Origin of the sequence: Pseudoalteromonas sp. JC3 (assembly GCF_030291895.1) — a bacterium.
In the GTDB taxonomy this organism is placed as follows: Bacteria; Pseudomonadota; Gammaproteobacteria; order Enterobacterales; family Alteromonadaceae; genus Pseudoalteromonas.
The window spans coordinates 1,609,460-1,840,145 of sequence record NZ_CP127855.1; the positions used below are offsets into that span (position 1 = coordinate 1,609,460).

Consider the following 230,686-nt stretch of genomic DNA (forward strand, 5'->3'; position numbering starts at 1 on the left):
TGAATTACAGAGCTTAGCTGATTTTTGGGGTATTATCACAGGTGGTGGGGGACATGTAGGGCAAGCCGCGGCGGCGGCATTAATGGAGCTTGGTGCAAATGTTGTGCTTTGGGATAGAAGCAAAGCCGCTCTAGATATAGCCTCTGCCAATTTAGCTGAATACAAGAACCAATTATATACAATCTGCTGTGACTTGGCTATAGAAGAAGATATTGTAAAGGGAGTTGAACAGTATCGGGAAATATCATCGGGTAGATTAAACTTTTTGATTAATAATGCGGCTTTTGTTGGCACCGATAATTTAACTGGGTGGGCGGTACCTTTTGAACAGCAAAGTTATGATACTTTTTCAAAATGCATTGACGTGAATTTAGCAGCACCGTTTTTATTGACAAAGTTGTGTATGCCCCTGTTTGAGATAACTTCAACAGGTTGTCGAAGTGTTGTAAATATTTCTTCTATCTATGGAGTGGTTGGACCGCAAATGGCTATGTATGAGGGAACAAATTTAGGTAACCCCGCAGCCTATGCGACTAGTAAAGCTGGATTAATGCAGTTCACAACTTGGCTAAGCAGTGTTGGTGCACCAAATATAAGAGCTAATAATATCGTTTTAGGTGGTATTTATCGTAATCAAGATGAAGCATTTGTAGAGAAGTATATCCAACGAGTTCCATTGAGGAGAATGGCAACAGAAGAAGATATAAAAGGCGCAGTTATCTTTCTGTGTAGTGAGTTATCGAATTATATGACGGGGCAGTCAATAGTTTTAGATGGTGGTTGGACAGCAATCTGACGTATAAACTTTGAGAAGGTGCTACACTTATTGACTAGGATATTTATTGGTGCATCATTATGAAAATCGAAACTCCAAATTTGTCTTTATTTAATCAGATATCAGAAAAGAACAAAACATTGTCCGAGCAACTATCAACTGGCAAGAAAGTTAATTCTGCTGCAGACGATGCTGCGGCTCTGCAGATCATCAATCGTTTGACGTCTCAACAGGATGGCTACAGTCAATCCATTCGTAACGCATATGATGGTATCTCGTATTCGCAAACCGCTGATTCGGCATTATCTGGTGTGAATGATGCGGTTTCCCGGATTAGAGAATTATCGATTCAAGCCGGTAATGGGGCGTTGACAGATAGTGACCGTCAAGCATTGCAAGAGGAAGTATCGCAGTTGCAAACGCAAATCAGCGAAACGTTTGAAAATACTACATTTGGCGGCGCACAAATTTTTGACGGTGAGTCGCGTAGTTTTCAGGTAGGTCCCGACGCTAATACGACGCAGTCGCTACAGCAGACTGATGGTGGCTTTGCTAGCGCAATCTTGAGCGTGGATATCTCGACGCAGGCGGGCGCACAAACTGCCATCGATGCCGCAGATACAGTCTCTGAGGATTTAAATAGCCAACGTGCCAAGCTCGGTGCATTTGAAAAAGCGGTTTCTAGCACTATTCGCTCTGCGAGTAACCAGCATGAGAACATTGCGGCGAGTCAAAGTCGAATTCAAGACACCAATTACGCTCAAGCTATGTCACAGAAAACTTCAAACTCTATCTTGGCTAATACAGCTCAGGCTATTCTAAGTCAAGCTAATCAAAACGCCTCGCAATTGTTGAGTCTTCTCTAAAAGTTATGCATGTTGGTTTTATATTTGCGAATACTTCATTATTATATAGTACATAAAAACCTCTGAACTATTAGCATTTTTGGTTCCGAGGTTATTTTGACTGGAGTCTAAATAAATAGCATGCGTCTAATATGCCGAATTGAAGTAAAAAATGATTGGGTTGTTAAAGGTTTCCAATATGAGGGAGTTCGAAAAATAAAGCAACTAGAGGAAAGTTTCTCGATACCTCGATTTAACGGTATCGAAGAGATATTTTTAGTCGATCTTACTCGTTCTATTTTTGGCTTGCCACCAAACTTTTTAGCACTTGAGAGAATTGCTCACAATTGCTTATTACCTATCACTTTTGGAGGTGGAATTAATACACTTGAAGATGCTCTCAGGGCAATTGAGCTTGGTGCTTCAAAAGTATACATAAATACAGCAGCAACTGGCGGGAGTTCGCTGATTTCTAAGATATCCTCCGTAATGGGACAACAAGCTATTGTTGCTGGGTGTGAGTATAGAACAGTGAATAATAGGCGTGTGTGTTATTCTGAATCTGGGAGAGAACCTCTAGGGGAAACGCTTTCTGAGCGTATTAAGGAAGTGATTAACTTAGGAGCTGGAGAGGTGCTCGTATCGAGTATTGATTTAGATGGTACGAAAAAAGGATTGGATCTAGGTGTATTAGATGATTTGGTGCAGATAGAAAAACCGGTTATTCTATCTAGTGGTGGTACCTCGGAAGATTTGAAGAATAGAGATAACTTTACTGGTTGTGAAGGAGTATGTTTTTCTAGCGTTTTTATTGAGTATTATGATTAGTATAATTAACGTTACTGGTTCAAATAGCCGTAACTTGTATAACTGTTTGAAATATGATCGCGATATTGAGTTTGTTAGCTCGGCTTTTAGTCTAAATTATAAAACTAAGGTGCTGTTTCTACCTGGTGTTAGCCATTTCAATAACTATATTGACTTTTTAAATAAAAACAAGTGGATTGATTTTATAAAAGAAACAGATTTATTAGTAATCGGTATTTGTGCGGGCTATCATGCATTGTGCGAAACAAGCGATGAAGCCCCAGGTGTTAGGGGGGTTGGGGTATTTAAAAGTCATGTATCAAAAATTAATCCAGACTTGAGTCTCAATTATGGAAAGGTTCCACATACAGGTATGAGGAATATTACTGATTTACAATCCAATGCTTTCCCCAAAAAAGCATTTTTTGTTCATTCATATGGTGTATTAGAACACAACTCCGAAAGTGTTATGCAGGCACTAAACATTGCTGGGAAGCAATATATAGTCTCTCAGAGAAAAAATAATATAATTGGCCTACAATATCACCCTGAACTCTCAGGAGAATATGGTAGGGAAATGTTAAATAATATAATAAGTGAAGGATATTGTAATGGCTAGATATGGTCTTCCAGATCAGGTTGAGTTTTGTAGTCGATGTGTAATGTCTAATCAAAAAGTAACCCCTTCAGTTGTACAAAATGACTCTAGAGACGGGGAAAAACATACTCTAATTTTTAATGATGGAGTTTGCTCAGCTTGTAGAGTACATGATTTAAAAGAAAGTCAGATTGATTGGGGTCAGAGAGAACTGGAATTGGTCAAGCTACTTGATAAATATCGTTCAAAGAATGGCTCTTATGATTGCATTGTTCCAGGTAGTGGTGGAAAAGATTCAATTTTTCAATCACATATTTTAAAAACAAAATATGGGATGAATCCGTTAACAGTTACATGGTCACCTCACTTATATACAGATATTGGGCGCCAGAACTTTGATAACTGGATTCATAAGGGCGGGTTTGATAATTTCTTATTCACCCCTGATGGTGAAAAGCATGCACTCTTGACGCGACTAGCTTATGAAAACTTGTTACACCCTTTTCAGCCATTTATTTTTGGCCAGCGGAATTTTGTCATGCATATGGCCCAAAAGTTCAATATTAAACTAATATTCTTTGGAGAAAACCCAGCTGAATATGGTGGCTTTGAAAATGAAGAGAATAGCTCACGGATGGCTCCTTCTTATTTTGTTGATGATAATAGAGAGGCTATGAGGGTTTCGGGTTTGTCATTGGAGCAACTGTATACTCAGTATAATATAAGTGCTCAAGATTTGAGCTTATATTTACCTCTTACAACTGAGCAGCATAATTCATCTAATCTAGATCCGCGTTGGCTAGGCTATTATTTGCCTTTCCATCCCCAAGCCAATTATTATTATGCAAAAGAGCACTGTGACTTTCAACCTAATGACCAAAGGACAGAAGGTACTTACTCTAGATATAATTCAATAGATGATAGGGTAGACGGTTTTCACTATTGGTGCGGACATGTGAAATTTGGTATTGGTCGTACAACTCATGAGGCATCGCAGGAAATCAGAAATGGAGATCTAACACGTGAGGAAGGAGTTGCGTTGGTTCATAAATATGATGGTGAGTTACCAAAGCGATACTTCAAAGACTTTCTTGAATACACTCAATTATCGGAAGAGAAATTTTTCGCAATTGCAGATTCATTTAGACCCGAACATTTATGGTGTAAAATAAATGGTGAGTGGGAATTAAAACATAAGGTTAAATAATATGTTTTTTACACAAGAGAAAATTCTTAGTGCAGCCAAAGAGCGTGAAGTAATTTTCTGGGGATGTTCGGAAGATTGGGTCCCTAAAAGTAAAAAGTTACTTGGAAGCGTGACCCGTATCGTTGATATTCATCACCAAACTATCAAATCTCCTTGGATGGGGTTGGAGGTATTCAGTACAGAGATATTAGATCGAATGAGCTCAAAATACTTTGTTGTTATTACTACAGGATCTGTTGATAGCGTTACAGAGATGTTGAATAATTATGGATTTACGCCTGAAAAAGATTTTTGTTATTCCCCTGTTTTTGAAGATTTCTCTGCTGCAACTCGACTAACAAAATATAGCTCAAAGCTCATTTTTACATCCAGCGACTATGGAGCTAAAGACGGTAACAGAGGAAGTTTGTTAGGCGGGGGGATTTACCAGTTAGTGTTTTCAGAAAATGAATGCACGGTAGATAAATTGGTATCTGGGTCGTATAGACAAGCTCAGTTTGATGGTAACAAATTATACTCTGTTGATTATGTAAAGAATGAGCTTCATGTCTTTGGCGAAGACTTTAAACTTCAGAAAGCTTTGAAATTGAACTTAAGGCATTATACCGGTCTGTCAGTAAGTGAAAATCGAATTTTTTTAATCAGCTCCGCCGAAGATGTCATTCAAATTTATTGTAAAAAGGGCTTTACGCTTCTGGATGTAATACCATTTTCTGATAAAAGCTATTCTGGAGAAGGTTTACATCATCTTAATGATTGCTTTTACTCAGACGGCTATCTATATTTTACTTACTTTTCAAAGTCGGGTATTTGGCGCAAAGAGATTTTTGACGGCGGTCTTTCTTACTTGGATGTTGAAAATAAAAATATATATGACGTCAAGTCGGATCTGTTCCAACCGCACTCTCCAAAAATTATTAACAATCAGTTACACTTTTGTGAGAGTACAAAAGGGTATGTATTTTCGTCATCTTGGAACAGAATTGCTAAGGTTCCGGGTTTTGTAAGAGGAATTTGTTATGACAATGGATATTATGCTTTTGGTATGAGTGAGACTTTGTATATGAAGCGAGCTAAAAATATTCCAAACGTTATGATGAATACCGGAATATTTGTGATGGACGAAATCTCTGGAGCTATGCGCTTTTGTCCGACGCCAGGTATCAAAAATATCCATTCGGTGTTAAGTTTGACGAGCTCAGGAGGAAGCTAGCCTAGCTCGGTTTATATCGCTTTAGTAGTTTAAATTAATACCAAAGTATTGATATAGAACAGCTCTAGTGGCGATTTTTTGGCGTTAATGTCAAAAAGTTGCCACTTAGGTATTGCATCCCCCTTAATCTCTCTTACAATCTAACTATTGAAAAAATTTTAAGTAGATTGGTTCTCAAGCAATGGTCTTGATCTTAGATAACAACAACAAAAGAGCGATCGGATTAGGTGCGGCACTTAGTTTTGTCGGTCAAGCAAATGAAGTGCTGGCCGAAGAGCGTTATGAGCCCAAGATCCTTGATAACAATCAAGAACCAATTTTTGTGTTAGGCGCTTTGCAAAGCTTAACACACGAAGCGTTGATAAAATCTCATCCCGCCGTCCCGTTTTTATTAATAGGTGAAACGCTCAGGCCGCTACTTGCGTTACCGAATGTAATAGGGCTCATCACCGAACCCTTTGGGCAAGAAGTCACGATGCAATTGCTACATGACTGCCAGCAATACTTACGTATGCTTCCAAACAAAGAGAACAAGCTACAAAATAAGAGCTTTGATGGTTTAGTTGGGGAAACCGAAGCGGTTAAAAACGTTCGTTTCTTGATTTCTCAAGTGGCTAAAACCGACGCCAATGTCCTTATTTTGGGGGAATCGGGAACCGGTAAGGAAGTGGTTGCACGTAACGTACACTTATTGTCTAAACGTGCGCAGGGACCATTTGTGCCAGTTAACTGTGGTGCTATCCCTGGGGAGTTGTTAGAAAGCGAGCTTTTTGGTCATGAAAAAGGCGCGTTTACTGGCGCGATTTCAGCCAGGAAAGGGCGTTTTGAACTGGCGCAAGGAGGTACGCTTTTTCTCGATGAAATCGGTGATATGCCACTGCAAATGCAGGTGAAATTGTTACGAGTTTTGCAAGAGCGCACCTATGAACGAGTAGGGGGCACAAAGCCGATTCAGGCGGATGTTCGTGTGATTGCCGCGACGCACCGGAATCTTGAAACCATGATTGAAGACGGCAAGTTTCGCGAAGACTTATTTTATAGACTCAATGTATTCCCCATTGAAAACCCCTCTTTAAATGAGCGTGCGGAAGATATTGCGCTACTGCTAAAGGAACTAACACGTAGAGTAAATGAACAAACGGGCAATTCGGTTAAGTTTACCGATAGAGCCGTAGACAGCTTAAAGTCGCACGCTTGGCCTGGGAATATTCGAGAGCTTGCAAACCTTGTGGAACGAATGGTGATTATGTTCCCAGACAAGGTTGTCGATGTGACTGATTTACCACAAAAGTACCGCTATATAGAAGTCGAAGCGTTTGAGCCTGAATATCCAGAAGAACTATTAGAAAAAGATGCGTTCAATGAGCTATTTAGCGATGGTTTTAGTGACGACGAAGAGGACATGGTCGCGGAAGATTTTGCGCCGCAAGCACCGAATGTTGGCTTACTGCCGGACGAGGGGATAGAGTTAAAAGAATATTTAGCAGAGCTTGAAATTGATTTGATCACTCAAGCTTTAGAGCGCTACGATTATGTGGTTGCTCGAGCGGCTGAAATCTTGGGCGTTCGCCGTACAACATTAGTTGAGAAGATGAAAAAGTATAATCTCAATCGTGACTGATAGTTTATCAATTACTACCTAACCTGAACTCGGGATAAGAAGTAAGTTAATCCACTAAAATCACTAAATTCAAAAGCGTAGTATCACTCTAGCCAGAAGTTATTTCTTAATACAAGGCAAATTTGTGCGTCAATAGCTGGCCTATTGCAAGCAAATTTAACGCAGTAGTAAGGGATAACAGCTGCTAGAGAACAAGTTGTTATTCCAAGTTCAGGTTACCGGCTCAACTCAGCAAGGCCGCTTAATACGCGGCCTTGTACTTTATTGTTTAAAGTTGAGTAAAATCCAAGTCTTGATAACCGGCAATAATGGTTTGTTTGCAAAAACAGTTATCGGCATGGTCGTTAACCATGCCGCAAGCTTGCATATGCGCATACACGGTCGTTGAGCCTAAAAACTTAAACCCACGTTTTTTTAAGTCCTTGGCAAATTTGTCGCTGAGTTCAGTGGTGGCAACGGCATCGTGTTTGTCACGCATGGGGTTGATAACAGGCTTGTAATTAACAAATTGCCACTGGTATTTTGCAAAGCTGCCAAACTCTTGCTGAATTTCAATAAATCGCTTAGCGTTGTTTATCGTTGCTGCGATTTTTGCGCGGTTTCTAATAATTCCGTCAAATGCTAATAGCCGCTCGATATCTTGCTCTGTCATCTGGCTCACTTTGTGTACATCAAAATCGTGGAATGCTTTTCTATAGCCTTCACGTTTTTTTAAAATGGTATACCAGCTTAAGCCAGCTTGTGCAGATTCCAATGTGATAAACTCAAACAAGCTCTGGTCATCCAGTACAGGTCTTCCCCATTCCTTATCATGGTACTCAACATAATCGGGTTTGCTCTCGTCCACCCAGCCGCATCGTATTGTCATTGTTGGCTCTCTTCTATCAAATTGTGAATATGAATAAGCTAAATGATTTATTACGCCAACTACTCATTGCGGCATCACATTTGGCTTTCAAAAACTCTAGCACAATGCTGTATATAAAAACAGTGTCAATAAATTGATATTGTTAAGTGTTCTGTAACTCTATGTTTTATATCAAATATAAAGTTGGATCGTTTTTTGCTTTTATCCATTGAGTTTATTTTTAAGAGAGCGGAAAAATGGCATTAGCACATGTTATTAATCCACAATTTGTACCAACGACGAATCGCTACAATCCTTGTTTGCTGCAAGAAGCCTACGTCGGTGAGCTAAGCGACCTTAGGCAGCAGGCGAGTTGGTTAAGCCATCTTGTTGATACTATGCCAGCAGGTGTCGTGGTACTTGATGGTCAAGGTATGATTGCCAAGGCGAATCAAATTGCGATGGATATGTTGGGTGAACCACTCGAAGGTGAAAAGTGGTTTAGCGTTATTCAGCGTTCATTTCGACCACAGCAGGACGATGGTCATGAAGTCTCTCTTAAAGATGGCAGAAGAATTAAGTTAGATATTACCGCGCTAACACCAGAACCTGGGCAACTCATTTTGATGACAGATCTCACCGAGACGCGCCGGCTTCAAAGCCGTGTTGCGCATATGCAAAGGTTAAGTGCGTTAGGAAAAATGGTTGCTTCATTGGCGCATCAAGTGCGTACGCCGTTATCGGCTGCGATGTTATATGGTGCAAATCTTGGTGCAGCTAATCTTCCTTCGGCTTCTCGAGAAAAGTTTCACGATAAGTTGATGTCTCGGTTAAAAGACTTAGAAAGCCAAGTTAATGACATGCTGTTGTTCGCTAAAAGCGGTGAACAACAAGTGGTTGAGCGAGTGTCAATGCAACAGTTATTGAGTGAAGTCAAAGCGGGTGCTGACGCTATGGTTGAGCTTAACCAAGCAAAGTTGGAGGCATTTTTACCCGAGCCAGATATCGAAATATTAGGTAATCGTACGGCGCTTGCAAGTGCGATCCAAAACCTGATCCACAACAGTATTCAAATAATCGGCAGTGCGGCACACATTGAACTTAATGCAGAGCGCGAGCCGTGTGGCGAGTATGTACGTATCTCAGTTGTTGATAATGGACCTGGCATCGATGAAACCTTAGTAGACAAGTTGTTTGAACCATTTTTTACAACTAAGTCGCAGGGGACTGGGCTAGGACTTGCGGTGGTTAATTCGGTCGCTAACGCGCACAAAGGGTTTGCGCAGGCAGACAATGTTGAAGGCAAGGGTGCGCGTTTTAGCTTGGTACTACCACTAATTGAGGCGGAGGAACTATGAGTAACAGAGTTTTAGTTGTTGAAGATGATGCTGGTTTAAGAGAAGCACTCATTGATACATTGCAGCTTTCAAATATCGAGTGCGTAGAAGCAAGTTGTGCGGAACAAGCCGTTTTATTGCTAAAGCAAGAAACCTTTTCTTTGGTGGTGAGTGACGTGCAAATGGGTGCCATGAGTGGGCTTGACTTGTTAAAGACCATTAAACTCAACTATCCCGAATTACCGGTATTGATGATGACAGCATACGCGACCATTGATGATGCGGTTGAAGCGATGAGATTGGGTGCCATCGACTATATGGCCAAGCCATTTGCGCCTGAAGTATTGCTTAATATGGTTGGACGTTATCTACCTGAGAAGGAAAAAGAGACAGACGGCCCCATTGTTGCCGATCCCAAGAGTATTAAACTACTTGAACTGGCTGCAAAAGTAGCGAAGTCGGATGCCAGCGTGATGGTACTTGGACCGAGCGGTTCAGGTAAAGAAGTGTTGGCTCGCTATATTCACGATAAATCCGACAGAGCAGATGAGCCCTTTATCGCAATTAACTGCGCTGCAATCCCAGAAAATATGCTCGAAGCGACCCTATTTGGTTACGAAAAGGGGGCATTTACAGGTGCCATTCAGGCGTGTCCTGGAAAATTTGAGCAAGCACAAAAGGGAACGATTTTGCTTGATGAGATCACAGAGATGGATTTGGGATTACAAGCAAAATTACTTCGCGTGTTACAAGAGCGCGAGGTAGAGCGTTTAGGTAGCAGAAAAACCATTTCACTGGACGTCAGAGTACTAGCAACCAGTAACCGCGATTTAAAAGAAGCGGTGGAGGATGGGGTATTTAGAGAAGATTTATATTATCGCCTCAATGTTTTCCCGCTAGAGTGGTTGCCACTGAAGGACAGAGCGGGTGATATCGCTGTGTTAGCTGAGCATTTGTTGGTAAGACATACGCAAAAAGCAGGCAAGCCAACACCTATATTAAGCAGCGGTGCAAAGCGCAAGCTCAGTTCACACAGTTGGCCTGGAAACGTAAGAGAGCTGGATAACGTTATTCAACGTGCCCTGATTTTGTTCCAAGGTAATGAAATTCAAGAAGATGATATTTTTATCGAAAATTTCTCACCGATGGCTTTGATAGAGTCTGCACCACTTGTAAATCATGAAGCATCAGCTCTAATGGAGCGCTCTCAAGGTGAGGATGAGATCATTAGCTATAAGGATGAGTTACAGGATAAAGAACACCAAATTATTTTAGATACACTGGCAAAGTTTAATGGCAAACGTAAAGAGGTGGCGGAGGTATTGGGTATGAGTCCTCGCACACTTCGCTATAAGCTGGCAAAAATGCGAGATTTAGGGATTGCACTACCCGCTTAACCTAAGTTACCTGAGTTTATAAACAATGAGTTAGCTCATTGCTTTTCCAAACCTCAGGTTAAGCTTTATCTGCTAATTCAAATTTACTCAGGCGCCTATAAAGATCAGCAGATCTTAGGCGCCTAGTTTTCACTTCTATGCACTGCCAATTTTTCGACATAATTAAAATGTTGCAAGGTACTGAATATTAACGATTTTAAGTTGGCACGTTTTCTGCTTTATTACAGGTAACTAAGAGTTATTTTGAGTAAAGCATCATGAAAGTACAATCATCAGCGCTATTTCAAGAAATGCAGGCAATGGCTGCAGAAGCGACGAGAAACACACAGCCATCAGTGCAGCCGGTTAAGACGGCGGCATCTTCGTCGGCTCAGTTTGGCGATTTACTCTCAGACGCACTTAATACGGTTCATGGCTTACAACAAGAAGCGAAACAAAAAGTCACCGCTGTTGAAATGGGTGACAGAAGCGTTTCTCTTGCAGAAGCCATGATAGCGAAACAAAAATCGTCGGTCGCTTTTGAGGCAACAGTGCAAGTTCGTAATAAACTTGTTGAGGCCTATAAAGAAATCATGAGCATGCCAGTTTAATTGAGTGACTGTGGAGAGTAATCGTGGCTACTAATCAATCAACAGATCTTACGCTTTCCGATGCAGCGCTGAATAATGACAGCGGATCGGATGAGCAACAAGAGCAAAAATCAGGCTACTTCAGTGCGCTAAGCGGTGTTGATATGTTGCGCCAGGTTACTCTGGTTATTGCCCTTGCTATTTGTTTAGCAATCGCAATCTTTATTATCATTTGGGCGCGCCAACCAGATATGCGCCCACTTGGTAAGTACCCAACAGAAGAACTCGTCGAAACGTTAGACTTTTTAGACCAACAGAAAATTGAATACCAATTAGATGGTAATACCATTTTAGTCGCTGAGTCGGACTATCAAGACATAAAACTACGCATGGCGCGTGACGGTTTTACCCAGTCTCCGAGTTCTGGCACTGATATTCTGATGCAAGATATGGGTTTTGGTGTTAGCCAACGTCTTGAAAGAGAGCGCTTAAAACATAGCCGTGAGCAACAACTTGCGAGAACAATTGAAGAGTTACAAGACGTAAATCGTGCAAAAGTGTTACTTGCAATTCCAAAAGAAAACGTCTTTGCACGTCGCGAGAAAAAGCCCTCTGCAACCGTAGTTATTACCCTTAAACGTGGCAAAACGCTTGGCGGCGAAGAAGTTGATTCAATCGTAGACATTGTGGCATCAGCGGTACAAGGCCTAGAGCCTTCACGCGTGACTGTCACCGATCAAAACGGTCGTCTACTCAACTCTGGTTCTCAAGACTCTTTAGCTGCGCGCTCGAGAAAAGAGTATGAAATCGAACGTAAGCGTGAACAAGAATATCTAGAAAAAATTGATAGCATCCTGATCCCAACTGTAGGTCTTGGTAACTTTACCGCGCAGGTTGACTTAACGATGGACTTCAGCGCAGTTGAAGAAACGCAAAAACGTTATAACCCAGATTTACCTGCGGTTCGTAGCGAAACGACGTATGAAGAAAATAATATTGGTGGCTTAGCTGTCGGTATTCCGGGGGCGCTGACTAATCAACCTCCTATAAACTCAAATATCCCAGAGATTGCGGGTCAAGGCGGCAATGGTCAAAGTGCAACACCAAGCAGTAATCAAAAAGAAGCAACCCGTAACTATGAGTTAGATACCACTATTAGCCATAAACGTCAGCAAACTGGGGTTATTCGCCGGATCAGTGTGAGTGTGGCCGTTGACTACCTCGCAAAACCTGATGCTGAAGGTAACATGGCAATGGCGCCGCGTACGCAAGAAGAGTTAAATAACATCCGTCGTTTGCTACAAGGTGGTGTGGGCTTTGATATGCAGCGAGGTGATGCACTAGAGGTAGTGACTGTGCCATTCGTGCGTGAAGACCTCACTGAAATGCAAGAGATACCACTTTGGGAGCAAGATTGGTTCCAAAAGACAATCCGTCTTGCAGCAGGTACCTTAGTGATCATTGTGCTAATCTTAGCGGTAGTAAGACCTATGCTTAAGCGTCTAATTTACCCAGATGATACGCTTGAAGATTTTGATGAAGATGCGTTGACCAGTGGTGTAGATTTAGGTGACAGTACACTCGATATGCTAAATAACGAATTCGATGAGTCTGCGGTTGGCTTCTCTTCTGACGGTAGATTACAATTGCCAGACTTACATGGCGACGAGGACTTACTCAAAGCAGTACGTGCCTTAGTTGCTAACGAACCAGAACTCTCATCACAAGTTGTGAAAGCGTGGTTGACAGAAGATGACTGATCAAGAACAAAAACAATTGCCCGCAGCCTTTGACGTTGACAAGCTAGATGGCGTCGACAAGGCTGCCATCTTACTGCTTAGTTTGACTGAAGAAGATGCGGCTCAGATTTTGAAACACTTAGAGCCGAAGCAAGTGCAAAAGGTCGGTATGGCGATGGCCTCCATGGATGACCTATCTCAGGCTAAAATTGCAGCTGTGCACAATTTGTTTATCGAACAAATTCAAAGTTTTAGTACAATTGGTTTCCAATCGGAAGATTTTATTAAGAAGGCGCTAACCGCAGCACTTGGTGAAGACAAAGCGGCAAGCCTTATTGACCAAATCGTTATGGGCTCTGGTGCAAAAGGGTTGGATTCGTTGAAGTGGATGGACTCGAAGCAAGTTGCCAATATTATCCGCAACGAGCACCCGCAGATCCAAACGATTGTATTGTCTTATCTCGAGCCTGAGCAATCCGCCGAAATCTTGTCTCAGTTTCCTGAGAAAGTACGCTTAGATTTAACAATGCGTATTGCAAACTTAGAAGAAGTACAACCTGCGGCACTGCAAGAACTCAACGAGATCATGGAGAAACAGTTCGCAGGTCAAGCTGGTGCACAAGCAGCGAAAATGGGTGGCTTAAAAGCCGCTGCAGATATCATGAACTACTTGGATACCAATATTGAAGGCCAGTTGATGGATTCAATCCGAGAACATGACGAAGAAATGTCGCAACAAATTCAAGACCTCATGTTCGTGTTTGAAAACTTGATGGATGTCGAAGACAGAGGGATCCAAGCCATACTGCGTGAAGTGCAGCAAGACGTACTGATGAAAGCAATTAAAGGCGCGGACGAATCTTTAAAAGAAAAGATTATGAAGAATATGTCCAAACGTGCTGCTGAGATGATGCAAGATGACCTTGAGGCTATGCCTCCAGTGCGGATCAGTGAAGTCGAAGCTGCACAAAAAGAGATTCTGGCAACGGCTAGACGTTTGGCTGACTCAGGTGAAATTATGCTTGGTGGCGGCGGTGGTGAGGAGTTCCTATAAACCATGGTCGATAAAAAGTTGTATAAAGGCCGCCCTGTCAGCACCGAAGCACTGGATGAGTTATTAGAAAACTGGCCCATTCCAGATGTTACGGATAAGCCCGAAAAATACCGAGGTCGTTCTACGGCCTTCGGTACGCCGTTGGAAGAGTTGTATACTAAGAGAGAGGTGAGCGCAGAACCTGAGCCGCAAGAGCCTGAATTCCCTACTTTGACCATTGAAGAATTAGAGCAGATCCGTCAGGATGCCTACGACGAAGGAATAAAGCAAGGCCACGAACAAGGCTATATTGAAGGCTTTGACAAAGGAGTTTCTGAAGGTAAAGAAGCCGGTTATAAAGAAGGCGTAGAAATAGGTAAAGAAAAGGGACTTGAGGAAGCACAACCTCTCATTGAAGAAAGGATGAAAGCGCTATCCACTATTTTAGATGGCATGCAAACGCCACTGAAAAAGGTTGATGATGAGTGTGAAAAGCAGCTGGTTGTACTCGTCAATTTATTGGCAGAGCAGGTTATTTTTAAAGAGCTCAAGACCACGCCTGAGCTCATTTTAAACGCGTTGAAAAAAGCAATGGACGCGCTGCCTGTCAAAGATCAAACAGTACGCATCCATCTGCATCCAGAAGATTTAGCCTTAGTACAGGCCATGTACGGCGAAGAACATATACAATCACAGCATTGGCAGTTACTTCCAGAGCCGACGTTGGACAGAGGTGGCTGCGAGGTGAAAACGCCACAGTCATCCATTGATATGACGCTTAAGAACCGTATTAGCGAAGTGTTGGAATCATTTTTGCAAGATAGCGGTATAAACCAATAATACTGCACTGTTATCTAGATAAGCCAAGCAATCAAATCAGGATAACGATGCCTTCCTAAGGTAATTGCGAACATGTCGACATCTGCTGCTATGAGCGAGCGCATCAGTAAGTATCAGAAATTTGTCAAACCATACGGGGTTGCGGTTGCAGGCAGCCTCACCCGCGTGGTTGGCCTCACCCTTGAAGCTAGGGGGCTAAGTGCTCCCGTCGGCAGTCAATGTAAAATCGAGACGCTGGGCGGTTTTATTGATGCAGAAGTCATCGGTTTCAATCAAGAAACGCTTTACCTTATGCCAAACGACCATATTACAGGCGTCCTTCCTGGAGCGCGAGTGATCCCAAAAGTTAAGGATGCTGGATTACCTGTCGGAATGGGTCTACTTGGCCGCGTGGTTGACGGACTTGGTAGGCCACTAGATGGCCTTGGTGCCATTGACGCTGAGAAGCATCTAAAATTTGCCGCAGCGCCCATTAACCCACTTGCAAGGCGTCCAATCGACTCACCAATGGATGTAGGTGTGCGCGCGATAAATTCGATCGTGACAGTGGGTCAAGGCCAACGTATGGGGCTGTTTGCAGGGAGTGGTGTGGGTAAATCGGTATTGCTTGGCATGATGACGCGAGGCAGTGAGGCGGATGTTATCGTCGTTGGCTTGGTCGGTGAACGTGGTCGTGAGGTGAAAGAATTTATCGATGAGATTTTGGGCGTCGAGGGTAGACGCCGCTCCGTTGTGGTTGCCGCTCCCGCCGATGCCTCACCGCTGATGCGCTTAAAAGGTTGCGAAAGTGCTGTGACTATTGCGGAGTATTTTCGCGACCAAGGATTAAACGTACTCTTGTTACTGGATTCGGTGACGCGCTATGCCATGGCACAACGTGAGATAGCGCTTGCTGTAGGCGAGCCGCCAGCCACAAAAGGGTATCCGCCTTCCGTATTTGCAAAGCTCCCAGCGTTGGTTGAGCGCGCAGGTAATGGTGGTGAGGGACAAGGCTCAATTACCGCATTCTTTACGGTATTGAGTGAAGGTGATGATATGCAAGACCCTATTGCCGATGCCGCGCGAGCTATTTTGGATGGTCATATTGTGTTATCACGAGAGCTTGCCGATAGTGGTCATTATCCAGCGATAGATATTGAAAAGTCCATTAGTCGAGTCATGCCGCAAGTGGTGTCAGAGGCACACATGCAGCAAGCCAGAGTGCTCAAGCAAGTCTATTCAATGTACCAGCAAAATAAAGACATGATCACCTTAGGTGCTTATCAACGCGGAAGTGACCAGATGCTAGATCAGGCGATAAACATGATGCCTGCTGTGAATAACTTCCTTCAGCAAGGCATGAAAGACGTGATCAATTATGACGAGTGTTTACAAGGCCTCGCTAAGCTACTAGGACAAGCATAATGGCAAATAACAAACTGACTTTATTGCTTAAGCTAGAAAAAGACAAAGAAGATAACCTTCGAGCGAATTTTGTTCAAGCGCAGCAGCACTTAGCAACAAACCAACAACGGTTATCGGGACTAAACGATTTCCGTCTGGAATACAGCATGCAGCTTCATAGTAAAGCACAAGTTGGTCTGTCTAGTGGCGGTTTCAATCAATACCATAACTTTATTAATAAGATTGAGCAGGCTATTGATCAGCAAGCAAAAACGGTCAACACAGCCAAGCAGGTGGTTGAACAACGCCGCAAGCTATGGCTAGCACAGCAGGCTAAAACGAAGGCAATTGAAAAGCTTATCGAGAAGCAAGCCCTCGCGAAGCAAACTCGTCTTGCCAAAGCAGAGCAAAAGATGCTTGATGAGTTTGCAACGAATCAGTTTGTACGAAGAGAGCGTGCTTGGTAAGTTGGCTCGAAATATGCTTTGTAATAATTAGCGTTTTATTATTTAGGTAGTTCACTCGTAAAAGTCACTAATATTCATAGTGTTGGTTTTTAACGGTGTATTACAACGGCAGGACATTGCCACTTTATGAGGTAGCTTTAAGATGAATCTAATGCTTGCATCCATGCTGCAACGAGGCAGTAACGAGGTTGATATTAAAGAAAAATCCCAAGAGACAGATGCTGAGGGTTCTGAAGACAGCTCTGGGTTTAGTGCTTTAATGGCTGAGTTAGCCGAGCAAGAGAGTGCAAACAAGCAGGTAAAAGAGTCTGCAGATCCTGTAACCTCAGAGCTGGATGCGCCAATAGATAGCGAAGTCGCATCAGATGATGCTCCGCAGTCAGATAGTAAAGCACAAGCCTCTTCCTCTAAGCTGCAAGGGGAAGTACCAACTTCTACTGTTAGCTACACTGACAAAGGCCTGGTAGTTGCGGACAAACCGCTTCCTGATCCCCCGGATAATGACTTATATGCTCAGATCAACGCTGCAAAACAGCAGAGCACTTCATTGAGCCAAACCCCAACAGCAATTGCGCAATCAGTCAAAGAAGCGTTGGGCAATGCTTCTGCGGCTGATGAAGAGGTTGTAGCTAGCGATAGTGCACTATCTCAGGAGCAGCTACAAGACGAAGCCAGTCCACTCATTCGAGGGGGGAAAGGCCAAACTGAAAACGCCGGCACTAAGCCAACCTCGTTATTACAGCAGGCAACTTCTATGGACAGCCAAGACTCAGAAGGTGAGGTTGCTAAACCTTCGTTATTGAATGACAGTTCAGAAGCTAAAGAACAAACATTACAGCCTAAGTTGCAAAAGGATACTAGCACTCAAGCCTTGGTTACCAATACAAACATAGAAAAACGGGATCCAAGCGCTAATAAGCCAGTCGAGTCTCAAGTTGAAAGTGAGTCTGAAACCGCGCAACAGAAAGAACTCTTAGCCGCTAAGAAATCAGAGCTTGCTCAATCTGTTTCCTCATCTGAAGCTAAGCAATCAGAAACAAAGCAAATCATTTCTGAGGCGAGTACACAAACCGCGAAAGACAAAAACGCAGTAAGTACAAAAAGCACTACAGATGTGCAAACCATGGTAGAAAAGTTGACCGTACAGCAACAACAAGAATTAAAAGCCGTGATGGCTGGTAAGCTGGATATTTATGATGCGTCACCAAGTGTACAAAAAGCCGTAGCTCAATTAATTGGTAAAGATGTTGATATCGAAAATGTACGGCAATTTAAAGCATTTGTGCCATCCTCTGTCGTAACACAAACTTCAACAAACACCCCGCAAGAAGCTGCTACGGATGTTAAAGATACTACCCAAGCGTCTTTTAATGTAAATAGCGCGCAAGAAAAGTCTAACAATAGTGATCAGCAGGCCGTGGTAGTTAAAGAGGGTGAACGTGCTGAAAAAAATATAGCTGTGAATAAATTGACTAGCGATGAAAAGTTAGCAGTAGAGAAGCAAAGTTCAGAAAAACAGAACTTAGAAAAGCAAATAAGTGAAAAGGTAGTTGATAAAGAAAATAGTAAGCTGATGCAAGCGGAAGCAAGCATCGCGAAAGAGGCGGTTAAAAATGAGCGTCAATCGGCTAATACTGCAGCAGCGATACCAAATCAAGTTAAGCCTGAAGCAAGTCCTGTAAGTGTATCGCAAGACACTAGCTCACTAAACCAAACACTGAAAGAAGTTCAGCAAATTCAACAGTCTCAGCCAACAAACCAAAGCACAACACAGACAAAGCAAGCGACAGATGCTAATCTTCAACAGGCGATTAACATAGCACGTCAAGATGCCGCTAAAGAGCTGCATCAACGGGTAGGGTTGATGCTTAACCTTAACAATAAGGAAGCTGAGATTCGCTTAGACCCGCCAGAGCTTGGGGCGATGCAAATTCGAATAAAAAGCGATGCAGAGCAGGCTCAAGTGAATATTGTGGTGCAAAATCAGCAAGCTAAAGAATTGCTAGAGCAATCACTGCCAAGACTAAGAGAAATGTTAGCTGAGCAGGGTATTGAACTGGGTGACAGCCAAATATCACATCAGCAAGGTGGAAATACTGAATCAGAGTCGCAAACTGCTGGTGGCAATACGAGTGGACAGCAAACTCTAGGTGATGAATCGGGGGTTTCTGACAATCCACAACCATCACAAAAGAGAAATACTGATTCTGCAATAGATTACTATGCCTAACACCTGCTATTATTGTAATTAATAAAGATCATAAGGGCTTGCTATGGCTGAAGAAACCGACTTAGAAATAGAAGAAACGGGTGGTTCCAAGAAAAAGCTGATTATCATTATTGTCGCTGCGGTATTGGTGCTCGGCGGTGTCGCAGGGTTTTTCTTATTTTCAGGCTCAGATGCGCCAGAAGAATCCTTAGCAGAAGAAACGACAGCAAGCGAAGTTAAAGCGGAGCAAGGTAGCGCTGCGCAAATGGGGAGTGCACTGTACGTTGCCATGCCCCGTCCCTTTGTTTTCAATGTACCTGGTGCAAGTCGCGATAGAATTGTGCAAATTAAAGTTCAGCTGCTGGTTCGCGGTGATGTTAATGAAGAAGTAGCAAAGAAGCATATTCCCTTGATTGAAGGTACTTTACTTAGCGTGTTTTCAACGACTACCGCTGATGAGTTAAGCACAAGTGCAGGTAAAGAAACTTTGCGCTTAACGGCGCTAGATAAAGTCCAAGCTGCGATGGAAGGGGTTGAAGGTAGCAAAGTAATCGAGCGTGTGTTGTTTACTGGCTTTGTAATGCAATAAGGTAGTATTTGTGAGCGATTTATTATCCCAAGACGAAATTGATGCGCTACTCCATGGTGTAGATGAAGTCGAAGAAGACGAAATCGGTGATAGTGGTGACGGCGAAGGCGCTGGTGCCTTACAGTATGACTTTTCGTCTCAAGATAGGATTGTGCGTGGGCGGATGCCGACGCTTGAAATCGTTAATGAACGATTTGCCCGCCATATGCGGATAAGCCTTTTCAACATGATGCGCCGCACCGCTGAAGTGTCTATCAATGGTGTGCAAATGCTTAAGTTTGGCGAGTATATTCATACTCTGTTCGTTCCTACCAGCTTGAATATGGTGCGCTTTAGGCCACTAAAAGGTACTGGCCTGATAACCATGGAAGCCCGGTTGGTTTTTATCCTTGTAGACAACTTTTTTGGTGGAGATGGTCGTTATCATGCCAAGATCGAGGGGCGTGAGTTTACACCTACAGAACGTCGTATCGTTCAGATGCTACTTAAGATCATCTTTGAAGATTACAAAGAAGCCTGGGCACCGGTTATGGATGTGTCGTTTGAATATCTTGACTCCGAGGTTAACCCCGCGATGGCGAATATTGTATCGCCAACTGAAGTGGTGGTGATTAGCTCTTTTCATATTGAATTAGATGGTGGAGGGGGCGATTTCCATATTTCATTGCCTTACTCTATGTTGGAACCTATTCGAGAGTTACTCGATGCCGGTGTTCAATCAGATACTGAAGATACCGATCTGCGTTGGAGTAAAGCGCTTCGTGATGAGATTATGGATGTTGAAGTTGAGATTTCCTCCCAGTTGCTGGAAGTGGACTTATCACTTGAGCAAATAATGAAACTTCAAGCTGGTGATGTTATTCCTGTGGAAATGCCAGAGCATGTCACCGTATTTGTAGAAGAGCTGCCAACCTTCAGAGCTAAAATGGGTCGTTCTCGTGACAATGTTGCTTTACAGATCAGTGAAAAAATTAAACGGCCAGAATCAGTGAAGTCTGAGCTTCATGTGTTTACCAAAGGTGGTAAAAAACTCGATTCAGATGCTGAGCTGGCAGAATTAGAAGAAGATCTGCATCTTTCCGAAGGTGTGGATTTAGATTGGTAGTCGTGAGGTTGTACAAGCAACGTCATGAGACTAATTATGGACAACAAATTAACTTAATCAGGTAGTAATCCAATGAGCGATGATCAAGATACTATGGACGAATGGGCGGCAGCACTAGCTGAAGCCGAAGGTGCCGAAGGTGGCAGTGAGCCAGAAGTTGCAGAGTTAGATGAACTCAAAGATTCAGCGCCTGCATTATCGTCAGATGAAAAACGTAAACTCGATACCATTTTAGACATTCCAGTTACCATTTCGATGGAAGTTGGCCGCTCTAAAATTAATATTCGTAACTTATTACAGCTAAATCAGGGCTCTGTTGTTGAGTTGGATCGAGTAGCTGGTGAACCGCTAGATGTACTTGTTAACGGTACGTTGATTGCACACGGTGAAGTAGTTGTAGTAAACGACAAGTTTGGTATTCGCTTAACGGACGTTATTAGTCAGGTTGAGCGTATTAAAAAGCTACGTTAATGCGCTGGGGTTGGTGTGTAGCTTTGTTTAGTACTGCTTGTTACGCGAGTGCTGCCGTTGCAACGACGTCAGGAGTAGTACCTAAGTCTTCTGTAGGGGCAGGTACTGCGGGGTTAAGCTCGGAACTACTCTCCATGGGATTGTCCTTGGTGTTGGTGATCTTACTTATTTTGGGGTTAGCATTTGTGCTGAAGCGTTTAAATCCCAACATTGTAAACCAAAAGGACTTTAAGGTGATCCGCAGTATATCGCTCGGTACGAAAGAGCGTTTGCTGGTTGTAGAGTTGGATGATAAACAGCACTTGCTCGGGGTAACACCAAATAATATCAATTATTTATATCAGCTAGAAACACCACTGGATGATGTTAGCCGAACGCCATTTGCAAACGAGCTACAAAAGTTTTTAACGGGAAAAGGGCAAGTAGCCAATAACCAAAATAAGAAAAGCCATGACTAGATTGCTGATACTCTGTTTATTACTGTTTTCTGGGGTAGCTTCTGCAGAAGGGATAGAAGCAATAAACGTTACAACAAACCCTGATGGCTCTCAAGAGTACTCAGTGACACTTCAAGTGCTCGCCATTATGACGGCGCTGAGTTTTATTCCAGCCGCTGTTATCATGATGACTTCGTTTACTCGAATAATTGTTGTACTTGCGATTTTGAGACAAGCGATTGGTCTACAGCAATCGCCATCGAATCAAATTTTACTCGGTTTATCGTTGTTTTTGACGCTATTTATAATGGCACCTATATTTTCGCAGATAAATGATGAAGCGGTGCAGCCATATATAAAAGAAGAAATCACATCAATCCAAGCACTTGAACGTGCCAAAGAACCCATGAAAGCTTTCATGTTGTCACAAACCCGAATTAAAGACCTGGAAACCTTTGCTAAAATAGCGGGCTATGACAAGCTTGATAGCCCTGAGGATACGCCGTTTATCGTTATTATTCCGGCCTTCGTTACATCTGAGCTGCAAACGGCTTTTATTATCGGCTTTATGTTCTTTATTCCATTTTTGATAGTCGACTTAGTTGTAGCCAGTGTCTTGATGGCCATGGGTATGATGATGTTATCGCCAATGATAGTTTCCTTGCCGTTTAAGATTATGCTTTTTGTGCTCGTCGACGGTTGGAGTTTGGTCATGGGGACACTGGCCAGAAGCTTCGGATTGGGGGTGTAATGTGGAACCAGAAGTCTTTGTCGATATCTTAAGTGATGCATTGTTTTTAGTCATCAAGCTGGTGGCGGCGATTGTAGTACCTGGGCTTCTAGTTGGTTTAGTTGTTGCTGTGTTTCAAGCTGCAACATCAATTAACGAGCAAACATTAAGCTTTTTACCGCGTTTAATTATCACGATTCTGGCCCTTATTTTTGGTGGCCATTGGTTAACTCAAGAACTGATGGACTATTTTAACCTCGTGGTTATGCGAATTCCTGAAATCGCAGGTTAGCCATGGAGTTCACCTTTGCGGTAATCATGCAGTGGCTAAGTGATTTTTTACTTCCACTGGTGCGGATAAGCTCAATGATAATGGTAATGGCGGGGCTTGGGGCACAAAGTGTGCCGGCTCGAATTAAGTTTGCGCTCGCTGTGGTTGTTACTTTTGCCGTGGTGCCCGTTTTGCCCAAATCAGAATTTACCGATTTGTTCTCCTTTTCGATGATTTTGGTTGTTATTCAAGAAATGATGACCGGAGTCGCAATTGGTTTTGGCTCTCTGTTGCTTTTAAATACTTTTATCATTGCGGGTCAAATCCTTGCTATGCAAACAGGTCTTGGTTTCGCATCTGTTGTAGATCCGGCCAATGGATTAAGTGTCCCAGCAGTTGGTCAGTTCTATTTAATATTAGCGACATTACTGTTTTTTGTTTATAACGGCCATCTGATGATGATCCAAATGGTAGTGTATAGCTTCGAAAGCTTTCCCATTGCAGGTAATTGGTGGGTGGTAGATAATTTTTGGAGAATCGTTAATTGGGGGGGCTGGATGTTTTCTACGGCACTGGCTCTTGCATTAGCTCCATTAACGGCAATGTTGGTTATCAATATCTCGTTTGGGATCATGACCAGAGCTGCACCTCAGATGAATATTTTCTCTGTAGGGTTTGCTTTTACGCTGGTTGCAGGTCTTACCATTATTTGGGCGACACTGGGTAACTTCTTAGCACAATTTGAGTTTCAATGGCTCAAAATGACGGAGCTGATGTGCGATCTAATTGGTTGTACGGTTTAGGAGTTTGAAATGGCAGAAGATTCAGGTCAAGAACGCACCGAAGAACCCACCTCCAAGAAGATAAGTGATGCGAGGAGTAAAGGCCAGGTAGCCCGTTCAAAGGAGTTGGGGACTACGTTTGTCTTGTTGTTTTCTGCTATCGCTTTACTGATGTATGGTCCTGGTATAGGGAAGGCGCTTTACAACGTGATGGGGCGAATGTTGTCGCTTAATCGCAATGAAACCTACGATACAACCAAAATGTTTGCTGTGTGGGGGGATATTGGCGCTGAGCTGTTATTCCCAATGGCTATGTTCGTTTTTATTATCGCAATTGCTGGAATAGTGGGGAATACGTTACTCGGTGGCTTTAACTTTTCTTGGCAAGCGGCCGCACCTAAAGCAAGTAAAATGTCACCTATGAAGGGACTGAAGCGAATGTTGGGCCCACAAGCGGCCATTGAGTTATTGAAGTCAGTTCTTAAGTTTGTATTGGTAGCAGGTTTTGCAATCTTGCTTATCAATATGTATTTTAATGAAATATTGCACTTGAGTATTGAACAAATCCCATCGAGTATAGAGCATGCGTTAGAAATCATTGCGTGGATGTTCTTAGCACTTAGTTGCACTATGATCATTATTTCAGCGATTGATGCCCCTTATCAAAGCTACAATCACCATAAACAGCTTAAAATGACGCTACAAGAAGTCAAGGATGAATATAAAAACTCAGAAGGTGATCCGCAAATAAAAGCGCGGATCCGCCGCACGCAAAGAGAAATGTCGCAACGACGTATGATGCAAGATGTACCAGATGCAGATGTTGTTGTGACCAACCCCACTCACTATTCGGTTGCGCTTAAATACGATACTGAACGAGCGGGGGCGCCTATTGTTATTGCAAAAGGGGTTGATGAGCTTGCGATGCAAATTAGAAAAATAGCTAAAGGAAATGAAGTACCGATTGTGGAGTCACCTGTATTGACTCGTTCACTTTATCATACAACCGAAGTAGGTGATCAAATCCCTGAACAATTGTTTACCGCGGTTGCACAGGTACTTGCTTATGTATTTCAGCTGAATCGTTTCCAAAAGGGTAAAGGGAAAAGACCTGTTGCACTTACTCGAGATTTACCAATCCCAGACGATTTAAAGCACTAAAATTGCTCTTATAAAAATAAGCTATTAATTGGAACGCATATTGCATTTGTTGCTATGTGTCAATTTTTTGCTTGTGTTAAGTTATGGAATTTAAAGCGGTTTTACAACAACTCAATCGAGATAAAAAAGAATATGCTAAAGGTGTGGGTACTCCATTGTTGGTGCTTGCAGCACTTGGCATGGTTATTCTGCCGCTACCTCCTTTTTTGCTTGATATTCTATTTTCCTTCAACATTGCATTGGCACTTGTGGTGCTATTGGTGACTGTTTATACCTTGAAGCCACTCGAATTTGGTATGTTTCCGGCGGTACTACTGATCGCGACTATCATGCGATTGGCATTAAACGTAGCGAGTACTCGAGTCGTATTACTTGAAGGTCATAATGGTGGTGATGCGGCAGGTAAGGTGATCGAAGCCTTTGGTAGCGTTGTTATTGGTGGTAACTACGCCGTCGGTTTAGTTGTATTCCTTATCCTTATTATTATTAACTTTGTTGTAATTACCAAAGGTGCAGGTCGTATTTCTGAGGTGTCTGCGCGTTTCACCCTCGATGCTATGCCGGGTAAGCAAATGGCCATTGATGCGGATTTAAATGCCGGTTTTATCTCTGCAGATGACGCCCGGGCTCGCCGTGAAGAAGTGACTCGAGAAGCCGATTTTTACGGTTCAATGGACGGTGCAAGTAAATTCGTTAAAGGTGATGCTATCGCAGGTATTGTGATCCTTGCTATTAATATAATAGGTGGCCTTTTCGTTGGGATGATCCAGCATGATTTAAGCTTTGGTCACGCGATGGAAGTTTATACCATGCTGACGATTGGTGACGGTCTGGTCGCGCAAATTCCTTCTCTTTTACTCTCAATTGGTACTGCAATTGTCGTAACGCGTCAAAATGAATCGCACAACATGGGCGATCAGTTTAAAAACCAACTGGGTAATGAAAAATCGCTGGCTATTGCTTCAGGTATTTTGATCACCATGGGACTCGTTCCTGGCATGCCACATGTTGCCTTCTTAGGGTTAGGTGTATTACTTGGCTATATAGCCTATTACACAAGTCAGCAAAAGAAAAAGGCGGAAATCGAAAAGGCGGAACAAGCTGCCAAAGGACCTGCTGCGAAAGGAGGCCATCAACAAGATCAAAAAGAGCTTGGTTGGGATGATGTACAACCTGTTGATGTGATTGGTTTAGAGGTAGGTTATCGCCTAATCCCTCTAGTTGACCAAGCCCAAGGCGGGGAGCTTCTCAGTCGTATTAAAGGGGTGCGTAAAAAGCTATCTCAGGAACTGGGCTTTTTAGTACCGCCGGTACATATTCGCGATAACCTAGAATTAGATCCAAATGCATACAATATTACTTTAATGGGAGTTGGCTCAGGAACCGGTGAGTTGAAGCATGGCGATGAGCTCGCAATTAACCCAGGGCAGGTGTTTGGGCCGATTAAAGGCATAGAGACTAAAGATCCTGCATTTGGCTTAGATGCAGTATGGATTAAACCAGATCAAAAAGATGAAGCGCATTCACTTGGCTATACAGTAGTAGATGCTGCAACTGTGGTGGCAACACACATTAGTCAATTATTGACGAATAATGCGTCACTATTGCTTGGTCATGAAGAAGTTCAAAATCTATTAGACATGCTTGCGAAAAGTCACCCTAGATTAGTTGAAGGCTTAGTGCCTGATATTTTACCACTCACTACCGTAGTAAAAGTACTACAAAATCTGCTTAATGAAGGCGTTGCAATTCGAGATATGCGCTCGATTGTACAAACCTTAGTTGAGTACGGACCACGTAGCCAAGACCCTGATGTATTAACGGCTGCGGTAAGAATTTCATTACGCAGATTGATTGTTCAAGATGCCGTTGGAAGCGAAGAAGAGATTCCTGTCATAACATTGGCGCCTGAGTTGGAACAGATGTTGCATCAGTCACTTCAGAACGCAGGTGATGAGGGGGCAGGTATTGAACCTGGCTTGGCTGAGAGGCTTCAAGAATCATTAAGAGAAGCACATCACAACCAAGAAATGCTAGGGGAGCCGTCCATCTTATTAACCTCAGGTATGTTAAGAAGTGTACTGTCTCGATTTGTTAAACATACAATTCCAGGTCTTCGAGTGATGTCATATCAAGAAGTGCCGGAAGAAAGACAAATTAAGATAGTGAGCTCGGTTGGACAATAGAGGATAAAGGGGCTGTAACATGAAAATTAAACGTTTCTTCGCAAAAGATATGCGTACGGCTTTGAATGAAGTAAAAGAAGAGCTTGGTGCTGATGCTGTCATCATGTCTAACAAAAAGTTAGCAGATGGTGTTGAAATCGTCGCAGCAGTTGATAATGACCGTGCTGCTGCACCTGTTAAGCAAGCTCCAGCTGCCCGTGCGACTGCCTCAAACGAGGCTCCGACCCGCTTTGTCCGTCCAGAGTCTCGCCAAGCACAGCCAGCAAAACAAGCGCAAGTTGCCGATAGCTTAGCGGCATTGCTAGAGCGTCAAGCGCCGCGTCCTCGCTCACCAGAACTTGCTTCTATGTTCTCCCAGTCGGGGATTGATACAGAGCAAATGTTAAGCAGCCAACGTAAAACACAAACTGCTGCGCCGGCGCACCAAGCGAAGCCACAGCAAGCTCGTCGCCAATCTTTTGACTTTGATGATGATGGATTTGAGCAACCACAGCAGTGGATCGAGTCTGATGAATTAGACAACGGTTTTGGTGATGATTTACCTGAGTTAAATGCCAAGCCTGACGAAATGAGTGCGATGCGTGAAGAGATGAACGCTATTCGTCAATTACTTGAACATCAAGTATCTGGTCTAATGAAACAAGAAATGGCTCGTCGCGATCCAACCCGTGCGTGCCTTGTAGATCGTCTGGAAGGAATGGGCATAGACAAAGATGTCGCTGAGCAAATGGCATGTTTTATCCCTGATGATGTGTCTCGTAAAGAAGCTTGGGACGCGCTGTTGAATATGGTAATTAACCAAATGCACACCACCAACAATGATATTCTTCGTCAAGGTGGCGTATTTGCAATGGTTGGTCCAACTGGTGTTGGCAAAACCACAACGGTTGCAAAATTAGCGGCATTAGGCGCACAAAAATACGGTGCAGATAAAGTGGCGCTAATAACCACCGATACCTATAGAATCGGCGCTTACGAGCAACTAGCTACCTATGGTAGAATCATCGGTTGTCCGGTTAAACAAGTTAAAGATGCAAATGAACTTGCAGAAGTGCTTTATCATTTACGCAATAAGCGTCTAGTATTAATAGATACGGCGGGAATGAGTCAAAGAGATTTGCGCTTAACTGAACAGTTAAATACACTTATGCGTAGCGCGAGAGTAGATATTCGTAGCTATTTAGTGTTGAGTGCGACAGCACAGATGAATGTGTTACAAGAAACAGTAAGACACTTCAAAAAAGTAAATTTAAGTGGCTGTATTTTCACAAAACTTGATGAAAGTCTAAGTTTGGGTGAGATAATTAGCATAGCGATTCAAAATCGCTTGCCAATAGGGTATCTTACCAACGGTCAGCGAGTGCCAGAAGACATTCGCGTAGCAAATGCTCAAAAGCTAGTAAAAAAGGCTGAGCAATTGTATTTAAAAAGAATAAAAGCACAGCACTCTCGACGTGTACCTGTAGCGTCAGAGTCAGTAGGAATGTATGATTAACACAGTTTTAGATCAAGCAAGTGGCCTGCGTAGAATGAGTCAAAATAGCAACCAGGGTGTAAAAGTAATAGCCGTGACCGGTGGTAAAGGTGGGGTGGGTAAAACCAATGTCTCGCTCAATACTGCCATCGCTATGGGCCAACAAGGACAGCGAGTTCTCGTTTTAGATGCGGACTTGGGCTTGGCAAACTGTGATGTGATGTTAGGGCTCCGAGTAGAAAAGAACCTTTCACATGTGTTGTCGGGTGAATGTGAACTAGATGAGATTCTCGTAGAAGGTCCCGCTGGTATCAAAATTGTGCCAGCTACTTCGGGTTCTCAAAGCATGGTGGAGTTGACTCCCGCAGAGCATGCTGGACTTATTCGCGCATTTAGCGAGCTTAACACTCAATTTGATGTTTTAATTGTTGATACCGCAGCTGGTATCTCAGATATGGTTCTGAGCTTCTCTCGAGCTGCACAAGATGTGATGGTTGTTGTGTGTGATGAACCGACTTCTATTACGGATGCTTATGCGTTGATCAAAGTTTTAAGCAGAGAGCATGGCGTTTATCGTTTTAAAATAGTTGCCAATATGGTCCGCAGTATGCGTGAAGGGCAAGAATTATTTGCTAAACTTTCAAAAGTTACAGACCGTTTTCTTGATGTAGCATTGGAATTAGTGGCCACAGTACCATTTGACGAAAACATGCGTAAGTCCTCTCGTAGACAAAGAGCAATCGTGGATTTATTTCCGAGCTCTCCAGCAGCAGTTGCAATTAAAGGACTTGCTGCCAAGGCAGTTAAATGGCCAATTCCTCATCAACCTTCCGGTCATCTAGAATTTTTCATTGAACAACTTGTAAACGGGTGATTATGGCTTCTCCGGTCAACAGAGCTGCGGGATATCAAACTTCTGACCATATCCATAAAGTGGTCGAGAGACATGCTCCACTTGTCAAAAAAGTGGCATGTCACCTGATCGCTCGGCTTCCGGCAAGTGTGCAGCTCGACGATCTAATTCAATCAGGTATGATTGGATTGATTGAAGCATCTAAAAATTTCGATGCTACTAAAGGCGCTAGTTTCGAGACCTTTGCGGGGATACGCATCCGAGGTGCAATGCTAGATGAAATCCGTCGCGGAGATTGGGCCCCTCGGTCCGTACATAAAAACAGCAGAATGGTAGCCGAAGCGATATCTGAGCTCGAATCTCTCCTTGGCCGCGAACCAAAAGACACTGAAATCGCTGAAAAACTTGATATATCTTTAGATGAGTACCATCATATTTTACATGATGTAAATGCAAGTAAAGTCATCGGCATTGAGGATCTAGGGGTTGATGAAGATGTGATAACCCCAGCAAACAGCGATTTTGCGCTAGACAAACCGTTTAATAACGTTAAAAATGAACGTTTTAACGAGTCTTTAGTAAATGCTATCAAAGCACTACCCGAAAGGGATGCTCTGGTGTTGTCACTTTACTATAACGACGAAATGAATTTGAAAGAGATTGGTGCCATCCTTGATGTCAGTGAATCTCGAGTAAGCCAAATTCACGGTCAGGCAATGATAAAGCTCAAAGCTAAAATCAATGACTGGATAAATTAGAGTACATAAAATAGTTGGGTTCGAACCTCACTGGAGGAAGTTTTGGATAAGAACATGAAGATTCTCGTGGTTGATGATTTCTCTACTATGAGAAGAATAATCAAAAACCTATTAAGAGATTTAGGCTTTACCAATGTTCAAGAAGCTGATGATGGTAGTACAGCACTTCCGATGCTACAAAATCAGGAGTTTGACTTTGTAGTAACTGATTGGAACATGCCGGGCATGCAAGGTATTGATCTGCTTCGTGCAATACGCGCAGATGAAAAGCTTAAGCACATTCCAGTGTTGATGGTTACCGCAGAAGCGAAAAAAGAACAAATTGTTGCAGCAGCGCAAGCTGGGGTGAACGGATATATTGTTAAACCGTTTACTGCAGGTACGCTCAAGACTAAGCTTGAAAAAGTATTTGAGCGACTAGGCTAAACAGCAAGGGGATATGGCCTATGTCTGTAAATGCTGCGCCGCAAATTACACTTGAACAAGCCAAGCAACTTGTTGAGCTACTAGAGCAAGGTGAACAAGAAAAAGCTGACCAGCTGATTTTAGAAGCTGCTAACAAAGAGCAATCGGAGTTATTTGCAGAAGTTGGAAAGCTAACTCGCCAATTACACGAGTCCTTGAAGAACTTTGAGCTGGATACTCGACTCTCAGATCTCACGACAGAGGCTATACCTGACGCCAAGCAGCGTCTTAATTATGTTATGGAAATGACAGAAAGCGCTGCTAATAAAACGATGGACGCGGTCGAAGAAAGCTTACCTCTTGCGCAGAATCTTGCGGATGAGTTAGCACAAATAAAGCCTACTTGGGATCGGTTGATGAGCAGAGATATTCAACTCGGTGAGTTTAAATCTCTGTGTCATGATCTCGACAGCTTTATGCAGACTTCAAAGACACGTACAGACGAATTACAAGGCTTAATGACTAATGTGCTGATGGCGCAAGACTATCAGGATTTGACTGGGCAGGTCATCCGTCGAGTCATTGAGCTTGTGAGAGAAGTAGAAGATAGTCTCATTCACCTTCTAACTGTGTTTGGTACTTCGGATGAAGCGCCTGCAGTTGCAGAAAATGCGAATGAAAACGAAATAAAAACAACTGAGACTATCAGTGATGAATTGTCTGGACCTGAAGGTCCAATTATTGACGCTGAATCGCGAGATGACGTGGTTTCTGGTCAAGACGAAGTCGATGACTTGCTATCTAGTTTAGGCTTCTAGTTGGAGAGTGTGTATGAGCTTTGAAGTCGATGAAGATATCTTGCAGGACTTTCTTGTTGAAGCAGGCGAAATATTAGAACTGTTATCTGAACAGCTTGTTGAACTAGAAAATAATCCCGAAGATAAAGAACTTCTCAATGCGATTTTCCGTGGCTTCCATACTGTTAAAGGTGGAGCAGGCTTCCTCGGTATGACCGAACTGGTTGATGCCTGTCACGGTGCAGAGAACGTGTTTGATGTACTAAGACAAGGGCAGCGAAAAGTAACGTCAGAATTAATGGATGTTATTTTGCAATCTTTGGATACGATCAACGAAATGTTCGCTTGTATTCAAAACCGAGAGGAACCCGAAGCTGCCGATCCTGTGTTGCTTGAAACCCTCCATAAACTCAGCCAACCTGCATCTGAAGACGAAGTCAGTGAAGTGATTGAGGAACCTGTTTCAGAGCCAGAATCTGTTGTACCAGATTTAAGTGCGGATGATATTCTATTCGATGCGGACGCAGATTCAGGCGATGATAGCGGCTCTAGCATTGATGAGATAACAGAAGAAGAATTTGAAAATCTATTAGATGAGTTACACGGCTCTGGTAATGCGCCTGCTGTCGCACCGGCGGCTAAACCTGAAACGGTGTCAACTGCAGATGACGGCGATATCACCGATGACGAGTTCGATAATCTCTTAGATGAACTCCATGGGGTTGGGAAATTTGGTGGAGCACCAAATGCAGAAGATGCGGCTACTTCTCAAGCCAGTGAGCCTGCGGCTAAAGCAACGTCATCAGGCGCTGCGAGTGTGCCCTCTGGAGATGAAGAAATTACCGATGATGAGTTTGAGGCTTTGCTTGACGAACTTCATGGTAAAGGCAGTGCTCCTAAAGCGGTAGATGAATCGCCGACAGATATCTCAGAAGCTGAGCCAGCTCAACCTGAGCCTGCTAAAGCTGCGCCACCTCCGAAACCTGCTCCAAAGCCTGCGCCTAAAGTTGAAGCTAAACCTGCGACTCCAGCCCCGCAAAAAGAGCCAGAGCCTGCAAAAGCTTCTGCGCCAGCAGCTGCAAAGAAACCTGCTGCGCAAGCTGAGACTACAGTGCGAGTTGATACCAAACGTCTTGATGAAATCATGAATATGGTTGGCGAATTAGTATTGGTGCGTAACCGCTTGGTTAGTTTAGCGAATAACACCAACAGCGAAAGCATGGGTAAAGCTATTTCGAACCTTGATGTAGTGACCGCAGACTTGCAGGGCGCTGTGATGAAAACGCGGATGCAGCCGATCAAAAAGGTATTTGGTCGTTTCCCTCGAGTGGTGAGGGACCTTGCGCGTAGCTTGAAAAAAGAAATCAACCTGGTTTTACAAGGTGAAGAGACAGATTTAGATAAAAACCTTGTTGAGGCGCTCGCAGATCCATTGGTTCACTTAGTGAGAAACTCAGTGGATCACGGTATTGAAATGCCTGATGTGCGCGAAGCATCGGGTAAGCCAAGAATGGGGACTGTCACGTTGTCAGCATCTCAAGAGGGGGATCATATTCTTCTCACCATCCGAGATGATGGCGCCGGTATGGATCCTGAAAAACTCAAGAAAATTGCTATAAATAAAGGCGTTATTGACTCCGATCAAGCAAGCCGATTGTCTGATACTGAAGCCTATAACTTGATCTTTGCACCTGGATTTTCAACAAAAGAACAAATTTCAGATATTTCTGGTCGCGGTGTAGGGATGGACGTTGTTAAAACGAAAATCACTCAATTGAATGGCTCGGTAAACATCCAATCAGAATTGGGTGTTGGTACCGTATTAGAGATAAAAGTGCCGCTTACACTGGCTATTTTGCCTACCTTGATGGTGGTAGTCGGAGAACAAACGTTTGCGTTACCACTTGCCGGTGTGAACGAGATCTTCCATTTAGATTTGACTAAAACGAATGTAGTTGATGGTCAATTGACTATTATAGTGAGAGAAAAGGCGATCCCGTTATTTTATCTTGAGCATTGGTTGGTAAAAGGTGCTAATAGGGGCATGAGAAAGGCTGAAGGCCATGTTGTTATTGCTCAAATCGGTACCAAGCAAGTCGGTTTTGTGGTTGATTCTCTGATAGGCCAAGAGGAAGTCGTAATCAAACCATTAGATGCTTTGTTACAAGGTACACCAGGTATGGCCGGTGCGACCATCACATCTGATGGTGGTATTGCGCTAATCCTTGATGTCCCCAACTTATTAAAACACTACGCCTAATTTTATTAGGCGTAGTTCGAATTCTAGAGCAGCATGTGCTGCTCTGCTGTAGAGCAAATTAAAGAGCGTTGCCAATGGCAGTTAAAGTGTTAGTCGTAGACGACTCCAGTTTTTTTCGTCGTCGAGTCAGTGAAATTTTAGAAAAAGACAGTGAAATCAAAGTTATAGATTTTGCAGTTAATGGAAAGGAGGCGGTTGAAAAGGCCGCTTCATTGCGTCCAGATGTCATTACTATGGACGTAGAGATGCCTGTGCTTGATGGGATCAGTGCGGTGAAGCAGATCATGCAGGCTACTCCGACCCCAATCTTAATGTTTTCTTCGTTAACTCGTGAAGGCGCTAGTGCTACGTTAGATGCACTGGATGCGGGCGCTGTAGATTTTTTACCGAAAAAGTTTGAAGACATTGCCCGCAATAGCGAAGACGCAATTAAATCGTTACAAAACAAGGTAAAGGAAATTGGCCGCCGCCGAGTTAGCCGCTTTACGCGCCCTAGTATCGCGACTCCGCCAAAGCGCGTCGAGTCTAGAGCAACTCGCGCTGACACTGGAAGAGCAACGATCCCTCAACCGGATAGAAGTTTTCAGAGACCGGTATCTGGTGGCACATCCAGTGCTGCGGGTGCTAGAGCATCAGGTAAGAAATATGGACTGGTTGCAATTGGTACATCAACAGGTGGACCCGTTGCACTGCAGACAATATTGACGCAGTTGCCAGCAAACTTTCCTCATCCAATTTTACTTATCCAGCATATGCCTGCGGCATTTACACCTGCGTTTGCAGCAAGATTAAATAGTTTATGCCAGATTAAGGTTAAAGAAGCAGAACAAGGTGATAGATTAATGCCAGGCATGGCCTATCTAGCGCCTGGCGGCAAGCAAATGCTGGTTGAAAATCGCGGTGGTAGTAAGACACTAAAAGTGTTTGAAGATGATAGTCCAAGGATCACCTATAAACCCAGCGTTGATGTGACATTTGCAAGTGTTGCAAAAGCCTATGGTGGCGACACGTTAGCGATTGTATTAACGGGGATGGGCGCTGATGGTCGAGATGGCGCTCGTATGCTAAAACAGGTTGGTGCCACCATTTGGGCGCAAGATGAAGCGACTTGTGTCGTTTATGGGATGCCTCAAGCAGTCGCTGGCGCTGGACTTTCGTCTGATAGTATCGCGCTACAAGACTTTGCTGCAAGAATTAATAAAGAAGCTGGTAACTAATAGGCTAAGCCACGATTTGGTTATTTTGCTTGAAGCTTGTAAATATCAAACGTCTAAAAAGAATGAATAACATTGAGTTGGTATAGTATCTATTGAACGCAATCAATAGTGATAAGCAAAGGAATATAGAGTGAAAATTTGGACAGTAGCAAATCAAAAAGGTGGCGTGGGTAAAACCACGACAACGGTGAGCTTAGGAGGCATTCTTGCTGAACAAGGTCATCGGGTTTTGCTTATTGATACCGATCCACATGCTTCACTTACATATTACTTTGGTATTGATTCTGAAGAGTTGGAAGTCAGTGTGTATGATATTTTTGCACGCGGCAGCAGCATGACGAGTGAAGAAATTTTACAGTCTCTTTGCCCTTCGACTATTGAAAATTTGGATATTCTGCCTGCTACTATGGCCATTGCTACGCTTGATCGTAGCATGGGTAATAAAACGGGCATGGGACTTATCTTAAAGAAATCGCTCGAAAAGATAGCGGATCAATATGACTATGCTATTTTAGACTGTCCACCAGTGCTCGGGGTATTGATGGTAAATGCATTAGCAGCGAGTGAGCGAATTTTGGTACCGGTTCAAACTGAATTTTTGGCGTTGAAGGGACTAGATAGAATGATGCGCACGATGGAGCTAATGCAGTCTTCACAGCAGAAACAGTACCAATATACTATTATTCCAACTATGTATGATAAACGGACTAAAGCGTCGTTGGAGGCGTATAAAACGTTGCTGGAAACATACAAAGATGCCGTTTGGCCAGGTGTGGTTCCCGTAGATACCAAGTTTAGGGATGCAAGCCTTGCACAACAAGTCCCTGTACAATTTTGTCCTAAATCACGAGGCGTGTTCGCTTATCGTGCACTATTGGACTATTTGAAGCAGTTAAGCTAGAGAGCATAATGAGTAAGCATTTATTTGCAAATGAGAAGGTGATGAAGCAGTATCTTGGTGCCCTGTTGCAAGAGGAGCCAGAGATTGAACAATGCGAATTATCACCAGTTGCAAAGCTACTTGAACAAGTAAAAGAACCTAAATCAGAACTTGAGGAAATAGAATCCTCAGTCGTAGTTGCAACAGAACCTCTGGAGTCAGTGAGTGAAGTTATTCAAGAACAGCCGAGTAAATTGGCTCATGATCTTGAAGTCACTGAAAATACATCTATTATCAAAGAACAGGCAACGATAGAGTCTGTTTCTGCAAGGGAAGCCTATCAAGAAGGTGAATTTCAGGCATTGTTTTTTGAAGTGGCAGGCTTAACACTGGCGGTTCCGCTGAAATCACTTGGGGGAATACACCAACTGGGCGAAGTCAATCAACTCTTTGGTAAACCTAAATGGTTTAAGGGTGTGATGCTAAATCGTGAAGAAAAACTCAATGTTGTTGATACTGCACGATGGGTGATGCCTGAAAAGTTAACGCCAGAATTAGAAGATACGCTGGATTACCAGTATTTGATTACACTTGGGGATAGTAACTGGGGACTGTTAGCAGAAAAACTAGTCAACAACTTAACCCTCAAGCCTGAAGACATAAAGTGGCGCACAGCAGATGGTAAACGGCCTTGGTTGGCTGGAGTGATTAAAGAGAAAATGTGCGCGCTGATTGATGTAGAGAATTTAAACCGTTTGCTAGAACAAGGCCTCGATAGTCGAGAGCAGTAACTAGTATATTGATGGAGTGAAACCATGAGCCAAGATAGACTACTTTCTGCAGACAAAAATGCTGATAGTAATGATGAAGTATTGCAATGGGTTACTTACAAGCTTGAAGAGGAAACTTACGGTATCAATGTAATGCAAGTACAAGAAGTGCTGCGTTACACCGAAATTGCACCAGTCCCAGGTGCACCAAGCTACGTACTCGGGATCATTAATCTGCGTGGTAACGTTGTAACGGTTATAGACACGCGAGCTAGGTTTGGTCTACAAAGTGCTGAAGTAACGGATAATTCAAGAATTGTGATTATCGAAGCCGAAAAGCAAGTTATTGGTATCTTAGTAGATAGCGTTGCTGAGGTGGTTTACTTACGTAGCTCGGAAATCGACAGCGCGCCAAACATAGGTACCGAAGAGAGCGCTAAGTTTATCCAAGGCGTATCAAATCGAGAAGGCGAGCTGTTGATCTTAGTCGATCTTAATAAGCTATTAAACGATGATGAATGGGATGAGCTGAGTCATATCTAGATGTCTGAAGTAGTAAACGCACAAACCGTTTTACTCGTTATATCAATAACCTCAAGCATACTTGCGTTAGTATGCTTGAGGTTTGTTTTTGTGCTGAGTAAAAAACTACAGAATGCGCAGGGGCAAACAGCGCAACTTTCGAGCTCACTGCAGGGGTCTGAGCAACAAATAGCAATATTACGCAGCGAAGTTGCGGAGTTACGTGCCAGTATCATGAGTATTGGTAAGCGGGTGGTCGCAACCGAGCAAGAGTTAAATGACGTTGCGAATCAGCAAGCAGCACAGAAATATGATGACCCTGACGCTAAAATGTATTCTCGCGCCGTGAAAATGGTGGAGCTTGGTGCTGATATTGAAGAGGTGATGCACGAGTGTGAGTTGCCAAGAGCTGAGGCAGAGCTGCTCATGTCTTTACATAACAAATCAAAATGATTGTCTAGGGCCTGTTGACCTTTCAAGTTTGTTTTTGCAGCAGTTTGATTGGTATTTATACAAGGCAGAGCCTGCGTAGCATAGTTATTCTATGTAAGTTAGGCGATAACACAGAAGAAATTCCAATCAAGCGCTGCCCTTTGGGTTCCCCTGAGTGCGCTTTGTTCTTTGTTGCTCAACTTTTGCCTAGATTACTAGGCGGCAAGTCGAGCGTCGCGATCAAAACACACTCAGGAGAACAAAAATCAAACAGCAAAGGTCAACAGGCCCTAGAAAGTAGGAAATTTTGGCTATGCCTTAATATCTAACTTGCCACGAAAACCTTCCCAACCAGGTGGAAACTTACCACGCATAATGTAAGAAAAAGCGATGAGTTCAGCAATCACATAGTAGAGTTCCTTTGGGATCTCTTGGTGTAACTCAAGTGCACTGAGTGTTTGTGCTAATGATTCATCCTCATGGATCATGATGTTTTTCTCTTTTGCCAGCGCAATAATTTCCTCTGCTAGTTCGCCATATCCTTTAAAGGTGACCTGAGGTGCGCTACCAGCTTCATATAACAGCCCGATTGCAGATTTTTGTGTCATTTCTTTACACCTTAATGTTGATAATTGCGTGTTCATTAAAGAACTTATCTTGAAAGCTGGCTTCTTCCCTAAGGCCTATCTCTGCGACTTGTAGCCCATGAGATGCTAACTTATGTCTGAGCGTTGCCAAATGTGGCTCTGCGAGCTGCTTGACCTGATTGGAGGTGGCTACTAATGCACATTCCAGGGCTTTATCCATCAGCTCGGCTTGGGCATGGATCTGACCTTTTTCTGCAAAATCAAAACAAAGACGAATAAACCACACAGACTTCTCCGGCATACCAGGTTTCGGCGACTTTTTATATTCACCTATTTGTAATTGTGTTTGCTGTTGCTCTTGTCCTACTTTGGTGGGAAAGAGTAGGTTAATAATTAACTGTGCTTCGCTGTCTTGTTTCGCAGAGTTGGTGGTTGTAGTTTGTGATTGTTGCGGTTGTAGTTGGTTATGCAATTGTCCTAATTCGTTTAACAGCTCTTTTGCTTGTGGTTGTTGTAGCGCTTCAGTTGTTTGCTTGGGTGAGGTCAACTTCAGTTGTGGTAGCAGCGCATCCAGTAAAGCTTGTATTTTTTGCGTTGCTTGCTCATTGCTCTGAGTTTGGTTTGCCACCTGACTACCTAATAGCGACACAATTAAACGGTCCAACATTTGTGTAAAGCTCGATTGAGCTAAACTTGTTGGCGTGTTAGCAAAGGTTGCCATGCCCAGTTGGCTTTCTAACTGGTTTTTAACGGTGAGCGCGTTGACTGAACGGTCATCAAGCAAGCGCGAAAATGCTTGATTGACTAATTTCTGCAATTCAGGCGTTTGTTTGAATGTATCTGCTTTGACGAGCTTTTCGATGGTTGCAGAAGCTTGGCGTAACATGTTTGGTGTGTTTTCTTTTTGTTCGGCCTTAGTCATGGGCAGAGTAAGCAGAGCTTCAATTACCCCTTTAGTTTGATTGCTGGTAGGCTGCGGTACTTGAGAAGGCGTAGCGGTTACTTTTGTGCCTTGTGAATGTGTTGTAGATTGCAACTGGAACGTTTTAGCCGAATCTACAGGCGCAGAACTCGCTTTACGATAAAGCGGCCGCGCTAAGACTTGTGTCAGCTGTTCAACTTGCTTATTGCTAAGCGACAGTTTACCCGTGAGAGTGTCCAATAATAAGGACAGGGCTTTTTGTTTCACCTCAAAATCAACCGGTGGCGCTTGATATTTTGGTGTTTCTGCGAGCTGGTGTTGTAAGTAACGAGCAATGGAGCTGGCTAACTTTTCGCTTTGCAAGGGGAAGTGACTTTTTTGCAACGGTAATGGTTGCTTTGCCATCAGCTCTGTAAGATTCAGTTTTATTTGGTTTGTGAGCTGTTGTAGTGGTGTGCTTGGTTTATTCTCATTGTGAGCACTTACTTTCTCACTTTGCATATACAGCACTGAGGTCGAACGACTCAAAACATGACTTTGGCCGTTCTTGACTGGGGAGTTCGCGGGCTGATCAACCTGATTTGTGAGTGGCTTCCCAAAAGGTCTTCCGATCAGTACTTGCAACGCTTTTACTACTGTTGACTTAATTTGTTGCAGATTGACTTCAAGTAACGGTTTGTCATACGCCAGCGTATGTACTGATGCTAAGCGTGACTCAAGCGGTAAGGGGGTTTCCTTATTCACTGCAGTGACTTGTTGCAGCAAAGCGCTAAGCGGCTTTATGGTCTCTACTTTTACTTGTTGTGTCGATTTTGTGATATCAATTCCATTGAAAGCCGTTTTTACTTCGCCTTTTTGCCATGTGGTTGCTGCAGGCCAGTTACTGCTTATTGGCGATAAGGTTATTGAACGGTCATGAATGTTAAGTGTTACTCCACTTGGCTGAGGCTTCACCTCAACACTGCTAAGTTGACTAGAGATAAGTTTTGCAATCATTGACTTAGGTAAAGCCGTACTAAACAGCAAGTCTTTAAATTGATTGACGACCTGCAAGGAAACATTACTTTGTTGGGCACTAAGATGCGCAATGAGTTTGTTTTCACTTGCGAGCAATTGTGCCACGGCTTGCGGAAGCGGTATTTTTAAATCAAGTGCCTTGATGTGTAATGTGGCGTCTGGCAACGTAGTTGCTGAAGACTGTACTACTGGGCTTGGCGTGTGCGTCTTTAGCGTCGTTAAAATATCAAAAAGCTGTTTTGTCAGCGTTACTTGCGCTTGTAATTTGGGCGTTTGAAAGGTGACCACCTTGCCAGTTTCATCAATACTAACCTGTGCTTCTGGAAGCTGATTGGGCTGGGTTGGAGGCTTAAGCGCTAGTTGGATAGTTTGCCAGCGGCCATCAATTGCCACATCCATTTTTAGTTTATCGTTACTAATTTGGATATTCTTCGCTGCAAACGGTTGGTTTTTGGCTAAGTCTAATCTCGATACTTCGCTATTATCTGTGCTTATCACAGATGCTGTCGTCGTATTTGTTGTAATTGGCAGCTTATTCATTATTTTAAATCAAATTTTCGCTAATCGGTCGCATCGGATTATTCGTATTACCATACCATTATGTTAGACTAACGCCCAATTTTAGGTAAAGAGAAGCCCAAGTTTGCTAGAGATAGACGCCGTCACTTGTACCAAACAAGATAGATGCTTGTTTGACTCATTAAGTTTCACTCTCCATGCGGGGCAGATCATGCAAATTGAAGGCCCAAATGGTGCCGGAAAAACCTCTTTGTTGAGGATCATTGCTGGGTTCGCCAGAGCGGATGAAGGGCAGATCCGCTACAACAGCACTGATATCCGCGATGATTATGATTCATTCGCTGCCGATTTATTATTTATTGGTCATAAGACAGGTGTCAATCAACAACTTAGTGCCTACGAAAATGTTCAACATTGGCTTATGGTTCACGGCGCTCAGGCAGATGAAGAAGAAGTCTATACACTGCTTGCTAAGCTCGGCTTAATCGGACTTGAAGATGTACCTGTGCGAACGTTATCTGCGGGTCAACAGCGCCGTGTTGCATTAGTACGTTTGTGGCTTAATCAAGCCAAGCTTTGGGTGCTAGATGAACCATTTACTGCGCTGGATAAAAAAGGGGTCGCCATGTTGCAAACCCAGTTCCAGTCTCATCTCGACAAGGGGGGCGCCATTTTATTGACGACCCACCAAGATCTCACCGCACATTTTGCACAGTTACAAACCTTGGCGTTGGAGTACCGTTTGTAATGCAGACTCAACATTCTTATTGGTTAGCTTTTAAATCGGTTTATGCCAAAGATGTGACCTTGGCCTTTAGACAACGCGCTGAGATAGTCAATCCTTTGTTGTTTTTCCTTATCGTGATCACCTTATTTCCGTTAGCAATTGGGCCTGAACCTGCGCTGCTTACCAGAATGGCACCGGGTATTATTTGGGTAGCGGCACTTTTATCGACTATGTTAGGTCTAGATAAATTATTTAGGGACGATTACAACGACGGCTCATTAGAGCAATTGATTGCTTCACCTTATCCATTATCGCTATCAGTATTAGCAAAAGTAGCAGCGCATTGGACAGTCAGTGGTTTGCCTATGGTGGTGCTTGCGCCGTTGTTTGCGCTGTTAATGAATCTCGAGTCGCAATCTCTCAATGCGACTGTATTGACCTTACTGATAGGTACACCGTTATTAAGTTTTATTGGGGCCATTGGCGCAGGACTCACCGTTGCATTGCAAAAGGGTGGCATTTTAATGAGTTTACTCGTCCTTCCGCTTTATATCCCCGTATTGATTTTTGCAACGTCCGCCATAGATACCAGTAGCATGTCTTTAGCGTATGGTGGTCAGCTTGCAATCCTTGGTGCGATGCTTGCCGTCGCAATTGTTGCCGCACCAATTGCCATATCGTCAGCTTTAAGAGTGAGTGTAAGTTAAAATGTGGAAGTGGTTACATCCTTATGCCAAAGCGGAGCGTGCTTACCAACTGTGTAACACCTTGCTTCCTTACTTTGCCGTGATTGCGGTAGTGGGCTTAATTGTTGGATGGGTTTGGGGGTTAGCCTATGCGCCAGCCGACTACCAACAAAAAGACAGCTATCGTATTATCTTTATTCATGTACCGTCGGCTATCTGGTCGATGGGCGCATACTCGTCTATGGCTATTGCGGCTATTGTTGCCTTGGTATGGCAAATTCGTAATGCTGAACTGGCGGTTATAGCCATTGCACCTATTGGTGCGGCAATGACTGCGATTGCGTTAATCACTGGTGCTGCTTGGGGTAAACCTATGTGGGGCGCTTGGTGGGTCTGGGATGCAAGATTGACTTCAGAGCTTATCCTATTGTTTTTGTACTTCGGTGTTTTGTCTCTATATCATGCCTTTGAAGATAAAAAATCAGGTGGTCGAGCTGCCTGTATTCTTGCCATTGTCGGGGTCGTTAATCTGCCTATTATTCATTTCTCGGTAGAGTGGTGGAATACGCTGCATCAGGGATCAACTATCACCAAATTTGATACTTCAGCGATTGATCCTTCCATGTTGTGGCCTTTGTTGATCAACATAGTGGCGTTTGCTGGTGTGCTTGGCGTGGTTACGCTAATTCGTTTGAAAAATGAAATTTTACGAAGCGAGCAACACCGTCCTTGGGTCCGCGAATTAGTGAATAGGGGTTAATCATGCAGTTTGAATCCTTCAGTGAATTTTTAGCCATGGGTGGCTATGGCTTTTATGTTTGGCTCTCATTCGGCTCATGTGCATTAATACTGGCTGGTATGTTAGTCGGCTCTATCTTGGATGGTAAGAAGCTAAAGCAAGCAGTTAAAGCGCAAATGGCAAGAGAAGCACGGATTAAAAAAGCAAAAAAGGAGTCGCAAGCATGAATCCTAGACGCAAAAAGAGATTATTCACCGTTGCTGCCGTAATCTTTGGTATTGGCGCAGCGGTTGGGCTTACGCTTTATGCACTACAAGAAAATATTAATTTGTTTTACACGCCGAGCGAGCTTGTTGAAGGTAAAGGTGAGTTAAAAGAAATCCCGCAAATTGGCCAGAAGCTGCGTATTGGCGGTATGGTTGTGCCAGGTTCAGTGGTGCGTGATGAAACGTCTTTAGATGTGTCATTTAAACTTATCGACACCGGCCCTATGGTTACTGTTCGTTACAAAGGCATCCTTCCAGACCTATTCCGTGAAGGCCAAGGTATTGTAGCGCAAGGGACGTTAGTTGAGTCTAATGTAGTTGAAGCGTTTGAAGTACTTGCCAAGCATGATGAAGAGTATATGCCATCAGAAGTGGCTGAAGCCGTGAAAGGCATTAAACACGAAAAGCCAAAATATAATTTAAACAGCGAGAACTAAAATGGTCCCAGAAATAGGTTACTTCGCCTTAGTTCTGGCGATGGCATTGAGCTTATTACTGTGTATTTTCCCATTGTGGGGTGCTTATACGGGTAATTTGAGGCTGATGAAAGCCGCTCCTTCACTGGCCGTTGGTCAGTGTATTCTAGTTGTTTTCTCATTTATGGTACTGATCTATATCACGTTAATGGATGACTTTACGGTTGCGTATGTGGCGCATCATTCGAGCAGTACTTTACCTTGGTATTATAAAATCACCTCAACATGGGGTGGACACGAAGGCGCAATTTTACTGTGGTTGGTAATGCAATCCATGTGGACCATGCTGGTTGCTGTGATGTCAAAGTCGCTACCGTGGGTATTGCGAGCGCGTGTGTTAGGTGTCCTTGGCTTTTTAGGGGTGGGTTTTATGCTCTATACCCTGTGGATGTCGAGCCCGTTTGAGCGTTTGCTTCCTTACTTCCCTGTCGAAGGGCGTGATTTGAATCCATTATTGCAAGACCCAGGTATGATCATTCACCCGCCGCTCCTTTATATGGGTTATGTTGGCTTATCTGTGTCTTTCTCTTTTGCAATTGCTGCGCTTTTAACCGGTAAACTTGATAATACTTGGGCTAAATGGTCTCGTCCTTGGACAATGGCCGCATGGGGCTTTCTTACTCTAGGCATTACAATTGGTAGTTGGTGGGCGTACTCAGAGCTTGGCTGGGGCGGTTGGTGGTTCTGGGATCCGGTGGAAAACGCTTCACTGATGCCTTGGCTTGTTGCAACCGCTTTATTGCATTCACTCGCAGTAACGGAAAAACGTGGTGTGTTTAAGTCTTGGACAGTACTACTTGCTATCACCGCGTTTAGTTTATGTTTACTGGGTACCTTTATCGTTCGCTCAGGCATTATCGTATCGGTGCATGCGTTTGCAACCGATCCTGACCGTGGTTTATATATCCTGTCATTCTTAGCTGTGGTTGTGGGTGGCAGCTTAGCGCTTTACGCACTGCGCGTAGCTCAAGTATATAGCGAAGGGCGTTATCAATTCATTTCGCGTGAAGTAGCGCTATGGATCAACAATATCTTCTTAGTGGTTGCGACCTTGATTGTATTATTGGGCACGCTATTGCCTATGATCCACAAAGAGTTGGGCTTAGGCTCTATTTCTATTGGCGTACCTTTCTTTAACCAAATGTTTGCGATATTAATCGTGCCGTTCGCGATTTTGCTGGGTTTAGCCCCTATGCTGCGCTGGAAACAAAATAAAATGCCGCCACTAGTGAAAAAATGGGCTGTATTGATTGCGGTGAGTTTAGTGCTCACCGCGACGTGGTTGTACTCGAGCTACGAAGTGGTGGCACCACTAACGTTTGTTGCGACAGCGCTGGCTGTGTGGATAAGTGTGGCTACTGCTGCTGACTTATTTAATAAAGTGACTGTTCACCCAAGTGTTGCGATCGGCTTTAAAAAGCTAGGATTGAGCTATTGGGCAATGGTACTTGGGCACATTGGTATTGCCTTTGTTATCGCGTCGGTGACGCTAACTTCAGCATACTCAGTTGAGCGCTCCGTGAGCATGAAACCCGGTGAAACGGCGATGCTAAACGAGTACGAATATCGCTTTGATGGCGTAAAAGAAATTCGAGGCCCGAACTACGGTGGTCATGCTGGCGTAGTGACGGTATTCAAAAATGGTAAAAAAGTAACCGAGCTGCATGCAGAAAAACGCCGTTATGATGTAGGGATGCAGTTTATGACCGAAGCCGCTATTGATGATGGTTTCTTCCGTGATTTATATTTAGCACTCGGCGAGCCGCTTTCTGCAGGCGCGTGGTCGCTTAGGATCTATCACAAACCATACGTACGCTGGATGTGGCTAGGTGGGCTACTTATCTCTTTTGCCGGCTTCATTGTGCTTGCGGATAAACGCTACCGCAACCGCGTTAAAAAATCATCCCAAGTGGAGGCTTAACATGAACCGCAAGTTATTAGGTTTAGTGCCTTTTTTGATATTTATTTTCCTTTGTGTGTTTTTGTACCAAGGACTATTTGGTAATCCAAGAGAACTTCAGACAGGCCGTTTAGGACACACTATGCCTGAGTTTTCTTTACCCGATCTAATGGATAGTGATAAAACTTGGACCGCCGACTCGCTTAAGGGTGAAGTCTACTTGATGAACGTATGGGGCACTTGGTGCCCAACGTGTATCGCTGAGCTAGGTTATTTAACTGAGCTTAGAGAGCGTGGCGTGAAAATAATAGGCCTGTATTACGAGCAGGCTTATGACCCTGATTTTGGCGACCAGTTTGATATCAATACACTAAGACAAGATGTCAATAACATGCTGAGTCGTGCTGGTAACCCATACCAATTTAACATTCTTGATTTGGAGCGTACATTAGCACTGGATCTAGGAGTTTCAGGCGCGCCAGAGACTTTTTTGGTAGATAAGCAAGGTAAGATTTTGTTGCATCATACTGGCGACATCAATGAACGCGTGTGGCGCACTAAGTTTGCGGCAATCTATCAGGAGTTAACGCAATGAAATATGTAATTGTTTTGCTTTTAATGATGATTACTGTAGCGGCGCAAGCAACGGAAGATAAGTATAACTTTGCCACGGCGGAACGTGAGCAAACTTTCCGAGAGCTGACTCATGAGCTACGTTGCCCTAAATGCCAGAACCAAAACATTGCAGATTCAGATGCCGTCGTTGCCAAAGACCTGCGTGACAAAGTCATCGCATTGGTTAATGAAGGTCAGTCTAAGCAAGAGGTCATTGATTATATGATCGACCGCTATGGCTATTTCGTTCATTATCAACCACCTGTTACGCCTGCAACAATCGTACTTTGGGTACTGCCAGTGGCAATCATTATTTTAGGTTTCGGCTTTATTATATTTCGTCAAAAACGCGCTGCGAAAAAACAAGATTGGGATGCCGCAGACGAACAAAAGCTAGCTGAGCTCATTAATCAATATCAACGTCAGGAGCGTGAGCAGTGAGCGAATTCTCGACAGATTTAACTCAAATGTGGTTTTTGTTTCTTCTGCTAGGCATATTTGCCGGTCTGTTTGTGGTTTTTCCGTTTATTAAAAAGGAAAAGCGCGTCACGGTTGATCACGATGCGAACGCCGAGCGTATCGATATTTTTCATCAGCGTTTGGAAGAGTTAAAAGAAGAGCTTGCTAATCAGCGTATCGAAAAAGACAGTTATAATGAATCTGTGGTTGAACTCAAGCGTCGCTTATTGAACGAGTTATCGCCTGAACAATCATTGACGAGTCGTGGTGACAACCGTGTATTAGCGCTGACAGGTATTGCTTTTATGGTGCTGGTGACAGGTGTCTTTTATTACTATACGGGTAGCCACAGGCAAATAGCTAGCTGGCATGAAGCCGTTGAAAAGTTACCAGAGTATGGTGAGCGTGCAGTAATGCAATCTGGAGAGCCGCTAAATGCCAACGAGCTACAAGCATTTGCGCTGGGACTAAGAACTAAACTAGCAACCGCTGGCGACGATGCAGTTGCATGGATGTTACTTGGTCGTGTTGCAATGTCACTTAGTGACTTTGAGATGGCGATGCAGGCATTTGATAAAGCACTCGTGATGCAACCTAATAACAATAATGTTTTGGTGAATTATAGCCAAGCATTATTGATAGAGGGCTCAGAGCCAAGTATGAATCGCGCGGCCAGAATGTTGTCAAAAGTGCTCAAGAATGATCCAACGAATATTGATGCGATTAGCTTGCTGGCGTTAATTGCCTATGAACGTCAAGATTGGAAAGAGTCAAAAGCCGCTTTTGAAGTCTTGTTGTCACAATTAACCAAAGATGATCCGCGTTATGAGATGATCGCAGGGCGGATTGCTGAAATCGAGCAAAAGTTGGGTCAACAAACAGATGAACCAGTAGCTGTAAAAGCTGGTATTGTCGCTACTGTAACCATTTCAGCTGAGTTACAGAACAAGATTCCAAAGGACAGCACTTTGTTCGTTTTTGCAAAAGCGGCTGAAGGCCCAGCCATGCCATTGGCGGTCGCCAAAATTACAAACTTTAACTTGCCAATGACGGTAAACCTAGATGATAGTATGGCAATGATGCCTGAATTAACCTTGTCGAAATTTTCTCAAGTTACGGTCACCGCACGTATTTCTAATGATGGTTCAGTAATGCCTTCAGATGGAGAACTAGAGGGTGCTTCAAGCGTAATTGAACTTCAACAAGGCGAAAATCAGCTCACTGTCGAGATTAGTCGTGTCTTAACAAATACAGGGAAATAAATGCTTAAAGCTGTGCTCACAGGTTTACTTGCGCTGACCGTTGTCGGTTGTGCGCAAGTACCCGAAGAGAAAAAGGATCCACGAGATCCATTTCAATCACTTAACCGTCCACTTTATGACTTCAATATGGATGTGTTGGACGCCTATATCTTACGGCCTGTTGCTAAAGGATATGTTGCGGTGACTCCCGCTCCTGTGCGCAGTAGTGTGGTTAATTTCACCACCAACATCGCCGCGCCGACCGATGCAGTAAACGCGGCATTGCAGGGCAAGCCTGATCATATGGCAATCAATGTTGCTCGCTTTTTAGTTAATTCTACGGTCGGTATTTTTGGCTTGTTTGATGTTGCGAAAACACTTGGCCTTGAGCTTAAAGACGAAGATTTTGGCCAAACCCTTGGGGTGTGGGGCGTTGGTGATGGTGCGTATATTATGATCCCAGCTATGGGACCGACGACCGCGAGAAACTTAACGGGTGATGTAGTCGATAACTTTGTCTTGCCAGAAATTGCACTCACCACGCCACAAACAGTATTAGTGTTTGCGCTGCGTGCAGTCGAGGCAAGAGCGGCTTTGATGTCACAAGAAAAGCTGCTAAATGAGTCGCTTGATCCATACACTTTCTTAAAGGATGTATACTATCAACGTCAATTGTACGAGCTATTTGATGGCAACCCGCCAATGGAAGAAGAGCCGGATGATTTTGATGAGAACTTTTTAGAGAACCTGTAAAAATAAAGGTCGGCAATCGCCGACCTTTTCGTTATTTTTGCGAAAACTTAAAAGCGCCAGTTAAGATTTGCCCAAAGCGTCCTTCCCGGCTCATTGACTCGATCAATTTGGTCAAAGCCACTTACTGCGGCGCCTGAACGACTTAAATGCTCTGCATAGGCTTTATCGAGCACATTATCTACTCCTGCACTGAGTTGTAATGCATCGCTATATTGATAATTGGTGTTGAGTGCAAGTGTACCAAATCCAGTCGTTGCAGCGATATCCTGACCTGCAATATTCCCTTGTCCAATCGCCACTCTATGCTGGTGTTGTACTAATCTTACCAATCCGCCTAGTTGCCACTTATCGCTTAATTGGTAATTGCTTGCAATACGCAGTTGCAAAGGTGGTTGCTGAGCTAATGCGAGATTGTCAGTAAGGTTATTACCCTTTACATAGTTGATACTTCCGGTGAGTTGTAGCGCTTTGCTCGCTTGCCACATTACTTCACCCTCAAAACCGAAGGTTTCCGCGTCAATATTTCTGGTCACTTTTGACGTCATATTCATCTTTTCAAACATATTGTCGACTAATAAATAGTCGTCAATTTGGTTATAGAACACCGAGAAATTGACGTTAATGGCCTTGAACTGTTTTACCAATCCAGCATCTAATTGCAAGGTCTTTTCAGTATCGACATTAAAGGCAGAAATAGACGTTTCACTTCCTCGACTACCACCGACAACTTCCCAGTAATCGGGAAAACGCTCTGTAACGCCGAAACCGACAAAATAGCTGCTGTTTTCAGACTGTGCTTGATAACGGCTAAATCCGCTGAATAACGTATCGTCTCTTGTTTGTAGGGCGGTTGGGTTTGGTTTCATTGACATCATTGCGTTTATCATGGTGCGATGATCTTCACTTTGCCAATCATCAATGCGTAATCCGCTAACCCATTGGCTGGAGCGACCCAATTGATATTCGAACTCGGCAAATACACCGAGCTGTCTAAATTCAGCATCTATTTGGCGCGGCATCGTTTCTACCGGATTGTTGAATTGATCTCGGCTGACTCGATTGCGGTGCTCATTTGCTTGATAATCGACACCGTAGACAAAAGTATGTTGGGCATTGACTTCTGAAGTCAGAGTAAGGTTTGCGCCATAAGTTTTACGGTCAGGGTTGGAAGAGGTTGGGGTTTTCATCATCATGTTAGCAACAAAAGGACGTAAGCTATGATTGTCCATGATGTGGTCGACGTAGTTATAGTATGCGTTGAATGTTAACTCTTCAATCAGAGATGAAAGGGAAGATAATTTGATATTCAGGCCGATATTTTCTCGGTCGAAGAGGCTGCCATCCATCATGCGGTCGGCATAGGCAACTTCACCATCGCTCACCCCGTAAGTGATAGAGTAAAAGGCGTCATCGCTTGGGGTATAGGCAAACTCTGTGTCTATATTCCAGCGTTCATACGCTGAGTGAACTTTGGTACCACTACCATCTTCATAATCATCTGCATCACTGTAATTTGCTGCGATCCGAGCGTATCCGCGTTCATTACCAGCCTTGATATCACTGTTAACACTGTGGCGGCCTTGGCTCGAAAGCACCGCATTGGCAAAGCCAATCACTTCAGACTTAGTAAGGCGTTCATTTTCACGCTCAAACACCACAGTGGCAGCGCTGTTGCCTGGCCCATACAACACAGTTTGTGGGCCTTTGATGACTTTTAAGGTGTCGTAGGATTGTGGCGTAATATATGCCGTTGGCGGATCCATGCGGCTACCGCAACCACCCAGCGTTTGACCATTATTGGCGATAATCGCAATTCTAGAGCCTGCCATACCGCGAAACACAGGGTCAGCGCTTGCGCCGCCTTTTTTAATTAGTGAGAACCCGGCGATTGAAGAGAGTAAATCCGCGCCATCTTGTGCTGGTAGTGGTTGGCGTACTGCTTTGGTATCCGTTGTTAGCGTAATTGGTGTTTGCATCGGTGCAATAACAACGATTTTTTCAATTTCATCGGCATGAGTTATGGGGGATAAGGAAACAATAGCAAGAGAGAGTAGGGTGCGTTTCATAAGTTCACTTTGAAGTTGTTTTGGTGAACTTATTTTATCGCTATCAGGTGCTTAGCGGGATGCGACAGATTGTCGCATCCTTTGACAGGTTACTCTATCGCTTTTATTTGAGTGTCACTCCAAACTTGCGACTTTTGATATAGCTCTGCGATATTTTGGCTGGTTACGCCAAGAGATTTTGATATGGTTTCAACACTATCCCAATCACCTTTTTCCAGAGATTCTGCAAGGTCTAGATAGATACCAAAAGCACTCGGTTTCTTCAGTAAAGTTGATTTAATTTCTTGAGATAAGGGTAACTTCGTCAATAAACTGGCCATATCGTCATCAAGAATGGCGTCCATCAGTGACATCATACCAACCAAAAATGTACTTCCAGTATCGGAGACTTTGTTGGCCTTAGTTGCTATTGCTTCCATAAAGTGTGCACGCAATAATGAGAGTGAAAGCAGTTCTTTGGGCTTTTCTGTATTAAGCTGTGAAGCAAACAATAATGAGATCAGACGCTTAAGCTCATCACTACCGAGTACAACCAAGGCTTGTTTAATCGTCGATATCTCTGCTCGGCGTTTAAATACGGCACTATTTGCATAACGAAGAAGTTTGTAGCTTAGGTTTACATCACGCTCGAAGACCTGAGTGATCCTAGCAAGGTCGGGCTCAACGCTTGAAGTCTCATAAAGCAATTCAGCCATGGCTAATTCCGAGGGGGCTAGTGCTTTGGTTTTGACCATCTCGGGTTTGGCAAAAAAGAAGCCTTGAAAATATTTGAATCCAAGCGACTTGGCGAGTTCAAACTGCTCGTAGGTTTCTACTTTTTCTGCCACTAAATCAATGTTAGGAAAATCCTGTATCGCACCTTTAATGGCATGAATTTGGTCAAGGTTAGTCGCCAAAAAGTCGACTTTTATTTGGTCGATATAAGGAAAAAAATGGCGCCACACATTTTGGTGATGGTAATCGTCAAGCGCTAGTGTATAACCTTGCTCTTTTAGCTCTTTGACACAGGCTAAGAGCCGTTTGCCCGGTTGTACTGTTTCTAATATTTCTACAACAACTTGCTCGGGGGCGAGCATTTGTACATAACCTTTAGCAAGTGTTTCTAGGGTGAAGTTAATGTAGGCTGGCTGTTGATTGGTTAAATCATCTAGGCCAAAGGTAAACTGGCTGCCCTCAACTAACCGGCTTGTCGCTTCATCGCCGTCAATTTCGGGAAATACGTTACTTAATCCATCACGAAATAAAAGTTCGTAGCCAATCAATTCCCTTTGGACATCAAAAATTGGCTGACGAGCCGCGTAAAAGTACATAGATACTACCGTCCAAACAAAATGCTATTGGCTTTAATATAAGGTAAAAGCGCAGTCAGGTCACGCTGGGAAATTGAGTTTACAGAATATGGGTAAATACAGAGCATAGGGTGAATGATAATTAACCAGTTGAATTAGGTACAAATAAAATACTATTTTGGTCAATAGTCTCAGGTGGTTGGGTGTATGGTTTGTGCGTGTTATAGTGAGGTCTTTATGTTTTTGGCTTTTATTCAAAGTGAGTTAGAAATCGAATAATTAAGTGATAGAAAAAGCTCACATTTGGAGAAGAGCCCAACTAACAATTTAGGAGGCTAATTTGGAGATTGGTACGATAATCTCTCTCGCACTGTATTTTATTGCGATGCTGGGAATTGGGTTATATGCATATAAAAAGTCGACCAGTGATGTGTCTGGCTACATGTTGGGTGGCCGTAGTCTGCCACCAAGTGTAGCAGCTCTTTCAGCTGGTGCATCCGACATGAGTGGTTGGATCTTGATGGGTCTACCTGGCGCAATGTTCCTCTATGGTTTTAGCAGTACATGGATTGCAATTGGCCTTGTGATTGGTGCTTGGCTCAACTATTTATTGGTCGCACCGCGCCTGCGTGTTTACACAGAGTATGCAAATGATGCGATCACCATTCCTGACTATTTTGCCAATCGTTTCGAAGATAAAGGAAATGCGTTAAGAATAGTCTCTGCGTTAGTGATCATTGTTTTCTTCACGCTATATACCTCTTCTGGCGTGGTTGCCGGTGGCAAGCTGTTCGAAAGTTCATTTGGCATGAGTTATGAGAGCGGCTTATATATCACAACTAGTGTTGTTGTGCTTTATACTTTATTCGGTGGCTTTTTAGCGGTAAGTCTGACTGACTTTGTCCAAGGCTGTATCATGTTTATCGCTTTGATTTTAGTGCCTTTAGTTACCTTCTCATTACTCGATAATCCACTTTCTCAAACACTGAACGAGTTAAATCCGTCGATGTTAACTTGGGTGGGATCAGCTGGCGCAATAGGCATTATTTCTGCAATGTCTTGGGGTCTTGGATATTTTGGTCAACCCCATATTATCGTGCGCTTTATGTCTGTTCGAAGTGTTAAAGATATGCCAACAGCGCGCCGTATAGGTATGAGCTGGATGATAGTCGCAGCTCTCGGTGCCGTGGGCACTGGTTTGTTTGGTGCTGCTTATGCACATGAGCATGGGATTGTTGTAGACGATGCTGAGACCATTTTCTTGATTTTATCCCAGTTATTGTTTCACCCATTGATTGCGGGATTCTTACTTGCAGCTATTCTTGCGGCAATTATGAGTACCATTTCTTCGCAGTTGTTAGTGAGTTCGAGCTCGTTAACGGAAGACTTTTATAAGATATTCTTGAACAAAAATGCTTCGGATAAAGAACTTGTGCTTGTTGGTCGTATCAGTGTACTAGTTGTAGCGCTTGCTGCCATTTATCTTGCGTACGACAGAGATAGCTCGATTCTAGATCTTGTGAGTAATGCTTGGGCAGGTTTTGGTGCGGCATTTGGCCCGCTAGTATTGATAAGCTTATTCTGGTCTCGTATGAACTTTGCTGGAGCACTCGCCGGCATGGTATCTGGTGCGGTGACTGTGTTGGTATGGATCTACGGTCCGTTTACTTATAATGGCGAGCCGCTTAGTGCGACATTATATGAAATTGTCCCAGGATTTATTGTTGCGACAGTCGCTATCTTTGCTGTTAGCCTACTGACCAAGGAACCAAGTAAAGAGATCACTACCTTATTTAATAAAGTAGAAAACGCGCTTGATTAAAGTCGGTTGAAGCGGATAAAAAAACGGAGCATTCAGCTCCGTTTTTTATTTCTCAAATATACGTATATACGGCTTAACGAGTCACTTTAAGCGTGTTCTTTCAAGTGGTTAATCACGACTTCATGGTGGTCTTTGGTTTTAAACTTATTGAACACGTGCTTGATGGTACCATCTTGACCGACTAAGAAAGATAGGCGATGAATACCGTCATACTCTTTACCCATAAATTTCTTTAAGCCCCACACACCAAACTCATCGGCTACCGCGTGATCTTCATCCGAAAGTAAGTCAAAGTTAAGCTCTTTTTTGTTTTCAAAGTTCTTTAACTTTTTCACAGCATCTGGACTAATGCCAACGGCTACGGTGTTTAATTCAGCCAGTTCAGCTTTGTGGTCACGCAGATTTTCAGCTTGAACGGTACAGCCCGGGGTCAATGCTTTAGGATAAAAATAGACTAAAACTTGATGTGACTTTAATAAAGTAGCAAGCTCAACGGTCTCGTCGTTTTGGTTTTGCAGTGAGAATAATGGTGCTTTATCACCGATTTTCAAAGTATTCATAGTAAATCCTTAGCGAATGCGTCTGAATATATAGTCTACGTTTAAGGAGTGTGAAAGATCTTCGAACTGAACTTTAAAGTTATCGATATCCACATCTACAGGAATATTAAACTCGAGCTCGCAGCGCATATGTAGCTCGTCTTCTTGCTCAAAGGTATCTGACTTCAGTGAACAAATATTCACCCCTTGCGCTGCGAAATAGCGTGTTACTTTACTTAACGTACCAGGAGTATCTAACCCTTCATATTCCAAAGTATAACCTGCACTGTATTCGCCTTGTTGATGGCTTGCGGTGCGTTTCATCATCGTTAAAAGGCCAAGCTCCATCCCTTTGGCAGGTAAAGTGTGCTCGACACGACTGATAGACGCCATGTCACCGGCAAGTAGCATGATAAAGGTAAACTCATTGCCCAATATTGCAATTCGACTGTCAATAATATTACAGTTGCAGTCACTCACAAGCTGTGTCAATTCGCCAACAATACCAGATCTGTCTTCTCCAATGGCGGTTAAGACAAGTTGATGGTTTGCATGCATGGTCATTTTGGAACCTCTGATTTCACGTAATGCGCTCAAGGTTAATAATTAACGCGAAATACTACCATATCTGAGTTTTAGCGCTAGCGCGTTGTAATAAAAAATAGAATTGTGCTTGCTGGACATGGTTGCTTGTTTTTCTAATGTATGACAAGTAACATAGGGCAAAATTTTGGCTATGAAATACGTGTTCCCAATATATTTGATGGGACATTCGATGTCATAGCACTAACAATTCAGAGATTGTCAATTTTTGGCAACTTTGTGTGAACCAATTCGGCAATCCTAAATCATAACTTTGATTCGAATAATAATAGGGTTTGCTAAGGAGTAAATGAGTGCAGTATTGGATCCCAAAATCACTGGTTCTTGGAATTGCCGTGAGTCTAAGCGGCTGTAGTATTTTCACAAATGATGCACATCATGAAAGAAATTATCGTGCAAATGCTCCGGTGAAAGCCCCTGAAGGCTTGTCTCAACCTTACCGAGATCCTGAGTTTGCCATGCCAGTTGGTCAATATGAGAACACGGCCGAGCCGGTAAGTTATCGTGCACCGCAGCAAGTATTGACGGTTGCGCAAGGTAGTTGGGTCGAGCAGGGTGAAGACGCCGCAAGGATTTATTTTGATAAAAATGATGGGATAGAGGATTTACCAGCATTTATTTGGCGCGCCGTGGACGGCGTCGTCGCAATGCATAACGCTGGGTTTGAAAGTGATAACAAGGCACAAGGGACAGTGACGACAACTTGGTATTCACTGATCCAACCAAAAGACGGCTGGTTTTGGGAAGAAAGTGTAGAGCCGTCTAAGCAAAAATTTAAATTTACCCTTGAACAGAAAGAGCACCAGCGTACCGCATCAATTCGTGCAGAGTTGATAGATTATCAAGGCGATGACGAGTTAACTGCGCTTCAAAAGAACCACTTAGAGGTACGAGCGCTTAATGAAGTTGTGACCGAATTTGACTATCAATATCGTTTACTACAAGTTGAAATGCGTAAGCGCCAAGGTGTACTGGCACTTGAACTTGGGTTTGACAAGAATGGTGATTCGGCGCTGCTGACTGAAAAAGGTCAAGAAGCGGTACTTGATCGCTTCTCTAACTTCCTAGAAAGAAGTAACTTTACGGTTGTTCGTGTCGATAGGGAAAAGCAGGAAGTTTTGGTTCGTTACGAAGCGCCTGAAAGCAGTGTTTGGGATTCTATTTGGGGTGAAGAAGCGGTTGTATTACCGATTGATAATGGTGATTACACGATAAAGATCGCTCAAGCGCAGGACACGCGTACTTCCATTACCTGGAAGGATAGCGAGGGGAAGGTACTTGATGCAAACACCATGAATAACCTGCATCAAGCCTTGATCACTTTGCTAAGGCAAAAAGGTCTAACGATTTAATAAATATAATAATTTAAAAACGAAAAGAGCTTCGGCTCTTTTCTTTGTTTTTGTGGAAGTAAAAAATGACAGAGAGCACTATGACACCACGCTCCACTTTACAAACGTGGTTTGCGTTTATCGTACCGTCATTGATTGGTATTTTTTTGTTTATGACGCCAGTAGCGGTCGGGGAGGCAATGACTATCCCGATTGCAGTGATGGCAAAATGGTTGCAAGCGCAACTAGCCCCTTTTATGAAAGACATGATCGTTGCAATAGTATGTATTACTGGGATCATGAGTCTGGTGGTTAAACTCCTAAGACCCCAAGCGCTATTAAAAATAACCATAATAAGACACCTATTCGATGTAAGCTGGATTTGGTTAATAACCCGACTAGTTGGTATGGTGTTTATTGTGCTTACCTTCAATGGTGTTGGTCCAGAAGCGATCCATTCGGAAAATACAGGGGCGTTAGTGCTCAATGATCTTTTGCCCGTGCTATTTTGTGTATTCATTTTAGCCGGACTATTGCTGCCACTCCTGCTTAACTTTGGCTTGCTTGAGATGGTTGGTACGCTTCTGACCAAAGTGATGCGCCCTTTATTCGGGGTGCCAGGACGTAGTGCAGTAAACTGTGTTGCATCTTGGCTTGGTGATGGCAGTGTCGGTATTTTGATGACCGCTCGCCAATACGAAGATAAGCATTACACACAACGAGAAGCGGCAATCATTGGTACTACATTCTCTGCGGTTTCAATCACTTTTTGCTTAGTCGTTATTGGCCAAGTCAAACTTGAACACCTGTTTGCTCCATTTTATCTTACCGTATGCGCAGCTGGCTTTGTTGCCGCGATTATTGTGCCGCGTTTACCACCGCTCAGATTTAAAAAAGATATTTATGTTGATGGTAGTGATCATAATGAAGATTCTGAAGCTGTGCCTAAAGGGAAGGGGTTGTTTAGCCACTCCCTAGATATAGCGCTTACCAAGGCTAAAACGGCTCCAGGGGTGAAAGGAACACTAGAAGAAGGCCTGCACAACGCATTAGATATGGTGTTTGCTGTGTTACCTGTAGTGATGGCTGTAGGTACTTTTGCGTTGATTATTGCTGAGCATACGCCAGTATTTCAATATTTAGGCACACCTTTCGTTCCTTACCTCGAGCTACTCAATGTGGCAGAGGCAGAAAAGGCCGCGCAGACAATCGTTGTCGGCTTTGCGGATATGTTTATTCCGTCAATTCTTGCCGCAGGTTCCATTGAAAGCGATACCACCCGATTTATCGTTGCTGCCATGAGCGTAACTCAGCTTATTTATATGTCAGAAGTTGGCGCGTTGCTGCTTGGCAGCAAAATCCCGGTGAACTTATGGGAGCTATTCCTAATCTTTATCTTGAGAACACTTGTTACTCTGCCTGTCATCGTCTTCATGGCCAAGTGGTTAGTTGGCTAAAACAGGACACTCAGTAACAGAGTATACTGATAACCCACAATATTTACCCGCCTAAATATTGTGGGTCAGTTGACTAACTTCATACAGATATTCATTATTCTATTTCTCCCCATAACCAATTGGTACTAAAAATAAGCTATTAAATTCCCTCCTCGAGCAATCATCGCTAAAGCTATAGCCTAAGGCACGGGGCCTAAATTGGTATAACTTAAGTTTCAGCCAATGCTTGTATTTTTAATAGGCAATTTTATAAAGAATAGTAAGTATACGAGTTTAGGTTAGTTATAAAATAATGGATTTCAAAATACGGAGGTCACTTTTGATCTAGCCATATCTGAGGTTTTAGGGGGAGCAGAAAATATAGTCATCAGTGTATTAGGCTTTTGAAGCGTAAAAAAGCCCCATTCTAAATGAGGCTTGAGAAAAATTAGTGTTTGACAGGAAAATTATCTAGATGTGTATAAAGTACCTAACACTTCAATTCTAGCTTCAACTACCTTTCCTGATTGCTTCAGTTCAGCAAGTTTACCTAGTAAATCTTGGTTGCTGTTTACACTAACAACAGCAATTCGGCCACCGTCATACGTATTTTCAACAGCAACGCCGTACTCACTTGCTAATTCGCGTGCAGACGCATTGTCTTTCATAAGCAGGTTGATGTTACCAGATACTGGAGCAATCTCACCATTGAATATATTTTTAACTAAAGAGCCTTTAGTAAATAACTGGCTGATAGACGTCGACTTGACTAGCGCTTTTTCACCTTTTTGGCTAATTACAGCACTAGGATCTGCAATGGCTAACGGAACTAATGCATAGTCAGACATAATCTTATAAGCACCAAAATCAGGCTTTTCAAAATTTGCCACTTTGTTTGCTTTCTCCAGTTTAGGAGTCAAGTTGTCTCGAGCCTCTGCTTGAGTTAAGAATAGTGAAGTTGTAATTAATGCCGCGATTTTTAACTTGTTCATAGTATACACTCCAATTACTCAGCAGATTGATGGCCAAAGATACGTACAGCTGCACCCATCAGTTTTGATGGCGTTGAATTGTTTACGTATCCATCGTAGACAATATCACCTGTGCTAGTCGTCGCAAACGACTTGTTTGACACGTCGAACAAGCGAATTGTCCACTCTCCTTTAGCTGACTCACCATAGAAGCTGTTTGATAAAAATACGCCATTTTTTAGGATATAGCCAACCTGGAAGCCAGCACCGCTAAAATCATATGCAGGGCGTATCAGTGCTTGTCTAGATGATAATAAAACGCTTCTCGTACCGCTCGGAGAGATAACTTCAATTGCCAAGTCAGAACCAGCAGTAGATTGTATAACAGCTTCATCATTTTGAATTCCCATACCAAACTCATCGTTAAATACATCCAGTTTGAATTGGATAGCTTCAACGTTGATGTCCTCTGAGACAGTCACTTTGTAAGTGGCACCAACTTCACTGTTATCAGGGATTGCCATCTCTAGAGAATCTTGACCCATTACGGAGCCTTGGCCAATCCAATCTGTAATAACTTCTTCACCAAGTTTAGTTGAGTAAGACTTGGCCATTTTAACTGCTGCACCGGCATCTACACGGCCAAAACCATAAAGGTTATTATGGCTATAGCCAGCTGCGTTTTCTACCCAGCCATCATGCGCGATAAATTCACCAGCGCCTACTGGCACCGTTACTGGCGCATTTTCGGCGTCATTTTTGGTGCTTGTTGACACAATGATATGACGTACATCTCTCCAAGTCAGCTCACTGTTCGCTGATAGGATCAGAGAGATCACGCCTGAAGCGTTTGGTGCTGCAGAAGAGGTTCCATTCATGGTTGAACGGTAATTACAGTTAGGGTTTTCTGGATGTCCAGGGTAATCGAATGGGTATTGGCTTGCAGCGAACTCCTCTCCATAAGCTCCTGTCCAACTGGCGATTGCGCGACCAGTATAACCAGAACTACCACTTAAACATGTCATTGGATCAGTCGTAACCATTGCAGGAGCCCAACGGCCATATTCCCCAGCAGGAGCTGCTGCTAACAGGTTTGCCCCAGCGCTTGAGTAACTAGTATGTTTACCATTTGAGTTAACGGCACCAATAGAGAAATAGTAAGGGTGCCCTTGGCTACTTTCACTGTTGCTATTGTAGCAGGTTAATCCTAAGTCATTTGCACCATTGTCATCACAAAATGAGCCTTCTAAGTCTTCACTTACAAAACTATTACCACTTGATTTTACGTTAGTAGCACCTTTGCCTGAACGAAGCTTCCTGTTTGGATAAGATTCAATTGCTTCATCAAGTTCCGAATAACTAAATTGAACAGGGTAGGTAAGGCCATAGCTGCGGTTGAATACAGAAATAGACTCACTTTCTGTTATCCCAGAGCCAGGAAAGCCATGAACTAAAAGATCTTGCTTTGGTGTCTTGTCACCGCTAGCTAGTAAATTCATTCCGATAAGACCAGTATCAGGCGAAACACCACGGCCGCCTAGGCCGTTCCAGCCTTTAGATGCAATCAGACCTGCAACACTAGTCCCGTGGTCACCATTAGTCGCTGTGCTCGTAGGGTCAGTTTTATCAAGCGCATTGTCAAGTAGGTTAAGAGAGCGATTTGGCAAAACGTTAGGAGCCAAATCTTCATGTCTAATTTCTAGGCCTGAGTCAACGACAACGGCTGTCACACCTTCGCCCGTTACACCCTGGGCAAATGCTGCTGGTACATTCATATCTTCACCAGCGACTAAGATGTTTGATTCTGCATCCGCAAATTCACTATTCCAGTACTCAATCGCTTGTTCTTCAGTCATAATGCCACGACCGACGTAAAGGTCGACCAAGCCTTTTTTCATCGCATCACTCAGTGCGTAAGCCTTTTGACCCGTATTATTTAGGTGCCATTGCTGGTAAGCAAGAGGGTCAGTTAGTGATGCTGGGATCTCAATACTACCGTTGGCTGACTTTCCTTTTGCAGTAACAGTGTACTTAATAGTTGCCGCTTCGCCAGATATTGGCAAGTAATCAAAAGCGGTTAGACTTTTTAGCGTTAAAATACCATGAGGAAAAGTGTAAACATTATCTACAGGCGAAATCTCTGTCTCACCGTCAAATATTGTAATTGATAGATTGTCACTATCTGCGTCGGAGGCTTGAATTGAGCCCGAAATGGTCTGCCAATGTTTTACATTTTCTAGCTGGGTAACACCAGCCTGAGGTGCATGATCTAGCTCTTGAGCTGAACTATTATTGTTGTTATCGCTTCCACCACAAGCTGATAGTGCTACTACTATCGCTGCGGATAAAGCGGTGTATTTGAATTTATTGTTATTCATATTATTTACCTTTGTACACTTTGCAGTAACGAATGTACTCAAGTAAATTAATGTTAGCAATTATATAATTTTAAGTTTTGTAAATAAAGTGTAATCAGAGGTGTTTTTTTATTATTTAATTCAATTGGTTATCTTCTTTGAAAACAAATGTAAACAGTAACAAGAGATGAAAAAATTAACCAGAAAGGACTCCTTTCCTTTGCCTAGTAGCGTTATTAGCCGTATTTTTTTATAAGTTATTTATATCTTTTTTAACTTGATAACCTTCATCGGTAACAATTTGCTCCAGTGTTGCCACTCTTGCTTTTAATGCAGTAATCTCTGAGTGTAGCTCATCATGCACCTTTGTTCTTTGTGCGTCTATTTTTTTAAATTCCAAGCGGCGTTTATAGATTTCGCTAATTATTCCTCCACCAACACTAATAAGTACAATCAAAAAAACCATTGTAGTGCCTGACATAGCCAATTTACTCCTTTTTGTTGATAAGTAATATCATGACGAATTCATTGTAGTGACGATAAAAAATGGCATCATGATTTACCATCATGATGCCATTAAGTCATCTGTAAAGTGAACTGACAATTGTCAACTAGCACTCAATAATGTTTACCGCCAATCCACCGCGCGCGGTTTCCTTGTATTTAGTTTTCATATCGTTACCGGTATCAAGCATCGTTTTAATCACTTTATCTAGTGATACTTTTTGATCGCCCGTTCCGCGCAAAGCAAGACGAGAAGCATTAATGGCTTTAATAGAACCCATTGCATTGCGCTCAATACACGGAACTTGCACAAGCCCACCGACAGGATCGCAGGTTAGGCCTAGATTATGCTCCATACCAATCTCAGCGGCGTTCTCAACGTGTACTACGTTACCACCCATGATTTCGGTAAGAGCGCCAGCAGCCATTGAACACGCAACACCTACTTCACCTTGGCATCCAACTTCAGCGCCAGATATAGAGGCATTCTTCTTATATAAGATCCCAATCGCCGCTGCGGTAAGTAGATAACGTGTGGCAATCTCTATATCCACTTCTTTGATAAAAGTGTGATAGTACATTAACACCGCTGGAAGAATACCGGCTGCACCATTGGTTGGTGCGGTTACTACGCGGCCGCCCGCTGCATTTTCTTCATTAACTGCAAGTGCAAACAAATCCACCCAATCCATTGCGCGCAGTGGATCTTGGTGCGTTTCTACACTGAGTTTTAAATACAGGCTAGGTGCACGACGACGAACCTTTAAACCGCCCGGTAAAATACCTTCGGTTTTCATACCACGTTCAATACAAGCTTTCATTACCTGCCAAATGTGGAATAGCGTTTCTTTGATTTCAGATTCTTTACGTAATGTTTTCTCGTTGGCCATCATTAACGAAGACACACTAAGCCCAGACTCTTTACACATTTCCAGTAGCTCGGCGGCTGAATTGAATGGGTAAGGTGCCGGGTTTTCTGTTCTGATATCTAGCGCAGCTTGCTTTTCAGCTTCAAAATTCTGATCGGTAACGATAAAGCCACCACCAATCGAATAGTAAATTTGGCTATGAGCAAGCTCTTCGCCTTTATACGCTTTGATTTCCATTGCATTGGAGTGCTTAGGCAGCGTTTTTCGACGGTGAAAAACAATCGCGCCTTGCTTAGGAAATTTTACTTTATGTTGCTTGTCGAGATAGATAACCTGTTCATTTTCTATGGTTTCTAAGATCTCTGGTACTAGATCTGCATCTATGGTCTCAGGATCGTAACCCGCAAGTCCCAAAATAACAGCTTTGCCAGAGCCGTGGCCAATACCTGTTTGGCCTAAAGAACCGAACAGTTCCACTTTCACCGAAGTGATATCATCAACGATGCCTTGTGCCTGAAGGTCTTGTACGAATAACCTAGAAGCACGCATTGGTCCCACTGTATGAGAGGAAGAAGGTCCAATACCGATACTAAACATATCGAATGCACTGATCATAAATTTTACTCACATTGCCTTTAAAACGGACGCCATCATAACGTGTCTACTTAGGGAAGTAACCCATAATCGGCAAAAGTATATGCCAGTTTTGCAGTAAGCATGATAGAAAGGTCTCTAATCTGCAAGGTGGAGGTGGATTTTAAAAAAGGTCTTACCAGTTAAGGGCTAAAATAGGGCGGTGAACTGTTTGACGATTTTTGCCGTTGCGCCCCACAGTAAGCCATGTGGTGTCATAAATCCGTCGAGTGAAACGGGTTTGCCTTTATTGGTAAAATGGAAGGTTCGCCAATTCTCGGCAGCGCTTAATTGATTTAATGGCACCGTAAAGGTGTGTTGCACTTCGTCGCTTTGATTCACCCAAGTCGCATCTTGTTGTACAGAAGCAACAACGGGGGTGATTTGGTAGCCGGTGAGCGTTTGCATAAACGGTAATATGCCCAGTACTTGAGACTCAGAGATTGTCAGACCTATCTCTTCTTCGGTCTCGCGCAGTGCTGTGTTGATGATATTACTATCTTGTTGTTCGACTTTGCCGCCAGGAAAGCAAATTTGACTCGGGTGGCTCGGTAATTCGCTGCTGCGTTTGCAAAACAACAGGTGGGCTCGAGCGTTTACATCAACAATAGGAATAAGCACCGCACTTTGCTTTAGAGTATGCAATGTGGTTGGTGTTTGCGTCATGATGGGCGCCAACATAAATTGCGATATTACCTGATCAATCTTCATTTAATACCGGGAGAATTTTATTCACTTTGTGGTAAGTCTCTTCAAACTCTAACTGTACTTGAGAGTCTTTGACTATGCCACCACCTGCCCAGCAATGTATCTTATTTTGATGACAAACTAGGGTTCTGATAGTGATAGAGGTATCCATGTTGCCACAGGCGCTGAGGTAACCAATTGAGCCGCAATAAACGCTGCGTCTGTGAGGCTCGAGCTCTTCGATGATCTCCATGGCGCGGATCTTAGGTGCACCTGTTATGGAGCCACCGGGGAAGGCGGCTTCGAGTTGATCAACAGCACATTTTCCTTCTGCCAGTTTGGACGTTACCGTACTGACTAGATGGTGAACAGCAGGGAAGCTCTCGATAGCGAAGAGTGATGGAACCGCGACAGAACCCGGCTTGGCCACTTTACCCAAGTCGTTACGTAGTAGGTCTACTATCATGACATTCTCGGCTCGGTCTTTGCTGCTGTTTCTCAGTTTTTCAGCTTGCGCTTTATCGGCGTCAGTATTTGGTAACCTTGGCAGGGTGCCTTTAATCGGTTTAGTTTCTACAATATTGTTTTTAACTTGGATGAAGCGCTCTGGTGACAAAGAAACAATAGCACTATTGCCTAAGTTAAAAAATGCTGAGAAAGGCGCTTGGTTGTGGTTTCGAAGCTTTTTATACGCGAGCCACGGAGTGCCTTCAAAGTTAGCAGTGAATCGCTGTGCTAGGTTTATTTGATAGCAGTCGCCACTTAACAAATAAGATTGAATGCGCTCAAAGTTTTGCTCGTATTGTGCTCTAGTCATGTTTGACTGCCATTGTGACGTCAGTCTAAATGGCTCGAACGCTGAGGCGTCTTTGAGCCGCTGCAAATACATTTCTAGCCTTTGTGTATCAGGTTGCGACACATAAAACCAAGTTTTGTGTACTTTGTCATAAATTAGCGCGTCTGGATACAAACCAACACAGGCGTCGGGTAGCTTAATATCATGTTCCGCACAATGTGGTATGTGTTCAACATAACGGCCGAGATCATAGCCAAAATAACCAAGCCAACCGCCGTTAAAAGGTAAATCATAAGGAGCACTGTAATTACTAAACTGGGCAAGCTTACCTTTCATCACAGTGAAAATAGAATTACTCTGCAGTTCGCCGTCTAAAAATACATTTCCGTCTTTAGCTTCAAGTAAATTAATTGGTGCAATCGCAATGATATCGTAGCGGCTATTGATGTGATCAGAATCGCTTGAATCTAACAGGATAGCCTGAGATTCGTTTGCAAAGTGTTCAAATAATTCTAGTGCATTGTGCCTAATGTCTAATTTTGTACAGTTTATTTGCTCGTTTATCATTTACTTGACCTGCAAAGCTAGCCCCAAACGGGCGGGGAGGTTATCATAGTTACCTGCTATTCCATAGTTTAAGGTATTGAAATTGACTTTCTGACGCTGAATAACAACAATTGCCAGCGAAAGTTTCAATACCAAAAAATACCGTCGAAAATTGAGGAACCGTCATGAGTACAATCCGTCAGCAAGACTTTATTGATAGCATTGAAGATGCGCTTCAATATATCTCATTTTACCACCCACTTGATTTTGTCCAAGCATTAGAAAAAGCCTACGAAAAAGAAGAAAGTAAGGCCGCGAAAGATGCAATTGCACAGATCTTAATTAACTCACGCATGTCAGCAGAAGGTAAGCGTCCGCTGTGTCAAGACACTGGGATAGTAACCTGTTTTGTTAAAGTCGGTATGGACGTTAAGTGGGATAAAACTGACTTGACGGTACAACAAATGGTAGATGAGGGAACTCGTCGTGCCTATATGAACCCAGATAATCCGCTACGTGCATCAATCGTTGCCGATCCAGCAGGTAGCCGTAAAAACACCAAAGACAATACGCCTTCGGTAGTACACATTGACTTAGTACCTGGTGCTGAAGTTGAAGTGATGATTGCAGCGAAGGGGGGCGGCTCTGAAAACAAAACTAAAATGGTGATGCTAAATCCATCAGATGATGTTGCAGAGTGGGTAGAAAAAACATTACCGACAATGGGAGCTGGTTGGTGTCCTCCGGGCATGCTAGGTATAGGTATCGGTGGTACAGCAGAGAAAGCGGCTGTACTGGCAAAAGAATCCTTAATGGATCCGGTTGATATCCATGAGCTGATGGAACGCGGTGCCGAAACTGCAGAAGAAAAACTGCGTCTAGAAATTTTTGAACGTGCAAATAAGCTAGGCATTGGCGCACAAGGCCTTGGTGGTTTAACAACCGTTGTTGACGTTAAAATCAAAACAGCACCAACACACGCAGCGTCTAAGCCAGTGGTAATGATCCCTAACTGTGCCGCTACACGCCACGTACATTTCACACTAGATGGTTCAGGTCCTGCAGATCTAAAAGCACCAAAGCTCGAAGATTGGCCAGAAGTGACTTGGGAAGTAGGTGAAGATACGCGTCGTGTCAATTTAGATACTTTGACCAAAGCAGATATTCAGGAATGGAAAATGGGTGAAACTGTCCTGCTTTCTGGCAAGATCTTAACTGGTCGAGATGCAGCGCATAAACGTCTGCAAGAAATGATGAATTCTGGTCAAGGCTTGCCAGAAGGTGTCGATTTCACTAATAAGTTCATCTATTACGTGGGTCCTGTGGATGCTGTTGGCGATGAAGTCGTGGGACCTGCAGGTCCTACCACATCTACACGTATGGATAAGTTTACTGATCTAATGTTAGAGAAAACGGGTCTTATCGGCATGATCGGTAAAGCCGAGCGCGGTCCAGCAACTGTCGAGTCAATCAAACAGAATAAAGCCGTATACCTTATGGCTGTAGGTGGCGCAGCGTACTTAGTGGCTAAGGCAATTAAGAAATCTCGTGTTGTGGCGTTTGAAGACTTAGGTATGGAAGCTATTTATGAATTTGAAGTAGAAGACATGCCGGTGACGGTTGCCGTCGATAGCAATGGTGAGAATGCGCATACCCAAGGCCCTGCAATTTGGAAAGCACGAATTGAAGAGTTAGATAGCAAACTTAGTTGATCAGTTTTGCGTTAGTGGAGAGCATATAGTTACTTTCCACTTAAATATTTGTCTTCGGTGTTAAAGTGACGATCCGAAGCATTATTGAGGAGGCTAGCAGCCTCCTTTTTTGTACTGATATGTTTACAATGCTTATTAGCCTTCCGTTTACGTAAACAGTAACTTCAGAAAAGCTCAATAAGTTAAATTAAAATTCCTTTAAGGTTTTTACTTTTGGTTTGTTTTTCCTTTGTTTTCTTTTCTTTTGAATTAAATATTTGTATTTGTTTTAAATTGGGTTTATATCATCTCAATTTGTGGAATGGTGCTAGAGTTAGTGATAGAGTCTTGCCAATTTCAGCGCTATTTGCCCTTAGTGTGGTATTGAACGCAAAGTCACACCTAAGAGCTTACCCGTATGGGATAGATAATTTTTGGAGAAGAAGAAAGTGGCTGTATTTAACCAAGTTGAATTTGATAACCATGAACAAGTCGTATTCTGTTCAGACGAAGCATCAGGCCTTAAAGCTATTATCGCGGTACATAACACTAAGCTAGGTCCAGCTGTAGGTGGCTGTCGTCTATGGAATTATGCCTCTGATGAAGACGCTGTATATGATGTACTGCGTCTGTCTAAAGGGATGACATATAAGAATGCGGTTGCACGTTTACCATTTGGTGGTGGCAAATCTGTCATTATTGGCGATGCTAAGACTATCAAGTCAGAAGCGCTATTCAGAGCATTTGGTAAACACCTAGACCGTCTAGGTGGCAGTTACTATTCAGCTGAAGATGTAAACATCACAACCGGTGATGTAATGGTAATGCATAAAGAAACTAACTACGTAATGGGCCTCGAAGGTAAAAGCGGTAACCCTTCTCCATTTACTGCGTTAGGCACATTCCTTGGAATTAAAGCAGCTTACCAACACAAGTATGGTCACCAAGACTTGGCTGGTATCAAAGTTGCCGTGCAGGGCTTGGGTGCAGTTGCTTACACTTTATGTAAGCACCTCCATGAAGCGGGTGCAGAGCTATTTGTTACTGATATCAACGAAGAGTCAGTACAAAAAGTGGTCAATGATTTCAATGCTACTGCTGTTGGTATTGATGAAATCTATGATCTAGATGTTGATGTATATGCGCCGTGTGCACTAGGTGCTACGGTAAATGACGATACTATTCCTCGTATCAAAGCCACAATTATTGCAGGATGTGCAAACAACCAGCTTGCAGAGTCTCGTCATGGTGAGATCATTCGTGAAAAAGGTGTTCTTTATGCGCCAGATTACGTGATCAACGCTGGTGGAATCATCAATGTTTACTATGAAACAAAACCTGAAGGTTATGATGAGGCTGCAGCGACTAAACACGTAGAAGGCATCTACGACACGCTAACTGAAATCTTTAAGCGTTCTGAAGATGAGAAAGTTTCAACGCATATTATTGCTGATAAATTAGCTCAAGAGATTATTGAAAACGGTCTATAATGAAAACGCCGTTTAATTACCAGAGAGGGGCATGAGCCCCTTTTTTTGTATGAAAAAGAAACTATCTCTTGATACTTGGCCTCGCCAAGAACATTTTTCCTTCTTCAATGATTTTACCCAGCCATATTTTACAGTCACCGTCAGCTTACAAATGGAAAGAGTTTATGAAATGAGTAAGCGTAATACAGTGCCGTTTTCTCTTAGCTGCCTGTATGCACTGCAGTTGGCTTTGCAAAGCTATGCGCCCATTCGTTACCGAATCGAAGCGGGGACAGTAGTCGAATATGATGTGGTAGAAATTAGCAGTGTTTTTCTGCGGGAGGATGAAACCTTCAGATTTGTAAGGCTTGCCCCTGAAACCGATTTCAAGCGCTTTATTAGTGCCAATTTGCATAGTAAAACTGAGCAATTAAATGGGCCGCTTGTCAGCGAGCAATTTTTAACGGAAAGTCAGGTGCCAAATTGCGTTCATGTATCTATACTTCCATGGCTATCTTTTTCCAGTTTTGGTCATGCAAGGCACAGTAGAGATGACTTCGGTATCCCAAAATTTGTGTTCGGAAAATACAATAAAGCAGATGGTACGATGCCATTTTGTATCGAAGTCCACCACGCCTTAATGGATGGTCTACACGTCGCTGAATTCGTTCAAATTCTACAGGAAAAAATAGATCAAGCGATTTGGGACAGATAAACAAATTTTGCGTTAGTTCGCAGAAGATGAAATAATTTGCGTTCTGTGCAATGAGTAATTTTGACTATGCTACTGTTTTTATAGATTATTCATAAGTTCTATTTGGAATATCTATTCAATTTATTGGAATAAATCCGATGTAAAATATTGTAAACAGCGTATGCAAAAGGTTGGTTTTGCGAGGGTTGTGTATATTTTGCTGTGTTTTTGATGTTAATTTTTTGTTTTGTATATAATTATTACTTATTTATAGACAAAAAATGTTTTCACAGTGAAGTTGACACATCGTGTTGCATTTAGCATTATTGGACAGTTGATATCTGTCAAATGATATCAGGGTTGCTCTTACGTTGGTGAGAGCGCGAAAATTATAAAAGTAACATTACTTAATTGGTTGGGAACTATGTCTGTTAAAATCAGAAAGAGCCTTGTAGCTACGGCGCTTTTAGGCGCGACAGCTTTTGCAAGCAGCAATGTGATTGCAGATCCTTTGAATGACATACAAAAAGTAGGTCAACAAACTCAAACGGCTGCTAAAAAGTCTCAAGAAAAGATTGATAACCTTTACGGTCAGTCTCAAGAAATGATCGCGGAATACCGTGGTCTAGTTGAAGAAGCAGAACTGCTTAAAGTGTATAACGATCACGTTGCACGTCTTGTAGCGGATCAAAATGCAAGTATTGAGTCTCTTGAGCGTCAAATTGGTACTATTGACAAGACAAAACAGGACGTTGTGCCTTTGATGTATCGCATGATCGATACGCTTGAGCAATTCATCAAAGCGGACGTTCCGTTTAATCAAGAAACACGTCTAGATCGCGTTGAGAAACTTCGCAGCATCATGACTAACTCATCTGTAACTACTTCTGAGAAGTTCCGTCAAGTGCTTGAAGCTTACACGATTGAAACTGACTACAGTGCAACAATGATTGCGAGCCAAGGTTCTCTTGAACAAAACGGCAAAAACATCAATGTTGACTTCGCACGCCTTGGCCGTATCGCATACGTAGCTCAGTCGTTCGACCAAAAACATGCTTGGGTTTGGAACAACAACACTAAGCAGTGGGATCAACTTGGCGAAGAATATCTTAAGCCAGTTAAGAGCATGATCCGTATTGCACGTAAGCAAGCGGCTCCTGAACTTGTAAACCTACCTATCTTTGGCGCGGAGTAATTAATGATGAAGAAACTATTTAAAGGTTTTGCAGTTGCTGCAGCGTTAACAGTTTCTGCTGGTGCCGCGCTAAATGCACACGCAAACACTGAAGCCTTAGACAAAATCCTAGAACAGGTTAAACAAAACCGTATCTCTGAAGGCAAAATCAACAAACAACGTGAGCAAGAGTTTTTAAACGACCGTGCTGACAAACAAGCATTGTTGAACAAAGCGAAGCGTGAATTGGCTGCTGAGAAAGCACGTGGTGAGCGTTTAAATGAACAATTCAAGCAAAATGAAATCACACTTGCTGAAAAAGAAGTTGAGCTTGAAAATGCCAAAGGTACACTCGGTGAAATGTTCGGTGTTGTACGTCGTTCAGCTGCTGATGCCATCGGTTCAATCGAAGCTTCACTTGTAAGTGCTGAAAAGCCAGGACGTGCTGAAGTTCTTCGTTCACTAGCTGAAGCGAAAGAGCTGCCAACTACTCGTGAACTTGAAGACCTTTGGATTGCTTTCCAAACTGAAATGACTGAATCAGCTAAAGTAACTAAGTTTGAAGCTGAAGTTGCTGAGCTAAACGGTGACGTAAACGTTAAAGAAGTAACACGTGTTGGTAACTTCAACCTAGTCACTAAAGACGGCTACGTTATTTACGATCCTGAGAACAAGCAAATTGTTCCTCTTGGTAAGCAGCCAAGCGGTGAACTAGGTGGTGTTGAGCGTCTAATCGGTGCATCTGCTGATAAGTTTGTTATGTTTGCAGTTGACCCAACTCGTGGTTCATTATTACGACTTAATACTCAACGTGCAACGATGGAAGAGCGCTGGCACCAAGGTGACACGGTTGGTTACATCATTACAGCACTACTTATCTTAGGTGCATTGATTGCAATCGTTCGTATGCTAGACCTATTCATTGTTAGTGGTAAAATCAAAGCGCAAATCAAAAATGCAAATAACCCTAACACTAACAACCCACTTGGTCGTATCTTGAAAGTTTATCATGACAACAAAGACCAAGACGTTGAAAACCTAGAGCTTAAGCTTGATGAAGCTATCCTACGTGAAACTCCGCGTATCGAGATGGGCGTAAACATCATCAAGATCCTAGCGGCCATCGCGCCACTACTAGGTCTATTAGGTACGGTTGTTGGTATGATCATGACATTCGAATCAATCACACTACATGGTACTGGTGATCCGAAGATCATGGCAGGTAACATCTCTCTAGCGCTAGTAACAACGGCACTAGGTCTTATTGCAGCTCTACCTCTGATTCTACTTCATGCTGTTGTACATGGTCGTAGTAAAGCGGTTCTACACATCCTAGATGAGCAAAGCGCAGGTATTGTTGCTACTCACGCGGAGAAGGAGAAAGCCTAATGTTAGTCCTGATGGAGATATGGGAATCTATCAGGGATTTTGTTGCTACAGGCGGCGATGTATTGTACGTGGTCGCAATGGCACTCTTTCTAATGTGGGTTTTAATGATTGAGCGCTATTGGTTCCTACTCGGCGAATTTCCTAAAATGCATAAGGAAATTGTCGCTAAGTGGGACGCCCGGCAAGATACTACGTCTTGGTACGCACACAGAATCCGCGATGCTTGGATTTCTGAAGTGTCTGAAAAATTAGATGAGCGCATGTTGATTATCAAAACATTGGTTGCAATGTGTCCATTAATCGGTCTTTTAGGTACAGTGACAGGTATGATCACCGTATTTGAAACAATGGCTACTCAAGGTACGGGTAACGCGCGATTAATGGCTTCAGGCATTTCAATGGCTACGGTACCAACAATGGCTGGAATGGTTGCGGCACTATCAGGTGTTTTCTTTAGCACGCGTCTAGAAGCACGTGCGAAAATGGCTAAAGAGAAGCTAGTTGATAGCTTGCCTCATCACTAGAGAGAGATTGAACTATGGCACGTAAACAACGTTTTCGTGAAGAGGAAGATGCAGCAGTAGATATGACGCCGATGCTAGACATCGTATTCATTATGCTTATCTTCTTCATCGTAACCACTTCTTTTGTTAAAGAAGCTGGTATTGAGGTTAACAAGCCAAAAGCGGCACAAGCACAAAAAACCAAAAACGCGAACATCTTTATCGCAATCCGTGAAAACGGTGAGATTTGGATGGATAAGCGCCAGGTTGATGTTGAGCGTGTAAGTGCAAACCTTGAAAGTCTAATGGCTGAACAGCCTACTGACGTGATTATTATTCAAGCCGACAAAGGTGCGAAACACGGCGTAGTTGTTAAGGTTATGGACCAAATTAAAGCGACTGGCGACAACTTGAAGATTTCAATAGCTGGAGATCAGTAATGATTCGACTTCTGTTTTCACTTCTAGCAGGTGGGGCAGTAACTCTCGGCTTGTTCTTTTTCATGTCATATCTTATCTCCGGAGGAGCAGATAGGGCAGACGTACAAAAGGAACAAATCGTAGTCGAGATTATGTCGAATCCGCCTGAATCAAAGGTGCAGCAGCGGAAGCGCGTCCCGCCTCCGCCGCCGCCACCGCCAAAGCAGCCGCCTAAACCGCAGCCGCCTCAGCCTGACACGGCTGATCCGACTGCAGGAAATATCGGCTTTAATATGCCTAGTATTGATCTAGGTGGAACCGCAGGTGGTTTATCTGGACCTGGTGAGTTTGGTCGTGACGGTGATGCAACACCAATCGTTCGAATCGAGCCAAAATATCCACCTCAAGCTGCTCGTGATGGCAAAGAAGGTTGGGTACGTTTATCATTCACAATCAATGAGCTTGGTGGAGTTGACGATATTGAAGTTATCGACGCTGAACCGAAGCGCATCTTTGACCGTGAAGCAAAACGTGCACTACGCAAGTGGAAATACCGTCCTAAGGTTGTTGACGGTAAGCCACAAAAGCAACCTGGCATCACAGTTCAGCTTGACTTTAAGTTAAACCAAGATTAAGGAGGCAGGACATGAAAAGTTTACCTAAATTTACAGCTCTTGCTCTCTTGATAGCGTTAACTGGTGGTATTTACTCAAGCTCAGTTTCTGCAGCGCCTAACTATGAAGAAATAGAGAAGCGCAAAGCGGCAAAAACTAAGATCATGGGTGAGCGTGTAGGTAAAAAAGTTGCTAAAGCGTTCGAACTCTATAATGAAGAAAAGGTCGATGAAGCAATTGCAATGCTTCGCGAACTTGATCCTTCAGATGATTTCGATAAAGCGACAGTCAACCGTTACCTCGGCCAGCTTTATGCTCAAAAGGAAAACTACGCCGAAGCGATTAAATACTCACGTCTAGCCATTGCGCCTGACGCGCTTAACTTCAAAGAGCAAGGCGATTTGATGAAGCTGTTAGGTGACCTTTTGCTTGGTACTGAAAAGTACGCAGAAGGCATTAAGGCTTATGAAGCGTGGATGGACTTTACTGGTGAAAATGACGCCAAAGTATATGGTCGTATCGCTCAAGCTTATTATGAGTTAAAGCAATATACGAATGTTATTGCTCCAGCTGATAAAGCGATTGCGGGTGTAGAAGAGCCTAATAAGCAATACTACCTGATGAAAGTTGCGGCGTACTTTGAATTAAAACAGTTCAAAAAGGCTGTAGAGGTTGGTGAAGAGTTAGTACGTGTTTTCCCTGAAGACCCGAAAGCTTGGACACAACTGGGTGGTTTTTATTTGCAAACCGAAGATTACAGCAAAGGTATGACTGTAATGAAGGTGGCGTATAAAAAAGGTTATTTTGAAAAAGAGAATGATTATAAGATTCTTGGAAGCTTATACTCTTTAACAGAAGATCCTTGGCGTGCAGCTCAAACGTTCGAAAAAGCGATCAAAGATGGCAAAATTGAACGAACAAAGCAGAACGTAACAGCGCTTGCAAGTTACTACCACCAAGCTAAACATATCAGCGATGCTGCTAAATATTACGAAGAAGCTGCGAAGTTTGACAATGACGCAGAACTTTATGGTAAAGCAGGTAGTCTTTTACTTCAGGATCAGCAGTTTAGTGCAGCTATTGTGAGACTAAACAAGGCGTTAGAGCTCGGTACTGAGAAAAAAGGCAATACCTATACAGACTTGGCTGAAGCTTATTTCTATCAGGATAAGTTTAAGCAAGCTTACTCTGCAATTTTGAAAGCGCAGGAAGATCCTCGCACTAGCAAATTTGCTAAAAGTTGGTCTGGTTTTATCAAAGATAAAGCACAGCGTAGAGGCGTAAGTCTCTAGTAAAAAAGCCCCGAAAGGGGCTTTTTTGATTCTAAATTTTAATGTGGAACTATGAAAAAGCATTTACTGATCTGTTTTACTTTGGCTACGCTTATATTCCTTTTTGGCTGTACTGAACAGAAGCAAACTGTAAGTTACCAAGAGCTCAGAACTTCACTACTTTCTCTTAATAATGGTTTAAGCAAGCCCTCCGACGATGAAATTAGTGTATTACCGTTCACAGAAGGTTACTTACAACTAAGGCATGCCTTATTATCTAGTGAGTTGAATGAACCAGATGTTATGGCTCATAAAGAGTTAGATTATTTAAGAATTCAGGAAAGATATCCTGAACGCTACTTGCCTTGGCCTGCTTACATATCAGTGCTGGAAAATGTTAAAAATAAAGTAAGTAGCAATGAACTTGGACAGTGGCTTGCGTTTGTAGAAGTAAAACTAAAAGAGGCAGACGAAAGTAACATTCGCTTGAACAGGTTAGAGCGAGATACTTTAATGCTCCAACTTGAAAGTTCGGATATTGACGCACCATCACGTTCGGCCTTGTTAGCTTATCTGAGTAATTATAAACCAAGAGCTATGCTTGGACTCCATCAACTACCCAACGGAAAAGAATGGTATCAATCAAAGCTCAATTTTTATGGGGCTATTCAAGATTCACCTACTAAAGTTTTGGCGACGTTATCAAAGTTTGATGATCAAAATAGCAAAGCGAATGTGCTCAAGGTAATGCCTGATACTCAACAACCTTATATTCTGGAATTATTGCCGGCTAACTGCCAAAGAATTGCAGGGCTCAACTGGCGAGATGGGTTTATTAATGTGCCTTCGACCGTAGCAAAATGTACAAAGGCAATAGAGCAACATAAAGCGCTAATCGTGACTTTGATGGCGGTGGATTTGGGAATTCATTATCAAGGGTGGTCACAAAAGCAAGCATTTGTTGCGCTTAACTCAAAACTAGCGCTGAATGAACAACAAGCACAACAATTGATTGCTAATCTTGTCTATTTCCCAGCGACTATTTTTGCTGCATATCCCCACTTTTTAAAGCCTTAGTCTTACAACTGCGACAGCGTTGGGTTGCTGGATCGTGTTCTAGCAACTCAAGTTCTATTGTCTGCTCGCAATCACAGCAATACCCGAACTGACCGATTTCCATTTGGCATAATGCCGCTTCGACTTTCATCAATCTATCATAGAGTGGAAATTGCTCAGGATTTATCTTCTCCATCACAATATCAAGCCACTTATTAGGTGGGTTAAGCTCTAAGGTATTGGCAAGATTATGAGTAAACTCATTGGGTGAAGCTTTTAACTCTCCCAAGAAGTCGCTTCTAAGTGTGGCAAGTTCTGCTTGTAGGCTTTGTTCGTAGTGTTGTGTGTTTTCATTCATGGGCGCTCTCCTATCCGACACCCCATTATCATTTCAGTCAAACTTCACTGTTATGATTTGAATCAATGTCTGGAGACATTGCATATTTCTGCAACACCTTCATGACGTCATCTTTGCTTTTAAGCGTTTTGATTTCATCAAAAAGAACATGTGCGCCGTCATACTGACGTTTCAGATAACTGAGCCATTGTTTTGTTCTAGCCGAAAAGTACTTTTCACTCATATTCTCATCTTGATGCATGGAAGAGTGGAGGATATGGTAGACCACGTTTTCCCATGTAAGCGGAGTATAATGAGTTCCGCTAACATGCGCTTTGATTTTTGCTGCCAAATCGGGGGTGGCTAGCGCACCGCGACCAAGCATCAAATCTTGGCATTGGCTACGTGTTTGGCAGAGTAGTGCATCTTCAACTTGCCAAATTTCACCGTTAGCAACGACAGGAATGGTTAACCTTGATAATAAAGGGGGGATCTTTTCCCAGTACGCTGGCGGTTTGTAGCCATCTCGTTTGGTACGCGCATGTATTGCCAAACTCGACGCACCACCTTGCTGGACCGCATCGACAATTTCAGTGCTATTGGCATCATCGTCAAAGCCAAGGCGTATTTTGGCGCTTACTTGATGTTCTTCTGGTACCGCATCTCTAACCGCTTTAATGATTTGATAAATTTGCTCAGGCTCTTTCAGTAAAACCGCACCACCACGGCTTTTATTCACGGTTTTTGCAGGACAACCAAAGTTCAAATCAACACCATGAGAGCCAAGCTTTACGGCCTTTCGTGCATTTTCAGCAAGCGCATGGGGAACCTGACCTAGAAGCTGTACTCTAACCGGTGTTCCGGCTCTGGTATAACCACCATTTAATAGTTCAGGACAGTATCTAGTAAATACCCTACGTGGAAAGGTGAGATCAACGACGCGAATAAATTCAGTGACACAAAGATCAAAGCCGCCGAGATCTGTGAGTAATTCGCGCATTTTAAAATCAACTACACCTTCCATCGGCGCCAGAACAAGCTTCATGTGTTAACCTTCAGATACAACAAAAATAAAATGAGTCACTGATGACTCATCGAAAAGCGCGACATTTTAGCTAATTGTTTGCTGCAAGTCATCAGCAGCCCCTAGTTATCCGCAAATAGCAAAAAGACAACAGATGGACTATAACTGGATGTAAACCAAAACTTAGCGAATTGGCATTACAGCTAAAATTTTTAAACGTTTAGCGAAATAAATATTTAGACGTTTGGGTCTACTTATTGAATCTACTATTTCTGAGAGAGCAAACATTATGAATACCGTTAAAAAGAACTCTATTGCCCTTACTTTAAGCGCTGTTGTTGCAGGTACTGCGGGGTTATCCGCGACGGACGCAAGTGCGAATCCATTTAGTTTTGAAACAATGACCGCTGGTTATCAACTAGACGCTGGTGAAGGTAAGTGCGGCGAAGGCAAATGCGGTGGCGATGCTAAAAGTAAAAAAGAAGGTAAGTGCGGCGAAGGCAAATGCGGTGGCGATGCTAAAGGCAAAAAAGAAGGTAAGTGCGGCGAAGGCAAATGTGGTGGCGATGCTAAAGGCAAAAAAGAAGGTAAGTGCGGCGAAGGCAAATGCGGTGGTGACGCCAAAGGTAAGAAAGAAGGTAAGTGCGGCGAAGGCAAATGTGGTGGCGACGCTAAAGGTAAAAAAGAAGGTAAGTGCGGCGAAGGCAAATGCGGTGGCGACGGCAAAGGCAAAAAAGAAGGTAAGTGCGGCGAAGGTAAATGTGGTGGCGACGCCAAAGGCAAAAAAGAAGGTAAGTGCGGAGAAGGTAAATGCGGTGGTAACCACTAAATAGGAATACCATTGTATTCGACCCAATAGCGCAGCTAGTTATGTTAAGGTAAGCGGCGCTATTGGGTAATTCCAAAGTGAAGCCGTGCATACAGTAAAGCCTTTGTGATGCGAGCTTCTGATTATTTCAAAATAATGTCTAAAGTGAGAGAAGTATGACAGTGCAGTTAGGCAACTTAGGACTTGGTTTACGCCGTGAAATGGTCGATGATGTGCTTAATACACCACCAAAGCAAGTAGACTTTTATGAGGTTGCACCAGAAAACTGGCTAAAATTTGGCGGTAAGCTTGCAAAGCAATTTCAAGCATTGACGCAACAACATACCTTTATCTGTCATGGTTTATCGTTATCGCTAGGTTCACCTGCACCGCTTAATCGTGAATTTTTATCACAACTAAAAACATTTTTTAAACAGCATAATATCGCTACGTACAGTGAGCATCTGAGTTATTGTTCGGGAGAGGGTCATATGTACGATCTGATGCCAATCCCTTTTACGGAAGAAGCAATCCATCATACAGCTAAGCGGATCCGAGCGGTCCAAGAACATCTAGAACGTCGAATTGCTGTAGAAAATGTGTCTTACTATGCGGCTCCTGGACAACAAATGTCGGAGTTAGAATTTACCCTTGGGGTATTGGCTGAGGCCGATTGCGATTTGCTACTCGATGTCAACAACATCTATGTCAACGCTATTAACCATGGCTACGATGCTGAACAATTCTTAGCGGCTATGCCAAGCGAGCGTATTGCATACGGCCATATCGCAGGCCATTATGTGGAAGCCGAAGATTTACTCGTTGATACACACGGCGCTGAGGTATCTTCGCCAGTATGGGACTTGTTAGATAAAGCCTATGAGCTTCATGGGGTATTCCCGACGTTACTAGAGCGAGATTTTAATATTCCTCCTATGGCAGAATTACTGGCAGAAGCGGGGCAAATTTCTGCAATACAGGCCAAATACGCCAAGCGCTTGGAGCAGGTATAGTTATGTCTTTTGTAGAAACTCAGCGGCAGTTTATGGCGCATATTAGAGATCCAGACAACCAACCTGCACCTGATGGCGTAGAAGCTCGGCGATTAAAAATCTATCAAGAGCTGTTTTTTAATAATGTTGAAGGCTTCGTGAGCAGTGCGTTTCCTGTACTTAAAAGCTTGTATACTAATGAAGATTGGTTGACGTTAATTAGGCTATTTTTTGTTAAGCACGATTGTCATTCGCCATACTTTTTAGAGATTAGCAAAGAGTTCTTGCAGTTTTTACAAACAGAATACGAGCCCTCTGAAGCTGATCCTGAGTTCTTGTTAGAGCTTGCTCACTATGAATGGCTAGAGCTAGATGTAGCAACGACCGTTGAAGCAGAGCATGAGCTTTCGATTAAGGTACAAGCGCTTACAGATGTTGAAATTAGCTTGGCAAGTACAGCCAGAGTTGCACATTATCAATATCCGGTTCATCAGATCAGTGAAACCTTTAGGCCAACTAAAACAGCAGGGCAAACGTTTAGCTTTGCATTGTATAGAGACGAAGAGGACGAAGTTCAGTTTGTCGCACTAAATCCGATGACGGCCTTAATGTTGTCGGTGATTGAAGCCAATGATGGTATGCAACTCACTGACATTGTGGATGTTATAGCGCAGCAAGTGCCTCAGTTTACCGTTGAACAGCTGCAGCAAGGGGCACGGCATACACTAGCTGAATTCGCAGATCTTGGCATTATCAAAACAAAAAACCTTTAAGCTATTGGCAACATCGACTATTATACGGCCTGTTTTTGTCGTGCTTAAACTCGGACTAGGGCGCTAGTCAATGCTTTCTGCTGCTATGCAGTTGGCGCGAGTTGTAAAATTAAAGGTAGTATCTATGTCTAAAGGTGACTTTAAAGATCCGTTCAATGCAAAGTATTTCCTTGCATTTGTTGCTGTATTCGCTGGAATTGGTTGTTTAAACGCGATTCTAGGCTGGGCAACAGCGCTTGCATAAGTCAAGCTGAACGTATTTACCTAGAGGCTGCTTTTCGCAGCCTTTTTCGATTCTATACAGATATATACCAATTAGTCTTAATACTTGCTCAATTTGAAGGAGCAAATCTGACGCTAACTGCGTTAAAAATTTCTCATTTAGAACAACTAAATCGCAAAACTTTCGCCTTGCCTATATGGATGTAGGTACCTTGGCGTGAGCAGGATGCGGAAGCGGTGTTATCGACAAGATTTTCTCGCCTCAAAATAGATCACTTAATTAAGCTAATTGGTATAAAATACTCACTAAATTGGTCGCTTTTCCCCCATCCTGACACACAAAGTCACTCAGTCGGTTTCAACCGGATAGAAAATTGTTATAATCTCACTCTTTTGTAATAAACTTAAAGCAAAGCAATTATGACGACAGAGAATATGTCATTGATCAAAAATAGTATCGCGACGGTTCCTAATTACCCAAAACCAGGGATCATGTTCCGTGACGTGACTTCACTTCTAGCAAATCCAGCTGCGTTTAAGGCAACAATTGATGCATTCGTTGCGGCTTATAAAGATGGCGGCTTCACTAAAATCATCGGTACTGAATCGCGTGGTTTTATCTTCGGTGCACCATTGGCGTATGAGTTAGGTATTCCTTTTATTCCAGTAAGAAAGCCGGGTAAATTACCGCGTGAGGTGATCAGCCAGTCTTACCAGCTTGAATATGGTGAAGATACGCTTGAATTACACTCAGATGCAATTGAAACAGGTGATAAAGTGCTACTTGTTGATGATTTACTTGCAACAGGTGGTACTATTGAAGCAACAGCAAAACTGGTTAAGCGCTTAGGCGGTGAAGCCACTGATGCTGCGTTTGTTATTTCATTGCCTGAGCTTGGTGGTGAAAAGAAAATCAACGATCTTGGGATCAAAATCCTTTCACTTGTAGAGTTCGAAGGCGAATAAGCATGAGCTATCAGGTTCTGGCGCGAAAATGGCGTCCGCAAAACTTCCATGAATTAATGGGGCAAGAGCATGTTAAACAAGCTCTGGTTAACGCACTCAATGAAAAGCGTTTACACCATGCCTATTTATTCACCGGAACACGTGGTGTGGGCAAAACAACCATTGCTAGGATCTTTGCCAAAAGCCTTAACTGCGAACAAGGCGTTACTTCAACGCCTTGTGGTCAGTGTAGTGCCTGTACTGAGATTGAAACTGGTAAGTTTATCGATTTAATCGAAATTGATGCGGCTTCTCGCACAAAAGTTGAAGACACGCGAGAAATCTTAGACAACGTACAATATGCACCAACCCGTGGTCGCTACAAGGTTTATCTCATCGATGAAGTGCATATGCTGTCGAAGCACAGTTTTAATGCGCTCCTTAAAACCTTAGAAGAGCCGCCAGAGCACGTAAAATTTTTGCTCGCCACAACCGATCCACAGAAGTTGCCTGTGACTATTCTGTCTCGCTGTTTACAGTTCAACCTGAACGCAATGACACAAGGGCAAATAGTTGAACAGCTAGAAAAAATTCTGCCGCTAGAGCAAGTTGCCTTTGATCCGGTAGCGCTACAAACGTTAGCTAAAGCCGCTGATGGCAGTATGCGTGACGCTCTAAGTTTGACCGATCAGGCTATTGCACAAACAAATGGCAATTTAACGGTGCCTGCAGTGCAATCTATGCTGGGACTGATGGATAGTGCTCATGCGGTCATTTTGCTGTCTGCAATTTTATGTCACGACGGTGATGCCTTACTCAATGCGATTGAAAAAATAGCACTACAAAACGGTAATTTTGTCAGTGTGCTGGACGATTTAATTGCGTTATTGCATGTTATTCAGCTCACTCAACTTGTGCCTAGTGCTGCGCGGTTATCAAATTTTGATAACAACGACATTAAGCTATTTGCCGAGCAATTAGCACCGCAACAGGGTCAGTTGTTGTATCAACTGCTGTTAAATGGCAAAAAAGACCTAAAGTGGGCACCCGAGCCTAAACTTGGGTTTGAGATGGTCATGCTGCGCTTAATGGCGTTCGAAAAAGAAAGTCATAGTCTAGTGCCTAGCGCTCCTGTGAGCCAAGAGACTTCTGAAAAGCAAAGCAAAGTAGGGGATTTACGAGCGCTGTTAGAAAAGCCAACGGAAGATAATGCAACGGTAGCGGCATCACCTCAGGTGCAGCCGACAGCAACACCTACATATGCACCAGAAGCAACGACACCAGCCGTGCAACAAGCAACACATTATGAGCCGGTGTCGCCAACGCCAGCTGTGCAAAGCCAAGCACCAGTCGCCTCTGTGCCATCTGAGGCGGAGATGGCCAACCAATACGACAGCATCATGTCAGAGGCGGTAGAGCAGGGGTTCCAAGAACAAGTTCCTGCACATCATCATGAAAGTGCGCCAGTCGATGATGCTGCATACGCGCAAATGGCATCGCAAAATCAAGAGGATTGGTCTCAACCTGAGGTGCAAAACCAAAGCGCTTCAGAACCTGTTGCTACGGCCAGTGTTACTGAGCAGCAAAACCAAGCCCAGTCAGCAATAGCACGAATTTTAAAAAATCGTAATATCTCTGGGGCGGGTCGATTGGTGGGAGCCAATGGTGAGGTAAAAAAGTCTGAGGCGCCTAGTGCGCCAATAGAGCAAGCGCCAGCCACGACGGTAACCACACCTGAGTATCAGCCTGAGCCGCAACGCGCACAGCCGGCAGCACCTCGCTTGGCACCAAAAAAGCAAAAGAAAGAAGCGTTTCAAGAGCGCCACAAACCTATTACGGAAAATTTAGCGCCAGAATTGCTAGAGCAGTTATCACCGGTAAAACAAGATGATAACGAGCAAAGTATTCAAGTGGAGATCCCCGCACCGGAAAACTTTGTTAGTCCAATCAGTGGCATTAAGTTTGCTCACCAGAGCGACGATTGGGCAAACATGATTGAAAAGATGCAATTAGGTGGCCGAATTCGCCAGTATGCATTACACAGTGTGATAACGCAGCAAGGCGCGCAGGTACAATTGCAAGTAGATGCGAGTCAACAGCACTTGGATTCAGCAGTGCTGAGAGAGAAACTAACTGAAAGCCTAAGCGCATTACTTGAGCAGCCAATCGCGCTTGAGATTAACTATATCGACACGGTAAATAACACGCCGTTTTTGGTACAGCAACAGTTAGATGAACATAGGCTTGTCCAAGCTAAAGCGGCGATGCGTGACGATCCTCTCGTCAGCGCGTTTGTCCAAGAATTTGACGCAATGCTTGACGAAAATAGCGTTCAGGCATTGTAATTAAGGGCGTTAGCCCTTATCTTTTATCACAGTAAACCAAATTGAAGTATAAGAGAGCAGAATATGTTTAAAGGCGGAATGGGCAACATCATGAAGCAGGCGCAGCAAATGCAAGAGCGCATGGAAAAAGCCCAAGAAGAGATCAAGAGCCTAGAAGTAACAGGTGAAGCAGGCGCAGGTTTAGTTAAAGTAACTATGCTTGGTAGCCACAACGTACGTCGCGTAGAAATCGATGAAAGCCTAATGGAAGACGACAAAGACATGATCGAAGACCTACTAGCCGCTGCGGTAAACGACGCAGTGCGACGTGTAGGTGAAGAAACGCAAAAGCGTATGTCAGAAGTCACTGGCGGCATGCAAATGCCTCCAGGCTTCAAAATGCCGTTTTAATAAGAATCCTATAAAAATAGCGCCTAAAGGCGCTATTTTTTTGTCTGAAATTTAGGGATACCTAATAGATACCACGGATTCGGTGAGGGCTGTTACTTTATCTGATCCCTTAAAATTATCATCGTAATCTACTTTTTTTGAAAAAAGAGGGTTCTAAATGGATTTAAACCGATTCTATAGCACGGGATTTAGGCATTTTTACATTGAAAATTATCTTTATATTATTGAATAATAAAGCTTTTATTTTGTGTGGAAATGTTCTAACTTAAGTGTGTCAGTATCGAACGATTCTAAATATGGAGGTGGATTTATGAAGTATCAAAATCAACTTGACCAGTTAAAAAGTGGCAGTTTAACGCGAGCTCAAATGGCTGTTTTACAAGAAAATGCGCTACGCATTTTCAACAAAGGAGATAAAGACGCAAAGTTAATACTTGATGCGATCCCATATAGTAAGCCTGCAGATACATCAATTTTATTTATGGGCTTTTGTCCCGAAGCTGATTTTTCAAATAGATTAGATATTTTTTGGAAAGAAAATGGGATTTGTCGTTTTGACTATCTAGAGAGTGAAGTTCAGATAAATCGATGGTATGAAGTGTGTGCAGGTGACCTTCTTGTCCTTAAAAAGCGTGAACAATTTGGTAAAACCATGAAGCTATACGGTTTCGGTAGAGTAACTAAGATATGCCATGATGATGAAAATGTTCGTTACTTTGAAGTTAGCTGGGCTGAGCAATCAAGAGAAATTGAAGTACCTCTGATGGGTTGTAACAGTACTGTCGATATCAAAGCTATGGAAATGGTAGAGCAAGAAATGCCCGAAGCGTTTTGGCATTGGCTTAACCTGTAAAGGACGAACAAAATGAAAAACATAATATTAGTTAGAGGCCCAGAGTACTTAGCCGAGCAGGCTTTAGTTGGTTATGGTTGGCGTGAAATTAATTTGAGTAAATTTAATTCTTTTTTTGAAATTGATGAGTTTATTAAAGAGAGGGGAATCGATGTCGGCAGACAAAGAAATCAAATCAAACGATTTTTTGAAATTTCAGCAGGCGATATCGTAGTAGTTCCGATAAATAGGGCTGTGTTAATAGGGGTTGCAGTTGGTGAAAAATCATTCGCTGAAACACCTTGGAATGGAGCTAATAGAGTCGCGGTCAATTTTTTTAAAAAGTCTAATGGTAATTTGGTTAAGATCCCAAGGTATCAATTAACCGAGGGCTTACAAAGCAGATTAAAGATAAGGATGTCGATTGCCAACCTTAATGAATTTAAAGAAGAAATTACCGGCTATATTGAAAAACTACAGCAAAACCTAGAGATAAAATTTGACTCAGAATTTCAGACTCGAGTAGAAATTGAATTAAAACATATTGAACGTAGTTTGCTAGATAGATTGATAACAGGGCAATCTAGACTAGAAAGTGGTGGGTATGGTTTAGAAAAGTTAATTGCTGAACTCTTAGAAATTGAAGGTTATCGAACGCATATTATGTCAAAAAGTCAGACAAATGATCATTCTGATATTGATATTAGGGCGGAAAAAAGTGATGACTTTTCTGGGACAAATATCGTGTATGTTCAGTGTAAGCATCATTCAGGTACAACTAGTAATTGGGGAGTTGATCAGTTAATTGAATTTGAAAAAGAAACACCGAATGTTAGTTTATGGTTGATTACCACTGGTATTGTTTCAGATGAAGTTAAAGAATATGCAAGTGAACATGGGGTAAGTGTTATGGAAGGAGAAGCATTAGCCGCCAAAATAATCTCTCAAGTTGATAAGTTGTCTGTTTCAACTAAAGAAAAACTAGGGTTATCTGTACTTCCTAAGTTACTCTAATCGACCTTAGCCAAGATGTTGTGACATGCCCTTGGCTTTAACAGGTTAATAAAATTTAGCCACCTTATCAGCGGTGTGCCATTAGAGGGGATGTGGACAATAAGATGAGTAAACGTGCACTAGTTTTTCCGCCCAATTTTAAGCTGGTTTTGTACGCGATGGTGGTGATGTGCCTCGTACAGGTGTTGGGTGGTATTTTTGGCTTACCCGCCTATCGTTTTGGGATTGTACCGCATAATGTTCATCATTTGAGTGGTGTGTTAACCGCGCCTTTTGTGCATGGTAGCTGGGGACATTTGCTGAGTAATTTGCTCGGCTTAAGTATTAGTGGCTATTTGGCAGCGAGATTACCAAGGTTTAAGCGAGCAACACTTTTTATTGTGGTTGCTACAGGGCTGTTGGTGTGGCTGTTTGCTGGGCACGCTAATCACATTGGTGCATCAGGCATTGTAATGGGTTACTTTGGCTTACTGCTGGGTGCTGCGCTATTCAATCGAGATGTGCTTGGTATTGTTAGTTTTATTGCTCTGCTGGTATTGACTTACTATGCCAACATTAGTTTTTTAGCGACGTTATTTGATTTTTCTGCACAGACGAGTAGTTCAAGTCATATTTTTGGGTTTTTAAGCGGATTAGGCGGGGCATACTTAACCAAGCAAAAGCGTATTGCTCGGCGTTAAAGCAGCATAACCTGCCAGTGACGGCAGGTTATGCTTTGGGATTCAAGTTATTACCAAATACGCACGCGCTCCTCAGGTGCTAGGTATAGTTTGTCACCCGGTTTAACGTCAAACGCTTTATACCATGCATCATGGTTGCGAGGTGCAAGCGCTCTAAATTGACCCGGTGCGTGTGTACCTGCGCGTAGTTGGTTTAGCATGCTTTGCTCAGTACGCTTTTCTTTCCATACTTGTGCCCAGGCAAGGAAGAAACGTTGGTCGCCAGTCAAGCCATCAATCACAGGTGCTTCTTTGCCGTTTAGGCTCAGTTTATAAGCATGGTAAGCCATTGCAAGGCCACCTACGTCACCGATGTTTTCGCCAAGGCTGTTACGACCGTTTACGAAGTTACCCTCAATAGGCTCATATTTGTTGTATTGTGCCGCGAGCTTGTCTGCTTTTTCTTCGAAAGCAGCGCGGTCGGCATCGGTCCACCAGTTACGCTGAATACCATTGGCATCGGATTTTGAGCCTTGGTCGTCAAAGCCGTGGCCCATTTCGTGGCCTATCACCGCGCCAATACCGCCGTAGTTTACTGCAGGATCTGCATTTGGGTCGAAGAATGGCGGTTGTAAAATTGCCGCAGGGAAAACGATTTCATTAAACGAGCTGTTGTAGTAGGCGTTTACGCGTTGCGGTGTCATACCCCAGCGGTTACGATCGGTTTTTTCAAGCTCTTTGGCGATACTGTCATTGCGGAAAAACTCACGTAGGTTTTTCACATTCGTCATTAAGTTATCGCGGGTTAAGGTTAACCCATCAAATGATTGCCATTTATCAGGGTAGCCAATCTTAGGCGTAAATGCGGCAAGTTTTGCTTGAGCATTTACTTTTGTTTCTTCCCCCATCCAGTCTAAGCTTTCAATCCTTTCACCAAGCGCGGTGCGTAGGTTTTCAACCAATTCTGACATTTGTTTTTTAGAAGACTCTGGGAAGTAACGGGCAACGTAAACTTTACCAATTGCAAATCCAAGCGACGTAGTGCCAGACATTTCGCTGATTGCACGTTTCCAACGAGCACGTGGTTCTTGTTGACCACTTAAATGTTTGCCATAAAATTCAAAGTTAGTATTGAAGATATCTTCAGACAGCAGCGACGCATTGCCGCTAATTGCGTGATAAGTTAAGTAGTCTTTCCAAACGGCCAAGTCTTCAGAGTTGATAAGCGCAATCATTGCTTTAATCGGCTCTGGCTGAGACATATTTAGCTGAGGCACTTTGTAGCCTGTTTCAGCAAAATATAAATCCCAATTAAAGCCTGGGTACTGTGTTGCTAGTTCGTCACGTTTGACTTGATTTAACGTGAGGTCGCGATTTCTGCGTTTTTCACGTGGCCAGTGTCCCTCAGCAATTTTAGTTTCAAGTGCAAGAATGGCCTCTGCGCGCTCAGTCGGCTTGTCTTTACCCGCAAATTTAAGCATATCTGCAATATGCGTAACGTATGCTTCTCGAGTTTTAACAAAACGCTCAGCCTCTTCTAAATAGTAAGAGCGATCTGGTAGTCCAAGTCCGCCAGCACCCATCGACATCTCATATTTATTTGGGTCTAGACGGTTAAACCACATACCGCCGCCGAGCGGCGCATTTACGCCAGTTAACCAAGATTGCCCGAATGCTTTGGTTAGACCGTCAGTGTTGTTAATGGCGTCAATGTCAGCAAGTAGTGGCTGAATAGGTTTAATACCAAGCTTATTTAGGGTTTCAACATCCATATAAGCATTGTAAAAATCGGCAATTAGCTGCTCTTCGGCGTTTAGGTTTTTACCGTTAGCAATCTCTTCGATAATGGTTTTTACTTGCTCTTCACTGCGTTCAGCAAGTGCAGAGAATGCACCAAAACGCGTTTTGTCTGCTGGCATTTCGTAGTTTTTGTACCAAGTGCCGCTGGCGTACATAAAGAAATCATCGCCTGGTTTTACACTTTCATCGCGTGCACTGAGGTCAACACCAAAGTTGCCAAGTTCGGCCTTACCAGTGGCTACCGCTGCGTTTTCTGTTTTTTGGGTTTCACTTGTTGTGACTTGTGGCTCAGAGCAAGCCGTCAGCATAACGGCTGCAAGTGCACTTGCTATTATCGTTTTTTTCATTATGTAGTCTCTATTTGGTTCGAGAAGTGAGCCCGACAGTCGTCCTATTGTATTTACTATCGGGAATGGAACCATTGTCGAGCGAATACCTGTTTGCTGCAAGCATTTGAGTCGAATTGTTGAAAAATTCATGGTAAATGCGTTTTTAAACTTCACAATGCGTGAAGGGAATTGAAATTGCTTCAAGCTTTAAATCAATAGAAATATCCCTTATCATTTCGGCATTGTTATCGGTGCGTTTGCACTGCATGGGCCACAAGAAACGAATTTATGCAATTATCACCAAGTTTAACGGCGCTTATTGAAGCGCTGCGTTGTTTACCTGGCATTGGGCCTAAGTCTGCGCAACGTATTGCCTTTCATTTATTAGAGCGAGACAGAGAGGGCGGCAGCCAACTGGGGCAAAGCCTTACTCATGCGATGCAAGCCATCGGTCATTGCTCAAGCTGCCGAACATTTAGTGAGGTTGAGGTGTGTGATATTTGCCAAAGTATCAAGCGCCAAGACACAGGGCTGCTTTGTGTGGTTGAATCACCAACGGACGTATTGGCGATAGAGCAAACGGGCCAATTTAATGGCTTGTATTTTGTGCTGATGGGGCATTTATCGCCTCTGGATGGAATTGGCCCTAATGAAATCGGCCTTGATGTTCTTGAGCGTAAGCTAAGTGCTGGCAATATTAACGAAGTTATTTTAGCGACAAACCCAACGGTAGAAGGCGAGGCGACTGCACACTATATTTCTGAGTTATGTCATAAATATCAAGTTGAAGCGTCGCGTATTGCTCACGGTATGCCTGTTGGCGGTGAGCTTGACCTGGTAGACGGTATGACGTTAATGCATGCGTTTAGCGGGCGTAAGAAGCTCTAATCTTAACGCTTCTTGCTAAAAGCCCTGTTTTTGGAGCAATTGAATCTAAAAAATAGGGCGATTTGTTAAAAATTTTGTTCAGTCTCTTGAAAGTTTTTTCTCCTCCCCCATATACCTAGCATATTGATAAAGAACACTGCATTAATTGCTTATATTGGAGAGAACAATGTCCGCAGCTCAAAAAGAAACATTAGGCTTTCAAACAGAAGTCAAACAATTATTAAACCTAATGATCCACTCTTTGTACTCAAACAAAGAGATCTTTTTACGCGAATTAGTATCTAACGCTTCAGACGCGGCTGACAAACTACGTTATTTAGCTTTGCAAAATGGTGACCTTTACGAAGGTGACGCGGAGCTACGTGTTCGCTTAAGCGTAAACAAAGATGCAAAAACCATTACCATTTCTGACAATGGTATTGGTATGACGCGTGACGAAGTGATCAGCTCATTAGGTACCATCGCAAAATCTGGTACAGCTGATTTCTTTAAAAACCTAACTGGCGACCAAGCAAAAGATTCACAGCTGATTGGTCAGTTCGGTGTTGGTTTCTATTCTGCATTCATTGTTGCTGATAAAGTAACGGTTCGTACGCGTAAAGCGGGTGAGTCAGAGGCGGTTGAATGGGAATCGCAAGGTGAAGGCGACTTCACGATTGCTGAAATCGAAAAAGCAGAGCGTGGTACAGAGATCACACTACATCTTCGTGAAGAAGAGAGTGAGTTCCTTGAAACTTATCGCCTTCGCGGTATTGTGACTAAATACTCAGATCACATTTCAATTCCTGTTGAACTTTATAAAGACCCAGTTCCTGAATCTGAAGGCCCAGATGGCGAGAAAATTGAAGCGCAACCTGGCGAGTGGGAAGCGATCAACAAAGCCACAGCACTTTGGACTCGTGATAAATCAGAGATCAGCGAAGAAGAATATAAAGAGTTCTACAAGCATGTTGGTCATGATTGGGAAGAGCCACTCACTTGGGCACACAATAAAGTAGAAGGTAAAACTGAATACACCAGCCTACTTTATATCCCTAAAAAGGCACCTTTCGATTTATACAATCGTGAGCGTCAAGCTGGCCTTAAGCTTTATGTACAACGCGTGTTCATCATGGATGATGCCGAGCAGTTTATGCCAAGCTACCTGCGCTTTGTTAAAGGCTTACTAGATTCTAACGATTTACCGCTTAACGTATCTCGTGAGATCCTACAAGACAACAAGATCACTCAAGCTATTCGTAAAGGCTGTACATCTCGTGTACTTAAAATGCTTGAGCGTATGGGCAAAAACAAACCAGAAGATTACCAAGCATTCTGGAATGAATTTGGTAATGTGATCAAAGAAGGTCCTGCTGAAGATTTCGCAAACAAAGATGCTATTGCAAAACTATTGCGCTTTAGCTCTACACATACTGACGAGAAAACGCAAAATGTTTCTCTTGAGCAGTACATTGAGCGTATGAAAGAAGGCCAAGATAAGATTTACTATGTTGTGGCTGATAGCTTTGAAGCAGCAAAGAGTTCACCGCATCTTGAAATCTTCCGTAAGAAAGGCATTGAAGTTTTACTGTTGTCGGATCGTGTTGACGAGTGGATGATGAGCCACCTCACTGAATTCAACGAGAAGCCACTTCAGTCAATCACGCGTGGTGATCTTGACTTAGGTGATATGGATGACGAAGAGACGAAAAAAGCACACGAAGAAAGTGAGAAAGAAGTTGAAGGCCTAGTTGAGCGCGTGAAAACAGCACTTGGCGATAAAGTGAAAGAAGTACGCTTTACGCACCGCTTAACAGATTCTCCTGCGTGTGTGGTTGCAGACGATCACGACATGAGCTCTCAGATGCAAAAGCTAATGGAGCAGGTGGGTCAAGCCGTGCCTGAGTCTAAGCCGGTATTTGAACTTAACCCTGAGCACCAATTGGTTAAGCACTTGAATAACGAACAAGACGAAGATAAGTTTGGACAATGGGCAGAAGTACTACTAGACCAAGCAATGCTTGCAGAGCGTGGTAGCCTGAAAGATCCAGCGGGCTTTGTAAGCCGTCTTAATAAGCTAATGCTAGATCTACAAAAGTAAAATTAATGAAGTAAATTGGTATAACGAATTGAAAAAGCCGGTCGTTGTTAAGTGACCGGCTTTGTTGTATTTATTGATGAGAGTATATAGTGAGGCTATAGACTCTTCAGTGCGCCAACGACTTCTTCGTAGTTTGGCTCTTTTGCTAAATTTTCTACCAGCTGCTTGTAAACAACCTTGTGTTCCTTATCTAGCACAAAAATTGCACGACTGAGCAGGCCCATATCTTTAATCAACAAGCCATAATTTTCACCAAAAGAATGCCATACGGCGTCTGATAATGTTTTAACCTTGTCGATATTTTCTGCTTTGCAAAAGCGCTTTTGCGCAAACGGCAAGTCAGCACTAATCGTCAACATGGCAACATCAGGAAATTGGCTTGCTACTTTTTCATTGAAATGTTTAGTTTGTAGGCTGCAAGTGCCAGTATCTAGGCTTGGAACAACACTAATTAAAATTGCACGACTTTCAAAGTCTTTCAGGGTAACAGGGCTGAAGTCAGCATCGGCAACCTTAAAATCCGGTGCAGCCTGACCTTGCTTTACACCATTACCAAGCAATACCACCGCTTTACCTTGCGCTTTTACCTTGCCCATATCTACCGAGTTTTCAGGTAAATCATAAGCCAATGATATCGCACTAAACAGACCACTCGCTAAAACTAACGCTTTCAGCATAAAGTATTCCTTTTGAAGTTAACTTAATTGATTTGAGTGTATTATACTGACAGTAACTAACCAAGCTTAAGTGACATTTAGATTGTCAAGATGGCGTCGTTTTATTAACATATGTCGCAATTTTAAGCTTTAATCTCATAATTATAACTAAAACTTCCCGACATCGTGCCGATACGCATGGGAAACAGAAAGAGAGCTTGTATGTCAACACTAGTCCTAATTTGTGACGATTCAAAACTTGCCCGTCGGCAGCTGGCGCGTTCATTGCCAGACGACTGGGATATTAAAGTAGAATTTGCAGAGAATGGACTCGACTGTATTAAACAAATAAAAGCACTTTCTCCAGAGATTCTATTCCTTGATCTAAATATGCCGCAGATGGATGGCTATGAAGTGCTACAGGCCATTACCGAGCAAGATTTATCTGTGCTTACTGTCGTTGTTTCCGGCGACATCCAGCCTAATGCGCACCAACGAGTGATAGAACTTGGCGCTATTGATTTTATCCGTAAGCCCTGTGATGCAGCTAAGCTTGCTGAAATTATTGAGCATCATGGAATAAAAGACAAAGCAATCAGAGAAAGCTTGGTTCATAAACTTGGTGAGCAGCTAGACCCTGAGATCCGTGATATCTATCAAGAGCTTACCAACGTTGCTATGGGGCAGGCGGGGGATTTGTTGGCGCGATTGCTAAACGTATTCGTTGAATTACCTATTCCAAACGTTAATGTACTCGAAGTCAATGAGCTGCATATGGCACTGCAAGCAATTGATGCTAGCGCAACTACGTCGGGCGTTTGCCAAGGCTTTATTGGCGGTGGTGTTTCCGGAGAAGCGCTACTACTGCTCAATGATTCTAGTTTCAAAGAGATCGCATCTTTGATGAATTATCATGGCGATCTTAATACCAAAGTTGAGCTCGAGCTTTTAATGGATATTAGCAATATCTTGATTGGCGCAATTTTAACGGGACTATCTAAGCAGCTCGATATGTCTTTCAGTCAAGGCCACCCAGTGGTGCTTGGCCAACATTGTGATGTTGCTGAGCTTGTGAAAGCCAACAAAGCGAGATGGCAAAGAACGCTCGCTATAGAGATTAGCTATGGCATCGAGCATCACAACATTAACTGTGACCTTATGCTGCTATTCACAGAAGACTCGCTTAAAACATTAAAATACAAAGTAGCCTATTTATTGGATGATTAACTATGCCTGCAGCCGATTTTGATATGAATGAAATCCATTGGTTAATGGATATGTTTAACACCGTAGATGTTGGCTTGGTGGTACTCGATCGCGACTACAAGGTATGTATATGGAATGGTTTTATGGAAAATCATTCTGGTTTGTTACCGAGTGCGGTTAAAGATAAAGACATTTTTGATTTGTTCCCAAGTATTGATGAGCAATGGTTTAGATCAAAAGCTGAGCCTGTATTCGTGCTAAAAAATCGGTCGTTTACCATTTGGGAGCAGCAGCCGTATATTTTCCGATTCAAAAATTATCGACCTATCACAGGCAAAGCGGATTATATGTATCAGAATGCAACTTTCATCCCATTGACCACAGTGACGGGGGATGTAGGGCATATTTGTGTGATCATATACGATGTAACCGACGAAGCAATCAACAAGTTAGAGCTTGAGTCGTTGAATAAACAATTAGAAAAAATTAGCCGAACAGACAGTTTAACGCAGTTGCATAATCGCGGCTTTTGGGAAGAAAGCCTAAAGCAAGAGTTTAAACGCTTGAAACGTAATCAAGGCCAAAGTGCATTGCTTATGTTTGATATTGACCACTTTAAGCGTATCAATGACGAATACGGTCACAGTGGTGGAGATGAGGCAATCCGCCATATCTCTGACTTACTACGCAAAACACTACGCGAAACGGACACTGCAGGCCGCTACGGCGGTGAAGAGTTTGCAGTGACTTTGCTCGACACAGACGTAAAGGGTGCAATCACTTTCGCCGAAAGACTGCGCTCGTTAATAGAAAACTCATCTATTTACTACGATGAACAACAAATAAAGATTACGGTTAGCCTTGGTGTTGCCGTGTACGAAGAGTCTTTTGAAAAACATGAACAATGGATTGAAGCCGCGGACAGCGCTTTGTATGTTTCTAAAGAGGGCGGAAGAAATCGGGTAACTGTATACTCTGAAGACATGGCCAGCGAGTAAATTTATCTTTATATGGTGACTTTAGCGCGATGCGGTTCTATTCATATTGCCACTTTATAATTCTTACCCCACTAACTTTTTAGTATCGGTGTGGAATGAACAGCGGTCTGTTAGACAAATCAACAGTATCGTTCGGTTATTCCGCGAATTAAAGTGATAAAAGTGGCATCTTACTCACCGCTAAATACATCACGATAACGACTGAAACCGGTATGGTTAAGAGTGCAAGTTTAGTAAAAGGGCCGTGGTAGAGCGCTAACCAACGCCGTTGCTGAGCGCTTGCAATGCCCAAGTGGACTCTTTTAGATGCCTTTGCTGCTAACCAATTTCCCAAGAAAATATCCACAATCTCTAACGGGATAATCACGAGACCGACCACAAGTAGCTTTTGCTGGAGCCATGGAGATGTAAACCATCCAGCTAAAAAAGCCATAGAAAAGCCTGTTAATAAGAGGACAATAAATGCTACATGTTCCAGTGTGACCATGAGAAAGAACACATGATCCACCTTCGCGGTCACCGGTCCTATATTTTCATTTTCTATTGCTTTTAATACAAGCCAAGCACCAAGAGCTGGGCCGAGCCAAAAAATCAAGGCACCTATGTGCACTAATTTTAAGATTGCGTATTCCATCTAGGCCTCAAAACTTGATGTGCAAAGATAATCATCCAAAGTGTACTAAGAGTCATGCTTGATGCAGTAAATATCTCAGCAGCTTTAAGTTGACCAGCAGCGATAGATACAGACAGCAATAAGCCTAAAATCCAAGCGGTGATCCCCCACACTGATACCCATGTTTTAAATATACCTTGCTTAATGGCTAGACAGGTTAACGTAAGCCCTCCTAAATTATAAAGGCCATTACCTAAGTAACCGGTTAGATGGGTTGCAATATGCTCAAACAGTAAAAATACAGATTCTCCCATGGCTAAATGAACTACTTTTGGTAAAACAAAGGCATAAATTACTTCAGCAATTAGATCTGGGGCCACACCCAAGGCGACTAATAGCAGGCCAACATGCTTTCTAAAGTCTGCTTTGAGCTCACCTGCTAAAATAACACTAAATACTAAAAGACCTAGTGCAGAGAACATCCAAGCTATCCAAGACCACTGCCACAATACTAAGTTTTCAGCAATAAACTCCATACGCATTATTACCGTGTTATCAAGAGGCAAGCCAGGACGCATCGGTCCATGCATTAATAGGCATGCCGCAGTAATTATTGCAGCAATTAGATAAACAACAACAAATTTGGTTTTGTATTGATCCATTGGTTTTATGTCTGGATTAGAGTCCTTTGGTTCATCTTAAATCTATACCCAAAATTGGTAAAGCCTTAGTCTGAGTAGACACTATTTACTTGGTGAAAATTGAATAAACCTTGTCTTTAAACTATAGCGGTTAACCAGAGTTGTTATGTCTACGCTCATGCTCTTGATATCAAAAGACTTGTAAATCATGGCTTATCTAGCTTTAATGGAGGAGTGGGGAGTTGAGTTCTCAATTAGAGGTCTTTAGCCATTTATTTTAAGATGAGGCAGGTGAATAGTAGTTCCTTAAATGATTTTAACTCATTAGGAAGAATTCCATAGACTTCAGTCAATATGAAACACTTGCTTGAAATGCGTAATCACTTACAACAATAAAAGGGAATGAAAAATGAACGATAATGATGAATACTGGGGGATGCCGCTAAATACATACTGTATGTTATTACATTTGAGCCAACTGGCGAGCTTTGTTGCTCCGGGACTAGGGCTTGTATTACCGGTGGTTATGTGGGCAACCAATAAGGATAAAAACGAAACAATCGACCAACACGGAAAAGCCACTATTAACTGGTTAATTAGCTTAATCATCTATTCCATAATTTGCGGTATTTTAGTTTTTGTCGCGGTTGGTATTTTAGGGTTCGTTGTGTTAGCTATTCTTAATATTATATTTGCCATCATTGCCGCGATGAAAGCCAATAATGGGGAAGTATGGATTTATCCACTTAGCTTCAATTTTTTTAAGTAACCGGCACTTTGAATAGCGAAGCTCTGCAGTTGGAAGTGTTTACGTGCTGTCTAGAATTTAATAACACACCTCACTGTAGAGTAGTTGAAGCTAAAGTGTCTAAGCATTAGAAAGGAGTCACGGCAAATACAACCTGTTTGCCGTCTCCTAAGTCAAACTAACAGAGTTACGATTCACTTTCCTCTTCAGGGCATTGAGCTATCTGCTCGATATTGCCATTTTCATCTACTTGCTCAAGTCTCACTTTAAATCCCCATAAGCGATAGAGGTGCTTTATCACTTCTTGTTTAGAAGCGGCAAGTGGGATCCCGCCTTGCGGGACATACCTCAGCGTAAGTGAGCGATCTCCCCGTACATCGACGTCATAAACTTGAATATTAGGCTCATGGTTACTGAGGTTGTACTGCGCTGAAAGGGCACTGCGAAGTTGTTGATAACCCATTTCGTCGTGAATAGGGCCAACTTCCAAATGCGGAGATTTTTGTTTATCGACAATCGTAAAAAGCTTAAAGTCGCGCATGAGCTTTGGAGATAAAAATTGGCTGATAAAGCTCTCGTCTTTAAAATTTTGCATCGCAAAATGCAGTGTATCCAGCCAGTTGCTCCCCGCAAATTCCGGGAACCACTGTTTGTCTTCTTCCGTTGGGTTTTCGCATATACGGCGAATATCGACCATCATATTAAAGCCGAGCGCATAGGGGTTTATCCCAGAATAAAATTTACTATTGTATGGCGGTTGATACACAACATTGGTATGGCTTTGCAAAAACTCCAACATAAAGGAATCACTTAGTTTTCCCTCGTCATATAAATGGTTCAAAATAGTGTAATGCCAAAATGTAGCCCAGCCTTCATTCATGACTTGAGTTTGTCTTTGCGGGTAGAAGTACTGTGATACTTTACGCACAATACGAATAATCTCGCGTTGCCAAGACTCCAACAATGGGGCATTTTTCTCGATGAAATACAGTATATTTTCCTGGGGTTCTGATGGGAAACGGGCACGGTTGTCTGTTTCTTCATCTTCACCTTTAGGAATGGTTCGCCATAATTCATTAACTTGGGACTGCAAATAATCTTCCCGTTCTTTTTGCCGTTTTTGCTCTTCAAACATAGAGATCCGTTGCGGCCTTTTATACCGATCAACACCGTAATTCATTAATGCATGACAAGAGTCAATCAGGTTTTCTACCTCATCAATACCGTACTTTTCTTCACACTTGGCGACATAATTTTTAGCGAATACCAAGTAATCAATGATGGATGATGCGTCCGTCCAGGTTTTAAATAGATAGTTACCCTTGAAGAAAGAATTATGACCATAGCACGCATGCGCCATCACCAGTGCCTGCATAGGCATGGTATTTTCTTCCATTAAGTACGCAATACAAGGATTAGAGTTAATCACAATCTCGTAGGCAAGACCCATTTGACCTCGTTTGTAGGTTTGCTCAGTCTGGATAAATTTTTTACCGTACGACCAATGTGCATAACCAATTGGCATGCCCACACTTGAGTAGGCATCCATCATCTGCTCAGCTGTGATCACCTCAATTTGATTTGGGTAAGTATCAAGTCTGTAATGCTCGGCTACACGAGCAATTTCCTGATGATAAGTATCAAGTAAATCAAAGGTCCAATCTGGACCATCGTCAATTGGCTGATATGTCATCGCGCAACCCTCCAAAAATTATGCCGCACTTTGCTTATTTTTGTTCTTCTTGAACAATTCTCTAAAGATAGGGTAAATATCTTCTACACCTCGAATGTGCTGCATAGCAAAGTTGTCAAATGAGTTGGCTACTCCTTGATACTCCCGCCACAGACTTTGGTGTGCACGGGTCGTTATCTCTATATACGCATAGTAGCGGACAATTTTAAGTAGTTTGTTAGAGAGTATTTGGGTGCATTGTGGAGAATCATCTGCCCAGTTATCACCGTCAGAGGCTTGTGCTGCGTAAATATTCCAATCGCCTTGGGCATAACGCTCTTGAATGATTTCATCCATTAATTTCAGTGCACTAGAGACAATTGTGCCACCTGTCTCTTGCGAGTAGAAAAACTCTTGCTCGTCTACTTCTTTTGCTTGGGTATGGTGGCGGATATAGACTACCTCAATATCTTTATAAGTGCGGGTTAAGAACTGATAGAGCAAAATATAAAAACGTTTTGCCATGTCTTTGGTGGCTTGATCCATTGAGCCAGACACATCCATCAAGCAAAACATGACCGCTTTGCTGGTGGGGTGCGGACGCCTTTCGTAATTACGAAAGCGTAGGTCGTAATTGTCGATGAAAGGCACCGCGGCTATTTGCTCTTTTAGCACTTGGATCCGCAGTTCTATATCATTGATTTTTTGTTGAGGAGGAACCGGTTCAGCAAGCATACTCGCCAGTTCTTCCTCCAACTCCCTTAACTCTCGGCGTTTACTCGAGGTCATCGCAATGCGGCGTGCCATTGAGCCTTTTAAACTACGTACAATATCTAGGTTACTAGGCATACCATCATTACAAAAGCCAGCTCGATGCGTTTTCAATTGCATTAATTTATCTAACTGGCTTTGTTGTAAGTTGGGTAACTCCAAGTCTTCAAACAATAGGTCTAAGTATTCGTCTTTTGAAATAGAAAATACAAAGTCGTCTTGTCCTTCGCCTTGGTTACTTGCCTCGCCATCACCTGACCCACCACCTTGCCCAGAAGGAGGGCGTTGGATCCGATCGCCCGTTGAAAATTGATCGTTACCTGGGTGAATGAGCTCTCTGTCACCCCCTTTTCCCTGATGGAAAGTGGGCTCGCTGATATCTCGTTGTGGGATAGAAATGCTTTCGCCACTGGAGATATCAGTCACACTACGTTTGTTGATGGCCTCTGAAACCGCTTTCTTTATCTGCTTCTTGTAGCGGCGGATAAAACGTTGGCGGTTCAGAGTGCTCTTATTTTTACCGTTAAGACGGCGGTCAATAAAATGCGCCATATAACACCCTCTTCATACTAACAAGTTACTGTGACTTTCTAACTCTTAAATACCATTCTGAAAGTAGGCGAACTTGTTTTTGGGTATAGCCTTTATCAACCATACGATTGACAAAGTCCTCGTGCTTCTTCTGATCTTCGGCAGAGGTTTTTGCATTAAACGAAATCACAGGGAGTAAGTCTTCGGTATTAGAGAACATTTTCTTCTCGATAACCGTTCTTAGTTTTTCATAGCTGGTCCATACTGGATTGTCACCATTGTGATGGGCTCTTGCTCTTAAAACAAAGTTGACTATCTCGTTACGGAAATCTTTGGGATTGGAAATACCGGCTGGCTTTTCAATCTTTTCCAGCTCGCCGTTAAGTGCGGCTCTATCAAACAGTTGGCCAGTATCTGGGTCACGATATTCTTGATCTTGGATCCAAAAATCTGCATAGGTAACATAGCGGTCAAAAATGTTTTGGCCGTACTCAGAGTACGACTCAAGGTAAGCTGTTTGTAGCTCTTTACCAATAAATTCGACATATTGCGGAATTAGATACCCTTTAAGGTGGCTTAGGTAGCGCTCTTGTACTTCTGCGTTAAATTGTTCGCGCTCAATTTGTTGCTCAAGTACATAAAATAAATGAACTGGGTTTGCTGCGACTTCACTGTGGTCAAAGTTAAACACACGAGAGAGGATCTTAAAGGCAAAGCGAGTTGAGAGGCCGCTCATGCCTTCGTCCACACCAGCGTAGTCTCTGTATTCTTGATAGGACTTAGCTTTTGGATCTGTGTCTTTTAAGCTTTCACCATCGTACACCCGCATTTTTGAATAGATACTGGAGTTCTCTGGCTCTTTAATCCGAGACAGTGCTGAAAACTTCGCTAAAGTTTCTAAAGTGCCAGGCGCACAGGGGGCTTCCCTGAGCTCACTATTTTCAATAAGCTTCTCGTAAATTTTGACCTCTTCAGACACGCGTAAACAATAAGGCACTTTAACGATGTAAACACGGTCTAAAAATGCCTCGTTGTTTTTATTGTTCTTAAAGGTTTGCCATTCAGATTCGTTAGAGTGAGCAAGTATTAGGCCGCTAAATGGTAGGGCGGAAATACCCTCCGTACCATTGTAGTTGCCTTCTTGGGTTGCAGTTAGTAGCGGGTGTAGCACCTTAATGGGTGCTTTAAACATCTCGACAAATTCCATCAAACCTTGGTTCGCAAGGCATAGCGCTCCAGAATACGCATAGGCATCGGGGTCATTTTGAGCGAAATGCTCCAGTTTACGGATATCTACTTTGCCCACCAGTGCTGAGATATCTTGGTTGTTCTCATCCCCAGGCTCTGTTTTCGCGATAGCAATTTGATCAAGAATGGAAGGGTAACGTTTTACGACCTTAAATTGGGTAATATCTCCATTGTACTCATGTAAGCGTTTGGTCGCCCATGGAGACATTATCGTTTTAATATAGCGCCCAGGAATGCCGTACTCTTTTTCAAGTAGGTCAGCATCTTCTTGTGGGCTAAACAAGCAAAGCGGGTGGTCATTAACGGGTGAGCCTTTTAAAGAATAAACCGGCACCTTTTGCATCAAATACTTGAGCTTTTCTGCGATAGACGATTTACCACCACCTACCGGGCCGAGTAAATAGAGTACTTGTTTGCACTCTTCAAGCCCCTGTGCGGCATGTTTGAGATACGATACGATTTGTTCGATGGCATCCTCCATACCGTAAAACTCATTGAAGGCAGGGTATCGAGCTATTACTCTATTCGAAAACAGCCTGCTAAGTCTGGCATCTTTCGACGTATCGATCATTTCTGGTTCGCCTATTGCCATCAGAAGTCGCTCAGGTGCGCTGGCATAGGCTGATTTGTCATTTTTACAAATTTCAAGAAATTCCGCGATGGTGTACTCTTCTTCTTGCGCGGCTTCATATCTGGCCTGATAATGTTCAAATATTGTCATAACGACCTCCAATAAGCTACTTGGTGTGGTTTGCGGATCACAGATTTGGAAAGGTTACTTAAAGCTTAGTCGCGATATGAAGAATACCCAAAAAAAACTAGATTTTTTATGTATTAATGTTGAGTTACAGACATAAAAAAGGGCGCTGTTGCGCCCCATTGTTGCATCAATACTGATAGTTGATGTTAAGCTAGGTTGCTGTTTGCGAAATCCCAGTTAACAAGTGCCCAGAAACCTTTAAGGTAATCAGGACGAACATTACGGTAATCGATGTAGTAAGCGTGTTCCCACAGGTCAACTGTGATGATAGGTGTAACACCTTCTTCAGTCAGCGGCGTTGCTGCATTTGAAGTGTTAACGATATCTAGAGAACCGTCAGCTAGTTGTACTAACCAAGTCCAGCTTGAACCAAAGTTGTTAACTGCTTTGTCGTTGAAAGCTTCTTGGAATGCTGCGAATGAGCCCCATTTTGCATTAATTAGTTCAGCAACTTTACCTGTTGGTTCGCCACCTGCATTTGGCGCAAGGCTGTGCCAGTAGAAAGTGTGGTTCCAGATTTGAGCAGCATTGTTGAAAACACCACCTTCAGAGCTACATACGATCTCTTCTAGTGATTTACCTTCAAAGTCAGTACCTTCGATAAGGCCGTTAAGCTTTACAACGTATGTGTTGTGGTGCTTACCGTGGTGGAATTCTAGCGTCTCTTGAGAAACGTGCGGCTCAAGAGCATTTAGTGCATAAGGTAGTGACGGTAGTTCAAATGCCATATTAATCTCCATTTTTTGGTTGATTTGCCAATAACGCATACGAAAGGTAGCTAACATCAGCCCACTTTTCTATACCATTGGCCTATATAGTGATACTATAATTCCTGACTATTTTACTCAAGTTTTGGCAAACAGCAATGCGTGCCAGTGACTTAATGACTTATAATACACATTCTTTGTGAACATATGCCGAATAGAAGTCAAAGCGTAGAACATCGTGACAGGCGGTTATGCTTATTTTAGCCATGGCAGCTAAGGTTCTATCGCTGCTTAAAGTTTGGCATTATGAATGCAACAGGTGTTGTTAAGGTGAGTAGCAAGCTAAAACGCCGATGCTAAACTAAATATTGATAAGCATTGGATGAAACGTCATTTTGAGGTAACTAATGGAAACTATTGACAAGATTAAACAGCAGATCGAAGAAAATCCAATTATTCTATATATGAAAGGGTCGCCAAAACTCCCTAACTGTGGTTTCTCTTCGCAGGCATCTCAGGCTTTGATGGCGTGTGGTGAGCAGTTTGCTTATGTTGACATTTTATTAAATCCAGACATTCGTGCTGAACTACCGCATTATGCGAACTGGCCAACTTTCCCTCAGCTTTGGGTAGAAGGTGAGTTAATCGGTGGTTGTGACATCATCATTGAGATGTTCCAAAAGGGTGAGCTTCAACCTCTTATTGCTGAAACAGCAGCTAAATATAAGAAAGACGAAGCAGCAGCGGAATAAGCTAACCGCTAATGGCAGAGTAGATACTCTGCCATGCTTTATTTTCTAAAAATCTTCTAATATTTTCCTACCTACTTTTCTTAGCAAGTCTTTTTGTCTGCTGTTTGGTTGAAAACCGGCAGTTCATTGAATTTAAGATATCTACACTTTCATTAACGCTATCCGCGCTTATCTAACTCAGAGCTACTCGCTTATTTTTATCAACTTAAGTTGACGTTAGCGTCAAGCTAAAAACGCGCTCTGTTTTGCATACCTATATAAACAGTGTAATCGAACGCGCTCCGATATTGAGTTTTACAAAACTGAAAAGTGAATAATTATTCATTTTTATCAAAGTTTACGTTTACGTAAACGTTTATTCCTGATTGTGTTTTGTTGCATTTTTATTGGTGTGATACCGGTGTCATTTTACAAATTTATATTCACTATTTTCAAAGTGGCAAATTTATTACGGTTTTGGCTAACTTGTCTTACCAATGAGAAATATTCAAGTTTATGAATATGTATTCATATTTGTGTTGACTCTACTTTCAATCAAGGCTAATTTTGAATATCTGCCAGCATTTCGTCGTACCGTCATGGGCTGGCCGTTGTAGCAAGGGGAGGAGTCTATGTTATACGACTCAAAATTAGAAAAAGATAACTGTGGATTTGGCTTGATTGCGCATGTAAGCGGTCAGCCGAGTCACAAACTGATCCGTACAGCAATCACAGGTTTGGACCGCATGCAGCACCGAGGTGGTATTTCTGCAGATGGCAAAACCGGCGATGGCTGCGGACTGTTATTACAAAAACCGGATAGTTTTTTTCGCGCCGTCGCAGCTGAAAATGATTGGCATGTGGGCAAAAACTATGCGGTAGGTATGCTATTTTTAAATCAGGATCATGAGCTTGCAGCTGCGGCTGAGAAAGTGATCAGTGAAGAATTAGAAAAAGAAACACTGACGCTCATAGGTTGGCGTGAAGTACCCACCGATCCATCTATGTTGGGTCCTATTGCTAAAGCACAATTACCGCAGTTTAAACAGGTTTTTGTCGGTGCGCCTGAAGGGTGGCGTCCTAAAGATTTAGAGCGTCGTCTTTATATTGCAAGACGACGCATCGAAAAGCGTTTAGAGCAAGATGAGCAGTTTTATATTTGTAGTTTGTCCGGTTTGGTGACTATCTATAAAGGCTTAATGATGCCTGCGGATCTACCGAATTTTTATACTGATCTTGCTGATATGCGGATGACCAGTGCGATTTGTGTATTCCATCAGCGCTTTTCAACCAATACACAGCCTCGATGGCCGTTGGCGCAACCGTTCCGCTATTTAGCTCACAATGGTGAAATCAATACTATTGAAGGTAACCGTCAGTGGGCGAGAGCGCGTGCTTACAAGTTCGCGTCGCCGTTATTACCAGACTTACAAAATGCGGCACCGTTTGTCAATGAAACGGGTTCTGACTCGTCTAGTTTAGATAACATGCTAGAGCTATTTTTAGCTGGTGGCATGGACTTATTCCGCGCTATGCGTATGTTAGTGCCACCTGCATGGCAGAAAAATCGTGCCATGGATGAAGACTTACGCGCATTCTATGACTTTAACTCCATGCATATGGAGCCGTGGGATGGCCCAGCTGGCATCGTGATGTCTGATGGACGCTTTGCTGCCTGTAATTTGGACCGTAACGGTCTTCGTCCTGCCCGCTATGTGATCACGCAAGACGGCTTTATTACGCTTGCCTCGGAAGTGGGCATTTGGGATTACGCGCCAGATGAAGTTATAGAAAAAGGTCGCGTGGGTCCAGGTGAATTACTGGTGGTTGATACCTTACATGGCAAGATTTGGCAGTCCGATGAAATCGATCAAGACCTGAAATCCAGACACCCGTACAAAACTTGGCTTGAGCAAAATGTTAAGCGTTTAACGCCATTTGAAGCGCTAGATGAGAAAGCAGCTGGCAAGCGCGATCTTGACGACGAAACTTTGCTGACCTATCAGAAGCAGTTTGGTTATACCAATGAAGAGCTCGACCAAGTGATCCGCGTAATGGGCGAAAACGGCCAAGAAGCAACCGGCTCAATGGGTGACGATACGCCATTTGCAGTGCTATCTGAAGGACACCGTTCGATATTTGACTACTTCCGCCAGAAGTTTGCTCAGGTCACGAACCCGCCAATCGATCCATTACGGGAAAATCATGTAATGTCACTGGCGACTTGTATTGGTCGTGAGCAAAACGTTTTCAACGAAACCACAGGTCACGCTAAACGTTTGCAATTTGCCTCGCCAGTATTGACTTATTCTGACATGCAGCAGCTATTAGCCGCCGATGATGACCATTACTGTGCGTGTAAAATTTCATTGATTTACGAGATTGAAGAGTCATTGCAAGATGCAATCAAGCGCATTTGTGATGAAGCCGTTGCAAAAGCAGGTTCTGGGTGCGTGATGTTAGTGCTCAGTGACCGAGAAATCGCTGCAGGTAAACAAGTTATCCCTGCGGCGATGGCCGTGGGGGCAGTACAAAGACGACTAGTGGATGGCAACCAGCGTTGCGACACCAATATTTTGGTTGAAACAGGTAGCGTAAGAGATCCGCACCAGTTTGCTGTTTTGTTAGGTTTTGGCGCAACAGCGATTTATCCTTATCTAGCCTACGAAACCCTTGTTGCAATGTGTGATAAGAAGATCATTAAAAAGTCTTACCGCGAGGTGACTTTGTCTTATCGCGGCGCGATTAACAAAGGTTTATACAAAATCATGTCGAAGATGGGGATCAGCACCATTGCTTCCTATCGTTGTTCGATGTTGTTTGAAGCCGTCGGTTTATCCGATGAGGTGGTTGAATTGTGCTTCAAAGGCGTTGCAAACCGTATTAAAGGTGCGTGTTTTGACGACTTTGCCTTGGAGCAACAACAACTCAATAAATTGGCATTTAGCAAGCGTAAACTACTATCACACGGTGGATTATTAAAGTATGTGCATGGTGGTGAATACCATGCGTATAACCCAGATGTCGTGCAAACTTTGCAGACCGCTGTTCGTTCGGGTAACTATCAAGACTACGTTAAATACGCGGAGCTGGTAAATAACCGCCCAATTACAAATCTGCGAGATATGCTTAAGCTTAATACGGCGCAACAAGCAATCGACATCAATGACGTTGAGCCTGCTACCGAGCTCTACAAACGTTTTGACTCAGCTGCGATGAGTATCGGTGCATTATCACCAGAGGCACACGAGGCGTTAGCAATTGCGATGAATCGCCTCGGCGGTTGCTCTAACTCTGGTGAGGGTGGTGAGGATAAGCTACGTTTTGGTACAGAAAAGAATTCGCGTATTAAGCAGGTTGCTTCTGGCCGATTCGGTGTGACACCACATTATTTGCGTTCAGCTGACGTTATTCAAATCAAAGTTGCGCAAGGGGCAAAGCCGGGCGAGGGTGGTCAGCTTCCAGGTGAAAAAGTCACCCCTTATATCGCGAAGCTACGCTATTCGGTTCCTGGTGTTACTTTGATTTCGCCGCCGCCGCATCACGATATTTATTCGATCGAAGACTTAGCTCAGCTTATTTTTGACCTCAAACAGGTCAATCCTGAAGCGATGATCTCGGTCAAGCTGGTTTCAGAGCCCGGTGTCGGCACGATTGCGACTGGTGTTGCTAAAGCGTATGCCGATCTCATTACCATTGCCGGTTATGACGGTGGTACTGGGGCGAGTCCGCTGACATCGGTAAAGTATGCTGGTAGCCCATGGGAGCTCGGCCTTGCTGAAACGCAACAGGCGTTGGTTGAAAATGGTCTACGCCACCGCATTAGGTTGCAAACAGATGGCGGCTTAAAGACCGGATTAGATATTATTAAAGCAGCAATTTTGGGTGCTGAGAGCTTTGGTTTTGGTACCGGCCCTATGGTTGCGCTTGGCTGTAAGTACCTGCGGATCTGTCACCTTAATAACTGTGCAACCGGTGTTGCTACGCAAGATGATACGTTGCGTCAAAAGCATTATCACGGATTGCCGGAAATGGCGATGAACTACTTTAAGTTTATTGCGCAAGAGGCTCGTGAACTGATGGCCGCTTTGGGAGTCACAAAACTCACCGATTTGATTGGTAGAACGGATTTACTTGAAGCCATTGAAGGTAATACTGCGAAGCAGAAAAAGCTCGACTTAAGTCCGCTTCTAGCGAAGCCGAACAATCCGTCAAATGAAGCGCTGTATTGCACCCATACTAATCCATCACATTACAGTGGTGCGTTGAACGAAAGCTTACTAGCGAAAGCGAAGACGGCAATCGATGAAATGACAGGTATCTCGTTGGTGAGTCGTATATCCAATACGGATCGCTCTATCGGTGCAATGCTGTCTGGTTATATCGCGAGCAAGCATGGTAACCAAGGTATGGCAGCAGATCCAATCGCACTTGAGTTACATGGTACAGCAGGGCAATCGTTTGGGGTGTGGAATGCGGGTGGCCTTGAAATGACATTAGTCGGTGATGCTAACGATTATGTTGGTAAAGGGATGGCTGGTGGAAAGCTAGTCGTGCGTCCTCCTGTTGGCTCAAGCTTTGCCTCTCATCAGGCGGCTATCATCGGTAACACCTGTTTATATGGCGCGACCGGCGGCAAGTTGTTTGCTGCAGGCCGAGCAGGCGAGCGCTTTGCTGTGCGTAACTCGGGTGTACAAGCGGTTGTTGAAGGGCTTGGTGATAATGGCTGCGAATACATGACGGGAGGCGTGGTGTGTGTGCTTGGTCAAGTTGGCGTTAACTTTGGCGCAGGCATGACCGGCGGTTTTGCCTATGTACTTGATGAAGAAAGTGATTTTGATAAGCGGATCAACCCTGAGTTGGTCGAGCTGGTAGACCTCAAAGCGCTGGCATCGCACCAAGAACATCTACGCGGTTTAATTGCAGAGCATTTAGATTTAACGAGCTCAACCCGAGCTGAGCAGATCTTAGCTAACTTTGAGTTGTATTTGCCAATGTTTACATTGGTAAAGCCAAAGTCGAGCGATTTAAACAGTTTACTTGGCCACCGAGCGCGTAGTAGCGCTGAGCTAAGAATTCAGGCGCAGTAGGAGAGAGCAATGAGCGAGAACGTTTACCAATTTATCGATGTACAACGTGTAGATCCGCGCAAAAAGCCTATTTCTACGCGTAAGCAATCTTTTGTTGAAATTTATGAGCCATTTTCTGAGCAGCAAGTTCATTCGCAATCCGATCGTTGTTTAGATTGTGGTAATCCGTATTGTGAATGGAAGTGTCCAGTTCACAACTATATTCCGCAATGGCTCAAACTTATTCGTACCGGCAGAATCATTGAGGCAGCGGAGCTATCTCACCGTACCAATAGTTTGCCTGAAGTGTGTGGTCGAGTATGTCCGCAAGATAGGCTTTGTGAGGGGTCGTGTACGCTGAACGAAGAGTTTGGTGCAGTGACTATAGGAAATATTGAAAAATATATTACTGATACGGCGTTTGCACAGGGCTGGAAGCCTGATCTTTCTTACGTTACTTGGACTGATAAGAAAGTCGCAATCATAGGCGCGGGTCCGGCAGGGCTTGGCTGTGCAGATATTCTAGTGCGAAACGGCGTGCGCCCTGTGGTGTATGATCGTAACCCAGAGATTGGTGGCTTGCTGACCTTTGGGATCCCGTCATTCAAATTAGAAAAATCGGTAATGGAAAACCGTCGCGAGATTTTCACCGAAATGGGCGTTGAGTTTAAACTCAATACCGAGGTTGGTCGTGATGTCTCAATGGACGAGTTATTGTCGCAATACGACGCCGTATTCTTAGGTGTGGGGACGTACCAAAGCATGAAAGGTAATCTTGCAAATGAAGATGCCGATGGTGTTTATGATGCGCTACCATTTTTGATTGGTAACACCAACCGAGTTATGGGCTATGACGAAAGTCAGCATAACTATGTGAACATGGCTGGTAAGCGCGTGGTGGTACTAGGTGGTGGGGACACAGCGATGGACTGTGTTAGAACGTCCGTCAGACAAAATGCGCAATCCGTGATCTGTGCTTATCGTCGTGATGAAGAAAACATGCCAGGCTCAGTTCGAGAAGTTAAAAATGCCAAAGAAGAAGGGGTTGAATTTAGATTCAATTTACAGCCGGTTGGTATTGAAATTGACAGCTCAGGCAAAGTGACGGGTGTTAAAATGGTGAAAACACAATTAGGTGAACCTGACAAAAATGGTCGCCGTAGTGCTGAAACCGTGGAAGGCTCTGAGCATACACTAGAAGCCGACGCGGTGATCATGGCATTTGGTTTTAAGCCTCACAACCTTGATTGGTTAGCACAATACGATGTCGCAATAAATCACTGGGGCGGTATTGTTGCTCCAGAAAAAGGCGCATTTACACATCAAACAAGTAATCCTAAGATCTTTGCCGGTGGTGACGCGGTACGAGGTTCTGATTTAGTGGTAACGGCGATTTTTGAAGGCCGCAACGCCGCTGAAGGCATTTTGGATTATTTAGAAGTTTAACGCTTTTGTCGTTCACAAACCCCAACTACATTCGTTGTAGCTGGGGTTTTTTTATTTGAATTTTGCGTAGGGACTGTTTATCTTTTAAGTTTGTTTTTGCAGCAGTTTGATTGGTGTTTATACAAGGCAGAGTCTGCGTAGCATAGTTGTTCTATGTGAGTCAGGCGATAACACAGTAGAAATGCTAATCAAGCGCTGCCCTTTGGGTTCACCTGAGTGTGCTTTGTTCATTGTTGCTCAACTTTTACCTAGATTACTAGGCGGCAAGTTGAGCGTCGCGACCAAAACGCACTCAGAAGAACAAAAATCAAACAGCAAAGGTCAACAGGCCCTTGTTAGCCACTAACTTAATTTTACTCAACATATATTTATCAATAGTATTAAGGAAAGATCATGAATGAAACAATAAACTCAGGCGCTGATGCGGTCACTGCAAAGATAGCGAGCTTAAGCGATTGGCGTGCAGTGGTATTGCAGCAGGTCAGAAGTCTGATCCTAAGTGTTGATAAAGAGGTAGAAGAAGATATCAAGTGGCGTAAGCCAAGCAACCCAACAGGAGTGCCTGTCTGGTCAAAAGCTGGCATGATCTGCACGGGCGAAGTATACAAAGATAAGGTCAAACTTACCTTTGCATACGGTGCAAAGTTTGAAGATGAGCACCAGTTATTCAATACAGGGTTTGCAGGTAACACTCGACGGGCGATTGATATAAAACAGCAGGACACCATCAATGAAGCCCATTTCTGTACATTGATCCGCGCAGCAATTCGGTATAACGCTGCGCGTTAATCAACAGGAGCAATCAGCCTGATAACGGCTAAGCACTTTGTACTTGTAGTAATTCTTTTGCACTCGCTCTTGTCGTGTCACTTATTTTATCTCCACCAATTAACCTTGCTATTTCATCAATGCGTTGGCTTTCTGCCATTGGGGTCATTTTGGTAAAGGTTTCGCCATGTTCTACCCGTTTTGCGACAAAGAACTGGTTGTGACCACTGCATGCCACTTGCGGTAAATGGGTAACACAAATAACTTGCGTGGACTGGCCAAGCTGACGTAGCAATTTACCTACGGTTGCAGCCGTTGGACCTGATATCCCTACATCAACTTCATCGAAAATCAAAGTGGGTGTCGTAACGCGTGTTGCGATAATCACTTGAATGGCTAAGCTTATCCGAGATAGTTCACCACCCGAGGCAACTTTGCCCATAGGCTGTAAAGGTTGGCCTGGGTTAGTAGAGACGTAAAATTCAATGTGGTCATACCCAAGAGGGCTCGGTTTAGCGCCAAGATTAGGCGTTAACTGGATCTCAAATTGACCATCACCCATCGCAAGCTCTTTCATACTTGCAGAAATACGTTCGTTAAGAGATGCACTGGCTTGCTGGCGGCTTTGACTTAATCCTTGTGCAGCTTGGTTATAGGCGTTGATGGCTTCAGCAATTTCCTCCTCTAATGCATCCAGTCGTGCAGAATCAGAGCTAATAGACTCAAGCTCGTGTTGTAGTGCTTGATGGTGCTGATATAGCAATTCTGGCTGAACTTGATGCTTTCTAGCTAAATCTAGAGCTTGAGAGAGTCTATCTTCTAGCTCCTGTAGTCGCATCGGATCTTGTTCGACAGAATCGGAATAACTGCGGATCTCTCTACTGGCTTCTTCCACTTGTACTGCTGCCTCTTCAAGCACTTGCGCAATATTCTCAAGGGTTTTGTCAAAACTGGTGAGTTCAGAGAACACTTGTGCACTTTGTTGTAGTTGCGATAGCACAGTCTGCTCGTCATTTTCATAAAGGCGAGAGAGCTCACGGTGGCATTGTTCTAAAATGGTTTGGCTATGGCTTAGGCGTGAATGTTCGGTCTCAATATCTTCATATTCGCCTTCTTGTAGGGCAAACTCGTCAAGCTCCGCTACTTGGTACTCAAGAAGTTGTTTTTTTGCGGCTTGTGCCTGCTGTGACTTTTGTAGTTCGGCATATTCTTTTTGCAGTTTATGGTAGTGATTATATTGCCCCTTAACTGCTTGTAACAAAGTCGTGTGGTTAGCATAGGCATCTAGCAAGTGCAGTTGATATTCTGGCTTTAGCAGTAGCTGATGGGCGTGTTGTCCATGGATTGCAATAAGATGTTGGCCTAACTCTTTTTGCTGGCCAGCAGTAACAGGGGAGCCATTGATGTAGCTTTTACTACGCCCACTTTTACTAATAACACGACGAAGAATACATTCATTCTCTTCGTTATCTAGCATATGCTCCGTTAGAAAGCGTTTGGCAGCTGGGAGATTTGAAACATCAAACTGAGCAGAGATATCCGCTTTGTCGGTACCTGGACGAATAGCAGAAGGATCAGCGCGCTCACCGAGACATAAAGAAAGCGCATCAATTGCAATGGACTTACCTGCGCCTGTTTCACCTGTAATTGCGGTCATGCCACAATGCCAGTCAGTATTTAGCGCACTAACAATAGCAAAATTTTGAATATTTAAAGCTAAAAGCATACTGTACACCCTAACAGAGAATTACTGTTAATTTATACAGTATTTTGTTGTTTAGCAACTCAAATTAAAAAATTCTGCTAAAAATAATAGCAAGATTAACCGACGGCATGCTCTTTTACTAAGGCTGCTGCTTGCTTTTGTTGGTTGGATGGCTCTGAGCTAGTTAGTTCTGGTGAGTCTAATACATCTTCATCTTGCTGTTGTGCTGGTGTTTCAGGTGTTTGAATGCGAGCAATGAGGGCCGGGAGCATCTCGCGATAGAAATCGCGATTATAGGCAATGCCTGCCGTGGGTAATTCGGCAACAAAATATTGTAATTGCTCAGCAAGCAAATCCATATTGCCATTTGAGCGACACTTGTTAAGCTCGTTTGTCACTGAATAGATAAATAACTCAGACACTTTTTCCAGTTGCGCTAAGTTTTCTTCCGAGTGGGCTTGAACGACAAAAAAGTTGCCAACAATTGCATTGATCTGCGGTGCGTATTTTGGCCTTAAAATCTTCGCTTCGACGAATTCAGCAACTTTAAGTTTAAAGTTGCTACTAATCACTTTTAAACGATCGTTAAAGGCTTTTTTTTCCGCTTCACGGGCTTTTCTTCTATTATTTTCAATCACTAAATACACTGAAAGTATAGTGATAAGCAGCGCCAATGTGAAAAATACAACGTAAGCCATTTTATTGTTATTTACCTAAATTAGAAAAATTAACCAAGGTTATTTTGCGTAACTTTGCGTGCTTAGTAAAGCCTACTGCCCCAATTTAATTTCTGTCTAAGAACATTGTAGTAGGAGTAGCATTTAGGGTGGATCAATCTTAATCTTTTCTCCGCTTTTTTGATGATAACTTCGTCGCCAGGTAGCACAGCCAGTACAACATGGCTGTCACAACTTACTTGTAAGCTATCGGTGTTTTCTAGACTTAACTTAAGTTTGACTTCTTTTTCTGCATCCACCACTAAAGGCCGGCTGGATAAGGTATGCGGAAACATAGGCACCAAAGAAATAGCGTCGAGTTCTGGGGTTAAAATAGGCCCGCCACCTGAAAGCGAGTAAGCGGTTGACCCCGTCGGTGTCGAGACAATTAAACCGTCTGAGCGCTGGGAAAATACAAAGTCGTCGTTGATAAAGGCCTCAAATTCAATCATATGAGCAACCTTATCAGCGTGTAATACGGCTTCGTTCATTGCTAAATTTGCGCTTTTAAGTTGGTGATGTCGATATACTGCCACCTCTAACAGAAATCTCGATTCTTCAATAAATTGGCCGCTTAACACCGCTTCTAGCTGCGCTTCAAAGCCTTCGGGGTTCAAATCTGTCAAAAAGCCTAAGTTACCGCGGTTAACCCCAATCACGGCGACATCAAAACGAGCCAGTACTCTTGCCGCACCAAGCATGTTACCGTCACCACCAACAACAATAGCAAGATCGCAGCGTTTACCTAGTTCAACTAACTCGACAACAGCGTCTTCGTCTAACGACTTTATTTGCTCCGCAACGCGATCTTCTACGAGTACTTCATATCCTAATGCTTGCAAAAATGTGTAGAGTCGTTGTAAGGTCGTCCCCGCGCCTTCGTGGTTGGGTTTGCCAATTAAGCCGATGGTGTTAAACGTGGTCGTCATTCAGTCATTTGTCCTTGGTATCTTTGTTGCAAGATTATATTAAAAGCGTAGTGCTTGAAACTGGCAATTGACACCCATATTAAAATAATTATGAAACTAAATCCCAGAGATGAACAAATTCTGTGTGCGGTCATGCGCCATTATTGTAATGGTGAAGGGCAGCCTGTTGCATCCAGCAAAATAGCAAAGCAGGACGGCCTTGCTATTTGTTCTGCAACCGTACGCAATGCAATGGCAAGACTTGAAAATCAAGGCTTATTGTATTCGCCGCACACGTCAGCTGGCCGCGTGCCCACCGATCAAGGTGTAAAATTCTGGCTACAGGAGTTTTTTCCTCTGGCTGATGTTGCCGTTCATTGGCAACCAGATCAATCCGCAATAGTCTCTTTTGCCCACTTATTGAGCCAAAACTTCCAGGTCTGTTGCTGCGTTGGATTACCACAAGTTAGCAGCAAACAAATGTTCCGTGTCGAAGTGCTCGATTTTGATCGTAAAAATTGGCTGGTCCTGCTGTTAGACAGAGCGGGGCAATCACACAATATTTGTATAGATAAACCCGTTGATGACTCCGACGCGTTGCGTTACCAGTTCGCGGCTTGGATGAATACTGTATTCAGTCAACAAACTTTAGTTGAAGGGTTGCACCGAATGCGCGCCATGGCACACAGCGCACCGCCGAGTTGTCATCATATTTTGGCCCAGTGGACTAAGCAGTTAAGTCAGCAATTAGGCTCAGATAATGCGATTGTTGTGGGCGAGCGCTACTTATATAACCGCCTAGAGTTGGATAGAGAGATTAATCTTGGCGTCGGATTTTTAGACCAAGTTGAAGACCGCTTGGCGTTTAAAGACGGTATATCCGTGTTACTTGGCGAAGAGCTAAGCATGCTCGGTTTACATCGCGTAGTGGTGCTTAGTGTGCCGTATTTCTCCAAAGGAGAATATCAAAGTCGCTTTTGCGTCATTTGCCCTGCGGATTCAAAGATCGAAGCTATCTTGTCGGAATTCAAAAAATTGCCGCAATAAAGGGTTGAAACTCTCATTTCAATCCCCATAATTACCGCAGTTGTAAAGAATCGGAGAATCACCACATGTCTGAGCAGACAAAAGCCCCAGAGCAAGAGCTTGAACAAGAACAAACACAAGCGGAAGCGGAAGTTGTAGAAGCACAAGCAGAACAACAAACTCAGGAAGAGCAGGCAGAAAATGCGGGTGAGTTGAGCCCAGAAGAAGAAATCGCTGGTCTGTATGCTGAGCTTGAAACCGCTAAGCAAACTATCGACTCACAAAAAGATAGCGTTGTTCGCGCCGCTGCTGAGCTTGAAAATGTTCGTCGCCGTGCAGCGCAGGATGTTGAAAAAGCGCATAAATTTGCGCTAGAAAAGTTCTCAAACGAATTACTACCTGTAATCGATAACCTAGAGCGTGCGATTGAGTTTTCTGACAAAGAAAACGAAACTTTAAAGCCAGTGCTTGAAGGTATTGATATGACTATCAAGACATTTGCTGATGCCCTTGCTAAATTTGGTGTTGAAGCGGTAAACCCGCAGGGTGAAGCATTTAACCCAGAGCTACACCAAGCAATGTCAATTCAGCCAAGCAATGATGTATCACCAAATACTGTGCTTGCTGTGATGCAAAAAGGGTATACCTTAAACGGTCGTCTATTGCGCCCTGCAATGGTGATGGTCTCTAAGGCTGCTGAATAAGCAAATTCAATTTGAAAAAGCCGCTCATTGAGCGGCTTTTTTGCGTTTAGGAACGAATGTATTTGCTTACCAGCTACACAGCTTCACTCTATCAAACCAAGGGCTTGAAAAAGACTTGGCTGTGATGGGGAGGGGAGCCGTTACTTCGACGCCTAACTCTTTTGCTAAATATCTATGTACTAGTAGCTTTACTTTATCGCTTTCTAACTGGGTATATGCCAGTTGTAACGCTTGCTTAGTGCTTTGGTTGGGCATCTCCCCCTCGAGTTGTTTATAGCGCGCCTCAAGCCATTGTAGCCAAGCTTGTTTTGATTCGTTTGGAAAGGCTGTGGTTAGGGTAGACGTGGGCCCTTGTAAACGTTCGTAGTTCACGATTTGTTTTTGAATAAGAAAGACAAACATCAAGTTAATCCCCGCTGAGATTTGACCCGAGCGTTTATCAACGGCTTGATAGCCCAACAGAGCATGGCGAAAATACTGCTCGGCTTCAAATACTCGACCTTGATCAAGTGCGAGGCTACCCAAATTGCTTTCGATCATCGCAAGTACCGGGGTTTGCTTTAACTCCTCAGCCAATTTGCGTGCTTTGGCATACAATGTTCTCGCTTTTTGGTAGTCATCTTGGTTGCGGGCAACTAGCGCCATACTGTTAGTCAGCGTAAGTCGTTGGCGGTCATTTTCTGCATATTTGTAGGCACACTTAAGACTAGTATCAGCATCATCAAGGTATTCTTGTCGGCGTAACCAAATCCCTAGCGCACTCAAAATGGTAGGGAGGTTGGCTTTAAAAAACATGTCATCTGGATACAGAAAGGTCGCGTTTATTGAGGTATAGAGCCTATCAACTTTGTTTGTTGGTACAGATGCACGAGCGCTCAGCAAATGCCACTGAATAAATAACGGTACAGGTACATCTTGCAGTTGCTCTAAACTGTCGAGAATAATCAAGGATTGTGCAGGGTTAACCGTTAAATAGTCGCTGGCCTCGTCTAGCTTACTTTCAAAATATGAGAAGTCTTTCGCCAACGCATGTTGGCAAAAATAAAATGTACAAGTTACAAAGAGTAAAAACCGAACCAAGCAAATCCCAACCACATTTTTGCGCATCTATTAACTGTAGTCGGCAGTAACAAATAGTTCCAAATCAATTACGACAAACAGCATTATACAAAGATAAGCAACAATGTAGAGGTTACCTCTTCAATTATAAATGGGGATCGGAAACGTGATGAAAAGAAAACAAATTGTTGAGTTCACTCTGGTGCAATTCAATTAGCCGATTAATATTTTCAAGGTCTACAGTGGTTAAACTGACTTTGCTAAGCATATAGCTAACCGGAGTTCTATTCGCCTCGATACCAGAATAGATAACATCGGTATACTCTTTGGCTTGAATAAAGTGCTCGCCCGCGAGCTTATCTTCAACAACATAATCAACTCGCTGTTTACCCAACATTTTAAAGCGGCGAGCGGCATTGGGCAGGTGTACCAGCTGATCGTTATAAAAGTCTTGGATCAGTTTTTCAAAGGCAATTCCATAGTAGCTGCCGGCATTCAGAGCAAATGTGTTTCCTGCAAGGATCAACGACTCGACTTCGCCGCCAATTTTTGGTTTTTCTTTATGTTGGAATAATGCCATGACTTCTTGGCGGTAAGGTGTAGTGAAGTAAGCAAACTTAGCTCTAGATGCCGTTTTGGTCGCAGCCATTAGTACATCTACCTTACCTACCTTTAACTCTGCTAGCATTCTCGCTGAAGTGGGATAAAAGACATATTCCAAGCAATAAGATGAGTCGTTAAACAAGGTGTTTAGCGCATTAATCTCTAAACCAGAGACATTACCTTCTTTACGGGAAATATAAGGAGGCCACAGTGTTTCGTTCATTCCTATGCGCAAAGTTTTGCTACATTTCGCTAAAGTTTCAAATGCCCAAAATGTGATAAGTAAACTAAGTAAAAGTGATATAGAACATTTCATGGCGTAAATCTCTGAGCGTTTTATAAAGCATGCTTATTTTATCAGCAAAGGAAGACTGGTACACGTGTTTTGTTAAACGATTAAGAATGTTTAATGTATCCGCAAAGTGTTTTTTGCTTCTTAATTTATTATTGTACATTGCGGCTCTGTGCGAGTACGGTCGCTATGGTATTGATAAGCTCAAGCTGCTCTATGGGTTTGGCAACATAACCATCAAATCCGACGCGCTCATACAAGGCTTTGTCTTCCGCAAAGGCATTTGCAGTCAATGCGATTATTGGGATATTGGGATCCTTTCTTTTGAGACGCTTGCAGGCTTCAACGCCATCCATTTCAGGCATTTGAATATCCATAAGTATTAAGTCGGGTTTGTTTAGCTCGAATTGTTCAATGGACTCTTTACCATTATTCGCAATCGTAATATCACCATTGGCTTTACTGATCATAGAGCGCACTACCAGCTGGTTTACTGGATTATCCTCAGCCAGCAATATGGACGTACCGCTCAAGTCTGCTGCTGTTAGCGGATCGCCTTTTGGTTGCTCTGATGTACACTTAGCCTTTTGCAAGGGCAACTCGATGCTAAATTGACTGCCTTCTCCGACAGTACTTTCTACTTTTATCGTGCCGCCCATCAGGTCGATTAGGGAGCGGGTGATAGAAAGGCCGAGCCCCGTACCACCAAATTTTCTGGTGGTGGACTTATCCGCCTGCTCAAATCGTGAAAAGAGTTTTTTGATTGTGGCTTCTGTCATTCCTATGCCGGTGTCGGCAACGGTGATAAGCATACCTGAATCATTTTGAAGTGGTTTTATATGGGTAATAATACTACCAGTTTCAGTAAACTTAATGGAGTTTGACAAGAGGTTAAGCAACACTTGCCTGACTCTGACTTCGTCTCCAAGCCAAAACTTATGCTCAAGTTCAACGTAGATCTTAAGTTTTAATCCCTTGTTTTTTGCCAACACTAAGAAATCTGAGCGTAGGTGTTCAACCAACACCTCAATATTAAATGGTCGTTCTTCAAGCTCAATTCTACCGGCTTCAATTTTAGAGAAATCCAAAATATCGTTGATGATAGTATTAAGTGCCTTAACCGAGTAAGTCGCCTTCTCAAGTAGGTTGGTAGCGGTGCTGTTAAGTGGTTCCGACTTTAATAGTTGTAATGTGCCGTATAAGCCATTCATGGGGGTTCGTATTTCATGACTCATATTCGCCAAAAAGACGGCTTTGGCTTTGGCTGCTTGCTCAGCTGCTTCTTTGGCGTGCGAGAGTTCTCGCTCATGTTTGAGCTGCTCAGTGAGATCTAATGCGATGCCCAAAAACCCATCAATATTGCCGTGTTCGTCGGTCAAGGTTGTTACATTTAACTTAATTTGGACGTGTTGATTTTGCTTAGTAACGTAAGTCCATCGACTAGTATCTACCACACCTTGTTTGGCTTTGGCGACAAACACTTCAAACCCAGGTTCAATGACTCTGCCAAGCTCTTCCGTTAACGCTTTTGCTCTTGCTATGACCTCTTCCTCAAGATGGAAAATGGCAGGGGATGATTTACCAATGAGTTCATCTTTTTTGTACCCTAATAAACGCTCAGCAGCAGGGTTAAACTGGGTAATGATACCGTCAGGATCGGTGGCGACAATGGCATAACCCGAACCTTCAACAATGCTGGTGTGAAGTTGGCTGTATTTTACGATTTCTTTAGTTCGTGCTTTTACTTCCTGTTCTAATGAAGAGTTCAGTTTAGCAAGGGACTGTGCTTTTTCTTCTTCGGCTGCTAGCTTTTCCTTTTCTGCTAAGCGCTGACGCGTAAAGCTTAAAAGCAGAATATAAGTGATGATTGCCAATAGCGCAGACACCAGCAGCGCAACTTGCAAAATGGTATTAGGAGAGACGAGATTGAGTGAACGGATAAATTGCGGAGTTGGCCAAATTTTTACTTCCCAAGAGCGACCAAACAAGGTGACCTGTTTAGCCACCGAGTTATCCAACTCTTTAATATCTTCTTTTAGCACCTGATAAAATGGTGTGTTTTCATCGTTATTGGTTACATCGGAAATTTGAATTGAAACATCTTGTCGAAAAGACAGCAAAGTCGACAGGATCTCATCGATAAGTAACGGGGAATAAGTCCAACCAACTAAGTTGTCTAACCGATTTTCTTCATTTGTTGCCATACCAATAGAGGTATAAATTGGCGCGAGTATCAAAAAGCCGTATTTAATTTTATTGTCGGCTTGCACTAAGGTAATTGGGGCGGTAAGCCTCGGCTCATTGGCAGTTGCAGCTTCTATTGCTGCTATTCTACGACTAGCTTCGGAACCTATATCCAAGCCGACGGCTTTATCGTTGTTTACTTCGGGTTCAATGTACTGGATAACAAATTTGCTGGTGCTATGTGGGTTTAGCGTTTTGATGGAGAATGTTCTGTCTGTACGCTCAGCTTGTGCTTGTTGCACAAAGCTGCTTACGCTATCAACGGGGACATATTTGATGATCCCCACGCCACGAGCCCCAGAATATTCTGCTTGGAAGTCAAAGGACCTGATATAACGCTGCATCGCCTGGTAGTCAAAGCTGTGTTGTTGATTCGCATAAATTGCAGTGCGAAGCCCTAAAATACCGTACCAATACAGCGTAACGCGCTCGTTTACACCCTCAGTCACATGGTCAAGCCGTGAGGCAAGTGCCGCCGCTACCTTTTCAGCATGATGCTCCTTTTCTTGCTCATATAACACCAACCCATAAAGCATACTGCCAACTAACACGAGTAGTGCAGCAACAAGTGGCAAAAATCGGCTCTGGCGAACTGTGTGAGCATTCGCTAACGACACGCTATATTCCTTACGCTTTAAATCTAATCAATATGTTAGTCCAGATAGCATAGAATTGATAGTGATTACGGTGAAGTGACAATCCCGAATTTATGCCTAAATTGGCTCAATAAAGACATATTTTGAATTGTTATTTGGATAAATTGTAGATTGAAATCGGATAAGCCATGTGACCATAAAAGCTAAAATAAATATGCGGATTTTGGGCTTTATATAAATGTGGTCACGATGTGGACATTTTTTAGGATGAAATGTGGATGTTTGCCCTGAAAACAAAAAAGCCAGTTAAAGCATATTGCTCTAACTGGCTGTTTTAAAACGCTAAAATTTGGTGGAGCTGGGGGGATTTGAACCCCCGTCCGGAAAGCGTCGACCTTCGGTCCTACATGTTTAGTATCGTCTTTTGGTTAACCTTTAAATCTCGGACGAACACGATAAGTAAAGGCGAGGCCGCTTAGTTTTAGCCCTTCAACCCCGGCCAGGGTTTCCGTAGCGATCTTGTGTAGGGTGACACTCCAGAACCAGATCCACAAGAATATCATGGAGGAGTGCTAGCGGGCTATTATGCCGCTAGAGCGTAGTTATCGTCGTTTGCGATTACTTTAAATACGGCTTTTTTACGAGGCCAGCCGCACCTCGACATGCACCTTAGGCTTCTTGAATCCCGTCGAATCCTAATCAGCCCCTGAATAAATTCAGTACTGTTAGTGTCTATACATCTAACTATGTCTCGCATTATACATAGGATTAATGTCATTACAATGGCTTATCATGCCATTTGCTGATGATTTAACGAAGCAGAGGCGTGTTTGATTAATTACTCACCGATTGTTGAACAAGACCGTAAGTGTTGAATATATGCGACTAAGCACTTGCAAAGAATCGTCCTTTGCCACCATATTGATAGTTCTCTAAAGTATTGAGCAGCTTTTCAGAAAATTGAATTTCTGTTTCTGAACGGCCACTCCGGCGGGCCTCTCTTAAGCTGGCTTTTTGTATGGCGATAACGTCGATTTTTTCATTCTCGGCTTGTGAAATGTCGGCAGGAGAGGGGAGTCCACTCCTCTGACTTAGACCTTGCTCAACAGCAAAATAATGTAAAGAAAGCGAAGCATGCTGCCCTAAATCCAATATTCCTTCGTCATACAGCGCTTTGGATGCTTGAGAAAGCTCTTTTTTGGTGATGTGGGTAAAGTCGAATTGCGCTTCTTTGGTATGGCTATCTGTTGCCTCTGACGCTGGCAAAACGCTTCCCTTCGCTTCATTTTCGATTGATTGCGCGCGTCGCACCTGAGCCTGAGCCTGATTATATAGCATTGCTTGGTGTTGAACTTTCATTTAGCAAATCCTTCTGAAATATGTATAACAACTTCAGCAAGGTTTATGCCCAAAAGTGGCTCAACAAACCTAGGATATTGGTTTGGTTTAATATTATGGGTTTAAATCTATGTACGTAGAGGGAGCAGTTGGTGATATGGGCACATAGCTCGTAGCAGCGACTTTACGTCGCGATTTATTTTATAATTTTATGCCACAATGTTGCTGATGATGCTCCTATCGCGGGATAAACCCGCTGCTACGGGGCTGGCGTAGTTATGACTTTATGTCGCGACTCTCTTAAATCGCTTGTCTCGAGATGGACGACGAAAGACCGAAACGCAGTTTCGCAGCTTGAGGTGGGGAAGGCATTGATGCCTGATAGAACCCAGCTATAGGGATGTATTACAGCTCAGGATTAACATGCTTCAAAGTCGAGGCAACTCAGACTATGGAAAATTCAAATGAAATTCAAAACCTTGGTCTTAATCCTCTTCAAAGTCGAGGCAACTCAGACTCATGGAATTACAATTAGAGCAGTTTATTCAAGGTCTTAATCCTCTTCAAAGTCGAGGCAACTCAGACAGGCATATCTATGAAATTTTCAAAACGCACAGGTCTTAATCCTCTTCAAAGTCGAGGCAACTCAGACGGAAAATCAAATGAAAAACTTAAATTCATCTTGTCTTAATCCTCTTCAAAGTCGAGGCAACTCAGACTATAGCCGATCGAGGCCGCGTCACGCAAGGGCTAAAGGGGGTAAAAATGTCGGTCTCCTTTAACCTGTTCCCAAAACCACTGACTTACTGACATTTTTAATGTCAAATTCATTCAAAATCATAATTAATTCATCACCCTGCGGTCTCAGCTGCTGACACTTTAAAATATTCAGCTTAAATTCAGTTAAAAATACGATTAAAGGTACAGATACGCAGCTTAAGATAAGTATGTGCTAAAGGGGATATGCAGGATAAATAGCATGGAGTGTCGATTTTTGCAGTTTGCTCCAAAATTACCGAGTGTTGATGTTTTACGATATAAAAATATAAAAAGGCTAGTAGATTCAAAGCTTTGTACTCTCGGCTGCTGATATTGTAGAGCATTCAGCTAATATTCCTCTAAAAAGTTTGCGAAATGTACGTAATACGCGGAGGGAATAATCCGAGACTGTCATCAGAGGCGGTAATTTAAACTATAACGTACAGTGTGTTTTGGCTATAAACATACTGGCCTAAGAGCTGGTTGAATACCCAAGCCTGTGGCATTTTATGAGGGAATCAGGCTCTACCTCATCATTCGGTTTAGCGAATTAGTATGAAAGAGGGCATAGAGCATCATGTATATTCATTGCTTTTGCGTCATCGGTACTGCGAACTCAATGATACTTGCGCCTAACCCCAAGCTTACTTTTTTACCTATATGGAGGGTTTGAGCCAGCTGCAACCACGGAATATGCTCGGGTAGTATGGAGTACTCCCAGCTACCGGTGATCCCGTTAACCAGCTCTACTTGCTCTGTACTCACACTTAACCTGCGTTGATTGTGACGCTTAACTGATTGTGCTTGAGCCGCAATGTCGTTTATTTGTTCCGGTAACCAGTGATGGATTGGTGGCGCTTGGTCGCGAGTATGCGCAAGGAGGTTTGCTAGGCGATTGGCAGTAAAAAATAAAAAGTGAGAGAGTGATGGGGCGCTATTCGGGTTGTGCCCGTCTTTTTTAATCAATAGCGGTGTCGTAGTTTTAACAAAGGCGTGTAAAGGCTGCGTTAGACGTGTTAGTGGGTGTTGCAGCAAGTCAGATAGCAAGATGGGAGAGGGCATGGCTAAATCCACAGCGCCTTGCTGAAATACAGTGATCCAGTGCTGTTCAATACGGGTTTGGATCTTATCAATGGTAAATGGTACACGTTTTTCGCCCAACCCCATTTGTTCTAATAAAAATAAAGATTGCAGTACTGGGCTGATAAACTGAGTTGCTTGGTCGAATAGGCAAATTTCAAACGTTAAGTTGTCACCACGTTGCAATGTTGTTGCTTCACTCAGTGGCGGCGTAAAGAAATAGGGGGAGTTTGGAGACTGTTGCTGGTTTTGCTTTGCATTCAATATTGCGTAAAGATCAGGGTGTAGTTGTGCTAGTGCGTGTCCCAAAGCACCTCGCCATGTCTGCCCTTTAAATGGCGCGATATGCAGCTTTTGATTGAGCTTAATAGTGACTTTTAATTGATAAAGGGTAACTTCTTCAGCTAACTGCAGCAATTCATAGGACATTTTTACCTCCATGTGTTGTGGTTTTTATTTTATGAGCAACTATACTGGCTGTAAATAGTTTCATTTTTTTACAAGTTTGTAGCATTCACAAAAAGATAAATAGCAGGTAACCTCGTTGTCTGAACACAAAAACAATAATTAAGGGAATTCAGTTGGACTTGGCGACAGTTTGCGTGGTGTGCCCACGTAACGATTTAGAAGCGCACACCATCATTGCGCTAGCAAAACAATATAATCTACATGTTATTCAAGGCCCCGCTTTTTGGGGCGCTACAATGGCAGATATTACTTTGCAAGATTTGCCTCACCATATTCAAACGTTAATCACCATTGAACTACCGATGAGCGAAGGTTGGCTTAGTTACTGTAAGCAGAGAAATATCCAGGTAATTGAGCTAGATCATCATGTATATCAGGGAGCGGACTATTCCAACCCCCAATCAAGTATTGAGCAGTTTGCTGAGCTGATTAATCACACACTCAACCGAGATGAGCACCTGATCGCTGCAAATGACAGAGGGTTTATTCCCGAGTTATTGCGTGTAGGTGCCAGTTTCGAAGAAGTGTTAAACATTAGAGAGCGAGAAGCAACGTGCCGAGGTGTAGGAACACTTCGCAATGAAGCGCAGCGGTGGTTGTCTACTTATCAAGCATCAACTATCGGTAGCTATAGCCTGTATAAGGCACCAGCTAAATATGCCCCGGTGTTATTAGAGTTAGTGCAGCTACCCACAAAGGCGCAGTACATACACTGCCAGCAACATAAGCAGGCACTGGAGTTGCCACAAGTTTGTGTAATCTACCAAGATGAAGCGTGTGCAGAGTGGCAAATTGAAGTCGCTGGCAGGGTGGCTCGTGAGCGCTTTCAACAGCTTGCAGAGCAGAATGATAATCAAGCAGTACATAGCTGGTTTGGTGGTCAAGCACCAAGCTTCTTTTTTGGCATGAAAAGCGAACAGGCAATGCACTTAGAGCCAATGTTAGCCAGCGTAAAAGCGTTACTAAGATGACAAAAATAATAGCTTCTAAAAAGGAGATTGAAAAAGATGTGGCAGTCAGCGGAGTTTTTGGATTTTGATATTTATGTAACCCGTAAAAACATTACTACCCTGCCAACAGAGGCGAATAAACAGAGTAAAAATTGTATTTGTATTTGGTTAGATACAACAACACAATACCATAATAAGGTTCAATCTTGCTCTGTATTTCTAGCATCGGAAACACTTAAGAATAGTAAATTAATTGCTGCGCTAAATGCCGTGAGAGACAATGTACGGGTTGAGTTGTCGCAGTATAATTTACCAACTCCTGCACAATCTGAGCTGATAGCTCTTTTTGAGTTGCTAACTACTCGGTCAAAAATTGTTGGCCGATACAGAACCACACTTTACTATCCTTTTGAGTTTGACGCAGGTAAGGTCAGCGCGGAGATATGTGTTACGCCAAACCAAGCACTTGCTTTTAAAGTTGACGCGATAGGTGCTACTGGCCCCGAAGTTGATAAGCTAGATAAAGAACAAATACAGCGGCAGGAGCTCTATAGCCAAAACTATCTTTATTATTCCTCGCGGGTACGGAAACGCTTTTTTTCCTTACAAAATGAGCACTGCACTGAAGTAAAGTGTTTTCATGAATTTCAGCTAGCCACCACCAATGTAGCTATGGGCTTAAAAGGTAATAAATCACGACCAACACTGAACGCAAATATTGAACGCTTATCGTTGATACAACATGGGCTTAATCAGCAAAGCTATTTGTTGTCTATTACCTTAAAACCAAAAGTAGAAGATGCCTTGAATGCATATGCAAAGCAGCGCAAATTAACCCAAGACACTTGGTTTTGGTTGTTTATTGAGGCATGTAATAACAGACATTTATTAGCATTATTACAGCAAGCACAAGTCGCGTATTGGTTGCAATTTAGTGAACAAGTTCGGATCTTATATCCAACCTTTATTGAGCAAAAAGAAGAAAACAAAATATCCGAGGTGTTATTACAACTAGGAGACACTGCTTACAAAACGCATGTGGATGGCCGCACTGTCGAAAACTCAAAGGAAACAGAGCATGAACTGCAATTGTTCCCTGAAAACATAGAACAACCTGTCTCTGAACATATTCTACGGCTCGTAAGCTTATTTTTCATTGATAAAGTAGACACCCAAGCCATTATTGCAGCTCAAACTGAGCAGAATGCAATAATTGAACAGCTTAAAGTGCAGTGTACAAGCCAGTACGATTCAAGACTATATGTTAATGCCTGTTATGTCTTATTGGGTAAATACCCGAGTACCTCATATGGCCGCGAGCAGCTAGATCAATTAACGATGTTAGCAACTCAAGTGGATAGTTTTGAAACACTAAACAGGCATCAGGATGGTGGTTATGCCTACCACCGAGAGTTTCTACAAAAGTTAGCTGATGTGCAATGGTATACACGGTGGAAAAATACTACAGCAATCAGTGGCTTTAACGAATACGCAGCAGTATCAGTCGGCTTCGGTGGGTTTTACCAAAATATTGGCTATCGACACTGGACCCACAACTATCATTATATGGTGGCTTATGCTGCCCTCACTCGAGAAGTATTACAAAGTTTGATCAGGCAAATGGAGCTGGCAACGTTACACATGACAGAAACCCATTTGGACGAGAAGCCACTGTCTCAATATCGAGGGATCCGCCGTAATTTCATAAACTTTATGAATCAGTACTGGTTTGATGCTGTGTCGCATGAACAGCAAGGGCTTGAAGTGTTTGAGCATATAAAACGTGCTTTTAGTCTTGATAATCATTTTGACAAAGTGAAAGATAAAATTGCTTGGGCTGATGATTACATGGAAAGCTGGCGTAATACCTACTTTGTAGATAAAGCCGACAAAACCAGCATGGCAGCCCTTATTTTTGCAGCCATAGCCATCATTACGGCTTTCCCCGTTTTAGGGGCATTTGACAATTATAACATTGTCGAACGGTTTGCGTTTGGCTTACTGCTCGTGGCATCACCGTTTATTCTCACAAATTATTTAGTCGTTAGAAATACCAAAGTCTTGCTAAACAAAGTTGCTGCACGCTATGCGGTTTTTAGACATAGACATTTTTCATCGTTCGCTAAACTCACCACTAGTTTTGCTGTCGTTGTGTTGGCTTTGGCATTATTACTTTAGGAGCAGAAGTACATGGAACCACACTCCCTAAATCAAGCCGCAAAGGATCTCGTTAAGGTCGAAGCGGTTAATATTTATCAAACCCTTAGTTATAGCCAAAACCTCAGTGTGTATCGTGGATTAAGTTTACGAATGCGACAAGCCATCTTCGATGTAATAGACGCGTTGGGCGACGAGCTTGGACTGCAAGTAGTTAGTAATGGCGCATCTACAGGTGTGTTTAGTTGTAAAGAGCAAGAACATGCCTGCACTAGAATTAAGGCGTATTTAGAAACCTATTATCAAGGCTTTACATTTACTGTGACTGGGATCAGCGCAGTCCATTATAGCAATTATCGAGATGCACTAGAGCGACTGATCCAACAAGGGCGCGAGGCGCAACTGGGGCAAACTGCAATTAGCGTGCTGGAAACAAGCGAGACGAGCAACATTTGCCAACTGAGTCATATTTTACCCGCAGACACTACCGTGAATGTTCAAGGCCAACAAGATGTGGCGGTAAATCCGTTTATTAAATCGGCATTTGAATTTGGAAAAGAACAAAAACAGCAGTTTTATAACAATGAGCTTAACATTATTGGTGCAACATGCCGCATCACCAAATTTGCTGAAAACTTTGAGCAAATTGCCTTAAAAACCAAATATAAAATGTTGGAAGGTAAACTTGCCTATGTGTATTTTGACGGTAATAAATTTAGCCGTATTCAAAATATCGTAGCTCAAAGTGTAGAAGCGCAAATTGAATTCGATAAATTTTTACAAACCAAACGCGCTCAACTGTTAGAAAAGATATTGGAGTGGGTGGCAAAAGATGCAGATTTTAATGAGCACAAAGCATTAGGTGGTGCACGGTTCGAAACGCTGCTGTGGGGGGGCGACGAATGTTTCTTTGTAATGCCAGCAAGTAAGGGCTTTGAGTTTATTGCAAAGGTCAATGAGTGGACACAAAATTGGAAGTTTAAAGATTATCCGCTCACACATGCTTTTGGACTGGTATTTTGCCACATGAAAAACCCAATCCAAAAAATCCGAGCACTCGCGTATGAGCTTGCCGAATCGGTTAAAGATAACCTAGTAAACAATGCTCCGATACCTACCGATGAGGGAAGCCGTAAGCATATCAAAGGGCTAGGTAATGGTTTTCAATATATGGTGCTTGAATCCATCGACACACCCGAGCAGTGCTTAGCTGAACATTACAAAATTTGTTATGGCCATTTGGCTCCAGAGCGTGCCAGGCATTTTAGCCAAAGCGTAGCTAGTGAGGAAATAAAAAAGCTTGCCAGTAATTTGGAAAAGTTAGGAAAAAGCCAAGCATATCAAACGGCTAAAGTTGCAATAAGTGCCTTACAAGACAAAGATAAGCTTAGCAAACAACTCGAACGTATGCAGCTTGTGAGTGAGTTATCCAGCGATGGCTTTACTCATATTTATGATACTGCTGGGCTACTCTTGTTAGGCGCTAAACTGAGCGACAGCGAGGATCATACCCTCAAAGGGTTACTTTGGGTATTGATCACTGAAAGTTGGGAATATTTGGTTTTATCGGACAGGGAGGTTGCATAATGGCGTTAAACAGACTGAAGCTCACCTTTACTTTACAAGGCCCCATTTTGACGCATGGCACGGGCTCTATGCGCTATGGCTTAGACAGCGCCGTACTGCGAGACCATAGAGGCCGGGTGGTACTGAGTAACTCCCTGATTAAAGGGAACTTATTACACGCGTTAAAAGAACTATACGAGATCACCCAAAGCGATAAAATAAACGCAGCATGGCGCAATAAATGGTTTGGCCAAGAAGGCGTAAACGACGAGCAAAATCAGTATAGGGGTAAACTAGTTTTTGATCCCTACTGGGTATGCAACCAGCCAGACAAGCCACATTCCACCATCAATAGAATAAAAATAAACGAGCAGGGTAGTGTTGAAGCCGGAGCACTTCAATTTATTGAAGCACCTTTTGATATTGGGGAAAAGGTAGAGTTTAGCGGTTATATTTGGGCTGATTGTAATAGGAAAGACATCGCAACGCTGTGCACATTGCTTAGGCAAGCCGCTGAATTTTGCCAAGCGCTTGGCGGCTTAAAGAGCATAGGGTTTGGTAAAGTTGTAGGGGTTGAACTGGTAGAAGATAGTCAAAAGCAATCTCAGAAAACGCATTTAGCTAACTCATCGGGCACGCGCTTTGGTTATACGCTTTCTCTAGATAGACCACTATGTATTACCGACACCGTAGGTAAAGGCAATGCTTTTACCAGCATAGATGAGATAAGCGGAGCGGTAATAAAAGGGGCTATCGCCAATCAGTTAAATCAAACCACTCACCCGAACCTCATCAAGTACCTAGATAAAATCACTTTTGGTCACTGTAAGCTCGGTATGGAGAACGACCCGAAAACGCGCTCCACTACCCCAAGTTTATCTACCGTTATACGCAGTAAACTAGCCTATGATGACCATGGTAAAGAATACATCCACGAAACACAGGCTGATGTATTTAAATCACCTTGGCAACCTGAGTTTTTGGCGGATACATTTGAACCTGATTTTAAATACACGCAACGATCGCGTGTATTTAATAAAGTGAAGCCAAACAGGACTCTGGTAGTAAGAACAGCGATTAATTCAGCAACGGATGATCTACTGTTAAAAGATACTGCCAAAGATGAGCAGTTATTTAGCCTCGACTGTATTGTTCATGAGTATCAAAAGGCCACATCGGGCGAAGATGCTGATGCTAAAAGCACATGGCACAATCACGTGTGGCATGGTGTTATTGACGTTGCTGAGTTACAACAAGGCCTAGATAAAAAAACTTTTAACAAGGTCATTAAGGAGCTAAATAGCGCGATTTCTGGCTATATTCTTGGTATTGGTAAAACCAAAGCGATAGCACGAATAGAAAACGCAAAAGTGATTAAACAGCCAGTTATTAAAGTTGCGGATGGTGATGAGTTTATTGTTACGTTACAAACACCACAAATATTACTTAATAAAACGGTGATAGGCCCAACTGAAAGTAGCGGTACGCTTTATCAAGCTGCCTTTGATGTGCTCGCAAAAAATAACGTATTCAGCCTTGAACTGCATTACTGCCAAGAGCGAATAGTGGGTGGAGAGTTTTGGCATAAAAAATACAAACGTACATCGCATTATCAAGCTCAAGTTGAGACCAAAGCAGGGAGTTCGTGGCTTTTAAAAGTGAAGCCAGAGCAGGCGGAACAAGCAGCGCAACTGCTTAACCGCTGGAGTAGGGAGGGGTTACCCAGCACGATTATATTGGACCCAAATAAGCCTGTATGGCAACAAACACAATACGATACAGCCAATGGTTTTGGCGAAGTAACTATTGAGAAAAAGGAGTGCAACTGATGAAAGAATTAATTCGTGCTCAGCTCACGGTTACTTGTGTGAACCAAACACACTTAGCAATTGGCAATGGTCAAGTTGATGACACCAAGTACAGCACCGCTGAGGAAACACAATGTGAGGTGCAAAGCTTGCTTCGAGGAGTTAATGGACAGCCCGTGTTGAGTGCCTCGTCACTCAAAGGCGCGATATCGAATAAAGTCTCAGATCAGGGGCTCAAGGCTCGTCTGTTTGGTGCAACGACCACAGTGAACAACTCGCTGGTAAAGACGCGAGGTAGCGTAAATATTTACGCAGCATTATCAGAAGATGAGATCACATCAGTAACCCAAACCCGTAATGCAATAGACCCAATCACTGGGGCTGCAAAAACCAATCACTTATTTGCACAGGAATGGCTAAAACCGCAGAGCAAGTTTACTTTGAACATAGAGGCTGCCTATATTTGCCCTAATGATTTAGATGCCTTGCTTAAACTGCTAAGTCAACCTTTGCAACTTGGTCGTGATAAGAAAAATAATTTTGGTTTGCTGTCACTGCACGTAGATGAATGCAAAGTGCTGTATAAAGAAAAGCTGCAAGATTGGATTGGAGGCAAATCTCCATTAGCCACGCTGTACCAAGATTACGCTATCCCAACCCCACAACCATCGCAGCAAGATAACCAAGTAACACTGGGCCTTGCTCTCTATTCGCCCGATCCCATATTGATTGCGTGTCCTGAGCGTCAAAAGCAAGAAAAAGACAAGTATAAAAAGGCTGTTGAAGCATATGAACTTAAAAAGTCTCGAGGTGAGCTTGTAGAGTCAGACAAGTTGCCAGCAAAACCAAAAGACTATTACTTTAAACGTAACCACGATGGTAAACCATTTTTACCAGTAACCGCTCTACGAGGAGTGCTGCAAGCACAGTCTAAACGTATTGTGCGAACGCTCTTACCTACCAACCGTGATGAACAAGCGGTAATGCAGCTCGTCAGTCCTTTATGGGGAGACGAAAAACGACAAGCTGGAGTATTCCTCACAGATGCCGAATTGGTTGAGCCTGGCGAATACCAAACGCATCAGCAAAATATGATAGCTATTAATCGCTTTACTGGTGGGGTTAAAGACGGTGCGATGATCCAAGTAGAGGCACTGGAGACCACTCAGCCATTTAATTGTACGTTGAAATATCGCCCTAACTTGCACAAAGATCTCACCGCCACAGCCATATTACTGATGACACTCAGAGACGTAATGGAGCAACATATCGCCATTGGCGCAAATAAGGCTAAAGGATATGGCAGGTTGCAAGGCGTTATTAGCTTTAACGGTAATGAATACCACAATTTTAGTGATTTTTTTAACGCCTTTACGCTTCAACATAAGTTGAACACGGCCGACCTTGAAACGGCTTTATCCGCGCTGGCCGAGAGCAAAGGAGCATAAAATGTCTGAACAACGATTTTTAAACCCATACAACTTTATTCCGTTCTCCAGTTTAAGCGGTCATAAGCAGATCACGGCAACGCGTGACGCGTTGCAAAGAGCGGGTATTGGCCATGATAGATTTGTGAATCATAGCGGTAAAATAACCTGCTGTATTGAAGTAGAGTCCCCTCTTTTTTACGGTAATTTAAGCCAAGACCATATAAAAAGAATCAATAATAAACGGATAAAATACAAGGAGTTGCTGCCTTACTTACGTAGCGGTTTACCTGCTATTCCAGCCAACAGCCTAAGAGGGCCAATCGCCCAGCATATTGAAATGCTATCAGGCTCAGGCCCTCGTGTATTAGAAAATAGCGAAATGACCTATAGAGGCGCAGCACAAGGTGGCAGCTTAGCCATGGGGGTGATCACAAAAGGGGAAGGAAAATATCTCGAAATTCAGCCCATTGGTTTGCCCCCAACAGCACTTGATAAAAGTGGATTTATTGCTAAAAAGTGGCAGCGGGTATTCGTTGATGGAACAAAAAAAGATAAACCATCACTACCGATAAGCCAAGCAATGGGCGTTCGTATTGCCCAAGATAAACATGACACCAGTGAATATATCTCTGCCAGTCAGCAGTGGAAGAATACTTGTCATCTTGTTTATGACAGAGCCTTGAGCGCCGCTGAAAATGGTGAAATATCACAGCCTTTTACCACAAGCCACCCTTGGGTTGAGAAAGTTAAGCCCTGCGATGGCGTGCCATTTTCACGGGTTTTACCTCGTGGTAAAGTAATACGGCAGGCTAGTGCTGACTCCAAACAAGCACTTATTCGTAAAGGCGCTAGCATTAATGGTAAGTACGACATGGCTTACCCAATCGAGCATATTAAAGCACCAATCATAGCGGTATCTGAGCAAGCCGTTGCTGAATTTATTTTACTTATGAATAGTTCAGAGGAATGTAGGCAGAACAAAAAGCAAAATAAAGACTTTACCTACACAACCAAAAATGTGGTTGGCACCTTGGTCTTTTTTGACTGTAATGAAGCGGGGGATAGCGTCACTATGCTGGCTAAATCTCAGCTTTGGCGAAAAAAAGTACCGTATAGCCTGTATGACTTTTTGCCCGAAGAAGCGTTACAACCCTATAGCCACAGGCGGACAAGTTTGTCGGTAGCTGAGCAAATATTGGGCGTAGTCTCTGACGAAGGAAAGCTGGAAGACAAAGAAAAAATATCAGCGTATGCCTCTAGAGTTCGTTTCTATGATGCAAAATTAATCAGTACATGGGATCCTAATTCTATTCAAAGCCGTTACCTTGTGCCAAGAAGCGATAGTCCTAAATTGCCGTGTCCGAGCATGTATTTTTATAACAAACAAAATCGCAATCTACTAATCAAAAAAAGCCAACTCGACCCTGAAAAACATGGAATAAATGGGCCGTATAAAGTTTATTTGCGCCATCCTGTTGAGCAAGTAATGGCGGAAGCCTTTATTGAGGACAATGTAACAGAAGAGTTGGATAATCGAACGATTGCGCCATTATTGCCACAAAAAGCTAAGCTTGAGTTTGAGGTACATTTTACTAATTTACGAGCGGCAGAGCTGGAGCTATTACTTACCGCATTGGAGCCTGATCATAATTATAGCCATCAACTTGGCATGGGCAAGCCTCATGGCTTTGGGCAGGTTAAAATCAGCATTGAGCAAATTGAGTTGCAAAATATGCAGGCCCGCTATACCAGTTTTAGCAATCACCCAGTCGAGCAATATAGCATTGCCGATGACCAGAGCTGGTCAACGTGGTTAACAGCAAAAACACCGCTTAAACAGGGGGATAGTTTGATCTGTGAGACAACGTTGGGCTTACTAACGCAAGTAGGAGATAGAAACAGCAACCTCTACCAACAAGGGCACACAGCCATTAGTTATCCAACGGCAACCTTAAGAGGAGAAACTGCTGTATTTAACTGGTTTACTAATAACGACCATAACAAGCAGGAAAATAAACAAACGCTCAAATGTTTAGGAGCAGATGGCGCGGGCTTATTATTGGAAAATCAAAAACCTAAACCTAAACCTAAGCCTAAGCCTAAAAATAACCGTAACGCGAGGTAGCTTTAGGTTAAGGGAAAGCACGATAATTATTTGTTATTAAGAGCCCATTAACGGCAGCGTTAGTGGGCTTTTTTATTGCCAGTGAATGACGCTTTTAACCTCGCTTTGAGCCGCATTGCTACGTTCCCAACCGGGTGTTTTTAACTGAACTTGAGCTGAATATTTTAAAGTGTCAGTAGCGTAGACCGCAGGGTGGTGAATTTATTATGATTTTGGGTTAATTTGACATCAAAAATGTCAGTAAGTCAGTGGTTTTGGGAACAGGTTAAAGGAGACCGACATTTTTACCCCCTCTAGCCCTTGCATGACGCGGCCTCGATCGGCTATAGTCTGAGTAGCCCCGACTTTGAAGGGGATTAAGACTCCTCTACAGGATACTGTGGAAAATTATATTCTGTCTGAGTAGCCCCGACTTTGAAGGGGATTAAGACTAAAACCACGCACCATTATTTTGATTAGCCATGGTCTGAGTAGCCCCGACTTTGAAGGGGATTAAGACAAAGCTACTCTGTAGTTTTGCTCTGATTTATAAGTCTGAGTAGCCCCGACTTTGAAGGGGATTAAGACCATTGCTACGCCTGAAAAAGCTTCTTCAGACGTCTGAGTAGCCCCGACTTTGAAGGGGATTAAGACAGGGTCCTTGTTGTGGTTTCGGTTAGGCGCTACTGTCTGAGTAGCCCCGACTTTGAAGGGGATTAAGACAAGTTGCCAAAGCTTGGACTTTGCTGGCCATGTCTGAGTAGCCCCGACTTTGAAGGGGATTAAGACAACTTCTTGTTCCAGAAAGTTTAAACCGCTTTCTTGTCTGAGTAGCCCCGACTTTGAAGGGGATTAAGACACTTTACTGATAGTCCAGCCACCACGCTCTAAGATGTCTGAGTTGCCTCGACTTTGAAGGGGATTAAGACCTAAAAGATATTAGATGTGCCGTTGTTATATATGTCTGAGAAGCCTCGACTTTGAAGAAGATTAAGACAGAAGATTGTCATTTACGTACTGTTGAGCTTGAGTCTGAGTTGCCTCGACTTTGAAGAGGATTAAGACGCTGAAGCTATAGGAAGGATTGCTTGGTACAAGTCTGAGTTGCCTCGACTTTGAAGGGGATTAAGACGCTATGCCATTTTCATTACATACTAATAACAGTGTCTGAGTAGCCCCGACTTTGAAGGTTGAAACCCGTCTCGAGACAAGCGAGTGCTCGCAGCTTGGCTAGGGTTGAAACTGAGGCCTTGGATGGCCGAAGCGGTTAGCGCTTCATGGACGAATCAATGTGCACGGCCTAAAACTGGAACAGTAACCCATGCCTCGACTTTGAAGTGTAATACGTCCCTGTAGCTGGGTTTCATCAGGCATCCATACCTTCATCTCCTCAAGCTGCGAAATTGAATTTCGGTTTTTGTTGTTCAGCAGTTATTAGTGCAATCTTTTTATGCAGTTCATTTTGGCGTTGTCTATACTCCTTATCTGCATAGTAAAAAGAGTCAAGGATGATGGAATACCACCAACTTTGTAACTACGAGCTACTCGAACAAGCCTTTGCCCGCGTAAAACAAAATGCCGGCGCTCCGGGGGGTGATAGTCAAACCATAGCGAATTTCGAAGAGGAATTAGCGCTTGGGCTAAATAGCATTTTGTATGATCTCAATCAACAGCATTACGCTCCACAACCACTCAAACGTAGCCAGCTACGGTTACCGAACAAAAAGCCACGTTGGTTGGCGTTTCCTACTGTGCGAGACCGTATTGTTCACACCGCTATAGCAATACTGTTGCAGCCCTACTTTGAAGAAGAATTTGAACATAATAGCTATGGATATCGCCCGGGTAGAAGCTATATGATGGCAGTAGATAAAATTATCTCGCATCGAAATCAGGGATTACAGTATGTGTTTGACGCTGACATCACTGGCTATTTTGATCATATTCCGCAACCAAAGTTGATCGAAAAGATGCAACAGACAGCCATTGATCCTACACTTATTGAGCTTATTATTAATCTGCTGTTTAGTCATCAACATACCGATGGCCAGCTAATTTTTGGTAAAGCTGCGGGGCTTGGGATCCCTCAAGGCTCTGCAATTAGTCCTTTACTCGCTAACTATTATTTGGATGAACTAGACGAGCAACTGATCAAGTTAAATTATCAAATGGTGCGTTATGCTGACGATTTTGTGGTGTGTTGTGCCACACAAAAAGCAGCACAACATGCACAGTATCATACCGAGCAAGTGCTTCATCATCTTGGATTAACTCTAAACCTGAATAAAACACAACTCACCACATTTAGCGAAGGTTTTAGATTTTTAGGTCATTATTTTATTGGCGAACAAGTGATTGATGAAAAGTCCAATTTACAGTATGGCGTGATGGAAAAGACTATGGACTTTGCAGCAAGTGCGTCGGAGCAGTTGCAAGAGCAATTGATAGCTCAGCTCGATACACCTGCCAAACCATATAATCAAACAATAGAAGAAGATGCGGATTGGTTAGATGTGCCAGAAAACTTACTTTCACAGCCTAGTTTGGTTAAACGCAAACCATTAAAAACATTATATTTAACACAAGTGGGAGCGGTAGTTGGGATCCGAGGAAATCGAGCATACTTGAGTATAGAAGGCGAAGTTGTAAAAACGTGGCCGTTGAGCGTGATCGATGCTGTGATAGTAATGGGGAGAGTGCAGCTAACTACAGACTTCTTGGGTTATTGTACAGAGCACAGCATTACCCTCATCCTAGCCTCTTCAACAGGGCGCTATAAAGGAGAGTTGAGCACCTACCCAAATTGTAACGCTGCACTTTACAGCCAGATCACGAAGCTGGGCGCTGATAGTTTTCATCGTGAACTAAGCACTGTAATACTTGATGCCAAGTTCTATCACAGTTGCAAAGTATTAGAACAACAAACTAGACGCAGCACCTTAACTCAGGCTTGTAAGATGCAACTTCATGAAATCGCAAAGTCACTGAATAAAGGTGTTAATCAGTTACGAAATGCCAAAACACGACAGCAGCAGTTTACGTTAGAAGCACAAATGGCGAAACAATACTTTCAAGGACTTGCACTTGCCTTGCCTGAAGAGTGGGGGTTTACTGGCCGAAATCGCCTACCCCCAAAAGATCCCATAAACGCACTGTTGTCGTTGGGCTATAACTTATTATTCAATAATTTACTTTGTATGGTAAGAAAGCACGGACTGCACCCTGATATAGGTATGCTGCATTGTGGTGATTATCAGCCGAGTCTAGTACTTGACTTAATGGAGCCATTTAGAGCGTTAGTGGTCGACACAACGGTAATTAAAATGATCAATAAACAGCAGTTCCAGCATGATGATTTTGAGGTGCGAGGGGAGCAATGTTTACTGACTTCCGCTGGACTTAAAAAATTCATTACCGAAATTGAAAATAAACTGACTGCAAGCTTTAGTTGTAAACGAACCAAGCAGCTTAAAGATTATAGAAAAGCCATGAACGACCAAGTGCTTAGTTTTAAAATGCACTTACAAAGTGGTACTAAATTTACTGCTTTTAAGGCTGAGTAATATGGCGCATCATTTTGTTATATGCTACGACACACCGTGTAATAAGCGCCGCTATCGCATTGATAAAATACTAGCGGGGTACGGTGAACGAATTCAACTATCGGTTTATGAATGTAGGTTGAGCGAGAGTCAGTTTAATTTGCTCAGGTTTGAGCTGCGGCAAGTGATTAGTATTGAGGATGTATTAAATTACTACCAAGTTTGTTGCCATTGCCAAAGTCGCCGACATGGCGTAGCAGCGGCAACCCTATATGACCCAACAGGGTTCGAGATACTATAATGCGAGTCTTAGTCACAGTAGATATTACTGACAATCGCGTGCGTTACCGTGTTAATAAGGTTTTGCTTGGTTTTGGCGAGCGAGTGCAATACTCCGCATTTGAAATAGATGTAACACAAATACAGCTGACTAGATTACAAAAACAACTTAAAAAATTGCTCAATCATACAGATAAAGCACATTTCTTTGTGTTTTGTGGTAAGTGTATGGGCGCAAGAAAAGCCGATGGCGCAGGGCAAGTCAGTTGGCCTAGCCGCTTTTACTATTACTGATCTTCACCAACTTAAATCGACATTCCATGCTACTTATCCAGCATATACCTCCCTAAGTGTAACCTTGGCTTTAAGTCGTGTTTTTATACCTTTAATGGTGTTTTTAGCTGAATTTAAGCTGAATACTTTAAAGTGTCAGTAGCTGAGACCGCAGGGTAATGAATTTATTATGATTTCTGATTAATTTAACATCAAAAATGTCAGTAAGTCAGTGGTTTTGGGAACAGGCTAAAGGAGACCGACATTTTTACCCCCTCTAGCCCTTGCGTGACGCGGCCTCGATCGGCTATAGTCTGAGTAGCCCCGACTTTGAAGGGGATTAAGACAAAAACTTCATGAATTAAGATGTGTCCGTTTATCGTCTGAGTAGCCCCGACTTTGAAGGGGATTAAGACGTTGTGTTGTTTTTCATTATTTTTTCCTTATTAGGGTCTGAGTAGCCCCGACTTTGAAGGGGATTAAGACTCATAGCGACCTCCTAAATAGTTTAATAGAAAAGTCTGAGTAGCCCCGACTTTGAAGGGGATTAAGACATGCTTGCGTTAGTCATGGTTATCTCCTGTAGACGTCTGAGTAGCCCCGACTTTGAAGGGGATTAAGACCAATAATAATACCCAACATAGGGCCTCCTTAATTGTCTGAGTTGCCTCGACTTTGAAGAGGATTAAGACTTTTGAAATGGCATTTGTTGAAAATTTAAAAGTGTCTGAGTTGCCTCGACTTTGAAGATTGAAACCCGTCACGAGTCAAGCGAGTTAAGAGATTCGCGACGTAAAGTCGCTGCTACGACTTGGATGGCCGAAGCGGTTAGCGCTTCATGGACGAATCAATGTGCACGGCCTAAAATTGTAGAGCGATTACCTATGCCCCGACTTTGGAGAGGATTAAGACATGAGAACGTTTCCAAAAATTTTTGTAGAAAAGGTCTGAGTAGCCTCGACTTTGAAGTATGTTAGCTCTGAGCTGTAATACGTCCTTGTAGCTTGGTTCCATCAGGCATCCATGCCTTCACCTCCTCAAGCTGCGAAACTGTGTTTCGGTCTTTCGTCGCCCCGACTTTGAAGCATGTTAATTCTGAGCTGTAATACGTCCCTGTAGCTGGGTTCCATCAGGCATCCATGCCTTCATCTCCTCAAGCTGCGAAACTGTGTTTCGGTCTTTCGTCGCCCCGACTTTGAAGCATGTTAATTCTGAGCTGTAATACGTCCCTGTAGCTGGGTTCCATCAGGCATCCATGCCTTCATCTCCTCAAGCTGCGAAACTGCGTTTCGGTCTTTCGTCGTCCATCTCGAGAAAAATGAGTTAAGAGAATCGCGACATAAAGTCGCTGCTACGAATTGGATGGCCGAAGCGGTTAGCGCTTCATGGACGGATCAATGTGCACGGCCTAAAATTTGAAAGCGGATATGTATGCCTCGATTTTGAAGGGGATTAAGACATAAACGTGCAAGTGTTTGCATGTGAAAAGCCTGTTTGACTAGCCCCGACCTTAAAGCATGTTAGTCTTGAGCTGCACTGTAGCAGGGTTCCATCAGGCATCCATGCCTTCATCTCCTCAAGCTGCGAAACTGCGTTTCGGTCTTTCGTTGCCCCGACATTGAAGGGGATTAAGACAGTTGAAGACAGCTCTATAGCGCCTGTTTTTACACTAGGGTATCCACCATCTTGTTTATATGGCTGAAATAACACGCCAAAGTAAATTAGATTGATTAAATAGGCTAATCACAAACTTGGGGTGCTGAAATAGATAAAAACCTGTGGCATAGTGGTAAAAAAGCATAGGGTTTGTCACGAAAATGAAACAAGTGTTACTCGCGGTTATTGGTCATGCCCCTCAAGTCATCACAGAGACAATTTATGCCGCTAAAGTGCAAAAAGGGGTTGAGTTTAGTCAAATAAAAGTGATTACGACTAAAAAAGGCAAAGAGCGGGCGATAAATGCACTGTTTCAGCCTCAGCGAAGTGGCAAAACAATCCTAGGTGAGCTGTATGAGGATTACAACATTACACCAGCGCAGTTTGAGGTCGACGATATCTTAGTGCCCAGTGTATTGGGAAAGCCACTTGAAGATGTACGAACAAAATCCGAAGTGTCTGCTAGTGCCAATTTTATCTTGGATGAAGTGAAGCGTCTGACCACGGGGGAGCTGCCTGTTTTTACCTTGATGGCTGGTGGGCGCAAAACCATGGCATTTCATGTGGGCTATGCGATGACATTGTATGGCCGATTGGAAGATACCTTAAACCATGTTTTTGTCTCTGAGGAGTTTGCGCGAACTAACTTTTACTACCCTACCTTAGAAAGTCAATTTGTGAGCGATGGCACTGGCGGGTTTCCCGACGCTAAAGAAGCTGAAATTACGTTGTCGAATGTGCCTTACCTACAAATGCGAGAAAGCCTACCACAACGGCTATTTGACGAATCGTTGACCTTTAATGACGCGGTTAGAATTTGTGACAGCTTCCATCACTCAGTGGAGTTAAAAATCAACCTCACTCACAATCAAATTTTTTGCTCAGGTCAGGAAGTCAAATTATCAGATAAAGCCTTCGCCTTTTACTGGATGTTTATTGAGGACTTTATCAATAATAAGCTAGGTTTTATATGCCCAGCTAAAGATGAGCATTGTAAGCAATTAGCACTTAAATATATTAATTGTCGGCTCTATGTCGCAAGGTGTAATACGCCGACCTTTGTGGATTTTGATGAAGCGATTGCATATTTAGCCGATGAGCAGCCCATAGATTCCATGAAGTCCACAGAGCTTAAATCATTGCTGCGAGGAATGAGTTCGTCATTTTTTGCTGACAGAAAGCGTGAAATAAAAGCAGCCCTAGAACGAGTGCTGCCAAAAACGGTGGCAGATCATTATGATATTGGCCAAGTAAAGGCTACCAAGCGGGCAAACGCGACAAAAAATGTGCAAATTCAAGGGATCAGTCTCGAGCAAGAACAAGTCAAGGTGATTAACCCCGTCCACATACCTGAATTACCAAATTGGCCTAAGTTTGTGAGTTAGCTAACCAAGGTTTGGCGCCTTGTTACCCGCTCCTGGCGGTGATGATTGAATGCGCCTAGTCTGTTTGTTCAAACACCACAACGGCACGTTTTAGAGCATCTTGTATTTGTGCCCAGCTTTGCTGTTGCCACGTATTTTTATCACCGGGCACGGCGATGTGAAGCACGATGCTGTGGTTGAACACGCCTTGCTGTTTTAATTCATTGTTAGTGATATGTATTTCAAATAATGCGTAGCTGCCGCTGAGTTTTTGGTCGTTATTGTAGGGGTTGGGTTTGTGGTTATTAATGATTCCTGTTTGCTCTGCCATGCTGGGCGCATTTAAGTAAGCACACACGCTTTGCGCTGTACCAAGCGGAGAGTTGGGGCAGTGCCCTTGATTGGTAAAGGTAATATGTTGCACGTTTTTAGTCGTATAAGAAAAGTCGCGGTGCTTTTCTGGTATGCCAAATTGACTAAGCAGGCCATGACGATATTGATGATAGGCAACAGGGCTTTGGAGGTCGCTCAGCTTGTAGGTTGGGCAGGTGTTGTAGTTGGCTGGGCAATCTTGCTTTTCTACTTGCTGTAAACTGCCCCAATACGTGAGTGCAGCTTGGGTAACATAATTACTAGGCTGGTGCGATTTGTTATCCACAAACCAAGATTTACGTGGAAACAGCGCACGTTTTAATGCATCCCAATGACTTAAAAAGACTTGGTGGCAAGGCGCGATTTGAGCACTGCATACTCTTGCTAAGTCAACTTGGTTTGGCCAATACGCTTTGCTTTTTTGGTATGGGTAACTGGTGCTTTCACAGCCGCTTATTAGCGCTACTAGCGCCAAGATTACATAACTTGTTTGTTTCATTATATCGCCTCCTGCTACTCAATTTGACTAAGTTAGTTAACTCCATTTTGTGCTGAAATTAGGTTTCACAAGTTTGTGAAATCCCTCTCTGCATTTTCATCTTTTATGCTGTGTGATACCAATTGGCCTTAATACTTGCTCAATTTGAAGGAGTAAATCTGACGCTAACGGCGTTAAAAATTTCTTATTTAGAGTAACTAAATAGCAAAATTTTTGCCTGGTTATCGACAAGATTTTCTCGCCTCAAAGTAGACCACTTAATTAAGCAAATTGGTATTGAGAGATTAAGGTGTCGCGTTTTACCAGTTGCGCCCATGTCGCCCAGCAAATTAATGCGGTCTTTCTCTTGGCGTTACATTTGGTATTACTTTATAGCGAATGTGACGTGATTGAAAAGTTTAAATTTATCAACAGGTGAATATAAAGGATTTAGCATGTTAAAGACTTCTTTTAGTAAATTGACTTTAGTTTTGGCTATCACTACCGCACTGAATGCATGCGGTGGCGGTTCAAGTTCTACAACACCGGTAAATAACGGTGACAGTAGCAATGGTGACAACAGCAATAACGGAGATAACACAGATACACCCACGGCACTAGACAGTCACACCGTGACAGTACCTGGTTACCAAAGTGTACGCGTATTTATGGATGTAAATGGCGACTTTGCGATGCAGGCTGATGAGCCGAGTGGTTTAACGGCAGAAAACGGTAAAGTCACGCTAGATGTTAAAGATATAGACGACGAACAAAACTATCTGCTCGTCGCTAACTTTGTACCGGGGGTCACTAAGCGGGCTGATGGTCAGCCTGCGGTTCAATCTGCTCAGCAACTTATCGCGCCGCCACTGGCCAGTGTGATTTCGCCCTTGTCTCATTATGTTGCAGATAAGCTTAAGAGCGGTGGGGAGTTGGCTGATGCCGTCGCGGCTGCGGCGAGTGATATTGGGTTGAGCCAATTAGATATCGCTAAAGATTATATCGCTCAGTCAGACGAGGCGCTAATGGCTATCTCAACGGCATTTCAAAAGGTGTATTTTAGCGACCTTGCAGCGACTGAAAAACCACTCGCCGCCAAGCAAGTGGCTGCGCTTATTAAGGCATGGAAAGACGCACAAAACCCGCTCGATTGGAATGCTCTTGAAGTGGTATATCAAAACGAACAATGGCAAATCGCACCGACCAATCCTGGCGATATTGCCGCAGATAAGCTAAGCCATTGGGGCGAGCTACCAAAACCGGTGGATGGCAATAGGCCAACATACGTATGGAAAAACGACAGCAAAGACACCTTTGTTATATTAGCCAGTGCAGCAGTCACGGAAGCGCCATTGGCCTACACTTTTGACCCAGCGCTTGGCGAAAATGCGTTGGTAAAAAGTGATGCCTTAACTGAGCATCTTAACCAGTTTAAAGAGAGTACACAGTTAGGTGAACGTTTGCGGGTACACCGAAGTGAGTCAAACCGAGCTGGTGGGATAGTGACCGTAAAAACCCATGTAAAAACCATTGAGCTTGATGGTGAGGCACCTAATTATCAACATATTGAAAAGCAATATCAGTTTGATCAAGCGCTCAATTATAAAGGGGTCGAAGGGATCATTCAGTCTATTGAGGTGATACAACCTTGGCTTGAATCACCTTGGGCGTTAGTGCATGTTGCTCACGATAGTGATGGTAATGGTATTTATATCGGTGGTTACGTACTTATGCGCATTGTTGAAGAGTCGCTTGTTGCTAACACCGGCTTAAATGAAGGGCAGTTTTATGAGTATATCAATCGCATGGAAGCTGAAGGTCATATAATTATTGGCTTGCCAAATGACCAGAGTGAAGAGCTTGATTGGTATGCGCTCTCGGAAGCAGGTGCCAAAGTAGTTGTGCAAGGCGACTATCCGATGAAAAACATGACGCTCAGAGGCACAGCGAAAGACAACAAGGGAAATCAAACCTGGTGTTTTGATTATAACGAGAGAACGTTATGCCGCTTTTATGACAAAAACAGCGACACCTGGCAGGCACCATTTTTACTTGAGCCGCAGTTTGGTAACTATACCTATCGCCAAGCCAATTACTTGAGCCTTGACTACAACCCTGCTGGCGTATTAGCGGTTGCCACTGAAGGTTATGATACCACTTCCATTGTTGGACAATACTATCCCGACTCAAATACGTGGTATTGGCAGGAAAAAGTTGGGTTTTACAACTTAAACGATGATGCACATGTACAGCTTGATAACGCAGGGAATTGGCTATTAAAACTAAGTGTTGGATTGGGTGCGCATCTCAATTTTATTGCACCGCAAAGTGAATATAAATCCATGTTAGAAGAAAGCGCACAAGGAGTAGGGCCATTGCTGCTTGACTCGGGCGCAGGGATTTACATTAATTATGAGCGTACCCGTGAGCAACAACAAGTCTATTTAGTGCACGGCGAGTAGTTGCGGTTTGTACCACACAAAAGCGGCGCACTCGCCACCGCTTTTGTGTGTTTGTAGGGGTGATAAACGCAGCGCCAACAAACGCTGGATATGTTGCCTTTTGTGTTTACGCTCCGCGCAACCAGTTGCGTAGTCTATCTTTAAGTTGGCCAAGGTCGTCTTCGCAGATCAGGCCAATTTCTAGTGCTTTGGCGCGCAGTCTTTCCGAGGTTCTAATGCCTTGGTAGCTCACCAGTAGGCCTCTTGCTTGTACGCCGCCAAATAGCTCGCTGAGGGAATCAAGTTTGTATATCACTTGGTTGCCTTCCCCTTTACTAAACTTTTTGGTTTTGCATTCAATGAGGTGAAGTTTATTGTTGGCGAGCGCCACAATGTCTAGCTCGTTATTGACATAGCCTTGCCCCACGCGACGTTTAATCGCAACGCCTTGGGCGACATCTTGTAAAATCGTGAGTTCTTTTTTTAGGCTGAGGAGGGTGGCGTAAACATATTCTTCTAGCCAGCCACCGTTGGCAAAAAAACGAGCGCCTTCATTAGCAAACTTTAATTTGTCGTCTTGCCTTGTGGCGACGTTAGCATCTTCTAAATCGTCAATGAGTGTTTGCAAACTTGGGCTATTCATTTGGCTGCGACTCAAAGGCTCACTGATAAGTGCATTATCTTCGCTGCTGGCAGCGAGGTAGTTGAGCTGGGCTAGAGCATGGCTAAAATCTGTTTGACTGGTTGCCCATTTGGCGCCGAGCTGGCGATAGCGAATATCAACGATCCCCTCATTTGCAATTTCGGTGATATCGCCGTCGATGAGGTTAAAAAAATCGCGTATCTTTAATTTATCGGCAAGGATGGTGTTGACTCGCTCTGTTGGTACAAGCCAGTGAAGTTCGTCGCGTTCGGGTTCAATGATAAAACATTCTATTGGATAGGCGCGGATCACCTCATACATCGCAAGTAAGTGTTGGCGGTCGCCGCAACTGGCATTAAACACAAATTGAGTATCTGGTTGTTCGCTAATTAGGGTATCAATGAGCTGGTGGAAGCTGTCGATTAAGGTGTCACTATCTCGGCTGGTAGGAATAAAGGCATGATGTACTTTTACCCCTCTTGGCCCCAACACTCTTTTAATATCTTCAAGGTTTTGTTGTTGTTGAGATTCTATTAAATAGAGTATTTCATCCGAGTCGATATTGTGGTCGAGTACAGGTGTAAGCGTGTTAATAAAGTTAGTGTCGATAAAACTAAGGTGTACGTGCTTTGTCATGACTGTCCGTAAAAGTTATGTCCTTCATGAAAGATGAAATTACCCTATAAAACGGCAAGTGTAAAACAGAGTAATACTTAGTTATGAATTTGCCGCCATTTGGCGTGAAATCCCAAAGTTTGTCTAAAGTTCTGCACTGTAAAGTCGATAAATCTAAGGAAAATAATAAGTTGTACTTTTAATGCACGGAATGATTTACATTCATTTATAATTTGTAGCAGTTCAGGCAATGTTAAGCTTAACAATTTGGCGAAGTTATGCTCAAATGAGTTCGCTGCATTAAAAATAACAACATAACAATAAGATCATGCATACTTTTCAGGGTTGATGAATGTCATTATTTCGTTTTGATGAGGATGAGGGCTATGTCTACTTGCTCTCTCATCCAGTGGAATCCGGATTTCCGGCGAGCTCGTCTCAATTGATAGAGATGATTGAGGAGTCGCCATATGCGGATTTTGAAATCATTCATGCCAATATAGGTCAATTATTTGCTGCTAGTGAGACGCCCGAGCAGGACTCGCTGATTGTGGCTCGCGCTATCGATGCGTCTATTTCTGTGCGTATTGAAGAAGGCAACATGCTTGCTGAAGCGAGAGTAACCACAGCCCGAGGCGGTAAGTTGGTTTGTATGAACAAAGCCAAACAAGCATTAAAGCAAGCTGGTATTAAAAAAGGTGTCAGTGGCAAAGCCCTCGATAATCTTCTCGGTCAGCAGTTAGAACTCCCTCCTGGACACACTTACAATGGTATTGTTGCGCATGGTCAACGAGCCAAAGATGGCAATGACGCACGGTTTGTGCGCCTGTGTATGACAGCGCAGGACAGAGTGCTCAGCCCGCAAGAATCGAGCGGCGGTAAAGTCGATATGCGCAACTTAGGTGCTATCATCACCGTAAAGCCGGGCAGCCCATTAATGAAAAAAGTCCCGCCAACTGAAGGCGAGCCGGGCTATACCGTGTTTGGTGACGTGATTGACCCTAAACCAGGCAAAGACGCGCCACTTGAGGTGTCAGAAGGCACCAAGCTCGATCCCAACGATAAGAACCTGCTTATTGCCGATTCAAAAGGCGTGCCTGTAGCCGTTCCTCGTGGCATGCGTGTTGACGATGTGCTGTGTTATGAAAACATTGATGTGACGACTGGGCATGTTGAGTTTGATGGCAGCGTGATTGTGAGCGGTGATATTAAAGATGGAATGCGTGTTAAGGCTTCGGGCGATATTACTGTTATTGGCTTTGTGGAATCGGCCATTCTTGAAAGTGGTAGCGCGGTCACGATAATGCTTGGCACCATTGGTCGTAAGCGCACCGAAGGCGAACCTTTTTCGTGCTCGATTAAAGCAAAGCGCAGTGTTTCGTTAGGCTATGCGCAGTACTGCCGAATTGAAAGCGAACAAGATATTCTCATTGAACGTCAAGCCTTGCATTGTGACTTGGCTTCCAAGCGTTTAATCAAAATCGGTAAAGGTGAAACCCCCAGAGGCAAGCTGATTGGCGGAAATGTATTGGATGCCATGCGTATTGAAACGGGTGAACTTGGAGCACCATCAGGCACAAGAACGCGTATTTCATTAGCCCAAGATTGGGATAGTTTGCACGATAAGCACCGCGAATTAGTGGAGCTGGAAAAGGTGCTGGCGTCCAAAGTCATCGATATTAAACAAGCCATGAATAAAGCACAGGCGTCGCCGCAATCGCAAAAACGAGATGCATATCTTGCCAAGTTGCAGCACAGCGAAATGCAAATCAACAAACACTACGGCCGTAATCAGCGTAACATCGGGTTAATACAGCAAAAAATACATCGATTAGCACGCTTGAGTCGAGTCACTGTTAATGAGCTCATGCACCCCGGAACTGAAGTGAAAATAGCGAGAGACACTAAACTGTTTTCACGAATTTACCCGCCTAATTTCGTTAAATTGCATGAAGGTAAGATCATGCAGCAGTTTACGACTGCCAAAACCGCAGAAATAGCTTAAAAACGAGCACTTATAAAAATGCCAGCTGGATTTGCTGGCATTTTTATTATTCGGTGTCGGTTGTTGAATCAGGTTCTGACTCGGCTTCAGGCTCTGGTAATGGCCAGCCACCTAATGCTTGCCACTTGTTGACTATGTAGCAAAAGAGCTCTGCGGTGCGCTCTGTGTCGTAAAGTGCACTGTGTGCTTGACTGTTATCGAACTCGATACCTGCTGCACGACATGCCTTTGCAAGCACCGTTTGCCCTAGAGCAAGCCCGGCAAGTGAAGTGGTGTCAAAGCTGACAAATGGGTGAAAAGGTGTGCGCTTTATCTTGTTACGCTCAATCGCTGCATTTAAAAAACCGTGATCAAAAGCGGCATTATGGGCAACGACAACGGAGCGTTGACAGCCCGCGGCTTTTTGGGCTTTACGCACGGCTTTGCAAATTTCTTTCAGCACTTCATCTTCCGCAACTGCGCCTCTGAGTGGTGAAAATGGATCAATGCCATTAAAGTCAATCGCAGCTTGCTCAATATTTGCGCCTTCAAAAGGCGCAACATGAAAGTGTACTGTCTGATCTAAGCTTAATACCCCGTCATCGTCCATTTTTAACATACTGACGGCAATTTCTAGTAGGGCGTCAGTATCTTTATTAAAGCCAGCGGTTTCCACGTCGATAACTACAGGAAAGAAGCCGCGAAAGCGTTTTGAAAATAGCGTTTGCTCGGTATCAGACATAATCTTCTTGGTTTGTGAAATTTAGCGGCCTATTATACTGATACCTCGACAAGAAGCGAGCAGCTTGAGAGCGCTTAGTATGGTACATTTATTGCTTAACTCTAAATAGCGCGAATTGGTAGAGATAAGCTCTAGTTTTTGGCGTGTTGAGCGCATGTAGATTAATGGTTGATGTTGTGAGGTGTGGGGTGATCAAGTTATATAAATCAGTAGGTTGGGTTGGTATATCGTTATGCGCCATTACCTTTAATAGCGAGGCTGCAATGCGGCAATACGCTGCCGAAGCTGATTCATCACATTGGAATGTTGACCAAAACAATCGCTTGAGTTGTGCGCTTAATCATGAAGTTCCGTATTACGGTGAAGCTATATTTTCAAGTAATGCCAGTAAAAATAAAGACTTAACCTTTAACCTTGATATGATGGTACGTCCTGAAAGTTACGATTTTGCAGGACTTGAATCGGTGCCACCGCTTTGGCGAGCCGGCAAACCGGCAAGAAGCATCGGGCAAATGAAATTACTGAAAAAATTTGACGGTGAACTTGAAAATGACGTCGCGTGGCAGTTGCTGACTGAGCTTGAAAAGGGCTACTTTCCCACTTTTTATTATAAAGATTGGCACAACGACGTAGATAAAATCTCAGTTTCTTTGTCGTCAGTAAACTTTAAACAGGCATATTGGGCGTTCTTACAATGTCGCGATAACTTGTTGCCATACAGCTTTGAAGACATCGCTTTTACGGTGATGAATTACAAGAAAAATTCCAGCGAACTGACAAAGTCGTCACGCAAACGCTTGGATATGATCGGCGAATATCTTAAAAATGACTCGAAAATTGAGCAAATTTATATTTCGGCCTATAGCGATAGTTATGGCGGCCGTGATACCAACCTGAGGTTGTCAAAGAAACGTGCCGAGGCGATTAAATCATATATGGCGAGCTTAGGGGTTGAAGAGAATAAGATTATGACTGACGGCTTTGGCGAAAAACGCCATATTGATACCAACGACAATGCTATTGGTCGCGGTAAGAACCGTCGAGTCGTGATCCAAATTTCAAGACCTTGATGTTGGGGTTTTGGTTTTGTAGTGGGTTGTTGGTTAGTTGGGTTGTCGGCTTAAAAGCCGACCTACAAGCCGAGACACGGTGCTGATATCGGTTTTATTCTAATACCGTACTACATGACGCTTTTAATGCATTGGCATGGCTTAGCTGATTGTGATAGGTGATGGTAATGGGCTGTGCGGTGTTTATCTCATAAGCCAGTGCTAAATCTAATTCTACGCTTTTACTTTGCCCAGCATTTAGGGTCATAAATTCATTGGCTGTCGGCGCGAGTCGTTTTGCCATGGGTCCTTGATAATTAAGCGACTTACCATTTTGTGTTACCTCTAAAAATTGGCTCCACCAGCCTTCAAAAGGGGTATGCCAAATTAGAAACTTTTCATCATTATGGCCTGCGTTGGTAAAAGTGAAATTAATGGGGTAGGTCATACCTGAGTCGGAACCCTTACTCACACTGCATTGAATGTTACTTTGTGCATTCATCGTTGCCTCTGATTTTGTAGTTGGGGCGGTGTCGTTGCAAGCTTGGAGCAGCATAGCAGCGGTGATCATCATTAGGGGTTTCAACATACTGTTTTTGAGCCTGTTGCCACGCTCATTCCTTTTTTATTTTCCACGTAAATACTTTGCACTATGCTGAGTATTACAGTCGAATAACGAATCGCATACTCTCATGACCAAAAATAATAACAAAGAGTTCAATTCTTTTGCATCGTTTTACCCTTATTATCTCGCGGAGCACAAAAACAAAACCTGTCGTCGCTTGCATTTTATTGGCTCAACCTTAGTGCTCTTGGTTTTGCTCTTTGCGCTGGTTTTTGCATATTGGTCTTTACTATGGTTGTTGCCAATCGCGGGTTATGGTTTTGCTTGGGTGGGGCATTTCTTTTTTGAAAAAAATAAGCCTGCGACATTTCAGTATCCACTGTATAGCTTGATGGGTGACTGGGTCATGTACAAGGACATTATCCGTGGTAAAGTACCTTGGTAAAGGAGACTCAGTAGATAATAAAAATGAATGTAAAACAAAGTGTTATTGCTATGAGCTGTGCCGTTTTACTGGCTGGTTGCCAAAGTGTGTCAGCCACTGGCACACGCACGCTAGCAACTTTTAGTGTAGATAATACTCAGTGCTACGACCGCAAGGCGCAATCTAGTTATTTTGCCGTTGATTCTCATCACCATTTTCAGCCATTTCGGGGAGATGCGGTCCCATTTGATAAGCTCGTTACTTGGGCAGAGCGTGCGGGAGTGGTGTTTGTCAACGTTTATGGCATTGGTCAAACCTACGAGCGAAAGCCTGATTGCTTTGGTGAGCGTGGGTGCTACAGTCAGTTGATTTCACCCAGCATTCAAAATGACTTTAAAAATGCGAGCAATTATCTTAAATATGGCGCAGATAACGTGCATATTACCTTGTCTATGACCTTTGCTGACTTACACAAACCAGAGACTATTTTGCCAAAAATGGCACTACTTGAAGGCGAGTTTGGTGACTTATTTCGTTGGATGGGAGAAGTGAATTTAGTTAAAGCAGCGCATTTTGGTAATGGGCATCAAGCGGTAGAAAAAGAGACTATCGCCAAGTGGCAGCCATTTATGGCTGTGCTAAAAGAAAAGCGTATTCCGCTTGCTCTGCACGCTGACTTAGGCGATAACAACACGCCACTTAAATACTTACCTTTGCTTGAGGAAGTGTTAAAACGCTACCCAGAAAACGATATTATTTGGATGCACATGGGAGTATCAAAAGAGTTAAACCAAATTGACCCAGAGCTGCACATAAACACCATGGAGCGGTTATTCTCCCGATATAAAAACTTAAAGGCCGATCTGTCATGGCGAATTTTGTACGACTATTATTTTAGTGACCCGAAAATTCAGGGGCAGTATGTTGAATTTATTAATGCCCATGCTGAGCGTTTTTTGCCAGGCAGTGACTTCGTCGCTAGTAAAAATAAACGCTTTTTCGATTATTTAGAAGAAGTCGATATCAATAGCCGAATTCTCGCTGAACTTGATGACAATGCTTTTCGCCAGATCGCCTTAGGTCAAAACTACTTTTCGCTATTAGATTTACCTTATCGCGCGCCAGAGATTTGTATTACAGCGTCTCCTTGAGCATGGATAGCACATCGTTTACGTCTAGCTTCATCACTTTATCGGTGTTCGCGAGCAATTGATCCGCGAGGTCTTTTTTATGGTGATGGAGCTCGACAATTTGCTCTTCAATCGTGCCTTTGGCAATTAAGCGATAAATAGTAACGGGGCGTGTTTGTCCCATTCTATGTGCGCGGTCTGACGCTTGCTCTTCAACCGCAGGATTCCACCAAGGATCCATGTGAATAACATAATCTGCAGCGGTAAGGTTCAAACCAGAGCCTCCGGCTTTGAGGCTTATTAAAAATACCTCGCCTTCACCTTTTTGAAAGGCATTCACGGCCTGCTGACGTGCTTTGCTTGGGGTGCTGCCATCTAAATATTGAAACCGGATCCCGCGTTTTTCCAAGCGAGCTTTGATAAGTTGCAAATGGCCTACAAACTGACTGAATATAAGTGCCTTGTGATTGTTCTCTTGCAGCTCGGTTAGAAGCTCATCCAATGCCGCTAATTTCGAGCTGGTTATCTGACTTTCTGCCATTAACAGTTTTGGATGACAACAGGCTTGGCGCAAGCGGGTTAGCGCTGCCAGCATTTTAAAGCGTTGTTCATTGGCACTGTCTTGCTGTGTTGACTGTGAAATTTCGTCAATGGCATTTTGGCGCAGCGCTTCGTAAAAGGTTTGTTCTTCTTGGCTCAATTGAATTGGTACATTGATCTCAGTGCGTGGTGGCAATTCAGTTAATACCTGATGCTTCATACGGCGCAGAATAAAAGGCTGGATCAGGTGTTTGAGGCCTTTACGGGCACGGTGTGCTGCGAGCTTATCTTCATTGGCGTTTTCAATGGGAGCGGAAAACTTTTCGCTAAAGCGTTTGAGGTTACCGAGCAACCCTGGGTTTACAAAACGAAAGAGTGACCAAAGCTCGGTGAGGTTATTTTCTATTGGGGTCCCTGTGGTGATCAGCTTAAATTTGCCTCTGAGCGCGCACGCGGCTTGAGTACGTTTTGCTAAAGGATTTTTTAGCGCTTGGGCTTCATCGGCGACAATGGTTTCAAAAGCGATAGGCTTTAAGATATCAACTTCGCGCTGGAGTAGACCATAACTTAATATCACACAATCCAGTGGTTGCAAGTTGCTCAGCATCTCAGCTCTAGCATCAGAATGTGGATAGTCAGAAAAGAGTTTCACCGACAAGGTTGGAGCGAATTTTTGGATTTCCTGTTGCCAGTTGAAGCAGACCGATGTTGGCGCGATGACAAGCGTCGGGCCGACATTGGCACGGGCCAATATCATCGCCAGCGCTTGGATGGTTTTACCCAATCCCATATCATCGGCAAGGCACGCACCTGCACCCCAATGGGCAAGTCGCATTGCCCAGTCAAAGCCTGCCTGCTGGTAGTCGCGCAGCTCGGCTTGTAATGTTGAAGGAAGCGTTGGAGTCAATGCAACGGCTTGCTGCATTTTTTCGTTTTGTTCTTCCCAAGCCGGCAAGGTTTTCATCCGCATTCCTGTGGTGGCTTCAGCAATTAAAGGCGCGGCTAACGGGTGAAACTTTCCGCCCTCGGTCGCGTTATTGAGCTGGTCAAGTTGCGCTTTTAAGTCACTTGAAAGCGCGAGTACTTGCTCACCGTCCAGCGCAATAAAGCGGCCATTGCTGGTGGCAACCATTTTTAGAAGCTGTTTAAGTTCGATAACTTGGTCATTACTTACTTGTAGCTCGCCGGTCATGTCGAACCATTCATTTTTCTTGCTCATGGCAAGTTGCAAATGTTGGCTTTCGAGCTTGCTACTGAGCTTAACCTTTTTGCCTTTAGGCCATCTGAGCTTGAGTGCCATAGGGCAAGGCTCTTGATTAATCACCAGCTCAAGTTCTTGCAGCACCTCTAGCGCTGCATCCATTTCAGCTAAACTTAAGCGATTATCCGTCATCTCCAAAAATAGCGGACAGTGCGTATCTAACTCATCCAATCTTTGCTGCTCAAGTAACAAGTTTCGGGTGGTGGATAAGCGCTTACCATCAATTTCGGCGCTGACAGTGGCAATACCGTGTCCTGGATGAAAAATCGGCCCTTTTTCGCCAAAGGGCATGACCACACAGTGAAAATCGAGGCCTTGATGATAAGGTTGAATGTTAATAACAAGCGCCGATTGCGCTTCGATACTATCCAGCCCAGTATCTATATCAGCTAAATCAGACTGTACATTAAGATAAGGTGCGATGGCTTTAATACTCGATAGCACCTTTTGTTTTGCACTGGTAGGCACGGTTAATCCAGACTCGCCGATAATCTCAGCGACCTGTATATGTGACTGGTTAAACACAATAAACTCGTAGTGATGCTCAGCTTGTTGAGTAAATGAGTAGGTTTGCGGTTGACCAAAATAGCTGGGTAAATTAGGAATAGAGAGTAGCAGATCGTCGCCATGTTGACGGATGTGTAACTCGGGAGATTTCTCGGCAATGGTAATGGCTTGTTTTAAGTCTTCTTCATGGTATAGGTTGGTGGCGCCGACTGCGGCTTTTAACGCTGGAATTCCAGCAAGGGTGTAGTCCGCACGACCATTGTAGCCATAACCTGACTGTGGTGCGATGGCGTCGATCAGCTTTTTATCAGATTGGCTGATATAACTAAATTGCTCAGGGTGTTGTTTCAGTTGTTTGCAGGAAATTGGCTTACCTTTTCCCCAGCCTGTTTTACCCCGCTTTTGCTCGCGTGCTAAAAACTCAATATCAAAGCGACCTTGCCTAATTTGCCAAATCAGGCGAAATTGTTCGTCAACTTCTTGGCTGGTATTTGCGTTCGGGTTGAGCGCAATAAGCTTGTCCAGTGCCAGATCCCACGCCGTCTTTTTGGCAACAAGGTGACTAACATTAAGCTCGGGATTAAACGCAAGCGGATATTGCTCACCGTGCATTGCCAGCATCAACTGCTTTGCAAGCCCAGCAAAAAGAGGTAAAGAGAGGCGCTCAAAAATTGCGATGCAGTCGTCGAGACTGGCAAGCGCTTTGGCATCTAAGCTCTGATTACACCAGAAGTGTGCAAAGCAGTCGAGCAAGCGACCTAAGGAATAGTCAAAAACATGAGATTTCTTCAGACTTGAATAATTTAAATGGGCGCTGCTGTAGGTACTGTTTTGCGACAAGCTCTCTGCGCAGTATAACAGCACGTTATTGGCAAAGAAGTTATTATAAGGCGCTTTGCTGTCTTGGCTTTCAAACTCAAGCTGTTGAGAGAGGGTGTCAAATAATGCGGCATCATGGCTATTGGCTTGCTGCAATAACGCCAACTTATGAAACAAACCCAGTGTTCTACCTAGGTACTGCTTTTTACGTTTGGTGATTTTGTCTTTGGCTTTTAGTGCTTGTTCAAAACAAACGATAATATCGTCGTGTTGTTGTAAAAAAGCAATGCTTGCCATAATTTGTGCGCTATAAGCGGTTTGGATATTGGCTACCAACGCCTGAGCCTTATCCAATTGCAGGGTATAGATTTGATATTCTGCTAATAAGCAGGTCAGTAGCGGGCTCTGTGTCTTGGCTTGAACCTGTGTGAGTATTTCAAGTGCATAGCTAATGCTGTGACCACCTTGTAGTAAGGTATAGAGCAAAGTTGCAAAAGCTTGATATTGCAAGTCATCAGCAAGTGCCGAAAATCCTTCAACTGAAAAAGGATAAAAGTACAGTGGTAATAGCACTTGATTGGTCTTATGACACACCGCCTGTGGGTCTTTCGCCAGTCCTAAATGATTGCGGGCTTTTGGTAGTTGATTGATAAATAAAAAGTCTCGAATGAGTCGCTGTTCATCGGCAAATTGGCGTTCCCATTCATAAGCATTCAGTACAGGGATAAACTCTTCAGCAGCGTTAAGGATTGCTAAAAACTGGCCGTCAGCCATGACTCGATGGCTTAAACTGGTCGCGAGTTTTAGATTTATTTGCACTCCATCTTCGTTAAAAGTCACTAACCCGTTTGAGCGCCATTTCATAATTTGGCTATGGCTTACACCTTGTTCAAAGTCATTTTCGGGGATGATCTCTTTTGCCACGAGTGCTTGAACTAGGCGTTTGAGTTTGATTGCTGAAACTGGTTTATAGACGACCGCCAGCACACTCAACAGCGTTTGCTCGTGCATAGGTAGGTTATGCACTTGATTGATTAGCGCTGTGATTTCTTCGTTAATTGCTGGTGGAAAGTCAAAATTCATCGTTTGGTTGTAGTATTCAATTTAAGACACTGAAAACTACCATAATTTAGTCTGAACTGCCATGAGGATAAGCAAAGTCAAAGTTCATTTTTCGGTTATGGTGGTTCATTCAATACACTGAAAACTAGTACTATATTTAGTCTGAACTGCCATGAGGATAAGCAACAAGAAAGAAAGGGAGGTGAGGGAGGCGATGCCTCCCTTTTGGTTAGCCTAGCATGTTATACAGTAATGCAGAAACCGCCAGCAAGCCGACGAATAGTACAAAGTAAGTGCCAATGTGGCTTTTGTATTTTTGTAGTGCCGGTACTTTAAACACGGCAATGGTTGGCATGAGAAACAAGATCATCGCAATAATCGGGCCTGAGATAGCCCCCATCATATCCAAAATACTTGGGTTTAATACGGCGCACACCCAAATAGCAACAAACATAAATACCACGCCTAGCTTGTCAGCAAGCTTGTAGCTCATACTCGTTTGCTTGGTTGCAAGGCCGTTAAAGCTTTCGCGTGCACCAAGGAAGTGGCCTAGGAAAGACGAAGTAATCGCGATAAATGCCACAAGAGGGCCAAGCATTTCAATAAATGGATTGTTATACACGTTAGCTAAATAGGATAAAACAGAGACGTTCGCCGATTTTGCTTCTTCCATTTGCTCTGGTGTTAGAGAGAATACGCAGGAGAACACGAATAGCAAAACAAACACGATCAACATAATGGAGGTCGTACGAAGAATGGCTTCTGATTTTTGAACTGCCTCACTTTTGTAGTGACGACGCTGCACGTTAGCAAAGCTAGATATAGCGGCTGCATGGCTAAATGAAAATACTACGATAGGAACGGATAGCCAAAGCAACTCGGTTAAGCTCGCAACGTCAGGCGTGCTTATCACTGGCATTTGCCAGTTAGGCACTAAATAGAGTGACAAAAACAGTAATACCCCAACCAGCGGGTAAACCAAAATAGCAAAAGCACGCAGTAGCAGCTTTTCGCCGCCTAGCATAATGGCAATCATCCCGGCAACGAGCAAACCGGAGAGTAAAATACGAGATGGCGATTCAAAGCCAAGTTGATTGACAATAAAGCTGTCGACGGTATTGGTTAGGCCAACACCATAGATAAGCAAAATAGGAAAAATAGAGAAAAAGTAAAGTAAGGAAATTAAACGGCCAGCACCTGCGCCAAAGTGCTCTTCTACTACATCCGTAAAATCGGCATTTTTTTGCTTTGATGAAAGGACGAACCGGGCCAATCCTCGGTGTGCTAAATAGGTCATAGGGAAGGCAAGCACTGTCATGATAACGAGTGGCCAAAAACCACCAATACCTATGTTAATTGGCAAGAATAAGATACCTGCGCCGACCGCAGTGCCAAATAAACTTAATACCCAATGTGTGTCGTGTTGGGTCCAGCGCCCGTCGCTGATGGTATTCATCTCCATCATCGCTTCAGAGGAATTACTCATATACTTGTTGTCCTGGATTTAGAATTATAATCGGGCGCATCATATAAAAAATGACGAAGTGTTGCATGTATAAACCGTCTACTCCGAGGAGTTATGCGGTGAAATACGTTTGTTTGACTAAAACTTGCTCAAGGTGTGGTGGGTTCTTCACCGGTTATTGTAAATCTAAGTCTGCAAATGTTCTTAATTGTTACCACTGGCAATGAATTGCTAGCCGACTTATAAATAAATTTTTATTCTAGTTTGCAAAGAGAATTAAAATAACCAAGTGGAAAAGTATGTTCAAGCTAAACTCTCTATTGCTCGCTTCAACTTTGTTGGGAAGCTTCGCTGCTAATGCAACGATTGTCGAATTTCAAACTTCTCATGGTAGCTTTCAGGTCAATTTATTTGATGAAAGTACGCCTAAAACCGTGGAAAACTTTTTGAAATACGTAGATAACGGGCGTTATTCTGATACGGTAATTCACCGCGTTATTCCAGATTTTGTTGTGCAAGGTGGTGGCTTCAAATATGAAGGAGACGTGCCTCTTGATGCCATCGCTACTTACGATGCTGTAAAAAATGAACCTAAATGGTCTAACGTAAAAGGCACTATTGCAATGGCAAAGGTAGCAAATAGACCTGATAGTGCGACAAGCCAATGGTTCTTTAATTTGGTAGACAACAGTAAAAATTTGGACGTTGACAACGGTGGCTTCACAGTTTTTGGTCAAGTGACTGGTGATGGCATGGAAATATTAGAAGCGATAGCAAAAATTCCTCGTTGTGGTAATGTGCCATTAGTTAACTTCACTGATGAACAGTGTAAAGATAGCAATAGTGAGCCGGGGGCAGCTAACTTTGTGACCATAAACGCAGTTACTGTGCTGGATGATGACCCCAAATCAGCTCAGGGCTTAAGCCCAAAAGCAAATACCTTGATTGATCAAGTGCCTGATAAGCCTTCAACTGACTCTGATTCATCTGGCGGTTCAATGTTTGCCGGCCTTATGTTGCTGGCTGGTATTTTCGGATTTAGACGTAGATTTCATAGGTAACCAAATCACTTTGGTTGCAGATGCTAACGATAGCATCACAGTCCCTAGTTAACCTGATCTCAGGTTAATAACTTGGAAGCGCACTTCGGTGCGCTTATTTCTTTGTTATTAAGTTATTGTTTTCGTTATTCGTCTTCGCCAAACAGTGCAATCGCTTTTGTCGTTAAACTATACTGATCACGGCCATCCGCTTGGATAAGCCCTTCATTGAGGTGAGTAGTCACAACATTTTCGAGTAGTTGTTGATCCACATGCGGGAGTGAAAAAGTGTGGTGATTGATATCGCACGATTCTGGAAAGCTTGCTTTCAGCTTAGACAGCAACATTATCGAATACATATTCTGTAAACGTTCCATAGCCGACCCTTTTATTATTCCAATTTTTGCGAGAACAATCCTAACAGTAAAATTGCGGGTTTGTCTATTTTTTGTGCTGGTTTGTGAGGGGGCAAAGATCCGATGTGCTTGAGAAAATACAAAGGGCCAATTTGGCCCTTTACAGTCTAATCTTATACGGCTTCAGCCGCTTTCTTCGCGAGGTATTCGTCGTACGTACCATGGAAGTCGGTGATCTTACCGTCTTTAATTTCCCAAATGCGCGTTGCAAGTGATGAGACAAACTGGCGGTCGTGCGATACGAAGAATAATGTACCTTCGTATTGTTCAAGTGCCAAGTTGAGAGACTCGATTGATTCCATATCCATGTGGTTCGTTGGTTCGTCCATTAGTAGGATATTTGGCTTATGCATCATGATTTTACCAAATAGCATACGGCCTTGTTCACCACCTGAGATCACCTTAACTGACTTTTTGATGTCGTTTTGAGAGAACAGCATACGGCCAAGGAAGCCGCGTACGACTTGCTCGTCATCGCCTGGCTGTTGCCACTGTTCCATCCATTGGAAAAGATCCAGATTTTTTTCAAATTCGTCAGCATGGTCTTGCGCATAGTAACCAATATTGGCGTTTTCTGACCATTTATACTCACCTGATTGTGGCGCTTTACGGCCTGCTAAGGTGTTGAGTAGTGTCGTTTTACCGGCACCATTTTCACCGATGATGGCAACTTTCTCGCCAACTTCAACAAGGCCATTTAGGTCAGAGAATAGGGTGTCGTCATAACCTTGTGATAGCGAGATAAGCTCAAGTGCGTTACGGAATAGCGGCTTTTCCTGCTCAAAGCGAATAAATGGATTTTGACGACTTGATGCTTTAACTTCTTCCAGTTGGATCTTGTCAATTTGCTTAGCACGAGATGTCGCTTGCTTCGCTTTTGAGGCGTTTGCAGAGAAGCGCGAAACGAACTGCTGTAGCTCAGCGATTTGCGCCTTTTTCTTAGCATTGTCTGACAACAGGCGCTCGCGAGCTTGCGTCGCAGCAAACATGTATTCATCATAATTACCTGAGTAAATACGCAGATCGCCATAGTCGATATCCGCCATATGTGTACACACTGAGTTTAAGAAGTGGCGGTCGTGCGAGATGATGATCATAGTACAATCACGCTGATTCAATACGTCTTCCAACCACTTGATAGTATAGATATCCAAGTTGTTGGTTGGTTCGTCTAGGAGCATGATATCTGGCTCTGCAAATAATACCTGTGCAAGTAGTACACGCAGTTTCCAGCCCGGAGCAACTTCTGACATCAAGCCATAATGTTGCTCGGTTGGAATACCCACACCGAGGAGTAATTCACCCGCTTTTGCTTCTGCGGAATAGCCATCCATTTCAGCAAATTGCGTTTCAAGGTCGGCAACACGCATGCCGTCTTCTTCGCTCATTTCAGGTAATGAGTAAATGCGATCGCGCTCTTGCTTGATTTCCCACAGCTCTTTATGACCCATGATCACTGTGTCTACAACCGTATATTGCTCGTAGGCAAATTGATCCTGATTTAGCTTAGCGATGCGCTCGTTTGGATCGTAGTTTACGTTACCTGCACTTGGCTCTAGCTCTTTGCTTAGGATTTTCATAAAGGTGGATTTACCGCAGCCGTTAGCGCCTATTAGGCCGTAGCGGTTACCGTCACCAAACTTAACGGAAATATTCTCAAACAGTGGTTTTGCACCAAACTGCATAGTGATGTTGTTACACGAAAGCATAAATTTGACTCATTACTGACAATTGCGGCGATCCTATCATTTATGGGTGACAAATGATGTAAAAAGTTTGGCTAACTCACACATTACTTTTGCGGCTGATATAGCAAAGACCTAGACGTTGAAAACTTATCGTCATAAGACGTTTTATTTACGATTTTATTAAATTTTATTTACCAATTGGGCGGTTAAATGTTAGCCTGTTTTAATGCGAAAGGATGATATAAAAACTAACTCTGGTGAACAAGGATGAAAATAGTTGAAGAAAAACATAATTGGTTGATTGACCAACAAATCGATGAGCTTGAAGTCTTACCACCCCATACCACAACCGCTCATTTACCGTCAGAAATTAGAACGCAACTAAAGCCTCATGCCAGTGATTGGATAGTATTGCAACAAAGACATAATTGGCGCCATGTTAAGCGTGACGAATTTACTCGTGTTTTTATAAAGACCAAAAAGGGCTTACAAAGTGTAAGGTCTGGCAGTGCTGCCGGTTTTAGAGAGCAGCTAATCATCGTTAAACGCAAGTCTTATTTCAAAGCAGAGATTAGAAACAATGCCTTTACAAGGAGTGGTGGGGTTGATCCTAATCAGCCCATTGGCGCAAGCCAATTAGACCCGTTAACACCGGTTGAACAGGTATTGGCCTCGATTAACGTCGATAAATCACCTGAGGTGGCTGAAAAGCGCATATTGGTGTCGCTGGAAGGGGAGTTGGCGGGGAGTTTTGTGATCAAAGGTGCTAATACTCCCACATTGTCCAGAGCCTCTGAAGGGGCAACACAAACGCCTCTGATATTCGGCAAGTTGAGTGAAGATGGTCGCTATAGCCTAAAAGCAAAAATCTTAGGTGTGCCGGAGCAGGTGCTTTTTAACAATGTGCCATATGCAGACCTACTTGATATAGAAAAAGTAAAAGCACTTAAGATTGGCGCTGAGGGCGGAGTGCAGCTGATTAAACACAGAGTGTCAGGTGAGGGTAATATACACCTATATTTTATTAGCGAGCCTCCGAGTATCGGGATCTTCTTTGATGGTACAGGCAACAACAAGTACAACGATATTTTGGACCCATTTGATGATAAAGAGCCGACGAATATCGCTAAGCTCCATGAGTTGTATGACACTGGAAAAAAGTTTGTTTTTTCAGAATACATAGAAGGAGTCGGCACAGCGGCAGGAAAGAAAGACTCGATCGTAGATTTAGCTATAGCCTATAGTTTCGATGAAAGGTTAACGAGCGCGATATCTAAGTTACGTCTATTTCTTAAGGGTAACAATATACGGCTTTGTCAAAATGTATTGGTAGATTGTTTCGGTTTTAGTCGTGGTGCAGCGGCAGCAAGGGCATTTGTTAATCTGGTTAATGAAATGAGAGAAGCGCAAGATATTAGATTGGTTGGTAAAGAGGTGGTATTTCGCTTTGTTGGTATTTTCGATACCGTCGCGTCTATTGGAGGGGATGGAGATAATGATCATGGTGAGCTGTATGCTAGAGATGAGTTAGAGAAGGCGGCTAGACTCGATCTTAATCAAGCCAGTGCTGGGGCTGTATATCACTTAACGGCTTGGGATGAGCGGCGTGATAAATTCCCACTAAGCTCATTAAAAAATAAAGATGGCAGTTTGTTTGCTAATCACAAGGAAGTCCACTTGCCAGGCGTTCATTCTGATATTGGGGGCGGGTATGCCCCTATCAGTTTTGATATTGAGTATCCTTTAAAGCGCATTCGTGGCATTCCCGGAAATCCAGAGCATGAAGCAAAAGTACAACAGGCGAAATTGGCAATTGAACATAAATATCAGTGGCCTGGTATTAACGTGGATATGGTCTATCGCTTTAAAAGGCTAAGATATGGTGCTAGTCGCTCGGGAAGAGATAAGGATTTTTACACCACATACCGGCCCGTTTGGAGACGTAAAATAGATAATACCCTTGCCCATTATGGACTGCACCACATGTATAACGAGGCAATTCAACATGGCGTTCCGCTAAAAGATATGGCGCGTCTTCAAAGTATCTACCCTTATGAACTTAGCAACGAGGTCGCAACTTTGGTACCTAAAGCTCTTAAAGCTGGGCCAGCAAGCCAAGCTTGGCAGAAGTTATACGAGCATTATATTCATATTAGTTCTCGGTTTACGGGAGCTGTGGATAAAATGGCTCATGGAGCTGAAAGAAAGGCAAAATACGCCACTGAAAATGGACAAAGGGAAATGTTTTACAATAATGCAAAAGCGCTACCGCAGGTACAAGTTTGGAAAGCGTATAAAAATGGAAATAAATCAATTTGGAGAAAAGGATGATTAATAAGCTCTATACCATTTTACTGGCAGTAATACTGCTTTGCAGTTGCTCTTCACATACCGAGCTCGAAAAATTAAATATAGGTATTTCCGCTTATGAAAAAAGTGACCTGATGGTAAAGCTGATATTTGACGATAGATTTTCCCCCCCAGCGGGCGCAATAGGTTGCTGTTGGGGGAATGCGCAAAAAAATGGATCGTTTTGGGGAGCCGAAATACCACATAAAGTAAAAGCGCAGTGGTGGGATTATAAGCAGGGAAAACACTATCGTGCAGCGTTAACTGTACAGCGTGACAAGGCGTACAAAATCGCGGGTAATTTACCTAGCATTACCCATTACACAGGCGAAACAGAAACCGATGTTGAGCCCTATATTATCTTCGGCTTTGGTGAAAAGGGTGAAGTAAAAATGTGGATTTCTAATGCACCGTTTGATGGCGTCGAAGGACGAATTTTAGAGGAAATCGGATCGGCACAAGCGACTTGGGAACATTTTGAATTAACCGATGAGATGTTTAATTAGATAAGCGCCCACAATCCAAAGTTAAGATAAAAAACAAATGAGACTAGGGATGTTCGACTTGGAGAAAAGGATGTTCAATAAGCTCTATACCGTTTTACTGGCAGTAATACTGCTTTGCAGTTGCTCTTCACATTCCGAGCTCGAAAAATTACATATAGGCATTTCCGCTTATGAAAAAAGTGACCTGATGGTAAAGCTGATATTTGACGATAGATTTTCCCCTCCCGCTGGTGCTATAGGCTGTTGCTGGGGGAACGCTCAAAAGAAAGGTGTGTTTTGGGGAGCTGAGATCCCACATAAAGTGGATGTTGAATGGCGAGACTACAAGCAAGCAAAACTTTACAGAGCTTCATTCAAAGTTCAGCGGAAGAAAGCCTACCATATAATTGACGAATTGACTCCTGTTACATTTGCATCAGGACGTGTTGATGATGATGTGAATCCATTCATCATTTTTGGGTTTGGTGAAGGAGGTGAGGTAAAAATGTGGATTTCTAATTCAGCATTTGCAGGAGTTAAAGGGCGCATTTTAGAGGAAATTGGCTCGGCGCAAGCGGCTTGGGAACCCTTTGAATTAACCGATGAGATGTTTAATTAGATAAGCGCCCACAATCCAAAGTTAAGATAAAAAACAAATGAGACTAGGGATGTTCGACTTGGAGAAAAGGATGTTCAATAAGTTCTATACCGTTTTACTGGCAGTAATGTTGCTTTGCAGTTGCTCTTCACATACCGAGCTAGAAAAATTACATATAGGTATTTCTTCGTACGAAAAAAGCGATTTGATGGTGAAATTGATATTTGATGATAGATTTTCCCCTCCCGCTGGTGCTATAGGCTGTTGCTGGGGGAACGCTCAAAAGAAAGGTGTGTTTTGGGGAGCTGAGATCCCACATAAAGTTCAAGCAGAATGGTGGGATTATAAGCAAGGCAGGCATTATCGTGCTGTGTTTATAGTACAGCGAGACAAGGCGTACAAAATCGCGGGTAATTTACCGAGCATTACCCATTACACAGGCGAAACAGAAACCGATCTTGATCCCTATATCATCTTTGGGTTTGGTGAAAAGGGAGAAGTAAAAATGTGGATTTCTAATGCACCGTTTGATGGCGTGGAAGGACGCATTTTAGAAGAAATTGGTTCGGCACAAGCGACTTGGGAACCCTTTGAATTAACCGATGAAATGTTTCGCTAAAAAAGTGAAAACTAGACGTTTTATCTTGGTACTTTCTGCATGGTTGTTTACATCGGTTTATCGAATTCCACCGAAATAAATTGCTATTTGGCGCTATCTTGGGTCACATTACTGACCGCAATTAAAATAATATAACATTTAGGATTGGAATATGCGTATTAAAGCTATCTCCGCGGCCATGGTGTTGGCCTTTTCTCAGTACGTTGCTGCCGATGAAGGCATGTGGCAACCACATCAACTACCTGAACTTGAATCTATTTTAAAGTCTAAAGGACTAGAGATTGATGCTAAGTCAATTTCAAAACTCACTGAGTTCCCGATGAATGCGGTGATTAGCTTAGGTGGTTGTACGGCGTCATTTGTCTCTCCTAAAGGTCTGGTGGTGACAAACCATCACTGTGCATACGGCTCTATTCAATACAATTCAACAACAGATAACAATATTCTTGAAAATGGCTTTTTAGCAAAACAGCCAAGTGAAGACTTGCCAGCGGCACCGGGCTCACGCGTTTATGTGACAAAAGAAGTGTCGAACGTAACGGATAAAGTTAATGCTGGGACAGACTCACTGACCGGTAAAGCACGTTTTGATGCCATTGACAGTAAGCGCAAACAGCTTGTTGCCGAGTGTGAGCAAGATGAAAGCTATCGCTGTAATGTTTATACCTTTCATGGTGGATTGGAATATTACCTCATTAAATCGCTAGAGATAAAAGACGTCCGTCTGGCATACACGCCAGCGATGGGCGTGGGCAAATATGGCGGCGATATAGATAACTGGATGTGGCCTCGTCACACTGGCGACTTTGCTTTTTACCGTGCATATGTGGGTAAAGATGGTAAACCCGCTGAGTTTTCTAAAGATAACGTACCCTACAACCCAGAGTCATTCTTGAGTGTGAGTGCAAAAGGCGTGCAAGAGGGCGACTTTGTAATGGTGACGGGTTATCCGGGTCGTACCAACCGTTATCGCATTGCTTCTGAAGTAGATTATGTGTTTAACACGGTTTACCCCATGGTACGTAAACATAACTCAAAGTATGTGGCACTAATTGAAGAAAATGCACCAGAAGGGTCGCAAGCTCGTATCGCCTATGAAAGCACCATTGCAGGTTACAACAACTACATCAAAAACTTTGGCTCTATGATTGAAAGCTTCAAAAAAGGCAGTATGTATAGCCGCAAGCAGCAATTTGAGCGCGATCTTAGCACTTGGATCAATGCCGATGCAGACCGTAAAGCAAAGTATGGCGCCGTGCTAAACGAATTGAGCGAGTTGGTTGCTCAATCTCAAGCTCATTATGAGCGTGATATGATGGTTGGCTATATCCACCGTTCGCAAATGATGTCTACTGCGCGTAAGCTTTATCGCTTGGCGGTTGAAAAACAAAAGCCTGATGCTGAGCGTGAGAGTGGTTATCAAGAACGTGATATGCCAAAAATCAAAGCGGGGCTTCAGCGTATGACGCGCCGCTATGATGAAACAGTTGATAAAGCGATTATGCTTTACTTCATGGAGCTTTATGCAGCCTTGCCAAAAGAAGCGCGTTTAACTGAAGTCGATAAGCAGCTTCAACTCGAAAGCGGCTTCAATAAAGCAAAACACCAAGCGCTGCTAGATGAGATGTATGCTAACTCTAAGCTTGCTGATGAAAAAGCCCGTCTTTGGATGTTAGATTTAGAGCTTGAGCAGTTAAATCAAAGCTCTGATCCATTCATTCAATATGCAAAAGCGATTTTTGCAGTGATGAAGCAAATCGAAGATGAAGAAAAAGAATTGGCTGGTAAGCAGCAATCTGCACGTCCAGCTTTGATGGAAGCCATTATTGCTTACAACAAGTCGCAAAATAAGCCAGTTTACGCAGATGCTAACAGCACACTCCGTGTCACTTACGGTACGGTAGGTGGCTACTCACCGCAAGATGGCTTAGTGGCAACGCCATTTACTTCACTTGAAGGGTTACTGGCTAAAAATACTGATGTTGAACCATTTAACGCGCCGAAAAAGCAACAGCAGTTGATCCGCGAAAAAGTATATGGTCAATATACAGGTGGCATGAATACCGTACCGGTGAATTTCCTTTCTAACGTGGATACCACAGGTGGTAACTCAGGTTCGCCGACCTTAAACGGGAAAGCGGAGTTAGTAGGTTTACTGTTTGACGGTGTATATGAAAGCATTATTGGTGACTGGGATTACGATAAAAACCTAAACCGCTCAATTCATGTTGATTCGCGTTACATGTTATGGGTAATGGACAAGGTTGATAATGCACAAAACCTGTTAGATGAAATGAAGATAGTAAAGTAGGTCGACCTTTAGGTCGACAATCCCCCCAACGTTTAAAGGGTAGTCTTTGGGTTTAAAGGGTACCCTTTAGGTTTAAACGTTAGTCGGCCTAAGGCCGACCTACGGGTGATATCAATTTTGTCGAAAAATAATGCCGGCCATGAGGCCGGCATTATTATGTTACTTTGCCATTAACTGGCGGATATACTTCACCGGAGCACTACCAAAGCTTAAGAACTCTTCGTGGAATGTCTTTAAGTCAAATTCCTTTCCAAGCTTTTGTTTTTGCGTTTCACGGAAGTCGTAAATTTCGCGATAACCAGAGTAATAGCTGGTTAATTGTACTTGGCTCAAGGTTGCACGGCGCCATTTACCTTCGGCTTCTGCACGCTCTTGGTAAGCCCCATTCATCAGCAGATCTAAGCCTTCTTCTTTGCTTATTCCTTTTACTTGGATACCGTAATCTAGGATAGTGTTACAGATCACACGTAGATTCCACTTGTAGTACATTAACCACATTTCAGGCTCAAAGTTACCATAGCCTTCTTCTAGCATCATGCGCTCAGTGTATACTGCCCAGCCTTCAATCATCGCGCCATTGCTTAAGATACTCTTCACCAAAGACGGAGATTCGTTAGAGTAAACCAACTGAGTGTAATGGCCTGGCACGGCTTCATGAATATTTAGGATCTGCAGGATCCAATGGTTGTATTCACGTAGATACGATTCAGCTTGCTCGTCGCTCATTGAGTCCAGCGGAGACACGTTATAATAGGTGTTCTCCTTTTTGTCGTATGGGCCCGGAGCACTGATTGAAGCGCCAGCAAAGCCGCGCATATATTCAGGCGTTTCGCGAACAACTAGCGGCTTTTCAGGGTCTAGCGTGATGAGATCCTTTTCCATCACAAACTTTTCAAGCTCTGGAATTTGCGCTTTGATTTCGCTCACAAAGTTTTCACGCTTTACGTGTTTGACCGAAAGGTGCTTGATAAGGGTGGCAATCGCATCAATGTCAGATTTTGGGCGTGGCTTGTCAGCAAAATACGTTGGCCAGAGTTGATCAACAATCTTAACCATTTCATTAGTAACACGGGCTTTGTCGGCCATTGCCTTTTCATACATTTGCTTGGCGGTGTAGCCAGACTGAATATCAAAGGCAAATTTTTCTTCGTACAGCTTCTCACCAATTCTAAATGAGCGCGCATTACCGTTTTCGCTTAACTCTTTTTCAAGGTTGCTAAGGTAAGATACATATCCATTGATGGCAGATTTCGCGGCAGCGAAGCGCTGCTTGAATAGGGCTTTTTCCTCGGCTGTTAATAATGAAGTCGCGAGTTTATCAAGCAACTCGTCGTTTAATACACTAAATGCGCCTTGGTTTTGTGCAATCGCAAGCTGAGTATATTCGAGCGTTGGATTGTTAATATTGTTTTGTGCTGCTTCATAATACGCTGGCACATATTGAAGACGTGCTAAAACGAGCTTGAGCTTTTCGTCATCCGTTTTAAAGCGGCTATTGAGTATCGTCGCAAAGCCATAAGAAACATTGTAGTTTGACGGATTCCACTGCCAGCTTTTGAAGGTTTCAATATGCCAGATATCGCGTTTTAGGCGATTTTCAATCAAGTGATAATCGATTTTTTGACTATTGCTTAAGTTAGCAAGGTCGAACTGTTGTAACTTAGCCAGTTGCGCCTGAGAGAAGGCAACACTTGCATCACGAGTCGCTTGGGTTGGTACAGTGATAATATCGTCGTACTTGCCAAAGCCTGCCCAGAGCGACGCTTCTGGGTACTGTTTCCATAAGTCATTGATAAATTGCTGAGAAAAGTCAGCGAATTGTGCATTTGTTGCTACTGTTTGCTGTGAAGCTGAAGGCGTCGTCTCGACAGACGAAGGAGAAAGTGAGCAGCCAGTCAGGCCCATTGCCATGGCTAGCGCCATGCACAAGGCAGTCTTTTTCATTATTGTGTCCTATTTAATGGTTTTCGCTATCATAACAAGATTTTGCTTTATTTGCTTTGTCTGGCTCATCCAACCACACCGCACCGTTAGCCTCTTTGGCAACGATGTCATCGGGGTTGTAGATAGGGCATGATTTCATCGACAAACAGCCACAGCCAATGCAACCATCGACATAGTCTCTTAAACGTTGCATGTAAGCGATTTTTTCGTCCAGCTTTGCTTGCCAGGCTGTAGAAAGTTTGGCCCAGTCCGCTTTAGTTGGTGTTCTTGAGTCGGGCAGAGTATCAAGGGTTTCTTTTATCTCTCCTAGGGTTATCCCCATCTTTTGGCCAGCTTTAATAATGGCAATACGGCGCAACACATCCTTTTTGTAACGGCGTTGATTACCGTTATTACGCCAACTACGAATAAGCCCTTTGTTCTCATAGAAATGCAGAGCAGACACCGCAACGTCAGCTCTTTGAGCAACCTTACCGACACTGAGGTTGGGCTCGTCTCTTAATAATTTTTCAGTTTTCATAAATTAGTACTTTACCTTAACTTAAGGTGAGGTTTTAAGGTAGCACCCAATTTATTATTAGTGCAACTGGAATTGAACATTATGAAAACAGTCGTTATTTACTCAAGCTCAAACCCCAATGGAAATACCTACCAATCTGCAAAGGCACTAGCAGCAGAAAAAAGAGCTGAACTCATCTATTTAGACCGCTACAAAATTGGTGAGTATTGCTACAAACACTCTCACAGTGATGATGACTTTGTTAACCTTTTTAGATGGGTACTTGGTTTTGAGCACATCATTTTTGCATCCCCCGTTTATTGGTATGCAGTGACACCAAGAATGAAGGCATTTATCGACAGAATAACCGACTTTATGGACATAGAAGCGTTAAAGCCGGAGCTTAGAACGCTACGTGAAAAGCAGTTTTCTATCTTGTCGACCTCATGCCAAGAAAAAGCACCAGCACCATTTACTGAGATGCTGGTGGGAACCTTTGAATATTTGGGTATGAAATTACAAGAGCAGCGTCATGTTCATTACCCTTATGCTGATTAATCGCTGTGGATTTTGTTAGGTGGGGTTGTGTGGCGATGGCTTTTAAAGATCGCTGCGTGAAGCAGCTCCTACTCTGAAGTAAATCCAGTCTGGTATAAGGCGGTTGTGACTGGTGTTTATTTAGAGGAGGGTGAAGGCTTTTAAAGATCGTTGCGTAAAGCAGCTCCTACTCCGAAGTAACATCAGTCTGGTAGGAGACGGTTTACCCGCCGAGCACTTTGTGACTGGCGCGCTACCCCCCCCTTGCTACCCAACATTTCTCAGCGGAAGTACGCACTTCCGCGTCTGCAAACAGGTGTAAGATCACACCTTGAATTCATTGACCATTTGCGAGAGTCGTTGTGACATTTCGCTTAATTGCTGGCTCGACGCTTTGGTGTGTTCAGCGCCAAGGGCGGTTTGGTTTGCCACTGTTGCGATACCACTGATGTTGTCAGTCATGTCATTAAGATCTTCAGATTGCTTTTCACTCCAGGTGGCGATATTAACGTTAATATCATGCACGGTTGCGATGGAGAGGTTGATTTGTTCTAGTGCGTGCTTACATTCTTGGCTCACTTTGAGGCTTTGTTCGGATGCTGCACGGCAGCTCTCCATTTCTTCAACGGTTGTGGTAACGCCATTGTGCAGTTTATCAATGATCGCTTGAATGTCATCGGTAGATTGTTGCGTACGCTGGGCCAGTGTTCTTACCTCATCGGCCACCACGGCAAAACCACGACCTTGTTCTCCTGCTCTCGCAGCCTCGATGGCCGCATTCAATGCTAATAAATTAGTTTGATCTGCCACTTTTTTGATGACGTCAAGTACTGCACCAATCTCGGTTGATGAGCGTTGTAGTTCGAGCACAGCTTGTTGCGCTGAGTCGACGCTACGAGAGGCATGCGCTATGACTGCTACATTTTCGTCTACATGCGTCAGCCCTTGGGTCGTCAGTGTGGTTGTCTCTGTCACTTTATCAAGCGCACGCTTTGACTCATTATTGACAGCTTGTGCCACTTGATTAAGCGATTGCATGCGGTTTTGCACTGATTCTGTTTCACTGTTTTGTTGTCCAATACCAGCTTGGATCTGCTCGGTAATACAGGATAATTCCTCTGCTTGGGAGGCCAAAGAATGGGTGCTTTCGTTGATATCATGCAGTACATCACGAAAATGCGAGTTCATTTTATTAAATGCGATAGCCATTTGGGCAAGCTCGTCTTTTCCGTGGCTTTTCAGTGCAATGGTGAGGTCTTTTTGCGCTGAAATAAGTCCCATTGTACGGGTGAGCTTATCCAGTGGCTTGGTAATATTTTTGCTGATTAAGCTAGAGAGAAAAATAAGTAATATCGCATAGCCGAGCGTTTCAGCAGTCATCAACATGAAGCGGTCATAAAATTGCTCTTCAACGTCTTGAAGGTAAATGCCTGTTCCAATTGCCCAGTTATAGTGCCCTAAGTTAGCAATATAAGAGAGCTTGCCCTCAAGCTCCTTTGTCCCCGGTTTTGGCCATTGATATTGGGCAAAGCCTTGTTGATTTTGATTCGCAATGACGACGAACTGGCTGAATGCTTCGCGAATAAAGCGTTCATGATGGTGAGTCATTGAGGTGCCATTGAGCAGTGGCTTAATGGGGTGTGTTACCATATTCCCATCTAGGTCAAATAAGAAGAAGTAACCTGCATCACCATAGCGTGCGGCATCAATGAGCTTTTTTATTTTTTCTTGTCTTTGTTGTGGGGTGAGCGAGGCCTCGGTGGCAACCATATTAAGTTGCGCAATTGTGGTTTCCATTAGGTTTTTTGCATTAATGTGTCTTTCTTGCGTTAAGCTGTCTCGTAAAACGAGTGCTGATGAGAGTTGCACAAGGGTAATGATCACGACAGACAAAAGCAGACTGAGTCTGAGTTTATTGGGCACTTTCATTAAACCTAAGAGTTTATTCAGCTGCTTCATGAGTTCCTCTAGTAACAAAGAATTAGTTAAAATGACAGCGATGTCAGTTGGCGTGGATCATACTTAGAACGAACCAAAAATAAATAGCATGAACAAAAGATGAATAAGGTGTTAAGCCGTGCAGACGGCTATCTAATTGATAGTTAATAAAAATGTTAATATTCACGTTTTGTAAATGATTGTGAATGAGAACTATTTCTAATAAGTGTGTTTAAGTATTTTGTCTTAGAGAAGGATGAAGGTTAGAGGTAGATTAAGGAAATTTGATATAGATCATTGCAGATATCGCTTGAATCGAATAGCGACTTTGTTATACTCGCTGCGAATTTTCAGTTTGGACTGAAAGTTCTGAACTAATCAATTCTATCAAGATAAAAACATCAGGATAATCTGTGCCACTGTTAAGCTATGCTCGACAAACTGCTACTACTAACGACACAACCTATCAAAGTTGTGCGATGACGCGTGCGCAGTTATTCGGTCGTATTTTCAGTGTGCTAAGCGCATTGATGATGTTTAACGCGGCATTATTATTCACTGGCATGCTAGGTGATGTAGCTGAATTAGAAGCACTTTTTGCAGATAATTCACTACCTGACTCTGTTTTGGTGATGCTCGGAGAGTTTTGGGCTCAGCCTATCTTGTCATTACAATTATTGATAGGTCTTTATTGGTTAGTTTTCCATACTATTTTGCCTACACGCGCTGGCGTTGTCCTGCGTAAAACGGCATTCGCCTCTACTGAGGCTATTCATCCTCAACCGGTGCCTAGTGCACATGGTTGTCGTGCTCCTCCTTTTTGATACCGCTGCCTGTTTGCGTAATCGCAATATTTGAGTCCAATGTGTTTGATTTAAGCGATTTGGATCAGCAGTCAGCAATTCAGTTTCAATTACATTAATCGGCTATTTACTGTCCTTTTTGGGCGAATTGTAAGCTTAGCAAATGTGATTGTCCGTTTACTGTATCGATTATTTGGTAAATGGTTAGTGACTGGTATCAAAGGAGCGTTTCCCTTCACTAATGCATTTTCCCTGATGGATACAGTGCAATTCGAACTTGTGCAGCATAGCTTGCACAAATAGATACTCAGCGTGCTTGATAAATAAGCCGCAGCTTATCGTTGAAGGGTAATCAATTGAATAAACGTAGTGTTGTGAATTATGCGTTCGCTTCATTGGGGCTTATGCTCACCGGCTGTAGTGGTGGCATTTTAGATCCCAAGGGGCAAATTGGCATGGATGAGAAGTCCTTGATCATCATTGCCACTGTACTGATGTTACTCGTTGTAGTACCAGTTATTATTCTTACCTTATATTTTGCGTGGAAGTACCGAGACGGTCGTGACCACGAGATCTATGCACCTAAATGGGCTCACTCTAACAAAATAGAAGCCGTGGTTTGGACCATTCCGATTGTGATTATTATTGTACTTGGGGTGATCACTTGGCGCTCTACACAATCACTTGATCCGTACAAGCCGTTGGAAGGTAAGGGTGAACACTTCACTGTTCAGGTGGTATCGCTAAACTGGAAGTGGTTATTTATCTATCCTGAGCAAGGCATTGCTACAGTGAATGAGTTGGTGTTTCCAGCGAATGTACCAGTGGAGTACAAAATCACTTCCGAAAGCACCATGAACTCTTTCTTTATTCCACAGCTTGGTAGCCAAATCTACTCGATGGCTGGAATGGAAACGCAGCTTCACCTGATTGCCAACGAGCCGGGGACATTCAAAGGCTTTTCTGCTAACTACAGTGGAGCGGGCTTTACGGGTATGAAGTTCGATGCCATTGCGACCAAAGATCAAGCAAGTTTTGATAACTGGGTTGCCGATGTCAAAGCAAACGGCGAAGCCTTAACCGCAGGTCGTTACACGCAACTGGCTGAGCCTTCGGAATATCACCCCGTTGAATATTTTGGCTCGGTAGAGCAGGGCTTATTCCACACCATAGTTATGAAGTACATGCAGGGCCATGGCGAAATGAGTTATTACGCTAAACCAGAGCATGCTGCGCATCCACATCACGGCAAGGCTGAGGAGTAATTATGTCGTTGTTTGGTAAATTATCCATCGAGGCAATCCCCTATCACGAACCCATCATTATGGTGACGTTAGCTGTGGTGGCGATTGTTGGTCTAATTGTGGCGGCAATGGTCACAAAACACAAAAAATGGGGCGTGCTGTGGCACGATTGGATCACTTCAATCGATCATAAACGTCTAGGCGTGATGTACATTATCTTGGCATTAATTATGTTAATGCGTGGTTTTGCCGACGCCATCATGATGCGTACGCAGTTGGCGATGGCCACAAGCGGCGCTGCCGGTTACTTACCTCCTGAGCACTATGACCAGATCTTTACCGCACATGGGGTGATCATGATCATCTTTATGGCGATGCCATTTATGATTGGTTTGATGAATATCATCTTGCCACTGCAAATTGGTGCTAGAGATGTTGCCTTTCCGTTTTTGAATAATCTCAGTTTTTGGCTGACGGCGGGCGGGGCAATTCTGATCAACTTGTCCTTGGCATTTGGCGAGTTTGCAAAAACCGGTTGGGTGGCGTATCCGCCATTGTCGGAGTTGTCGTTTAGTCCGGGTGTCGGGGTTGATTACTATATTTGGGCACTGCAAATATCCGGGCTTGGGACATTGCTCACCGCCGTGAATTTCTTGGTAACCGTATTTAAGATGCGTGCACCTGGCATGACGCTAATGAAAATGCCTATTTTTACTTGGACTTGTACTTGGGCAAATATCCTAGTTGCGGCGTCTTTCCCAATTCTTACTGCGGTGCTAGCGATGCTAACGCTTGACCGTTATATGGATTTCCACTTCTTCACCAATGAAGCCGGTGGTAATGCCATGATGTATATCAATCTGTTCTGGGCATGGGGTCACCCTGAAGTTTATATTTTGATCTTGCCTGCGTTTGGGATTTTCTCAGAAATTATTTCAACCTTTACAGGCAAACGCCTGTTTGGCTATAAGTCGATGGTGTATGCCAGCGGTGCGATTTCTATTTTGGGCTTCATTGTTTGGCTACATCACTTCTTTACTATGGGTTCAAGCGCCAATGTTAATGCTTTCTTTGGGGTCATGACGATGGTCATTGCGGTCCCGACGGGGGTAAAACTCTTTAACTGGTTATTTACGATGTATCGCGGTCGTTTGCGGATCACGGTGCCGGTCCTTTGGACGTTAGGGTTTATGGTGACCTTTACCGTAGGTGGGATGACTGGCGTACTGCTTGCAATTCCAGGCGCGGACTATGTGCTGCACAACAGTCTTTTTCTGATCGCACATTTTCATAACACCATTATCGGTGGGGCGGTGTTTGGTTATCTAGCGGGTTTTGCTTACTGGTTCCCTAAAGTAATGGGTTACAAGCTTGATGAGCGTTGGGGGAAAGCCTCATTCTGGTGCTGGCTGGTTGGCTTTTTTGTGGCCTTTATGCCGCTTTATGTGCTCGGCTTCTTGGGCATGACACGTCGTCTTAATCATACCAACACGCCAGAGTGGAACATTTGGCTATACATCGCGTGTATTGGTGCCTTTATCATTATGTTTGGGATAATTTTCCAAGTGGTACAGTTAGTGGTGAGTTACAAAAACCGCGAGCAATTGCAAGACACCACAGGCGATCCGTGGAATGGGCATACGCTGGAATGGTCAACGGACTCTCCCCCGCAGTACTACAACTTCGCGAAAACCCCTGTGGTTGACGATATTGACGCTTGGACAGAAATGAAAGAGCAGGGACAGGCATATCAAAAGCCTGCACATTATCAGCCTATTCACATGCCAAAAAATACCCCGACTGGAGTGCTTATCAGCGCGTCATTGACCGTGTTTTGCTTTGCCATGATTTGGCATATTTGGTGGTTAGCGGCGGTGGGTTTTGTCAGTGCTATCGCGGTATTTATTAAGCGTTGTTACACCAGCGACGTTGATTATTATGTTCAGGTTGACGAGATTGAGCAGATTGAGTCTGCCCACCTTTCTCGCGCATTACAGGAGGGTTAATTCATGAGTGCGATTACTCCCGCTACGCTGCATGCGTTAGAAGATGCTCACGAGCATGCAGATCATGACACAGGTTCAAACACCGTATTCGGTTTTTGGCTATATCTGATGACGGACTGTTTGTTGTTTGCTTCGTTCTTTGCCACTTATGCCGTGTTGTACATGAACACGGCAGGCGGGGTGTCTGGCAAAGACATATTCGAGCTGGGTTTTGTTGCGGTTGAAACCGCGGCCCTACTGTTAAGTAGTATTACCTTTGGGTTTGCCATGATAGCGGCAAACAAACAGAAAAAGTCGCAAACCTTATCTTGGCTTGCGGTGACATTTGCCTTTGGTGCGGTGTTTATTGGCATGGAAGTGTATGAATTCCATCACTTGATAGTACATGGTCATGGGCCGCAGCATAGTGCTTTTCTGACTTCTTTCTTCTCATTGGTGGGTCTGCACGGCATGCACGTGACGGCAGGCTTGATTTGGATGACTGTGATGATGATTGAAGTGACACGTCGTGGTCTTAAGCCACAAACGGTAACGCGTTTGAGCTGCTTAAGCTTGTTCTGGCACTTTTTAGATATCGTGTGGATCTGTGTATTTACCGTTGTTTATTTAATGGGGGCAATGTAATGAGCCATAGTGAATCTCAAGCGTTAGCACAGATGGATGTTCATGAGCATGAACACGACAGCCACGGAAGTGTGAAGTCGTATCTAATTGGTTTTGTGCTATCCGTTATTTTGACAGCCATTCCTTTTGCTGCCGTGATGAGTGGCAGCTTGTCATCTAGCACGACATTTTGGACGTTAGTGACAACGGCGTTAGTGCAAATTTGGGTGCACCTAAAGTACTTTTTACACCTGAATTTTGTTACGGAAGAAGGCAAGGCAAGCACGCTTTCCTTTATCTTTAGTGCGTTGATTATTGTGATGGTAGTGGGGCTGTCGGTCTGGATCATCTACGAATCGAACGCCATGATGATGTATTAACAGGAGAGTAGTCATGCTGCGTCGTTATTTTCAGGTGACAAAACCTGGGATCATTATGGGAAACTTGATTTCAGTCGCAGGAGGCTTTTTATTGGCCTCTCGAGGTGAAGTTGATTGGCTGCTATTTGCCTTGACTCTACTAGGGCTATCTTTAGTCGTTGCGTCAGGTTGTGTAGTTAATAATGTCATCGACAGGGATATCGATGCGGCAATGGCCCGTACTAAAACTCGCGTGACAGTAACTGGGGAAATTTCCTCAGTTGCTGCACTGTCACATAGTCTGGTACTCGGATTATCTGGCTTTGGGCTCTTAGCCTATTTCACCAATTGGATTGCGCTGAGTTTTGCCGCATTTGGTTTTTTTATTTATGTCGGTGTTTACAGCTTATACATGAAACGAAACTCAGTGTATGGCACGGTGGTTGGTAGCCTGTCAGGGGCAGTGCCTCCTGTGGTTGGTTACTGCGCAGTAAGCGGGGTGTTTGACTCTGGCGCTGCCATTTTATTATTGATGTTTTGTCTTTGGCAAATGCCGCACTCTTATGCCATTGCGATTTTCCGTTTTGAAGATTACCGGGCCGCGAATATTCCGGTGTTGCCAGTCGCGCAAGGTGTTGAGAAGGCTAAGCATCATATTGTTTTGTATATCGCCATTTATGCACTGGTGGTGATGTTACTACCGCTTAGCGGTTATACCGGCATAGCATTTATGGCGGTGGCCTGTACAACCAGTTTTTGGTGGTTATTGATGGCGCTAAAAGGATACCAAAGAGACTTAGATTTACATGGTTGGGCGAGGCAAGTATTTGCATTCTCAATAGTCAATATCACAGTCCTAAGTATCGCGATGGCGATTGATAATCACAGCACAGTTTCTGCGATGCTGTACTGATCGCAGATTATCCCAAAGTAACTAAAATCCAAAGGCCCACGGGGCCTTTTTTCGTTCTTATCTTATTTGTTTTACGTCGCTTGCTTTTTACCCATTTTATCTCCATATCCAGCTTATTGAATAGATGAGAAGATAATAATGGATATAGGGATCACAGAAGTATTGTTGTTATTTACGGCGATTTTTATCGCGTCCTTTTTACTTTTTAAGGTCGTGCTATGGGCCAAAAAAATGCCAAAAGGCGCCTATCTATTTTTGGCTTTAATGCCGCTCATCTCTCTTTTTCCTATTCCACCACCCGTTTTTAAAAATGTCGCGAAAGCCAAACAAGAACAACGTAAAAAAGCACCCAAATCAGAACCATAATTACACAGGAAAATAGCTTAATGTCAGCTTCGATATTTATTGTTAACCTTACTTATGTTACCGAAATTGAACAGGTAGAGCCGCTGCTCGCCCCTCATATTGCGTTTTTAGATCGCTTCTATGCCAATGGTACTTTTATCGCCTCTGGCAGAAAAATCCCACGAACTGGTGGGGTTATTTTGGCAAAGGCGAGTAGTGAAGCTGAACTACTTGATATTGTTCGTCAAGATCCCTTTTATGTCGCCGAAGTGGCTCGGTATGACATTATCGAGTTTGTGCCAAGCAAGTTTGCATCTTGCTTTACAGAAGTGGAGAAATACCTTAATTCTTGAGTGCCCGCTTGGCCACATCCGTATCGTGACAGGTATAGGCCGTTGAAATAATCCCTTCGCTCAATAGAAACAGGCGCTCGACAGCGGCATCATCAGCGTCGTTGAGCGCTTGTTTAAGTAACGCTTTTACCGCAAGTTTGTGCCGCTGGCATAGTTGATTTATTGGATTGGTAAGCTCACCAAATTCTGCCGCCGTGTTGATAAAGTAACAACCACGAAAATCGCCCAGCACTGCCACTTTGTTATTAATCCACTGATCTAGCGCTGAAAATAGCTGCTCTGTGAGCTGTTCATTCGTTCGAGCATTTTCGAGGCAACGAGATAACCAAGATATAAATAGGTGATGCCGCTGCTCAAGTGTTGCAAGCACCAGTGCCTCTTTACTCTCAAAATGGTTGTACAGGGTTTTTTTAGCAATGCCAGATGACTTTAATACTTCGTTAATGCCAATGGCATGAATGCCATGTTGATAGAACAGGTCCATTGCGCAATCGATCAGTTGTTGTCTTTTTGTACTCATCAGTCAGTCATGTTTATTACCGTGATTATAGGTTGACAGAAGTAGACCAACTTGTCTACCATTTGCGGGGTAGACAAGTTGGTCTACTTTTTGGAAAGGGAAAGAATACAATGAGAGAAATACAACTTGCTTTAATTGCTGGAGCGGGGGCGTTTATCGCAATTGCAATATTGGCGTTTAGTCAAACGATAAGTGCTGAGCATATTTTTTTAATGGCACCTTTGGGCGCAACGGCAGTGCTGGTATTTGGTGTGCCCGAAAGTCCACTAGCGCAGCCTAAAAACGTCATCTTTGGACATATCATTACCGCAACAATCGGGATTATTTTTGCGCAGTATATCGGTGTTAACGAATTCACTTTGGCATTAGCAACGGGGCTTGGCGTATTTAGTATGTTAGTAACAAAAACCACCCACCCACCGGCTGGCGCAAATCCAATACTGATCATGTTGGCACTGGAGGGATGGAGCTTTTTATTTACGCCTGTGATTATTGGTGCAGTGGTACTCGTACTGGTTGGTAAAGCAACGTTAGCGGCTAAAACAAAGCTAACTACAATAACAGCTGCTTGATATGTTGATGTGCAGGCCTTATTCGCCTGCCTTCTCAAATATTGAGTCGCACAATCTGTTAGCTAGGTATTAGATTAGTTCATTGAAATTAATAAAAAATAAATAGCGATGACAAAATTTCATTAAGCGCGTTTTTGGGTTTCGTGCTAGCATGGCTGCAACGGAATTACTTTGTCTGATTGACCAATTGATAGCATTACATCTCTTTAGTCGGCTGTTTTATGGGGTACGTGGTGCCAAATGTACGAAAGAAGGCCTCCACCTTAAGTCGAAATCTGCTGACAGTTTCATCCCCTTTAGCGCTATGACAGTTCCACCAGCACCTCAGCGTGGTTGGCTTGCTCAAAAAGTCCTGATCAAACAGGGTCACGAGACCTATGTGTTAAGTGTTAAAAATCAAGGTGCAGATGAGTTAGTGCAACAATTGCAACGACTTTGGATTTTACACCATGGCAAGCACTTGCAAGTCAAAGTTCGTAAAATTGAGCAATTATTAACGCGTCGATATCTTAGCCATCATAATCAAAGTTTAGTGCGTCATGTTTGCGGTGCCTTATGGTCCAGCTGGCAGCACCTAGATGACAATATCGTACCAAGTTCGTTAAAGCCTCAAGTAGCAACAGTGCGAGAAATTGCACTTTGGAATGAGCGTGAGGTTGCGGAATTTCAGTCTGCTTTTGTCGAACACTACTTGGCAAAAGACGCCAACTATTTTGACAGCATTGAATCAAATCCCCTTACGCTAGCTCAGCGTAAGGCTTGTGTGATCCAAGATGACAGGCAATTACTGCTTGCTGGCGCAGGCACGGGTAAGACAAGCGTTATCAAGGCCAAAGTTGGGTATCTCTTGCATCGTAAATTAGCTCAGGCGAATGAGCTGTTGTTGCTTGCGTATGGTAATGATGCCGCGACGGAGATGCGTCAGCGCTGTCGGCCTCTCTGTAATACCTTAAATTGCTCTACCTTTCATTCGCTTGGCATGCAGATCATCGAAGCGGTTACCGGGGAAAAGCCGACAATTTCAAATCTAGCAACGGATAAAAAACTATTTAAACAATTTATTGCAGACACCGTGCAGTCGTTGCGACAAGAAAGCCACTTTGAGCGAGATTTTGCACTATTTCTGAAAAGTTCGAGCACACAGCAAGCGTCACAGGCGATAGACCTGATAAGTCAGGTATTACCATTGATGAAGCATGCTCAAATAATGGGGGAGGTTGAGCAACTGCTGACGCAATTTAGCAATCAAATGAGTGTGATCATGCCAGTTCTTGCGGAATATCAGCTGTATCTAAGCAATGAATCTAGCATCGATTTCGATGACATGCTGGAGCGGGCTATTTATTACGTAGAGTCTGGTCAGTTTATTTCACCGTGGAAGTTCATCTTGGTCGACGAATTTCAAGACATCTCCCGTGTGCGGGCAAAGCTCATTCAGGTGTTGCTAGATAAAAAAGCCGGCTCGCAATTGTTCGCCGTTGGTGATGATTGGCAGGCTATTTATCGCTTTAGTGGTGGCGATATGCGCCTAACTACCGAGTTTACTCGGTATTTTGGTAAGTCAACGACCACATATTTGGATAAAACATTCCGTTATCCTCAAACCATTTTAGACACGGCGAGTGAGTTTATTTGCCGCAATCCAGAACAAATAACCAAGCATATCACTTCTCATACCACAGGCGTGGCAGGACAGGGCGTAGTGAAAGTGATGGTTGATGATGAATTGTCGCAGGCGCAACAACTGCTCAATCATATTGAGCAGCGCAATGAGGGGAAAACTTCCGTTGCCTTACTGGCGAGAAATCATAGAGCATTACCTGATAAATCAAAAATTGCGCAGTGGCGGCAACTCTATCCAGAGCTTATTATTTCACATAACACCTTTCACGGTGCCAAAGGGTCTGAAGCAGACTTTACGATAGTATTTGGTCTCAAGCATAGAAACTTTCCGTCACAGGTAAAAACGCCAGCATTTGTCGATGCGCTTTTACCAGCACAAGGGGCATTTCCTGACGCAGAAGAGCGACGCTTATTCTATGTGGCGTTAACTAGAGCGAAGAAACAATGCTTTTTATTAGCACCAAATGATACACCTTCCTACTTTTTAGAGGAAATCGCATAATTATTAATCCCTGTTGATGGACTTGATCTTTTTGCGCCAGGCACTCATACAATTACTTGTTGAATTAAAACATAAGCGAGGAAAGGATGAGTACGGATCTACTAAAAGACGCGTTGAAAAGATTAAACCATATAGTCGAAAAAACAGGAGTTAACGAGTCTACCTATCAAGCGTTAGCCCAGCCTCAAAGAACGCTGTCGAGCAACATTTCAATTCGTCGTGACAACGGTAAGCTTGATTATTTTAAGGCGTATCGTTGTCAATACAATGATTTGCTAGGCCCAACAAAAGGCGGAATACGCTTCCATCAAGAATCTGATATGAGTGAGGTGCAAGCTTTAGCCCTTTGGATGACACTAAAATGTGCGGCGGTTGGCGTGCCATTTGGCGGTGGTAAAGGTGCCGTAACCGTTGACCCTAAATCACTGAGTCCCATGGAGCTTGAGCGCCTTGCTCGAGCATATATTAGAGCTAATGCTGATTTTATTGGACCCAATCAAGATATTCCCGCACCGGATGTGTACACCAATGCCAGGATCATGGGTTGGATGATGGATGAATACGAGAAAATCGTCCGTAAAAAAAGTCCTGCCGTGATCACTGGTAAACCGCTTATTTTTGGAGGGAGTGAAGGGCGAGAGTCCGCCACGGGTCGCGGTGCATTTTTAATGATAGAGCGGCTTAGTGAAAAAAATAATTGGAATAAAGCGGAACAAACGGTAGCTATTCAAGGCTTTGGTAACGGTGGCTATCACTGTGCAAGGCTGTTGCAGCAAGCGGGTTATAAAGTCGTTGCAGTAAGCGATTCAAAAGGCGGGATTTACTGTAAAGATGGCTTAGATATAGAAAGCATTTATCAAGAAAAGCAACGCAATAAGGCGCTTAAAGCCGTGTACTGTGATGATTCGGTCTGTGAAAGCGTTGAACATAAAGTGCTGAGTAATGAAGAGCTGCTTGCGCTGGATGTGGACATTTTGGTGCCCGCAGCACTATCCGGCGCAATCACCCGAGATAACGCCAAAGCAGTATCAGCAAAATATATTGTCGAAATTGCCAATGGACCCATTGAGGCGGACGCCGACGAAATCTTGCATGAACAGGGCGTGATAGTGATCCCTGATATTTTAGCTAATGCCGGCGGCGTCATCGTAAGCTATTTTGAGTGGTGTCAGAATCGCCAAGGAGAGGCTTGGGACGAGCAAACTGTGCAAGATAAATTGGCGCAATATTTATCGAATGCATTTGAAGCGGCGTGGCAGCTGCGAAGTGATGAAGGGCTTGAAATGCGAGATGCCGTATACAAACTGGCATTAAAACGTATTGAGAGCGCCTTGGAAGCCCACGGGACACAATCTTACTTTGAAAATCGTGAGTAGTTTTTTAGATTGTGTCGATAAATTTATTTTGCTGTACTGTTTTCTGGTGAGTCCACATAATCGCGCTTTTGTTTGGGGGTCGGTGATACACGAACCAGCTTAGGTGTTTTCACTTAACAATTCGTGTCAACAGCGACCCTCTTATTCCGCTACTCAAGGGGCAATTCGTATGCGCGGTTGGATCATTTACAAAGACTCTGCCAGTTTGTTAAAACCTGAAATTTATGAAATAGATAGATTGATGGCGGTGGCAAAGGAAGAAGGTATTGATCTTCAAGTTTACTCACCTGATCAATTCGATCTATTGGTAACTAGAGAAGATGAAGAAAGTATTCTAATCGATGGTCAGCCGGTTGCGTTACCTGACTTTGTACTGCCGCGTATGGGTGCAGGCACGACTTACTTTACGCTTGCGATTATCCGTCACCTTGAGCGTTTAGGCGTACATTGTTTTAACTCTTCGCAGTCTATCGAAACTGTAAAAGATAAGCTGTATGCGCAGCAGATCCTTGCAGAGCAAAACTTACCAACACCAAAAACCATGTTGGTTAAGTTCCCTGTAAATATTGAACTGGTAGAGAAGCAAATTGGTTTCCCAGTCGTGATTAAAACGCTATCAGGCTCGCAGGGCAGCGGCGTATTTTTGTCAAAATCACGCGGTGAATTTGATGATTTGATGCAACTTATTGAAGCAACAAATCCAAAAGCAAATATCATTTTGCAGCGTTTTGTGAAGTCGAGTCATGGTCGAGACTTACGTGTATTGACCATTGGCGGCCGTGCTGTCGCTTGTATGGAGCGTAATTCTGGCGGTAAGAACTTTAAGGCCAACGTAAGTTTAGGTGCAAAAGGTAGCCCACACCCGATCACCCCTGAAATCGAATGGCTAGCAACACAGACCGCTAATATCCTGAATCTAGATGTTGCTGGCATCGACTTATTATTCGATGAAGAGCATTTTAAAATTTGTGAAGCAAACTCAAGTCCAGGTTTTGAAGGGCTAGAACAGGCTGTAGACATTGATGTGGCGAGAGAGATTTTACACTTTATTCGAATTCGCTTAGGGATCTTTAATCGCACTGGTCAATCAAAGAAGAGCAGTAACGGCACTAAAGCGAGCAAAGAAAAAGCAGCGGAATAATACCGCTACGTCATAACAAGAAAGGAGCTAGGTCAAGCTCCTTTTTTATTGCGTGAAGGGCTCAAGCGCGCTTCTTAGTGCGTCAAGCTGAATAGGCTTAGACAGAAAGTTATTCATGCCGGCCTCATAACAGGCTGCCTTATCGGACTCTGAAGTATTGGCGGTCAACGCAATAATATGTGGTCCTTGGCGTTCCTCTTTTGACAGCCTACGAATACTACGAGTGGCTTCAAAGCCATCCATAATCGGCATGACGCAATCCATAAACACAATATCAAAGGTTTTGTCTTGGCATGATTTTACGGCTTGCTCGCCGTTATAAACTTTGTCGATGTGAGTTGCACCAAACTGATTCAGTAACTTTTCCATCACCAGTACGTTGATTTGATTATCATCTACAAGCAGGATTTTACATTCTGATAAGGAAATATGCTGCTCTTCAGTCTTTTGCTCTTGTACGTCGTTGGTCTCGTCTGCAAACTCTATTGGGAAGGTAACGACAAAGGTACTTCCTTTACCCAACTCACTTTCTACCTGTACTTCGCCTTGCAACAAATTACAGAGCTCAAATACGATTGAAAGGCCGAGGCCAGTACCACCAAAATGCCGACTTACACTGGCATCGCCTTGGCTAAACGGCTGAAAAAGATGTACTTGATTGGTCTTAGCAATCCCTATGCCTGTGTCTGAGACACTTAATTGTAGAACCGGTGAAGTTTCACTTCCCAGCACGTCGGCATAAATATCGATACTACCCGTTGGTGTAAATTTGATGGCGTTACTCACGAGGTTTGCAATAATTTGTTTAACTCGCGTCGGGTCTGAATAGAGCCAATTTGTGCCTTGTTTATGAATATGGAAGTTGATTGCAAGCCCTTTTTCGCGACAGGCTGGACTGTACAGGCCAACAACTTGTTCGACTAACTGATGAAGATCAAACGCGGTATTGTCTAGCTTCAGGTTGTTACTATTTAACTTACTAAAGTCTAATACGTCGTTTATCAATGTGATCAACATATCTGCACTGTTGACTGCGACGCTCAGGTTACTCTTGATTTCTTTTATGTCGGTTTCTTTTCGGCAAGCTTGCAGCATGCCGACTAAGCCATTCAGCGGGGTTCTTAATTCATGGCTGATTTTGGCGATAAATTCACTTCGAGTCTTAAGAAGTTGCTCCGCTTCTTCGCGCTTTTGCTCCAATGCAATACGCATTTTGACTTGTTCATCGATATCTTGAATGGCACCAAAAACCCGAACGCATTCACCATTTTCATATTCACCTTGACCGTGAGAGGCGACCCACTTTTCGTTGCCGTTGGCATCAATAATAATGGATTCTATGTCCCATTTGGTTTTGGAGGTGATGGCGTCGTCTATGGCTTGTTTAATGTTTCCTTGGTGAACGCCGGGTTTATAGAAGCTGATGGCATTGTCGAGTGTCGGTGTAAAGTTATCATCAACGCCATGAATGAGTCGCGTTTGTTGGCTCCAATACACTTTGTTCTTTTTAAAGTCGACTTCCCATGAGCCAATATCAGCAAGACGGCTCATCGCTGCTAATGCTTGTGAACGGTGTTGTATCTTTTTTAACGCCTTTTGCCGAGAAATTTCAACACCAATCCATTGACCTAATAAACTCACGTAATCTAAGTGTTCTTGACTGAACGCTTGGGCTTTGGCACTAGATGCGGAAAAGTTGACGGTACCATAGCGTTTACCATCAACAATAATCGGCGCACCAATGTAGCTCTCTAGGCCAAAGTTTGCGTAGCAAGGGTGAGTGGCAATTTCGCTGATACCAGCGTGATGAAAAGACAGTGCGCTGTCAGCTTGTAAAGTGTGCCAGCAATAGGTGTTTGCCAGTTCGAAATCCGTACCTACCAACAAAGAATTATCTGGGGTGATCACATGCCTTACTGTGTATATATCAGCCTGAATTTCACTGACGATTGCAATATCAAGCTCAAACACATCGAGGCCAAGTGTCAGCAGCGCCGTCACTTTTTCTTCAAATGTGGTGTCTTGGTTTGTGGTGATGAGGTGTAATCGTTTTAAAATACTCACAAATTTCACATTGGCAGTACAAGGCAGTTAATCACTTAACTTTAACCGCTCTTTGCTAACTTGCCAACATTAAATCGTTTGAATCTGTCGAGATAATTTCCGTTTTTCAAAGGATTATGAATAAAATAGTCGACGCGGGATTTTCACAATTTTTTAAGGCAAGTCTATGAAATACGTAGGTCTACTTTTTTTATTAATGACAACGGTCGTAAGTGCACAAACACTTCGTGTTGCTACCTTTAATGTCAGTATGGAAGCAACGAACTATCAACAAAAAGGGCAAGCTCTGGACTCTCAAAAGCTCAGTAAACTGCTACAGAATGGTCAACATCAACAAATCAGAAATATTGCAGAAATCATTCAGCGTGTTCGCCCAGATGTGATTCTACTTAATGAATTTGATTACATCGCTGAACCAAATAAAGGTGTACAGGCATTTGTAAATAACTATCTAGCACAACCTCAAGCGGATCAGCAGCCGATATCGTATCCTTACTTTTATATTGCGCCAGTCAATACTGGATTACCAACACCGTATGATTTAGATAATGACGGCAAGCAATCTAGTTATGGCGGTGATGCCCAAGGGTTTGGTTTATATGAGGGGCAATATGGGATGGTTGTACTGTCAAAGTACCCGATTAAAAAAGAGCAGGCCCGAACTCTGCAGACCTTTCTTTGGAAAGATATGCCAGACCATAAGGTCACAACAGACCCTGTGACGAAACAGCCTTGGTATAGTGAGCAAGAGTGGCAAAATTTGAGACTAAGCTCAAAATCTCACTGGGATCTGCCAATTGAAGTGAACGGTAAATTATTTCACCTGCTGGCGATGCATCCAACGCCTCCAGTTTTTGATGGTGAAGAGGATAGAAATGGCAACAGAAATCACGATGAGATCCGCTTAATGGCCGATTATATCGACCCTAAACGTAGCCAGTACATTTATGATGATAATGGCGTTAAAGGTGGCCTTAAAAATGATACACGGTTTGTCATTGTCGGTGATTTAAATGCTGCCGATACAGGGGATAAACATAGACCTGGTGTGATAGAACAATTATTAGATAACCCTAAAGTATTCTCGGACTTAGCGCCAACGAGTAGAGGCGGAAGTGAACATAGCAAGGAAAGTGCGAGTCGCAGTTATACCGCACATTGGGGGGCACGCGTAGATTACGTACTACCATCCAAGTTCGGCTTTCGAGTACTTCGCAGCGGGGTTTTCTGGCCAAGCAAAGAAGATGAATTATTCCGTTTAGTGGAAAGTCGTCATGCCAGCTCCGATCATCGCCTAGTTTGGGTGGACGTGGAAGTTAAGTGAGCTCAGTGATTGGTCAACCGTGTCGCTTACTACAAATTTAAACAATGACTAACGGAACTAAACCGAAATAACCTCTAAGCTTGCGCTTAATGAATAGGAGAGTGTGATGAAAAGAATTCTATTAAGTGTTGGTTTAGCGGTTTGGTTATCTGGGTGTGCTCATCATGATGATGTGCGTCCATCGTCTGATGGTGTGCATAATATTATGTTATTTTCCGACAGCCGTGATGCGGGTAGTAAAGAAGCATTAAAGCAGGCTAGACACTATTGCAAACAAGCTGATATGGTCGCGTATGTTGTGAATCTAGATATCATTTATAACAGCGATACGCCTGAGAGTACTTATATCACGCAAAAAGGCGTAGCTAACGCCGTTGAGGCTGCCGGTATGGCGATGTGGATTTTTGGTCGAAATAGTGTTGATGATGCAGGGGCTGCAATGACCATAGGTGGAGGAATAGCCGATGGTGCGCTCGGTAAGCCTTATGATGTGCGATTAAATTTCAAATGTGGATGAATGATTAGTCAGCACGTCTAACGTCGCAACATGCTTCAATCTTCATCCTTTTTTGGATTGTTTTGAGGCGTGTTGTTTTTGGATGTTACTTTATCTTTGTCAAAAGGTGCCGTTTGCTCGTCTATTTTCTTTTTCATTTCAAATTTGGCGGAATACTTTAACAACGCAATATTGCTCCAAATCACCCCTAACACGCCAGCAATGATCAAGACCACTTGCCATGTTTCTAATTGATTGCCCATTCTAGCTCCTCAAAAAAGCCCTATTTTTTAAATTTGTCCTGAAATAGGTGAGCATTTTAGCGCGACTGTTGATATTATTCACCACCTAGTCATTTCGCGATAATTATGCTGCATATATTTACATTCTGAGGATAATAGCGCATTCATGGAACAAGTGTTAATTTGGCCTGCTCAGTATCCCATGCTGTTAAAGGGGTTAATCGAACAAAACGGTGCTTACATTCTAGATGCCATAGAGGCATGGCCGAATTGCCAACAAATGAAAGATGAGCAGGGCGTAACGACCACTGTTCTACCTCCTTTATTTTACCTCGCTTGGTTACGACCGCTAGAGCCGTTCGAAGCCTGTTATTTTCAGCATATTGATGACTATGACGATAAACAGCGTCAATACGTTAATAGCGTAATTCAACACATTGAGGAAAATGATACTGATCAGGATGAGCTAATAAAAACACTCATTCAGCGTCTTGGCCAGTACTCTGATATTCAAGCTCAGGTGCAAGAGCAAAGCTTATCGTTTGTAGAGTTGCTCTGTGACAAACATTATGAAAAAACGCTGATATGGCTACTGGAGAAAGGGCTTAAGTTTAGCGCGAAAGAAATTGTTTCTCTGTGGTGCAACAGCTCGGAGGCAACACATGCGGCACTATTGACTCATATTGATACTTGTCTGCTTGACCGAGCAGCCACGGCTAAACTAGCAACAGATAGTTTGCTGGATGGACAGCAGACTTTTGAGCTGCTTTGCACTATGTGTGACAAAGATGAAGTAACGGGTCTTTTGGAACAAGCGCTATTGTTCCAGCTAACCCAACAACAGGTGAAGCAATCAGCGATTATCACCTTAGTCACGCAGGGCGCGACAGGAACTGCGAGAGATAGCAGTGGGCGCTCAGCTATTATGTTAGCGGTTGAAAATGGCTTCGTGAGCGCGGTTGAAACCATGTTGCCGCACCATAAAGTAAATGAATTGGACGAATCGGGCAGGAACTTAATGCACTATGCGGCGGCATCGAACTCTGCAGCTATGATCGAAATGATTTTTGAACATGGTGATGACCCGACGCTTGCGGATATTCATGGCGACACCCCATACCGTGTGGCTATGAAAAATCAGGCGCTTACTTCTAAGCAAACATTTGAGCAGCACGGTATTATCGAGCTTTCTAATGAGGCAAAGTATCAAAAAATAAAAACTGTCCATATTCTTTATGCCTTTGCTGCTATTTTGCTACCGCTGCAGTTATTTTTATTCTTTACTGATGAGGTGGATGAAAAAACCATCGCAACACTTTTCACTACGGCAGCTTCTATCGCAATTTTTGTTTTTGCGAGGCGTAAACGCAGCAACCCTCTATACCCAAACAGCTCAACGCCTTGGTCACTGATCGGGGTAAATGCGTTAGCATGGCTTAGTATTGGTGTGCAGGTATTGTTTTCAGTATTGGTGTTGATAGCCGTACTATCGTTGCAGTAGCTTACAGTAACGAACTAAGCTGACGGATTGATGCTAAAAAGCGCAGTTACTTCATTGAAGACTGCGCTTTTTTAATGGAGTTATGCGAGCGAGATTATGACTCTTTATGCTCGTGCGCTGCCTTTTCGTCAGCAAGGTCTTCTTTTAACTTGCGGATCTTCAACCCTAACTCTTGGCCTCTGTGTCTTGCATAGTAAGTGCAACCAATAAACATGGACGTTGCAAAGCCAATCTCAAGCAGGACTAACAATAGCTCGTCTGGAGATGTCCATAAAAGGGTAAAGCCGTGGATAAAATAAAACATTACGACAAAGTTTGCCCACGCATAAGTGTATGGCTTATCTTGTAAAATACCTTTAAGCGGGAGTAATAAAGGTAAAACGTACACCACAAAGACAAAGCCCAAGCTGTAACCTTCTCTTGGTGCAAGCACGAAGAGCCACAGTGGCATCAGGATCAAAAGACCAAAATACCCGACTAGCGCAAAGCGTTGAAAGCGTCTAGTGATGGGCTTTTTTGCAATTTCATTCATGTTAACTTTTCCGCGACGCGTAGCAGTCGACTCGCTGCTGCACGACAAATTTTGATTTCTGTTTGAGTGAGTGAAGCATTGTTTTGGCTGCCCGCAACATGTGTTGCACCGTAAGGCGTTCCGCCCATTTCGGTCGCCAAAAGCTCTGGAACATCATAGGGGATACCTAACAACATCATGCCGTGGTGTAATAACGGTAAGGAGAGGTTGAGTAGGGTAGCCTCGTTGCCACCGTGCATACTGCTTGAAGACGAAAATACGCAGGCTGGTTTATCGATGAGCGTGCCTTTAAGCCACAAATCGCTGGTGGTTTCCCAAAACGCTTTCGCTTGGGCTGCCATCATGCCAAAGCGTGTTGGAGTACCGAACGCTAACCCGTCGCATGCTACTAAGTCTTGCTTTGTTACGATCACATCATGGTCTTGGCGCTTCTCAAATACGCGCACTATGGCTTCACCACCTTGTGACACTATGGTGTCTGCAAATTCGTGCGCCATATTCGCCACAGAGCCATGACTGGAGTGGTATAAAATAAGAATTTTACTCATTACAGGATATTAAGCACCGACTCTGGAGGCCTGCCAATCGCCGCCTTATCACCTTTAACAACGATAGGACGCTCAATCAGTTTAGGGTTTTCAAGCATGGCAGTGCGCAGTGTCGCTTCATCCGACTCTTTCGATAGTCCAAGCTCTTTGTAGAGCGTTTCTTTGCTACGTACAAGCTGATGAGCAGAACTAAATCCAAGTTTAGAAAGTAAATTAGCCAAAGTGTCACTATCGATTGGCGTCTTTAGGTATTCAATAACGGTAGGATTAACGCCATTGGACTCTAGTAAAGCTAGGGTTTCACGTGATTTTGAACAACGCGGGTTGTGATAGATTTCTACTGACATGATTTCGCTCTAATTCGTAATGTAAACGGATCATAGCTTAATGTAGAGATGACGAAAAGCGATGTGCAAGAAAATTGGCTTAAATACGTTTCTACTATCGCTGTATATCGCTGTAAGCAATCGCCAAGCATCACAGCTTAGCGATTTCTTTTTGCATATTACGGTATTGGCTAAGTAGCGCTTTTAATCTGGTACGCTTGATATCTTCGTTATCTTCGACATGATTGAGTGCACGCTGGACTTCGTCTGCTGCTTTATTAAATGCACCATACTGGGCATAGACACTCGCTTTTGACTCATGGTAAGCCGCCTTGTTTTCTTGGGCTTCATAGGCTTGTGTGAGTAAATCACGGGCGAGAATATGATCCGGTTTCTCAAGCAAAAAGATCTTAAGCAATTGCTCGGCAACTTCATACTGTTTTGCTTTTATTGCGGCATTGGCATAGTTTAGTGTGATAACTTGGTTATTGGGTCTAAGTTGGTGTTGAGCTTGAAGCATCTCAACCGCTTTGCCAGAATGCTCTGTCGCAATTAAATAATCGGTATACACATCAAGATAAAACAGGTTATTCGGATCTTTTTCTAACAACTCATCCAATAGTTTGCCAGCTTCCTCGTAGTTTTTTTGATCGAGTAACGTAATTGCTAACCCGTATTGTAGGGCGCGCTTGTCGAGCTCTGCTGAGTGCTTTAGAGCGTTTCTGAAAAAGGCTTCACCAGCATCTTCTGAATAATAGTATCGTGCAAGCACACGGCTTTTAGCTAACGCGTAGGAAAGGCTTGAGGGATAATGCTTTTTCTCGAATTGTTGTGCCCTAAGCCTAACGTCCGATACTCGACTGTCGGGTAACGGGTGCGTAAGCAAAAATGCAGGGGGCTTATTTTTAAAACGAATTTGATCCGAGAGCTTAGTTAAAAACTCACTGGCCGCATAGGGGTCAAAGCCGGCTTTATGTAGTGTATTCATACCAAATCGGTCGGCTTCTTGCTCGGCTTTTCGGCTATGCGTTAGTTGGTTCAACGATGATTGCGTTTGGCTTGCGGATAAAATGGCGATACCCGCATCTGGGGCAACTACGGTTGCCAAAATACCAGTAATAAGCCCCGCTATGGTCAAGGCGCTGTTGTCTTTTGCGTTTTGTACGCGGCGTGCTAAATGACGTTGGGTAACGTGCGCAATTTCGTGGCCAATAACGGATGCTAATTGACTCTCATTATCGGATTGCGCAATGAGTCCCGTATGTACACCAACGTGGCCTCCATAAAAAGCGAAGGCATTAATATCTTTGTTATTAATCCAAAAAAAGGTAAATGGAAAGCGTACATCATTAGCATTGGCGACGAGGCGATTGCCTAGGCTGGTTAAGTACTCTTCAAGTACCGGATCGCCAACCACTGGGGAGCGCGAGCGCAGCTGCATCATCATGACTTCGCCGATCGCTTGTTCTTTTTCAATAGGTAGTACTTGGAGAGCTGAAGTGCCTAAATCTGGTAGTTTCAGTTCTGTTTGTGCAATAGCGCTGCTTGATGCAGCGAGCGCAAATGTTAAAACGATTGAATTTAATAGGGGTTTTAACCGCATTTTAATCCCTTTTAAGGTCTTCTCCGAGCATGATCCTAGCTAAGTCGACTTCATCATTGCATGCTCGAGCATCTTTTTCACAAAGTTGGTAAAAATCTTTTATTGAGACCCCTGCAACACTAGTGATGTTCAATTCTTTTTGCAAAAACGTCACTGTCATATGCAGCACTTTGTGCGCATGAAGTATCAGAGCTTTGTCAGCTATATCACCGCGTTCAAAGTAAAACGCAATGAATTTATGGAGCTGGTTGATGCGCAGTAAGTTTTTCATCGTATGCGGATCCCATACTCGAAACTCCAAAAAACGATTGTCTTTAACATAGGCATCAATCTTGGTGCCTTTGGCTATTGGGTAAGCCCAAAGCTCAAAACCTCTGTCAGTAAATGCTTGATGTAACGCGATTTGAGGTTTATTGTCACAGTGAATTATGCCACTGTCATCTTCATAACCACCTAATAGTTCTATATTCCAATTTCGCTTATCTAGCAAACGCTTTACCGCATTGTCAAAGCCGTGATGGAGCAGACCTTCACATTCACTTACCGCTGAGGCGACAAGGTGATAAAAAGGCGGAAGTTCACCCCAATTAATTTGCTTTTTGTACCAATTTATTTCTTTTAGTGTTGGATTGGCTGGCAATCGGGCCTTATTATTAACGCCTGGCATTAAGATTCCCAAGAAGTAGAGTATGCTATTAAGAATAAACCATCAACGCCTTGAGGGCTACCGCATTGAGTGATTTGTGTGGAGACAAGACGACAAAATTTGTACATGATCTACGAGAATTTACCTGTCCTGCATTATTTGTTCAGTTTAAGTGGCGGTTAAAGCGCCATGACTATACTCTAGGCAAACTAAAATTGCTGATGAGTCAGGATCAGAGCTTGTTAGATATCAAAAAGTATTTGGATGGTAACTCGGTGAGTTACCAAATTATTGAAATTGAAAGCGGTGAAGTGTGTTTGGAGATCATGGATGTTTGAGTTAGTAAAAGCGTGGTACATCAAAAAGTTTTCAGATCCACATTCCGTCACGCTATTGTTGATGCTAGTTGCCACAGTTGCTTTGCTGTACTTTTTTGGCAGTTATGTCATGCCGGTACTGGTCGCAATTGTGATCGCCTATTTACTTGAATGGCCAGTGAATAAGCTCACCCGAGTGACTGGCAGTAGGATGTTATCAGCAGTAGTCGTAATGGCGGTATTTGTGGGCGTCGCTTTGGGGCTGGTATTTGGTATCGTTCCTGTTCTGTGGCAACAGTTAAGTAACTTGCTCCAAGAAAGTCCAACCATGGTAGAAGAGGGTAAGGACTTCCTTTTACATTTACCTGAATACTACCCGACGCTGATCTCTACAACTCAGGTACAGGCAATTGTGAGCTCTGTGGAAAGTAAATTGCTAGAGCTTGGCGAAGTTATTGTCTCAGCCTCATTAACCTCATTAAAAGACGTTGTCGCATGGATGATTTATTTGGTTTTAGTGCCACTGCTTGCTTTTTTCATGTTGAAAGACAAGTCAGAACTTACATCTGGAGTGTCAAAAATTATACCTAAGGACAGAAAGCTTATTTCACAAGTGTGGCATGAGATGGACCAACAAATCATGAATTATATTCGTGGTAAAGTTTTTGAGATTGTCATCGTTGGTGTAGTGAGCTTTGTGACCTTTTCTATTTTGGATTTACGCTATGCCGCATTACTGGGGACATTGGTTGGACTTTCTGTACTTATCCCATTTATTGGTGCTGCACTCGTTACCTTACCCGTTGCCGCAGTAGCTTTGTTTCAATTTGGTCTAGCGCCAGAATTTTGGACCATTCTCATCGCGTACGGCATTATTCAAGCATTAGATGGTAATGTTTTAGTGCCGTTGTTGTTTTCAGAAGCTGTGGATCTTAACCCTGTTTATATTATTGTTGCAGTATTATTTTTTGGTGGTTTATGGGGTTTTTGGGGGGTATTCTTTGCTATTCCACTTGCATCTCTGGTCAAGGCGCTGATCAATGCATGGTCGAGTAAGAGTGAAGAACTATTGGTGAAATAGTGACGTTTTTTTGATGTTAGTCGGCTCATGAGCCGACTATAAATAAGTAGTTATTGTGTGACTCTACCCGTGCTTTCACGAACGACCATGCTCGGTGTGAACACATGTGAGACTTCTTTATCATTTTTTCGATGTCCACGTGTTTTAGAAAACAATAGACGCGCAGCATGTTCAGAAATAATGTTGTTAGCCTGATGTGCAGTCGTAAGCTTTGGCCAAGTTTGGCGGGAGAATGGAGAGTCTTCGAAGCCACTGATAGACAATTGACCTGGGATCTCTATATTCATCAGCCGCGCAGCAAATAAAGCCCCAGCTGCAACCTCATCGTTACCACCTAAAATCGCAGTGATTTGGTTTGGATTGCCATCGGCCAGCAGTGCTTTAGCGCCTTTTACTCCAGATTCAAATGAGTACGTGCCGTGATAGAGCAGTGTATCATCTTGTTTTATATCGTGTGCTTTTAGGGCATCTCGATATCCAGCTAGTCGCTCTGCAGTTGATTTATGCTCTTCATCACCAAGTACAAAAGCAATTTTTTTATGCCCAAGTTGGATCAGATGCTCGGTAATTTCATAGGCAGCAGCGTAGTCGTCAACAAAGATACAGTTATTTGCGCTACTTTCCGCTTCTTGCGCTCGGCCTGAAAGTAGACGCACGTAATGAATGCCCAGCTCATCTAGCATATCAATAATGGCTTGTTGCTCGGATAGAGGAGGAGTCAAGACTAAACCTGCAAGACGTGAGCGTTTGATCATAGTGACGAATTCTTCGGCCATATTTTCCGAATTGGATTCACAGGGGTGGATGACGAGCTCATACCCTTCATCTCTACAGCGAGATAACACCCCGTTTTGCATATCAATGACATAATACGCATTGGGATTGTCGTAGACCAAGCCAATTGCAAATGAAGAAGTACCAGCTAAGTTTCTTGCAGCAATATTAGGCTGATAATTAAGCTCTTTGACAGCCTGCATTACTTGATCGTAGGTTTTTTTTCTAACCGAAGGTTCTTTATTGATTACCCGCGATACGGTTTTCATAGATACGCCAGCTAGCTTGGCAACATCATTAATAGTGACTTTCATGTAGTTGTTCTTCTATTTACAGGTCTGTATCGATCATTATTAAGCACAGAGGAATAGTAGCGCTTTATGTATGCAGAAGCTAGCGCCCAATTTCTGTGATATTTAGCCGCTAAGGCGACCATCGGCTTAATAAAAGGATCATCTGTTTTTCTTAGTCTATCTAATAAGTACAGAATTTAGCACTACAATTCGCAGAAATAAATGAATGATACCGGTGTCAAAAATTTTATTTTAGGTTATTATTCGCAATGTAAAATTGAAAAGAAGCAATTTGACAGCGTTGTCATTTTGACATAATGTGCTTGTTTAATAATGTTTCTTTGTTGTTACTAACTGAAAAGTAAGGTAACTAACAATCACTTACGTCTTAGGGGAATATGTAATGGGTGGTCGTGTAGATTTGGATAGTTGGCAAAAGCTCAGTAGTTCTGCGCAGCGAGTAGAGCAGCAGCATTTAAAAACGATGTTTGCAAACGATGCACAAAGATTTGAAAAGTTCTCTCGTCAAATCCCTGGTGTGTTGTTCGACTTTTCCAAGCAACGCATTGACGACCAAACATTCTCTGAAATGATGCAGCTCGCAAAAGAGAGCGATATCGCGCTTTGGCGAGAAAAGATGTTTTCTGGTGAAAAAATAAATATCACCGAAGACCGAGCGGTTTTACATACGGCGCTGCGTAACCGAGCAAATACACCTATTTATGTGGATGGTGTAAATGTTATTGAGCAAGTCAATGCGGAATTAGAAAAACTACAAGCATTTAGTAACCGAGTTCGTTCAGGTGAGTGGCAAGGGTATACAGGCAAAGCTGTAAAAGATGTGGTTGCGATTGGCGTTGGTGGGTCTAACTTGGGCCCGCAAATGGTAACTGATGCGCTAGCCGCGTATGCAGATGACACGCTAAACGTGCATTATGTTTCGAATGTTGACGGTGTACAGATTGCTTCAGTACTAAAAGGCTTGGACGCAGAAACAACCCTGTTTGTCGTGTCATCAAAAACCTTCACAACCTCTGAAACCATGACCAATGCAAAGACTGCCGTTGAGTGGTTTTTGAATGCTGCAAATGATAGAGCGGCAATCGCCAAGCATTTTGTTGCGGTGAGCACCAATCTTGAGAAGACCAGAGCGTTTGGTATTAGCGATGACAACGTGTTTACGATGTGGGACTGGGTTGGCGGTCGTTTCTCGCTTTGGAGTGCAATCGGATTACCAATCGCACTTTATTTAGGCTTCGATAAGTTTGTCGAAGTGCTTGAAGGTGCATTTGAAATTGATGAGCACTTTAAAACGGCAAACAACGAAGATAATATTCCACTGTTGATGGCGTTACTCAGCGTTTGGAATACCAGCTTCTTAGGATATCAAGCACAAGCAATTTTGCCTTATGATCAGGCGCTTCATATGCTGCCTGCGTATTTACAACAAGGTGAAATGGAAAGTAACGGTAAGCATGTTACTTTTGCAGGAGAGCAGGTAAACTATACGACTGTGCCAATTATTTGGGGCATGACAGGGATAAATGGCCAGCATGCTTTTTATCAGTGTTTACACCAAGGTAATGTGATTGTACCGGCTGATTTTATCGCTTCAATTGAACCGCAAAACAAAGTAGGCCAGCATCACGATATTTTATTGTCTAACTTCTTCGCGCAAACGGAAGCAATGATGGCGGGTGTAGATGCACAGCAGGTTCGTGAAGATTTAACGGCTAAAGGTAAGTCGGATGCGGAAATCGACAAGTTGATCCCGCATAAAATACACCAAGGTAACCGTCCAACCTCTTCATTTATCTTAGATAAGGTAGATGCAAAAGCTGTGGGCCGACTAATTGCCTTGTATGAACACAAAATTTTCTGCCAAGGCATTATTTTGGATGTGTGTTCATTTGACCAGTGGGGTGTTGAGCTTGGTAAAGGGCTTGCTTCAAATATTGAAGCCGAGCTAACGCAAGAAGGCGTTACTAACCCGCATGATAGCTCAACGGCGGGTCTAATCGCTTATTACAAGCAAAAGAGAACAAATTAATACTTCGAGTGGAACTGGAAGTAAACAGAATACCTTTGAACGGGTAGCGCTGGAGTACTTAGAACCTGTATTTTTGTGAGAGGAAATACAGGTTTCTAAGACTCATTTATACCAACTTACTTAATCCCTCAAATTGAGCAGGTCTTAAGTCGAATTGATATTACTAGCGCATTGCAATCGAAATCATCACCCGTTACACAATGAGTTTGGTAGGCTTTGGAGTGGCTCCAAATCGAATAAACACTGCGTGCTTGTAGTGCACGCCTAACCTAATGAGAGTGAATTATGCTTAATCCTTTTGACATCGTAATTTTTGGTGGGGGAGGCGATTTAGCACTTCGCAAACTCCTACCAGCCTTGTATCGTGCATATCAAGAAGGTAACTTACCTGAAGGCACTCGCATCTTACCGACCGTTCGTGAACAAAACAAACAACAAGAATTTATCGAAACGGCACATATCGCATTACAAACTCACCTTGGCAAAGGCGAATACAACAAGAAAGATTGGTCCGCATTTGAACAGTTTTTAGTGCCTGTGGTAGTCAACGTTACAGAAGAAGATGAACACTGGGATAAGCTGAAGAATATTTTAGCTGATGGGGAAGATAAGTCTCGTGTCTTCTACTTGTCACTTCCTCCAGCGGTTTATGGCCGTTGTTGTGAGTTATTGTCAATTAAAGGGCTAATCACAGAGCAATCACGTGTAGTTGTTGAAAAGCCTATTGGTTACTGCGGTAAATCTGCAGAAGAAATTAATGCCAAAATCGGTGAGTTCTTCTCGGAAGAGCAAGTATTCCGTATCGATCATTACTTAGGTAAAGAAACGGTTCAAAACCTGATGGCGCTTAGGTTCTCAAACGCACTGTTCGAGAATTTATGGGATGCTAAAGCCATAGATAATATTCAGATCAGTATCTCTGAAACGGTAGGTCTTGAAAGCCGAGCTGGCTTCTACGACAAAGCGGGCGCGCTTCGTGATATGGTGCAAAATCACTTATTGCAACTACTTTGCTTGGTTGCGATGGAGTCACCACATAAACTTAATGCCAACAGTATTCGCACTGAAAAGCTTAAAGTATTAGAAGCGCTCAGACCGCTAATTGACTCAGATGTAGATAATAATGTTGTGCGTGGTCAATATGTACCAGGCGACCTTGAAGGTAAGCTGGTACCTGGTTACCTAGAAGAGCTGGGCGAAGGGTCGAGTAAAACAGAAACATTTGTTGCTATTCGTGCTCACATTGATAACTGGCGTTGGTCTGGTGTGCCTTTCTATTTAAGAACAGGCAAGCGTATGAAAAAGCGTTGTGCTGAAATTGTGGTTGAGTACAAGCCTGTTTCTCATAACGTCTATGGTGATGCGGCGGGTCCAATTCAGCCAAACCGCTTGGTGATAAGATTACAGCCTGAAGAAAGTATTCAATTAACGCTAATGTCTAAGCGTCTAGATAACCTTGAAATGCAACTAGAGCCAGTGACGCTAAATATCTCATTGAGTGAAAAGTATAACAATGGCTATCATTCAGATGCATATAAGCGCTTAATGCTCGACGCAGCTGCAAATAACCCAGCTTTATTTATTCACCGTGACGAAGTACGCCAAGCGTGGCAGTGGGTTGATCCAATCATTGAGCGTTGGCAGAGTAAAGGGACTCCGTCACTTTATCGTGCTGGCTCTTGGGGTCCAGAAGATGCCGATGAACTGCTTGAAGAAAACAAACATGTTTGGTTCAATGCGGGAGAGCAAGCGTAATGGCACAGTTAACAGAAAGAAACTTCAACTCGAAAGACGAAATGACAGCAGCGCTTGCAGAGCTACTTCAAACTGGGCTCAGTCAAGGTATTGAGCAAGACGGTGAAGCGGTGTTGCTAGTGTCTGGTGGTTCATCACCGGCTCCAGCATATCGTTACCTTTCTGGTGTTGAGCTTGGCTGGGACAAAATTACGGTTGCTATGGTTGATGAACGTTGGGTCGAACCGGATCACGAAAAGTCTAACGAAGCATTTATTAAGTCGACATTACTGAAAGACAAAGCGGCAAATGCTCGATTTGTGACAATGAAGAATGCAGCAGTATCAGCACTAGAAGGCGCTGATCTATGTGAGTCTGCTTATGCAGCGTTGAAAAAGCCGTTTGATGTAACCATTTTAGGAATGGGGCCGGATGGTCATACCGCCAGTTTATTCCCAAGTGCAAATGGCCTAGAACACGCATTAACGACCACAAACACTGTGTGCGCAATTAATGCTCATCAAAGCGAAGTGACAGGTGAGATCACCGAGCGCATGAGTTTGTCTTTGGCAGGAATAGCTAATTCTAAGGCGGCTGTTTTATTGATCTCTGGTGATGAAAAAAAAGCGGTGTATGAAGCGGCAAAACAACCCGGCTCAGAGTATGAAGTACCACTGCGTGCTGTATTAAATCATCCTGATATTAATTTGACCGTATTCTGGTGCCCGTAACCTAAGATCATAGGTACTAGAAATAGTAGAAGGTAAGGTTGGCGTGGTAGCTGGCCTTACCTAGATTATTTGAGTCAACTGATTGAATACCTCTGGACATTAAGCTCGAAGCGACAATACTTCTTACTTCTTACTTCTTACTTCTTACTTCTTACTTCTTACTTCTTACTTCTTACTTCTTACTTCTTACTTCTTACTTCTTACTTCTTACTTCTTACTTCTTACTTCTTACTTCTTACTTCTTACTTCTTACTTCTTACTTCTTACTTCTTACTTCTTACTTCTTACTTCTTACTTCTTACTTCTTACGAATAAAAGCAATAAATTTTACTGATTCAAGATACGATCATTAGAAAATCAACAAGTCCCGTAATTGGGTATTCAAATTTGTGCAAAAGATAGTGATAACTAACTCGCTAATCTTAGATTTCATAAGCCTTTGTCATAAAAATTTCTCTTAAAAGAACTAGACAGTACTAACAGATAAATCTATAATGACAGCGTTGTCATTGATATTGATTCTCATCTTTAGCTTCTGCCCAAGCTTGATGAGGGAATTGAATACACATCCCCTTATGTGTATTCAGATAATTAAAATGTCCCTTTATTGAGACAATTCCATCTTAAAACCCTACAGCAGCAAAATTTTTTGTGCTATTCTCCAATCGTTTTTGTAACAAACCATATCTTGGTCATATTTAAATTTATATTTATCAATAAGATATATATCTATATGAATATTTTTTGAATAACAGGCCAAAAAAATTGTAGCGAATATGTAATTTAGGGTGTATGGTTTGTTATTAGATGACAGCGTTGTCATCATCACTGGGCAGAAGTGATTTAAAAAACCAACAAAATGATTCAAGGGGAATCCTGTGTTAGCTAATAATTTCAAAAAAAGCTTACTTGCAGTTAACGTCAGCATCGCACTAGGTGCGGGCTTTTCAGGCGTTGTAGTTGCAGAAGAAAGTCAAAATCAAGTACAAGAAAACGTAGAAGTCATTGAAGTTCGCGGTATTCGCGCTTCCAGTAAGGCGGACATTAATAACAAAAGATTCGCAAACGCTGTTGTTGATTCGATAACAGCAGAAGATATTGGTAAGTTTCCGGATAAAAACGTTGCGGAATCTCTATCTCGTATTACTGGTGTAGGGGTTAGCCGTGAGTTTGGTGAAGGTGAAAAGATTACTGTTCGAGGTTCAGATCCAACTAAAAACCGCACTCTATTAAACGGACAAAATGTTGGTACAGCTGACTGGTTTATCTTGGATAACCCTTCTCGTAGTTTCAACTTTACAATGCTTCCGTCTTCATTGGTAAGTAGCTTGGAAGTATATAAATCTCCTGAAGCGCGTATTGATGAAGGCTCAATTGGTGGTACAGTAATTCTAAATACACGCAAGCCTCTTGATTTGGATTCTGGTACTGTTCAGTTAAGCTTGCAGAGCCAATACTCAGAAGTAGCGGAAGAACATGATCCATCAATTGAAGCACTTTATTCATGGAAGAATGAAAGTGAGCAATTTGGTATTTTAATTTCTGGTTCAAAAGCTGATCGTACAGTTCGTCGTGAAGGTTTTGAGGTACTTGGTTGGGATGTTCAAGGTGATGGAACTTATACACCTCGTACTATGGGGGTTCCTGTTTTCCGCCAAGATCGTGAAAGAACAACATTTTTCAGCTCGGTTCAATTTGCACCTTCCGACGATTTCAGTGCGACTTTAAACATACTTGATTCAAATATGGATGTGAATAATACCAATTCAAACTTTCTATTGATGAATCCTGGGTCAGAGGCCGAGCTTTCGTTTAGTGATGGCAACGCATTAAAAGGCACTGGCGGTGGTGATGTTCGTTGGAATCATATCAACCGTATCTCAAGCACGGATACTAATTCAATTCATTTAGACATTGACTTTGCAACGGATTCATTCTCAATGAATGTGGAGCTTGGTACGACTGAAGCCGAGGGTGGAACATTAAATGAAACTTCTTGGGAATACGGCGGGCAGGGAGATTACAACTTTGATCTAACTGATGGTACTCCAACAGTAAACGCTGGTATTGATGGTACGGACCCTTCTAAATTTAACGGTGGCTGGATCTGGGGTGGGAATAAACCAACAACAGATGAAGAGTCTTATGCTCAGGTAGACTTTGACTTCCCGGTCGAACTTGGTGCGTTTACATCAATTAAAGTTGGTGCAAAATATCGTGATCACAAACGCACGCAAGACAGAAATGCCTACAGTTGGCATTGGGGTTTAGCTAACGATGGTGAGAGTGATAATTACATGAACCAGATCTTGGCTAATCAATGTAGTACGCTTGCGGATTGTGACCTTTCTAGAGGCACTGATACTGTTGGTGCTGACGTTGTCAATGGTGATATTACTCAACAGTTGATACACAACAGTGATCGTATGTTGGAATTAGGGTTAGGCCCAAATGCTTCCTATGCAATTCACAAGAATTTACCAGAAATATTTGAAGTAGCTGAGCAAAAAACGGCTTTCTATGTTCAGGGTGATTTCTCTGGAGAAAGTTTCCGAGGCAACATAGGTGTAAGGGTTGCTAAGACTGAGCAAGATTCTGCTGGTTATTTGTTCTCTTCAGATTCTTGGGACTTATTAACTGTCAAAAACCCTGGCCTCAATGGTGATTTAACACCTTCTACATTAGAGTGGAAAACTGAGTCACGTAGCTACACCGAGATTTTGCCAAACTTCAATTTATCTTATGACTTAGCTGAAGATCAAATTGTGAGGTTGTCTGCGGCACGAACGATGGCGCGTCCTAATTTCTTTGATATTTCACCAATTACCGCACCTGGCGATCTTGGTGAAGATAATCCAACTGCACAGGCTGGTAATCCAAATCTAGATCCACAAGTAGCTAACCAGTTTGATGCTGCTTGGGAATATTACTTCGGTGATGCATCGTTACTTGCAATAACGCTATTCTACAAAGATATTGAGAGTTACCAAACATCTGGTACTTCGAGCCAAGAGTTTTATGATCAAGAAACTCAACGTTGGGTTCCTGTAACTGTTACTCGGCCTGAGAATGGGGCAGGGGGAACAACAACGGGTTTAGAAGCCTCTATTCAACATAGTTTTGACAATGGTTTTGGTGTATCAGCAAACTATACTTATACTGATGCTAATAATGATGGTGAAAGAGATGTCCTAAAACCGGGGTCTGGCTTAGTAATGGGAGCCTCTGAGAATATGTTAAATATTTCAGGTTACTATGAAGATGATCTGTTTGCGGTTCGAGCGATGTATAACTACCGTACAAAATGGTATAAAGGTTTACACTCTTCAGGTACGGAGCTTTGGAATGATGACTATGGCCAGTTGGACTTTAGTGCGACATACAACGTAACTGAAAATATCTCATTAGTATTTGAAGGTATTAACCTGACTGATGAAGAGGTCATAGAATATAATACTGATGAAGCAAGAGTATTATCTATATACCAGAATGGTCGTCGATTTGTACTAGGTGCAAACTTCCGTTTCTAATATTATTAAAATGCCGCTATTTAGCGGCATTTCTTTTTAATAATATGTCTTCAACTTTTCTTACTTCTTCCTGACTATTAGAAAGAATGCCTTTGTATGTTTTGTCAAAGACATCTTCTTTTCTATCGAAAACATAGTGTTCGAATACTTCTTTCCAGGCATCTCTCTGATATTTTGGAAGTGCTCTAATGGTGAGAATTGCGTGGATTAAACTTTCAGTAGATGTTAGCTCGGATGCAGTTTTATTTTCCCACCAATAGTTTACTAGAATATTAGCTCTTTCATGTGATTTAACATTATGCCACCACATAGGTGGGATATATAAGGCCTCACCCACTTCCAGTTCTGCAATTTGGACATCTTTATGTACGTTCTTAAACTTAGGATATTTGCTCAAATCAGGCTTTTCGAAGTCGACAAGGCTAATAGCAGGCCCTGTTATGGCGCGATCTATCGGGGCGACATAGATATTAGGGATTGCATTTGGAGGGAGTAAATAAAATGTTCTTTTACCACAAACATTCAATGCTATGTTATGAGAGGTGTCGTAATGCCCAGGAACTGTTGTTGCTGTTCCAATCCATATTCTGGGAGAAATTTCAGATAGAAAATTTGGAGATGGATTTTGTGTAAGAAAAGATGGTAGGCATTGCTCTATTAATGCGCTTTGAACTGCAATGTCTTCACTGTGCTCATCTCGCTTTTCAACAATCAATCTTTTTAACACTGCTTTGAGTGGAACTTGAAATTTTTTGAATGTGAATCTTTCGTAATCTTCGCTTGCGTAGCTGATTAGTCCTTTATGTTTAGATTCGATTAATAAAGTATCTACCAATTTCTTAGAAGCAATGCTAAGTAACTTTCTAAGTAAATGTGATGGAGAATCTTTTGCTAACTCAACATATGGCCAGTCTTTAAATAGTTCTGATATTATTATCGGAGAATTATTGTTCTCAATGAATGTCTTTAAGTCTTCAACATCTGATGGTTTTATTTTTTGAATTTTCATGGTTTTAAATTGTATATTTACATGCTAATTTAATTGTTACTTTAACATATTAATTGAGTGTGTAATGTCAGAAAAATATGAAATCATTGATGCGGGAAAACATAAAAAATTTTATGCTAAGTTAGATACTGACTTATTGCATTCGAAAGAGCGGCACTTGGTGGTTATAACACCAAGTGAAGTAGCAAAAGCAGCGCTGAATTTTCCTATTTGTTTCATTAAGTCTGGTGGCGATGCTAAATTCCAAATGATAGCAATTCTTGGGCTTGAGACCGGAAAAAATGCGTTTTATCGTGGTAATAGGTTTGAATCGCCATATATCCCTCAACATTTAGTGAAGTATCCATTCGTCCTAGCAAAAACCTCAGATGAAAAGACATATTTGGCAATTCACGCTTCGGCATTAAATAGTTCAGGGATTGGAGAGCCGTTGTTTCAAGATTCGGGTGAACTTTCGGACTTTCTTAAGTTAAGACATTCGCAATTAGAGGAGTTGTATCGTCAAGATGAGTTGTCGTTTCAATTTGTTAATCGTTTGTCCGAACTTGGTTTGTTGACGGAGTTTAGTTTTAAGTTTGATTTGGGGGATGGTGAGAAGAAAGAGATTGGGGGACTATATTCAGTCGATAGGGAGCTTCTAAATTCTCTCGATGATGAATCTCTATTGTCTTTGCAGAAATCAGGCATGCTAGAAGCTGTACACGCACATTTACTATCGCTGGGTCAGCTTCAAAGAGTTATTGATTTATCAGCCACGGCTAATCATTGACATTAAGTGAGAAGATTGTGTTCTCGTCTAGTGGTTAATATATGTAGGGTAACGAGTAAGATAAATTTAACTTCCAATTTGCCCCGAAAACCGCTAGCCTTAGGGGCAATAAATAAAGTAACAAATACGTAAAATAATGGAGCAGTATTATGGCGGAACAACAAGTGCAGCCTTTACACAACGAAAAGCACGCGAACATCAAAGTAAAAAATGGCGTGAACGTTGATTTCCTTAAAACTCAGCACTTAATGCCGGTAGTGGCGCATGAGTTTGCGCGTGTAGCGACAGAATTCCCGATGGCGTTTGTTAAAAACACTGAGTCAGGTCAATTTCAAGCGGTTGCTATGTTTGGTCTTCAGCCTGGTGAAAACCTATTTGTTGATGGTGATAAGTGGACTGGCAGCTTTGTGCCAATGGCCGCAGCACGTTACCCGTTTGGTCTGGTTAAGCACCCAGAGCAAGATCAGTTTGGTATTGTTATTGATGAAGCAAGCCCGCTAGTTGGTGAAGAAGAAGGCAATGCGCTTTTCGAAGACGGTAAAGAAACTGAATACCTAGGTCGTCGTAAAGAAGCGTTAGTAAGCTATGTTGAGTTTGCTCGTGTAACTGAAGCGTTTACTCAGTATCTTGCTGACAAAGAGCTTTTGGTTCAACAAACACTAACGGTAGAAATCCGTGGTGAGAAAAAAGACATCAACGGTATCTACCTTGTGGATGAGCGTAAGCTAAACGAATTAGGTGACGAAGATTTCCTAGAGCTACGTAAACGTGGTTATTTGGCACCGATCTTCGCATTCTTAACTTCTACACATCAAGTTGCGCGTCTTGCACGTATGAAGGCACAGCGCGAAGCGAGCTAGATATAGAACGATTCGATAGAAGCGCTTCCAGAGAGAAGCGCTTTTTTGTGGATGCTATTTTATAACTGCTACACCAATTTGCTCCTTCAAATTGAGCAAATATTAAGACAAATTGGTATTACTTAGCGTTTGGAATAGGACAGTATGAACCGCCTCGAGGGATCCAGACCGAGCGTGTTTCCCAACGACAGTTATACGCTACTCGGCGTTCTTCTTGTTGGGTTGAAAAAGTATCATGTTGATGAAAGTAGCTTCCTCCAGGCACCTGATAGTTTGGGATCGGATGAGGAATAGTCCAACCTCCGGGGCAGCTTTGTGTCGCGAGTACGGTTTTAGTTTCCCATAAAGTGTAGGGACCGTAAGGTTCACCGTGCATTAATTTGTAGTGGCAAGTCTTATAACTCACATCAACGAGCTCTGTACGGTAGTCACATACCCACACACGTCGCTCATCCCAGTAGCCACCGCAGTCAACATTGTTTACTTGGGTGTCATAAAAAGTGTTGTAATCAATAACTTTAATTTGCTCTTGAGTAGAAGCGGCTTGAGCAGTACCAAGCAGTAGTGTGCTAAAAGCTGCAATTTTGAGAATGTTTTTCATATCGATTCCTGTCGAATTTCGTTATTTTATTACTTTGAGTTATTTCAAAGTAATAAATATGTTTCCATTTTGTGGTCAAAATAACAACTATGAATTGATTGAAAAATATTCAAATTTGCTGTTGTGTCTTTCTGCTCATGAGTTTCTTTCAACCACACCATAAATAGGTAAGCTTGACAATTTTAACGCGAAAGCTTGCATCGTTCTAAAATTCACCTCATGCTGAAGTTTAACAACGAACCAAGGTATAAAAATGAAAAAAATCTCTTTGCTAGCAGTCTTATTAGCCTTGTCGGCGACAGCTGCTGTCGCTGACGAGAAAGCGCCCCCATTTGCGATCGCCATTCATGGAGGAGCTGGTACGATTGAGCGCAGTAACTTCACACCAGAAAAAGAAAAACAATACAAAGCTAAATTAAAAGAAGCCGTTGAGGCGGGCTATAAGGTACTAGAACAAGGTGGAGAAAGCCTTGATGCGGTAACGGCTGCCATTAATATTCTTGAAGACTCGCCTTTTTTTAATGCTGGTAAGGGGGCCGTGTACACTTATGATGAAGGGCATGAGCTAGATGCATCAATCATGGATGGTCGTAATCGCCAAGCGGGCGCTGTGGCGGGGGTGAAGCACATTAAAAACCCAATCAACCTGGCAAAAGAAGTGATGCAGCACTCAGTACATGTCATGCTAAGTGGTGAAGGTGCGGAAGACTTTGCTAAGAAACGCGGTTTTACGTTAGTGGAAAACAGCTATTTTGACACCGATGCTCGCTATCAATCGCTCCTAAAGGCGAAAAAGCGATTGCAGATGAAAGAAGCGGCGACCAAAGACTATCAGGCGGCACACCAACAATTAGAGAGCCAATATAAGATGGGAACTGTGGGGGCTGTCGCACTCGATAAACAGGGGAATTTAGCGGCTGGAACGTCAACAGGTGGCATGACGGCTAAACGCTTTGGAAGAATAGGTGACTCACCGGTGATTGGTGCGGGCACATTTGCGGATAACCGCTCTTGTGCTGTTTCAGCAACGGGACATGGCGAGTATTTTATTCGATATAATGTCGCAGCTGATATTTGTGCTCGCGTCGCTTATCAAAACAAGTCGATTGAAAAAGCGGGGAAAGAAGTGATTTTTGATACGCTTTATCCAATTGGTGGCACGGGAGGGGTGATCATAGTTGACCCTAAAGGAAATATTAGCATGCCATTTAATACCGCGGGAATGTATCGTGCGAGCAAGTCGTCAACAACACCTACCTATGTTGGTATTTATAGCGAGTAAAACAATATTTCGTTGAGACTAAGCAAGTTCTTCAAACGCCAGCTATTATTATCATGATAGCTGGCGTTTTTAATGGAGATGAGCAATGCAATCAATAAAAGTCGCAGACTACTTAAATCATCGCCCCGTAACATTCAAACAGGACATGCGCGTAGAATCAGCTGTAGAGAAGCTGCTACAAAGCGGCCAGTCGGGCGGGCCGGTTATAGATGAAGCAAGGCGGGTTATTGGGTTTTTATCTGAGCAAGATTGTCTTAAAAAAATGTTAGAGGCGACCTATCAAAATGAGTCTCATAGCGTGGTGTCCGATGTGATGACAAAAGAGCCTCTGTGTGTAAAACGCGAAGACAGCATAGTGCAAATGGCAGATTTGATGATTTGCAATAAGCCCAAAGTGTACCCGGTAGTTGACGATGAAGGGCGCTTACTTGGGGTTATCAGTCGTGCAAACGTGTTATTAGCGTTGGATAAGCATTTACATGATGCTTATGTCTCTGGCCACCGCTACGTATAAAGCGATGAAATTTACGAGCTGTTAAGTTAACCCGAGAGGAGCTGCCTTGAGAATAACAGCAAAAATCTCAATTCCTAACCAAATTTAGTTGGGTTCGTCTAATCTGATTTGATAAACTACACGGCGTTTTATGTAATCACAAGGTGTCGTGTAGTGCAGGTTGACTCGCTGTTCAAAGAGCTAAATTCATGTCTTAAAAAGGATCACTTCATCCTCAAAAAGCGCCTCCATGGTGCGAAAAAAATTACCGATCAAGAAAAGCAAAAGCAGGTAGTCGCAAAAGTAGCGGCTGCGATTGCAAAAAGCCAAGAATTAAAGGTAACAAGAAGTGCCAATATTCCAGCAGTAGAGTATCCTGAGCAACTACCCGTCAGCCAGAAAAAAGACGACATCAAAGCAGCCATTGCGAATAACCAAGTGGTTATCGTTGCCGGTGAAACGGGCTCAGGGAAGACCACGCAGCTGCCTAAGATTTGCTTAGAGCTTGGTCGAGGCGTGGATGGCTATATTGGTCATACACAGCCAAGAAGACTAGCGGCAAGAAGCGTGTCTACTCGTATCGCAGAGGAAATTGGCTGCGAGATGGGGCAAGAAGTTGGATTTAAAATTCGCTTCTCAGATCAAGTCTCTGACAATACATACGTAAAACTGATGACCGACGGTATTTTGCTCTCAGAGATTCAACAAGACAGATTCCTCAACCAGTACGACACAATCATCATTGATGAAGCGCACGAGCGTAGCCTGAATATTGATTTTATTCTGGGTTATTTAAAGCAGTTGTTGCCGAAGCGTCCAGATCTTAAAGTGATTATCACCTCAGCAACCATTGATCCTGAGCGTTTTTCCAAACATTTTAGTGACGCACCTATTATTGAGGTGTCAGGACGAACTTATCCAGTAGAAGTGAGATATCGTCCAGTTGAAGATGTTGACTCACAAAATGGCGAAGCAGAAAATGACCAATTGCAGGGCATTTTTGATGCGGTTGATGAGCTTTGTGCCGAAGGACCTGGGGATATTTTGGTATTTATGAACGGTGAGCGTGAAATTCGTGACACCGCTGACGCGCTGGCAAAACGCAATTTAAAAGGCGTTGAGATTTTACCTTTGTATGCGCGCCTGTCTAATGCCGAACAAAATCGCATTTTTGCGCCCCATAGCCAACGGCGCATCGTATTGTCTACAAACGTTGCAGAAACGTCATTGACCGTACCAGGTATTCGCTATGTTATCGACCCGGGTACTGCGAGAATAAGCCGCTACAGTTATCGAACCAAAGTACAACGCTTACCGATTGAAGCGGTATCACAAGCCAGTGCAAACCAGCGTAAAGGTCGATGTGGCCGTGTGGCATCCGGTATTTGTATTCGTTTATATTCTGAAGACGACTTTTTAGGGCGCCCAGAGTTTACCGATCCTGAAATCCTAAGAACCAATTTAGCTTCGGTTATTTTGCAAATGCTCGCACTTGGACTTGGTGATATAAGTCAATTCCCATTTGTACAAGCGCCTGATAGCCGTAATATCAAAGATGGTATGTCGTTACTTGAAGAGCTGGAGGCGATAGTTCCTGCACAGCGCAGAGAAAAAGCCAAGCTCACAGAATCAGGTCGTAAACTAAGTCGCTTACCCATAGACCCAAGGCTTGCCAAGATGGTGATGTCAGGGGTACAAAACAACGCGCTTTGGGAAGCGATAGTGATCACCGCGGCACTGTCTATTCAAGACCCAAGAGAGCGTCCTCAAGATAAACGTGCAGCAGCTGACGAAAAACACAATCGCTTTGAGTGCGAACACTCTGATTTTGTTGCATATCTAAATCTATGGAATTACATCGAAGCGCAGCAGCAAGCACTGACGCGTAACCAGTTTCGAAAGCAATGCCAAAAAGACTTTTTGGCCTACATGCGTGTACGTGAATGGCAAGATATTGTTTACCAGCTGACTACGGTGTGTGAGGAGCTCGGCTTTAAAATAAATAGCAGTCCTGCAAGTGATGAGGCCGTCCATCAATCATTGCTAAGCGGTATGCTTAGCCATATTGGTGTGAAGGACGAAAAGCAAAAGCAAGTCTTTAAAGGCGCACGTAACAGCCAATTTCATATTTTCCCCGGTTCAACACTATTTAAGAAAAGCCCTAAGTGGTTGATGTCTGCTGAGCTTGTGGAAACCAGTAAACTTTATGCTCGGGTTAATGCCAAAATCGATGTAAATTGGATTGCGCCGCTCGCTAAGCATTTAGTTAATAGCAGCTATAGCGAACCGCATTGGGAGAAAAAGGCTGGAGCGGTTATCGCATTTGAACAGCAAACCTTATACGGCTTGATTATCGTTGGCCGCAAACGCACGGTGTATAGCGATATTGATCCCGTGGTTAGCCGAGAGATATTTATTCGCGAAGCGCTGGCAAACGGTCAACTTGGCCAAAGCGAAGGATTTTTAAGCGCAAACCAAAAATTGGTTGAAGAAGTGCAGGTGCTTGAAGATAAAGCAAGGCGTCGCGATATCCTAGTCGACGAAGAAGATGTGGTTGCGTTTTATAACGATCGAATTCCACAAGACGTAAATAATCGTGCTGCGTTTAGTAAATGGTGGCGTTCACAAAAGCAAAAAGACAAACGCTTTTTGCATATGACGCGCGATCTGTTAATGAAGCATGACGCCGAACATATCACGGATACTCATTACCCAGATACGTGGCAGCAAGGGAATTTGATCTTGCCTCTCAGTTATCACTTTGATCCAGGCCAAGCACTAGACGGCGTGGTGGTCAATATTCCTCTGGCACTATTAAACCAAGTTCAAGATGAAGGTTTTGATTGGCATATTCCTGCGCTCAGACATGAGCTGGTTTGTGGGCTTATTAAGTCACTGCCGAAGACCTTAAGACGTAATTTTGTGCCAGCACCAAATTATGCCGATGCTGTGCTTGCCGCCGTTGAGGTAATGCAAGGCTCATTTATAGAAGCGGTGGCCAACCGTTTACTCAGAATGACAGGTGTCAAAGTCGCCGAGTCAGATTGGGATGTTAGTTCACTTGAGCCGCACTTAAAAATGCAATTTCAGGTAGTTGATGACAAAGGTAAGGTGATAGCCCATGGCTTTGATTTATTGGCACTTAAAGCAAAGTTGCAAGGGCAAGTGACCGAGACGCTTTCGCAAGTGGCAGAGCAAGGGATCGAGCAAACGGATATTCAGCAGTGGGATTTTGGCGAGCTACCAGAACAATATACTAAAAAGCAGGGAAATTATGAGATTAAGGCTTTCCCAGCATTAGTCGATAAAAAACAAAGTGCGGCTATAGAACTGTTTGATAACGAAATAAAAGCCCAAGCGGCGCATCAAGCAGGATTGCGCCGTCTTGTGCTACTCAATGTTCCTTCGCCCGTCAAATACCTGCAACAGCACTTACCAAATAAGGCTAAGTTAGGATTATACTTTAACCCCTTTGGTAAAGTGCACGATTTAGTTGATGACTGTACGCAAGCTGGGGTTGATAAGTTGCTGCGTTCATTTGGCGAGATCAGAGATGACATCGCGTTTGAAAAAGCCAAAGAGCACATTCGAGCTGAGCTCGGTGACACTGTAGTTGAAATTGCGAAGCAAGTTGAGGCGGTGCTTAGTATTGCCCACAGTATTAACAAGCGTATGAAAGGCAGAGTGGATCTCACGATGATCACCGCGCACGGCGACATAAAATCTCAGTTATCCGGTCTTATCTTTAAAGGTTTTGTCACCGCTCATGGTGCTGACAAAATCTCTGATATTTTGCGCTACATGAAAGCGATTGAAAAAAGGCTTGAAAAACTTGCGGTAGATCCAAACAGAGATAGGCTGTGTGTACTAGAATTGGAAAAAGTTGCTGCGGCCTATCAAGACAAGTTGGCAAAAATCCCTTCTGGATTACCTGTACCAGAGTCGCTTATAGATATTTTTTGGATGCAACAGGAACTTCGCGTGTCTTTGTTTGCTCAAACATTAGGAACGGCTTATCCGATTTCGGCTAAACGCGTTCTGAATTCGATAAAAGAGTGCGAAATATAAACTTGCATTTTAGAGTACGACAGTTACTTTATTATATGAGGAAGTAAAGTTTTGGATTGTGAGAAGGAAGCGGCATTGAATATGTCCACACGAGAGAAAAGGAAAAATGCACCGCATCTGCTAGTGGTTGACGACGAGTATTTTAACTATGAAATGCTTGAAATGGCACTGTCAGGGGCGTTTGAGCTGAGCTATGCAAACTCGGGTACGAGTTGCTTGTCTAATGCAATTGCTGATCCTCCAGATGCTATTTTGCTTGATGTGTGTATGCCGGGTCTTGACGGTTACGACACCTGTCGAATGTTGAAAAATACACCAGAGACGAAGGACATTCCGGTATTAATGGTATCTGGTTTAGAGTCCGAAAAAGAACAAAAAGCGGGATTCGATGCAGGCTGTGATGCTTATGTGGTTAAGCCATTCTCAATGCAATCGCTATTAGAAAAAATAAAATCAATGGTGTAGGAGCATTATATGATCAATGAAGATAAACGCCGTTTTATGCGTATGTCGGTGGATGCAGTAGCAAAATTAACCGAGCTTGAGTCGGGTAAAGTGCATCAAGGAGTTTGTCACGATTTAAGCGCTACAGGATTGTCGGTGACAGTGAGCGAACCAATCGAAGCAAATTCAACCGTTGACATTTTCATTGATTCCAGTGGCGATATGATCCAGCCACTTAGTGCTCATGCAACCGTGATCCGCTGTAGTCAAGAGCAGGATGAGCAGTGGGTTGTAGGGCTTGAAATCACCAAGTTTAATTAGATTAACTAAGCTATAAAGGTGGTATTGAAGTGTTCTTCTATACCACCGTAAAAAATTGTTAAATCAATAGACCTTACAAATAAGGCCTTTCAGGTAAAAGCCTTCTGGATAATTGCCCGCAATAGGGTGGTCGGCTGCTTGATTTAGCCTTTCCATGATCAACAATTCCTTACCGGCATCGAGCGCAGCGTCTGCAACGACTTTCTGAAACAGGTTTTGTTCCATAAGGCCAGAACACGAGAAGGTGAGTAACGTGCCACCAGGCTTTAATATCTGCATGGCAATCATATTGATATCTTTATAGCCACGACAAGCACCGTTAAGCTGCGCCTTACTTTCTGCAAACTTTGGTGGATCCATCACGATAGTATCGAATTGACGGCCCTCATCACGATATTGTCTAAGTAGTTTGAACACGTCTTGCTTAACAAACTCAGCTTTCGATAAGTCTAGTTCATTATGTTCTACATTGCGTTTAGCTGTGTCGAGTGCTGGCTGCGATACGTCAACATTGATTACTTTACTACAGCCACCGCGCAGCGCATAAAGGCCAAATGTACCGGTGTAGCAGAAGCAGTTAAGCACTTCTTTGTCTTTTACAAAGCGTTCTAACGCGGCTCTACTATCGCGTTGATCTAGATAAAAGCCAGTTTTATGGCCGCCGATGATATCGACTTCAATCTTTAAACCATTTTCACTAATAAGGACAGGTGCGGTTGGCGCGTCGCCTGCAAGCGGTCCGGTAATTTTATCAAGGCCTTCTTTTTTGCGTACATCAACATCTGAGCGCTCGTAAACATGACAATCAGGAAATAGTGATTGCAATGCCATTACAATTTCACCCTTGTGGCGCTCGGCACCAGCGCTTAGCAACTGACAAATCAAGTAGTTATCAAACTTATCAATCGTTACACCGGGCAGACCATCAGACTCTGCTGCACACAATCTAAAGCCGGTTAAACCACCTTCAGCGATAACATATTCTCTGGACGCTAGTGCTCGTGCGAGCTTTTGCTCAAAAAACGCTTGGTCGATATGTTGTGATTCATCAAATGTCCAAATTCTGGCTCTGATCTGAGAGTCTGGGCTATAAGCGGCTGTCGCGAGGTATTTCCCTTCATTGCTGTAAATCTTGACGGTATCGCCAAGGGCTGGCTTACCTTTTACTTTTTTAATGGCTTTTGAGAAAACCCAAGGGTGTTTTCTGTTAAGGGATTTTTCTCTGCCTGGTTGCAGATATAGCGCGCAAGTCATATATTTTCTCTAATCTTTCCTGATAGCTGCCATTTTAGTGAAGGGTGTGGCAACATACAATCAGTAATGCCTTTCACGCCAAATTTGTGTTGGCTTATTTGTCGGATATTAATAAAAGTTGAGCTTAATGACGTTAAAAATGCATGAATTAGAAAAAGTATGTGAAGAGTTTATGCTGTCGACTCCATGTGCAGATACCGCCCATGATTTGTCTCATATCAAGCGTGTAGTTAAAGTCGCAAAGTCACTTTGCGAAGCTGAGGGTGCGGATCCTGCTGTGGTGATCCCAGCCGCTTGGTTACATGATTGTGTTGCCGTAGCAAAAAATCATCCAGATAGGCCGCTGGCGTCTAAATTAGCTGCAGATAAGGCGGTTGCCTTCCTAACAGAGTTGAAGTACGACACGGATAAACTTGAGGCGATTCACCACGCCATTGTTGCACACAGCTTTAGCGCCGGTGTTACACCCACGACATTAGAAGCCAAAATAGTCCAAGATGCAGACAGAATGGATGCGTTAGGGGCGATAGGTGTTAGCCGCTGTATGAAAGTAGGTGGGGCGATAGCGCGTAATCTCTACAATGTAGAAGACCCTTTTTGTGAGCATAGAAAAGCTGACGATACCAAATATACCTTAGATCATTTCTTCATTAAGCTGCTGCATATTAAAGATAACATGCATACCACCGCAGCCCGAGAGCAGGCTCAAGCTCGCACCCAATATATGCTGGATTTTTTAGAACAACTGAAATCAGAAATCGCGGATTAAAAATGACGAGATGAGTATCACCTCGTCATTTGCTTCACAAATACCACCACGAATAGCGCTAATGAAAAGCTGCCGGTAAAAGCCTCAACGGCTGCGATCAGTCGTGAGATCCCCACTGGCGTAATATCCCCGTAACCTAAGGTTGTGAAGGTAACAACACTAAAGTAAAAGCTGTTCAGCAGTGCCATGACGTTTTCAGATACACTGTTGTCTAAGTCCAGTTGCATTATCTGATCTTGAAACGAAACACCAAATAGAAAATAGCAAAATGCACAGGTAATTATCATACCTAGACTGAAGCGAATGACATTTTCCGGTTTTTCTCCATACCCACATAATAAGTCGACAAAGCTGGAAATTAGGTGACGTTTTGAAAATCGTGGATACTGGGCATGTCGCATGCGTAGCTCTTTGTATGTAAAGCGCCCAACCATTTCAAATAGTCCTTGGTTTTCCGCACCCTTACGCAGTAAACGATAGATCTCTTCGGATTGTAGAAACAAGTCCTCAGCGTCTTCTTTGGCTCGGTTTCTACGAGCTTCAAAAGCTTGCTGCTCTTGCAGTAATTGCTCGCCGAGTTCCATATTATCGATACGGGTGTTTTCAAGCTTTATGCCGAGCAAATTGGTGCTTTCTAAATTACAGCAGTGCAGACTGGCTTCTCTCAAATCGGCCTTCATTAGCGACGCATGCTTAATGGTATTATTAAACAGGTGCGCCCCTTTCAAATTGGCACGATAAAAGTTGCTATAAGACAGATCATAGCCATGATGATTTTCAAAGTTAACAAGATTGAGCTCTTCTAAATTGGCCCGCTTCAACTCTAAGCCTTGCAGCAAACCACCGCGCTTGGCGTAGCGTTCAAGCTTTTGGCTTAGCTCCAAGCCACCTTTATCGAATTTATTGTCATGCCAAAAGCAGTAACCTGAGCCCATATCGATTTCACTGCATTTTTTTCCCTCAGGTGATACATATTGGCAAATGGGTTTATCAGCCATAGCTTGCCTAAATCAAAATGCCTTTTTCATTAAGCGTAGCAGCAAAAATAATAAATACGGTGATTTAACGAAAAAATCTTTCTAATTTATAGAGTGTTAGAAACCACACTATTGATGAGTTTATTGCCATCGTTGGTCAAATTCATTATCTTGCATGGCGTTTGCAGTGACTCTGACAAGTTGCTCATACTATAATGCATGCTTTAGTGACTAAGAATTTGTTACCTTGCAATATCAATTAAAGAAAAGCCGAAAGCGTAAGAGCGTTGCGATAAAAATCAAAGCTGGCCAAGTCTTTGTGTATGCACCAGAGCAAATCTGCGAGCGCTGGTTACATACTTGGGTGGAAAGCAAATCCGGTTGGATAAAATCAAAGCTTGCTCTAAAAATCATACCTGAGAGCCCTCGGCCACTGGAAACAGGAATTGTGCAAGTATTTGGCGAGACCTTTATCATTCAAAGGGGCGAAAGTACGACCTCTGTAATTGATTTTGATAACAAAAGGGTGTTACTTAAGGCTGTCAAAAATGAATGGCGTGAATTAGTTGCGCTGTTAAGCGAAACGCTAAATGACTATGTAGACATGGCTATTGCGCGATATCAACCTGATATTCAAGCTCGCTTTGATACGCTAAAGATACGCGTTTATAAAAGCCGCTGGGGCAGTTTTTCATCTAAAGGCGTGCTTGCGTTTAATACGCTTTTGATTGGTGCGCCTAAGTGGGTAATCGATTATGTGGTAGTGCATGAACTTTGCCATTTTCATGTCATGGCACACAATAGCGCATTTTGGTATTTGGTAACAAAGCACTATGGCCACGACCATAAAATGGCTCGGCGTTATTTACGTGACCACGGTCGTGACTTGATGATTGAGCATTAGCATAGTGCCCTGTTTATGCCTATTATTTGCCGGGCCTCGCTTTTGCCGCGCGTTTTAACAACTTTTGAAATGTCGGGCATTCAAAATGGCTTGGCGCAGGGCATTTTGCAGCGTGATAGAGGCCATCTCGCATTGCAGTTAAATGCTTTATGGTTTCATTTAATTCATCCGCTTTGGATTGTAACTTCACCCTATCAATATCCGCTTTACCCTCGGGGGTAAACATGTCCGCTATTTCATCTAATGAAAAGCCTGCGTTTCTTCCAAGGGTAATAAGCGCTAGACGTTCAAGTATCGACGGAGGGAAAACACGTTTGAGCCCTTGTCGACCAATCGATCGGATCAGCCCTTTTTCTTCATAATATCTAAGCGTGGATGCGGGTAAACCTGACTTCTTTGCAACTTCACTGATATCCATTCTTGCCCTTGACTTAAAGTTAACTTGAACTAATAGGATAGCGGCTATCAGTAAAAAAGAGGAGTAAAAATAGTGGAAAACCTATATTCGATGTTAATGCCTGCAGTTGCTATTGGCGTAGGTGCAACGCTCGTTATGGATTTGTGGGCATTTATGCTCAGTCGCTTATTTGCCATAAAGGGCTTAGATTATGCGTTGGTTGGTAGGTGGATTGGGCACTTGTGTCAAGGAAAACTCACGCATCAAGGTATCGGGCGTAGTAAACCAATATTTGGTGAACGTGTCATTGGCTGGGGCGTGCATTATCTCATTGGGATTGTATTCGCCTTGGTGTTACTACTGAGCGTGGGCAAGCCTTGGTTGACTGAGCCTAGCCTTTTGACTGCGTTAGTTTTTGGCTTAATAACGTGTGTGTTTCCATTTTTTATTATGCAACCCTGCTTTGGTGCAGGGATCGCAGCATCTAAATTACCAGAGCCGAATAAGGCAAGGGTAAAAAGTATGACAACACATTTGATTTTTGGCTTTGGATTGTTTTTAAGCTCGTTTATATATGTAAGCTTGTTGTGAGATAACACAATAAAAGGTGGTGGAGGGAGCTGGATTCGAACCAGCGAAGGCTGAGCCGTCAGATTTACAGTCTGATCCCTTTGGCCGCTCGGGAACCCCTCCATCATTTGGAGCGTTTACTTTAAAAGTGGTGGAGGGAGCTGGATTCGAACCAGCGAAGGCTGAGCCGTCAGATTTACAGTCTGATCCCTTTGGCCGCTCGGGAACCCCTCCATACATTTTAAAGCGTTACAATTTGAAAGTGGTGGAGGGAGCTGGATTCGAACCAGCGAAGGCTGAGCCGTCAGATTTACAGTCTGATCCCTTTGGCCGCTCGGGAACCCCTCCGAAATTGTAACTGTTGTTTATGGTGGAGGGAGCTGGATTCGAACCAGCGAAGGCTGAGCCGTCAGATTTACAGTCTGATCCCTTTGGCCGCTCGGGAACCCCTCCGAAATTGTAACTGTTGTTTATGGTGGAGGGAGCTGGATTCGAACCAGCGAAGGCTGAGCCGTCAGATTTACAGTCTGATCCCTTTGGCCGCTCGGGAACCCCTCCTAAACAACGGCGGTGATAATAACAAAGTTTTTTTCGAAGTAAAGAAAACTACTAAAGTTTTTCGGAAAAAGGCCGATAAATTCATAATTAGCAAAATAATCGGTTGGAATACATGCAAATTGATGGCGTTTTAATCAGTGAGTCGCAATTAGGGTCCGCATTGAACATTAGTGTTCATCAGACGCGCTCTGCCGATTTTGCCATGCTGTTATCTATGCTATCAACTGATGCATTAGATTTTAGCCAATTTCACCTACCAAAATCTGAAGCTGCTGCAAAAGATAACTCAGAAGAAACACTAAAGAAGCAATTTGAAATAGGTCCACAAAAGCCGCTTGCGCCAAAAGAGTACAATATGCTTATTGGTCAGCATAACGCGCAGCTGGTATCTATGGGGGCGATGGCAACCTTGCGATTGCAAGAAAATTTAAATCCAGAACCTTTTGCCGCACGAAATGATAAAAAGCATATTCCACTCGACGTTGTAGAAAATTTGGAACCAGCGGTTAAAAGGCGTTTGGCGAGCGCGCAAGGTAAACTGGCCTTAGTTGCTGATAAGGCAATGGATGCGGCTGGTTTTTATGATCAAATTGCAACGGGTGATATGCAGAGTATGTTACGCGCGACGGCGTAACAACATTAGCTGCTTTTGCTCCTTCAAAATTGAGCAAATTTAAGACAAACTGGTATTAAACTTGTCATTTTACAGCTCTTTGCTTCGTTACTAGACTGACATAAAACGCTATGCTTATCGTGCTTCATGTCTAATACCAATTGAATTAATTCTCTAATCAATTTGAAGGGTGAAATAGCATATTAGCTTCGTTAAAAATTTCTCATTTAGAACAACTAAATAGCAAAATTTTTGCCTTGCTACTAAAGCTATTTCCCCGCTTCAAGATAGATCATTTACTTAATACAACTGGTATAAGCTAAACGGCCTTTAATCATCCTTAGCTCGTTTCAAGCCTTTTTTATTGCTTTGTATCTAATCTCTAGTTCAGACTATTTTAGCTACCGTGGCACTTTTTATACTTTTTATCACTGCCGCACGGACAGAGGTCATTTCTGCCTATCTTGGTTGTAGGCGTATCGTACAATTCACCATCTAAGTAATACCATCTGCCTGCTTCGGTAATAAAATTTGACCGCTCATGGAGTATATAGTGTGTGTTTTCTGCGATATAGTGCGCCTTAAACTCAACAACCCCCTGAGTAGCTTCTGCTACTTCTTCTAGCACTTCCAATTTTATAAAGTGTGCATAATTAGCAAATGCAGCAATATCGTCGATATTGTTTTGTGCTTGTTTAGCCTGGGCGTAGGTGTCATGAATATACTTTGCATCTTTTAAGCAGTATGCAGTATAGCGAGAGCGCATTAGTATTTGTGGACGCTCTGCGAATTTTTGTCCCTTAAGGTACGGCTCACAACATTGCGAATAGGGAAGGGATGAATTGCAATAACAAGACATAAAAACTTCAGTTTTAACAAATTTATATCCTGTTATTGTAGCTTGTTAAGCGCTTTGAAAACAGTGGATCGCAACGTCAGATACCGGCAGTTCCATTTTGTTGATAGTTTGCACTGATGCAATATCAGTCCAAATCACCACTGCAGCGAAATTACCATTGCTGATAGCACTTTTAAGTACATACTCAAGGTCGTATATGTGCTTTTGCCTAATGACGAGCAACTTACTTGCATCAACTGAAGCGCTTTCTAGTAGTGACTTGTTTGGTACATTATCGGGTGCAACGAGTAGCGTCCAGCCTTGTTTATGCTGACATTTATGTAAAACTTTAAGTAACTCTAAGCTAGCGACGATCTCATCTTCAACTATCACATTATTGATTTCGTTAAGTGTGTAATAAGTTGAATTGTTTGGCTGTAGAAGTGCATTGCTGTGTAACATAATTGTCTCACTGGTTATCTATACAGTATGTGTATACAGTAGTTTATACAGTGTGTGAATGCAAGGAAAATTGCTAGCTTTTTAATCAATATTCAAGCTTAATTTTTATTTAGTTTAAATTTTCAATATAAAACAAGTGGTTGTGATTTTTTTGAAATGAGAGCTTAATTGACGAAAGTTCAGTATGAGTAAAGCAAGGAAGTTTTCTCAGCTGCGATACAGTAGTTTTCCTACTGTATCATTTTGATCGTCGCAGAGGGAAAGCGTACGTTTACTTAAGAGAGGCTTAGCTACGCCTAGCCTACGTTTTTTTGGAGAGTCAAATTTAATTTACTGGCTAATATGCTGTAGTTGATGAATTTGCTCGTAAAGTGTTGCAGCATAGCACTGTGCATCTCTAAAGCGCTTAGTTGTAAGGAAGCGGCGTACATCTAGTAGTACCTGTTCGGCGCCTTTGTGCCCTTGGCTGCTGGCCAAACTTAACCAAGCGGCTGCATGAAAGGGGCTGGGTGGCACTCCTTGACCTTTCATAAACAACAAACCTAAAAAGAACTGTGCCTTCAAATCACCAGACATCGCCGCCAGTCTTAGCCATTTTGCCGCAAGCGGAAAAGATTTTTCTTTTAGGTAATAGAGGCCTTTTTTCAAAGCTTGGGTATTGTCGTGAAGATCTGGGAATTTTGCGTCCGCTTTTAATGGTGACGTTACAAATTCAAGCACATTCAGCAGCTGCTGTTCTAAGTCATGGTTTGCTGAGTTGTCGGTGCTATTTTGATCCATATCTTTATTCGCAATAATGTTGATAAGCAGAGTGTAGCTGAATTTTAACTATTTTGTCCGAGTTTTAAAGTGATTCGTGTTAAAATCCAACCACTTGTTCCTTAAATTTGTAATTTTAGTTATGCTCGAGCGGTTATTTTCACTGCAAGCTATGCACACCAATGTAAGAACTGAGGTGATTGCTGGCTTGACGACATTCGTTACTATGGTTTACATCGTTTTCGTAAACCCTGCAATGCTAGCAGAAGCTGGCATGGATCACGGCGCTGCTTTTGTAGCAACTTGTATCGCAGCCGCAATCGGCTGTTTTATTATGGGGCTATGGGCAAACTATCCGTTAGCGCTTGCGCCTGGAATGGGCTTAAACGCCTTTTTTACCTATGGTGTTGTGCTTGGCATGGGCTATACATGGCAAAGTGCATTAGGCGCGGTATTTATGTCGGGCTGTTTATTTCTATTTTTGAGCGTATTCAAAGTTCGCGAGTGGGTGATCCAAGCCATACCTATCGTGCTAAAGCGTGCGATCGCGGCAGGTATTGGCGCATTCTTAGCGTTAATCGCGCTAAAGAACGCGAAAATTGTTATCGCAAGCGATGCGACATTAGTACAACTTGGTGATATCACTTCTCCCGGCCCGCTATTAGCCATTGCGAGCTTTTTTGTGATTGCGGCGCTTATGTACCGTGAAGTCAAAAGTGGCGTGCTTATCAGCATTTTAATGGTAACGGGTATTGCGTGGGGGCTTGGGCTTGTAGATTATCACGGGGTTGTTGATATTCCCCCAAGCATCGCGCCGACCTATATGCAGTTGGATTTGAGCGGAATTTTTGAGCTTTCCATGCTTAGCGTGGTGTTTGCATTTTTATTTGTCGATTTATTTGATACCAGTGGCACATTGGTTGCGGTGACTCAAAAGGCCGGATTATCTGACGAACATGGTCGCATGCCAAGGTTGGGTAGGGCACTGTCAGCTGACAGCACTGCGACGATTGCAGGCTCAGTGCTCGGTACTTCAACGACGACTTCATACATTGAATCAGTGTCGGGTGTATCTGTCGGTGGTCGCACAGGACTGACGGCCGTGGTCGTGGGGATCTGTTTCTTACTCATGATGTTCTTTGCGCCATTGGCACAGATGGTTCCTGCATATGCGACGGCAGGCGCGATACTGTATGTGTCGGTATTAATGCTACAAAACCTAAAGTTGATTAATTGGGATGAAATGAGCGATGCTATTCCGGTCAGTGTTGTGTTACTGATGACACCGCTTACGTTTTCAATCGCACATGGTATTGCTTTGGGTTTTATTTCTTATACGGCAGTTAAATTGGCGTGTAACAAAGCAAATGAAATCAGTATCAGCGTTTGGGTACTGACCCTACTTTTTATCTTAAAGTTTGCTTTTGGTTAAGCAAGTGGGTTTACTCTCTTTGTAATAAAAAAGGCTGGGAGACCAGCCTTTTACGTAAATTATGGTGTTACCACTTCTTCTTCGGTGCAAACAGGACGTCCAAGTCGTCTTGTTCTTGCTCTGCTTTCTTTTTCACCGCTGATGCGTTAGACGCTCTAAGTTCACTGCTGATCTCTTCTAAATAACCTTCGAGCTGTGCTTTTTTCTCTTTTACATAGTCATCATTGTATGAGACGGCGCAAATTGTAGCGTAAGCTTTTTCAAAGTATTGTCTTGCTGAACCGACCATGTTTGCGGTTCTCGCTGAAAGCCCTCGTTTTATCTGGCTTTCAACATTGATTTTAAGCTGAAAGCGCTCCAGCCTACGGTCTTCATTAACGAACAGTTGAGTGTCTACTTTACCTTTACTATGCTCTGAGCGTAGTAGTTGGCGTAATTTTTTTATGCCTTGAACTAATGCGATAATTTGTTTGTCGTTGTCTGGAAGTGCTATCGAGTCTGAGTCAGCTGCTTTTTCAGGCTGAGTATTTAAGCGCTCTTGCGACTCGTGTAAGCGACTTTTTAATTCTTTCGAAGTCGGAGACAACTCCACCATTGCGGCTAAAGCATCGTGCACGCGGCGCTGAATAATACGGATCATGACTTCAGACATCGGAATATTGCTGCCATTCATGATGACGTCTTCCGCTTCTTCTATTACGCGTTTTTGCTTAGCAAGTTCTTTGCGTCTCTCCGCTTCTTGTTTCTCTTTATGTTGCTGGATAGCGCTTACCCAAACTGCTATGACGATAAGTGCAACAATCAACATTATTATAATAGAAACAAACATACTGAAATCTCTTTCATGTAACCACCAGTGTAATTTTTTAATCTTACATGAATTCGTACTATTCTGAACAGGTTTACGACAATAACCTGTAAAAAAGATAAAGAATTCATTATTTTTTAGTATAGCCGATGCCTAAATGAGCGGTTAGTTTTAGTGAAAGATAGTCGCCAGATTTAGCTCGTGAGTTTGCAAAAGCGTGTCACAATATCCGCTATTTGGCCAAATGACTGTCGGAGCGTCAGTGAAAATGCTGATATTTAGTACCTCTTGGCTACCTCATTTTTACCAAATGTGCTAGCCTACATAAGGTCGTAACAGGCGGTTTTTATCGCTTTGCACTAAACTCGCTAACAAAAAGCGGTTTTGCTATGGGCTGATGCTCAACATCAAGAGATCATAAGAATAAAAGCAATATGAAATTACAACAATTGAGATATATCGTCGAAGTGTTGAATCACAACCTTAATGTGTCAGCGACGGCGGAAAGTTTATATACCTCTCAACCTGGTATTTCAAAGCAAGTGCGCATGCTTGAAGACGAGTTGGGGGTACAAATTTTTGGCCGTAGCGGTAAGCACTTAACGCATGTTACGGGCGCGGGTAATGAAATTATTAATATTGCTCGTGAGATCCTCTCTAAAGTGGAAGGGATCAAAGCGGTTGCAAATGAACATACCTTACCAGATCAAGGTAAACTAAACATCGCAACGACGCATACACAAGCTCGTTACGCGTTACCTCCTGTGATCCAAGGATTTATGAAAAAATATCCTGCGGTTTCTCTACACATGCATCAAGGTACGCCACAGCAAATCTCTGATGCTGCCGCTCGAGGTGATGCTGACTTTGCTATTGCTACCGAGGCGCTGCATTTGTACAGTGATCTTGTCATGCTACCTTGCTATCACTGGAATCGTAGTATTGTGGTCGCCAAAGACCATCCTCTTGCACAAAAAGGCAGTGCACTGACGGTGCAAGACGTCGCTAAATATCCGTTGATCACTTATGTGTTTGGTTTTACTGGCCGCTCAGAACTGGATAAAGCATTTAATGCTCATGGTTTGGAGCCACACATCGTGTTTACTGCAACAGACGCCGATGTGATTAAAACCTATGTAAGATTAGGGCTCGGTGTTGGCGTATTAGCGTCAATGGCACTTGATGAAAAGTCTGATAGCGACTTAGTTTGTATCGATGCAAGTCACCTATTTGAAGCAAGTACGACGAAAATCGGTTTCAGAAAAGGAAGCTTCCTAAGAGGCTACATGTACGATTTTATTGAGCGATTTGCACCGCATCTCACAAAAGATGTGGTAGAGCGTGCAAGTTTGCTACGAAATCAAGATGATATCGACAAGCTATTTGAAGGTATGACGCTTCCAGTAAAATGAAGTACTTGAAAAGAATATGAAAAAGGCCTCAACAGAGGCCTTTTTCAATACTGTTATTCGTACCGGAGCGGATCTGTTGCGTGGTTTAGTTCAAACGCTTCGAGACGCTCTTGGCAAGCACCGCACTTACCACATGCTTTTTCGCGGCCGTTGTAACACGTCCAAGTGTCAGCGTAATCTAATCCCATTTTTAGACCGTCAGTCAGGATATCAATTTTTGAGTTGTTAAGATAAGGACTGACAATTTCAACCGCGTCGTAGTTCGCAATGCGACAAACATCATCCATCTTTTTAACGAACTCTGGGCGGCAATCTGGATAAATTGCATGATCGCCAGAGTGAGCACCGTAAAATACCTTATTTGCTTTTAGAGAGACAGCGTAACCTACCGCAAGAGAAAGCAAAATCATATTGCGATTAGGCACAATCGTGCTCTTCATGCTCTCTTCTTCATAGTGGCCTTCTGGCACGTCGATGTCATCTGTTAGGCTAGAGCCTGACAATAATTGATTGATAGCCGAAATATCAACGACCTTATGAGCAACGCCGAGTTTTGCACATACGTCAGCGGCAACTTGTAGCTCTTTTACATGTCGCTGGCCATAGTTAAAAGACAGTGCATAAACCTCATGGCCCTCGCGGACAGCCTTGTTTAATACAGTGTAAGAGTCCATTCCACCGGAATAGATTACGACAACTTTTTCGCTCATAGGTGATTTGCCTCGATTTTGATAGAGGTTTACTTCAGGGCGCGATATACTACACGGCCGCTGGAGAAATGACAATTTTCTCGCGGTATTTTTCGACAACTTTATCTTAAACACGGGGCCATTTTGTACAAGGTTAACGAAATATTTGAAACAATTCAGGGTGAAGCAAGCTTCACTGGTACGCCTTCAATCTTTTTACGTTTGCAGGGCTGTCCAGTTGGTTGCGCTTGGTGTGATACCAAACAAACCTGGGAAACCAACGACACTTTTATTGTTTCATTGGATAACACTGTAGAAAAAAAGGCTGACTCAGAGTGGTGGGCGAACGCGAGTGCTGAAGAGATCTTGGCGATTTTCGAGGCTCGGGGCTACCAAGCCAAACATGTGGTGATCACCGGTGGTGAACCTTGTATGTTTGATCTTCGCCCATTATGCGAGTTATTGCATAGTAAAGGGTACAGCACACAGATTGAAACCAGTGGGACATTTGAGATCCTCGCGCCAGCAGAAACTTGGGTTACTGTGTCGCCAAAAATTAATATGCGTGGAGGTTACAAAGTACTTCCAAGTGCAATGGCTCGTGCCGATGAAATAAAGCATCCCGTCGCGATGCAAAAGCATATTGAGGAATTAGAGGCGTTATTTGCACAAACTGGGGTTGAACCAAAGCTTGTGTATCTTCAGCCAATTAGCCAAAAAGCCAAGGCCACTAAGCTTGCAATAGACAATTGCAAAGCGAAAAATTGGCGCCTATCAGTTCAAGTGCACAAGTATTTAGGGATTAACTAAAGCGATTTGCCTAAGCGTATTTTAGCTAAAAATGCAGTGTGTTTAAGCTGAGGTATTGAACAAGCAGCGTGCTTAGGCGTTAAGTTCTATGTAGAGGTCAATAACACTCGTTACTGACCATTTCAATCATTCTTTGCGTTTCACCACTGTTCTCAAATTGATAGAGATTGCGATTGATATCTTTGAGCAATTCATGCCAATGTGGTTTTTGTTTGCTAAGTGCAAAGTAGAGGTGATTATACTTAATAGGTGGCGTCACGTTTTCAATGTTTCTCAGTAATTCAATTTTCTCAGCTCTAGGTAAGTCTGAATAATTGACCGTAAAGCGCAGCACTTTTGGATCGCCTATTACTAAATTTACGCGCTTACCGACGAGTAATTTCACTAGCTGTAAATCATTTACGGCTTCCACTGTAACGAATTCACCATTATCCATCATAGCATCAAATTCAGGGGTATTCTGATAGCCCCTCACGACACCAATGAGCTCATTCTTAACTGAGTTTAGATTACCATCAAAGCGGTCTTCTTCACCTCTTCGCTTCAAAAAGCCGATTTCACCACCAGGAAAAGCATTAGATAAAGCAAGTAGCTCTCTGCGGGTCTTATTCTTGTGATTGTCAGACGGTGCTGAATCCTCAATATAGTATTCTGGGAATAAAATATCTGCTTTGCCCGTTTCTGCGGCTCTTACAGCACGAGCCCAAGGCAAAAATTCAACATACACTTGATAGTCTAAGTCGGTAAGCAGTGCGACGGCAAACTGGAAAGCCCAGCCTTTGTTGCAGAGGTTTGCACCGATATAAGGTGGCCAATCTAATGTCACGATATGAATGAACGCATTTTTGCCTTTCTTATTGTATAGATAACCCCCTTGGTACTTTTCTCCAGCAACAAGGTGAAATTCACCGCCCTTGAAGTAGGCGACGTTTAAATTCTCCCCATAGATGAAGCTACTAAACATGAGAAAAAACAAGAGTAATAAGGTCTTTACAATCATCGAAGTCAAAAAAGAGTAGCGAATAGGTAAAGTGTAGTGAAGGAAGGTGAAATTAAAAGGAATAATATAAAAAACAAAGGGGCAGTGATGCCCCTTGGTAATCTAGAATATGAAGCTCAACTCTTACTGCACTAATTCTTGTTCAGAGAATGTGTCTGCAAAAAGTGGGCTAGTTAGGTAACGCTCAGCAGCGCTTGGCAAAATAACCACGATGTTTTTATCGGCATTTTCAGGTTTCTCGGCAATTCGCTTTGCGGCAACTAGGGCTGCACCAGAAGAAATACCTACTAAAATACCTTCGTCTTTCATCAGCTGATGTGCCATTGCAATTGCATCTTCATTCGACACCAACTCAACGCCATCAATAAGCTCAAGATCTAGGTTGCCTGGAATAAACCCAGCACCGATCCCTTGAATTTTGTGTGGACCTGGCTTTACTTCGTCGCCCGCAAGGGTCTGCGTGATAACTGGTGAGTCAACTGGCTCAACAGCAATTGACTTAACATTTAGGCCTTTTTCATTTTTCAGATAGCGTGAAACACCGGTGATCGTGCCACCTGTACCAACGCCCGCAACGAAGTAATCGATATTACCTTCAAGTGCATCAAAAATTTCTGGGCCCGTTGTTTCAAAATGGATCTTCGGGTTTGCTGGGTTTTCAAACTGTTGTAGTAACACGTACTTTTCAGGGTTACTTGCTTGAATTTCATTTGCTTTTTCAATCGCGCCTTTCATGCCCTTAGCGCCTTCTGTTAGCACTAAATTTGCGCCAAGTGCTTTTAGTAGTTTACGACGCTCAAGGCTCATCGTATTTGGCATAGTAAGTGTCAACTTATAACCACGAGAAGCAGCAACGAAAGCCAGTGCAATACCCGTGTTACCTGAGGTTGGTTCAATAAGTTCTTTACCTTCGCTAAGAAGACCTGCTTTTTCAGCTTCCCAGATCATAGACGCACCAATACGGCATTTAACGCTGAAGCTTGGGTTACGCGCTTCCACTTTTGCGTAAACATTGCCGCCAGAAACGCGATTGATTTTAACCAGCGGTGTATTACCGATAGTTAGACTGTTGTCTGCATATACTTTAGTCATTTGTGTTCCCTAATCTAGGTTTGCTTGTATTCCATCACTTTACTGCGCATTTCGCAAAACGAAAGGAAAGATTGGCTATAAGATATATCAAATTTGCTTATAGCCAATAGTTATTTAAAGGTTGATATTTAAATCAACCAGGCATAACTGAACTTCATAAATACCGTCTTTTCGTCTTTAGTTATCTTTGACAAATCATCGTCTTGATAACCATGATCGGAATAGCCTGCAAAGAAAACGGTTTGTGGGTTTAGTTTATAGGAATAGAGCAGTTGGGTGCTGATGCTTTTATAAGTCGCATCAACATCATCGTTATAATTGCTCTGGTTTCTCGAAATATCTGTATTGATGATTGCCAATCTCAAATAGCTATTAATGTTGAATTGGTAAGTCAGGCGGATATCGCTCAGATTTGCGGTATAAACTTCCGCGCCATCTGCTTTCATTTTTTCGTATGTGTGGCGTAATCTAACTTCAAAATGTTTGCCAAAATTGACGTTAATAACCGGACGGGCGAAATACAAATCACCAACACGGTTGTTTGCAAGGTCAACGCGGTTTCCTTTACTTAAGTTCAAACCTGCGAAAACGCCGGCCATTGGCTTGAACTCCATATAGGTCCACTGTGAATTCTCGGTAAATAGATCGGTATTGCCGTCAATCGCTAAACGGGTTTCATCATGTCGCAGTCCTGTGCGTTTTCTATGTTCAACACCGAAATCAAGAAAGCTTTGCAACGGGCCGTCAACTGCAAAGTTGGTTTGCAGTTCTTTTTCTAATAATTCGCCTTGCTCGTTGTGGGAAATATCCCAGTCGGCGTACCAACGTGCACGGTTCCACCAGTTGCTTTCATCGCCATACCAACGGTACTCACCGCCGAAAAGAAATTTATTAAAGTCGATCTGAGTGATAAAGCCCATATCGGTTCTAAGTGCTGCATCGCGAGCTTGATAGCTGGTAAATGCCTTCCAATGCTTGCGATTGTGTTCATAATTAACGTAATAGCCAGCACCACGGTCATCTTCGTCAATCACTCTGAGTACACTTTCGTTTAGGTCGCACTCAGCGAGCGTACTATCACATAACGCTTCGGCGAAAGCGCTATCATAGTCTGTATCCGAGCCAATTAACTGCACCTGTAAGGTATCGTTATCTGTTGGCTTGTATTTGGCGTCTATACTCGCAACTTGGTTGCGATAGTCGTCGCTTTGCCTAGTCGTCGATGTCACGCCTACAGACAAGGTTTTGTTTAGGTCATGACGATATCTAAGCGCCATGTTTTGGCTTTTTCTCTCTAATGAGACAACACTCGAGCCCAAATTTCCGGGAACAACGACATTGAGTCTTTCATCGTTGGCAATAAATCCCGCAAAAGTGTGACCGTTTTTATTACCGGTAAGCTTGACGCCATAATCGGGTGCTGAAATGTTCCGAGTATGAATAAGGTTAAGGTGAGAAGAAAAGTAATCGGAATTATCTAAAAAGAACGCCCGTTTTTCAGGGAAAAATAGGCTAAAGCTATTATTAACGCTCAATTGTCCCGTGTCAGCTTCAACTTGTGAGAAATCGGGGTTTAGTGTTGCGTTTAGCGTCGTGTCTGGCGTGATAGCCCACTTTACGTCTAAGCCCGGCTCGACATTATTGTCGGCTTGCCATGGCTCTGCGATACCATCATCTATGTCGCGAGATTCTTGCCTATTGGTGACTAGTGTTGGAATAACGGCAAAGTTATTACCTTGCTTAGCCTTAGCAAATCCTTGATATTTTGGCATTTGACAGATCCAGCAAGAATTTGCATGTTGCAATTGCATGCTGGAGATACGCAACCTTTCATTTCTTGGATAAAAACGCAGAAACTCTAAAGCCATGGTTTTGCTTGCGAGAGAGTCGTTAAAATTCAATACACGAAGTGGGATTTCAACTTCAACAACATAACCGTCTTTGTTTATCTTTCCGACGCTATCCCAGATCCCATTCCAAGAACCATTCTCGCTTTTAGTGAGTTCGTTTTCAATTGAGTCTTGTTGTACACCTAGTGGATTGATGAAAAACTGGTAAGCGCTTTGGGCGTTGTTAAATGAATCAATTTTAATGCCGACAAGATCGTCTTCCCAGGCGCGGTCACGGTCACGATAAAATGCGCGGATCAATTCAGGATTAGGGTCCTTTGCATCAAAAGCAATAAATAAAGATTGACCATTCTCATATACGTAGGCCTTAGTTTGTACTGGACTTGATTGGTTCTCGTATGGCCAAGTGATGTTGTTGATATCTATTTCTAATGCACGTTGCCAAATATCGGCTTCAAGTACACCATCAATTTTTGCAGAACTATCGATAAATGGGATTTTATTTGGGTCTAGTGCCCATGCTTGACTAGATAGACTAAGCGCGAAAAAAGAGTAGGTTACAGCTTTAAGCATGAATTTAATTATTTTACAGAGACTTTTTCCAGTATTAGATAATATGCAATGAACTGAAACAATTTATTTTCGTCAGGTTGCAATTATTTACGTTGGGTGGCGAATATGTATACATAAAATGTACAAATCGATTTATCTCCATCGAATTAATAGCAAAGGTGGTCAAAAACATGTTACAACAACGCCTTTGAAAATCTGCTAGGAAGTAACTATGTCTCTTATATTGAAGCTAGTGGCGGGTATCGTCGCTGGTATGTTGGCGGGTCTGTACTTGCCGACTGTGTTAGTTGAGCTCTTATACACCTTCAAGGTGATCATAGGGCAACTTATCAGCTTTACTATTCCTCTGATAATCCTGCTTTTTATTGCTTCAGGTATAGCAGGCTTACCAAAGGGATCGGGCCACTTGCTTGGTAAGACAGTTGGCTTTGCTTATGGGTCAACCATTATTGCTGGCACATTAGCATTTTTATTAGTTAATGCTTTCATCCCATTCTTTGACGGCGGCGTTGCTTATCAAGCCGTGGAAGAATCTCATCTTAAGAGCTTTATTAATATTGAGATCCCTCCGCTGATGGGAGTGATGACGGCACTTGCAACGGCATTTATCTTTGGTATTGGGATGAGCCAGTGTGGCTTAACTAAACTTAAAGGTGTCACTGACGAAGCGAGAGATGTGGTAGATGCACTGCTTGCGAAAGTCATTATTCCAATATTACCACTCTACATCGCCGGTGTTTTTGCTGAAATGGCAGTCGCAGGTACGGTATTCGACACCCTAAGTACGTTTGGCGTGGTATTGCTTGCCGCGATTATTATGCATTGGCTATGGCTAAGCACCCTGTTTGTGGTGAGCGGCCTGTTACTTGGTAGAAATCCATTGGAATTAATCAAAAATATGCTACCTGCGTATTTTACCGCTATTGGTACTATGTCGAGCGCGGCAACTATTCCTGTGTCTCTTCGTGCAAGTAAATCTAATAATGTTAACGAAGAGGTTGCCAATTTTACTGTACCACTTTGTGCCACCATCCATTTGTCAGGGTCGACTATTACCATAGTGACTTGCGCAATGGCCGTGATGCTGCTTTCTCCTGAGATGGTTGTACCGTCATTGTCGGAAATGTTGCCATTTATCTTTATGCT

At 43.1% G+C, this 230,686-nt stretch carries 201 protein-coding genes, 5 tRNA genes, 1 other RNA gene and 2 CRISPR repeat arrays (2 of these 209 cut by a window edge); of the genes, 137 read left to right on the forward strand and 70 right to left on the reverse strand.

Annotated elements, in window-relative coordinates; genetic code table 11:
• The 7 genes from QSH61_RS06570 to QSH61_RS06600 all read left to right on the forward strand — a co-directional run.
• Positions 1 to 796 carry the 3' portion of an SDR family oxidoreductase gene (locus QSH61_RS06570; RefSeq protein ID WP_206471575.1) on the forward strand. Its footprint begins 14 nt before the window's first position, so only the last 796 of its 810 coding nucleotides appear in the window; the start codon falls outside the window, past its left edge; it ends in the stop codon at positions 794 to 796.
• Positions 797 to 855: 59 nt separating this feature from the next.
• Complete coding sequence (locus QSH61_RS06575) at positions 856 to 1,641, forward strand: flagellin N-terminal helical domain-containing protein (protein WP_206471576.1); 786 nt, start codon at positions 856 to 858, stop codon at positions 1,639 to 1,641.
• 120 nt (positions 1,642 to 1,761) lie between these two features.
• Positions 1,762 to 2,448 carry a HisA/HisF-related TIM barrel protein gene (locus tag QSH61_RS06580; RefSeq protein ID WP_206471577.1) on the forward strand — a complete coding sequence of 229 codons (687 nt, stop codon included), beginning with the start codon at positions 1,762 to 1,764 and terminating at the stop codon, positions 2,446 to 2,448.
• Positions 2,441 to 3,046 carry an imidazole glycerol phosphate synthase subunit HisH gene (gene hisH, locus QSH61_RS06585; RefSeq protein WP_206471578.1) on the forward strand — a complete coding sequence of 202 codons (606 nt, stop codon included), beginning with the start codon at positions 2,441 to 2,443 and terminating at the stop codon, positions 3,044 to 3,046. Before QSH61_RS06580 ends, hisH begins: the two co-directional genes overlap by 8 nt.
• The gene (locus QSH61_RS06590; RefSeq protein ID WP_206471579.1) at positions 3,039 to 4,232 is read left to right on the forward strand and encodes an N-acetyl sugar amidotransferase; all 1,194 of its coding nucleotides are present in this window, start codon (positions 3,039 to 3,041) and stop codon (positions 4,230 to 4,232) included. The genes hisH and QSH61_RS06590 overlap by 8 nt, the downstream gene beginning before the upstream one ends.
• Position 4,233: 1 nt before the next feature.
• Entirely contained in the window at positions 4,234 to 5,445 is a 1,212-nt protein-coding gene (locus tag QSH61_RS06595; RefSeq protein ID WP_206471580.1) for a DUF4915 domain-containing protein, read from the forward strand.
• A gap of 181 nt (positions 5,446 to 5,626) precedes the next feature.
• Positions 5,627 to 7,066, forward strand: a complete 1,440-nt coding sequence (locus tag QSH61_RS06600; RefSeq protein WP_206471581.1) for a sigma-54 dependent transcriptional regulator — start codon at positions 5,627 to 5,629, stop codon at positions 7,064 to 7,066.
• Between the two features lie 268 nt (positions 7,067 to 7,334).
• Here the strand turns inward: QSH61_RS06600 and QSH61_RS06605 are convergent, their stop codons facing one another.
• Positions 7,335 to 7,934, reverse strand: a complete 600-nt coding sequence (locus QSH61_RS06605; RefSeq protein WP_206471582.1) for a DNA-3-methyladenine glycosylase I — start codon at positions 7,932 to 7,934, stop codon at positions 7,335 to 7,337.
• 236 nt (positions 7,935 to 8,170) lie between these two features.
• On the opposite strand from QSH61_RS06605, the gene QSH61_RS06610 reads away from it, so the two are divergent.
• The 29 genes from QSH61_RS06610 (at position 8,171) to QSH61_RS06750 (ending at position 37,008) form a co-directional block, all read left to right on the forward strand.
• Entirely contained in the window at positions 8,171 to 9,271 is a 1,101-nt protein-coding gene (locus tag QSH61_RS06610) for a sensor histidine kinase (RefSeq protein WP_095728221.1), read from the forward strand.
• Positions 9,268 to 10,647, forward strand: a complete 1,380-nt coding sequence (locus QSH61_RS06615; protein WP_010606354.1) for a sigma-54-dependent transcriptional regulator — start codon at positions 9,268 to 9,270, stop codon at positions 10,645 to 10,647. The genes QSH61_RS06610 and QSH61_RS06615 overlap by 4 nt, the downstream gene beginning before the upstream one ends.
• A 257-nt stretch (positions 10,648 to 10,904) precedes the next feature.
• Positions 10,905 to 11,237, forward strand: coding sequence for a flagellar hook-basal body complex protein FliE (gene fliE / locus QSH61_RS06620; RefSeq protein WP_010369155.1), 333 nt, complete (start codon positions 10,905 to 10,907; stop codon positions 11,235 to 11,237).
• Between the two features lie 20 nt (positions 11,238 to 11,257).
• Positions 11,258 to 12,976: a flagellar basal-body MS-ring/collar protein FliF gene (gene fliF, locus QSH61_RS06625; RefSeq protein ID WP_130126591.1), complete on the forward strand. Its 1,719-nt coding sequence runs from the start codon at positions 11,258 to 11,260 to the stop codon at positions 12,974 to 12,976.
• A complete protein-coding gene (fliG, locus tag QSH61_RS06630) occupies positions 12,969 to 14,009 on the forward strand; it encodes a flagellar motor switch protein FliG (RefSeq protein WP_010369151.1) in 1,041 nt (346 codons plus the stop codon). The genes fliF and fliG overlap by 8 nt, the downstream gene beginning before the upstream one ends.
• Before the next feature lie 3 nt (positions 14,010 to 14,012).
• Positions 14,013 to 14,828 carry a flagellar assembly protein FliH gene (gene fliH, locus QSH61_RS06635; RefSeq protein WP_206471583.1) on the forward strand — a complete coding sequence of 272 codons (816 nt, stop codon included), beginning with the start codon at positions 14,013 to 14,015 and terminating at the stop codon, positions 14,826 to 14,828.
• Positions 14,829 to 14,900: 72 nt separating this feature from the next.
• Positions 14,901 to 16,232 (forward strand): flagellar protein export ATPase FliI, encoded by a 1,332-nt coding sequence (gene fliI / locus QSH61_RS06640; protein WP_010606357.1) that lies wholly within the window; start codon positions 14,901 to 14,903, stop codon positions 16,230 to 16,232.
• Positions 16,232 to 16,678 (forward strand): flagellar export protein FliJ, encoded by a 447-nt coding sequence (gene fliJ / locus QSH61_RS06645; protein ID WP_010369144.1) that lies wholly within the window; start codon positions 16,232 to 16,234, stop codon positions 16,676 to 16,678. Before fliI ends, fliJ begins: the two co-directional genes overlap by 1 nt.
• A 142-nt stretch (positions 16,679 to 16,820) precedes the next feature.
• Positions 16,821 to 18,908: a flagellar hook-length control protein FliK gene (locus QSH61_RS06650; RefSeq protein ID WP_206471584.1), complete on the forward strand. Its 2,088-nt coding sequence runs from the start codon at positions 16,821 to 16,823 to the stop codon at positions 18,906 to 18,908.
• 43 nt (positions 18,909 to 18,951) lie between these two features.
• Positions 18,952 to 19,476, forward strand: coding sequence for a flagellar basal body-associated protein FliL (fliL, locus tag QSH61_RS06655; protein WP_010606360.1), 525 nt, complete (start codon positions 18,952 to 18,954; stop codon positions 19,474 to 19,476).
• Between the two features lie 10 nt (positions 19,477 to 19,486).
• Positions 19,487 to 20,581 (forward strand): flagellar motor switch protein FliM, encoded by a 1,095-nt coding sequence (gene fliM / locus QSH61_RS06660; RefSeq protein ID WP_010606361.1) that lies wholly within the window; start codon positions 19,487 to 19,489, stop codon positions 20,579 to 20,581.
• Between the two features lie 72 nt (positions 20,582 to 20,653).
• A complete protein-coding gene (fliN, locus tag QSH61_RS06665; protein WP_010369124.1) occupies positions 20,654 to 21,052 on the forward strand; it encodes a flagellar motor switch protein FliN in 399 nt (132 codons plus the stop codon).
• Positions 21,052 to 21,510 (forward strand): flagellar biosynthetic protein FliO, encoded by a 459-nt coding sequence (gene fliO, locus QSH61_RS06670; RefSeq protein ID WP_174168556.1) that lies wholly within the window; start codon positions 21,052 to 21,054, stop codon positions 21,508 to 21,510. Before fliN ends, fliO begins: the two co-directional genes overlap by 1 nt.
• On the forward strand, positions 21,503 to 22,240 hold the full coding sequence (gene fliP / locus QSH61_RS06675; RefSeq protein WP_010606364.1) for a flagellar type III secretion system pore protein FliP: 738 nt from the start codon (positions 21,503 to 21,505) through the stop codon (positions 22,238 to 22,240). Before fliO ends, fliP begins: the two co-directional genes overlap by 8 nt.
• A 1-nt stretch (position 22,241) precedes the next feature.
• On the forward strand, positions 22,242 to 22,511 hold the full coding sequence (fliQ, locus tag QSH61_RS06680; RefSeq protein WP_010369116.1) for a flagellar biosynthesis protein FliQ: 270 nt from the start codon (positions 22,242 to 22,244) through the stop codon (positions 22,509 to 22,511).
• Between the two features lie 2 nt (positions 22,512 to 22,513).
• Positions 22,514 to 23,293 carry a flagellar biosynthetic protein FliR gene (gene fliR, locus QSH61_RS06685; RefSeq protein ID WP_010606365.1) on the forward strand — a complete coding sequence of 260 codons (780 nt, stop codon included), beginning with the start codon at positions 22,514 to 22,516 and terminating at the stop codon, positions 23,291 to 23,293.
• 9 nt (positions 23,294 to 23,302) lie between these two features.
• A complete protein-coding gene (flhB, locus tag QSH61_RS06690) occupies positions 23,303 to 24,433 on the forward strand; it encodes a flagellar biosynthesis protein FlhB (protein WP_010606366.1) in 1,131 nt (376 codons plus the stop codon).
• 83 nt (positions 24,434 to 24,516) lie between these two features.
• Positions 24,517 to 26,619, forward strand: coding sequence for a flagellar biosynthesis protein FlhA (gene flhA, locus QSH61_RS06695; RefSeq protein ID WP_039492505.1), 2,103 nt, complete (start codon positions 24,517 to 24,519; stop codon positions 26,617 to 26,619).
• A gap of 19 nt (positions 26,620 to 26,638) precedes the next feature.
• Positions 26,639 to 28,114 (forward strand): flagellar biosynthesis GTPase FlhF, encoded by a 1,476-nt coding sequence (gene flhF, locus QSH61_RS06700; protein ID WP_206471585.1) that lies wholly within the window; start codon positions 26,639 to 26,641, stop codon positions 28,112 to 28,114.
• Positions 28,107 to 28,967 carry a MinD/ParA family protein gene (locus tag QSH61_RS06705; protein ID WP_010606369.1) on the forward strand — a complete coding sequence of 287 codons (861 nt, stop codon included), beginning with the start codon at positions 28,107 to 28,109 and terminating at the stop codon, positions 28,965 to 28,967. Before flhF ends, QSH61_RS06705 begins: the two co-directional genes overlap by 8 nt.
• Before the next feature lie 2 nt (positions 28,968 to 28,969).
• Positions 28,970 to 29,704: an RNA polymerase sigma factor FliA gene (locus tag QSH61_RS06710; RefSeq protein ID WP_010369105.1), complete on the forward strand. Its 735-nt coding sequence runs from the start codon at positions 28,970 to 28,972 to the stop codon at positions 29,702 to 29,704.
• A gap of 42 nt (positions 29,705 to 29,746) precedes the next feature.
• The gene (cheY, locus tag QSH61_RS06715; RefSeq protein WP_010369104.1) at positions 29,747 to 30,130 is read left to right on the forward strand and encodes a chemotaxis response regulator CheY; all 384 of its coding nucleotides are present in this window, start codon (positions 29,747 to 29,749) and stop codon (positions 30,128 to 30,130) included.
• Between the two features lie 20 nt (positions 30,131 to 30,150).
• Positions 30,151 to 30,927: a protein phosphatase CheZ gene (locus QSH61_RS06720; RefSeq protein ID WP_010606370.1), complete on the forward strand. Its 777-nt coding sequence runs from the start codon at positions 30,151 to 30,153 to the stop codon at positions 30,925 to 30,927.
• A 13-nt stretch (positions 30,928 to 30,940) separates the two neighbouring features.
• The gene (locus QSH61_RS06725) at positions 30,941 to 33,166 is read left to right on the forward strand and encodes a chemotaxis protein CheA (RefSeq protein ID WP_010606371.1); all 2,226 of its coding nucleotides are present in this window, start codon (positions 30,941 to 30,943) and stop codon (positions 33,164 to 33,166) included.
• A 74-nt stretch (positions 33,167 to 33,240) separates the two neighbouring features.
• Positions 33,241 to 34,383: a protein-glutamate methylesterase/protein-glutamine glutaminase gene (locus QSH61_RS06730; protein WP_010606372.1), complete on the forward strand. Its 1,143-nt coding sequence runs from the start codon at positions 33,241 to 33,243 to the stop codon at positions 34,381 to 34,383.
• Between the two features lie 130 nt (positions 34,384 to 34,513).
• Positions 34,514 to 35,284 (forward strand): ParA family protein, encoded by a 771-nt coding sequence (locus tag QSH61_RS06735; protein ID WP_010606373.1) that lies wholly within the window; start codon positions 34,514 to 34,516, stop codon positions 35,282 to 35,284.
• 8 nt (positions 35,285 to 35,292) lie between these two features.
• Positions 35,293 to 36,054: a chemotaxis protein CheW gene (locus QSH61_RS06740; RefSeq protein ID WP_102056491.1), complete on the forward strand. Its 762-nt coding sequence runs from the start codon at positions 35,293 to 35,295 to the stop codon at positions 36,052 to 36,054.
• 24 nt (positions 36,055 to 36,078) lie between these two features.
• The gene (locus QSH61_RS06745) at positions 36,079 to 36,576 is read left to right on the forward strand and encodes a chemotaxis protein CheW (protein ID WP_102056492.1); all 498 of its coding nucleotides are present in this window, start codon (positions 36,079 to 36,081) and stop codon (positions 36,574 to 36,576) included.
• The gene (locus QSH61_RS06750; protein ID WP_102056493.1) at positions 36,577 to 37,008 is read left to right on the forward strand and encodes a DUF2802 domain-containing protein; all 432 of its coding nucleotides are present in this window, start codon (positions 36,577 to 36,579) and stop codon (positions 37,006 to 37,008) included.
• Positions 37,009 to 37,298: 290 nt separating this feature from the next.
• On the opposite strand, the gene QSH61_RS06755 is transcribed toward QSH61_RS06750, so the two are convergent.
• Together QSH61_RS06755 and fliK are read right to left on the reverse strand one after the other, a co-directional pair.
• The gene (locus QSH61_RS06755) at positions 37,299 to 37,595 is read right to left on the reverse strand and encodes an EscU/YscU/HrcU family type III secretion system export apparatus switch protein (protein WP_174168559.1); all 297 of its coding nucleotides are present in this window, start codon (positions 37,593 to 37,595) and stop codon (positions 37,299 to 37,301) included.
• A 4-nt stretch (positions 37,596 to 37,599) separates the two neighbouring features.
• Positions 37,600 to 40,053: a flagellar hook-length control protein FliK gene (gene fliK, locus QSH61_RS06760; RefSeq protein ID WP_206471586.1), complete on the reverse strand. Its 2,454-nt coding sequence runs from the start codon at positions 40,051 to 40,053 to the stop codon at positions 37,600 to 37,602.
• Between the two features lie 103 nt (positions 40,054 to 40,156).
• On the opposite strand from fliK, the gene ccmA reads away from it, so the two are divergent.
• From ccmA to QSH61_RS06810, 10 genes are read left to right on the forward strand one after another with little or no spacing between them, the layout of a single operon-like run.
• Positions 40,157 to 40,780: a cytochrome c biogenesis heme-transporting ATPase CcmA gene (gene ccmA, locus QSH61_RS06765; protein WP_081489968.1), complete on the forward strand. Its 624-nt coding sequence runs from the start codon at positions 40,157 to 40,159 to the stop codon at positions 40,778 to 40,780.
• Positions 40,780 to 41,466, forward strand: coding sequence for a heme exporter protein CcmB (gene ccmB / locus QSH61_RS06770; protein ID WP_010606377.1), 687 nt, complete (start codon positions 40,780 to 40,782; stop codon positions 41,464 to 41,466). Before ccmA ends, ccmB begins: the two co-directional genes overlap by 1 nt.
• 1 nt (position 41,467) lies before the next feature.
• Positions 41,468 to 42,205 (forward strand): heme ABC transporter permease, encoded by a 738-nt coding sequence (locus QSH61_RS06775; RefSeq protein WP_010369087.1) that lies wholly within the window; start codon positions 41,468 to 41,470, stop codon positions 42,203 to 42,205.
• A 2-nt stretch (positions 42,206 to 42,207) separates the two neighbouring features.
• Entirely contained in the window at positions 42,208 to 42,411 is a 204-nt protein-coding gene (gene ccmD / locus QSH61_RS06780) for a heme exporter protein CcmD (protein ID WP_206471587.1), read from the forward strand.
• Complete coding sequence (gene ccmE, locus QSH61_RS06785; RefSeq protein ID WP_206471588.1) at positions 42,408 to 42,887, forward strand: cytochrome c maturation protein CcmE; 480 nt, start codon at positions 42,408 to 42,410, stop codon at positions 42,885 to 42,887. Before ccmD ends, ccmE begins: the two co-directional genes overlap by 4 nt.
• A 1-nt stretch (position 42,888) precedes the next feature.
• Positions 42,889 to 44,847, forward strand: a complete 1,959-nt coding sequence (locus QSH61_RS06790; protein ID WP_010606380.1) for a heme lyase CcmF/NrfE family subunit — start codon at positions 42,889 to 42,891, stop codon at positions 44,845 to 44,847.
• Position 44,848: 1 nt separating this feature from the next.
• Entirely contained in the window at positions 44,849 to 45,421 is a 573-nt protein-coding gene (locus QSH61_RS06795) for a redoxin family protein (protein ID WP_206471589.1), read from the forward strand.
• Complete coding sequence (locus QSH61_RS06800; protein WP_010606382.1) at positions 45,418 to 45,882, forward strand: cytochrome c-type biogenesis protein; 465 nt, start codon at positions 45,418 to 45,420, stop codon at positions 45,880 to 45,882. The genes QSH61_RS06795 and QSH61_RS06800 overlap by 4 nt, the downstream gene beginning before the upstream one ends.
• Before the next feature lie 26 nt (positions 45,883 to 45,908).
• Entirely contained in the window at positions 45,909 to 47,162 is a 1,254-nt protein-coding gene (gene ccmI / locus QSH61_RS06805) for a c-type cytochrome biogenesis protein CcmI (RefSeq protein WP_211200860.1), read from the forward strand.
• The gene (locus tag QSH61_RS06810) at positions 47,163 to 47,894 is read left to right on the forward strand and encodes an MlaA family lipoprotein (protein ID WP_130126584.1); all 732 of its coding nucleotides are present in this window, start codon (positions 47,163 to 47,165) and stop codon (positions 47,892 to 47,894) included. It begins immediately after the preceding gene.
• A 47-nt stretch (positions 47,895 to 47,941) separates the two neighbouring features.
• On the opposite strand, the gene QSH61_RS06815 is transcribed toward QSH61_RS06810, so the two are convergent.
• Positions 47,942 to 49,960 carry a TonB-dependent copper receptor gene (locus QSH61_RS06815; RefSeq protein WP_206471590.1) on the reverse strand — a complete coding sequence of 673 codons (2,019 nt, stop codon included), beginning with the start codon at positions 49,958 to 49,960 and terminating at the stop codon, positions 47,942 to 47,944.
• An 89-nt stretch (positions 49,961 to 50,049) separates the two neighbouring features.
• The gene (locus QSH61_RS06820; RefSeq protein ID WP_010606386.1) at positions 50,050 to 51,270 is read right to left on the reverse strand and encodes an EAL and HDOD domain-containing protein; all 1,221 of its coding nucleotides are present in this window, start codon (positions 51,268 to 51,270) and stop codon (positions 50,050 to 50,052) included.
• Between the two features lie 319 nt (positions 51,271 to 51,589).
• Here QSH61_RS06820 and putP point away from each other — a divergent pair, with 319 nt between their 5' ends.
• Positions 51,590 to 53,071 (forward strand): sodium/proline symporter PutP, encoded by a 1,482-nt coding sequence (gene putP, locus QSH61_RS06825; RefSeq protein WP_010606387.1) that lies wholly within the window; start codon positions 51,590 to 51,592, stop codon positions 53,069 to 53,071.
• 86 nt (positions 53,072 to 53,157) lie between these two features.
• On the opposite strand, the gene bcp is transcribed toward putP, so the two are convergent.
• Both bcp and QSH61_RS06835 read right to left on the reverse strand, forming a co-directional pair.
• Positions 53,158 to 53,631, reverse strand: a complete 474-nt coding sequence (gene bcp, locus QSH61_RS06830) for a thioredoxin-dependent thiol peroxidase (RefSeq protein ID WP_174168565.1) — start codon at positions 53,629 to 53,631, stop codon at positions 53,158 to 53,160.
• Between the two features lie 9 nt (positions 53,632 to 53,640).
• A complete protein-coding gene (locus tag QSH61_RS06835; protein ID WP_010606389.1) occupies positions 53,641 to 54,174 on the reverse strand; it encodes a glycine cleavage system transcriptional repressor in 534 nt (177 codons plus the stop codon).
• A 332-nt stretch (positions 54,175 to 54,506) separates the two neighbouring features.
• Here QSH61_RS06835 and bamC point away from each other — a divergent pair, with 332 nt between their 5' ends.
• Together bamC and QSH61_RS06845 are read left to right on the forward strand one after the other, a co-directional pair.
• Positions 54,507 to 55,565 (forward strand): NlpB/DapX family lipoprotein, encoded by a 1,059-nt coding sequence (gene bamC / locus QSH61_RS06840; RefSeq protein WP_206471591.1) that lies wholly within the window; start codon positions 54,507 to 54,509, stop codon positions 55,563 to 55,565.
• A gap of 65 nt (positions 55,566 to 55,630) precedes the next feature.
• Positions 55,631 to 57,001 (forward strand): YjiH family protein, encoded by a 1,371-nt coding sequence (locus QSH61_RS06845; RefSeq protein ID WP_010606391.1) that lies wholly within the window; start codon positions 55,631 to 55,633, stop codon positions 56,999 to 57,001.
• Between the two features lie 446 nt (positions 57,002 to 57,447).
• Here QSH61_RS06845 and QSH61_RS06850 read toward each other — a convergent pair whose 3' ends face one another.
• The 6 genes from QSH61_RS06850 to pabB form a co-directional block, all read right to left on the reverse strand.
• A complete protein-coding gene (locus QSH61_RS06850; protein WP_010606392.1) occupies positions 57,448 to 57,972 on the reverse strand; it encodes a serine protease external chaperone in 525 nt (174 codons plus the stop codon).
• Between the two features lie 14 nt (positions 57,973 to 57,986).
• Entirely contained in the window at positions 57,987 to 60,329 is a 2,343-nt protein-coding gene (locus QSH61_RS06855) for a S8 family serine peptidase (protein ID WP_102056504.1), read from the reverse strand.
• Positions 60,330 to 60,558: 229 nt separating this feature from the next.
• A complete protein-coding gene (locus tag QSH61_RS06860) occupies positions 60,559 to 60,789 on the reverse strand; it encodes a hypothetical protein (RefSeq protein WP_102056505.1) in 231 nt (76 codons plus the stop codon).
• A gap of 130 nt (positions 60,790 to 60,919) precedes the next feature.
• Positions 60,920 to 62,296, reverse strand: a complete 1,377-nt coding sequence (locus QSH61_RS06865) for an L-serine ammonia-lyase (RefSeq protein WP_010606395.1) — start codon at positions 62,294 to 62,296, stop codon at positions 60,920 to 60,922.
• 168 nt (positions 62,297 to 62,464) lie between these two features.
• Positions 62,465 to 63,025 carry a CoA pyrophosphatase gene (locus QSH61_RS06870; RefSeq protein ID WP_174168569.1) on the reverse strand — a complete coding sequence of 187 codons (561 nt, stop codon included), beginning with the start codon at positions 63,023 to 63,025 and terminating at the stop codon, positions 62,465 to 62,467.
• Entirely contained in the window at positions 63,015 to 64,364 is a 1,350-nt protein-coding gene (pabB, locus tag QSH61_RS06875; protein ID WP_174168570.1) for an aminodeoxychorismate synthase component I, read from the reverse strand. The genes QSH61_RS06870 and pabB overlap by 11 nt, the downstream gene beginning before the upstream one ends.
• Before the next feature lie 164 nt (positions 64,365 to 64,528).
• Here pabB and QSH61_RS06880 point away from each other — a divergent pair, with 164 nt between their 5' ends.
• The 10 genes from QSH61_RS06880 to QSH61_RS06925 all read left to right on the forward strand — a co-directional run bounded on the left by QSH61_RS06880 (position 64,529) and on the right by QSH61_RS06925 (position 74,644).
• Entirely contained in the window at positions 64,529 to 66,055 is a 1,527-nt protein-coding gene (locus tag QSH61_RS06880) for a fumarate hydratase (protein WP_010606398.1), read from the forward strand.
• Positions 66,056 to 66,483: 428 nt separating this feature from the next.
• A complete protein-coding gene (locus QSH61_RS06885; protein ID WP_206471592.1) occupies positions 66,484 to 67,524 on the forward strand; it encodes a Leu/Phe/Val dehydrogenase in 1,041 nt (346 codons plus the stop codon).
• Positions 67,525 to 67,573: 49 nt separating this feature from the next.
• Positions 67,574 to 68,218, forward strand: a complete 645-nt coding sequence (locus QSH61_RS06890) for a CatA-like O-acetyltransferase (RefSeq protein WP_174168571.1) — start codon at positions 67,574 to 67,576, stop codon at positions 68,216 to 68,218.
• A gap of 403 nt (positions 68,219 to 68,621) precedes the next feature.
• Positions 68,622 to 69,392, forward strand: coding sequence for a DUF3450 domain-containing protein (locus QSH61_RS06895; RefSeq protein ID WP_010606401.1), 771 nt, complete (start codon positions 68,622 to 68,624; stop codon positions 69,390 to 69,392).
• Between the two features lie 6 nt (positions 69,393 to 69,398).
• Positions 69,399 to 70,760: a MotA/TolQ/ExbB proton channel family protein gene (locus QSH61_RS06900; RefSeq protein ID WP_029215858.1), complete on the forward strand. Its 1,362-nt coding sequence runs from the start codon at positions 69,399 to 69,401 to the stop codon at positions 70,758 to 70,760.
• Entirely contained in the window at positions 70,760 to 71,284 is a 525-nt protein-coding gene (locus tag QSH61_RS06905; protein WP_010606403.1) for a MotA/TolQ/ExbB proton channel family protein, read from the forward strand. Before QSH61_RS06900 ends, QSH61_RS06905 begins: the two co-directional genes overlap by 1 nt.
• A gap of 14 nt (positions 71,285 to 71,298) precedes the next feature.
• Entirely contained in the window at positions 71,299 to 71,703 is a 405-nt protein-coding gene (locus tag QSH61_RS06910; protein ID WP_010606404.1) for an ExbD/TolR family protein, read from the forward strand.
• Complete coding sequence (locus tag QSH61_RS06915; protein WP_010606405.1) at positions 71,703 to 72,317, forward strand: energy transducer TonB; 615 nt, start codon at positions 71,703 to 71,705, stop codon at positions 72,315 to 72,317. Before QSH61_RS06910 ends, QSH61_RS06915 begins: the two co-directional genes overlap by 1 nt.
• An 11-nt stretch (positions 72,318 to 72,328) precedes the next feature.
• Entirely contained in the window at positions 72,329 to 73,588 is a 1,260-nt protein-coding gene (locus QSH61_RS06920; RefSeq protein ID WP_174168572.1) for a tetratricopeptide repeat protein, read from the forward strand.
• A 51-nt stretch (positions 73,589 to 73,639) separates the two neighbouring features.
• Positions 73,640 to 74,644, forward strand: a complete 1,005-nt coding sequence (locus QSH61_RS06925; RefSeq protein ID WP_206471593.1) for a hypothetical protein — start codon at positions 73,640 to 73,642, stop codon at positions 74,642 to 74,644.
• Here the strand turns inward: QSH61_RS06925 and QSH61_RS06930 are convergent.
• Positions 74,607 to 74,981: a TraR/DksA family transcriptional regulator gene (locus QSH61_RS06930; RefSeq protein ID WP_010606408.1), complete on the reverse strand. Its 375-nt coding sequence runs from the start codon at positions 74,979 to 74,981 to the stop codon at positions 74,607 to 74,609. The two genes, QSH61_RS06925 and QSH61_RS06930, sit on opposite strands and share 38 nt — an antisense overlap.
• A gap of 37 nt (positions 74,982 to 75,018) precedes the next feature.
• Positions 75,019 to 76,005, reverse strand: a complete 987-nt coding sequence (locus QSH61_RS06935) for a tRNA-dihydrouridine synthase (RefSeq protein ID WP_174168574.1) — start codon at positions 76,003 to 76,005, stop codon at positions 75,019 to 75,021.
• A 268-nt stretch (positions 76,006 to 76,273) separates the two neighbouring features.
• On the opposite strand from QSH61_RS06935, the gene QSH61_RS06940 reads away from it, so the two are divergent.
• The 9 genes from QSH61_RS06940 to QSH61_RS06980 all read left to right on the forward strand — a co-directional run bounded on the left by QSH61_RS06940 (position 76,274) and on the right by QSH61_RS06980 (position 84,985).
• Positions 76,274 to 76,813 (forward strand): HvfA family oxazolone/thioamide-modified RiPP metallophore, encoded by a 540-nt coding sequence (locus tag QSH61_RS06940; RefSeq protein WP_206471594.1) that lies wholly within the window; start codon positions 76,274 to 76,276, stop codon positions 76,811 to 76,813.
• Between the two features lie 155 nt (positions 76,814 to 76,968).
• Positions 76,969 to 77,805 (forward strand): HvfB family MNIO-type RiPP peptide maturase, encoded by an 837-nt coding sequence (locus tag QSH61_RS06945; protein WP_206471595.1) that lies wholly within the window; start codon positions 76,969 to 76,971, stop codon positions 77,803 to 77,805.
• Between the two features lie 2 nt (positions 77,806 to 77,807).
• Positions 77,808 to 78,557, forward strand: a complete 750-nt coding sequence (locus QSH61_RS06950) for an HvfC family RiPP maturation protein (protein WP_010606413.1) — start codon at positions 77,808 to 77,810, stop codon at positions 78,555 to 78,557.
• Between the two features lie 642 nt (positions 78,558 to 79,199).
• Positions 79,200 to 79,745 carry an adenine phosphoribosyltransferase gene (apt, locus tag QSH61_RS06955; protein WP_010606415.1) on the forward strand — a complete coding sequence of 182 codons (546 nt, stop codon included), beginning with the start codon at positions 79,200 to 79,202 and terminating at the stop codon, positions 79,743 to 79,745.
• Between the two features lie 2 nt (positions 79,746 to 79,747).
• On the forward strand, positions 79,748 to 82,069 hold the full coding sequence (dnaX, locus tag QSH61_RS06960) for a DNA polymerase III subunit gamma/tau (protein ID WP_206471596.1): 2,322 nt from the start codon (positions 79,748 to 79,750) through the stop codon (positions 82,067 to 82,069).
• 63 nt (positions 82,070 to 82,132) lie between these two features.
• Positions 82,133 to 82,459 carry a YbaB/EbfC family nucleoid-associated protein gene (locus QSH61_RS06965; RefSeq protein ID WP_010368987.1) on the forward strand — a complete coding sequence of 109 codons (327 nt, stop codon included), beginning with the start codon at positions 82,133 to 82,135 and terminating at the stop codon, positions 82,457 to 82,459.
• A gap of 310 nt (positions 82,460 to 82,769) precedes the next feature.
• A complete protein-coding gene (locus tag QSH61_RS06970) occupies positions 82,770 to 83,312 on the forward strand; it encodes a hypothetical protein (protein WP_174168579.1) in 543 nt (180 codons plus the stop codon).
• A 12-nt stretch (positions 83,313 to 83,324) separates the two neighbouring features.
• Complete coding sequence (locus tag QSH61_RS06975; RefSeq protein ID WP_206471597.1) at positions 83,325 to 84,305, forward strand: restriction endonuclease; 981 nt, start codon at positions 83,325 to 83,327, stop codon at positions 84,303 to 84,305.
• A 104-nt stretch (positions 84,306 to 84,409) separates the two neighbouring features.
• Positions 84,410 to 84,985, forward strand: a complete 576-nt coding sequence (locus QSH61_RS06980; RefSeq protein ID WP_206471598.1) for a rhomboid family intramembrane serine protease — start codon at positions 84,410 to 84,412, stop codon at positions 84,983 to 84,985.
• Positions 84,986 to 85,035: 50 nt separating this feature from the next.
• Here the strand turns inward: QSH61_RS06980 and QSH61_RS06985 are convergent, their stop codons facing one another.
• The gene (locus QSH61_RS06985; RefSeq protein WP_206471599.1) at positions 85,036 to 87,111 is read right to left on the reverse strand and encodes a M13 family metallopeptidase; all 2,076 of its coding nucleotides are present in this window, start codon (positions 87,109 to 87,111) and stop codon (positions 85,036 to 85,038) included.
• Positions 87,112 to 87,381: 270 nt separating this feature from the next.
• Between QSH61_RS06985 and recR the strand changes: the two genes are divergently transcribed.
• Both recR and htpG read left to right on the forward strand, forming a co-directional pair.
• Complete coding sequence (gene recR / locus QSH61_RS06990) at positions 87,382 to 87,981, forward strand: recombination mediator RecR (protein WP_010606421.1); 600 nt, start codon at positions 87,382 to 87,384, stop codon at positions 87,979 to 87,981.
• A 166-nt stretch (positions 87,982 to 88,147) separates the two neighbouring features.
• Positions 88,148 to 90,061, forward strand: coding sequence for a molecular chaperone HtpG (htpG, locus tag QSH61_RS06995; protein ID WP_010606422.1), 1,914 nt, complete (start codon positions 88,148 to 88,150; stop codon positions 90,059 to 90,061).
• A gap of 95 nt (positions 90,062 to 90,156) precedes the next feature.
• Here the strand turns inward: htpG and tpx are convergent, their stop codons facing one another.
• A complete protein-coding gene (gene tpx / locus QSH61_RS07000; RefSeq protein WP_010606423.1) occupies positions 90,157 to 90,738 on the reverse strand; it encodes a thiol peroxidase in 582 nt (193 codons plus the stop codon).
• Positions 90,739 to 90,939: 201 nt separating this feature from the next.
• Between tpx and QSH61_RS07005 the strand changes: the two genes are divergently transcribed.
• Together QSH61_RS07005 and QSH61_RS07010 are read left to right on the forward strand one after the other, a co-directional pair.
• On the forward strand, positions 90,940 to 91,944 hold the full coding sequence (locus QSH61_RS07005; RefSeq protein ID WP_010606424.1) for a response regulator: 1,005 nt from the start codon (positions 90,940 to 90,942) through the stop codon (positions 91,942 to 91,944).
• Between the two features lie 2 nt (positions 91,945 to 91,946).
• A complete protein-coding gene (locus QSH61_RS07010) occupies positions 91,947 to 92,921 on the forward strand; it encodes a sensor domain-containing diguanylate cyclase (RefSeq protein ID WP_010375394.1) in 975 nt (324 codons plus the stop codon).
• Positions 92,922 to 93,069: 148 nt separating this feature from the next.
• On the opposite strand, the gene QSH61_RS07015 is transcribed toward QSH61_RS07010, so the two are convergent.
• Positions 93,070 to 93,555 carry a DUF2269 family protein gene (locus QSH61_RS07015; protein ID WP_174168583.1) on the reverse strand — a complete coding sequence of 162 codons (486 nt, stop codon included), beginning with the start codon at positions 93,553 to 93,555 and terminating at the stop codon, positions 93,070 to 93,072.
• Entirely contained in the window at positions 93,537 to 94,196 is a 660-nt protein-coding gene (locus tag QSH61_RS07020) for a hypothetical protein (RefSeq protein ID WP_206471600.1), read from the reverse strand. The genes QSH61_RS07015 and QSH61_RS07020 overlap by 19 nt, the downstream gene beginning before the upstream one ends.
• Positions 94,197 to 94,584: 388 nt before the next feature.
• On the opposite strand from QSH61_RS07020, the gene QSH61_RS07025 reads away from it, so the two are divergent.
• On the forward strand, positions 94,585 to 94,944 hold the full coding sequence (locus tag QSH61_RS07025; protein WP_206471601.1) for a DUF4870 domain-containing protein: 360 nt from the start codon (positions 94,585 to 94,587) through the stop codon (positions 94,942 to 94,944).
• A gap of 166 nt (positions 94,945 to 95,110) precedes the next feature.
• On the opposite strand, the gene QSH61_RS07030 is transcribed toward QSH61_RS07025, so the two are convergent.
• From QSH61_RS07030 to QSH61_RS07045, 4 genes are all read right to left on the reverse strand, one after another.
• Complete coding sequence (locus tag QSH61_RS07030; RefSeq protein ID WP_206471602.1) at positions 95,111 to 96,616, reverse strand: SpoVR family protein; 1,506 nt, start codon at positions 96,614 to 96,616, stop codon at positions 95,111 to 95,113.
• 18 nt (positions 96,617 to 96,634) lie between these two features.
• Positions 96,635 to 97,918, reverse strand: a complete 1,284-nt coding sequence (locus tag QSH61_RS07035) for a YeaH/YhbH family protein (RefSeq protein WP_174168584.1) — start codon at positions 97,916 to 97,918, stop codon at positions 96,635 to 96,637.
• Between the two features lie 25 nt (positions 97,919 to 97,943).
• Complete coding sequence (locus QSH61_RS07040; protein WP_010606431.1) at positions 97,944 to 99,866, reverse strand: PrkA family serine protein kinase; 1,923 nt, start codon at positions 99,864 to 99,866, stop codon at positions 97,944 to 97,946.
• A 185-nt stretch (positions 99,867 to 100,051) separates the two neighbouring features.
• Positions 100,052 to 100,633, reverse strand: a complete 582-nt coding sequence (locus QSH61_RS07045; protein ID WP_010375405.1) for a Fe-Mn family superoxide dismutase — start codon at positions 100,631 to 100,633, stop codon at positions 100,052 to 100,054.
• A 386-nt stretch (positions 100,634 to 101,019) separates the two neighbouring features.
• Here QSH61_RS07045 and QSH61_RS07050 point away from each other — a divergent pair, with 386 nt between their 5' ends.
• From QSH61_RS07050 to QSH61_RS07065, 4 genes are all read left to right on the forward strand, one after another.
• Complete coding sequence (locus tag QSH61_RS07050; RefSeq protein WP_010375406.1) at positions 101,020 to 101,364, forward strand: Grx4 family monothiol glutaredoxin; 345 nt, start codon at positions 101,020 to 101,022, stop codon at positions 101,362 to 101,364.
• A gap of 611 nt (positions 101,365 to 101,975) precedes the next feature.
• Positions 101,976 to 106,433, forward strand: a complete 4,458-nt coding sequence (gene gltB / locus QSH61_RS07055) for a glutamate synthase large subunit (RefSeq protein ID WP_174168585.1) — start codon at positions 101,976 to 101,978, stop codon at positions 106,431 to 106,433.
• Between the two features lie 9 nt (positions 106,434 to 106,442).
• A complete protein-coding gene (locus QSH61_RS07060; RefSeq protein WP_206471603.1) occupies positions 106,443 to 107,858 on the forward strand; it encodes a glutamate synthase small subunit GltD family protein in 1,416 nt (471 codons plus the stop codon).
• A gap of 393 nt (positions 107,859 to 108,251) precedes the next feature.
• A complete protein-coding gene (locus QSH61_RS07065; protein ID WP_010606434.1) occupies positions 108,252 to 108,647 on the forward strand; it encodes a DUF1801 domain-containing protein in 396 nt (131 codons plus the stop codon).
• Between the two features lie 28 nt (positions 108,648 to 108,675).
• On the opposite strand, the gene recN is transcribed toward QSH61_RS07065, so the two are convergent.
• The 3 genes from recN to nadK form a co-directional block, all read right to left on the reverse strand.
• Positions 108,676 to 110,352 (reverse strand): DNA repair protein RecN, encoded by a 1,677-nt coding sequence (gene recN, locus QSH61_RS07070; RefSeq protein WP_174168587.1) that lies wholly within the window; start codon positions 110,350 to 110,352, stop codon positions 108,676 to 108,678.
• Between the two features lie 95 nt (positions 110,353 to 110,447).
• Positions 110,448 to 111,029 carry a hypothetical protein gene (locus QSH61_RS07075; protein WP_010606436.1) on the reverse strand — a complete coding sequence of 194 codons (582 nt, stop codon included), beginning with the start codon at positions 111,027 to 111,029 and terminating at the stop codon, positions 110,448 to 110,450.
• Positions 111,030 to 111,091: 62 nt separating this feature from the next.
• Positions 111,092 to 111,976, reverse strand: coding sequence for an NAD(+) kinase (gene nadK / locus QSH61_RS07080; RefSeq protein WP_045990546.1), 885 nt, complete (start codon positions 111,974 to 111,976; stop codon positions 111,092 to 111,094).
• A gap of 90 nt (positions 111,977 to 112,066) precedes the next feature.
• On the opposite strand from nadK, the gene QSH61_RS07085 reads away from it, so the two are divergent.
• Entirely contained in the window at positions 112,067 to 113,002 is a 936-nt protein-coding gene (locus tag QSH61_RS07085; RefSeq protein WP_206471604.1) for an HrcA family transcriptional regulator, read from the forward strand.
• A gap of 65 nt (positions 113,003 to 113,067) precedes the next feature.
• Positions 113,068 to 113,685 (forward strand): nucleotide exchange factor GrpE, encoded by a 618-nt coding sequence (gene grpE, locus QSH61_RS07090; RefSeq protein WP_102056533.1) that lies wholly within the window; start codon positions 113,068 to 113,070, stop codon positions 113,683 to 113,685.
• Positions 113,686 to 113,751: 66 nt separating this feature from the next.
• Here grpE and QSH61_RS07095 read toward each other — a convergent pair whose 3' ends face one another.
• The 6 genes from QSH61_RS07095 to cas6 all read right to left on the reverse strand — a co-directional run bounded on the left by QSH61_RS07095 (position 113,752) and on the right by cas6 (position 122,085).
• Positions 113,752 to 114,792: a tetratricopeptide repeat protein gene (locus QSH61_RS07095; protein ID WP_010606438.1), complete on the reverse strand. Its 1,041-nt coding sequence runs from the start codon at positions 114,790 to 114,792 to the stop codon at positions 113,752 to 113,754.
• Between the two features lie 97 nt (positions 114,793 to 114,889).
• Positions 114,890 to 115,570 (reverse strand): substrate-binding periplasmic protein, encoded by a 681-nt coding sequence (locus QSH61_RS07100; protein ID WP_237116936.1) that lies wholly within the window; start codon positions 115,568 to 115,570, stop codon positions 114,890 to 114,892.
• Between the two features lie 221 nt (positions 115,571 to 115,791).
• Positions 115,792 to 118,500, reverse strand: a complete 2,709-nt coding sequence (locus QSH61_RS07105) for a CHASE domain-containing hybrid sensor histidine kinase/response regulator family protein (protein ID WP_206471605.1) — start codon at positions 118,498 to 118,500, stop codon at positions 115,792 to 115,794.
• Between the two features lie 329 nt (positions 118,501 to 118,829).
• Positions 118,830 to 119,186: a transfer-messenger RNA gene (gene ssrA, locus QSH61_RS07110) on the reverse strand.
• 178 nt (positions 119,187 to 119,364) lie between these two features.
• Positions 119,365 to 119,838, reverse strand: a complete 474-nt coding sequence (locus QSH61_RS07115; RefSeq protein WP_206471606.1) for a hypothetical protein — start codon at positions 119,836 to 119,838, stop codon at positions 119,365 to 119,367.
• Positions 119,839 to 121,161: 1,323 nt separating this feature from the next.
• Complete coding sequence (gene cas6, locus QSH61_RS07120; RefSeq protein ID WP_206471607.1) at positions 121,162 to 122,085, reverse strand: CRISPR system precrRNA processing endoribonuclease RAMP protein Cas6; 924 nt, start codon at positions 122,083 to 122,085, stop codon at positions 121,162 to 121,164.
• A 158-nt stretch (positions 122,086 to 122,243) separates the two neighbouring features.
• On the opposite strand from cas6, the gene QSH61_RS07125 reads away from it, so the two are divergent.
• From QSH61_RS07125 to csm6, 10 genes are all read left to right on the forward strand, one after another.
• Positions 122,244 to 123,095, forward strand: a complete 852-nt coding sequence (locus tag QSH61_RS07125) for a hypothetical protein (RefSeq protein ID WP_206471608.1) — start codon at positions 122,244 to 122,246, stop codon at positions 123,093 to 123,095.
• 36 nt (positions 123,096 to 123,131) lie between these two features.
• Positions 123,132 to 125,252 carry a hypothetical protein gene (locus QSH61_RS07130; protein ID WP_206471609.1) on the forward strand — a complete coding sequence of 707 codons (2,121 nt, stop codon included), beginning with the start codon at positions 123,132 to 123,134 and terminating at the stop codon, positions 125,250 to 125,252.
• Positions 125,253 to 125,264: 12 nt separating this feature from the next.
• Complete coding sequence (locus QSH61_RS07135; RefSeq protein ID WP_206471610.1) at positions 125,265 to 126,818, forward strand: Cas10/Cmr2 second palm domain-containing protein; 1,554 nt, start codon at positions 125,265 to 125,267, stop codon at positions 126,816 to 126,818.
• Complete coding sequence (locus tag QSH61_RS07140; RefSeq protein WP_206471611.1) at positions 126,818 to 128,626, forward strand: RAMP superfamily CRISPR-associated protein; 1,809 nt, start codon at positions 126,818 to 126,820, stop codon at positions 128,624 to 128,626. The genes QSH61_RS07135 and QSH61_RS07140 overlap by 1 nt, the downstream gene beginning before the upstream one ends.
• Entirely contained in the window at positions 128,626 to 130,053 is a 1,428-nt protein-coding gene (locus tag QSH61_RS07145) for an RAMP superfamily CRISPR-associated protein (RefSeq protein ID WP_206471612.1), read from the forward strand. Before QSH61_RS07140 ends, QSH61_RS07145 begins: the two co-directional genes overlap by 1 nt.
• A 1-nt stretch (position 130,054) precedes the next feature.
• Positions 130,055 to 132,160, forward strand: coding sequence for a TIGR03986 family type III CRISPR-associated RAMP protein (locus tag QSH61_RS07150; protein WP_206471613.1), 2,106 nt, complete (start codon positions 130,055 to 130,057; stop codon positions 132,158 to 132,160).
• 328 nt (positions 132,161 to 132,488) lie between these two features.
• Positions 132,489 to 133,271: direct repeats of the CRISPR family, unit length 35 nt; unit sequence GTCTGAGTAGCCCCGACTTTGAAGGGGATTAAGAC.
• A 376-nt stretch (positions 133,272 to 133,647) separates the two neighbouring features.
• On the forward strand, positions 133,648 to 135,702 hold the full coding sequence (gene cas1, locus QSH61_RS07155) for a CRISPR-associated endonuclease Cas1 (protein WP_206471614.1): 2,055 nt from the start codon (positions 133,648 to 133,650) through the stop codon (positions 135,700 to 135,702).
• 1 nt (position 135,703) lies between these two features.
• Positions 135,704 to 135,982, forward strand: coding sequence for a CRISPR-associated endonuclease Cas2 (gene cas2 / locus QSH61_RS24320; protein ID WP_206471615.1), 279 nt, complete (start codon positions 135,704 to 135,706; stop codon positions 135,980 to 135,982).
• Complete coding sequence (gene cas2 / locus QSH61_RS07160) at positions 135,982 to 136,254, forward strand: CRISPR-associated endonuclease Cas2 (protein WP_206471616.1); 273 nt, start codon at positions 135,982 to 135,984, stop codon at positions 136,252 to 136,254. Before cas2 (QSH61_RS24320) ends, cas2 (QSH61_RS07160) begins: the two co-directional genes overlap by 1 nt.
• A 291-nt stretch (positions 136,255 to 136,545) precedes the next feature.
• Positions 136,546 to 136,925: a CRISPR direct-repeat array (repeat unit 35 nt; unit sequence GTCTGAGTAGCCCCGACTTTGAAGGGGATTAAGAC).
• A 1,125-nt stretch (positions 136,926 to 138,050) separates the two neighbouring features.
• On the forward strand, positions 138,051 to 139,274 hold the full coding sequence (gene csm6 / locus QSH61_RS07165) for a CRISPR-associated ring nuclease Csm6 (RefSeq protein WP_206471617.1): 1,224 nt from the start codon (positions 138,051 to 138,053) through the stop codon (positions 139,272 to 139,274).
• Between the two features lie 55 nt (positions 139,275 to 139,329).
• Here csm6 and QSH61_RS07170 read toward each other — a convergent pair whose 3' ends face one another.
• A complete protein-coding gene (locus tag QSH61_RS07170) occupies positions 139,330 to 140,124 on the reverse strand; it encodes a hypothetical protein (RefSeq protein ID WP_206471618.1) in 795 nt (264 codons plus the stop codon).
• 434 nt (positions 140,125 to 140,558) lie between these two features.
• On the opposite strand from QSH61_RS07170, the gene QSH61_RS07175 reads away from it, so the two are divergent.
• Positions 140,559 to 142,565, forward strand: coding sequence for a hypothetical protein (locus QSH61_RS07175; RefSeq protein WP_206471619.1), 2,007 nt, complete (start codon positions 140,559 to 140,561; stop codon positions 142,563 to 142,565).
• A gap of 106 nt (positions 142,566 to 142,671) precedes the next feature.
• Here the strand turns inward: QSH61_RS07175 and QSH61_RS07180 are convergent, their stop codons facing one another.
• Complete coding sequence (locus tag QSH61_RS07180) at positions 142,672 to 143,823, reverse strand: Card1-like endonuclease domain-containing protein (RefSeq protein ID WP_174170975.1); 1,152 nt, start codon at positions 143,821 to 143,823, stop codon at positions 142,672 to 142,674.
• Between the two features lie 331 nt (positions 143,824 to 144,154).
• On the opposite strand from QSH61_RS07180, the gene QSH61_RS07185 reads away from it, so the two are divergent.
• The gene (locus QSH61_RS07185; protein WP_206471620.1) at positions 144,155 to 145,807 is read left to right on the forward strand and encodes a flagellar assembly protein A; all 1,653 of its coding nucleotides are present in this window, start codon (positions 144,155 to 144,157) and stop codon (positions 145,805 to 145,807) included.
• Positions 145,808 to 145,853: 46 nt separating this feature from the next.
• Here QSH61_RS07185 and rnt read toward each other — a convergent pair whose 3' ends face one another.
• Positions 145,854 to 146,528, reverse strand: a complete 675-nt coding sequence (gene rnt, locus QSH61_RS07190) for a ribonuclease T (RefSeq protein WP_010606467.1) — start codon at positions 146,526 to 146,528, stop codon at positions 145,854 to 145,856.
• Between the two features lie 164 nt (positions 146,529 to 146,692).
• On the opposite strand from rnt, the gene QSH61_RS07195 reads away from it, so the two are divergent.
• Positions 146,693 to 147,598 carry a flagellar protein MotY gene (locus tag QSH61_RS07195; protein ID WP_010606468.1) on the forward strand — a complete coding sequence of 302 codons (906 nt, stop codon included), beginning with the start codon at positions 146,693 to 146,695 and terminating at the stop codon, positions 147,596 to 147,598.
• Between the two features lie 94 nt (positions 147,599 to 147,692).
• Here the strand turns inward: QSH61_RS07195 and QSH61_RS07200 are convergent, their stop codons facing one another.
• A complete protein-coding gene (locus tag QSH61_RS07200) occupies positions 147,693 to 148,166 on the reverse strand; it encodes a DUF4352 domain-containing protein (protein ID WP_029215860.1) in 474 nt (157 codons plus the stop codon).
• A 103-nt stretch (positions 148,167 to 148,269) separates the two neighbouring features.
• Here QSH61_RS07200 and QSH61_RS07205 point away from each other — a divergent pair, with 103 nt between their 5' ends.
• Together QSH61_RS07205 and QSH61_RS07210 are read left to right on the forward strand one after the other, a co-directional pair.
• Complete coding sequence (locus QSH61_RS07205) at positions 148,270 to 148,587, forward strand: Mpo1-like protein (protein WP_095727714.1); 318 nt, start codon at positions 148,270 to 148,272, stop codon at positions 148,585 to 148,587.
• A gap of 23 nt (positions 148,588 to 148,610) precedes the next feature.
• Complete coding sequence (locus QSH61_RS07210; RefSeq protein ID WP_206471621.1) at positions 148,611 to 149,717, forward strand: amidohydrolase family protein; 1,107 nt, start codon at positions 148,611 to 148,613, stop codon at positions 149,715 to 149,717.
• Here the strand turns inward: QSH61_RS07210 and QSH61_RS07215 are convergent.
• Positions 149,701 to 153,906: a DEAD/DEAH box helicase gene (locus tag QSH61_RS07215; RefSeq protein ID WP_206471622.1), complete on the reverse strand. Its 4,206-nt coding sequence runs from the start codon at positions 153,904 to 153,906 to the stop codon at positions 149,701 to 149,703. The genes QSH61_RS07210 and QSH61_RS07215 overlap by 17 nt on opposite strands.
• 208 nt (positions 153,907 to 154,114) lie before the next feature.
• A complete protein-coding gene (locus QSH61_RS07220) occupies positions 154,115 to 155,371 on the reverse strand; it encodes an aromatic amino acid transport family protein (RefSeq protein WP_206471623.1) in 1,257 nt (418 codons plus the stop codon).
• A gap of 278 nt (positions 155,372 to 155,649) precedes the next feature.
• On the opposite strand from QSH61_RS07220, the gene QSH61_RS07225 reads away from it, so the two are divergent.
• Positions 155,650 to 156,411, forward strand: a complete 762-nt coding sequence (locus tag QSH61_RS07225) for a peptidylprolyl isomerase (RefSeq protein ID WP_206471624.1) — start codon at positions 155,650 to 155,652, stop codon at positions 156,409 to 156,411.
• 125 nt (positions 156,412 to 156,536) lie between these two features.
• Here the strand turns inward: QSH61_RS07225 and QSH61_RS07230 are convergent, their stop codons facing one another.
• Both QSH61_RS07230 and QSH61_RS07235 read right to left on the reverse strand, forming a co-directional pair.
• A complete protein-coding gene (locus QSH61_RS07230) occupies positions 156,537 to 156,767 on the reverse strand; it encodes a hypothetical protein (protein ID WP_206471625.1) in 231 nt (76 codons plus the stop codon).
• Positions 156,768 to 156,919: 152 nt separating this feature from the next.
• Positions 156,920 to 158,515, reverse strand: coding sequence for an ABC-F family ATPase (locus QSH61_RS07235; RefSeq protein ID WP_045989109.1), 1,596 nt, complete (start codon positions 158,513 to 158,515; stop codon positions 156,920 to 156,922).
• A gap of 246 nt (positions 158,516 to 158,761) precedes the next feature.
• Between QSH61_RS07235 and QSH61_RS07240 the strand changes: the two genes are divergently transcribed.
• The 5 genes from QSH61_RS07240 (at position 158,762) to QSH61_RS07260 (ending at position 164,856) form a co-directional block, all read left to right on the forward strand.
• Positions 158,762 to 160,825, forward strand: a complete 2,064-nt coding sequence (locus QSH61_RS07240; RefSeq protein WP_174170968.1) for a T6SS phospholipase effector Tle1-like catalytic domain-containing protein — start codon at positions 158,762 to 158,764, stop codon at positions 160,823 to 160,825.
• A complete protein-coding gene (locus QSH61_RS07245) occupies positions 160,822 to 161,349 on the forward strand; it encodes a hypothetical protein (RefSeq protein ID WP_174170967.1) in 528 nt (175 codons plus the stop codon). The genes QSH61_RS07240 and QSH61_RS07245 overlap by 4 nt, the downstream gene beginning before the upstream one ends.
• A 70-nt stretch (positions 161,350 to 161,419) precedes the next feature.
• Positions 161,420 to 161,947: a hypothetical protein gene (locus tag QSH61_RS07250; RefSeq protein ID WP_174170966.1), complete on the forward strand. Its 528-nt coding sequence runs from the start codon at positions 161,420 to 161,422 to the stop codon at positions 161,945 to 161,947.
• Positions 161,948 to 162,017: 70 nt separating this feature from the next.
• Complete coding sequence (locus QSH61_RS07255; RefSeq protein WP_206471626.1) at positions 162,018 to 162,545, forward strand: hypothetical protein; 528 nt, start codon at positions 162,018 to 162,020, stop codon at positions 162,543 to 162,545.
• A gap of 151 nt (positions 162,546 to 162,696) precedes the next feature.
• Positions 162,697 to 164,856: a S46 family peptidase gene (locus QSH61_RS07260; protein ID WP_206471627.1), complete on the forward strand. Its 2,160-nt coding sequence runs from the start codon at positions 162,697 to 162,699 to the stop codon at positions 164,854 to 164,856.
• A gap of 159 nt (positions 164,857 to 165,015) precedes the next feature.
• On the opposite strand, the gene QSH61_RS07265 is transcribed toward QSH61_RS07260, so the two are convergent.
• On the reverse strand, positions 165,016 to 166,800 hold the full coding sequence (locus QSH61_RS07265) for a DUF885 domain-containing protein (protein WP_206471628.1): 1,785 nt from the start codon (positions 166,798 to 166,800) through the stop codon (positions 165,016 to 165,018).
• Positions 166,801 to 166,813: 13 nt separating this feature from the next.
• The gene (gene soxR / locus QSH61_RS07270; protein WP_010375466.1) at positions 166,814 to 167,320 is read right to left on the reverse strand and encodes a redox-sensitive transcriptional activator SoxR; all 507 of its coding nucleotides are present in this window, start codon (positions 167,318 to 167,320) and stop codon (positions 166,814 to 166,816) included.
• Between the two features lie 81 nt (positions 167,321 to 167,401).
• Here soxR and QSH61_RS07275 point away from each other — a divergent pair, with 81 nt between their 5' ends.
• Positions 167,402 to 167,857, forward strand: coding sequence for a flavodoxin family protein (locus QSH61_RS07275; RefSeq protein ID WP_138583305.1), 456 nt, complete (start codon positions 167,402 to 167,404; stop codon positions 167,855 to 167,857).
• A gap of 303 nt (positions 167,858 to 168,160) precedes the next feature.
• Here the strand turns inward: QSH61_RS07275 and QSH61_RS07280 are convergent, their stop codons facing one another.
• Positions 168,161 to 169,795, reverse strand: coding sequence for a methyl-accepting chemotaxis protein (locus tag QSH61_RS07280; protein WP_206471629.1), 1,635 nt, complete (start codon positions 169,793 to 169,795; stop codon positions 168,161 to 168,163).
• 392 nt (positions 169,796 to 170,187) lie between these two features.
• On the opposite strand from QSH61_RS07280, the gene QSH61_RS07285 reads away from it, so the two are divergent.
• From QSH61_RS07285 to QSH61_RS07320, 8 genes are all read left to right on the forward strand, one after another.
• Positions 170,188 to 170,598, forward strand: coding sequence for a hypothetical protein (locus QSH61_RS07285; RefSeq protein WP_174170961.1), 411 nt, complete (start codon positions 170,188 to 170,190; stop codon positions 170,596 to 170,598).
• A gap of 383 nt (positions 170,599 to 170,981) precedes the next feature.
• Positions 170,982 to 171,842 carry a ubiquinol oxidase subunit II gene (gene cyoA, locus QSH61_RS07290; RefSeq protein ID WP_502935081.1) on the forward strand — a complete coding sequence of 287 codons (861 nt, stop codon included), beginning with the start codon at positions 170,982 to 170,984 and terminating at the stop codon, positions 171,840 to 171,842.
• Between the two features lie 2 nt (positions 171,843 to 171,844).
• A complete protein-coding gene (gene cyoB, locus QSH61_RS07295; protein WP_174170959.1) occupies positions 171,845 to 173,827 on the forward strand; it encodes a cytochrome o ubiquinol oxidase subunit I in 1,983 nt (660 codons plus the stop codon).
• 3 nt (positions 173,828 to 173,830) lie between these two features.
• Complete coding sequence (gene cyoC / locus QSH61_RS07300; RefSeq protein ID WP_010606488.1) at positions 173,831 to 174,451, forward strand: cytochrome o ubiquinol oxidase subunit III; 621 nt, start codon at positions 173,831 to 173,833, stop codon at positions 174,449 to 174,451.
• The gene (gene cyoD / locus QSH61_RS07305; protein ID WP_017218861.1) at positions 174,451 to 174,810 is read left to right on the forward strand and encodes a cytochrome o ubiquinol oxidase subunit IV; all 360 of its coding nucleotides are present in this window, start codon (positions 174,451 to 174,453) and stop codon (positions 174,808 to 174,810) included. The genes cyoC and cyoD overlap by 1 nt, the downstream gene beginning before the upstream one ends.
• Positions 174,811 to 174,823: 13 nt before the next feature.
• A complete protein-coding gene (gene cyoE, locus QSH61_RS07310; RefSeq protein ID WP_010606490.1) occupies positions 174,824 to 175,702 on the forward strand; it encodes a heme o synthase in 879 nt (292 codons plus the stop codon).
• Positions 175,703 to 175,840: 138 nt separating this feature from the next.
• Complete coding sequence (locus QSH61_RS07315) at positions 175,841 to 176,068, forward strand: hypothetical protein (protein WP_017218863.1); 228 nt, start codon at positions 175,841 to 175,843, stop codon at positions 176,066 to 176,068.
• A 20-nt stretch (positions 176,069 to 176,088) separates the two neighbouring features.
• Positions 176,089 to 176,400 carry a YciI family protein gene (locus QSH61_RS07320; protein WP_045989089.1) on the forward strand — a complete coding sequence of 104 codons (312 nt, stop codon included), beginning with the start codon at positions 176,089 to 176,091 and terminating at the stop codon, positions 176,398 to 176,400.
• On the opposite strand, the gene QSH61_RS07325 is transcribed toward QSH61_RS07320, so the two are convergent.
• Positions 176,390 to 176,920 carry a TetR/AcrR family transcriptional regulator gene (locus QSH61_RS07325; protein WP_174170958.1) on the reverse strand — a complete coding sequence of 177 codons (531 nt, stop codon included), beginning with the start codon at positions 176,918 to 176,920 and terminating at the stop codon, positions 176,390 to 176,392. The genes QSH61_RS07320 and QSH61_RS07325 overlap by 11 nt on opposite strands.
• A gap of 110 nt (positions 176,921 to 177,030) precedes the next feature.
• Here QSH61_RS07325 and QSH61_RS07330 point away from each other — a divergent pair, with 110 nt between their 5' ends.
• The 4 genes from QSH61_RS07330 (at position 177,031) to QSH61_RS07345 (ending at position 182,134) form a co-directional block, all read left to right on the forward strand.
• Positions 177,031 to 177,492 (forward strand): HPP family protein, encoded by a 462-nt coding sequence (locus QSH61_RS07330; protein WP_010375489.1) that lies wholly within the window; start codon positions 177,031 to 177,033, stop codon positions 177,490 to 177,492.
• A gap of 151 nt (positions 177,493 to 177,643) precedes the next feature.
• On the forward strand, positions 177,644 to 179,617 hold the full coding sequence (locus QSH61_RS07335; RefSeq protein WP_206471631.1) for a UvrD-helicase domain-containing protein: 1,974 nt from the start codon (positions 177,644 to 177,646) through the stop codon (positions 179,615 to 179,617).
• A gap of 86 nt (positions 179,618 to 179,703) precedes the next feature.
• The gene (locus QSH61_RS07340; RefSeq protein WP_174170956.1) at positions 179,704 to 180,993 is read left to right on the forward strand and encodes a Glu/Leu/Phe/Val family dehydrogenase; all 1,290 of its coding nucleotides are present in this window, start codon (positions 179,704 to 179,706) and stop codon (positions 180,991 to 180,993) included.
• Between the two features lie 169 nt (positions 180,994 to 181,162).
• On the forward strand, positions 181,163 to 182,134 hold the full coding sequence (locus tag QSH61_RS07345; protein WP_010375495.1) for an ATP-grasp domain-containing protein: 972 nt from the start codon (positions 181,163 to 181,165) through the stop codon (positions 182,132 to 182,134).
• A gap of 45 nt (positions 182,135 to 182,179) precedes the next feature.
• Here the strand turns inward: QSH61_RS07345 and QSH61_RS07350 are convergent, their stop codons facing one another.
• Entirely contained in the window at positions 182,180 to 184,198 is a 2,019-nt protein-coding gene (locus QSH61_RS07350; RefSeq protein ID WP_206471632.1) for an ATP-binding protein, read from the reverse strand.
• A 166-nt stretch (positions 184,199 to 184,364) separates the two neighbouring features.
• On the opposite strand from QSH61_RS07350, the gene QSH61_RS07355 reads away from it, so the two are divergent.
• Positions 184,365 to 185,522 (forward strand): endonuclease/exonuclease/phosphatase family protein, encoded by a 1,158-nt coding sequence (locus QSH61_RS07355; protein ID WP_206471633.1) that lies wholly within the window; start codon positions 184,365 to 184,367, stop codon positions 185,520 to 185,522.
• Between the two features lie 106 nt (positions 185,523 to 185,628).
• Positions 185,629 to 186,039: a hypothetical protein gene (locus QSH61_RS07360; RefSeq protein WP_017218873.1), complete on the forward strand. Its 411-nt coding sequence runs from the start codon at positions 185,629 to 185,631 to the stop codon at positions 186,037 to 186,039.
• Positions 186,040 to 186,074: 35 nt separating this feature from the next.
• Here QSH61_RS07360 and QSH61_RS07365 read toward each other — a convergent pair whose 3' ends face one another.
• A complete protein-coding gene (locus QSH61_RS07365; RefSeq protein ID WP_010606500.1) occupies positions 186,075 to 186,281 on the reverse strand; it encodes a DUF2897 family protein in 207 nt (68 codons plus the stop codon).
• Between the two features lie 145 nt (positions 186,282 to 186,426).
• Between QSH61_RS07365 and QSH61_RS07370 the strand changes: the two genes are divergently transcribed.
• Complete coding sequence (locus QSH61_RS07370) at positions 186,427 to 187,761, forward strand: ankyrin repeat domain-containing protein (protein ID WP_174170953.1); 1,335 nt, start codon at positions 186,427 to 186,429, stop codon at positions 187,759 to 187,761.
• 94 nt (positions 187,762 to 187,855) lie between these two features.
• Here the strand turns inward: QSH61_RS07370 and QSH61_RS07375 are convergent, their stop codons facing one another.
• The 5 genes from QSH61_RS07375 to QSH61_RS07395 form a co-directional block, all read right to left on the reverse strand.
• The gene (locus QSH61_RS07375; RefSeq protein ID WP_010606502.1) at positions 187,856 to 188,293 is read right to left on the reverse strand and encodes a DUF2069 domain-containing protein; all 438 of its coding nucleotides are present in this window, start codon (positions 188,291 to 188,293) and stop codon (positions 187,856 to 187,858) included.
• Entirely contained in the window at positions 188,290 to 188,841 is a 552-nt protein-coding gene (gene wrbA / locus QSH61_RS07380) for an NAD(P)H:quinone oxidoreductase (RefSeq protein WP_010606503.1), read from the reverse strand. Before wrbA ends, QSH61_RS07375 begins: the two co-directional genes overlap by 4 nt.
• Positions 188,841 to 189,188: an arsenate reductase (glutaredoxin) gene (gene arsC, locus QSH61_RS07385; protein ID WP_010606504.1), complete on the reverse strand. Its 348-nt coding sequence runs from the start codon at positions 189,186 to 189,188 to the stop codon at positions 188,841 to 188,843. The genes wrbA and arsC overlap by 1 nt, the downstream gene beginning before the upstream one ends.
• A gap of 130 nt (positions 189,189 to 189,318) precedes the next feature.
• Positions 189,319 to 190,770, reverse strand: coding sequence for a beta-barrel assembly-enhancing protease (gene bepA / locus QSH61_RS07390; protein WP_010606505.1), 1,452 nt, complete (start codon positions 190,768 to 190,770; stop codon positions 189,319 to 189,321).
• Position 190,771: 1 nt separating this feature from the next.
• The gene (locus tag QSH61_RS07395; RefSeq protein ID WP_010606506.1) at positions 190,772 to 191,437 is read right to left on the reverse strand and encodes a hypothetical protein; all 666 of its coding nucleotides are present in this window, start codon (positions 191,435 to 191,437) and stop codon (positions 190,772 to 190,774) included.
• A gap of 65 nt (positions 191,438 to 191,502) precedes the next feature.
• Between QSH61_RS07395 and QSH61_RS07400 the strand changes: the two genes are divergently transcribed.
• Positions 191,503 to 191,754 carry a hypothetical protein gene (locus tag QSH61_RS07400; protein WP_010375515.1) on the forward strand — a complete coding sequence of 84 codons (252 nt, stop codon included), beginning with the start codon at positions 191,503 to 191,505 and terminating at the stop codon, positions 191,752 to 191,754.
• Positions 191,747 to 192,814 (forward strand): AI-2E family transporter, encoded by a 1,068-nt coding sequence (locus tag QSH61_RS07405; RefSeq protein ID WP_010606507.1) that lies wholly within the window; start codon positions 191,747 to 191,749, stop codon positions 192,812 to 192,814. Before QSH61_RS07400 ends, QSH61_RS07405 begins: the two co-directional genes overlap by 8 nt.
• 50 nt (positions 192,815 to 192,864) lie before the next feature.
• Here QSH61_RS07405 and QSH61_RS07410 read toward each other — a convergent pair whose 3' ends face one another.
• Positions 192,865 to 193,902, reverse strand: coding sequence for a LacI family DNA-binding transcriptional regulator (locus tag QSH61_RS07410; RefSeq protein WP_174170951.1), 1,038 nt, complete (start codon positions 193,900 to 193,902; stop codon positions 192,865 to 192,867).
• A 382-nt stretch (positions 193,903 to 194,284) separates the two neighbouring features.
• Here QSH61_RS07410 and pgi point away from each other — a divergent pair, with 382 nt between their 5' ends.
• The 4 genes from pgi (at position 194,285) to QSH61_RS07430 (ending at position 201,926) form a co-directional block, all read left to right on the forward strand.
• Positions 194,285 to 195,931, forward strand: a complete 1,647-nt coding sequence (gene pgi / locus QSH61_RS07415; RefSeq protein WP_206471634.1) for a glucose-6-phosphate isomerase — start codon at positions 194,285 to 194,287, stop codon at positions 195,929 to 195,931.
• Positions 195,932 to 196,216: 285 nt separating this feature from the next.
• On the forward strand, positions 196,217 to 197,686 hold the full coding sequence (zwf, locus tag QSH61_RS07420; protein ID WP_206471635.1) for a glucose-6-phosphate dehydrogenase: 1,470 nt from the start codon (positions 196,217 to 196,219) through the stop codon (positions 197,684 to 197,686).
• Positions 197,686 to 198,396, forward strand: coding sequence for a 6-phosphogluconolactonase (gene pgl, locus QSH61_RS07425; RefSeq protein WP_010606511.1), 711 nt, complete (start codon positions 197,686 to 197,688; stop codon positions 198,394 to 198,396). The genes zwf and pgl overlap by 1 nt, the downstream gene beginning before the upstream one ends.
• An 878-nt stretch (positions 198,397 to 199,274) precedes the next feature.
• Positions 199,275 to 201,926 carry a TonB-dependent receptor gene (locus QSH61_RS07430; protein WP_206471636.1) on the forward strand — a complete coding sequence of 884 codons (2,652 nt, stop codon included), beginning with the start codon at positions 199,275 to 199,277 and terminating at the stop codon, positions 201,924 to 201,926.
• 16 nt (positions 201,927 to 201,942) lie between these two features.
• On the opposite strand, the gene QSH61_RS07435 is transcribed toward QSH61_RS07430, so the two are convergent.
• The gene (locus tag QSH61_RS07435; protein WP_206471637.1) at positions 201,943 to 202,935 is read right to left on the reverse strand and encodes a cupin-like domain-containing protein; all 993 of its coding nucleotides are present in this window, start codon (positions 202,933 to 202,935) and stop codon (positions 201,943 to 201,945) included.
• 64 nt (positions 202,936 to 202,999) lie between these two features.
• Here QSH61_RS07435 and QSH61_RS07440 point away from each other — a divergent pair, with 64 nt between their 5' ends.
• Complete coding sequence (locus tag QSH61_RS07440) at positions 203,000 to 203,704, forward strand: SapC family protein (RefSeq protein WP_010606514.1); 705 nt, start codon at positions 203,000 to 203,002, stop codon at positions 203,702 to 203,704.
• Positions 203,705 to 203,853: 149 nt separating this feature from the next.
• Positions 203,854 to 204,564 carry a SapC family protein gene (locus QSH61_RS07445; RefSeq protein WP_010375531.1) on the forward strand — a complete coding sequence of 237 codons (711 nt, stop codon included), beginning with the start codon at positions 203,854 to 203,856 and terminating at the stop codon, positions 204,562 to 204,564.
• 118 nt (positions 204,565 to 204,682) lie between these two features.
• Here QSH61_RS07445 and QSH61_RS07450 read toward each other — a convergent pair whose 3' ends face one another.
• Complete coding sequence (locus QSH61_RS07450; RefSeq protein WP_174170948.1) at positions 204,683 to 205,165, reverse strand: hypothetical protein; 483 nt, start codon at positions 205,163 to 205,165, stop codon at positions 204,683 to 204,685.
• Positions 205,166 to 205,418: 253 nt separating this feature from the next.
• Between QSH61_RS07450 and QSH61_RS07455 the strand changes: the two genes are divergently transcribed.
• The 5 genes from QSH61_RS07455 to QSH61_RS07475 all read left to right on the forward strand — a co-directional run bounded on the left by QSH61_RS07455 (position 205,419) and on the right by QSH61_RS07475 (position 211,773).
• Positions 205,419 to 206,447: an isoaspartyl peptidase/L-asparaginase family protein gene (locus tag QSH61_RS07455; protein ID WP_174170947.1), complete on the forward strand. Its 1,029-nt coding sequence runs from the start codon at positions 205,419 to 205,421 to the stop codon at positions 206,445 to 206,447.
• A gap of 85 nt (positions 206,448 to 206,532) precedes the next feature.
• Entirely contained in the window at positions 206,533 to 206,961 is a 429-nt protein-coding gene (locus QSH61_RS07460; RefSeq protein WP_010375537.1) for a CBS domain-containing protein, read from the forward strand.
• 153 nt (positions 206,962 to 207,114) lie between these two features.
• Entirely contained in the window at positions 207,115 to 211,008 is a 3,894-nt protein-coding gene (hrpA, locus tag QSH61_RS07465; RefSeq protein WP_206471638.1) for an ATP-dependent RNA helicase HrpA, read from the forward strand.
• Between the two features lie 81 nt (positions 211,009 to 211,089).
• Complete coding sequence (locus QSH61_RS07470) at positions 211,090 to 211,473, forward strand: response regulator (protein ID WP_010606518.1); 384 nt, start codon at positions 211,090 to 211,092, stop codon at positions 211,471 to 211,473.
• 9 nt (positions 211,474 to 211,482) lie between these two features.
• On the forward strand, positions 211,483 to 211,773 hold the full coding sequence (locus QSH61_RS07475) for a PilZ domain-containing protein (RefSeq protein ID WP_010606519.1): 291 nt from the start codon (positions 211,483 to 211,485) through the stop codon (positions 211,771 to 211,773).
• 63 nt (positions 211,774 to 211,836) lie between these two features.
• Here the strand turns inward: QSH61_RS07475 and QSH61_RS07480 are convergent, their stop codons facing one another.
• Complete coding sequence (locus QSH61_RS07480; protein ID WP_206471639.1) at positions 211,837 to 213,027, reverse strand: class I SAM-dependent methyltransferase; 1,191 nt, start codon at positions 213,025 to 213,027, stop codon at positions 211,837 to 211,839.
• A 127-nt stretch (positions 213,028 to 213,154) separates the two neighbouring features.
• Between QSH61_RS07480 and QSH61_RS07485 the strand changes: the two genes are divergently transcribed.
• Positions 213,155 to 213,796, forward strand: a complete 642-nt coding sequence (locus QSH61_RS07485; protein WP_206471640.1) for an HD domain-containing protein — start codon at positions 213,155 to 213,157, stop codon at positions 213,794 to 213,796.
• Positions 213,797 to 213,813: 17 nt separating this feature from the next.
• Here QSH61_RS07485 and QSH61_RS07490 read toward each other — a convergent pair whose 3' ends face one another.
• Positions 213,814 to 214,794, reverse strand: a complete 981-nt coding sequence (locus QSH61_RS07490; RefSeq protein ID WP_206471641.1) for an ion channel — start codon at positions 214,792 to 214,794, stop codon at positions 213,814 to 213,816.
• Positions 214,795 to 215,020: 226 nt separating this feature from the next.
• Between QSH61_RS07490 and QSH61_RS07495 the strand changes: the two genes are divergently transcribed.
• Positions 215,021 to 215,677: a M48 family metallopeptidase gene (locus QSH61_RS07495; RefSeq protein ID WP_206471642.1), complete on the forward strand. Its 657-nt coding sequence runs from the start codon at positions 215,021 to 215,023 to the stop codon at positions 215,675 to 215,677.
• 22 nt (positions 215,678 to 215,699) lie between these two features.
• On the opposite strand, the gene QSH61_RS07500 is transcribed toward QSH61_RS07495, so the two are convergent.
• Positions 215,700 to 216,095 carry a helix-turn-helix domain-containing protein gene (locus QSH61_RS07500; RefSeq protein ID WP_174170944.1) on the reverse strand — a complete coding sequence of 132 codons (396 nt, stop codon included), beginning with the start codon at positions 216,093 to 216,095 and terminating at the stop codon, positions 215,700 to 215,702.
• A gap of 72 nt (positions 216,096 to 216,167) precedes the next feature.
• Between QSH61_RS07500 and QSH61_RS07505 the strand changes: the two genes are divergently transcribed.
• Entirely contained in the window at positions 216,168 to 216,665 is a 498-nt protein-coding gene (locus QSH61_RS07505) for a DUF2938 domain-containing protein (RefSeq protein ID WP_010606525.1), read from the forward strand.
• A 17-nt stretch (positions 216,666 to 216,682) separates the two neighbouring features.
• Here the strand turns inward: QSH61_RS07505 and QSH61_RS07510 are convergent.
• The 5 genes from QSH61_RS07510 to QSH61_RS07530 form a co-directional block, all read right to left on the reverse strand.
• A tRNA-Tyr gene (locus tag QSH61_RS07510) sits at positions 216,683 to 216,767 on the reverse strand.
• Positions 216,768 to 216,793: 26 nt separating this feature from the next.
• Positions 216,794 to 216,878, reverse strand: a tRNA-Tyr gene (locus QSH61_RS07515).
• A gap of 29 nt (positions 216,879 to 216,907) precedes the next feature.
• Positions 216,908 to 216,992 (reverse strand) — tRNA-Tyr (locus QSH61_RS07520).
• 20 nt (positions 216,993 to 217,012) lie between these two features.
• Positions 217,013 to 217,097, reverse strand: a tRNA-Tyr gene (locus QSH61_RS07525).
• A 20-nt stretch (positions 217,098 to 217,117) separates the two neighbouring features.
• A tRNA-Tyr gene (locus QSH61_RS07530) sits at positions 217,118 to 217,202 on the reverse strand.
• Positions 217,203 to 217,314: 112 nt separating this feature from the next.
• Here QSH61_RS07530 and QSH61_RS07535 point away from each other — a divergent pair.
• Positions 217,315 to 217,836: a VC2046/SO_2500 family protein gene (locus QSH61_RS07535; RefSeq protein ID WP_010606526.1), complete on the forward strand. Its 522-nt coding sequence runs from the start codon at positions 217,315 to 217,317 to the stop codon at positions 217,834 to 217,836.
• Between the two features lie 376 nt (positions 217,837 to 218,212).
• On the opposite strand, the gene QSH61_RS07540 is transcribed toward QSH61_RS07535, so the two are convergent.
• From QSH61_RS07540 to QSH61_RS07550, 3 genes are all read right to left on the reverse strand, one after another.
• Entirely contained in the window at positions 218,213 to 218,674 is a 462-nt protein-coding gene (locus QSH61_RS07540) for a YchJ family protein (RefSeq protein ID WP_174170943.1), read from the reverse strand.
• Positions 218,675 to 218,719: 45 nt separating this feature from the next.
• A complete protein-coding gene (locus tag QSH61_RS07545; protein WP_017218896.1) occupies positions 218,720 to 219,115 on the reverse strand; it encodes a SulA-like leucine-rich domain-containing protein in 396 nt (131 codons plus the stop codon).
• Positions 219,116 to 219,445: 330 nt separating this feature from the next.
• Positions 219,446 to 219,895, reverse strand: coding sequence for a tetratricopeptide repeat protein (locus QSH61_RS07550; protein ID WP_010375560.1), 450 nt, complete (start codon positions 219,893 to 219,895; stop codon positions 219,446 to 219,448).
• A gap of 121 nt (positions 219,896 to 220,016) precedes the next feature.
• Between QSH61_RS07550 and QSH61_RS07555 the strand changes: the two genes are divergently transcribed.
• On the forward strand, positions 220,017 to 221,306 hold the full coding sequence (locus tag QSH61_RS07555) for an NCS2 family permease (RefSeq protein ID WP_010606529.1): 1,290 nt from the start codon (positions 220,017 to 220,019) through the stop codon (positions 221,304 to 221,306).
• Between the two features lie 67 nt (positions 221,307 to 221,373).
• On the opposite strand, the gene QSH61_RS07560 is transcribed toward QSH61_RS07555, so the two are convergent.
• Complete coding sequence (locus QSH61_RS07560) at positions 221,374 to 222,135, reverse strand: hypothetical protein (protein WP_039492261.1); 762 nt, start codon at positions 222,133 to 222,135, stop codon at positions 221,374 to 221,376.
• Positions 222,136 to 222,548: 413 nt separating this feature from the next.
• Between QSH61_RS07560 and cysB the strand changes: the two genes are divergently transcribed.
• Positions 222,549 to 223,526 (forward strand): HTH-type transcriptional regulator CysB, encoded by a 978-nt coding sequence (gene cysB, locus QSH61_RS07565; protein ID WP_010375565.1) that lies wholly within the window; start codon positions 222,549 to 222,551, stop codon positions 223,524 to 223,526.
• A 53-nt stretch (positions 223,527 to 223,579) separates the two neighbouring features.
• On the opposite strand, the gene queC is transcribed toward cysB, so the two are convergent.
• A complete protein-coding gene (queC, locus tag QSH61_RS07570) occupies positions 223,580 to 224,236 on the reverse strand; it encodes a 7-cyano-7-deazaguanine synthase QueC (RefSeq protein ID WP_174170942.1) in 657 nt (218 codons plus the stop codon).
• Positions 224,237 to 224,359: 123 nt separating this feature from the next.
• On the opposite strand from queC, the gene queE reads away from it, so the two are divergent.
• A complete protein-coding gene (gene queE / locus QSH61_RS07575; protein WP_010606532.1) occupies positions 224,360 to 225,025 on the forward strand; it encodes a 7-carboxy-7-deazaguanine synthase QueE in 666 nt (221 codons plus the stop codon).
• A 97-nt stretch (positions 225,026 to 225,122) separates the two neighbouring features.
• Here the strand turns inward: queE and QSH61_RS07580 are convergent, their stop codons facing one another.
• The 3 genes from QSH61_RS07580 to QSH61_RS07590 form a co-directional block, all read right to left on the reverse strand.
• Positions 225,123 to 225,989, reverse strand: a complete 867-nt coding sequence (locus QSH61_RS07580; protein WP_102056584.1) for a substrate-binding periplasmic protein — start codon at positions 225,987 to 225,989, stop codon at positions 225,123 to 225,125.
• 159 nt (positions 225,990 to 226,148) lie between these two features.
• Complete coding sequence (gene cysK / locus QSH61_RS07585) at positions 226,149 to 227,117, reverse strand: cysteine synthase A (protein WP_010606534.1); 969 nt, start codon at positions 227,115 to 227,117, stop codon at positions 226,149 to 226,151.
• A gap of 128 nt (positions 227,118 to 227,245) precedes the next feature.
• Positions 227,246 to 229,540, reverse strand: coding sequence for a carbohydrate binding family 9 domain-containing protein (locus QSH61_RS07590; RefSeq protein ID WP_206471643.1), 2,295 nt, complete (start codon positions 229,538 to 229,540; stop codon positions 227,246 to 227,248).
• A gap of 211 nt (positions 229,541 to 229,751) precedes the next feature.
• Here QSH61_RS07590 and QSH61_RS07595 point away from each other — a divergent pair, with 211 nt between their 5' ends.
• Positions 229,752 to 230,686 carry the 5' portion of a dicarboxylate/amino acid:cation symporter gene (locus QSH61_RS07595; protein WP_010606536.1) on the forward strand. It continues 211 nt past the right edge of the window, so only the first 935 of its 1,146 coding nucleotides appear in the window; its start codon is at positions 229,752 to 229,754; the stop codon falls past the right edge of the window.

Bases quoted from the DNA above. Each gene is read 5' to 3' on its own strand.
- QSH61_RS06575 (WP_206471576.1), top strand. From the start codon at position 856: ATGAAAATCGAAACTCCAAATTTGTCTTTATTTAATCAGATATCAGAA.
- QSH61_RS06580 (WP_206471577.1), top strand. From the start codon at position 1,762: ATGCGTCTAATATGCCGAATTGAAGTAAAAAATGATTGGGTTGTTAAA.
- hisH (WP_206471578.1), top strand. From the start codon at position 2,441: ATGATTAGTATAATTAACGTTACTGGTTCAAATAGCCGTAACTTGTAT.
- QSH61_RS06590 (WP_206471579.1), top strand. From the start codon at position 3,039: ATGGCTAGATATGGTCTTCCAGATCAGGTTGAGTTTTGTAGTCGATGT.
- QSH61_RS06595 (WP_206471580.1), top strand. From the start codon at position 4,234: ATGTTTTTTACACAAGAGAAAATTCTTAGTGCAGCCAAAGAGCGTGAA.
- QSH61_RS06600 (WP_206471581.1), top strand. From the start codon at position 5,627: ATGGTCTTGATCTTAGATAACAACAACAAAAGAGCGATCGGATTAGGT.
- QSH61_RS06605 (WP_206471582.1), bottom strand. From the start codon at position 7,934: ATGACAATACGATGCGGCTGGGTGGACGAGAGCAAACCCGATTATGTT.
- QSH61_RS06610 (WP_095728221.1), top strand. From the start codon at position 8,171: ATGGCATTAGCACATGTTATTAATCCACAATTTGTACCAACGACGAAT.
- QSH61_RS06615 (WP_010606354.1), top strand. From the start codon at position 9,268: ATGAGTAACAGAGTTTTAGTTGTTGAAGATGATGCTGGTTTAAGAGAA.
- fliE (WP_010369155.1), top strand. From the start codon at position 10,905: ATGAAAGTACAATCATCAGCGCTATTTCAAGAAATGCAGGCAATGGCT.
- fliG (WP_010369151.1), top strand. From the start codon at position 12,969: ATGACTGATCAAGAACAAAAACAATTGCCCGCAGCCTTTGACGTTGAC.
- fliH (WP_206471583.1), top strand. From the start codon at position 14,013: ATGGTCGATAAAAAGTTGTATAAAGGCCGCCCTGTCAGCACCGAAGCA.
- fliI (WP_010606357.1), top strand. From the start codon at position 14,901: ATGTCGACATCTGCTGCTATGAGCGAGCGCATCAGTAAGTATCAGAAA.
- fliJ (WP_010369144.1), top strand. From the start codon at position 16,232: ATGGCAAATAACAAACTGACTTTATTGCTTAAGCTAGAAAAAGACAAA.
- QSH61_RS06650 (WP_206471584.1), top strand. From the start codon at position 16,821: ATGAATCTAATGCTTGCATCCATGCTGCAACGAGGCAGTAACGAGGTT.
- fliL (WP_010606360.1), top strand. From the start codon at position 18,952: ATGGCTGAAGAAACCGACTTAGAAATAGAAGAAACGGGTGGTTCCAAG.
- fliN (WP_010369124.1), top strand. From the start codon at position 20,654: ATGAGCGATGATCAAGATACTATGGACGAATGGGCGGCAGCACTAGCT.
- fliO (WP_174168556.1), top strand. From the start codon at position 21,052: ATGCGCTGGGGTTGGTGTGTAGCTTTGTTTAGTACTGCTTGTTACGCG.
- fliP (WP_010606364.1), top strand. From the start codon at position 21,503: ATGACTAGATTGCTGATACTCTGTTTATTACTGTTTTCTGGGGTAGCT.
- fliR (WP_010606365.1), top strand. From the start codon at position 22,514: ATGGAGTTCACCTTTGCGGTAATCATGCAGTGGCTAAGTGATTTTTTA.
- flhB (WP_010606366.1), top strand. From the start codon at position 23,303: ATGGCAGAAGATTCAGGTCAAGAACGCACCGAAGAACCCACCTCCAAG.
- flhA (WP_039492505.1), top strand. From the start codon at position 24,517: ATGGAATTTAAAGCGGTTTTACAACAACTCAATCGAGATAAAAAAGAA.
- flhF (WP_206471585.1), top strand. From the start codon at position 26,639: ATGAAAATTAAACGTTTCTTCGCAAAAGATATGCGTACGGCTTTGAAT.
- QSH61_RS06705 (WP_010606369.1), top strand. From the start codon at position 28,107: ATGATTAACACAGTTTTAGATCAAGCAAGTGGCCTGCGTAGAATGAGT.
- QSH61_RS06710 (WP_010369105.1), top strand. From the start codon at position 28,970: ATGGCTTCTCCGGTCAACAGAGCTGCGGGATATCAAACTTCTGACCAT.
- QSH61_RS06720 (WP_010606370.1), top strand. From the start codon at position 30,151: ATGTCTGTAAATGCTGCGCCGCAAATTACACTTGAACAAGCCAAGCAA.
- QSH61_RS06725 (WP_010606371.1), top strand. From the start codon at position 30,941: ATGAGCTTTGAAGTCGATGAAGATATCTTGCAGGACTTTCTTGTTGAA.
- QSH61_RS06730 (WP_010606372.1), top strand. From the start codon at position 33,241: ATGGCAGTTAAAGTGTTAGTCGTAGACGACTCCAGTTTTTTTCGTCGT.
- QSH61_RS06740 (WP_102056491.1), top strand. From the start codon at position 35,293: ATGAGTAAGCATTTATTTGCAAATGAGAAGGTGATGAAGCAGTATCTT.
- QSH61_RS06745 (WP_102056492.1), top strand. From the start codon at position 36,079: ATGAGCCAAGATAGACTACTTTCTGCAGACAAAAATGCTGATAGTAAT.
- QSH61_RS06750 (WP_102056493.1), top strand. From the start codon at position 36,577: ATGTCTGAAGTAGTAAACGCACAAACCGTTTTACTCGTTATATCAATA.
- QSH61_RS06755 (WP_174168559.1), bottom strand. From the start codon at position 37,595: ATGACACAAAAATCTGCAATCGGGCTGTTATATGAAGCTGGTAGCGCA.
- fliK (WP_206471586.1), bottom strand. From the start codon at position 40,053: ATGAATAAGCTGCCAATTACAACAAATACGACGACAGCATCTGTGATA.
- ccmB (WP_010606377.1), top strand. From the start codon at position 40,780: ATGCAGACTCAACATTCTTATTGGTTAGCTTTTAAATCGGTTTATGCC.
- QSH61_RS06775 (WP_010369087.1), top strand. From the start codon at position 41,468: ATGTGGAAGTGGTTACATCCTTATGCCAAAGCGGAGCGTGCTTACCAA.
- ccmD (WP_206471587.1), top strand. From the start codon at position 42,208: ATGCAGTTTGAATCCTTCAGTGAATTTTTAGCCATGGGTGGCTATGGC.
- ccmE (WP_206471588.1), top strand. From the start codon at position 42,408: ATGAATCCTAGACGCAAAAAGAGATTATTCACCGTTGCTGCCGTAATC.
- QSH61_RS06790 (WP_010606380.1), top strand. From the start codon at position 42,889: ATGGTCCCAGAAATAGGTTACTTCGCCTTAGTTCTGGCGATGGCATTG.
- QSH61_RS06795 (WP_206471589.1), top strand. From the start codon at position 44,849: ATGAACCGCAAGTTATTAGGTTTAGTGCCTTTTTTGATATTTATTTTC.
- QSH61_RS06800 (WP_010606382.1), top strand. From the start codon at position 45,418: ATGAAATATGTAATTGTTTTGCTTTTAATGATGATTACTGTAGCGGCG.
- ccmI (WP_211200860.1), top strand. From the start codon at position 45,909: ATGTGGTTTTTGTTTCTTCTGCTAGGCATATTTGCCGGTCTGTTTGTG.
- QSH61_RS06810 (WP_130126584.1), top strand. From the start codon at position 47,163: ATGCTTAAAGCTGTGCTCACAGGTTTACTTGCGCTGACCGTTGTCGGT.
- QSH61_RS06815 (WP_206471590.1), bottom strand. From the start codon at position 49,960: ATGAAACGCACCCTACTCTCTCTTGCTATTGTTTCCTTATCCCCCATA.
- QSH61_RS06820 (WP_010606386.1), bottom strand. From the start codon at position 51,270: ATGTACTTTTACGCGGCTCGTCAGCCAATTTTTGATGTCCAAAGGGAA.
- bcp (WP_174168565.1), bottom strand. From the start codon at position 53,631: ATGAATACTTTGAAAATCGGTGATAAAGCACCATTATTCTCACTGCAA.
- QSH61_RS06835 (WP_010606389.1), bottom strand. From the start codon at position 54,174: ATGACCATGCATGCAAACCATCAACTTGTCTTAACCGCCATTGGAGAA.
- QSH61_RS06845 (WP_010606391.1), top strand. From the start codon at position 55,631: ATGACAGAGAGCACTATGACACCACGCTCCACTTTACAAACGTGGTTT.
- QSH61_RS06850 (WP_010606392.1), bottom strand. From the start codon at position 57,972: ATGAACAAGTTAAAAATCGCGGCATTAATTACAACTTCACTATTCTTA.
- QSH61_RS06855 (WP_102056504.1), bottom strand. From the start codon at position 60,329: ATGAATAACAATAAATTCAAATACACCGCTTTATCCGCAGCGATAGTA.
- QSH61_RS06860 (WP_102056505.1), bottom strand. From the start codon at position 60,789: ATGTCAGGCACTACAATGGTTTTTTTGATTGTACTTATTAGTGTTGGT.
- QSH61_RS06865 (WP_010606395.1), bottom strand. From the start codon at position 62,296: ATGATCAGTGCATTCGATATGTTTAGTATCGGTATTGGACCTTCTTCC.
- QSH61_RS06870 (WP_174168569.1), bottom strand. From the start codon at position 63,025: ATGAAGATTGATCAGGTAATATCGCAATTTATGTTGGCGCCCATCATG.
- pabB (WP_174168570.1), bottom strand. From the start codon at position 64,364: ATGATAAACGAGCAAATAAACTGTACAAAATTAGACATTAGGCACAAT.
- QSH61_RS06880 (WP_010606398.1), top strand. From the start codon at position 64,529: ATGAGTACAATCCGTCAGCAAGACTTTATTGATAGCATTGAAGATGCG.
- QSH61_RS06890 (WP_174168571.1), top strand. From the start codon at position 67,574: ATGAAAAAGAAACTATCTCTTGATACTTGGCCTCGCCAAGAACATTTT.
- QSH61_RS06895 (WP_010606401.1), top strand. From the start codon at position 68,622: ATGTCTGTTAAAATCAGAAAGAGCCTTGTAGCTACGGCGCTTTTAGGC.
- QSH61_RS06900 (WP_029215858.1), top strand. From the start codon at position 69,399: ATGAAGAAACTATTTAAAGGTTTTGCAGTTGCTGCAGCGTTAACAGTT.
- QSH61_RS06905 (WP_010606403.1), top strand. From the start codon at position 70,760: ATGTTAGTCCTGATGGAGATATGGGAATCTATCAGGGATTTTGTTGCT.
- QSH61_RS06910 (WP_010606404.1), top strand. From the start codon at position 71,299: ATGGCACGTAAACAACGTTTTCGTGAAGAGGAAGATGCAGCAGTAGAT.
- QSH61_RS06915 (WP_010606405.1), top strand. From the start codon at position 71,703: ATGATTCGACTTCTGTTTTCACTTCTAGCAGGTGGGGCAGTAACTCTC.
- QSH61_RS06920 (WP_174168572.1), top strand. From the start codon at position 72,329: ATGAAAAGTTTACCTAAATTTACAGCTCTTGCTCTCTTGATAGCGTTA.
- QSH61_RS06925 (WP_206471593.1), top strand. From the start codon at position 73,640: ATGAAAAAGCATTTACTGATCTGTTTTACTTTGGCTACGCTTATATTC.
- QSH61_RS06930 (WP_010606408.1), bottom strand. From the start codon at position 74,981: ATGAATGAAAACACACAACACTACGAACAAAGCCTACAAGCAGAACTT.
- QSH61_RS06935 (WP_174168574.1), bottom strand. From the start codon at position 76,005: ATGAAGCTTGTTCTGGCGCCGATGGAAGGTGTAGTTGATTTTAAAATG.
- QSH61_RS06940 (WP_206471594.1), top strand. From the start codon at position 76,274: ATGAATACCGTTAAAAAGAACTCTATTGCCCTTACTTTAAGCGCTGTT.
- QSH61_RS06945 (WP_206471595.1), top strand. From the start codon at position 76,969: ATGACAGTGCAGTTAGGCAACTTAGGACTTGGTTTACGCCGTGAAATG.
- QSH61_RS06950 (WP_010606413.1), top strand. From the start codon at position 77,808: ATGTCTTTTGTAGAAACTCAGCGGCAGTTTATGGCGCATATTAGAGAT.
- apt (WP_010606415.1), top strand. From the start codon at position 79,200: ATGACGACAGAGAATATGTCATTGATCAAAAATAGTATCGCGACGGTT.
- dnaX (WP_206471596.1), top strand. From the start codon at position 79,748: ATGAGCTATCAGGTTCTGGCGCGAAAATGGCGTCCGCAAAACTTCCAT.
- QSH61_RS06965 (WP_010368987.1), top strand. From the start codon at position 82,133: ATGTTTAAAGGCGGAATGGGCAACATCATGAAGCAGGCGCAGCAAATG.
- QSH61_RS06970 (WP_174168579.1), top strand. From the start codon at position 82,770: ATGAAGTATCAAAATCAACTTGACCAGTTAAAAAGTGGCAGTTTAACG.
- QSH61_RS06975 (WP_206471597.1), top strand. From the start codon at position 83,325: ATGAAAAACATAATATTAGTTAGAGGCCCAGAGTACTTAGCCGAGCAG.
- QSH61_RS06980 (WP_206471598.1), top strand. From the start codon at position 84,410: ATGAGTAAACGTGCACTAGTTTTTCCGCCCAATTTTAAGCTGGTTTTG.
- QSH61_RS06985 (WP_206471599.1), bottom strand. From the start codon at position 87,111: ATGAAAAAAACGATAATAGCAAGTGCACTTGCAGCCGTTATGCTGACG.
- recR (WP_010606421.1), top strand. From the start codon at position 87,382: ATGCAATTATCACCAAGTTTAACGGCGCTTATTGAAGCGCTGCGTTGT.
- htpG (WP_010606422.1), top strand. From the start codon at position 88,148: ATGTCCGCAGCTCAAAAAGAAACATTAGGCTTTCAAACAGAAGTCAAA.
- tpx (WP_010606423.1), bottom strand. From the start codon at position 90,738: ATGCTGAAAGCGTTAGTTTTAGCGAGTGGTCTGTTTAGTGCGATATCA.
- QSH61_RS07005 (WP_010606424.1), top strand. From the start codon at position 90,940: ATGTCAACACTAGTCCTAATTTGTGACGATTCAAAACTTGCCCGTCGG.
- QSH61_RS07010 (WP_010375394.1), top strand. From the start codon at position 91,947: ATGCCTGCAGCCGATTTTGATATGAATGAAATCCATTGGTTAATGGAT.
- QSH61_RS07015 (WP_174168583.1), bottom strand. From the start codon at position 93,555: ATGGAATACGCAATCTTAAAATTAGTGCACATAGGTGCCTTGATTTTT.
- QSH61_RS07020 (WP_206471600.1), bottom strand. From the start codon at position 94,196: ATGGATCAATACAAAACCAAATTTGTTGTTGTTTATCTAATTGCTGCA.
- QSH61_RS07025 (WP_206471601.1), top strand. From the start codon at position 94,585: ATGAACGATAATGATGAATACTGGGGGATGCCGCTAAATACATACTGT.
- QSH61_RS07030 (WP_206471602.1), bottom strand. From the start codon at position 96,616: ATGACATATCAGCCAATTGACGATGGTCCAGATTGGACCTTTGATTTA.
- QSH61_RS07035 (WP_174168584.1), bottom strand. From the start codon at position 97,918: ATGGCGCATTTTATTGACCGCCGTCTTAACGGTAAAAATAAGAGCACT.
- QSH61_RS07040 (WP_010606431.1), bottom strand. From the start codon at position 99,866: ATGACAATATTTGAACATTATCAGGCCAGATATGAAGCCGCGCAAGAA.
- QSH61_RS07045 (WP_010375405.1), bottom strand. From the start codon at position 100,633: ATGGCATTTGAACTACCGTCACTACCTTATGCACTAAATGCTCTTGAG.
- QSH61_RS07050 (WP_010375406.1), top strand. From the start codon at position 101,020: ATGGAAACTATTGACAAGATTAAACAGCAGATCGAAGAAAATCCAATT.
- gltB (WP_174168585.1), top strand. From the start codon at position 101,976: ATGTTATACGACTCAAAATTAGAAAAAGATAACTGTGGATTTGGCTTG.
- QSH61_RS07060 (WP_206471603.1), top strand. From the start codon at position 106,443: ATGAGCGAGAACGTTTACCAATTTATCGATGTACAACGTGTAGATCCG.
- QSH61_RS07065 (WP_010606434.1), top strand. From the start codon at position 108,252: ATGAATGAAACAATAAACTCAGGCGCTGATGCGGTCACTGCAAAGATA.
- recN (WP_174168587.1), bottom strand. From the start codon at position 110,352: ATGCTTTTAGCTTTAAATATTCAAAATTTTGCTATTGTTAGTGCGCTA.
- QSH61_RS07075 (WP_010606436.1), bottom strand. From the start codon at position 111,029: ATGGCTTACGTTGTATTTTTCACATTGGCGCTGCTTATCACTATACTT.
- nadK (WP_045990546.1), bottom strand. From the start codon at position 111,976: ATGACGACCACGTTTAACACCATCGGCTTAATTGGCAAACCCAACCAC.
- QSH61_RS07085 (WP_206471604.1), top strand. From the start codon at position 112,067: ATGAAACTAAATCCCAGAGATGAACAAATTCTGTGTGCGGTCATGCGC.
- grpE (WP_102056533.1), top strand. From the start codon at position 113,068: ATGTCTGAGCAGACAAAAGCCCCAGAGCAAGAGCTTGAACAAGAACAA.
- QSH61_RS07095 (WP_010606438.1), bottom strand. From the start codon at position 114,792: ATGCGCAAAAATGTGGTTGGGATTTGCTTGGTTCGGTTTTTACTCTTT.
- QSH61_RS07100 (WP_237116936.1), bottom strand. From the start codon at position 115,570: ATGAACGAAACACTGTGGCCTCCTTATATTTCCCGTAAAGAAGGTAAT.
- QSH61_RS07115 (WP_206471606.1), bottom strand. From the start codon at position 119,838: ATGAAAGTTCAACACCAAGCAATGCTATATAATCAGGCTCAGGCTCAG.
- cas6 (WP_206471607.1), bottom strand. From the start codon at position 122,085: ATGTCCTATGAATTGCTGCAGTTAGCTGAAGAAGTTACCCTTTATCAA.
- QSH61_RS07130 (WP_206471609.1), top strand. From the start codon at position 123,132: ATGTGGCAGTCAGCGGAGTTTTTGGATTTTGATATTTATGTAACCCGT.
- QSH61_RS07135 (WP_206471610.1), top strand. From the start codon at position 125,265: ATGGAACCACACTCCCTAAATCAAGCCGCAAAGGATCTCGTTAAGGTC.
- QSH61_RS07140 (WP_206471611.1), top strand. From the start codon at position 126,818: ATGGCGTTAAACAGACTGAAGCTCACCTTTACTTTACAAGGCCCCATT.
- QSH61_RS07145 (WP_206471612.1), top strand. From the start codon at position 128,626: ATGAAAGAATTAATTCGTGCTCAGCTCACGGTTACTTGTGTGAACCAA.
- QSH61_RS07150 (WP_206471613.1), top strand. From the start codon at position 130,055: ATGTCTGAACAACGATTTTTAAACCCATACAACTTTATTCCGTTCTCC.
- cas1 (WP_206471614.1), top strand. From the start codon at position 133,648: ATGATGGAATACCACCAACTTTGTAACTACGAGCTACTCGAACAAGCC.
- cas2 (WP_206471615.1), top strand. From the start codon at position 135,704: ATGGCGCATCATTTTGTTATATGCTACGACACACCGTGTAATAAGCGC.
- cas2 (WP_206471616.1), top strand. From the start codon at position 135,982: ATGCGAGTCTTAGTCACAGTAGATATTACTGACAATCGCGTGCGTTAC.
- csm6 (WP_206471617.1), top strand. From the start codon at position 138,051: ATGAAACAAGTGTTACTCGCGGTTATTGGTCATGCCCCTCAAGTCATC.
- QSH61_RS07170 (WP_206471618.1), bottom strand. From the start codon at position 140,124: ATGAAACAAACAAGTTATGTAATCTTGGCGCTAGTAGCGCTAATAAGC.
- QSH61_RS07175 (WP_206471619.1), top strand. From the start codon at position 140,559: ATGTTAAAGACTTCTTTTAGTAAATTGACTTTAGTTTTGGCTATCACT.
- QSH61_RS07180 (WP_174170975.1), bottom strand. From the start codon at position 143,823: ATGACAAAGCACGTACACCTTAGTTTTATCGACACTAACTTTATTAAC.
- QSH61_RS07185 (WP_206471620.1), top strand. From the start codon at position 144,155: ATGTCATTATTTCGTTTTGATGAGGATGAGGGCTATGTCTACTTGCTC.
- rnt (WP_010606467.1), bottom strand. From the start codon at position 146,528: ATGTCTGATACCGAGCAAACGCTATTTTCAAAACGCTTTCGCGGCTTC.
- QSH61_RS07195 (WP_010606468.1), top strand. From the start codon at position 146,693: ATGGTTGATGTTGTGAGGTGTGGGGTGATCAAGTTATATAAATCAGTA.
- QSH61_RS07200 (WP_029215860.1), bottom strand. From the start codon at position 148,166: ATGTTGAAACCCCTAATGATGATCACCGCTGCTATGCTGCTCCAAGCT.
- QSH61_RS07205 (WP_095727714.1), top strand. From the start codon at position 148,270: ATGACCAAAAATAATAACAAAGAGTTCAATTCTTTTGCATCGTTTTAC.
- QSH61_RS07210 (WP_206471621.1), top strand. From the start codon at position 148,611: ATGAATGTAAAACAAAGTGTTATTGCTATGAGCTGTGCCGTTTTACTG.
- QSH61_RS07215 (WP_206471622.1), bottom strand. From the start codon at position 153,906: ATGAATTTTGACTTTCCACCAGCAATTAACGAAGAAATCACAGCGCTA.
- QSH61_RS07220 (WP_206471623.1), bottom strand. From the start codon at position 155,371: ATGAGTAATTCCTCTGAAGCGATGATGGAGATGAATACCATCAGCGAC.
- QSH61_RS07225 (WP_206471624.1), top strand. From the start codon at position 155,650: ATGTTCAAGCTAAACTCTCTATTGCTCGCTTCAACTTTGTTGGGAAGC.
- QSH61_RS07230 (WP_206471625.1), bottom strand. From the start codon at position 156,767: ATGGAACGTTTACAGAATATGTATTCGATAATGTTGCTGTCTAAGCTG.
- QSH61_RS07235 (WP_045989109.1), bottom strand. From the start codon at position 158,515: ATGCTTTCGTGTAACAACATCACTATGCAGTTTGGTGCAAAACCACTG.
- QSH61_RS07240 (WP_174170968.1), top strand. From the start codon at position 158,762: ATGAAAATAGTTGAAGAAAAACATAATTGGTTGATTGACCAACAAATC.
- QSH61_RS07245 (WP_174170967.1), top strand. From the start codon at position 160,822: ATGATTAATAAGCTCTATACCATTTTACTGGCAGTAATACTGCTTTGC.
- QSH61_RS07250 (WP_174170966.1), top strand. From the start codon at position 161,420: ATGTTCAATAAGCTCTATACCGTTTTACTGGCAGTAATACTGCTTTGC.
- QSH61_RS07255 (WP_206471626.1), top strand. From the start codon at position 162,018: ATGTTCAATAAGTTCTATACCGTTTTACTGGCAGTAATGTTGCTTTGC.
- QSH61_RS07260 (WP_206471627.1), top strand. From the start codon at position 162,697: ATGCGTATTAAAGCTATCTCCGCGGCCATGGTGTTGGCCTTTTCTCAG.
- QSH61_RS07265 (WP_206471628.1), bottom strand. From the start codon at position 166,800: ATGAAAAAGACTGCCTTGTGCATGGCGCTAGCCATGGCAATGGGCCTG.
- soxR (WP_010375466.1), bottom strand. From the start codon at position 167,320: ATGAAAACTGAAAAATTATTAAGAGACGAGCCCAACCTCAGTGTCGGT.
- QSH61_RS07275 (WP_138583305.1), top strand. From the start codon at position 167,402: ATGAAAACAGTCGTTATTTACTCAAGCTCAAACCCCAATGGAAATACC.
- QSH61_RS07280 (WP_206471629.1), bottom strand. From the start codon at position 169,795: ATGAAGCAGCTGAATAAACTCTTAGGTTTAATGAAAGTGCCCAATAAA.
- cyoA (WP_502935081.1), top strand. From the start codon at position 170,982: ATGCTCACCGGCTGTAGTGGTGGCATTTTAGATCCCAAGGGGCAAATT.
- cyoB (WP_174170959.1), top strand. From the start codon at position 171,845: ATGTCGTTGTTTGGTAAATTATCCATCGAGGCAATCCCCTATCACGAA.
- cyoC (WP_010606488.1), top strand. From the start codon at position 173,831: ATGAGTGCGATTACTCCCGCTACGCTGCATGCGTTAGAAGATGCTCAC.
- cyoD (WP_017218861.1), top strand. From the start codon at position 174,451: ATGAGCCATAGTGAATCTCAAGCGTTAGCACAGATGGATGTTCATGAG.
- cyoE (WP_010606490.1), top strand. From the start codon at position 174,824: ATGCTGCGTCGTTATTTTCAGGTGACAAAACCTGGGATCATTATGGGA.
- QSH61_RS07315 (WP_017218863.1), top strand. From the start codon at position 175,841: ATGGATATAGGGATCACAGAAGTATTGTTGTTATTTACGGCGATTTTT.
- QSH61_RS07320 (WP_045989089.1), top strand. From the start codon at position 176,089: ATGTCAGCTTCGATATTTATTGTTAACCTTACTTATGTTACCGAAATT.
- QSH61_RS07325 (WP_174170958.1), bottom strand. From the start codon at position 176,920: ATGAGTACAAAAAGACAACAACTGATCGATTGCGCAATGGACCTGTTC.
- QSH61_RS07330 (WP_010375489.1), top strand. From the start codon at position 177,031: ATGAGAGAAATACAACTTGCTTTAATTGCTGGAGCGGGGGCGTTTATC.
- QSH61_RS07335 (WP_206471631.1), top strand. From the start codon at position 177,644: ATGGCTGCAACGGAATTACTTTGTCTGATTGACCAATTGATAGCATTA.
- QSH61_RS07340 (WP_174170956.1), top strand. From the start codon at position 179,704: ATGAGTACGGATCTACTAAAAGACGCGTTGAAAAGATTAAACCATATA.
- QSH61_RS07345 (WP_010375495.1), top strand. From the start codon at position 181,163: ATGCGCGGTTGGATCATTTACAAAGACTCTGCCAGTTTGTTAAAACCT.
- QSH61_RS07355 (WP_206471633.1), top strand. From the start codon at position 184,365: ATGAAATACGTAGGTCTACTTTTTTTATTAATGACAACGGTCGTAAGT.
- QSH61_RS07360 (WP_017218873.1), top strand. From the start codon at position 185,629: ATGAAAAGAATTCTATTAAGTGTTGGTTTAGCGGTTTGGTTATCTGGG.
- QSH61_RS07365 (WP_010606500.1), bottom strand. From the start codon at position 186,281: ATGGGCAATCAATTAGAAACATGGCAAGTGGTCTTGATCATTGCTGGC.
- QSH61_RS07370 (WP_174170953.1), top strand. From the start codon at position 186,427: ATGGAACAAGTGTTAATTTGGCCTGCTCAGTATCCCATGCTGTTAAAG.
- QSH61_RS07375 (WP_010606502.1), bottom strand. From the start codon at position 188,293: ATGAATGAAATTGCAAAAAAGCCCATCACTAGACGCTTTCAACGCTTT.
- wrbA (WP_010606503.1), bottom strand. From the start codon at position 188,841: ATGAGTAAAATTCTTATTTTATACCACTCCAGTCATGGCTCTGTGGCG.
- arsC (WP_010606504.1), bottom strand. From the start codon at position 189,188: ATGTCAGTAGAAATCTATCACAACCCGCGTTGTTCAAAATCACGTGAA.
- bepA (WP_010606505.1), bottom strand. From the start codon at position 190,770: ATGCGGTTAAAACCCCTATTAAATTCAATCGTTTTAACATTTGCGCTC.
- QSH61_RS07395 (WP_010606506.1), bottom strand. From the start codon at position 191,437: ATGCCAGGCGTTAATAATAAGGCCCGATTGCCAGCCAATCCAACACTA.
- QSH61_RS07405 (WP_010606507.1), top strand. From the start codon at position 191,747: ATGTTTGAGTTAGTAAAAGCGTGGTACATCAAAAAGTTTTCAGATCCA.
- QSH61_RS07410 (WP_174170951.1), bottom strand. From the start codon at position 193,902: ATGAAAGTCACTATTAATGATGTTGCCAAGCTAGCTGGCGTATCTATG.
- pgi (WP_206471634.1), top strand. From the start codon at position 194,285: ATGGGTGGTCGTGTAGATTTGGATAGTTGGCAAAAGCTCAGTAGTTCT.
- zwf (WP_206471635.1), top strand. From the start codon at position 196,217: ATGCTTAATCCTTTTGACATCGTAATTTTTGGTGGGGGAGGCGATTTA.
- pgl (WP_010606511.1), top strand. From the start codon at position 197,686: ATGGCACAGTTAACAGAAAGAAACTTCAACTCGAAAGACGAAATGACA.
- QSH61_RS07435 (WP_206471637.1), bottom strand. From the start codon at position 202,935: ATGAAAATTCAAAAAATAAAACCATCAGATGTTGAAGACTTAAAGACA.
- QSH61_RS07440 (WP_010606514.1), top strand. From the start codon at position 203,000: ATGTCAGAAAAATATGAAATCATTGATGCGGGAAAACATAAAAAATTT.
- QSH61_RS07445 (WP_010375531.1), top strand. From the start codon at position 203,854: ATGGCGGAACAACAAGTGCAGCCTTTACACAACGAAAAGCACGCGAAC.
- QSH61_RS07450 (WP_174170948.1), bottom strand. From the start codon at position 205,165: ATGAAAAACATTCTCAAAATTGCAGCTTTTAGCACACTACTGCTTGGT.
- QSH61_RS07455 (WP_174170947.1), top strand. From the start codon at position 205,419: ATGAAAAAAATCTCTTTGCTAGCAGTCTTATTAGCCTTGTCGGCGACA.
- QSH61_RS07460 (WP_010375537.1), top strand. From the start codon at position 206,533: ATGCAATCAATAAAAGTCGCAGACTACTTAAATCATCGCCCCGTAACA.
- QSH61_RS07470 (WP_010606518.1), top strand. From the start codon at position 211,090: ATGTCCACACGAGAGAAAAGGAAAAATGCACCGCATCTGCTAGTGGTT.
- QSH61_RS07475 (WP_010606519.1), top strand. From the start codon at position 211,483: ATGATCAATGAAGATAAACGCCGTTTTATGCGTATGTCGGTGGATGCA.
- QSH61_RS07480 (WP_206471639.1), bottom strand. From the start codon at position 213,027: ATGACTTGCGCGCTATATCTGCAACCAGGCAGAGAAAAATCCCTTAAC.
- QSH61_RS07485 (WP_206471640.1), top strand. From the start codon at position 213,155: ATGACGTTAAAAATGCATGAATTAGAAAAAGTATGTGAAGAGTTTATG.
- QSH61_RS07490 (WP_206471641.1), bottom strand. From the start codon at position 214,794: ATGGCTGATAAACCCATTTGCCAATATGTATCACCTGAGGGAAAAAAA.
- QSH61_RS07500 (WP_174170944.1), bottom strand. From the start codon at position 216,095: ATGGATATCAGTGAAGTTGCAAAGAAGTCAGGTTTACCCGCATCCACG.
- QSH61_RS07535 (WP_010606526.1), top strand. From the start codon at position 217,315: ATGCAAATTGATGGCGTTTTAATCAGTGAGTCGCAATTAGGGTCCGCA.
- QSH61_RS07540 (WP_174170943.1), bottom strand. From the start codon at position 218,674: ATGTCTTGTTATTGCAATTCATCCCTTCCCTATTCGCAATGTTGTGAG.
- QSH61_RS07545 (WP_017218896.1), bottom strand. From the start codon at position 219,115: ATGTTACACAGCAATGCACTTCTACAGCCAAACAATTCAACTTATTAC.
- QSH61_RS07550 (WP_010375560.1), bottom strand. From the start codon at position 219,895: ATGGATCAAAATAGCACCGACAACTCAGCAAACCATGACTTAGAACAG.
- QSH61_RS07555 (WP_010606529.1), top strand. From the start codon at position 220,017: ATGCTCGAGCGGTTATTTTCACTGCAAGCTATGCACACCAATGTAAGA.
- QSH61_RS07560 (WP_039492261.1), bottom strand. From the start codon at position 222,135: ATGTTTGTTTCTATTATAATAATGTTGATTGTTGCACTTATCGTCATA.
- cysB (WP_010375565.1), top strand. From the start codon at position 222,549: ATGAAATTACAACAATTGAGATATATCGTCGAAGTGTTGAATCACAAC.
- queC (WP_174170942.1), bottom strand. From the start codon at position 224,236: ATGAGCGAAAAAGTTGTCGTAATCTATTCCGGTGGAATGGACTCTTAC.
- QSH61_RS07580 (WP_102056584.1), bottom strand. From the start codon at position 225,989: ATGTTTAGTAGCTTCATCTATGGGGAGAATTTAAACGTCGCCTACTTC.
- cysK (WP_010606534.1), bottom strand. From the start codon at position 227,117: ATGACTAAAGTATATGCAGACAACAGTCTAACTATCGGTAATACACCG.
- QSH61_RS07590 (WP_206471643.1), bottom strand. From the start codon at position 229,540: ATGCTTAAAGCTGTAACCTACTCTTTTTTCGCGCTTAGTCTATCTAGT.